Source organism: Roseateles sp. (assembly GCF_047654805.1).
Lineage (GTDB): Bacteria > Pseudomonadota > Gammaproteobacteria > Burkholderiales > Burkholderiaceae_C > Pelomonas.
In genome coordinates this window covers 3,013,673-3,242,159 of record NZ_JASGIV010000001.1, presented here as the reverse complement: position 1 = coordinate 3,242,159, position 228,487 = coordinate 3,013,673, and the positions used below count along the sequence as shown (strand labels likewise).

The following is a 228,487-nucleotide window of genomic DNA, read 5'->3' as shown; positions in this document are numbered from 1 at the left end:
GGAGAACTTGACGATCTTGACGACGCGCGGGCCGGGCATCGCGTTCTCGCGCTCGGTCTTTGCCTTCTCGGGCATGGGCCGCCACAGCACCAGAAGCTTGCCGATGTGCTGGATGGGGGCCGCGTTCAGCTCATCGCAGAGCTGCGCGAACATTTCCTCGCGGGCCGCGCGGTCGTCGCCGAGCACGCGCACCTTGATGAGCCCATGAGACTTCAGTGCAGCGTCGGTTTCCTTCACGACGGCAGGCGTCAGGCCCTCGCCGCCGATCATCACGACCGGGTCGAGATGGTGGGCATCGGCACGCTTGTCCTTGCGCTGGGCGGGGGTGAGGTTGATTTGAGGCATCCCCGTATTATCCCGTAGGCATGAAAACTCAAACCAAAAGCAAGAAGCTGAACAAGGCGTGGCTGAACAACCACGTGTCGGATCCCTATGTGCAGCAGGCGCAGAAGGACGGCTACCGCTCGCGGGCGGCCTACAAGCTCAAGGAGATCGATGAGGAGCTCAAACTGATCCGTCCCGGCCAGGTGGTGGTGGACCTCGGCGCCACCCCGGGCGCCTGGAGCCAATACCTGCGCCGCAAGTTTGCGCCCAAGGAAGCGGGGCAGGGCGGGGCGGCGGTGGGCCAGCTCAACGGCACCATCATCGCGCTGGACCTGTTGGACTTCGAGCCCATAGAGGGCGTGCAATTCATCCAGGGCGATTTCCAGGAGGACTCGGTGCTGGCGCAGCTGGAAGCGGCGCTGGCCGGCAGGCCCGTGGATGTCGTCGTCTCGGACATGGCGCCCAACCTGTCGGGCATTTCATCGACGGATGCCGCTCGCATCTCCAACCTTATCGAGCTGGCGGTCGATTTCGCCGGCAAGCACCTCAAGCCAGAGGGGGCGCTGGTGGCCAAGGTCTTCCACGGCAGCGGCTACAACGAGCTTGTGCAGCTGTTTCGAGCCCAGTTCAAGACCGTCAAGGTGGTCAAGCCCAAGGCCTCTCGGGAGCGGTCTTCCGAGACATTCTTGGTCGGCCTGGGATTGAAAAACCGCTGATTACAGGGGTTGCCCCCTTGCCTCAACTAAAATCGCCCCCACTGTCCTGAAACCCGCGCTGGGCCATCGGGGCCAAGGAGTCGCAGTGAACAATCAATGGTTTTCTAAGTTCGCCGTCTGGATCGTGATCGCCCTGGTGCTGTTCACGGTCGTCAAGCAGTTCGGCGGCACCACCGCACCGGGCAAGCAGGTCACGTATTCCGAGTTCCTGGACCTGGTCCAGGCGCACCGGATCAAGTCGGCGACGCTGCCCGATGGCATCACCGGCGACATCTACGCCGAAGACACCGAAGGCAACAAGATCCGTACGTTGGCCACCTATCAGGACCGCGGCCTTGTCGGCGACTTGCGCAACAACGGCGTCAAGTTCGATATCAAGCCTCGTGAGGAGCAGAGCTTCCTGGTCAGCATGCTGATCAACTGGACGCCCATGCTGTTGCTGATCGGCGTCTGGGTCTATTTCATGCGCCAGATGCAAGGCGGCGGCAAAGGCGGGGCGTTCAGCTTCGGCAAATCCAAAGCCCGCATGCTGGACGAGAACAACAACACCATCACCTTCGCCGACGTGGCCGGCTGCGATGAAGCCAAGGAAGAGGTGAAGGAGCTGGTCGACTTCCTGAAGGACCCGCAGAAGTTCCAGAAGCTGGGCGGGCGGATCCCGCGTGGCGTGCTGATGGTCGGCCCCCCGGGTACCGGCAAGACGCTGCTGGCCAAGTCCATCGCTGGCGAGGCAAAGGTTCCCTTCTTCACGATCTCGGGCTCCGACTTCGTAGAAATGTTCGTCGGTGTCGGTGCCGCCCGCGTGCGCGACATGTTCGAGCAGGCCAAGAAGAGCGCCCCCTGCATCATCTTCATCGACGAAATCGACGCTGTGGGTCGCCATCGTGGCGCCGGCCTGGGTGGCGGCAACGACGAGCGCGAGCAGACGCTCAACCAGATGCTCGTCGAGATGGACGGCTTCGACACCAACCTGGGCGTCATCGTCATCGCCGCCACCAACCGCCCCGACATCCTGGACCCGGCCCTGCTGCGTCCCGGCCGCTTCGACCGCCAGGTCTACGTCACGCTGCCGGACATCCGTGGCCGCGAGCAGATCCTGAACGTCCACATGCGCAAGGTGCCCATCGGGCAAGACGTCAACGCGTCCATCTTGGCCCGCGGCACGCCCGGCATGAGCGGTGCCGATCTGGCCAACCTCGTCAACGAGGCCGCGCTGTTTGCTGCCCGCCGCGGTGGTCGCCTCGTCGAGATGATCGACTTCGAGCGCGCCAAGGACAAGCTCTACATGGGCCCCGAGCGCAAGAGCATGGTCATGACCGAGGAAGAGAAGCGTGCGACTGCGTATCACGAGTCCGGCCATGCCATCGTCGCGGAATGCCTGCCCGGCACCGATCCGGTCCACAAGGTGACGATCATGCCGCGTGGCCGCGCGCTCGGTGTGACGTGGCAACTGCCAGAACGCGACCAGTACAGCAAGTACTACAAGCAGATGCTCAACGAGATCAGCATCCTGTTCGGCGGCCGCATCGCCGAGGATCTGTTCGTCCACGACATCTCGACCGGTGCATCCAATGACTACGAGCGTGCGACCCGCATCGCCCGCGACATGGTCACCCGCTATGGCATGAGCGACCTGCTCGGCCCGATGGTCTACGCTGAGAACGAGGGTGAAGTCTTCCTTGGTCGCAGCATGACCAAGACGGCAAACATCAGCGAAAGCACGCAACAGAAGGTCGATGCCGAGATGCGCCGCATCCTCGACGAGCAGTACGCCGTCGCGCAGAAGATCCTCGAGGACAACCGTGACAAGGTGGAGACCATGACGGAGGCGCTGATGAAGTGGGAAACCATCGATCGCGACCAAGTCCTGGACATCATGGCGGGCCGTCCCCCGCGTGCACCGGATGACAAGCCGACGACCCCAAGCGGTCCGGCCGGCGGCACTCCCCCGGTCAGCACCGACGGTGCTCCTGCCGCGGCCTGACAGGCCGCCCCACGAGCAGGCCCGACTAGCAAGTCGGGCCTTTTTCATTCAGCACCATGCATTGGCAGACCCGCCGTTTCCGCATCGACCTCAGCCGCCCGCGCGTGATGGGCATCGTCAACGTGACGCCCGACTCCTTCTCGGACGGAGGTCGGCATGACGACACTCGCGCGGCCATCGCACATTGCGAACGACTTGTCGCGGACGGCGCGGACATCCTGGACATCGGCGGCGAGTCCACGCGCCCCGGCGCGCCACGTGTGGATGCCGACAGCGAATGGGCGCGCATCGCCGACGTACTGGCCGCTGCCGTGACGTTGGGCGTGCCGGTCTCGGTCGACACCTTCAAGCCCGAGGTCATGCGCCGTGCGCTTGAAAACGGTGCGGACATCATCAATGACGTGCAGGCCCTGCAGATGCCCGGTGCGCTTGCGGCCGTGGCGGGCAGCGGCGCGGGCGTATGCCTGATGCACATGCGCGGCGAGCCGGCGTCCATGATGGAGTTGGCCGTCTATGGCGATGTCGTCGCCGAAGTGTCCGCCTTCCTGTCCCAGCGCGCCCAGGCCGCGCTCGACTCGGGCATCCCGGCCGAGTGCATCGCCCTGGATCCCGGCTACGGCTTCGCCAAGGCCGCCGAGCACAACCTCAGGCTGCTCGCCGGTCAGCAATGCCTGGCCAAGCTGGGTTACCCGCTGCTGGTGGGCTGGTCACGCAAGCGCACGCTGGGCGACATCACCGGTCGGCCGGTGGGTGAGCGCCTGGCCGCCAGCGTGGCAGCCGCGCTGCGGGCCGCCAGTGCCGGCGCTCGCGTGATTCGCGTGCACGATGTCCCTGCCACGGTGGACGCACTCAAGGTCTGGGCCGCGGTCGATGCAGCGACAATTCCGCCTACTGCACAAAAGGAAGACGCTTGATGAGCCGCAAGTATTTCGGAACCGACGGCATTCGAGGCACGGTGGGGCAGGAGCCCATCACGCCGGACTTCATGCTGCGTCTGGGCCATGCGGTAGGCCGTGTGCTGCGCAAGACTTCCAAGCGCCCGACGGTGCTGATCGGCAAGGACACCCGCATCTCCGGCTACATGATCGAATCCGCGCTGGAAGCCGGCTTCGCTTCTGCCGGCGTCAACGTGCTGCTGACCGGCCCGCTGCCGACTCCTGGCGTCGCGTACCTGACGCGCGCGCTGCGTCAGGATCTCGGCGTCGTCATCAGCGCTTCTCACAACCCTTTTGCCGACAACGGCATCAAGTTCTTCTCCGCCAAAGGTGAGAAGCTGCCGGATGCGTGGGAGCTGGCCGTCGAGGCCGCGCTGGAAGAAGCGCCACAGTGGGTGGACTCCGCCAGTCTGGGCCGCGCCAAGCGCCTGGAAGACGCGCGCGGGCGCTATATCGAGTTCTGCAAGAACAGCTTCGGCTCGGACCTGACGCTCAAGGGGTTGAAGATCGTCGTCGATGCGGCCCACGGCGCGGCGTACCACGTCGCGCCCGATGTGTTCCACGAATTGGGCGCTGAAGTTGTTGCCATCGGCTGCAAGCCCGATGGCTTCAACATCAATGCCGGTTTCGGTGCGACTTCGCCGGGCGCGCTGGTCGAGGCGGTAAAGGCCCAGGGCGCGGACTATGGCGTGGCGCTGGACGGAGATGCAGACCGGCTGCAGCTGGTTGATGCCCAGGGGCGCCTCTACAACGGCGACGAGCTCCTCTACGTGATGGTGGCCGACCGGCTTGGACAAGGCCTGCGGGTGCCGGGTGCCGTCGGCACGTTGATGACCAACATGGCCGTGGAGCTGGCGCTGCGCTCCCGCGACGTCGAGTTCGTGCGCGCCAAGGTCGGCGACCGCTATGTGCTGGAAGAGCTGGCCGCGCGCGGCTGGCAGCTCGGTGGCGAGGGCTCCGGCCATCTGTTGGCGCTGGACAAGCACACCACGGGCGACGGCATCGTCAGCGCGCTGCTGGTGCTGCAGTCGGTCTGCCGCAGCGGCCGCAGCCTCGCCGAGCAACTGCAGGGTGTGGACCTGTTCCCGCAGACCCTGATCAACGTGCGCCTGCGGGCAGGCCAGGACTGGAAAGCCAGTGCTCGCCTGGCCGAGGAGCAGGCTGCCGTGTCGGCCGAACTCGGCGACCGCGGCCGCGTGCTGATCCGCGCCTCCGGCACGGAGCCGCTGCTTCGCGTGATGGTTGAGGCGTCAGACGCCGCCATGGCTCAGCGCTGCGCCCAGCGTCTGGCCGAGGCCGTGACGGCCTGACGCCAGCCAGCGCCCGGCAAAAAGCCTGCCGCGAAGCCCGTGTCGATACTCTGACGCGCCGCTGGGCGGCTGGGCACGATGCCCCGCAACGTCAGTTGCGGGGCATTTCTGCGTATGTGCTACGCGAAAGCCCAGCATGGCCTTGAGCTGGGGGGCGGGATCGAAGGCTGTCTTGGACATGGGTCGGGCCATTTGGCCTCCAGAAGCGCAATATGGCATTTGCGTGAACGCCGGATGACGACTGTCACAAAGCGGTGCCGACTCCTTCCCAGCGGCGCATTGACGCGCTCCAATGTCCGGATTGATGAATCGAAGGTCACCGAATCGTCACATTGGATCCCTAGGATGCCGGTCATCGTCAAAACCGCCATGCGGAAGGTGTCTCAGATGAAGTTTGTCCAGGTCAGCAAGTCCCTCGCCCTCGTCGTCGGTCTGTTCGGTGCCCAGATGGCATTCGCCCAGGACGTGACTGGTGCCGGCGCCACGTTCCCGGCCCCCATCTACGCCAAGTGGGCCGACGCCTACAACAAGGCCAGCGGTGCTCGCATCAACTATCAGTCGGTGGGCTCCGGTGCCGGCATCAAGCAGATCAAGGCCAAGACGGTCGACTTCGGCGCATCCGACATGCCGTTGAAGGACGAGGACCTGGCCAAGGACGGCCTGCTGCAGTTCCCGACCGTCATCGGCGGCGTGGTACCTGTCATCAACGTCAAGGGCATCGCCCCGGGGCAACTGAAGCTGACTGGCCCTGTGCTGGCCGATATCTACCTCGGCAAGATCACGAAGTGGAGCGATGCGGCCATCGCGTCGTTGAACCCCGGCGTCGCGCTGCCTGACGCGGCCATTGCTCCGGTGGCCCGTGCTGATGGTTCCGGCACGACCTTCATCTTCACGAACTACCTGTCCAAGGTTAGCGAACCCTGGAAGAGCCAGGTTGGCGAGGGCACGACGGTCAAGTGGCTGACCGGCACGGCCGGCAAGGGTAACGAGGGCGTCGCCGCCTTCGTGCAACGTCTGCCCAACTCCATCGGCTACGTCGAGTACGCCTATGTGAAGCAGAACAAGATGACCTACGTCCAGCTGAAGAACCGCGACGGCCAGTGGGTCAACCCCAGCGACGAGGCCTTCAAGGCCGCCGCTGCTGGCGCCGACTGGAACAAGACCTTCTACCAGATCACGACCGACCAGCCCGGCAAGGCCGCATGGCCGCTGACCAACCCGACTTACATCCTGATGTACAAGTCGCAGGACAAGGCCGCTCAAGCTGCCGCCGCCCTGAAGTTCTTTGACTGGGCCTATGCCAACGGGGACAAGGCCGCCGACGAACTGGACTACGTGCCGCTGCCCGCGAACGTGAAGGACCTGGTGCGCAAGCAGTGGGCCGACCACATCAAGGACACTGCCGGCAAGCCCGTCGCCTTCAAGTGAAAGCCGCGCGCCATTCGCAGCAGTGATGTGAGCCCGGCCAAGGCCGGGCTTTGCTGCATCGAAGGCGCCCACAACCCCTGACCAGACCTTCCGGAGGTTCCTTGGCAGCCATACTCCCCGCCGACGGCGCCGGCGCAGATCGAAGCGAGCCGCAGCCGCATTCGATGAAGCCGCAGCCTCCCCGCCGCCGCGTCGCCCCCTGGGCCGATGCGCTCTTTGCCGCCCTGTCCCAGGGGGCCGCCTGGCTGACGCTGGCCCTGATGGTCGGCATCATCGGTGCCCTCGTCGTTGGTGCCGCGCCGGCGCTGAAGGCCTTCGGCCTGGGTTTCCTCACCAGTGCGGAATGGGATCCGGTCCAGGAGAAGTTCGGCGGACTGGTGATGATCTACGGCACGCTGGCCAGTTCCTTCATCGCGCTGGTCATCGCCGTGCCGGTCAGCTTTGGCATTGCCATTTTCCTGACTGAACTCTCGCCCAGCTGGCTCAAGCGCCCTCTGGGCATCGCCATCGAGCTGCTGGCCGCAGTGCCGTCCATCGTCTACGGCATGTGGGGCCTGCTTGTCTTCGGTCCCATCCTGGCCACCTTCGTGCAGCAGCCGCTGCAGGCGCTGCTGGGCGGCGTGCCGGTGCTGGGCTCGCTCGTTTCTGGTCCCCCGGTGGGCATCGGCATCTTGTCGGCCGGCATCATCCTGGCCATCATGATCATCCCCTTCATCGCCTCGGTGATGCGTGACGTCTTCGAGGTCACTCCACCCATGCTGAAGGAGTCCGCGTACGGACTGGGTGCGACGACCTGGGAGGTTGTCTCCCGCGTCGTGCTGCCCTACACCAAGACCGGCGTGGTCGGCGGCATCATGCTGGGGCTGGGCCGTGCGCTGGGCGAGACGATGGCAGTCACCTTCGTCATCGGCAACATGAACCAACTCAACTCGCTGTCCGTCTTCGAGGCGGCCAACAGCATCACCTCGACGCTGGCCAACGAGTTCGCGGAGGCCGGCGAAGGCCTGCACCAGGCCTCGCTCATGTATCTCGGCCTGGTGCTGTTCCTGATCACCTTCGTCGTGCTGTCCATCTCCAAGCTTCTGCTGGCGCGGCTGAAGAAGAACGAAGGAGCCCGTTCATGAGCACCACCCTCGACGCACGCCGCCTGGCGATGCACAACAAGCGCAAGCGCACCAACGCCATCGCGCTGACGCTGTCGCTCGGGGCCATGGCCTTCGGGGTCTTCTGGCTGATCTGGATCCTGTTCGAGACCATCTACCTCGGCATCGGCGGCCTCAGCCTGGCCACGTTCACGCAGATGACGCCGCCGCCACAAGGTGAGGGCGGTGGTTTGGCGAATGCGCTGTTCGGCAGCTTCGTGATGGTGGGCCTGGCCACGCTGGTGGGTACGCCAATCGGCATTCTGGCTGGCGTCTACCTGGCGGAGTACGGCCAGAAGAACTGGCTGGGCGCCGCGGTGCGCTTCATCAACGACATTCTGTTGTCCGCGCCTTCCATCGTCGTCGGCCTGTTCGTCTATGCCGTCGTCGTTGCCAAGCTGAAGAGCTTCTCGGGCCTGGCCGGTTCGCTGGCCCTGGCGCTGCTGGTCATCCCCGTCGTCATCCGCACGACGGAGAACATGCTGAGCCTGGTACCCAACGCACTGCGCGAGGCGGCCTATGCCCTGGGCACGCCCAAGTGGAAGGTCATCCTGTCCGTCACGCTCAAGGCTGCGAGCGCCGGCGTCATCACCGGCATCCTGCTGGCCCTGGCACGCGTGTCCGGCGAGACCGCGCCGCTGCTGTTCACGGCCCTGTCCAACCAGTTCTGGACCAGCGACCTCAGCTCGCCCATGGCGAGCCTGCCCGTCACCATCTTCAAGTTCGCGATGAGCCCCTATGAGAACTGGCAGAAGCTGGCCTGGGCCGGCGTCTTCCTGATCACGGTTGGCGTGCTGCTGCTGAACATCCTGGCACGCGTGCTCTTCAAGAACAAACACTAAGGACCCACCATGGACGCCAAGATCGAAACGCCCGTGGGTGAGCGCGCCAAGCTGTCGGTGCGCAACCTGAACTTCTACTACGGCGGTTTCCACGCGCTGAAGAACATCAACCTCGACATCCCCGAGAAGAAGGTCACCGCCTTCATCGGCCCGTCGGGCTGCGGCAAGTCAACGCTGCTGCGCACGCTGAACCGCATGTTCGAGCTTTATCCCGAGCAGCGCGCCGAAGGCGAGATCCTGCTGGACGGCGAGAACATCCTGTCCAGCAAGGACGATGTTTCCCTGATCCGTGCCAAGGTTGGCATGGTGTTCCAGAAGCCCACGCCGTTCCCGATGTCCATCTACGACAACATCGCCTTCGGCGTGCGCCTGTTCGAGACGCTGCCGCGCGTGGAGATGGACGAGCGTGTGGAGTGGGCGCTGAAGAAGGCCGCTCTCTGGACCGAAGTGAAGGACAAGCTCAGCCAGAGCGGCGCCGGCCTTTCTGGTGGCCAGCAGCAGCGCCTTTGCATCGCGCGTGGTATCGCCATCAAGCCCGAGGTATTGCTGCTCGACGAGCCCTGCTCGGCGCTGGATCCCATCTCCACCGGCAAGATCGAGGAGCTCATCCACGAGCTCAAGAGCGACTACACCGTGGCCATCGTGACCCACAACATGCAGCAGGCCGCACGCTGCTCGGACTACACGGCCTACATGTACCTGGGTGACCTGATCGAGTTCGGCCCAACGGCGGAGCTCTTCATGAAGCCCAAGCGCAAGGACACGGAAGACTACATCACGGGCCGTTTCGGCTGACCCGCTAGGAGAACGGTATGGTGGACAAGCATCTCTCGACCCAGTTCGATGCCGAGCTCAGCGGCATCTCGACCCGCGTGCTCGAAATGGGCGGCCTCGTCGAGGCCCAAGTGGCGCAGGCCGTGCAGGCCCTGGTGGACTTCAGCGCCGATTCGGCTGATGAAGTGCTGGACAAGGAAAGTCGTGTCAACGCGATGGAAGTGGAGATTGATCGTGATCTCTCCAGCATCATCGCGCGGCGCCAGCCCACGGCACGCGACCTGCGGCTGCTGATCGCCATCAGCAAGAGCATCGCCAACCTGGAGCGCGTCGGCGACGAAGCCGCGCGCATCGCGCGCACCGTGCAGCGCCTGGTCTCCAGCGGTATCTCCAGCCGCATGCGGCTGCCGATGTCCGATCTGGCCTACGAGGCCGAACTGGCCACCAGCCAACTGCGTAAGGCGCTGGACGCATTCGCCCGCCTGGACGTGGAGCGGGCCCTGGATGTGCTCAAGCACGACGACGAGATCGACAAGGAATTCGACGGCCTGCTGCGCAAGCTCATCACCTACATGATGGAAGACCCGCGCACCATTTCTTCGTCCATCGACCTCGTCTTCGTCGCCAAGGCCATCGAGCGCGTCGGCGACCACGCCAAGAACCTGGCCGAGGTCATCATCTACGTGGTCAAGGGCCAGGACGTCCGGCACAACTCGCCGGAGACCGTCGAGACCATGGTTCGATAGACCATCCCCTACAGGCTTCGCTGGCCCCTCAAGAGGGGGCTGCCATTGGCCCGGCAATGCCGGCTCGATGGCAGTTTCCCGGCAAGGCACTACTTTCGAAAGAGCACTCTTATGAGTCGAGTTTTGGTTGTGGAGGACGAGTCGGCGATTGCCGAGCTCATCTCCATCAATCTGCGTCACGCTGGCTTCGAGGTCACGCTGGCTGCCAGCGCCACGCAGGCCCAGTACGAAGTGGACCGCGTGCTGCCCGACCTCGTCGTGCTGGACTGGATGCTGCCCGGCCAGAGCGGCGTGGCTCTGGCACGCCAGTGGCGCGGCACGGCGCGCACCAAAGAATTGCCCATCATCATGCTGACGGCGCGCGCCGAGGAGGGCGACAAGATTGCCGGCCTGGATGCAGGTGCCGACGACTACGTCACCAAGCCCTTCTCGACCAACGAGCTGCTGGCACGCATTCGTGCGGTGCTGCGCCGCAAGGCGCCCGAGGCGCTGGACAGTGCGGTCGAGGTCGGCCCGCTGCTGCTGGACCCCGGCACGCGCCGGGTCAGCCGCGATGGCGCCGAGGTCAAGCTGGGCCCTACCGAATTCCGCCTGCTGCACTTCCTGATGACGCACCCCGAGCGCGTGCACAGCCGCTCGCAGCTGCTGGACCGAGTCTGGGGCGATCACGTCTTCATCGAGGAGCGCACCATCGACGTCCATGTCAAGCGTCTGCGGGAAGCGCTGGAGCGCGTGCAGTGCGCGCGCATGATCGAGACCGTCCGCGGCGCCGGCTACCGGCTGACGCAACAGAGCAGCGCTCTTTCCGCCTGAACCCACGTCCGGCCTCATGACCTGGTTGTTGTCTCGACTGCTGATGGCCCTCGGGGCCGCGCTGTTCGGGTTTGTCGTCGGCGCAGTCGTGCATTCGGCCACGGGTATCGAGAGCTTGAGCCTGGGGCTTGGCGTGGCCTCCGGTGTGCTGCTGGTGCTGGTTGTCGACGCCGTACGCGGCAACCGGCTGCTGAACTGGCTGCGCGGCAACCAGCTCGACAACGCGCCGCGTGACACCGGGCTGTGGGGCGAGTTGGGCTACCGCGTCGAGCGCGCAATGCGTGATCGCGATCGTGCGCTGGCACGCGGCCGGTTGGAACTCGAGCAGTTCCTGTCCGCCATCGAGGCCTCGCCCAATGGCGTGCTGATGCTGGACTCGCACGAGCAGATCGTGTGGTGCAACCGCGTCGCGGCCGACCATTTCGCACTGGATCCGCAGCGTGACTTGCGCCAGCGCATCACCAATCTCGTGCGCGCACCGGCCTTCGTCGCCTACCTGCAGGCCGGCAGCTATGCCGAGCCGCTGGTGCTGGGCAACGGGCGCGGCCCGGGTACGCTGTCGATCATCGTGCGCGAGTACGGCGAGAGCATGCGCCTGGTGTTGTCGCTTGACATCACCGAACGCGTGCGCAATGAGGCAATGCGCCGCGATTTCGTCGCCAATGTCTCGCACGAGATCCGGACGCCGCTTACCGTGTTGGCAGGCTTCATCGAGACCATGCACACGCTGCCGCTGACGGCGGTCGAGCGTGAGCGTGTCATCGTGCTGATGACGCAGCAGACGGATCGCATGCAGACCCTGGTGGCCGACCTGCTGGCGCTGTCACAGCTCGAGGGCAGCCCGCGCCCGGCGCCGGATCGCTGGGTGGGTCTGGACGGCCTGCTGCGTCGCGTCGCCGCCGACGCCGAGGCCTTGTCGGCCGGCCGTCATCGCCTGCATCTGGCGCCTGGTACCGGCGTCGAGTTGGCCGGCATCGAGAGCGAGCTTCTGAGCGCCATTGCCAATCTCGTCACCAACGCCGTGCGCTACACGCCGGATGGCGGCGAGGTCGAGGTGGCCTGGCGGCTGCTGGAGGACGGCAGCGGCGAGCTGACGGTCATCGATACGGGCCTGGGTATTGCGCGCGAGCACATCCCGCGCCTCACCGAGCGCTTCTATCGCGTCGACGGCAGTCGTTCGCGGGAGACCGGCGGTACTGGCCTGGGGCTGTCCATCGTCAAGCACGTCATGCAGCGCCACGGCGGCGAGTTGATGATCCAGAGCGAAGTGGGCAAGGGCTCTCGCTTCCGCCTGGTCTTCCCCGCCGCTCGAGTACGTCACGCGAGCGACTCGGCGCTGGGCGACGAAGCCGCGTTCAACGCGGCCGTGCTGTCAGATCACTGACGTTGGAGCAGGACGAGCCCGGCGCCGCCGCTGCGGTCCGTCGGTCGCTTGACCTGTGCGACCACGCGCCAGCCCGACGGCGTGGCCTGGCCCGCGCTGACAACGGCGTGGCTGCATTCAGAAGCGCCCAGCGAGCCGCGCCCTTGCACCTGCCAGCCACCATGCCACTCCAGCGCGGCCAGCGTCGCCAGGTTCTGTCCCGGTGCGGCCAGGCAACTGGCGCTCGCCGGCATGTGGGGCTTCAGTCTCGCCACCAGCGGCGACAGACTGCGCGCGTAGTCCAGCGGCGGCAGCAGCAGGCTCATGACCAGCAGCCAGCCCAGGGCAACGCCACCGGCCGGCAGGGCCAGGCTCTTCCATAGTGCGTGCCGGTGTCGCGCGGTACGCCAGCGCACCAGGGCCAGCCAGGCCAGCGTCGCTGCGATGGCGAACACCAGCGCGGCGACACTGAACTCCGGCTCGAAGCCCTCGGCGAGCCGGCGCAGATTGGCCAGCGGGCGCGGCGGCCAGCCGGTGTGCATGGACAGGTAGTAGAGCCAGAAGAACAGCGCCGCTGCGCTAAAGAAGAACACCGAGAACCAGTCCACTGCGGCCGAGAAGCCGCGGCTCAGCGTCGGCAGCGCGAATGCAGCCAGGATGGCCAGCGACGGCAGGGCCAGCAGTAGTGCACGCTCCGAGCCGTCCATGGTGATGCAGGCTGCCAGCGGCACCAACAGCGCGATCGCCGGTACCGTGATGTGGCGGCGCAGGCCGTGGCGCCGCCAGCGCCACAGTGTCCACAGCGCAAGCGGTCCGGAGGGCCAGCAGAACCAGGCCAGCAGGCTCGAGAGAGAGCCGAGCTGCAGGCCCGGTCGCACGCGCCATGCCCAGCCGTCGAAAGCCCAGGCCGCCAACACAGCCAGCGTCAGCGCGCCCAGCAGCCAGGCACGTTGCGCCTTGGCCTCGGCATAGCTGGAGCGGTGGTTGAGCAGCACTCCCAGCAGACCCAGTGCACAGGCCACCGTAGGCGCGCCACTGGCGGCAAGCACCGGCAGAGCGATCAGAACGGCGGCGCGCGAGCGACCGGGCTTGAAGGGCGCGGCCGCCAGACCGTAGAGGTAACCGGACACGGCCAGCAGTTGCAGCAGCTCCGGCGTGGTCTCGTGGCCCAGTTGCAGCAGGCCCAGCGAGGCCATCAGCGCCAGCAATGCACCGTCGGCGAGGGCGCGGGCGTAGTCCACAGCCTGGGCTTCACCGCCGAAGGCGAAGGCGACGGGCTGGGCGGCTTCGGTGCGGGCCAGGTGGAAACAGGTGTACCAGACCGCCACCAGCACGCCCACCAGCACCAGCGCATAGGGCAGGCGGGCGGCGACGGGCTCGTCGAGAAAGGGCAGAGCCTTGATGGCCAGCGCACCCAGCCAATAGGGCAGAGGACCGCCTTCGGCCGGAATGCCCGCGATGGCGGGCTGCCACCAGGGGGCTCGCCCTTCGGCGATGCTGGCCATGAAGCCGAAGGCCGTCAGGTCGGCATTGCGCCAAGGGCCGCGGCCGAAGATCCCAGGCAGCACATAGGCCGCGCACAACAGGACCAGCGCCAGGCGCGGTAGGCGCTCGACGCCGCGCTCGGCGACGATGGCGGGGGTGGGGAGATTCACTCGCAGGCGGATTCTTGAAGTGGCGGGATCATGCCGCAGAAATGAAGGGGGGCGTCCCAAGCTGCAGAAATGACAAAGGGCAGCCGAGGCTGCCCTTGCTTTCGGAAGCGGTGCGAGACCGCCTCGACGAATTACTTCTTGAGATGAGCGAACTTGTTGCGGAACTTCTCGACGCGGCCGCCCAGGTTGTCCACGCTCTTCTGCGTGCCCGTGTAGAAGGGGTGCGATTCGCTGGTGGTTTCCAGCTTCACCAGGGGCATGGTCTTGCCGTCGAGTTCAATCGTTTCCTTGGTCTGGACGGTGGAACGCGTCACGAACTGGAAACCGTTGGACAGGTCGACGAAGACGACGTCGCGGTAGTTGGGGTGAATGCCTTCTTTCATGGGAACCTCTTGGCTTAGGTCGGGAGCCACGCCACACGCTGCGACGCACTTTCCGGGTGTTCTGGGGCGGAAAACCCGCGATTGTAGCGGGCTTCCCTGCAGTTTGGCTAGCTTGGGCTGAAGTTACCCGCCGCGCCGCATCATGTCGAAGAAGTCCAGGTTGTTCTTCGATGCCTTCATCTTGTCGAGGATGAACTCCATCGCCTCGATCTCGTCCATGTTGTAGAGCAGCTTGCGCAGGATCCAGCTCTTTTGCAGGATCTCGGGCTTGAGCAGCAACTCTTCACGGCGGGTGCCGGACTTGTTGATCAGGATGGATGGGTAGACGCGCTTCTCGGCCATGCGGCGATCCAAGTGGATTTCGCAATTGCCGGTGCCCTTGAACTCCTCGTAGATGACCTCGTCCATCTTGGAGCCGGTGTCGATCAGCGCCGTGCCGATGATGGTCAGCGAGCCGCCTTCCTCGATGTTGCGCGCCGCGCCGAAGAAGCGCTTGGGGCGCTGCAGCGCGTTGGCGTCCACGCCGCCGGTCAGCACCTTGCCGGAGCTGGGCAGCACGTTGTTGTAGGCGCGAGCCAGGCGGGTGATCGAGTCCAGCAGGATGATCACGTCCTTCTTCAGCTCCACCAGACGCTTGGCGCGCTCGATCACCATCTCGGCCACCTGCACGTGGCGGGCGGCGGGCTCGTCGAAGGTGGAGGAGATGACCTCGCCGCGCACGGTGCGCAGCATCTCGGTCACTTCCTCTGGGCGCTCGTCGACAAGCAGCACGATGAGGTGGCAGTCCGGATGGTTGGCCACCAGCGCATGCGCCAGGCTCTTCATCATCTCGGTCTTGCCGGTCTTGGGCTGCGACACGATCAGTGCACGCTGGCCTTTGCCGATGGGTGCGATCAGGTCGATGATGCGGCCGGTGATGTTCTCCTCGCCCTTGAAACCCTCTCGCTCGAGCTTGAACTGCTCCTTGGGGAACAAGGGAGTCAGGTTCTCGAACATGATCTTGTTCTTGCTCTCCTCCGGCGTCTGGTTGTTGACGCGGTCGACCTTCACGAGAGCAAAGTAGCGTTCGCCGTCCTTGGGCACACGCACCTCGCCCTCGACGAGGTCGCCGGTGTGCAGGTTGAAGCGGCGGATCTGGCTGGGCGACAGGTAGATGTCGTCCGTGGAGGCCATGTAGCTGGCTTCAATGGAGCGCAGGAAGCCGAAGCCGTCCGGCAGCACCTCGAGCACGCCATCACCGAAGACCTGCTCGCCGGCTTTGGCGCGCTTCTTCATGATGGCAAACATCAGTTCCTGCTTGCGCAGGCGGGTGACGTTGTCGATCTCCAGCTCCTCGCCCATCTGGATGAGGGCGGAGACGTGAAGGGCTTTGAGTTCGGAAAGATGCATGGGTGAACACCCGTCAGGGGCCGCGGCGCCAGCCAAGGCGCTTGCGGCGGTATCACGGCCGCCCCGGAACAGGATCGAATGGCTACCGTTCAAACGGCGAACGGCGCGAATTCAACAACAAAGTGGTGGGAGGGGGAGCCGAGTCCACGCTGGCTGGGTGTCCGATTCGTGATCAGTGCGCCCGGGGCGTGTTGGCTTTGGCTGCTGCAGTGACCGCGCGGGGAGCGCCGTGAGCACTGCAGCAGTTGGACGCGATTATAGATTCGCGTCGAGGAATGCGGTCAACTGGGCCTTGGAGAGGGCACCGACCTTGGTGGCGGCGAGCTGGCCGTCCTTGAACAGCATCAGCGTCGGGATGCCGCGGATGCCGAACTTGGCGGGCACCTCGCGGTTCTCGTCCACGTTCATCTTGGCGATCTGCAGCTTGTCGCCGTAGCCGGTCGCGACCTCGTCCAGGATGGGCGCGATCATCTTGCAGGGGCCGCACCATTCGGCCCAGTAGTCCACCAGCACCGGCTTGCCGGACTGGATCACGTCGGCGTCGAAGGACGCGTCGGAAACATGCTTGATCAATTCGCTACTCATGGGAGGGTTCCTTGGCCTCAAAGGGTTGGCGGTCACCGCGGGTGGGGCCGTCCGAATAGGCAAAATCATTGTGACATAGCCCCTTTTGACCGGACGGTCACGAGGGTGACCGAAGCGGTGGCACACCTGAGGGCGGGAGGCCCGGATTGCAAGTAATCAGCCTGGGCCTTGCGCCCGGAGAAGACATCGCGGCCTTCTGGCGCCGCATCGCCGGCAACTGTGCGGACTGGCTGGCCGGGCAGGGTGCTCCGCTGCGTGACGCCGTGCTGCTGCTGCCCTTTGCCCAGCAGCTCGCACCGGCGCGACGCGCCTTCCTGGCCCAGGGCGGCTGGATGCCGCGCATCACGACCAGTCACAGCCTTGCTTCGGCCCTGGGCCCGACCGCCCTGGCATCTCCGGACCAGCTCTCAGGCGACGCCACCATCGACGCCTTCACGGCCGACCGCCTGCTGGCGGGCCAGAGCTGGGTGCAGCCGCTCAAGCGCGGCAACCCGCGTGACTACCGCGTGGCCCTGGCACGCCTCGTCGATACGGCGCAGGCGCTGGCCCGGGCGGCCGCCCAAGTGCCGCCCGAGCAGCGTGCCGCCTTCCTCGACGTCGCCCGTCTGCGCCTGGCCGGGCTGGACACCGGCCCCGGCTTGTTGGAGCGTGCACTCGCCCAGGTCGCGCTCGCGTGGGTGGCGTCCGACGAGCGCCGGCCCGCCACCGACACCTTGTTCGCGCTGCGCCCCAGCGCCTGGATCTGGCTGCGGGCCGGCGGGCCCGATCCGCTGGCCCAGGCGCTACTGGCGGGTGATGTGCCGGCCCTGTGCCTGGATGCCGATCTGGACCTCGACCAGGCCTGGGCTGGCTTCACGCCCGCGGCGCGGGTGGAGGAAGCTGTCGCGCCTGATTTCGAAGCCCTGGCCGGGCAGGCCGCCACTGCGGTCATCCAGCACCTCAACGCCGGCCGTCGACCGGTGGCGCTACTGGCGCAGGACCGCGTCGTCATCCGTCGCGTACGTGCGTTGCTGGCCCGCCAGGGCGTGCCGGTGCATGATGAGACCGGCTGGACGCTGGCGACAACGCCCGCCGCTGCGGCCCTCATGGCGCTGCTGCGCGCGGCCCTGGCCGGCGGTGCGTTGGATGACTGGCTGGCGTGGATGAAATCCGCCCTGGCCCAAGGTTGGGACGTGGCTGGACTGGAAGCCCGCTGCCGCCGTTTCGGCTGGCGCCAGGCGGCGCAGCTCGACGCGGCGACGCTGCCGCCGGCGCTGGGCGAGACGTGGCATAAGGCATGCCGCCAGCTCGAACCGCTGGCCGGCGGTGCGCGCTCGCTAGGGGGCTGGCTCGTGGCCCTGGGCCAGGTGCTTAACGGCCTGGCGCCGCTGACGGAGGTCGAGGGCGGCGAGGCATTGCTGGAGACGCTGTGGATTTCGCGCAACCCCTGGGCCGGCAGTGCCCACGAGGCGGCGCTGGCGCAGACGCGGCTGGGGCCAGCGGAGTTCCTGGCCTGGGTGGATGACACGCTGGAAGCTGCACAGTTCAAGTCCGTCGATGAACCGGGCGCGGTTGAGGTCGTCATTACGCCAGTGGCCCGTGCCATGCTTAGGCCCTTTGGCGCCATCGTGCTGCCCGGCGCGGATGCCGCCACGCTGGGGCCCGTCAACCCCCAGGCCGGCCTGCTGGCTGACGCCGATGCGGCAGCCCTGGGGCTGCCCAGCCTGCTTGAACGTCGTGAAGCCGAGAGCTTCGGTTTTGCGCAACTGCTGCGTGCGCCGGTCCTGACCCTGATGCGCTGCGCCTTCGCTGGCGCCGAGCCACTGCCACCCAGCCCGCTGCTGGAGCGCCTGGTCGGCGCAGCAGCCAAGGCGGGCCGGGTGATGCCTCCCTGGGACGACGCGCGCGAGCCGCTGATCCCCCAGCCCCGGCCGCAGGGGCGGGCTGCGGCCGAGGCAGGCGGCCGCCTGCCGGCCGCCTTGAGCGCCAGCGCCATCGATGCGCTGCGCAACTGTCCGTATCAGTTCTTCAGCCGCATGCTGCTGGGCCTGCGCGAGGCCGACGAACTGGAGCAGGAGGCCACCAAGCGCGACTACGGCACCTGGCTGCATGCAGTGCTGAAGCGCTTCCATGAGTCACGCGACGGTGAGGATGACGACGCGGCGCTGGGCGCCGCTGCGGCCGCCGAGTTGGCATCGCTCGACGCGGCCGACTTCCTGCCCTTCGCTGCGGCCTTCGAGAGGCTGAGGCCGCTGTACCTGGCCTGGCTGGCGGAGACCGAGGCTGGGGGGCAACACTTCGTTGCCGGCGAGGTCGATCGGGAATGCAGGCCCTTCGCGTCGCCGCTTGAATCCCTGGTCATCAAAGGTCGCATCGACCGTATCGACGAGGAGGCCGGCCGGACTTGGCTGCTGGACTACAAGACCGGCGATGCCAAGGGGTTGAAGGAAAGGGTCACGGCCAGGCTGGAGGACACCCAGCTTGCCACCTATGCGTTGCTCAGCGGCGCGGAGCCGGGGTTGCGCGCGGCCTATCTGGTACTGGACGACGGCAAAGGCATCGCACTGCTGCCTCACGAGGACGTCGGCGACACGGCGCTCCTGCTGCGCGAGGGCTTGCAGGCTGATCTGGGCGCCATGCACGACGGTGCCCCATTGCCCGCTCTGGGCGAAGGCAAGGTCTGCGACTACTGCGAGGCGCGCGGCCTGTGCCGCAAGGACGACTGGAGCGCGGCATGAGCGGCACCGAACTCGCCTACTGGGGCGATGGCCGGCGCATCCCGCGCGAGCAGTTCTACGCGCTCGCCTGTGACCCGGCGCGCAGCATCGTCGTCGAGGCCTGCGCGGGCGCGGGCAAAACCTGGATGCTGGTGTCGCGCATCCTGCGTGCGCTGCTGGCGGGCGCAGAGCCGCAGCAGATCGTCGCCATCACGTTCACGCGCAAGGCCGCGGGCGAGATGCGCCAACGTCTGGCCGAATGGCTGGCCGAGTTCGCGCAGGCGGACGCCGCCGTGCAGCTCGAGGCGCTGCGCCAGCGCGGCATCGCGGCTGAAGACGCAGTCACTTTGCGACCCCGGCTGGCCGGGTTGCAGTCCGAGCTGCTTCGAGCGGGACGTGCCGTGGAGGTGCGCACCTTCCATGGCTGGTTCTCGCAGTTGCTGCGCGCGGCGCCGCTGGCCTTCCTGCAGGAGCTCGGGCTCGCGCCCGAACTGCAGCTGATCGAGGACGAAGAGGAACTGATGCCCGCGCTGTGGCGGCGCTTCCATGTCGCCGTGCTGGCGGACGAGGCGCTGCGGGCCGACTTCCAGGCGCTGACGCAGTCGCGCGGCCGCCACAACCTGCGCGAGTGGCTGCTGGGCGCCTTCGCCAAGCGCGTGGAGTTGCGGTTGGCAGAAGGCGCCGAAGTGCTGGAAACCAGTCTGCCCGGTGCGCAGGAGCTGCTGGGCACCACGCCCGAGCGATTCTTCGAGCTCCTGTTGCAGCCCTTGAAGGACCTGGCCCGCCAACTGGGCCAGGCCAAGGGCAAGAAGGCGCAGGATGCCGCTTCGCTGCTCGCGCGGGCCGAGGACTTCGATGCATGCTTTGCCGCGCTCTTCACGCAGAAGGGCGAGCCGCGCAAGCTTGGCGTCGACAACCCGGACCTGGACGAGCTGTGCGAGGAACTGCAACGCCTGCGCGCAGCACAGGCCCAGCAACGCGCCGCCGACGAGCACGCCGCAATGCGCCGACTGGCCCTGTTGCTGGTCGGCGCCTTCGAGGCGCTGAAGCGTGAACGTGGCCTGGTGGACATGAACGACCTGGAGCGTGGGGCGCTGGCGCTGCTGGCCGACGCCCAGACCGCCGGCTGGGTGCAGCAGCGCCTGGACGCCCAGGTGCGCCACCTGCTCATAGACGAGTTCCAGGACACCAGTCCGTTGCAATGGCAGGCCCTACACGGCTGGCTGCAGGCCTACGCGGGTGCGGGTGCCGGCGCGGCGCTCTCGGTCTTCATCGTCGGCGACCCCAAGCAGAGCATCTACCGCTTCCGTCGCGCCGACCCGCGCGTCTTTGCCGCAGCGCAGGACTTCGTCTGCCAGGGACTGGCCGGCGTGCGCCTGGCCTGCGACCATACGCGGCGGAACGCGCCGGAGGTGCTGGAGGCCGTCAACGCGACCTTCGATGCCGCCCAGCGTGCCGGGACCTATGCGGGCTTCCGAACCCATACGACCGAGGTGGCTGAGGCCGGCGACCTGGCCGGCCTGTGGGCGCTGGACGCGGAAGTCCCGGCGCAGCCGGACATGGAGGATGCCGATCCGCTGCGCTGGCGTCCCAGCTTGACCGAGGCCCGCCACGAGGCCGAGGTTAGCCGGCGTGCGCCCGAGTGCGACCGAGTCTGCGCGGCCATCCTGGGCCTGCTGCGCGAGCGGCCTGAACTCAAGCCGGGCGACATTTTCGTGCTGGCCCGCAAGCGCGACCCGCTGCGCCAGCTCAGCGCGGCGCTGACCGCGGCCGGCGTGCCGCATGCTGCGCCCGAGGAGCAGCCGCTGGCCGAGCTGCCCGACGTGGCCGACCTGCTGGCCCTGCTGGATGCACTGGCCTCTCCCGGCCACGACCTGTCGCTGGCGCATGCGCTGCGCAGCCCGCTGTTCGGCGTGACCGAGGCCGACTTGCTGGTGCTGGCCGAGGCTGCCGGTACGGCCGAATGGTTGGGCAGGCCACCGGCTGAACGGCGCAGTTGGTGGGCGGCGTTGCAAGGCCTCGAGTCCCCAGGGCCGGCGCTGGCGCGCGCGCAAGGACTGCTGCGCGACTGGGCAGGCCAGGCGCGGAAGAGCACGCCGCACGAGTTGTTGGACCGCATCGTCAACGAAGGCGAACTGCTGCAGCGCATTGCCGCCGCCGTGCCCGCGGCCGATGCGGCGGTCCGCCTGCAGGGCGTGCAGGCCTTGCTGCATGCGGCATTGGAGCTGGACGGTGGCCGCTATGCACAGCTCTACGGCTTCGTACGAGCGCTCAAGAGCCGGCCCGTCAAGTTCGTGCCCGCTGCGGCGCCGGATGCCGTGCAATTGCTGACCATCCACGGCGCCAAGGGCCTGGAGGCCGACGTGGTGTTCCTGCTCGATGCCGATGCCGCACCGCCCAAGGCCGAGACGCTGGGACTGCTGCTGGACTGGCCGGTGGGTCAACCGGCGCCGCGGCGCGCGGCGTTCCTGGCCTCGGAGGCCAAGCCGCCGCCGTCACTGCAGGCGCTGGTCGACGAGGAGCGCCGAGAGCGCGAGCGCGAGGAGCTCAACGGCCTCTACGTTGCGCTGACACGAGCGCGCCGTGCGCTGGTGCTGAGCCACACACCAGGCCGCAGCCACGCCACCAGCTGGTGGGATCGGTTGCAACCGCTGGCGCGCCCCTGGCCGTTCGCGCTGGCCGCCGGCGCACGCAACGAAAGCGCCGCGCCGCTGCTCGCGGCGCTGCCGCTCTGGCTGCCGCCCCCCGTCGCTCCGGTGCGCGATGCGGCGGCCCGCGATGCCCGCCAAGCGAAGATTGGCGAGGCTCTGCACCGTGTGCTGGAATGGGTTTCGGCGCCCGGCCAAGCCCAGCAGCTGGATGTGCTGATGGCGGCGGCGGCGCAGGCCTTCGGCCTCGATGCCAGGTCACGTGAGCAACTGGCCCTGGCCACGAGGGCCATCCTTGCCAGCCCCGACTGCCGGGCCTTCTTCGACCCGGCCGAGCTGCTTTGGGCGGGCAACGAAGTGGCAGTGGGAAAGGGCGGCGATGACCAGCGAATCGACCGCCTCGTGCAGCGCCGCGATGGCATTTGGTGGGTGCTCGACTACAAGCTCGGTGCTACGCCAGAGCGTGAGACGGCCTACCTTGAGCAGATGCGCGGCTACGTTGCGGCGGTGCAAGCGCTGCAGCCCGGCGAGCCGGTGCGGGCCGCGCTGATCAGCGGAACTGGCCGCTTCATTCCTGTCGGTTAGAATACTTGGCTTGATCGGGGCGTAGCGCAGCCTGGTAGCGCATCTGCTTTGGGAGCAGAGGGTCGCGAGTTCGAATCCCGCCGCCCCGACCAATTCAACCAACGGCCTAGACGTTTCGGCGTCTGGGCCGTTTCTCTAACGGACGAAAAACCCTCTGACGGATCAACCGTCACGACCGCTACCGTCTTGCCGGGCAGGAGTGCTCAGTGTGGTGCCGATCCCTGAGCTTTGCGTAGCGCCCAGGCAAAAGGTTCTGCGGATGCGCCCTTCATGGCGCTGGCCAGCTGGTCATTGAGCTGCCCGAGGCGTTCGTGCAGCTCGTCGCCATCGTCGAGCAGGCTGAGGTTCTCATAGTCCTGGGCAATGCCCTTGTACCAGCTCTGCATTTGGTGGCATTCGGCCTGATAGCGTTCGCAGCCGAGCTTGGAGTGAATCGTGGTGAGGGCGCTGCTCAGCAGGGCGATCACGCCAATGTGCATGGCTGACAGCGTGCCGGCCAGCACTGTGGCGCCAGCGACCAGTGACAGCAGCGCAGCTCCTGCGACCAGCAGGAAGTTGGCCGGGGCCAAGGCGGACAGAGTCCGCGAGTACGCGTCGGACATGATCCGTGCTTCGCGAACCTTTGCAGAGGCGAAAAGCCTCTCGGCATCCATCGTGGCCATGGCCTTCTCCGGCGATCTGACGGGCGATCCGGCCAGCGCCCTGGTGCGCTGGCCTTGCCACCATCGTGCGATGCATTGTGGCCGCCCTGGATGGCAGCCTTGGAGCACGACTCAACTGCGAGCCAGTGCCTCCACCGGGTCCAGCCGCGCCGCGCTGCGGGCCGGCAGGAAGCCGAAGACCATGCCGATCAGCGTGGACACGCCGAAGGCGCCCAGTACGGCGGTGGCGGAGAAGCTCATGCTGAAGCTGCCGCCGGCGAGCTTGTCGAAGAGCAGCCCACCGCCCAGCGCCAGCGCGACGCCCATTGCGCCGCCGATCAGGCAGACCAGCACCGCCTCGATCAGGAACTGGCGCAGGATGTCGTTTTGCCGCGCGCCCACCGCCATGCGTACGCCAATCTCCTGCGTGCGCTCGGTCACCGATACCAGCATGATGTTCATCACGCCGATGCCGCCCACCAGTAGCGAGATCAGCGCGATCGACGAAATCAACAGCGTGATGGTCGCCGTCGTCTGCTCGATGGTCTGACGAATGCTGTCGGTGTTCATCAGGAAGAAGTCTTCCTTGCCATGGCGCTGGATCAGCAGCCGCTTGATACCTTGCTCGGCCACGCTGCTGTCGATGCTGTCGCTGATGCGCACCGTCACGCTTTGCAGGTAGTCCTGACCGTTGACGCGGTTCATTGCGGTTGTGTACGGGATCCAGATGTTGATCGCGTCGTCGTTGCCGAAGGCGCTGCTCTTCTTGGCCGTTACGCCGACGATGCGCACCGGCAGCGTTCCCAGCAGGATGACTTCGCCGAGCGCGTTCTCGCTGTTGGGGAACAGGGTCTTGCGCGCGTTGTCGTCGATGACGGCCTCCTGAGCGCGTAGCCGCACCGCATCGGTGTCGAAGCCCTGGCCGGTCGCGAAGGTGTAGCCGCGCACGCGGAAGAACTGCTCGCCCACGCCACTGACGCTGGCCGACACGTCGATGCTGCGGTAGCGCAGCCCGGCATTGACGGCAATGCTGGGCGTCACGCTATCGACGTAGTCGAGCTGGGCCAGTGCGTCGGCATCGCCGGCGCGCAGCGTGCGCACGGCTCCAGCGCGGCGGTCGCCAAATCCGCTGCCGGGCATCACGTTGATGGTGTTCGTGCCCATGGCGCTGATGTCGGCCAGGATGCGCTGGCGCGAGCCTTCGCCCAAGGCCACCACCGACACCACCGAGGCGATGCCGATGATGATGCCCAGCATGGTCAGCAGCGTGCGCAGGCGGTGGCTGACCATGGCTCGCCAGGCCATGCGCGTGGCCTCGCCCAGCCGAGCGGCCAGTGCTGCGAGCGCGCCGCCTGCCCGCGCAGGCGTGGGCCGCTGTAGCTGCGCGGGCGGTCGGGCATCGGCGCGGCGACGGTCCGCGACGATGCGGCCATCGCTGATCTCGATGACGCGCTGGGCGTGCGCGGCGACCTGCGCGTCGTGGGTCACGAGGATGACGGTGTGGCCATCGGAGTGCAGCTCTTCGAGGATCTTCATGACCTCGCGACCGCTGGCCTGGTCCAGCGCGCCGGTGGGTTCGTCGGCCAGGATCACATCGCCGCCGTTCATCAGTGCGCGGGCGATGGACACCCGCTGCTGCTGGCCGCCGGAGAGCTGGCCCGGCCGGTGGGCGAGCCGCTCGGACAGGCCAAGCCGGGCCAGCAGCCGGTGCGCGCGTTCGCGCCGCGCGCTGGCGGCGGCGCCCGCGTAGATGGCCGGGATCTCGACGTTGCCGACCGCGCCCAGGTCGCCCAGTAGCTGGTAGCGCTGGAAGATAAAGCCGAAGTGCTCGCGCCGCAGCCGCGCGAGCGCGTCGGGCGCCATCGTGCCGGTCTCCTGGCCGTCGACGCGATAGCTGCCGCGCGTGGGGCGGTCAAGGCAGCCGAGGATGTTCATCAGCGTGGACTTGCCTGAGCCCGAGGGGCCCATGATGGCCACCATCTCGCCGGCCTCGATGTCGAGGTCGACGTCGCTGAGCACTGCGACATGGCCCTCGCCGGCGGGGAATTCGCGGGTCAGACCGCGTACCTCAAGGAATGCCATGGCGTCAGAACGGCGGTGGGCCGCGGCGCTGGTTGCCGGCGCTGGCGCCGCCGGCCGGGCCGGCTTCGCTGGTGACGACCTGCTCGCCCTCTTTCAGCCCCTCGAGCACCTGAGCGCGTACGCGGTTGTTCAGGCCGATGCGCACGACGCGTTCGGCGACACGGCCCTGTTCAAGCACGCGCACCCGGTAGCGGTCGCCGCCGGCGCGCGCACCGAGCGCGGCGCTGGGCAGCGTCAGTGCCTTCTCGACGCGCGCCAGCACGATGCTGGACTGTGCCGTCATGTTGATGCGCAGCCGCTCCTCTGGGTTGGGCACATCAAAGATGCCGTTGTAGTAGATGGCACTGGTGGTGCTGGTGGAGGTGCTGCTGCCGGTGGTCGTGTCAGTGGCGATGGTGGTGGGGCCGGGTTCGATGGCGCGCAGCTTGACTTCATAGCGCCGGTCGGGCTCGCCGAGCAGGTTGAAGTAGACCGGCATGCCGGGCTTGACCCGCGGCACGTCGGCTTCGGAGATTTGTGCCTTGACCGTCATGAGGTCCAGCCGAGCCAGCTTGATGATGGTGGGCGCCGACTGGTTGGCGTTGACGGTCTGCCCCTGCTCGGTGACGACTGCGACGACCACCCCGTCCATGGGCGCCGTGACGCGGGTGTAGCCGAGGTTGACCTGGGCGGCGTCGACGGCGACCTGCGCCTGTGCGATCTGCGCCTGCTGCGCCGCCACCTCGGCGCGGGCGGTGGCGAGCGTGGCCTCGGCGGATTCAAGGTCTGCGCGCGCACCGGCGTCCGCGGCCACCAGTCCCCGCAGCCGCGAGGCAACCAGCTCTGCCTGCTTCAGCGCTGCCTGCTTGGCGTGCAGCTGGGCCTGGGCACTCTGCAGTGCGGCCTGGCTGTTACGTAGGCTGTTTTGCTGGGGCAGGGCGTCGATTTCGGCGATCAACTGCCCCTGACGCACCTTGTCCCCCAGCGCCACGTGCAGCTTCTTGACCTCGCCGGTCACCTGGGCTCCGACGCTGACCTGCTTGAAAGCACCGATGGTGCCGGTGGCCAGCACGCTGTCCTCCAGATCGGACACCGTGACCGGGGCGGTCGCGACGGCAGGTGGCGGCGGGGCTGTGAACCACAGCCGCTTGACGGTGAAGCCGCCGATCAGCAGCAGGAGGGCCAGCGCGATCAGCCGGCCGGGGCGTAGCCATTTCTTCATGGAGTCGTTCTTCGTCATGCTTGCCAGCCGCCGCCGAGCACCTTGTAGAGCGCGAGGCGGTTGCCTTGTTCGGTGAGCCGTAGCGCGATCAGCGCCAGCTGGGCGGCATAGAGGGTGCGACGCGCGTCCAGCAGTTCGAGCTGGCCGGTGCTGCCGGCGCGGTGCTGGGCTTCAGCCAGCGCCAACTGGCGCTCGGCGCTGGCCAGCACGGCTTGCTGGGCAGCCAGCCGCTCGGCCAGCGCGGCACGCACCGACAGCGCGTCGGCCACCTCGCGGAAGGCGGTCTGCACTGCCTTGTCGTACTGCGCCAGCGCGATGTCGCGGTCCAGCCGGGCACTCTCCACCGCAGCCGCGTTGGCCCCGCCGTCGAACAGCGGCAGGCTCAGCGACGGGCCGAACGACCAACTGCCGCTACCCGCCCTGAACAGACCCGACAGTTGCTCGCTGGCCGTGCCGGCTGCGGCGGTCAGGCTGATACGCGGGAACTGCGCCGCGCGCGCCACGCCGATGCTGGCGACGCTGGCGCGCAGTTGGTGCTCGGCCTGCAGCACGTCTGGGCGGCGCTGCAGCAGCTCGGAAGGCACTCCAGCCGGCAGCTCGACCAGCCGGCTGGCCTCGGCTGGGGGCTTCCCGGCCTCGGGTGCGAGCTCTGCTGGCAACGCGGTACCCAGCAGCATTTCTAGTGCATGACGGTCCTGCTCGACCAGGCTGGCGTAGGCGGCCACGTCGAGCCGGGCCGACTCGGCCTGCGTTCGCGACTGCGCCAGCGTCAGGCCGGAGATTGCGCCAAGCCCGTGGCGGCGCTCGTCCAAAGCCAAGCTGGCACGGCGGCTGTCCAGCGTCAGGCGAGCCAGTTGCTGACGCTCCAAGTCGGCGGCGAGGTTGAGCCAGGCCTGGGCGGTCTCCGCCACCAGGCTGATCTGGGTGCTGCGCCGGCCAGCCTCGCTGGCCAGCCAGCCTTGCAGCGCGGCCTCGCCAAGGTTGCGCACACGGCCGAACAGGTCCAGCTCGAAGGCAGACAGCTGCAGCGTGACCGATGCGCTGTCGCCCCGGTTGGTACGCGCGGTGGCAGCGCCGGCGCTGACGGAGGGTTCCTGCGCAGCGCTCTGGATGCCGAACTGCGCCCGGGCGCGCTGTACGTTCAATGCAGCCACTCGCAGGTCACGGTTGTTGACCAGCGCCAGCTCGACGGTGGCGCGCAACCGCGCGTCGGTGAAAAAGTCGGCACGACCGACCGTGGCAGCATCAATGGCTGGTGCGCTGGCGGATGCGTCGGGTACGGCGGGCGCGGGGCGCTGGTATGTAGGCGCCAGGTCGGCGCAGCCGGGCAATGCCAGGGCAAGCACCAACAGGGGCGGCAGCAGGGCACCTGGCGTCCTTGGGGAGCGGTATCGCATGGAGGAAGGGTTTGTTCTTGTTCGGGTCGGAGCGTTCGTCGAGGTGCCGGACCATTCTTTGCGTGTGGGGTGAAGCAAAAATTTCCGCTATGCGTCATGGCTGACACATACGGCCCCCTCCTGCGCCTCGGGGCATCCCCTTGGGGAGAGGGGGGCGGCTTCGTCGACAATGCGCGGTTTGCTTTAACCCTGGCGGCGCCATAAGCGCCACCCGAGACTCCATGGCACTCCAACACCTGACCGACGAGCAGATCGCCACCTGGACCCGCGCCCAAAAGGACGAGTGGTGGTTCAAGAACGTCTTCCGCGGCGACATGGCCCAGTTGACGCTGCGCTCAGGCTTCACAGGTTTCCTGCTCGGCGGCATCCTGTCGGCCACCGGCCTGTACATCGGCGCCAAGACCGGCATTGCCATCGGTGTGGGCCTGACCTCTGTGATTCTTGCCTTTGCGCTGTTTCGCGCCCTGCATGCTGGCGGCTTCGCGCAGGACTACACCATCCTCGAGAACAACTGCACGCAGTCCATCGCGACCGCGGCAGGCTACGTGGCCACGCCGCTGTTCTCCAGTCTGGCTGCCTACATGCTGGTCACCGGCATCATCCCGCCATGGTGGCAACTGGTCATCTGGATCTTCGTCGTCGCGCTGATCGGCGTGCTGTTGGCCTTCCCGCTGAAGCGCCGCTTCATCAACGAAGACCAGGCCCCCTTCCCGGAAGGGCGGGCTTGCGGCGTGGTGCTGGATTCGCTCTATCACGGTGCCGGTGACGAGGGCGTCTTCAAGGCCAAGCTGCTGGGCGTGGTCGGCGGCTTCACGGCGCTCTACCAGGCCATCGTCAGCGACGGCTGGATGAAGTTGGTGCAGTTCAAGGTCCTGATGCTGGACAAGTGGGCCGGCATGGCCGAGCCCTGGTATCTGCACGAACGCCTGGACAGCTATTACTACACCTGGGCCGCCAAGGCGCAGGGCTTTATCCCCAGCATCCTTGGCACCGATATCCGTCAACTGGGCCTGCGCGTCACGCTGGACGCAGCCATGCTGGGCGTCGGCGGTCTGATGGGAATCGCGGTGGCGACCAGTTGCTTCCTGGGCGCCTTCATCAACTTCGTCGTGCTCGCGCCACTGATGATCCAGGCCGGCGACATCGCGCCGCGCCTCGGCGCCAACGGCGTGCCGATCCCGCTGAACCGCGCCGAGATCGTCAACCAGTGGTCGCTATGGTGGGGCGTCACGATGATGGTGGTAGGCGCCCTGGTTGGGCTGCTGGCCAAGCCAGAGATATTCACCAGCGCCTTCAAGCGCAAGGCCACGTCGACGGTCGCCGCCGGCAAGGATCTGCTCAAGGACATCGAAGTGCCGCTGTGGATCAGCTACGTCGGCGTGCCGGTCTTCAGCGTGCTGGGCAGCTACCTGACCCATGTCTTCTTCGACGTGCCCTTCTGGCTGGCCCTGGTGTCGCTGCCGCTGATCTTCGTGCTGACCATCATCTGCACCAACTCCATGGCGCTGACGTCCTGGACGCCCACGGGCTCGCTGTCCAAGATCACCCAGTTCACGATGGGCGCCATCGACCGGACAAACCCCGGCTCCAACCTGTTGCCGGCGGCCATGACCAGCGAGATCGCGTCCAACGCGGCCAACTTGCTGTCTGACATCAAGCCTGGCTACATGCTGGGAGGCAAGCCGCGCCACCAGGCCGTGGGCCACATCATCGGCAACCTGGCCGGCGTGCTGACCTGCGTGCCGCTGTTCTTCCTCCTCTTCCTGCAGCCGGACGCCAGCGGCGTGCGCAGCGTCGCCACCATCGTGACCGACCAGTTCGCTATGCCTGCAGCCCTGCAGTGGAAGGGTGTGGCCGACATCATCGCCAAGGGCCTTAAGGGCCTGCCGACGTCGGCGCTGATTTCGATGGGAGTGGCGGCGCTGGCTGCCGTGGCGATGGAGATCGCCCGCATCAAGACCAAGGGCCGCTTCCAGCTCTCCGCCGTGGCTACCGGCCTGGGCGTCGTGCTGCCGCCTGAATCCGTGCTGGCGATGTTCGTCGGTGCGTTGATCTTCTTCATCATGGGCCGCAAGCACAAGACGCCTGGCACGCAGGGCCACCGCGTCTGGGTCGAGGGGATGGAGCCGATCTGCGCCGGCCTCATTTCCGGCGCCGCGCTGATGGGCATCGGCAACGCCATCATCAACGTGCTGATTTGATAATCGGGTTTCCGCCTGCCCATAGCTCAACTGGATAGAGCAGCGGCCTTCTAAGCCGCAGGTTCCGGGTTCGATTCCTGGTGGGCAGGCCATTACAGCGATGGCTTCACGATCTGGTGATACTGGGAGCCGTGTACGGGCAGACCCGGCGTCGCCGCCTACATCACGTCGGGGAGTTGGCCACGGCCGCTCCTGGTCCAGTCCTTATCGGCCCTGGGCTTGACGTGCCTGCTTGATCAGGCTTGGCTCAAAGCACAACCTGGCGCACAGACCATGAAGACGTTTCGCTGCATAGCACTCGCGGCCCTGATCGGTGTCTGCACTCTGGCTCAAGCCCAGCCCAGCATTGAGGTGGGCTTCTCGCCAGAAGGGTCGGCCCGGCAACTGGTGCTTGAGACCGTTGCCAGCGCAACGGTCAGCATCCAGGTGCTCGCCTACGCCTTTCAGGCCTCCGACATTGCACAGGCGCTGGTCGATGCCCGGGCGCGAGGCGTGCAAGTGCGCGTCGTCGTCGACAAGAAGCGCAACCTGAACAAGACCAGCAAGACTGCCATGGACCTGGTCTCGCGCGGCGGGGTCGAGTTGAGGACCAACGACCATTTCCATATCCACCACGACAAGACCATCATCGTGGATGGCAGCATCGTGCAGACCGGGTCGTTCAACTATGCGCCTTCCGCTGAGACGCTGAACTCGGAGAATGTGGTCGTCATTCGTGACATGCCGGAGGTCGCACGCAGGTATGTGGCGCACTGGCAGTCACGCTGGGACCTTGGGAAACCCTATCCAGCGCCAGCGCGTTGACCGGTCGGCTCCGAGGGGGCGCGGTAGCCGGGGAACTTTTGCGGCTCTGAGCTGCTTCGAGCTCCGTGAAACTGGTGGCGGACTGCCGGGAAACGCCTGGGAGCTTGCGGATCGGCCGCGAATTGCCCAGCGGTCAGGCGGACGCTGCTCAGGCCCCACGGGCTGTGAGTCGCTCAATCCACCCGTCGTCGCGGTCAGGCGTAGGTGTTTACGTGGCGTCCCAGGGTGCCCTCGGTCGCCAGTGCCGGCTGTTGCGGCAGTGCGCTGAGCAGGGCCAGGGCACCAGCGGCCTGGACGTCGATCGCCTTGCGCAGCACCAGAATGTTCACGGCGTCGGCCGTATCCGCCTGGGCATACCTCGAGGCAACGTTGACGCTTGTGGAGTTGGCAATGTCCATTTCGCGTCTATCGGCAATCCCGCGCAGAACTTGAGGCCTGATTCTGCGACCCGGCAGGCCAAGTTGGCGGATCCGTCAGGAATCCGGCTTTTGAGCTGGGCGTTCTCCTTGTTGTCATCCCCCTTTGGGGGGAGGCGGGGGGATGGCGGCCCTGGCCTCCCCCGCCGATGCCTCCAAAGGGCGATGTTCCCTGTGTCGAGCGACGCCGAGACTGGCTTCATCCCCAAGGAGAAGCCATGACCATCCAACTTGCCGCCCTGGCCCAGGCGTCCGTCCTGCAGTTGCGCGACGCCATTCGTCGCGTGACGGCCCTGCACGTTGCCGCCGCCGAGGCGCCGCCCGAAGACGAGTTCCTTGCTGGCATCGAGGCCGGGGAGATGAGCTGGTCGGACTGGGAGGAGACGAACTTCGATGTCCGTCAGTTCCATGTTTGAGGCTACGCGCCGTTCGTGGGATCAGGCGCCGCGGATTGACCACTGGGTGTTCGAATCCGTCCCGGGGCAGATCCGCGGCTGCGATGACGCGGGGCACGTCCTCGTGGCCATCGTGACGGACCCGCTGTTCGGGCCCCGCCTGGCGGCTGCATTCGACACGCGTTCTGCGGCAAGGCCGCCGGTGGCGACACCGAGCATTGGCGCCAGGTTCCGGCCGGCGTTTCCGCTCTGCGCGGCTGCCGGCCCGGGCCGGTGAGCGAGATGACTCGCGTCAGGGGAGCCTAGCCAGCATGGTCGCCTCGGTGGCCGCGTCCCAGAACAGCGGGTAGAGGCTGCGCGTCGCGGTCGAGAGTTCGGGCTGCCCGCCCCAGAGCGAAATCTGCTCGCGCACGGTGGCGAAGTCTATGCTCATCAACACGGCCGGTGCCTGCACACGCGGGTTGTGGCGTGCTGCGCTCATCGGGATCAAGCCCAGACAGCGGCGGTAGAAGCCGACGTGGCGCGGGTTGACCTCCACGACCAGGCGCTCGCAGCGCGCGCGGCGGTGGGCGTGCAGGTAGCCGAGGTGGAAGATCTGCGTCAGCACGCGCTTCGGATCATGGGAATGCTTGTCCACGGCCAGACCGCCGAACTCGCAGAGCCTGACGCCGTCGGTCCGCCATTCGTCCAGCTCCGCCTTGAACAACTGGTCCGCATGCAGCCCGCCCGCACCATCGAAACGCACGGACAGCGTACCCACTATCGCATCGCCATCGCGCGCCGTGCAGACGATGTCGCCGTCCTGGCTGCGACTGTTGTAGCGTTCGCGTGTCACGGTCAGGCCGCGGTCGCCGTAGCGGCGTTCGACGAGTTCGAGGGCATCGCCTTCGAGCCCACCGAAGCCACTGTCCAGATCCAGCGGCGGGGGGGCGAAATCATTTTGCGGCGCTGCTGCGCGCCGCACTTCAACGGTAGGGACCATGTACTGCATCCTCAGCGCCAATTGCGCGGCCGCGAGTCTAGGGATTGCGCCCTTCGCCGGGTTGGACTCTCACAGACCGATACATCGGTAGGATTTGGCTCATGAGATTTCTCACGCGGGCCGGCCGTGAAATCGGCCTGCTGTCCTACACGGGGGCGCCGTCCGGAGGCGTAAATTCACAGTGGGCGCAACGCCCCCTGCTATTCCTCCCTGAGCAGGCGCCTGCCGCGTGAGTGGCGGGCGGATTTTCAGCCCCGGCCTCGCGCCGGGGTTTCTTTTGGACATTGCGCCGGATGCCGTCGCGAGCTGCGCTGCAGAGCGCGCTAGCATGGATGGTCAAAGTCTCTTCTCGACCATTCATGAGAGTCCTGCTGCTGCTGCTGTGCATCGCCCTGAGTGCTTGCGCTGCGCCCCGTTGGGTCAATTCGCAGAATCCGGCTGCTGATTTGGAGTCGGACAAGGTTGCTTGCGACAAGGATGCCGAGCGCGTCGGCCGGCTCAGCCAGCTGGGCGGTCTCGCGGACAAGCAAGGCATTCAGACCGCCGCGGAGGCGGTTAGCGCACACAAGCGCTGCATGGCGGCACGGGGCTGGCGCGACCTGGGAGGCTGACGGCCGGGCTTCGGCGGTTTCTTCTGCCACTGCTGCGTCGATCCTGCTAGGCTGCCCGCGCCCGCCAACGGTGGCGGAGTGGGAGTGGCAGGCATGGCGGAGTTGACGATCAATGGCAAGCGGATGCAGTTCGAGGCGGAAGCCGACACGCCGCTGCTTTGGGTGCTGCGCGAGCAGCTCAGCCTCACAGGCACCAAGTACGGTTGCGGCGTCGCGCAGTGTGGTGCCTGTACCGTGCATATCGATGGCGCGCCGGTGCGCAGCTGCGTGATGCCGGCCTCAGCACTGACGTCGGCGCAGAAGATCACCACGATCGAAGGTCTGGCTCCCGATGCATCGCATCCACTGCAGAAGGCATGGGACGCGCTGGACGTGCCGCAGTGCGGCTTCTGCCAGAGCGGCATGCTGATGGCCGCCGCGGCGCTGCTGAAGAGCAACCCCAAGCCGACCGATGCCGACATCGATTCGGCCATGACCAACATCTGCCGCTGCGGCACCTACAACCGGGTCCGCGCGGCCATCCACCTTGCCGCCGGCCAAGTTCAGCGCCGGCAGATTCCAATCGTCATCGAAGGAGGCCAGGCATGAGCGCCGTGCTGTCGCGTCGAGCCTTCCTGCACACCACCGGCGCTGCGGCCGGTGGCCTGATGGTCGGCTTCCATGTGCCCGCCCTCGCCCAGGGCGATGCTCCGCCAGAGCTGAATGCCTGGGTGCAAGTGTTGCCGGATGAGACCACCGTCATCCGCATTGCTCGCTCCGAGATGGGGCAGGGCACGCTGACCGGCCTGGCCCAGCTCGTCGCCGAGGAGCTGGAATGCGACTGGAGCAAGGTAAAGACCGAATATCCGACACCGGGCCAGAATCTGGCTCGCAACCGCGCCTGGGGCAGCATGAGCACAGGCGGCAGCCGCGGTGTGCGCGAGTCACACGAGTATGTGCGCAAGGGGGGCGCGCTGGCGAGGGCGATGCTGATCCAGGCGGCGGCCAATCAGTGGAACGTGTCGGTCGTTGAATGCTCGACGGCCTCGGGATGGGTGATACATGCGGGCAAGCGCCTGAGCTATGGCCAGCTTGCCGCCGAGGCCGCCAAGCTGGCTGCGCCGGCCGACATCCAGCTCAAGCCGGTGAAGGATTGGCAGCTGGCCGGCCGGCCATTGAAGCGGCTGGACACCCGCGCCAAGTTAGACGGGTCACTGGTCTACGGCATGGACCTGCAATTGCCCGGCATGCTGAACGCGGCCATCAAGGACTGTCCGGTGTTTGGTGGCAAGCTCAAGAGCTTTGATGCGCTAGCCATCGAGAGCCGCCCCGGCGTGAAGAAGGTGGTCAGGGTTGGCGACACGGCCGTGGCTGTCGTGGCCGACACATGGTGGCGGGCCAAGACCGCGCTGGAGGCCCTGCCCATCGTCTGGGACGAGGGTCCCAACGCGAAGCTGAGCAGTGCCGATGTGGCTGCGACGCTGAAGGCCGGCCTTGACGCGCCCGATGCCGTCGTCGGCAGCACGCAGGGCGATGTGGCCGCGACATTGGCCGGTGCGGCGAAGAAGGTCGAGGCCGTGTACAGCACGCCGCACCAGAATCACGCAACGATGGAGGTGATGAACGCGACGGCCTTGATCACCCTCGCAAAAACCGGGACGCCGGAGCGCTGCGAGGTCTGGACGCCGACGCAGAACGGCGAGGCTGCCCTGGCGGCGGCGGCGGAAGCCTCGGGCCTGCCGCCGTCGCAATGCGAGGTCTACAAGCTGCATCTGGGCGGCGGCTTCGGTCGGCGCGGCGCGGTGCATGACTGGGTGCGTCAGGCCGTGGCCATCGCCAAGGAGCTGCCCGGCACGCCGGTCAAGCTGATCTGGAGCCGCGAAGAGGACATGACGCATGGCCGCTACCACCCGGTCACGCAGTGCAAGCTGACGGCGGGCCTGGACGCGGGGGGCAAGCTGACGGCCCTGCACATGCGCATCTCGGGGCAGAGCATCATCGCTGGCATCTTTCCGCAGAACATCCGTGACGGCAAGGACCCGGCCGTGTTCCAGGGCCTCAGCGCCGGCGGCGCAGAAGGCGCGCTGGGCTACGCTGTGCCCCATCTGCTCATCGACCATGCGATGCGCAACCCACCGGTGCCGCCTGGCTTCTGGCGTGGCGTGAACCTGAACCAAAACGCCATCTACCTGGAGTGCTTCATCGACGAGGTTGCGCACGCTGCCAAGCGCGACCCGCTGGAGCTGCGCCGCGAGCTGCTGGCCAACTCGCCCAAGCACCTGGCCGTACTGAACGCGGTTGCTGCCAAAGCTGGCTGGGGCAAGCCCCGGGCCAGAGGCCGTCATCTGGGCCTGGCCCAGATCATGGGCTTCGGCAGCTACGTGGCGGCCTGCGCCGAGGTGTCGGTCAGCAAGCAGGGCGATCTCAAGATCCACCGCATCGTCGCAGCCACCGACCCCGGTCACGCCGTCAACCCGCAGCAGATCGCTGCCCAGGTCGAGGGCAGCTTCGTCTATGGCCTGTCAGCGGCGCTGTTCGGCGAGATCACCCTCAAGGACGGCCGCGTCGAGCAGCAGAACTTCGATACCTACCCCGTCGTCAAGATGGAGCACATGCCGGCCGTCGAGACGATCTGCATGCCGTCGGGCGGATTCTGGGGCGGCGTTGGTGAGCCAACCATCGCCGTCGCCGCTCCGGCCGTGCTGAACGCGATCTTCGTGGCGACGGGCAAGCGCATCCGCGACCTGCCCTTGTCCAGGCACAAGCTGGTGTGATGCGCGCGCTGATGGCGCTTGTGCTGATGACCGGCGCGCAGGCCGGCGACATCGAGCGTGGCCGGGCGCTGGTGGAGGATCGCACGCAGAGCCTGTGCCTGCTCTGCCATGCGCTGCACAGTGCAGGCGATGCGAACCAGGGCAATCTCGCACCACCGCTGGAGACGGTGGCGGCGCTATCGCCCAAGGAGCTGCGCTCGCGCATCGCCGACATGCGCCGTTTCAACCCGGCAACCGTCATGCCGCCGTTCCGCGCGACAGACGGCCTGCGAGACGTGGCGCCGGCCTGGGCAGGCAGGGCGGTGCTGACGGAGCAGCAGCTCGACGACATCGTGGCCTACCTCGGCACGTTGGCAAAGCGATGAAGCGGCGAGAGTTCGTCATGGCAGCTCCCGCGCTTGCGATGTTGCCCGAGGCGAGGGCGACGGAGGAGGGTATGCGCGCCGCCATTCGCGCCTGGGCTGGCCGGGAACCCGAGGCCGGCGCGCTGAGGATCGAGATCGCCGAGCTGGTGGAGAACGGCAATGCGGTGCCGGTGCGGGTCGCCGCGAGCGAGGCGGTCACGGGCCTGGCGCTTTTCACGCCGCTCAACCCAGAGCCCGAGGTCGTGCACGTCACCTTGGCGGCGGACAGCCCCAGACCCGAGTTCAGTACGCGCATGCGCCTGGCGCGTAGCCAGCGCATCGTGGCCGTCGCCAAGGCGGGGGATGGGCGCTGCTGGCAGGCGGGGGTGGACGTCGTCGTGACGCTGGCCGCCTGCGTGGAGCCGTGATGGCCACCCGCGCCGTCATCACCATGCCCGTCGGCGTCAAGGCCGGCGAGGCCTTCGAGGTGCGCGCCACCGTGGCCCATGCGATGGAGACGGGCTATCGGAGCAGCGACGAGGGCATCCGCCTGCCGCGCGACCTTGTGCGCCGCTTCGAGTGCCGGTTGGACGGCGAACTCGTTTTCGCTGCCGACCTGTATGCCGCCGTCTCGGCCAACCCCTACCTGGCGTTTTGGCTGCGGGCCGGCAAGTCCGGCCAACTGAGCTTCGTCTGGCGCGGTGACAACGGCTTCGAGCATCATGAGACGCGCCCGCTGAGCGTTGCATGAAAGCCTGGCTGCTGCTCGTACTGGCACTGGCTGCGAATGCCGCCGAGCCCGACTCCCGCCGTTCCGGCCGAGACACCATGAGCCCGGCCCTGCGCACGCTGCAGGCCGACGACGACCAGCATCCGGCCCAGCTCGCGCTGGCCCTGGGCCGCGAGCAGTGGAGGGAAGGCTCCCGCTCCTGCGCCAGCTGCCATGGCGAGCCTGAGCGGCTGCGCGGCGCGGCGGCGCGCTACCCGGACTGGGACCAGGGCATCCTCGATCTGCCCGGTCGCATCCAGCGCTGCCGCGTGCGCCACCAGCATCAGCCGGCCTGGAAGCCCGAAGCAGAGCCACTGCTCGCGCTAGCCGCGCTGGTGGCGCAGCAGTCGCGCGGCCTGCCGCTGCTGCCTCAGCGCGGCATCGAACTGGATGAGGCCGCTGTCCGCGGCCAGCGCCTCTACACGACGCGCATCGGTGCGCTTAACCTGTCCTGCGCCCAATGCCACGACGAGCGCGCGGGCCTGCGGCTGGGCGGCAGCCTGATTCCCCAGGCCCATGTCGACGACTACCCGGTCTATCGCCTGGAATGGCAGTCGCTGGGCAGCCTGCAGCGCCGCTTGCGCGGCTGCCTGAGCGGTGTGCGCGCCACCGTCTGGGACTGGGACAGCGCCGAGTTGCTGGCGCTGCAGACCTATCTCGCGCGCCGCTCGGCCGGCATGGCCATGCAGCCGCCAGGCGTGCGCCCCTAACACGCAGGGTGACCGCTTCAGCCTCGGCTTCCTAGGATCGGCTCGCCGCCGATTGCGGGGCGGGGAGGACGGGCCATGCTTGTGATGACGCGGCACGAGTCGCTGCGAGAGCCGTTGCCGCTGCCGGCGGGCGATTCGCTGGCTTTCGTCGATGCGGCCAGTGGCAAGCCCGTCGTGACCGGCCTGCGATGCAGTCTCGTGCTGCGCCATGGCGGCCGGCTGTTGGGACGCTCGTCTGTCACGCCGGCCGGCCTGCACCTCTGGCCGAATCTGCCTGAGCGATGGCGCGAGCCGCAGGTGCAGGCGTTTGCCGACGTTGTGGTGCGTGACGAGCAGCAGCGCTTCCAGCCCCTGAGCCTACCCTGGCCGCTGTCGGCGCGGCCGGTAGGCCAGATCATCGGCGGCACCGTGCTGGGCAGCTCGCGGCTGGTCCGTGTAGGCCTTTTCGGGGCGCCAGCGCGCCGCGCGCCGCCGGGCGCGACGAGTGTCTATGGCCTGCTGGTCTGGGAGGCTGACGGCGCGCCTGCGGCCTGGGCCCGCGTCAGGCTGATCGATCGCGAGGGCCGTGCGCATGAGGGGGCGAGCGACGCGGAGGGGCGGCTGGGACTGCACCTTCCCCGGTCGTGCGGCCCGGTCGCAGAGCTGCGCGTTCATGCCGATCCGGCAATGGGTGCGGCCTCGCTGGGGCTTGGGGCGCCGGACGTCCTGGCGTTTGCCCGCCAGCCCGCGGCGCGTGCGCTGGCGCATGCCCGCGGCAATGCCATGTATGTGCCGGCCACCGCCATTACCGGCGAGCCGCTGATCCTTGCCACGCAAGGCCTGCCGCCTGCGTATTGCGAGCTCCGCCTGGTGCCGGCCTAGCGCTGTTCGAGTTGGCGCTGGCCGAACAGCACGTCGCGCGCCTTGTCGTCCGTGAGTGGTTTGCGTGCGCCGGCCAACACCGCGACGCCGCGCTGCACGGCCGGGCGCATGGCGATCTCGTCGAACCAGCCCTTCAGATGTGGGTAATCGACCATCTCCACTCCCTGGTTCTTCCAGGAGCGCAGCCAGGGGAAGACCGCGATGTCGGCGATGGAGTAGTCGCGCCCGCCGATGTAGGTGGAATGGGCCAGCCGCTTATTGATGACGCCGTAGAGCCGCCGGGCCTCGTTGGTGTAGCGCTGGATGGCATAGGGCAGCTTGTCGGGTGCATAGATTCGGAAGTGGTGGGCCTGGCCCAGCATGGGGCCAACGCTGCCCATCTGGAACATCAGCCACTGCAACACCTCATACTTCGCCGCTACGTCGGCCGGCAGGAGCTGACCCGTCTTGCCGGAAAGGTAGAGCAGGATGGCGCCGCTCTCGAACAGCGAGATCGGCCTGCCGCCCGGGCCATCGGGGTCGGTGATGGCGGGAATCTTGTTGTTGGGGCTGATGGCGAGAAAACCGGGTGCGAACTGCTCGCCGGCGCCGATGTCCACGGGATGCACCCGGTAGGCGAGGCCGCACTCCTCCAGCATGATGTGCACCTTGTGGCCGTTGGGCGTGGGCCATGAATACACTTCGATCATTCGTCGACTCCGTCAGCAATTAGGCCGATTCTCACGACTCATGGTGGTAAAGCAAGTCAAGCACTGGCTCGTGGCGCGCGCCAACGCAGCGCGCTGGCGCTCGATCCAGGACTGGGCCGAGGCGCGCGGCGCCGAGTTCACGCAAACGCGTGACGGCCTGGGCTTCCTCGTCGAGGCCCGGCAGGCCGTCCCGGGCCCGCTGCGCATTGAATGGGGGCTGTCCCAGCGCAGCTATCTGCCCGGTACCGAGCTGCGCATGCGCTGCGAAGTGGGGCTGCATCCAGACCTGCAGTTCATGGTGCTGTGCCGCACGTTGATGGAGAACCTCGAGCGAGCCGTTTTCGAGGCTTACACCGATACGCTCAAGACCCGCGTTGACACCGATACGCCAGAGGAAATGCGCTGGCTGGTGATGTTCCCCAAGTTCAACAACGCCTCGTCCCAGATCCTGCGCCAGCGCTATGGCATCGTCGGCGTGACCAAGGACCTGACCGGTGCCTGGATCGAGGGTGAACTGGGCGAGGCACTGGTGCAGGCCAGCCAGGACTTGTTGCCTGAAGGTCATCCCTTCGTGCTGATGTGCATGCGCGGCAACATCTATTTGCGCACGGAGATGGGAGAGGCCGATCTGCCCAAGTTGCAGGGCCTGGTGCGTTTGCTCGAATGCGCGGCGCGCGCGGCGATGCGCCTGAACGGTCGGGTGGCCGACGCTGGCGCCTGGCCGACCACGACATCCATCGCCTTCACGCCTTCGACGCGCCCCGGCGACGTTTACTGAGGCGAGGCGGCCGTCAGGCCTTCTGCGCGAAGCTCCAAGCCAGCTCGGCCAGCGGCCTGGCGCTTGCAGCGGTCTCCCGGGCCTGGGCGCTGGAGGCGGTACCGTCCACCACTCGCTTGGCGATGCCCTGCACGATCGCCGCGATGCGGAACATGTTGTAGGCCATGTAGAAGTTCCAGTCGGCCATGACAGCGTTCGCGTCGGCGCGGCCGGTGCGCTCGCAGTAGCGCTGCACGTACTCGCGCTCGCTGGGGATGCCGAGCTCGGCCAGGTTCTTGCCACCCAGGCCGCGCGCCGCGCCTGATGTCTTGATGTGCCAGCTCATGCAGTGGTAGCTGAAGTCCGCCAGCGGATGGCCCAGCGTGGACAGCTCCCAGTCCAGCACGGCGATGATCCGCGGCTCGGTGGGGTGAAAGACGACGTTGTCCATGCGGTAGTCGCCGTGGACGATGCTGATCTCGCTCTCGTCGCGCGCCGATGCCGGGATGTGAGCCGGCAGCCATCCCAGCAGAGCGTCCATGGCCGGATTCGGGTCGGTAACGGAGGCCAGATACTGCTTGCTCCAGCGGCCGATCTGACGCTCGAAGTAGTTGCCCGGCTTGCCATAGCTCTCCAGGCCGCGGGCCTTGAAGTCCACCTGGTGCAGCGCCGCGATGACGCGGTTCATCTCGTCATACAGGGCTGCGCGCTCGGCGTTGCCCAAGCCGGGCAGGCTCTGGTCCCACAGCACGCGGCCAGGCATGAACTCCATGACGTAGAAGGCGCGGCCGATGACGGCCTCGTCCTCGCACAGTGCCAGCATGGCTGGCACGGGCACGTCGGTGCCTGCCAGTGCGCCCATGACCTGGAATTCCCGCTCGATGGCATGGGCCGACGGCAGCAGCTTGGCCACAGGGGCGGGCTTGCTACGCATCACGTACTGGGCGCCCGGCGTCTTCAGCAGATAGGTCGGGTTGGACTGCCCGCCCTTGAACTGCTCGAGGCTCAGCGGCCCGGCGAAACCGCCGACATGGGCGGACAGCCAAGCTTCCAGCGCTGCGGTGTCCAGCGTTTGGGCCAGGGGACGGGTGCCGGTGAATGCTTCCATGGAGGTCGTCGCTCGATGCGTTGTCTTGTGGGGCGCGAACCTTCCATTGTGAGAGGCAGGGGTTGGCTGGGGTGTCTCCTGTGCGCCAATTTCAACGCGCAGCGGCGGCGAGCAGCTTGTCGCGGCTGACCACAACCAGCCGGGTGGGCTCCACGCGCACGGCGCCCTCGCGCTCGAAGGCCTTCAACTCCTGGTTGACGCGCTGGCGCGAGGCTCCGAGCAACTGGGCCAGGTCTTCCTGGGCGAGCTGCAGTCCGATGCGGGTCACGGCCTCGTCGCCCTGGCCTTCCTGCACGCCGTAGGAGCGAGCCAGCAACAGCACCTGCTTTGCCAGCCGAGCCGCGAGCGGCCGGGTGTTGAGGTCCTCGATCATGTCGAACATCAGGCGCAGGCGGCGGCAGTTCAGGCGCAGCAGTGCGTCGTAGAGCTCGGAATGGGCCTGCAGCAGCGCGCGGAAATCGGACTTGCGCACGCACAGCAGCGTGGTGTCGCCATGGGCATAGGCGTCGTGGGTGCGGGGCAGGCCATCGAAGAGGGCAATGTCACCGAACCAGGTGCCCGGCTCGACATAGGTCAGCGAGATCTGCTTGCCCGCGAGCGACACGGAGCTGACTCGCACCGCGCCCTTGGCGACACCGCACCATTCTTCCGCAGGCTCGCCGCGATGGGACAGCATGGTCTCGTCCGCCAGACGGCGCACGAAGGCTCGCTGCAGGATGTCGTTGCGCAGGGGCTCGGACAGCTTGGCGAACCAGGCGCCCTGGTCGATCTGCTGGCGTTCGGCGGGGGTGAGGCTGAGTGCGTTCATGGCTTGGCGCATTGTGCCGTCCGTGGCCCCCCGGAAGACGGGGGCGGCGGTGGATGCCCCCATGCTAGAGTGATCCGCGCTGTCTCCAACCCCTCGTTCAACCGCATCGCCAGCTGCCTGCAGTCAATGCCCATCACGGCCCTGCGCCCGACGTTGCTGGGTGCCCTCACACCCGCCTTGGCACTGCTGCTCGCCCTGCCTCCTGAGGAAGCCGAGGCGCTCGGCGTGGGCCGGCCGAACCTCCATTCGGCGCTCGGCAAGCCGCTGGATGTCAGCGTCCCTCTGGCATTGGCGGAGGGTGAGCAGCTCACCGACTCCTGCCTGCGCGCCGAGGTGTCTGCGGGCGAGGCGCGCGTGCCGGCCGGGCTGCTGCAGCTGCGCATCGAGGGAGAGCCTGGGCAGCAGTACATCCGCCTGCAGAGCCAGGCTCGCATCGACGAGCCCACGCTGCGCATCACGCTGGCCCTGGGCTGCCCGCTGCGTCTGACGCGCGAGTTCAACGTCTTCGTCGACCCGCCGACCCAGGTGGTGGCCGCGTCGCAGCCCCTGCCGCCGATATCCGTGTTCGTGCCGCAGCCCGCTATCGCGGAGGTGGTACCGCCTCGGCCGCAGACCGACGCGCCCCCTGCGCCGCCCAAGCCGCACCAGCGAGTCAAGCCGCGGCCGGCAGGACCTCGTCTCACGCTGGACCGCCCCGAGGTGCTGGCCGCGGCACCATCCCGGCCTGAGAAGCCGGCGGCCAGCACGCCGGAGAACTCGCCGCCGCCAGACCTCGAGGCCCAGATCAGCCAGCTTGAGGAGACTGTCGCTCAGTTGCGTACGGAGCTGCTGGCGCGCCAACAGGCCGAGGCGCAGGCCGCCTCCGCGGCCATCCCGGCGCAGGTGCGGCCCGCCGCGTCGGCCGCCGTGCCCGCGCCGGCCGCCGTGCGCAGTGCGCGGACCTCGCCCTACCGGGATCCCATGACGTGGGTGCTGACGCTGGCCATGAGCCTGTTTGCGGGCGCCGCGGCCTTCTACATCAGCCGCTGGCGCGACCAGCGTGCGCGCAGCGAGCTGGCCTACTGGCGTGCCCTGCATGCGGCCGAAGGCGCTGGCCTGCCGAGCGTCGCGCCGGTGCCTGGCATTGCGCCTGCCGTTGCAGGCGCGACCGTGCCTTTGCCGGAAGACAGCCCGCACCAGATCACACGCCCCCAGCCTCGGCCCATGCCCTGGCCGCCGGCGCCGCCGCTCGAGCACGCTGCGCCGCCTGTGCAGGCCGCCACGCAGCCGCTGCCGGCGCAAGCCGCAGCCGCGCCGCTGCTGTCCAGCGAACTGACCATCGCCGATGAACTGCTGGACCTTCAGCAGCAGGTCGATTTCCTGCAGTTGCTGGGCCAGCACGAGGCGGCAGCGGACCTGTTGGCCGCGCGGACGGCTCGTGGCCACGCTGGAGCCATGCCTCATCTGCTGCTGATGGAGCTCAGCCAGCAAGGGGGTGATGCCGAGGTTTTCGCCGAACAGGCGCGGCTGTACGAGCAGCGCTTTGGCGCGCCTGCGCCGCAGTGGGCGCAGACGCTGTCGCAAGGGCGCCGGCTGGATGGTTGCCCCAGCGTCATCGCGCACCTGCAGGTGCTCTGGCCCGATCCAGAGGCCACCATGAGGATGTTGCAGCGATTGCTGGCGCAGGGGGGCGGCCCGGGGGTGCCCCGCTTCGAGCTGCCGGCCTTTCGCGATTTGCTGATGCTCTTCGGCGTGGCTCGTGATCTCTTCGAGGCCGGGCTGCGCAGCGATGAGGTGGACCTGATGCTGCCAATGGATGCGGAGCCCGGCGGCTGACGGTTCGGCGGCCGCCCCAGCTGCCCCCGACGTGCTTGTCGACTACCCCTGTCGGGCCCGATCTGGCCCCGAACGGGCAGATTCGCAGGTACCCAGTGACACCCAGTCCTGAGGGCCCTGTGTGCTGGGGGAGAGGCCGCGGCACTGCCCCCGCCCGACTTAGAGACCGAAGTCGGTCGAGTCGCCGTTCATGGCCTTCTCGATGAGCTTGCGGCTCAGCCGCTCGGACAACAGCTCGGCGAAGCTGTATACGTAGTTGCGCAGGTAGGCGCCACGCTTGAAGGCGATGCGGGTCACGTTGCTGCCCAGCAGCGTACCCAGCGGCCGTGCAACGAGGTCGCTGCCTGCGGGCTCCTCGCGCATAGCCATCTCGGCCACGATGCCCACGCCCATGCCCAGCCGCACATAGGTCTTGATGACGTCGGAGTCGATGGCCTCCAGCACGATGTTGGGGGTCAGGTGGCGCGAGGCAAAGGCCTTGTCGATGCGGGTGCGGCCCGTGAAGCTGGGGTGGTAGGACACGAGCGGTTCGCCGGCCAGTTGCTCCAGGCTGATTCGCTCGGCGCTGGCCAGCGGGTGGTCGCGCGGCACCACCATCACGTGCTGCCACTCATAGCAGGGCAGGGTGACAAGCTCCGGGTATTGGGCCAGTGATTCAGTCGCAAGGCCGAGGTCGGCGGTCTCGTCGAGCAGCATCTTGGCGACCTGATCAGGGCTGCCCTGGTGCAGGCTGATGCGTAGCTGCGGCAGGTTCTTGCGCAGCTGGGCCACGGGCGTGGGTAGTACGTAGCGCGCCTGGGTGTGCGTGGTGGCGATGGAGAAGGTGCCGCTGTCCTGGCGTGAGTACTCCTCGCCAATGCGCTTGAGGTTGCCCACCTCGCGCAGGATGATCTCGATACAGGCCAACACCTGCTGGCCAGGTTCGGTGATGCGCCGCAGCCGCTTGCCGTGGCGCGAGAAGATGTCCACGCCCAGTTCCTCTTCCAGTTCGAGGATGGCCTTGGACACGCCTGGCTGTGACGTGAACAGCGCCTTGGCCGTCTCGGTCAGGTTGAGGTTGCGGCGGGCGGCTTCCTGGACGAAGCGGAATTGGTGGAGGTTCATGTCAGTGTGAGCAGGCAGGCGTCGCACATGGCCTGAAGCACGGCCTCGTGCTCGCCGAGGGGAGGGTGCAGCAGCCATTCGACGGCATTGCCATGGCGCTGGCGCAGGCCATCGAGCAGGGGCTGAACGTCACGGCGCACATGGCCGCCCGTGCCGAGGAAGAGCGGCAGCACGTGCACGCGCGTGCAGCCCTGAGCGGCCAGCGCTTCGGCGGCTTCTTCGATGCCGGGGGACATGAACTCGAGATAGGCCATGGCCAGCGGCGTCTGAGGGCGCGCGGCGCGCAGGCGCTCCGCGACGAGCTCGAATGGCCGTGCCCAAGCTGGGTCACGCGCGCCGTGGGCGAAGAGCAGCAGTCCGTCCATCAGCGGTATCTGACCAGCCAGGTGAAGGCTGCCATCGATAGCCCGAGATAGAGCAGGCTGGGCGTGGCTGCCACCACCCAGGGCGTCCAGTTCTTCAACAGCCCCAAGTGGCCGGCCACGTTGTTGAGCAGCACGAAGCTGATACCCAGCATGATGCCGCCGAAGACCTTGATGCTGATGCCGCCAGAACGCCCGTGCAGGTAGGCGAAGGGCAGGGCCAGCGCCACCATGACGAAGCAGGCGAAGGGGTAGAAGGCTTTGCGCCAGAACTGGATGTTGTGGGCCTGGGCCGACTGCTCCTGGGCCGACAAGTGTTCGGTGTAGCGGTAGAGCTCCAGCGTCGACATCGACATGGCGGGCAGCACGGCGGCCGCGATGACGCCGGCGTGCAGCGAGCTCTGCCAATCCAGCTTGTCGAGTTGCTGCTCGCTGACGACGACCTCGCCCACAGGGCTGGCCCCGGCGGGTGCGCCGGGATTCCAGACCGAACGTCTGACCGCCTGCAGATGCCAGAGCCCGCTGGCATCGACGTCGGCCTTCTCGGCCTCGGTTCGCGACATCAGCCGGCCTTCGGGGTCGAACTCGAAGATGCGCACATCCTCCAGTGCGCCGCTGCTGCCGACGCGACCGACCTTGACGGAGTAGCTGCGCTCCTGGCCGTCGACCTTCCGGTGGTCCTTCAGCCAGGCGCCGCGGTTGACCGGGCCGGCATCGTGGCTGAAGCGGGCGCGCAGGTCGTCGCCCTCGCGCTCGAACTGCGGTGCCACGTAGTCGCCAATGACGAACGTCAGCACTGCAAACACGGCGGCCAGCCCTGCCAGCAGCGCCAGCGCGCGTGCCGGGCCGAGGCCGCCGGTGCGCAGGATGGTGAACTCGCTGCTTTGCGCGAGTCGGGCCAGCGCGATGATGGCGCCGATCAGCACTGCGATGGGGAAGAGCTCATAGAAGTGGCCGGGCAGCTCCATCGCCGCGAGCAGCGCGGCCTTGCCGGCGCCGACGCCGATGCGGGCCATGCGGTCCAGTTCGTCGACGAAGTCGATGAAGAAGAACAGCGACAGGAAGGCCAGCGCGACGAGCACTACCGAGCCGACGATGTCCTTGTAGAGCAAACGTCGCACCGTCCTCATGCAGGGGCTCCCGTCAGGCGCCGACGCAGGCAGAAGCGGTTGGCGTTGTCGCGCAACCAGATGACGGCCAGTGCCAGGCACAAGGCGCTGCCGTGCACGGCGATCAGCGCTCTGGGCAGGCTCGCCCGGCCGTTGCCAACCCAGGACTGCGACAGGTTGATCAGGTTGAAGTAGACGATGAAGGCCAGCAGCGCGAACAGCAGATTCCAGTTGCTCGCGCGGCGTGGGTTGCTGGCCGACAGGCCGATGCCCAGCAGCGTCATGTTGACGCCGCCGAGGATCAGCCCCAGCCGCCAGGCCAGCTCGCCCTGGTTCTTGGGCGTCGGCGCGCGCAGCAGTTCCAGTGTTGGCATGGCCTTGGGCGGCAGCTGGTTAGCGTTGGCCAGCACCTGGGTGTCCGTCATCACCTTGTACTGCTGAAAGCGGGCCAGGCTCTTTTCGCCGGTCTTCAGCTGCGTCTCGTTGCGCTGACCGTGGTCGAGCACGAGGAGGCGGTCGTCGCCTTCCATCTCCAGGCGGCCGCGAGCCGAGGTTGTCACCGACTCGCGCTCATGCTGGTTGGCCAGGATGAAGACATTGCGGCCGGTCGCTGCGTCATCTCCGTCGCGCTCTATGAAAAAGACGCGGCTGCCGTCCCGCGAGGTCTGGAACTGGCCTGGCGCGACGCGCGACAAGTCGCCGCGCTTTTGGTAGCGGTCCCGCAACTCGGCGCTGTTCTGGTTGCCCCATGGCCAGACTAGGAGTTCCAGCACGACGACGGCCAACAGCACCGGCCAAGCCATGCGCAGCACCGGCCGCATGAAACGCGACAGCGGGACGCCGCTGGCGAACCAGATCGTCATCTCGGACTCGCGGTAGATGCGGCCAAGCGTGAGGACGACAGCGACGAACAGCGACAGGATGAGCATGGTCGCCAGGTGGGCGATGGTGGCGTAGCCCATCAGCAGCACGACGTCCTGCGGCGCGACGTTGCCACCTGCAGCCTGGCCCAGCGTGCGGATCAGCGTCGACGTGAGCATGATGGTCAAGATGACCACCAGCGTGACGCCGAAGCTCCTGGCCAGTTCGGATCGCGTCGATGAATCGAATAACATCAAAAACACTTCTATCTACTTCTAGTCATTATGGACTTCAAGATTCAAACCGCTGAGCTGGATTCGCTCGCGGGAGTCGGCGCTGATGCCCTGATCGTCATCCTTGGTGGCGAGGCTGTGCCCAAGGGTCTGGATGCCGCCGTCGCCAAGCAGGTGCAGGCGGCGATCAAGCTCGGTGACTTCGCGCTGAAGGCCGGCCAGGCTCTGACGCTGACCCAGGCCGAGGGCATCAAGGCGCCGCGTCTCGTGCTGGCCGCCAGCGGCAAGACGACGCTGGTGGCGGCACGCTCGGCGCTGGCTGCGGGCCTGGCCCAGATCAAGTCGCGCGGCGCCGCCAGCGCGGCGGTGGCGTTCGTCGGTTTCGAGGCTGGTGCCGAGTCGCTGGCCGAGCAGACCGCGCTGGCCGGTGCGGACGCTGTCTATCTCTACCGCCACACCAAGCCCAGCGCGCCGGCCGCCCCCAAGCTCGCCAAGCTGGCTCTGCTGGTGGGCAAGTCGGAGCAGAAGGCGGCGAAGGCCGGCCTGGCGCGTGGTGAGGCCATCGCCTCCGGCATCGAGCTGGCGCGCGAATGCGCCAACCGTCCCGCCAACTATGCGACGCCGACCTATCTGGGCCAGGTCGTCCAGGGCCTGGGCAAGACCCATGGCCTGAAGGTCGAGGTGCTGGACCGCAAGGCTGTCGAGAAGCTTGGTATGGGCAGCTTCCTGGCCGTGGCTCAAGGGTCTGACGAGCCGCTTCGCTTCATCGTAGCCCGCTACGAGGGCGCGGCAAAGACTGTGGCGCCGGTCGTGCTTGTGGGCAAGGGCATCACCTTCGACACCGGTGGCATTTCGCTGAAGCCAGGTGCCGAGATGGACGAGATGAAGTTCGATATGGGCGGCGCTGCCAGCGTCATTGGCACGCTGCGTGCGGTGGCCGAACTCCGCCCGAAGCTCAACCTCGTCATGATCGTGGCCGCCTGCGAGAACATGCCCAGCGGCCATGCGGTGAAGCCGGGCGACGTGGTCACCTCCATGTCGGGTCAGACCATCGAGATCCTGAACACCGATGCCGAAGGCCGGCTCATCCTCTGCGATGCGCTCACCTACGCCGAGCGCTTCAAGCCGGCCGTCGTCGTCGACGTGGCGACGCTGACCGGCGCCTGCGTCATCGCGCTGGGCGGCGTGCGCAGCGGCATGTATGCCAGCGACGACGAACTCGCGGCCTCGCTGACTGCGGCTGGCGACGCCGCGCTCGATCCCTGCTGGCGCATGCCGCTGGACGACGACTACGCCGAAGGCCTGAAGAGCAACTTCGCCGACGTGGCCAACATCGCCGGCCGTGCGGGCGGCTCCATCACGGCTGCCAAGTTCCTGCAGCGCTTCGCGAGCAAGTACCGCTGGGGCCACCTCGACATCGCCGGTACGGCCTGGAAGGGCGGTGCGGCCAAGGGTGCCACCGGCCGGCCTGTGGGTCTGTTGACGCACTTCGTGCTGAGCCACGCCAAGTAAGCTGTGGCCGTCCAGGTCAGCTTCTACAGCGACGCGGCGGACCCGCTGCACTACGCCTGCCGGCTGATCCGCCGCGCTCTCGCGACGGGCAGGCCGGTGGGGGTCTGCGTGGCTGAGGCAGAGGCGGCGCGCCTGGACGCGCTGCTGTGGAGCTTTGATGCCGCCGAGTTCATCCCGCACCGACGCTGGGACGGCGCAACGCCGCCCGCGCCGGGCGAGGTGCTGCTGGTCGACGATGCGGCGCGCCTGCCACACCGCGGGCTGTTGTTGAACCTGTGCGACGGGATGCCGGGCGATGCCTTGGATTTCGAGCGCGTGCTGGAGGTCATCGGACAGGAGCCCGCGCGCGTTCAAGCCGGGCGCGCACGCTATCGCGTCTACCAGCAAGCAGGAGCCAAGCTGGACCACTTCTCAGCAGCAGGTTGACAACTTAGCGTCCACGCTTTCCCGAATGAGAGCCCCCTGGATTTGGGGTATGTTCATTTGGTTGAAAACTCAACGTTCTCTGTGTGTTCCTCTCTCTTCCAAACTGGAGTTGATCCATGCAAATCAAGCTGAATATCGTGGTTGGTGCAGTGGCAGCACTGCTCAGCGGCGCCGCCATGTCGCAGGACCTGATCGTCAAAATCGGTCACGTCGGCCCGACCAGCGGCGCGATCGCCCACCTCGGCAAGGACAACGAGTTGGGGGCCCGTCTCGCCATCGAGGAACTGAACGCCAAGGGCGTCATGATCGGCGGCAAGAAGGCCAAGTTCGAACTGCTGGCCGAAGACGACGCCGGCGATCCGAAGCAAGGCACCGCCGCAGCCCAGAAGCTGGTGGACTCCAAGGTGAACGGCGTCGTGGGCCATCTGAACTCCGGCACCTCTATCCCTGCCTCCAAGGTCTACAGCGATGCCGGCATCCCGCAGATCTCGCCGTCGGCCACCAACCCCAAGTTCACCCGCAACGGCTACAAGACGACCTTCCGTGTCGTTGCCGATGACGTGCACCTGGGTGGCACGCTGGGCAAGTATTCGGTCAACCAACTGAAGGGCAAGTCCATCGCCGTCATCGATGACCGCACCGCCTATGGCCAGGGCGTCGCCGACGAGTTCGAGAAGGGCGTCAAGGGCGCTGGCGGCAAGGTCGTCGGCCGCGAGTTCACGAACGACAAGGCCACGGACTTCACCGCCATCCTGACCTCCCTGAAAGCCAAGAAGCCCGACGTCGTCTTCTTCGGCGGCATGGACGCCGTGGCCGGCCCGATGCTGCGCCAGATGAAGCAACTGGGCATCGAGGCCAAGTTCATGGGCGGCGACGGCATCTGCACGGGCGAGCTGCCCAAGCTGGCCGCCGGCACCATGGGTGACGGCCAGGTTGTCTGCGCCGAGGCCGGCGGCGTCGAGGGCGAGGCCAAGAAGTCGATGGACGACTTCCGCGCCAAGTTCAAGTCCAAGTTCAACGTGGACGTGCAGATCTATGCGCCGTATGTCTACGACGCCGTCAATGTGATGGTCGACGCCATGAAGCGTGCCAACTCTGCTGATCCGGCGAAGTACCTGCCTGCGCTGGCCAAGACGAATGGCTACAAGGGCGTGACCGGCACGATCTCCTTCGACGAGAAGGGTGACATCAAGAACGGCGCGCTGACCCTGTACACCTACAAGGGTGGTACGCGCGAGCAACTCGCCGTCGTGCGCTGATCTGCGGCCCTGCCGACCAAGAACGCCCGCTCCGCGGGCGTTTTTTTATTGCCAAAGACCTGCCTGGGCAGGTCTTTGTCTTTTCAGATCGCACGCGCAATCCGGATCGCAATTGGACTGCACGTTATATAGACGACAAAACGACGGGGTCTGCGACATCGGCGGCGGCTGTATCGTGAATACTACCCATTCGGCATGGGGCGACCCCAGTATCTGTGGAGCGGCAAAACTCCCTGCCTTCGCATCACGCGATCTTTTGCAAACCCCGTTTCATCGCGTGCCAGCGGAGTGCCTGTGCGTTTCGCACGTTTTGCGGAGTTCGGCGCCAGGCGCGCATGGTGCTGCCGCCGGCTTTCGGTTCTACTGCCGCCCGTTGTGAAAAAGACCGCTCCGGCGGACCGCGCAGCAGCTGCGTCACGACGCGGATTCAAGGGTCAAGCACCCTCTAAACGGGGGGCTTTCAAGCCTGGGGGCCGGAGGCATGATGCCGGCGCGATCAAGGGGTGGTCGGGCATGTCCGTCGCGACGTCAAGTCAGGGACTTCCATAGGCCGGCCAAGCGATCTCCCAGGTGGTCTGCGACCGTTGGCTGCAGGGTCGGTGATGCGACAGGCGGCCTGCGTGCGAAATCAATGGAATATCGATATTAGTTCGAGTTTCGTTAGTCGGAATGCAGATGCGGGAGCGCAGGCAGTAATGATCGGGGGACGTCAATGATTCGAATATTCAACCATTACCTGCACAAGCAGACCTTGCTTCAGGTCTTCTTCGATCTCGGCCTGATCGTGTTTGCCGTCATCGCCGTCGTCCTCAGCCAAGGCGAGTCTGCGCAGACGGTGCTGCCCTTTGCCGCTTCGCACGGCCTGTCCCTTGCCGGCTGCATGTTCGTGATCAATTCGGCCACGGGCTTCTACCAGCATGTGCACAACCGCTCCATCACCGAGTCCTGCGCGCGAGCGCTGTTCGGGTTGCTGTTCGGTCTGCCGCTGGCCTATGCCATCTTCAGCCTGGTGCCTTCGAACACCAGCCATCGCGACCTGCTGACCCTGGTTGCCATGGTCGCCGTCGCGGCCGTGATGGTGCATCGCGTCTACGCCGCCCACTCGGGCACCCAGGCTCGCATGCGCAGCCGCATCCTGATCTTCGGCACCGGCGTGGCCGCCCGCACGGTGGGCAACACGCTGCGCGCATCTGATCCGCATGCGCAGATCGTCGGTTTCTATGCAGGCCCGAACGAGGACCAGCCCGAAGTGCCGCCTGGCGAGATCATCAACGACGGGGCCAATCTGACGGAAGCGGCGCTGAAGCACAACGTTGATGAGATCGTCGTTGCGTTGAGCGAGCGTCGCGGCGGCAGCATGCCGCTGCGCCAACTGCTGGACTGCAAGCTGTCTGGAGTGCGCGTTGTCGACATCGCCACGCACTTCGAGAAGACGCTCGCCCAGATCAACATCAAGCACGTGAACGCCGGTTGGCTGGTGTTCGGCGACGGTTTCAGCCAGGGAATGCTGCGCGCGGCGATCAAGCGCGTCTGCGACATCGTCTTCGCGACGCTGATCCTCGCCCTGACCTGGCCCATCATGCTGATCACGGCGTTGGCCATCCGTATTGAATCGCGTGGCCCGGTGCTGTATCGCCAGGAGCGAGTGGGCTTGAACGGCGTTCCCTTCAACGTTGTCAAGTTCCGCAGCATGCGGACCGATGCCGAGAAGGATGGCAAGCCGCGCTGGGCGACCAAGAATGACGACCGGGTGACCCGCATCGGTCGTTTCATCCGCAAGGTGCGCATCGATGAACTGCCCCAACTGTTCAACGTGCTGGTGGGTGAGATGAGCATGGTGGGGCCGCGCCCCGAACGGCAGTTCTTCGTCGATGAACTGATCAGCAAGATCCCCTACTACGCCGTTCGCCACAGCGTGAAGCCTGGCGTCACCGGGTGGGCCCAGGTGCGCTATGAGTACGGCTCGACGATCGAGGATTCGGTCGAGAAGCTGCAGTACGACCTCTACTACGTCAAGAACCACTCGCTCTTCCTGGATCTGCTGATCATGCTGGAGACGGTGGCTGTCGTTGTGACGGGCAAGGGCGCCCGCTGACTTCGGGTTGCTTGGGCGCAAGCGCCGGTGCCCAAGGTCGCTGAGGCATGCTTGAATTGCGCATGCCTGTTGCTGCCGAACTGGACTCCGCCCCGGGCGCCATGATCGACGGGCTCACGCCCATGCTCTCCCTGAGCAACCTGGGCGATCTGATCTGTGCTTTGGCGTACGGCCTGTTCGCGCTCCACTTTGCGCAGAGGCTGCTGCGAGGCAGCATGCCGATCACGGGTCTGGCCCTCGTTTTCCTTGCGGCCCTGGCCGCCAGTTCGATCTGGGCGGGGGTCGCCCTCGCGGATGGCCTGCGGCATTGGTCTGACCACCTGCCGACCTGGATCACTCCTACCCTGGATCTGTTGCGGTTCGGGTTCTGGTTCGCCTTCATACTGCTTTTGCTGCCGCGGCGACGAGGCGGCGGCCTGGGCTGGATGCGTCCGCTGGCCGGCTTTGCGGTACTGGCCCAGCTCTGGTTGATCATGTCAGCAGAGAACCTGCCCGCAGAGGAGCTTGCGCGCCCGCAGGCACTTGCGGCGCTTGGCGCCGCCGTGCTGGGTCTGGTTCTCGTCGAGCAGATGCTGCGCAATTCGGCGGGAGACGCTCGTTGGAATGCCAAGCCGGTCTGCCTCGGCCTAGGCGCCATCTTCTTGTTCGATCTCTTCATCAGTTCCCAGGCAGCGCTGTTCCAGCACTTTGACGATGCGGCCATCAGCGTGCGCTCGCTCGTGCACGCTGCGGCGGTTCCGCTGCTCTACGTGGCATCGCGCCGGCACGCCGATTGGCTGGACAAGCTGCATGTGTCGCGTGCGGCGGTCTTTCATTCGGCAACGCTGTTGCTTGTTGGCGGCTATCTTCTGATGGTGGCCGGCGTCGGCTACTACGTGCGCTATACCGGTGGGGATTGGGGCAGGGCCTTGTCCGTGGCCCTGGTCTTCGTCGCGCTGCTGGCGCTGGCCCTGCTGGTGGCGTCCGGCTCGATGCGTTCGCGGCTGCGGGTGTACATCAGCAAGAACTTCTTCAGCTACCGCTACGACTACCGGGAGGAGTGGCTGCGCTTCACGCAGTTGCTGTCCGGTAGCGCGGAGCCCCAACACACCGCCGAGACCGTCGTGCGCGCCTTGGCCAACCTGGTCGAGAGCCCGAGTGGCATGCTGTGGATGCAGCGTGCTGCCGGAGGCGATTTCCTGCAGGCCGCGCGCTGGAACCTGCCCGCCCACGCCGGGAGCGAAGCCCGCGACGGGGCGCTGGCCAGATTCTGGAAGGAGCGAGCCTGGATCATCGATCTGGAGGAGTGGCGCGCAAGGCATGATGCCTACCCCGACCTGGAGCTGCCCGCCTGGCTGATCGATGAGCCGCGGTGCTGGTTGCTGGTGCCGCTGCTCGTGCGCGATGCGCTGATCGGCTTCGTCGTACTGGGCCGGCCGCGCGCTGTCGTCGAGCTGAACTGGGAGGTGCGAGACCTGCTGCGCACTGCGGCCAGTCAGGCTTCAGGCTATCTGGATCAGGTCCAGGCGACGGAGGCCTTGCTGGAGGCTCGCAAGTTCGATGCCTTCAACCGCATGTCGGCATTCGTCGTGCATGACCTGAAGAACATCGTCACGCAGCTGTCGCTGATGATGAAGAACGCCAAGCGGCTGCGCGACAACCCCGAGTTTCAGCAGGACATGCTGGACACGGTCGAGAACTCGCTCGAGAAGATGCGCCAGTTGATGTTGCAGCTACGGGAGGGGGACAAACCCCATGGCGTGACCAGCGGCGTCGACCTGGAGCAGATCGCCAGACGGCTCGCGACCGCCGCATCCAGCAAGGGCCGGACGCTGGAGCTGGAGCTTCAGGCCGGCGTCAGCACGCGAGGCCACGCGGAACGCGTGGAACGGGTGCTGGGGCATGTCGTGCAGAACGCGTTCGACGCCACGCCTGCCAGTGGCTGCGTGTGCCTGCGACTGGACGCACAGGGCAGCCAGGCCCGCGTTCGCGTGGAGGACAACGGCTGCGGGATGAGCGAGGATTTCATCCAGAATCGACTCTTCAAGCCGTTTCAGACCACCAAGGCCAGCGGCATGGGCATTGGCGCCCACGAGAGCTATCAATACGTGCATGAACTGGGAGGCAAGATCAGCGTGCAGAGCGAACTGAACCGGGGGACCACCGTCACCCTGCTGCTGCCCTTGTTTCATGCGCAGGCTGACGCACCGCTGGCTGCGCTTGACGCCCAATGAGTGCGCCTCGTCACGCCCCGCTGCTGATCGTCGAGGACGATCTCGCACTGCAGAAGCAGCTCAAGTGGTCGCTGGATCGCTTCGAGTCGGTCACGGCGGATGACGTCGCCAGCGCCGTGCTGCAGTTCCGCCGCAGCAGCCCGGCCGTCGTCACGATGGACCTCGGCCTGCCACCGGATCGGGACTCGGTCTCCGAGGGCTTCAAATGCCTTGAGAAGCTGCTGGAACTCGACCCTTCGGTCAAGGTCATCGTGCTGACCGGGCAGAACGACCAGGAGAACGCACTGCGGGCCATCCGGATGGGCGCGTACGACTTCCTCGCTAAGCCGGTGGATCCCGATGTGCTGGCCCTGACCGTGGAGCGCGCCTATCGCCTGTACGAGCTGCAGCAGGAGAACCGCCGGTTGCAGATGCAGCAGAGCAGCGACGTGTTCTCCGGCCTTGTCACACGTGATCCCGGCATGCAGCGCGTTTGCCGCATGATCGAGAAGGTGGCGCCCAGCGACGCCACGGTGCTGCTGCTGGGTGAAAGCGGCACAGGCAAGGAGGTGCTGGCCCAGGGGCTGCACGACGCCTCCAAGCGCAAGGGCCGCTTTGTCGCCATCAACTGCGCCGCCATCCCCGAGACGCTGCTGGAGAGTGAGCTCTTCGGCTACGAGAAAGGGGCCTTCACCGGTGCGACCAAGTCCACCGTCGGCAAGATTGAGACGGCCAACGGCGGCACGTTGATGCTGGACGAGATCGGCGACCTGCCCATGCCTTTGCAGGCCAAGCTGCTGCGCTTTCTGCAGGAGCGGGTCATCGAGCGAGTGGGCGGCCGCCAGGAAATCCCGATGGATGTGCGCGTCGTCGGCGCAACTCACCAGGACCTGAAGGCCCGCATCGCCGACGGACGTTTTCGTGAGGACCTCTACTACCGTCTTGCCGAGATCGTTGTCGAGATCCCGCCGTTGCGCGAGCGTGTCGGAGACCCCGTGCTGCTGTCGCATGCCTTTGCGCGCCGTTTCGCCACCGAGATGCGCCGCCCCGTGCCGACACTAGCCGACGACGCCGTGCGTGCCCTTGAGGCGCATCGATGGCCCGGCAATGTCCGCGAACTGCAGAACATGCTCAAGCGAGCCGTGATCATGTGCGAGGACGATCGCATCGCCGCGCTGGACCTTGGCCTGCGCGCGACGCCTTCGCCGGCTGACGACAGCACGACGCTGGATCTGCGTACCGTGCGGGAGAACGCCGAGCGTCAGGCGGTCATCACAGCACTGGCTCGCACCGATGGCAACATCGTTCGCGCCGCCGAGCTGCTTGGCATCAGCCGTCCGACGCTGTATGACCTCATGAACCGGTTGCAGATCAAATGAGGGCACGGCGTTCGAGACTTGATTGCCAGGCTATCGTGCCGTCGCAGGATTTCGTCATGTCGACCTTGCCTTAGGGTAGGGCATCGCAACAACGCCTGAGCCCCATGCAGATCAAGCAAGCGAGTCTTTGCCATCGGGTGAGCCACGGCATGCGCTGGGTGTCGCACGTTCTGCCTGGGTGCGCGCGTTCCGACCTCTACCGCATTTGCCGCGCCTGGACGGCCTCAGTGCTGCTGGCCATTGCGGCATTTGGCCTGATCAGCCCTCGATTGGCCTGGGGGGACGCCACGCTGCCTGGCTTGATCTCCCGATCCAAGCCGGCAGTCGTCTTGGTGGGCAGCTACGGGTTGTTGGACGCACCGCGCTTTGGATTTCGCGGTACCGGTTTTGCGGTCGGCGACGGCATGCAAGTCATCACCAATGCCCATGTGCTGCCGCCGCTGGAGACGGGGCGCATCGACCGCAGCGTGGCGATACAGGCATGGACGTCCGAGGGTGGCTGGGTGTTGCGCGGGGCGCGCATCGCGAAGGTCGATGCATCCCAGGATCTCGCTCTATTGCAGATCGACGACGGCAGGCCGCTCCCAACCCTGCGCCTAGCAGAACAGGAGGCTGCCGAGGGCGAGATGATTGCGCTGATCGGCTTCCCGATTGGTGGAGCCCTGGGCTTCTCGCACGTGACGCATCGCGGCATCGTGTCGGCGCGGACGGCGATCGTGCAGCCAGCGTCGGGACCTCAAGGCTTGAACGAGAGGGCCGTGCGCCAGTTGCGCCAGGGCAGCTTCGAAGTGCTCCAGCTCGATGCGACCGCCTACCCCGGCAACAGTGGCGGCCCGGTGATCAACGTCGCCACGGGTGAAGTGGTCGGCGTCGTCAGTATGGTGGCGATCAAGGCATCCCACGAATCGGCCTTGACTGCTCCCAGCGGCATCAGCTACGCGATCCCGGTTCGCAATGTACGCAGCTTCCTTTCGGAGGCTGGCAATGCGGGCCGATAGTCGTGAGTCTGTGCGGCATTCAAGCAGCACCTTGATACGATCAGCGTACTTCGAGGTAATTTTGTGAATCCATCGACTTCAAGCGGAAACCTTGGCCATCGATTCGAGGAACTGTTCGAGTTCTCGTTGGCCCTGGATGCGCCCAGTGTCGAGATGGTGTACCGGATCCGGCATGACGTGTACTGCCGCGAGCTGGGGTGGGAAGCAGTGCGCAGCGATGGCCTCGAAACGGATGACTACGATCGTCATTCGGTCCATTGCCTGCTTCGCAAGCGCGGCTCCGGCGACCTCGTGGGCTGTTCGCGTCTGGTGCTGGCCCGACCGGAGCAACCTTCATATCCTTTGCCGTTCGAGATCAGCTGCCGTGACGTGATCAACCGCGATCTGCTGGATCCTGCGCAACTGCCGCGGAATGACGTTGGCGAGGTCTCACGGTTGGCTGTGATGAGCGAGTTTCGTCAGCGCCAGGGTGAGTCCGACAAGCCCGTCTCCGTTGGCGAGCAGGATTTCGAATCCAGAGGCGGCCAGCCTCGCTTCCCATTCATTCCGATGAGCCTGTACCTCGGCGCCGCCGCAGCAGCGCGGCGGCTCAGCGTCGAGAACGTGTTCGTGCTGACGGAGCCTCGTCTGGCCAGTCACTTCGCCCGCCTCGGTTTTGACATTCATCCAGTCGGCGGTGAGATTGAGCATCGTGGCATTCGCGTGCCCTCCTTGCTCAGTTCGAGCAAGGTTGTGGGCAATCTGCGGCCGTTGATCAAGCCTTTGTATGCGGTGATCGACAGGCTGGTGAACCACTCCTTCGAGACTCACCCGGATGCGCTGGAAAGGCTCAGGCCGACCTCGCACTGACCGCTCTCGGTCAGTTCAACGCAGCGTCAATCCGTGCTGCACATTCTCTTGATTGCTGATCACATGAATAAAGCTTCGTCATCTGTAATCGGTGCGAAACGTCGGCGCGCAGCCGGGTTGGCGCTCTCGAGCGTCTTGCTGGTTGGGTGTTTCGGCAAGTCGGCAGATCAGTACCTGGCGGACGCCAAGGCCGATCTGGCCAAGAAGAATGATGCCGGTGCCGTGATCCAGTTGAAGAATGCCTTGCAGGCCAATCCGTCGATGGCCGAAGCGCGGGTTCTGCTCGGTGAGGCGCTGCTGCTGGGGGGCGATGCGCGTGGTTCCCTGACCGAGCTCAACAAGGCCAAGGAGCTAGGCCTCCAAGATGACAGGCTTGAATCGTTGATTGCACAGGCGATGCTCGGGCAGGGACAGTTCGCCAAGGTGATCTCGGAGTTCGCGAACGTGAAGCTCGCCTCGGGCGCCGCGCAAGCCGACCTGCAGGCCTCGCTGGCCATCGCCTACAGCGCCACCGGCAATGCCGCGAAGGCGTTGGAGTTCGCCAACGCGGCCGTGGCCGCCGATGCAAGCGCTCCGCGGGCGCAACTGATTCGCGTCCGCCTGCTCGCTGCTTCGTCCGGGCCAGCTGCTGGGCTGGAGGCGGTCGAGGCGATGCTCGCGAAGTCACCGCAGAGCCCCGATGGCTGGCAGGTCAAGGGCGACCTGTTGGGCCTTCAGGGCAGGGCGGACGAGGCGATGCAGGCCTACCAGAAGGCGCTCGCGCTGGACAAGAAGCATGTGCTGGCCCATGTGGGCACCTTCCACCTGTTGCTGGCGAAGAAGGACCTTGATGGCGCCAAGGCTGAAATCGAGGCGCTGCGCGGCGTGCGTGGCGCAGCGGGCCAGATGCAGCTGTTGACGGTGCTGCTGTCGCTCGAGCGCAATGATCTCGATGCCGCGCGCGACAACATCCAGGCCCTGCTGAAGACGGCACCGGAGGATGTTCGGGTCCTGCATCTGGCGGGTGTCGTCGCCTTTAGGCGCGGTGCGTTGCTGGAGGCCGAGGACTATCTCGGCAAGACCGTCCATGCCGCGCCAGACTTCGAGAAGGCGCGCGTGCTGCTGGCTCAGACGCTGCTGCGTGCCGGCGACTCCGCCAAGGCGCTGAACGTCCTGCAGCCCCTGCTTGTCGAGGGGCGCAGCGTGGGCGCGTTGAGCGTTGCTGCCGAGGCCTACCTGCAGGCCGGTGATGCCCCGCGTGCCGAGGCGGCATTCGCCCAGATTGCCAAGCTCAGCCCCGACAACGCGCCCAGCCGGGTGGCGCTGGCGCTGGTGGATATCGGCAAGGGCCGGGTGGAGCAGGGCGTTGCTGCCTTGACCACCTTGTCGGCGTCGGACAGCAGCCCCGTGGCTGACCTGGCTTTGGTGTCGACCTTCATGAGGCAAGGAGACTGGGCCCAGGCGCTGAAGGCGGTTGAGACGCTCGAACGCAAGACACCGGGCGGTGCAGGGCCAAGCAATCTTCGCGGGCGCATTGAATTGGCTCGAGGCAATCGGAGCAAGGCGATCGAAGCCTTCGAGGCGGCTCTGAAGCGCGATCCTGCCTACTTTCCGGCAGCTGCCAGCCTGGCTGCGCTGGACATGGAGGCCAAGCAGCCCCAGGTGGCGATAGACCGCTTCCAGAAGGTGCTGGCCGCCAATCCCAAGAGCCTTGTCGCCAACATGGCCTTGATCGGTCTGCGGGACCAGACAGGCGCCAACAAGGAAGAGCTCGTTGCTGCGCTGGAGAAGCTGATCAAGCAGATGCCCAGCGAGCCGCGGCCGCGCCTGGCATTGATCGAGTTGCAACTGCGCCGCCAGGAGGTCAAGGCTGCGCTGGCTGCTGCCACCGAGGCTGCTACCGCGCTACCGCACGACACCAACGTGCTTCGACATCTGGCTGGCGTCCAGGCCATGTCGGGCGATTACAACCAGGCCATCACCTCCTACAAGAAGCTGGTCGCCCTGCAGCCTGATGCTCCCGAGCCGCTGGTACTGCTGGCGCAGACCTATGCGGCGCGTGGGGACAGGGCGGCTTCCAAGCAGACGATGGAACGCGCGTTGAAGCTGAAGCCGGGGTACCAGCCCGCGCAGCGGGCGCTGATTTCCAATGAGCTTGCGGTCGGGAACTTTGCAGAAGCTCGTCGGCTTGCCAATGCAATGAAGGCCTTGTATCCCAATGATCCGTTGGTGTACTCCATCATGGGTGACATCTCGGCCGTGCAGCGAGACTGGGCCGGTGCGACGCAGAACTACCGTGCCGCGTTGAAACTGCTGTCGCAAGTGGATATCGCGATCAAGCTGCACCGCGTGCTGATCGGTGCGGGCAAGCAATCGGAAGCCAAGCAGTTCGAGTCGGACTGGCTGTCCGAGCATCCGAAGGACCTGAAGTTTCTGATCTATTCCGCTGACGCGACGCTGCTGCTGCTGAACTACGACCTTGCACTGGAGCGCTACATGGCGGTCCTGAAGCTGCAGCCAGACAACGCGAACGCGGCAAACAACGTCGCCTGGCTGCTGAATCGCAGCAAGGACCCGAACGCCATGGGGTACGCGGAAAAGGCAACCAAGCTGGCTCCTGACAACGCTGATTACATGGACACGCTGGCGCAGGTCCTGGCGACGGCAGGCCGCATAGACAAGGCCATCGAGATCCAGAAGAAGGCGGTCGACCGCGCGCCGGACCATGCCATGCATCGCTTCCACCTGGCGCAGTACTACGTCAGCGCCGGCCAGAAGGCTCCTGCTCGGGAGCAACTGCAGCGTCTGGCTTCATTGGGTGACAGCTTCCCTCAGCAGGCCGAGGTGAAGAAGCTGATGCAGGCGCTCTAGTCGGCTTGTCGGAAAACTTGACACTTTGCCGCGTGAGACGCGTCCGGCAGTGTTGAACTCCAGAAAAATCGTTGTGCGACAGGTGTTTATCAACGCTGGCACGGAGGCTGCTTAATGGTTGGCAAGACCGTGCGAAGGTCGCGCGCTCGTAACGTTTTAGGAGAGTTGACATGAACTTCAAGAAGATGGCTGCCGCGCTCTCGATGGCTGGCGCGACCCTTTTCAGCGGCGCGGCATTTGCCGATCCGAGCATCACGAACGTGGATGGCACGTACACCCCGTTCGGTGGTTTCGACTGGGCTTCGGGCTCCGGTGCATGGACCTCGGGCTTCACGGGTGTCCCGGGTTCGACCTTCACGCTGAACTACGTCGGTTGGGCGGTCTCCGTGACCGACACTGGCGGTCAGCCGATTGAGCAGTTCGGCAATCTGGACACCACTGCCAACGGCCTGAAGAAGAATGTGAATGCCTACGAGTACACCGTGGTGGCCACCTTCACCGAGAAGGTTGTCAGCTGCGCCAGCGCCACGGAGTGCACGTTCCAGGTGACCGGCGGTACGTTCGACGTCTACTACGATCTGGCTGCCAATGCCAAGGCCAATGGTTCGGCCTGGAGCGGTTTTGGCGACGGCACGAAGATCCTGTCGGGTACCTTCGACGCTGGCTCGACCACGCTGTTCAACACGCTGACGGGTGGCCAGGCTGCTCTGACCGGTGTCGTGACCTACACGAACTCGGCCTACATCACGCCTGACATGGTCAGCACGAACGTGACCTCCACGCTGCAACTGGGCTCTTCGGTGACCAACTTCACTGCCCCGAGCTCGGTTGACGGTGTCAACGTCGGTGCCGGCCAAGTTGTGTTCCAGGCTGACGCGAACCAGACCTTCTCGGCTGCTGTTCCTGAGCCGGCTTCGCTGGCCCTGGTTGGCCTGGCACTGGCTGGTGTTGGCTTCGTGGCTCGCCGCCGCAAGTAAGCAAAGCGGATCCGGCGTAAGCCGGATGCAGGAAAACGCCCCGACCTTCGGGGCGTTTTTTTTGCCGATCTGGCTTGATGAGCCCTGGCGGAAGGCTAGCTTCGTGACGCCAGCAGCCGGGTGGCGACACCATCGAAAGCTGCGCCGACGCCGTTGGCGGCTGACTGAAGCTGCAGAGCGAGTTCCCGGGCGGCGAGGGTGGCGGCGCTGGAATACAGCAGCGTCTGAGCGGCGTGTCGTATGGCACCTTGGCTCAGCCGGTCGGCGCGCAGCGTGATGCCTGCACCAGCGGCCTCGACCGGTGCCATGTTCAGGAACTGGTCCATGTTGCTGGCAATGCCCAGCGTAGGGATGCCGGCTGCCAATGCCTGCTGGGTGCTGAGGCTGCCGCCATTGCTGATCATCAGCCGCGAGCGCTGCGCGGCTGCGTCGCCTGGCAGATAGCTTGCCAGCCTAGCATTTGCCGGAGCATTCGATGGTGCCGGCGCGCCAGCCGTCGACACCAGCACGAGTACCGGCAAGTCTTTCAGCGCCTCGAGGATCAACGGCAGCAGCGATGTATTGCCTGAGCTTCCCAGGGTGACGTACACGCCCCCCATCTCCTTGCCGGCCGGTGCATCCCACCAGTCTGGCGTTCGCAGCGCAGGCGACCACGACAGCGGGCCGATGTAGGTGTGGGTGCTGCTCGGCCCGCCAACGGGGTAAAGCGACGCCAGGTCCGGAATCAGTCGGTGGTCGGCATCGGTGTATGCGCGTCGCAGGTTGTTGCCCAGGGTGGGCAGCTTGTAGCGCTTGCGCAACTGGTTCATCGGCCGGCAATGGGCAATGAAAGCGAGTGGCCGAAACGTGTGAAACAGCGCGGCTGCTAGCGGAAGTGGAAGCATGCGGCTCAGCGGAATCACCGGCAGTGCATACCCGCCTTCGTACTGTGGCATCCAGTAGGCATTGGTGATTGCCATGTATGGCACGCCCGCCAGTCGCGCACTGACCGACAGCGACAGCCTGAAGTCGCCGACGACCAGGTCTGGCTTGAATGCCTCAAGCAGCCGGAGGTCTTCTCTGACATAGGCATCCAGTGTGTCGAGATCGTAGACCGGCGTGCCCTTGGCCAGTGCTTCGTTGAACTGTGCGCCGGGAATGCTGCGTATGTCTTCGCGCTGCCAGGGGCCATCGGCCGTGAAGGCTGCGTATCGTGGGTCGCAGGCCAGCATGAGCTTGTGCCCCCGGGGTGCGATGGCGCGGGCAAGCGCGATCGGGCGCGCCACATGTGCCAGTGTCACTGCCTCGGCGAAGAGTGCGATCCGGAGCGGGCGTTCGAGGGTGGTCATTACGCAGGCCCTGAAATCAGCAGGCTCTCAAGCGGTCGCCGCAGCGAGCGCGACTCAGGCTGCCGACCGTGGCCGACGCGGCCCATGAAGACGGCATGGGTTGCCGCGTGCTCACCGACCACACCGACGAAGCGCTGGTCGAGTTGCTGTGCCATCTTCTGCGCGCCGGGCTTGCTCGAGAAGTTCATGCCCGCACGCGCGTAGCGAGTGAAGACCAGTGGCGTGACCTCGGGTTGTAGTAGCAGGCCTTGCTGGGTGGCTGTCAGCCAGAAGCGCTGCATCGCGCGGCCCGCTGCGACGTAGTCATCGATCGTGTTCGCGGTGTTCTTGGCGAGTAGCAGGAAATGAGCTGCGCAGGCTACGCCTGGCAGGAAGTCCAGCTGGATGCGCGGGGCCCAGGTGCCTGCGAAGAAGCGATTGAACAGCTCCACCCGGCTCCAGCTCTGCATCACGAAACGCATCAGCCGGGTCGTCATCGGGTCGGTGCCGAGGGCCTGGTCCGGCACTCGGTCCTCGCTGAACTGTGTCTGCCACTCGATGATGTCCTTGTGGACCTGATAGGCCTCGGGTGTGACCAGCCGGATCTTGGCCGAATGAAACAGCATCTTGGCAACCTTCAGCCGCTCGCCGCCGCTCTCCAGCCACTGGATTGCGTAGTCGGGGCCGATGGCGGCCGCCAGTGCCTGCTTCTGCTGGGGTGTCAGGGGTTGTGTCTTCAGCGGCCTGCGCTGCACGCTGCGGGTCTTGATGCAGGATGCAAGGGGGTCGGCGACCATGTCGGGGGCGGCCGAAAACTCGAGATCAAACACCGGCCGCGTTTCTGGCGAGTCCGTGCGTCGCTTCGCTTGCATGCGAAGCTGGTGGTGGCTGGCGGCGATGGCGGCTGTTTCGATCAGGGCGCCTATGGCGATCTGGCTGGGGTGTCCGTCCAGGTCATAGACGCAGTGATCCCGGGTGTCGAATCCATGGACGGCGACATGGTTGGAGTCGATGATTTCGAATCGCCAAGGCTGCGTGTTGTCCCCGCTGGGGGCCCATCGTGCAAAATCCAGGATCTGCAGGATGGCAGCTCGTGAATCCATAGTTTGCGGCCTTTCTTGTATTGATGATGGCAGGTGCGGGGCGTCTCTGCTTCGGCGTGCCTTGATGATGACTCTGCCCGGCGCAAAGGGGGGAACTTGAGCCAAGCTTCGACTTTCGACTATGGGCGGGCATTTTCCAGGAACATCGGCTGGGTGACCGAGGCCGAGCAGGAAAAACTTCGCTCCGCGCGCGTCGCGATTGCCGGCTTGGGTGGCGTCGGGGGCGCCCATCTGCTGACGCTGTGCCGGTTGGGCATGAGTCGTTTCAGCATCGCGGACTTCGACGAATTTGGCGTCCACAACATGAATCGCCAGGTCGGCGCCTTCATGTCGACACTCGATCGTCCTAAGGCGCAGGTTCTGGCTGAAATGGCGCGGGACATCAATCCGGAAGTTGACGTCCGTATATTCTCCGAAGGTGTAACTGACGCGAATATCGACGAATTCCTGAGCGATGTCGACGTCTATGTTGATGGCATTGATTTCTTTGCGCTGCCGGTGCGGCGCAAGCTATTTCAGGCCTGTTATGAAAAAGGTATCCCAGCGCTGACGGCGGCGCCGCTGGGTATGGGCGTTTCCTTCCTGTATTTCAAGCCCGGGGCCATGAGTTTCGAGAATTATTTCAGGGTCGAGGGACGTAGTGAGAATGAGCAATACGCAAGGTTCATTGCGGGCCTTTCGCCCGCAATGCTGCAGCGTGACTATCTCGTCGCGCCGCATGCGGTGAATTTCCAGGAGCGGCGCGGCCCGTCGACCATGATGTCCTGCGATCTGTGTGCAGGGGTCATGGGTGTTTCGGTATTGAAGGTGCTGCTCGGGCGTGGGGACCTGCGACCGGCGCCATGGGCCATGCAGTTCGATGCCTACCACCAGAAAATCAAGTTCACCTGGCGTCCGTTTGGCAACGCCAATCCGATCCAGCAGATCATGTTGCTGCTGATCCGGCCTTTGCTGGAAGGGCGCGCGAAGCCGCGCTGAGTTCTAGTGTCGGTAAACGCGCTGCGGGTGTGAAATTGCACGCCGCAGGCGGGGCATACCCCCCGATTCAGCTACCTGGGCGCGGGTGAGCCTATGGCATCATGCGGCGCTCCCAATCTGGCGTGCTTCCTGTTCGCGCCTCGGTCTTTCCGACGACCAGACCCACAGAGGATTTGCCTTGGACACCATTCATGCTTCGAATCGCAGCGATGCGCAACTGATGTCGGCCGGCGGTGTTCAGGCACGGCTGCGGGCCTGGGCTTCGGGGGCAATGGCCCTGCTGGCCGTGTCGGCAACCGTCGGGCTGGCCGGTTGCGCGTCAACCCAGCATCCGGCGGCGCCCGCCCAGGTGGCGAGTGATGATTACAGCTACGTCATTGGTGCTGGCGACAACCTGAGCATTCAGGTCTGGCGCAACCCTGAGCTGTCGATGGCTGTGCCTGTGCGACCTGACGGCAAGATTGCCGCCCCGCTGGTGGACGAGATGGTCGTCCAGGGCAAGACGTCGGTGCAGGTGGCGCGTGATGTCGAGCAGCAGTTGAGCAAATATGTCCGGGATCCGGTTGTCACCGTGATCGTGACAAGTTTCGTCGGTCCTTACAGCGAGCAGATTCGTGTCGTTGGCGAAGCTGCCAGGCCGCAGTTCCTGCCTTACAAGCAGAAGATGACGCTGCTGGACGTGATGATCGCGGTGGGCGGGTTGACGGATTTCGCGTCGGGCAATAGCGCCACCATCCTGCGCACGGCCGAAGGCAACAAGCAGTATTCCGTGCGCTTGAAGGATCTGATCAAGCGTGGGGACGTGTCGGCCAATGTGGAGATGCGCCCGGGCGACATCTTGATCATTCCCCAGAGCCTGTTCTGAGTTGCGGATGGCGGGCCAGGTGCCCGCTGACATCTTTGCGATCGCTTTAACCGAGACTGTTTCCGATGGAATTGTTGATGGGTCAGCTGCTGATCATCGCTCGGCGGATGTGGAAATACCGTTGGGTGGGCTTGATCGTGGCCTGGGTGGCTGGCGTGGTCGGAGCCGTGGTGGTGTTCGCGCTGCCGGATCGCTACGAGGCCAGTGCCCGCATCTATGTGGACACCCAGTCCATGCTGAAGCCGCTGATGTCGGGCCTGGCCGTCCAGCCCAATGTCGAGCAGCAGGTGACGATGCTGAGCCGCACGCTGATCAGTCGGCCCAATGTCGAAAAGCTCGTGCGCATGGCCGACCTGGACTTGAAGAGCCAGTCGAAGGCCCAGCAGGAAGCCACCATCGAGGCGGTGACTGGCAACCTGTCCATCCAGAGCAGTGGTCGCGACAACCTCTACATCCTCGGCTATCGCGACAGCGATCCCGAGACGGCCAAGCGCGTGGTACAGGCGCTGGTGTCGATTTTCGTCGAGTCCAGCCTTGGCCAGACGCGCCAGGGCACGTCGACGGCGACGACTTTCATCAATGAGCAGATCAAGGCCTACGAGGCCAAGCTTGAAGAAGCCGAGACGCGGCTGAAGGAATTCCGTCTGAAGAACCTGTCCAACGCGGCAGGCGACGGCAAGGATTCCGCGGCACGCCTGGCGGAGCTCGGCGCGCAGCTCGAGAGTGCACGGCTGCAGTATCGCGAGGCCGTCAACGCACGTGATGCAGCCAAGGCCCAGCTCGACGCCGAGAAAGGGCGCTCCAGCTCGCCGACCACGGCCCAGAGTCTGATGCAGGAATCCAATGCCAACGTCAGCACGCCGGAACTGGACGCCCGGTTGGCCGACCAACGTCGCAACCTCGATGCGCTGCTGCAGCGCTATACCGACCAACATCCGGACATCGTCACGACGCGCAAGCTCATCAAGGATCTCGAGGAGCAGAGGAAGAAGGAGATCGCCGAGTTGCGCAAGTCGGCGATCAACATGCCCGCGGCGACCGGCCCGTCGGGCGGCAGCATTGCGATGCAGGAGATGGTTCGGGTCCTCGCAATGTCCGAGGTTCAGGTGGCGTCGCTGCGTGCGCGGGTTGACGAGTACTCCAGTCGCTACGCACAGGCCCTTGCTGCCATGAAGACGGCGCCTCAGGTCGAAGCCGAGGCGGCCCAGTTGAACCGCGACTACGCGATCCACAAGCGCAACTACGAAGAGCTCGTTCAGCGCCGCGAGCAGGCCTCGATCTCGGGCGAGCTCGATGTCGCTTCGGGCATCGCGGACTTCCGGGTCATTGACCCGCCGCGCGCCAATCCCAAGCCCGTGGCGCCCAATCGGCTGCTGCTGCTGGCAGGTGCGATGGCCGCTGCCCTGGGTGTCGGCCTGTTCACGACGTTCGCCGCCAGTCAGTTGCGCCCGGTCTTCCACGACGCGAATGACCTGCGCACCCGGGTGGAGTTGCCAATCCTCGGCGTGGTGACCCGTCTCGTGACCGATGCGGACCGTGCCCGCCAGCGTGTCGACCTGATCCGGTTCTCTGCGGGTGCCGGTGGACTGCTGGTGATGTTTGCCGTCGCATTGACGGTCTTGGCTGTGCAACTGAGCCGGCAGGTGGTTTGACATGACAAGCCTGATTGAACAGGCCGCACAGCGGCTCGAGCAACTTCGCCAGGCCGGTGTTGTGCTCCCGGGTGACGAGCAGGCACAACCTGCGGTCGAGCCCACGATGGCCTCTCCCATCGTGGCAGCTCCGGTGGAGGCCTCGCCCGTCGTCGCCGCGAAACCCGGTGCCGTCGGCATTTCGATCCAGGACGACGGCCCCCACGCCTCGTCCAAACGTGTCGAGCTCGATGTGGTCGCGCTGGCGGCGCAGGGCTTTTTGATGCCTCATGCGCCGCGCTCGCAGACCGGCGACCAGTACCGGGTCATCAAGCGCCCGTTGATCAAGAACGCGATGGGCAAGGGCGCGGCGACGATCAACCATGCCAATCTGCTGATGGTGACCAGCGCCCTGGCTGGCGAAGGCAAGAGCTTCACCTCCATCAATCTGGCATTGAGCATCGCCGCCGAGCTCGACAACACCGTCATGCTGGTCGACGCCGACGTGGCGCGCCCGTCTGTGCTGCGGATGCTGGGCCTGCCCCAGGGGCCCGGCCTGCTCGACGTGCTGGAGGATCGCGTCGAGATGTCCGAGGTGCTGCTGCGCACCAACGTCGAAAAGCTGACCATCCTGCCCAGCGGTACCCCGCACCCGCGCGCGACGGAGCTGCTGGCCAGCGACGCCATGAGCCATCTGCTCGACACCATGGCCAAGCGCTATCCGGACCGGATCATCATCTTCGACTCGCCGCCGCTGCTGCTGACGACTGAGTCGCGCGTGCTGGCTTCGCACATGGGGCAGATCATCATCGTCGTCCACGCCGAGAAGACGGCGCAGAGCGCTGTCCAGCAAGCTCTTGCCGCGATCGAGACCTGCCCGGTCAAGATGATGTTGCTCAACCAGGCCAGCCCCAACGCTGCCGGCGGCTATGGCTACGGGTATGGCTACGGATACGGCTACGGATACGGGTACGGCTATGGCAGCAATGACTCGGCTCCGACCTGAGTCGCGCCATCTACCCCTGGCCCTCGCTGTCGTCGCGATAGCGGCCCATGCCCAGCAAGGCGATGGTGGTGGTGGTGGTGGTGGTGGTAGTGCCATCAAACCGCGCATCAGCGTCTCGCAGAGCTGGACGGACAACCTCCGCCTCAGCGAGAACGACAAGGACGCCGCACTGATCACGACGGTATCGCCGGGCATCAGCATCGTGCGCAATACCGGCATGCTGCGCGGCACCCTGGACTATTCGCTCAACGGCATCACCTACCTGAAGACGAGCTATGGCTCGCAGCTGCAGAACGCGCTGACGGCGAACGGCCAGGCCGAGATCATTCCTGGCACCTTCTCCGTCAGTGCGCAGGCGAGCATTGGCCAGCAGAACGCATCGGCATTCGGCGTGCAGGCGGCGCCCACGTTGACCTCGCAGGGCGGCGTGGCCGCGCTGGGCGACACGAACCGACGCGAGACCGGTTCCTTGAGCGTAGTGCCGGCATTGCGCGGACAGCTGGGCGGTCTGGCCAGCCTGGATCTGCGTGGCAACTTCTCGATCACCGAAGTGCGCGGCAGCAGCCTTGGGGACAGCCGGGGCAGTGGTGGGTCGCTGCGCATCGCCCAACTGGCGCCGGGTGCGCTGGGCTGGTACCTGATGTTCAACACACAGCGCTTCCACTCCAAGGATGCGCTGTCCAACAACAACAGTTCTGCCGTGGCGGGGCTGAGCTATCGCCTCGGCACGGACTGGGCCTTCAGCGTCAATGCCGGTCAGGAGCGCAGCGACTACCTCAGCCGAAGCGGTAGCGGGAATGACGGGTTCACGGGTGGTGTGACGGCCGACTGGACGCCTACGCCGCGCACGCGGGTGAACGGCAACTGGCAGCGCCACAGCTATGGCGACAGCTACGGCCTGAGTTTCGAGCATCGCATGCGGAACTCGGTCTGGCGCCTCTCCGACTCGCGCAATGTCACGCTGGGCAATACCGGCTCGATGGGTGGGGTGCGGACCAATTACGACCTGTTCTTCCTGCTGTTCGCATCCGTAGAGCCGGATCCGGTCAAGCGCGACACGCTGGTGCGCGCCTATCTGCTGTCGCAGGGCATGTCGCCGGACGCACCGCTCGCACTGGGTTTCCTGTCCACGGGCCCGAGCCAACTGCATGCCCAGATGTTCAGCTTCACGCTGCAGGGTGTGCGCAGCAACATCACGGCGAGCGCCAGCCGCTCCGTCACGAGCCGCGTTGGCGACAACCTCAACCAGGGCGACCTGGCCGACAACGCAAGGATCGAGCAGCGCTCCTATTCGCTGTCGGGCAGCTATCAGCTCACCCCGGTGACCAGCCTTTCGCTGACGGCGTCGCGCCAGCAGAGTCTGGGCGACGCTGGCCGGCATACGCAGCTGACCAGCCTGATTGCCAACTGGAGCAGCCGTCTCGGCTCTCGGCTGAGCGTGCAACTCGGTGCTCGCCACAGCCGCTTCGAAGGCGTCATGTCGTACTCCGAGAATGCGGCATACGCCACGCTGACCCAACAGTTCTGATATGTACGAAGCCTTCTACGGCCTGAGCAGCAAGCCTTTCCAGCTCAGCCCGGACCCGAACTTCTACTACGGCAGCAAGCAGCATCGCCGGGCCAAGGCCTACCTGGACTATGGCGTGTTGCGCAACGACGGCTTCATTGTCATCACCGGTGAGATCGGCGCCGGCAAGACCACGCTGCTGCGTGGCTTGCTGGATAGCCTGAACCGAAGCAACGTCGTCATCGGCAACGTCGTGACGACCCAGCTCGACGCCGAGGACACGCTGCGCATGGTCGGTGCCGCCTTCGGCGTGCGCGTGAAAGATGCGCCCAAGTCCGAGCTGCTGATGACGCTGGAGGCCTTCTTCGTCAACCAGGTCACACAGGGCAAGCGCTGCCTGCTCATCGTCGACGAGGCGCAGAACCTGACGCCGCGCGCGGTTGAGGAATTGCGCATGCTGTCCAACTTCCAGTTCAGCAACCAGTCGCTGCTGCAGACCTTCCTCGTGGGCCAGCCCGAGTTCCGCGGCATCCTGCAAAAGCCTGAGATGGAGCAGTTCCGTCAGCGCGTCGCGGCCACCTGCCACATCGGTCCGCTCGATGAGGACGAGACGCAGCGCTACATGGAGCATCGCCTGAAGTGTGCAGGCTCCACAGGCAAGCCCACCTTCGACCACGACGCCTTTCCCGCCATCCACAAGGCCAGCAACGGTATCCCGCGCCGCATCAACCGGTTGTGTGACCGCCTGCTGCTGCTGGGCTTCATGCAGGGCCGTTCGCACCTGACTCTGGCCGACGTGAAGGAGGTGTTGCGCGACATCGCCCAGGAGAGCGAAACACCGCGCCACGGTGATGCCAGCCCCCTGGACAGCATGCCCGCCAAGCTGCCCGACAGCCGTCCGGGCATGCTGGACAGCACACCGGGTGCGCTGGATGTGGCCAAGCTGAAGATGAGCGTCACTGAGGTGGAGGGGTTGTCCTCCGAGATCGCGGCCTTGAGTGCGGATCACCACACCGATCGCTTGCAGCGCCTGGAGCGCAGCATGATGCGCCTGGAGCGCATCAACCTGCAGACGCTGGCGCTGTTGCAGAAGCTGGTGGATGCCGTCAAACAGCATTGAGGTACGAATGATGCCCCCACGCTCACTTCGTTCACGGCCCCCCGAAGGGGGCGCAGCGCCTTTGCGCGGCTGGGCGGTGCAGCCATGCTGATGCCCACCAAGACGCCGGCCCTGCGCAACGCGATGAGCATCGACGTGGAGGACTACTTCCAGGTCTCGGCCTTCGCGCCCTACATCCGCCGCGACGATTGGAACGGCCTCGAATGCCGCGTGGAGCGCAACATCGAGCGCATCCTCGCGCTGCTGGCCGAGAAGCAGGTCAAGGCCACCTTCTTCACGCTGGGCTGGATCGCCGAGCGCTATCCGCAGGTCGTGAAGGCCATCGTGGCCGGCGGCCACGAGCTGGCCAGTCACGGCTACGGCCACGAGCGTGCCAGCGACCTCAGCCCGGCGGCGTTCCTGGACGACATCAGCCGTGCCAAGGCGCTGCTGGAGGACCTGGGCGGCGTGCCCGTCGTCGGCTACCGCGCGCCGAGCTTTTCCATTGGCAAGGGCAACCTCTGGGCGTTCGACACGCTGCGCGAGGCGGGCTATCGCTACTCCAGCAGCGTCTACCCCATCGCCCATGACCACTACGGCATGCCCGACTCGCCGCGCTTCGCCTACCCGGTGCGCGAGGGCCTGCTGGAGATTCCCGTGACAACCGTGCGCATGGGCTCGCGCAACTTGCCCAGCAGTGGTGGCGGCTACTTCCGGCTGCTGCCCTACGCGCTGTCGCGCTGGATGATCCGCCGTGTCAACGAGGTCGACGGCGAGGCCGCAGTCTTCTACTTCCACCCCTGGGAGATCGACGCCGACCAGCCGCGCATCCCCGGCATCAACGCCAAGACGCGCTTTCGCCACTACGTCAACATCTCCCGCACCCACGGCCGCATCGCGCGATTGCTGGAAGACTTCCGCTGGGGACGCATGGACGAGATCTTCCTCGGCCGAGAGGCCAGCCCGTGCGCTCCGGCGCCTACGCTGAGCCCGGCCTGAATGACGCCCCCCCTTCGCATTGCGCGCTTGGCCGCGCAAGACAAGCCCGTGTCCGCGCGCTGGGACGAATTCGTCTTCGCGCACCCGCAGGCCACCTTCTTTCACCGCAGTGGCTGGTTGCGCATCATCGAGTCGGTGTTCGGCCACCAGGGTTTCTTCCTCTATGCCGAGCGCGAAGGTGTCATCGAGGGTGTGCTGCCACTGGCCGAGGTCAAGAGCCGGTTGTTTGGCCATTCCGTCTCCAGCCTGCCCTTCGGCGTCTATGGCGGTGTGGCGGCGCTGAACGACGAGGCTGCCGCGGCACTCGAAGCCGAGGCCGAGAGGATTGCACGAGGGCAGGGCGCCGAGCACCTGGAGTACCGTAACCTCGGACCCACGCGACACGCCGACTGGCCGCGACAGGATCTCTACGTGACCTTCCGCAAGGAGATCCTGCCTGACGAGGAGGCCAACATGCTGGCCATCCCGCGCAAGCAGCGGGCCATGGTGCGCAAGGGCATCAAGAACGAGCTCCGTGCAGACATCGATGCCGGCGTCGACCGCTTCTTCGACCTCTATGCCGACAACGTACATCGCCACGGCACGCCGGCCATGCCCAGGAAGTACTTCCAGGCGCTGCTGGACGAGTTCGGCCCGGACGCCGAGGTGCTGACCGTCACCGCGCCGGACGGCAAGCCGCTGTCCTCGGTGCTGACGTTCTACTTCCGCGATGAATGCCTGCCCTACTACGCGGGCGACGACGAGGCCGCGCGCGACCTCGCCGCCAACGACTTCAAGTACTGGGAGCTAATGCGCCGTGCCTGCGCGCGAGGTCTCAAGGTCTTCGACTACGGCCGCAGCAAACAAGGCACTGGCCCCTATGCTTTCAAGAAGAACTGGGGCTTCGAGCCGCAGCCGCTGAGCTACGAGTACCGGCTGTTCAAGCGCGACGCGATTCCACAGAACAACCCGAACAACCCCAAGTACCAGCTGATGATCAAGGCGTGGCGCAAGCTGCCCATTGGCGTGGCGAACTGGCTGGGGCCGTTCATCGTCAAGAACCTGGGCTGAGGCACCGCTTGAAGCTTCTTTTCCTCGTCCACCGCCTGCCTTACCCTCCCAACAAGGGCGACAAGGTGCGCTCCTACCACCTGCTCAAACATCTGGCGGCGCGGCACGAGGTCCATCTTGGCAGCTTCATCGACGACCCGGACGACGAGCAGCACGTGCCACGCGTGCGTGAGCTGTGCAAGAGCCTGCACATCGCACCCCTGAACCCGCGCTCGGCCAAATTGCTGAGCCTGCGCGGGCTGCTCAGTGGCGAGGCGCTGAGCCTGCCCTACTACCGCGACGCCGGACTGCAGGCCTGGGTAGATGAGACCGCTGCCCGCGTGGGCTTCGATGCGGTCGTCGTCTTCAGTGGCGTGATGGCCCAGTACACCCGAGGCCTGCGTGGCGTGAAGACGCTGGTGGACTTCGTCGACGTGGACTCCGCGAAATGGCGGGACTATGCACCGGAGCATGCCTGGCCCATGTCCTGGCTGTACCGTCGCGAGTTCGACAAGCTGCTCGGTTTCGAGCAGCGCGTGGCGGCCGCAGCCGCCTGCAGCTTCTTCGTCACCGACAACGAGGTGGCTCTGTTCCGCGAGCTGAGTCCCGGCCGGGATCTGCGCCTGGCGGCGCTGGGCAACGGTGTCGACGCCGACTTCTTCACGCCGGATGCGTCCCGCGCCAGTCCTTTCGAGGCCGGTGAGCTTCCGCTGGTGTTCACTGGAGCCATGGACTACTGGCCCAACGTCGACGCCGTGACCTGGTTCGTGAATGCCATCCTGCCTGCGCTGCGCGAGCGCTTCCCGGCGCTACGTTTTCACATTGTCGGCCGCAGCCCGACGCCGGCGGTGCAGGCGCTGGCCGGCGACGCGGTCAACGTGACCGGCACGGTGCCGGACGTCCGTCCCTTCCTGCAGCACGCTTCGGCCGTCGTTGCGCCGCTGCGGCTGGCCCGCGGCATCCAGAACAAGGTGCTGGAGGCCATGGCCATGGCGCGGCCCGTCGTCGCGGCCGCTACCTGTGTGCGTGCGATCACCAGCACGGCCCAGGCCGGCCTGCAGCCCGCTGACGTCGAGAGCGAGTACGTCGAGCGTTTGAGTAGCCTGCTGGGCGACCGCGAGGCCGCCCATGCTGCAGGCCGAGGCGCGCGCGACTTCGTGCTCGGCGCCTACAGCTGGGATGCTCACTTGGCTGGCCTGGACCGGCATCTGGAGGCTGCGTGATCCATCTGCCCAAGCCCTGGCGGTTGCCGCTGCTCGGTCTGGCCCTGGCCTGGGGGCTGCTGGTGATCCTCTATTTTTCGACCGGCGCCGCCATGGTCGAGATCTGGAACCGCTCCGAGACCTATGCCCACGCCTGGGTGGTGCCGCCCATCTCGGCATGGCTGGTCTGGCGCATGCGGGTGGACCTCGCGTCGATGACGCCACGCCCGGCGTCGTGGTGGCTGCTGGCCCTGCTGCCGCTGGGCTTGCTGTGGCTGGCAGGCGATCTGGCCGCCGCCAATGCGGCCACCCAGTTCGCGCTGCTGGGCATGGGCGTCGTCCTGGTACCGGCACTGCTGGGTACGGCCGTGGCCGGCCGCATGGCCTTCCCGCTGGGCTTCCTGTTCTTTGCCGTGCCCTTCGGCGACTTCCTGACGCCCTGGCTGATGGAGCGTACGGCCGATTTCACGGTCGTCGCACTGCGTGCCACCGGCATCCCGGTTTTTCGCGAGGCGCTGCAGTTCATCATCCCGTCGGGCTCCTGGTCCGTCGTGCAGGCTTGCAGCGGCATCCGCTATCTGATGGCCTCGGTGATGGTGGGTACCTTGTTTGCCTACCTGAACTACCGCAGCAATCGCAAGCGCTGGGCTTTCGTTGGCGTGGCCATCGTGACACCGCTGGTCGCGAACTGGCTGCGGGCCTACATGATCGTCATGGTGGGCCATCTGTCCGGCAACAAGCTGGCCGTGGGTGTGGACCACATCATCTACGGCTGGGTCTTCTTCGGCATCATCATGCTGGCGATGTTCATGATCGGCGCACGATGGGCCGATGCCGATCGTGAGCCGGCGCCGTCGGCGTCCCTCGGTGCGGGTGGCGAGTTGGCGACCGGTCGCCTGGCAACGACGCTGGTCGCAGCACTGCTGCTCGTGGCGCTGCCGACGGCTATGCGGATCCAGGCTGAACGTGCCGGCGCCCATGGCAAGCCGCAGTTGGCGGCGCCTGAGCTGCCGGGCTGGACTTGGGTGGCCGAGCCGCTGAGCAGTTGGCAGCCCCATTTCCAGCATCCGGCAGCATCGCTGCATGGCCGCCTGGAGCCTTCCACGGGTGGTGCGGCGGTGGGTGTCTACATCGGCTACTACCGCGACCAACGCTACGGCAGCCAGTTGGTCACGTCCGCGAACGCACTCGTCGACGATGAAGACGACAGGGATTGGTCGCGCACGGCCGCTGGCCGTGGCGAGGCTGGTGGACAGGCCTGGCGCACCGCGGAATTGCGCGGCCAGGCCCTGAGCCAGATCGTCGGTACCGACGGGCTGGTTCCGCGGCTGAGGGTCTGGCAAATCTACTGGGTCAACGGCCGACCCTTCACCAGCGACTGGCAGGCCAAGCTCTACGGAGCCTGGCAGACCTTGCAGGGCCACGGCGACGACGGGGCCGTGATCATCGTCTACGCGCACAAAGCCGCCGCGGGGGCCGACGACGAGCTACTGCGCGACTTCCTGCACACGCATTGGGCCCGGCTGGACACTGCTTTGCGGGACGTCCGCGACCGCGATCTGGCGCGGCAGCGGTGACAATCCGCGCTCTCCAAGAATTCACAGCAACGAGAAACGATCCATGAATACGCTCGCAGTCATCGGCCTCGGTTATGTGGGCCTTCCCCTGGTCGTGGAGTTTGGCAAGCAGATCCGAACCATCGGCTTCGACATTGCCAAGAACAAGGTGGAAGCCTGCCAGCGCGGCACCGATCCGAGTCGCGAGCTGACCGACGAGGAGGTCCAGGCGGCCAAGCACGCGGTCTACACCGACGACCCCAAGATGCTCGCCGAGGCTGACGTCATCATCGTGGCGGTCCCCACACCGGTAGACGAAGCCCACATCCCCGACTTCCGCCCGTTGATCGGCTCCAGCACCAGCGTCGGCCGTCACATGAAGAAGGGCGCCATCGTCGTCTACGAGAGCACCGTCTATCCCGGCGCGACCGAGGAGGTCTGCATCCCCGTGCTGGAGCGTGAGTCGGGCATGAAGTGGAAGCAGGACTTCTTCGTCGGCTACAGCCCCGAGCGCATCAACCCGGGCGACAAGGAACACACGCTGACCAAGATCCTGAAGATCGTCTCTGGTGACACGCCCGAGACGCTGGAGAAGGTTGCCCAGGTCTACGAGAAGATCATCATCCCTGGCGTGCACCGCGCGTCCAGCATCAAGACCGCTGAAGCCGCCAAGGTGATCGAGAACACGCAGCGCGACCTCAACATCGCGCTGATGAACGAGCTGTCCATCATCTTCGACAAGCTGGGCATCGACACCTCCGAGGTCCTGGAGGCGGCCGGCACGAAGTGGAACTTCCTGAAGTTCAAGCCGGGCCTGGTGGGTGGTCACTGCATCGGCGTGGACCCGTACTACCTGACCCACAAGGCCGACATGCTGGGCTACCACCCGCAGGTCATCCTGGCCGGCCGGCGCATCAACGACGGCATGGGCAAGTTCATCGCCGAGCAGACCATCAAGCAGATGATCGCCGGCGGCAGCCCCGTCAAGGGCGCGCGCGTGAACGTGCTGGGCCTGACCTTCAAGGAGAACTGCGGCGACCTGCGCAACTCCAAGGTCATCGACATCATCAACGAACTCAAGACCTATGGCGTCGAGATCTTCGTCACCGACGCGCAGGCCGAGGCCGAGGAGGCCATGCACGAGTACGGTGTGCGCCTGATGCCTTTTGAGGATCTGCCACAGGCCGACGCCATCGTCGCTGCCGTATCGCACCGGGAGTACGCCGCGCTGTCGATCGCCGACATCGGGAAGAAGCTGGTCAAGGGCGGGGCGTTCATTGACGTCAAGGCCTGCTTCGATGCGGGTGCGCTGGCAGGCGCGGGCTATCGGGTTTGGCGTCTCTGAGGCCCATCGCCCGCAGGAGAGGCTCTGACCGCTTCCCTGCTAGAACAGCTTCCGGAGGAACCTGACCCATGTGCGGCATCACAGGCATCGTGGATACCCTCGGCGCTCGCGAGATCGATGCCGGGCAACTGGAGCGCATGAACAATGCCCAGTGGCACCGTGGCCCCGACGAGGGCTCGATTCATCTCGAGCCGGGCGTGGGGTTCGGGCACCGGCGGCTCTCGATCATCGATATCGCCACCGGCCAGCAGCCCCTCTTCAATGAGGACGGTTCGGTAGTCGTGGTCTTCAACGGCGAGATCTACAACTATCAGTCGCTGATCCCCGAGTTGCAGGCGCTTGGCCACGTCTTCCACACGAAGAGCGACACCGAAGTCATCGTGCATGCCTGGGAGTCCTGGGGCGAGGACTGCCTGCAGCGCTTTCGCGGCATGTTCGCGTTCGCGCTGTGGGACAGGAACCGGCAGACGCTGTTCCTGGCTCGCGACCGCATGGGCGTGAAGCCGCTGCACTATGCCCTGCTGGACGACGGTCGTCTTGTGTTCGGATCGGAGCTGAAGACTTTGCTCGCGCAAGGTGACCTGCGCCGCGATCTCGACCCGCAAGCGATCGAGGAATACTTTGCGTTGGGCTATGTTGCCGAGCCTCGCACGATTTTCAAGCAGGCACGCAAGCTGCCAGCGGGGCACTGCCTGCTGATTCGCCGCGGCCAGCCTGTGCCGACGCCCAAACCGTACTGGGATGTCCGCTTCACGCTTGAACAGTCGATCACGCTGCCGGAAGCAGAAGAGGAACTGGTGCGACGGCTCCGAGAGTCTGTACGCCTGCGGATGATCGCCGAGGTGCCGCTCGGCGCGTTCCTCTCCGGTGGAGTTGACAGCAGCAGCGTTGTGGCGCTGATGGCGGGCGAGTCGGATACACCGGTCAACACCTGCTCGATCGGCTTTGACGAACCGGCTTACAACGAATCCGCCTTTGCCCAGTTGGTGGCTGACCGCTACCGTACCAACCACAGGCTGGAGGTCGTCGGCAGCGACGACTTCGATCTCATCGACACGCTGGCGCGCCTTTACGACGAGCCCTACAACGACAGCTCGGCGATTCCGACCTACCGCGTCTGTCAGTTGGCGCGCAAGCACGTCACGGTGGCGCTGTCGGGCGACGGCGGCGATGAGACCTTCGGCGGCTACCGCCGCTACCGGCTCCATCTGATGGAAGAGAAAGCACGCGCTGCGCTGCCGCTTGGACTGCGACGTGCCGTCTTCGGCCCGCTGGGGCGCTGGTATCCCAAGGCCGACTGGGCGCCGCGCTTCCTGCGCGCCAAAACCACCTTCGAGGCGCAGGCGCGCGACTCGGTCGAGGCCTATTTCCACACGATGTCCCAGGTTCGCGAGCCCTTGCGCAGCCAACTGTTCACGCCGGCCTTCAAGGCTGAACTGGGGGGCTATAGCGCGATCGAGGTCTTCCGCCGGCATGCCGGGAAGGCGGACACCGACGACGCATTGGCGCTGATCCAGTACATCGACATGAAGACCTATCTGGTGGACGACATCAACACCAAGGTCGACCGCGCTGCGATGGCGCATTCGCTGGAGGTTCGGGAGCCGCTGATGGACCACGAACTGGTCGAGTGGATGGCTCGCCTGCCGTCCTCGCTCAAATTGCAGGGCGCCGAAGGCAAGTACCTTCTGAAGAAGGCGATGGAGCCGCACCTGCCGAACGACGTGCTGTATCGTCCCAAGCAGGGCTTCGCCGTGCCACTGGCCCGCTGGTTCCGTGGCCCGCTGCGGCAGCGCGTCCGCGATGCGCTGCTGGGAGAACGCATGGCGGCCACCGGCTGGTTCGAACGCAAGACCATCCAGTCCATCATCGAGCAGCACGAGTCCGGCGCGCGCGACCACAGCGTGCCGATCTGGTCGCTGCTGATGTTCGATGCGTTCATGCGCCATGCGGCGCCCCAGCAGTGACAGGCGGCCGATAGCCAGATGAAGATCCTCTATCACCACCGCACCGCATCGCGCGACGGCCAGTCCACCCACATCGAGGAGATGATCGGCGGGCTGCGGGCCAACGGCCATGAGGTCTGGGAATGCGCGCCCTCTGTGGGTGGGCAGGATGGCGGCGGCGGCGGCAGCGCCGGCTGGGTGGGACGGCTCAAGGCCCTGCTGCCCAAGCCGCTCTACGAACTGGCCGAGGTCGCCTACTCGCTGGTGGCCTACCGCCGGCTCGTGCACAGCATCCGCGAACGCCGGCCCGACGGCATCTACGAGCGATACAACCTCTTCCTGCTCGCTGGCATCTGGGCCAAGAAGCGTTTCGGCCTGCCGCTGATCCTCGAGGTCAATGCGCCGATGGCGATCGAGCGCGCCGAGTACGGCGGGCTGGCGCTGCCGGGCCTGGCCAAGCGGCTTGAGGCCTATGTCTGGCGGCGGGCCGACTGGGTGCTGCCCGTCACTGAAGTGCTGGCCCAGCATCTCGTGTCTGTCGGCGTCGATCGGCGGCGTATCCAGGTGATTCCGAACGGGATCAACGAGGCCCATTACCGCAACCTCCCGACCGCCGAGGAGGCCAAGCGGTCGTTGGGCCTCGAGGGGCGATTGGTCATCGGTTTCACCGGCTTCGTGCGCGAGTGGGACCGCCTTGACCGTATCGTCGCCTGGATCGCCCGCCAGCCTGTCGAACGCAACGTGCATCTGCTGGTCATCGGCGATGGGCCGGCTCGCGCCGAGATCGAACGCTGCGCGGCCGATCTGAAGGTGGCCGATCGTCTCAGCTTCACCGGCGCGGTTCCGCGGGCGCGGGTGCCCGAGCTGTCGATGGCCTTCGACATCGCCTTGCAGACGGCCCTGGTGCCCTATGCATCGCCGCTGTGCCTGTTCGAGTACCTGGCGCTGTCCAAGACCATCGTTGCTCCGGACCAGCCAAACCATCACGAGATCCTGAGCCATGGCGTCAACGCCTGGCTCTATGACCCGGCCGATCCGCAGGGCATAGAGAAGGCCCTGGAAACGCTGGCCACCGATCAGGCGTTGAGCGCGCGCATCGCGAGCGCCGCGCGCGACGTCATTGCCGACAAGCAGCTGACCTGGGAGCAGCACGCCCGTCGTGTCGCGGGGCTGATGAATGCCGGACTGACGAAAGGCGCTGGGGCGGCGTCATGAGTGCCCTGATCATCGGCCTGCCCATCCTGGTGCTGGTGCTGTATGGCATCCGGCATCCCTGGGTCGGCATCCTTGGCTGGACCTGGGTCAGCCTGATGAACCCCCACACCTTCAGCTGGCGCCTGTCCAGCATGCCAGTGGCGGCCGCGATGGCGGGTTCGGTGCTGCTGGGACTGGTGATTACGTCGGACAAGCGCGACTTCTCCACCACCCGCGAGAGCCGCGTGCTGATGCTGTTCATGGCCTGGATGTGCATCACGCTGCCGTTCTCCTACGCCTTCCAGGAGAGCTACGCACTCTGGAACCGTGTGATGAAGATCGACCTGATGATCCTCGTCGCGCTGGTGGTGCTGTACTCGCGCAAGCACATCATGGCCCTGGCCTGGGTGCTGGTTGGCTCGATCGGCTTCTACGGTGTCAAGGGTGGTCTGTTCACCATTGCCACGGGCGGCGCCTACCGTGTATGGGGCCCGGAGGGAACCTACATCGGTGGCAACAACGAGGTGGCGCTGGCGCTGGTCATCACCATTCCCCTGATGCGCTTCCTGCAGATGACCACGGACAAGGTCTGGCTCAAGCGGGCCTTGCTTGTCTCCATGCTGCTGTGCGCCGCCGCAGCGCTGGGCAGTCAGTCGCGCGGCGCGCTGCTGGCGATCGCCGCGATGGCGACTGTCATGTGGTGGCGCGGGAACAACCGTCTGCAGGTCGGTCTGGTCATGGTGGTGCTGGGCCTGATGGCGGTCATGCTGATGCCGGACCACTGGACCGAGCGCATGCACACCATCCGCACCTATGACCAGGATGATTCGGCCAACCAGCGCCTGAACGCCTGGATGATGGCCTGGAACATCGCCAAGGACAACCTGTTCGGTGCCGGGTTCATGGTGTCCATTCCCGACGTCTGCGTCCGCTATTCGCCCATCCCCACGGATTGCAGGGCCGCGCACAGCATTTACTTCATGGTGCTGGGCGAGCACGGCTTCATTGGCCTGTTCCTCTTCCTGCTGATGTGGATCCTCACCTGGCGCACGGCTGGCCGGCTGCGCATCGACGCGGCCAAGCAGCCCGAGTCGGCCTGGCTGGCGCCGCTGGGTGCGATGGCGCAGGTGAGCCTGGCTGGCTACGCCGTTGGCGGCGCTTTCCTGAGCCTCTCGTATTACGACCTGCCATACAACGTGATGGTGCTGGTCATCCTCGGGCGACGCTGGCTGGATCGCAAGGCCTGGGTCGAGGAGGCCCGCGAGGCGGCGCGGGTCGAGGCTGAGAAGCAGAAGAAGTCCATGCAGGCGAGGGCGGGCTGATGCTGCTCAAGAGCCTGCTCTCGCTCGCCTCACCGGCCGGACCCAGGGCCCGCCTGTCGGTGCTGATGTTCCATCGCGTCACACCCCAGCCCGACTCGATCTTTCCGGATGAGATGCACGCCGAGCGCTTCGACGCGCTGTGCGCCAGCCTCAAGCGATGGTTCAACGTGCTGCCGCTGGACGAGGCCGCGCACCGGCTTCGCGATGGCATCCTGCCCAGCCGGCCGCTGTGCATCACCTTCGACGATGGCTATGCGGACAACCGGGAGGTCGCGCTGCCCATCCTGCAGCGCCACGGCCTCAGTGCCGCATTCTTCATCTCCACCGGCTTCCTCGACGGCGGCCGCATGTGGAACGACAGCCTGATCGAGACTGTGCGTGCTTGCCTCTTGTCGGAACTGGATCTAGAGGCCCTGGAATTGGGCCGTTATCCGCTGGGCAGCGCCCAGCAGAAGCGGCAGGCCGCGCAAGCGCTGATCCGCCAGGTCAAGTACCAGCCTGTGGCGCGACGCCTAGAACTGTGTGAGTTGATTGCCGAGAGGGCCGGTGTCGAGCTGCCCACCGATCTGATGATGAGTTCGGCCCAGGTGGTCGAGTTGCATCGTGCCGGCATGCAGATCGGCGCGCACACGCTGTCGCACCCCATCCTGGCGTCGCTCGACGAGGCTGACGCGCGTGCCGAAGTGCTCGGCAGCAAGGAGTGGCTGGAGCAGTTGCTGGGCGAACGCGTCGGCCTGTTCGCCTATCCGAACGGCAAGCCCGGCGAAGACTATTCGCCTGCCAATGCCGAGCTGGTTCGCGGGTTGGGCTTCGATGCGGCCGTCAGTACCGAATGGGGAACGACGCGAAGTGGCGACGACCTGATGCAGATCCGCCGCTTCACGCCCTGGGATCGCTCGCCGGCACGATTCGGCTGGCGGCTGCTTGCCAACCTGCGCCGCGGCTGAGGCCGGGCGCAGGCCGCCATGGTTCAGGCCAGGCGGTAGTTTGGCGCCTTGGCGGCGAGCCACTGCTCCAGCATCATCAGGATCCAGATCATTTCGCCGAAATAGCCGGCGTGCTGGCTGAGCCGTTCGTTCAGCAGGCTCTCGACGAACTCGCGGCGCACGATGCCGCGGTCCGCCAGGCCGTGCAACGACCGGCCGGCCAGCGCCTTCAACCCATCATGTCGTGCCGTCCAAACGCCGAAAGGGAGACCGAACCCTTGCTTCTTCTTGGTGATGATCTCGTCCGGCAGGAAGTCGCGCAGCGCCTCCTTGAAGAACCAGCGCAGGCGCAGGCCCTTCAGCTTGAAATCGGGGCGGAGCTTCTCCGAGAAGGCTAGCAGGGCGTCGTCCAGCATGGGGAAACCGACGCTCAACCCGGCGAGGCCGGTGGTGCCGACGACCTTGGGCAGGTCGCAGTCCGCCAGCGTGTAGCGCCAGTCGAAGGCCAGCATCCGGTTGACCAGGTCGCCGGTCCTGGCCTGCGGCCAGAGCGCGCGCTGCTGCTGTGCCGGCCCGTCGATGTCCACCGCCGCCAGCATCTGCGGTGTCAGCACGTCCTGCAGGCCCAGATGGAACAGCAGATTGTAGGTCATCAGCCGGTCCGGCATCGGCACCTTGGCTTGGTTCACATAGCTGGCGCCCTTTTTGATCAGCGGGATCTGCTTGATCGCTCCGAGGTCGCTGAGCGGCTCCAGCAGGCCGCGGCGCAAGGACCCGGGGATGCGGCCGTACCAGTCGAACACGGTCTGTTTGGCGTACCGGGTGTTGCCGCCGAACAGCTCGTCGCCACCGTCGCCCGCCAATATGTGGGTGACGCCATCGTCCTTCGCCATCTTGGCGCAGTAGTAGGCGGGCAGGGCGGAGGAGTTGCCGAACGGCTGGTCGTAGTGCGCGGCCACTGTCGGGATGCTGGCGACCAGGTCGGCGGGCGACACGTAGTACTCATGATGGTCCGTCTTGAAGTGACGCGCCGCCAGGCGCGCGTACTCCATCTCGTCATAGCCCTCGGCGTCGAAGCCGATCGAGTAGCTCGCTGCGGGGCGCTCGCCTACCAGGCCGATCATCCCGGCCACGGTCGAGCTGTCGGTGCCGCCACTCAGGAAGCAGGCAGCCTTGCTGCCATCCAGTTGCCCGGCCACGGCATTTCGCAGCACGCCGCGGAATTCCTCGGCCAGCACGGCGAAGGACTCGCGGCTGTCCTCGGAAAAGGTCGGCACCCAGTACGGTTCGATCCGCAGCTGCCCGCTCTCGAACACCGCCACGTGGCCGGCAGGCAGCCGTTGCACCCCCTGAAAGATTGTCCGGGGCGACGGAATCACATGGAAGTACAGGTAGTCGAAGATCGCCTGCGGGTCCAGCGTCCGGCTGCTGTCTGCCAGGGCATCGGCGCGCGGCGCGAAACGGAGCTGGCCTCCATCGAGTCGGTAGCACAGGCTGTCAATGGAGAAACGGTCTACCGCAAGCACGCAGCGCCCGTCTGCCAGTTGCACGGCCACCGCGAAACGCCCCGTCACGCCGCTCAGCACATCGGCCGGTGAACGCCCCTGCGAGAAGGCCTGCTTCCAGGCGGCGAGCACGCCCTGGTCGGCAGCGAGAGACGCCAGGCGGGTGTCGGAGAAGCGGGGCGAGCCCAGTGCGAACGACGAGTCTTGTTCAGGCATGGCTTGGAGACGTTTGGCAGGACGTCGGAAATCAGAACAGGGGGTGCAGGCGGATCGGGCTCCGCGGCAGCATCCATGGGGAGTGGCTTCGGCCTTCCGGCGTCGGCAGCTCCGTCGGTAGGCGGCACCTGGACTGCCGTGCCGCGCAGGCGGGAGTGTCGCCTAAGGCGGCTGTCGGCCGGCGCTGCCGGCACCGGTTTTGCGGTGGTCGCCATGGTGTTGTTGCGGAAGTCGCAGTTGGCGCCGTTGCCCGTGCGGAACTTGCTGGCGTGACCGTGACGAACGCCTTGTTTCGGGGACAGCTGGGCCGAGGGCCGGTGATAGCATCCCGGCTCCTTTGACGACCCGAGAAAGAGCGTTTCAGCGCGCGGTGACATGACGCCACGGAGGATTCGTGTGTTGCACCTGCTGCGCGCGCTGGGAATCGGCGGCGCCGAGCGGCGGGTCCTGCGGCTCGGTTCCGGTCTGGATCCCGAGCAATACGAGGTCCACGCGCTCAGCTTCTATCCGGTCGAGGGTCAGGCCTTGCCATGGCCGGCGGATCGCCATCGCTACTTCCCAATGCAGCCTGGCTTCCAGTGGCGCCGGCTGCGGGAACTGGCGGGCTACATTCGTGAGCAGCGGTTTGACGTCGTGCACAGCCACAACTGGGCCACGATGTTCTACGGTGTTCTGGCCGGTCGCCTGGGCGGCGCGCCGGTGGTCCTGCATGGAGAACATGGCCGCAACGACATCGACCGCGAAGGCATCAGCTGGAAGCGTGACCTGCTGGCCGCGGGGTTGGCCCGGCTCGCCACCCGGGTGGTGGCGGTCAACGAATCGATTGCCGCCGACGTCGGCCGGCGCTGGCGGCTCGGCGGGGAGCACATCGTCTGCCTGCCCAATGGTGTCGACCTGACCCGCTTCGCGCCGCCGGACCAGGTGCGAGATCCTGACGCTGATTTCGTCATCGGCACGGTGGCTCGCTTCGACGGCATCAAGAACCTGCCTTGTTTGTTGAGAGCCTTCGAGCGCCTGCACGCGGCCGAACCGGCATTGAAGAAGCGCCTGGTGCTGGTCGGCCACGGCCCGCTTTGGGACGAAATCCGCCGCCAGGCCGAGAGCGGCCCCGCCGCCTCCTGCGTGCAGTTCGTCGGCGAGACCGATCGTCCGCAGGACTGGTATCGCCGCTTCGACGTGTTCGCCAACACCTCGTTCTCCGAAGGCATGAGCAACTCGATCCTCGAAGCCATGGCCTGCGGCGTGCCCATCGTGGCCTCGGACATCGACGGCAACCGCTGCTGGTTGCATGAGGGGCGCAACGCGCTGTTCTTCCGTAGCGACGACGACCAGGGTCTGGCCGAGCACCTGCGGCGTCTGGCGCTTGATCGGGAGCTTGTTGGGCGCATCGGGCGCGAGAATGCCGAGCGCGTGCGCGCCGAGTACGACAACCGCAGCTTTCTTGATCGCTACGGTGCGCTCTATCAACGCCTCTTGTCCGCCGCCGGGCGCTGACCGATGCAGCCTACAAAAGTCTTGTTCCTCAGCCTCTGGTATCCGAACGCGGAGAACCCCGTCTCCGGCACGTTCGTGTTCGAACAGGCTGAAGCGCTGCGTGCGCTCGGCGTTGACGTCCGGGTGATGCAGCCGCTACCCAAGACGCCGTTCCCGATCCGCTACCTGAAGTCCTCGTACCGGGCACTGGCCGCGGTGCCCGAGGAGGACGTGCATGCAGGCCATCCGGTCTACCACCCACGCTACCTGACCCTGCCGGCGCACAAGTTGTTCGAGCATGTCGGAGACTGGATGTTCCGCGCGATCCGGGCGCGGCTGCAGGCATTGCGGCGGGAATGGCGCTTCGACGTCATCCATGCCCATGCCACCTACCCCTGCGGCCACGCGGCCAACCGCTGCCGCGACGAGCTGTTCCCCGACGTCAAGGTGGTGCACACCATCCATCGCACCTGCATCATCGACGCGCCGCGCTACAACCAGGCCTGCTTCGAGCGCGTGCGCGCCAGCCTCGACGGCGCTGACTTCAACATCTTTGTCAGCAGCGAAGGCCATGGATTGGGGCTGGAATACACCCAGGGGCGGATTGCAGAGCGCAGTCGCTACATCAGCAATGGCGTCAACCCGGCGCGGTTTTCGCTGCAGCCCGACGATCTCGCGCAGGTTGCCGCGCTGAAGCAGCAGCATCCGGACACCTGGAACCTGGTCTTCGTCGCCTACCTGAAGGAGGTCAAGGGCGTGAAGGAGCTGTTGGAGGCCGTGCGCAACCTCGTCCGCCAGGGCCGCAAGCGGCTGCGCCTGTTCCTCGTCGGCGACAACCAACTGGGTAGTTACGTCGCCGACTATCTGGCCGAGCACGGGCTGCAGGACCACGTTGTCCTGGTCGGCGCGGTGGCGCATGACCGGGTCAAGGTCTGGATGCGTTTTGCCGATGCCTTCATCCTGCCTTCGCACTCGGAGGGGACGCCGACGGTGCTGTTCGAATCGCTGTTCGTCGGCGCGCCCAGCATCTTCACGCGCGTTGGGGGTGTCGGGGACGTGGTCAGCGACGGGGACACGGCGCTCATCATCCCGCCGCGCTCGGTGTCCGAGATCGAGCTGGCCATCATCCGGCTGATGGACGATCCGGCGCTGTGCCGACGGCTCTCGGAAGCGGGCCATGCCCTGATCCGTGACCGCTTCACCTGGGCACTCAACGCAGAGGCCGTCGCTGCGCTGTATCGCGAGCAACTGGACAAGAGCGAAACCCGCAGCCAAGAGACGGAAGCCGCATGACGCGCGTGTTGATGATTGCCTACCATTTCCCGCCGCTGGCCGGCAGCAGCGGGATCCAGCGCACCCTGCGTTTCGTGCAGCAACTGCCCGAGTTCGGATGGCAGACGGCGGTGCTGAGCACTCATCCGCGGGCCTATGAGCGGACCAGCGACGACCTGCTGGCGGAGGTTCCTGCCGGAACGCCCGTGCGGCGCGCCTTCGCGCTCGACACGGCCCGCCACTTACAGATGGGGGGGCGTTATTTCGGCTGGATGGCGCGTCCGGATCGCTGGATCAGTTGGAAGTTCGACGGTGTGCGTCAGGGCATGCAGCTGATCCGCGAATTCCGCCCCGACGTGATCTGGTCCACCTATCCCATCGCCAGCGCCCATGTGATCGGCGCAGCGCTCCATCGCAAGACCGGTATCCCCTGGGTTGCCGATTTCCGCGACCCGATGGCGCACGATGGCTACCCGGCCGATCCGCTCACCTGGAAGTCCTTCCACGAGATCGAGCAGGCGGCGATGCGGCATGCGAGCCGCTGCGTGTTCACGACACCCGGTGCGGCTCGGATGTACCAGGAGCGCTACCCCGAAGCTGCCGGGCGCATCGTCGTGCTCGAGAACGGCTACGACGAGGAGAGCTTTGCCAGCGTCAAGCCGGCCGGCGGCGCGAGCCATGGTGCGTTTGGAGACAGGCCGCTGGTGCTGCTGCACAGTGGCATCGTCTACGCATCCGAGCGCGACCCTACCCAGTTCTTCACCGCCCTGGGCAATCTGCAGCGCAGCGGCCGCCTGATGCCTGCCGAGCTGCGCGTGCGCTTCCGCGCAGCGGTCCATGAGCAGTTGCTTCGCGATTTGGCCACCAAGCATGGGGCTAGCGATTTCATCGAGATCAGTCCTGCGGTGCCGTATCGCGAAGCGCTGGCTGAGATGACTTCGGTCGATGCGCTGCTGGTCATGCAGGCCTCGAACTGCAACGCGCAGATCCCGGCCAAGGTCTACGAGTACCTGCGCGCCGGCCGCCCCATCCTCGGCCTGACTGACCCGGTTGGCGATACCGCTGGCGTGCTCCGGGGCGCGGGGCTGCCTGACATTGTCTCCATCAACTCGGTCGAGGCGATCGAGGCGGCGCTGCCGGCTCTTGTGCGGCGCTGGCGCGCCGGCGACGCGGTCCTGCCATTGCCCGAGGCAGTGCGAGCAGCCTCCCGTCGCGGCCGCTCCGAGGCGATGGCGGAGCTGCTTGAGCAGGTCCGCGGCGCGGGCAGGGCCTGACATGGGCGCAAGGCTGGAAGGCGTGTGGGCCAGGGCGGCGCTGCTCTGGCTCCTCGCTTCCATCAGTCTGGCGCTGCAGGGGTGGGTGGGCGACGCCACCATCTACGGCAAGCAGATCGAGGAGCAGCGTGCGGTGCTGCATCAGGCGATCCTGGACAACCATCCGCCGGGGGGCAGGACCTGGGCAGAGTGGGGCGCGCTGTCAGTGCAAAAACGCGTCGGCGTGGTCTATCTGGCCGAGGCGGTGCGTGAGGCCACGGGCCTTCGGATCGGAGCCGTCTACAAGCTGATCGACACTGTCTTCCTCATGCTCTCCCTGGTGGCATTGTTCGCCTACCTGCGGCGATGGGCCTCCAGCACGATGGCCCTGGTGGGGGTGCTGTACTTCAGCGCGGTCCTGCCGTTGACCTATTTCTTCCAGCTCTTTCACCCGTGGGATCGCCTCCAGCTTTTCCTGTGGATCGTGCTTTTGGGGCTGATCGCGGACCGGCGCTTCGGCCTGCTGGCCGTCGGGCTAGTGCTGAGCGTGATCGTCAAGTTCGACACCGTACTGCTGCCCGCGCTCTACTTCGCGACCCATCTCCGGCGCGAAGGGCGCCAGCGGCTGGTGGTCGAGTCACTAATACTGGCAGGACTGGTCGTAGGCACCAGCATGGTCCTGGGACGCTTGTTCGGCGACCCGGCGGAGGCCTCACGCTTCGCGTTGTCCGGCGTGCTGGAGCAGCTTGGCAGCAACTGGGCCAAGCTGAAGAGCATGGCGCTGGGTTATCCGCCGCTGCTGGTCCATGCGCTGCCGCTGGTGCTGGCGCTGTTCGGCTGGCGCGGCCAGCCCCGCTTCGTCGCGATGTCGCTGCTGTTCGCGCTGGCGATGAGCCTGATCCACCTGCTGCTGACCAATTACGAGGAAGTACGCGCTCATATGATGGTGCTGGTGCTCGCCTTGCCCGCCGCGCTCGTGACAGTCCAGCGGCTGCTGTCTCGGTCCTGAGGAGTTGACGTGTCCCAGTCCCAGTCGACCACCCTGGTCAAGTTCATCATCGTTGGACTCACCAATACGGGCGTCACCCTGGCGGTCATCTTTGCGACCAAGTATTTCTGGGGGCTGGCCGATGCGCCGGCCAACGCGTTGGGCTACGTGCTAGGGCTGATCAACGGCTACAACCTCAACCGCCGCTGGACCTTCCGTCACACGGGGTCGGTGGTGCGTTCGCTACCGGCGTTCCTGTTGATCCAGGGCGTCGCCTACGTGGTCAATCTGGCCTGTGTACTGGGACTGATCGCGCTGGGCGTCAACGACTACGGCGCCCATGTGCTGGGCATGGTGCCCTATGCCATCATTTCCTACCTGGGATCCCGCCACTTCGCCTTTTCCGCGCGGACTGCGGCGCAACGACCGGGCGCCCGATAGCAACTCCCGAAAACCAGAAACCCATGGCATCCGTGGAATCCACCCTGCATCGAATCTCTCTCGTCGTCCCCGTCTACCGGGGGGAAAGCACGCTCGAGACCCTGGTGAAGGAGATCCTTCCGCTGACGCAGGAGACCCGCACCCCGGACGGGCACCGTCTCATCGTCAATGAGCTGCTGCTTGTGCATGACTGCGGCCCCGATCGGTCCGACCTGGTGATCGAGCGACTGGCGGCCGAGCATCCGTTCGTGCGGCCGGTCTGGCTGTCGCGCAACTACGGGCAGCACGCGGCCACGCTGGCCGGCATGGCCAGCGCCACGGGCGAATGGGTGGTTACGCTGGACGAGGACGGCCAGCAAGATCCGCGGGACATCGGACAGATGCTTGATACGGCGCTGGCTGGCGCTTTTCAGCTCGTTTACTGCCAGCCAACCAATCCGCCACCCCACGGCTGGCTGCGCAACGCGGCCAGCCGCACGGCCAAGGCGATCACGGGCAAGGTGCTGGGAAACCGTGCCATCGGCCGCTTCAACAGTTTCCGGCTGCTCGACGGCGAGATCGCACGCACACTGGCAGCCTACTGCGGCAACGGCGTCTATCTTGACGTCGGCCTGTTCTGGATCACCGGGCGTATCGGTCATTGCCCGCTGGCGCTGCGCCAGGAGATGGACCGCCCCTCAGGCTACACCTATTGGAAGCTGCTCGGGCATTTCTGGAACCTCATCTTCACCACCGGTACGCGGCCACTGAGGTTGATCACGCTGATGGGCTTCAGCTCCGTCGCCTTCGCCGTGCTGATCGCGTTGTACGCGCTGTTCCTCAAGCTGATGGGCGACGTGCCCGTGCAGGGCTGGACCTCGCTGCTGATCGTCGTGGCCTTCTTCTCGGGGTGCATCCTCACCGCGCTGGGTGTCATCGCCGAGTACATGGCGGTCACCATGGGCATCGTGATGGGCAAGCCGCTGTATGTGGTCGCCACCAAGCCGACGCGCGCGGCACCGCCAGGATGACGCTCGACTGGGTGATCGGCGGCGGTGGTTTGCTGGGCGCGGCGCTGGTCCGCAGCCTGCAGGCGCGGGGGGGCGAGCGCTTCCTGCCCAGCGAACGCTTCAGCTGGACCGAACCGGAGCGCCTGGCCGGGCAGATTCGCGCGGCCGTCGCCGAGTTCGAGCAGCGAGCGCTGCATGCTGATGCCTGGAACCTCTATTGGGCTGCTGGCGTGGGTGCCATGGGGAGCACGGCAGCTGAGCTGGCCAACGAGACGCTGGCATGGGGCGAACTGCTCAAGGTTGTGTCCGACAGCGGCTTGTCGGCTGCAAGGCCTGGGCGCATCGCGCTCGCCAGCTCTGCAGGTGCCATCTACGCCGGGCTACGCGCGGACGTCATCGACGAGAACTGCGATATTGCTCCTACGACACCCTATGCCGAGGCCAAGCTGGCGCAGGAGGGGCTGCTGACCGACTTCTGCGGCCGCGGGCTGCCAGTGGCTGCGTTGACTGCCCGCATCTCCACGCTGTATGGCACCGGCCAGGCCCGTGGCAAACGGCAGGGGCTGATCTCCCACATGGCGCGCAGCATCGTGCGCAACCGGCCTATCCAGATCTTTGTGCCTTTCGACACCGTGCGTGACTACATCACGGCGGAAGATGCTGCCGAGCTGATCATTGACTCGCTGCAAAGCCTGGCGCCCGGCGCCGACCGCATGCGCATCATCGCTGCCGAACGACCCACGTCCATCGCCGAGATCGTGGCGACCTTTCGCCGGGTCGCCCGGCGGCCCGTCCTGATCGCCACCAGCGCCAGCCAGCTCAGTAGCCTCTACCTGCGACGGGTGCAATTCCGCTCGACCTGGGGAACGGCGCGGCCCGCCTCGTCCACCAGTCTGGCCGTGGGGGTGGCCCAGGTGCTGGCCGCCGAGCGGCTGGCCCATGCCGCCGGGTTGCTGCGCTGAGACTGCGCGATAGCGATTTATCCCCCGCAGATGAGTAGTCTTGCGGTGAAAACGACCGAGCCCGCACGGGTGCCGCTTCGGCGGCGCCGGGCCTGTCGTTACAGTGTCCGGATGTCCAGAATGAAGAGTCTGAAGAGTGCCGTCAAGACCCGTGCCCGGTCTCTGAGGCGAGCCATTTTCGGCCGGTTTTTCGCCTTCGACGCGCAGGCGCTGCAGGCACGCCTCGCGCAGTTGGGCCTGGCGCGTGGAGACGTCGTGCTGGTGCACAGTTCATTCGACGCCTTCGAGGGTTTTCAGGGCAAGCCCAACGACGTGATCCAGGCGCTGCAGGCCGCCGTCGGCGCCGAGGGCCTGCTGCTGATGCCCACGATGGGGTTCACCGGCTCGGCGATCGATTTTGCGCGCAGCGGCCAGGTGTTCGACGCGCGGCGCTCGCCTTCGCGCATGGGCTTGGTCAGCGAGCTGTTCCGCCGCACGGCCGGTGTCGTGCGCAGCGTCCACCCGACCCATGCCGTCGCCTGCTGGGGGCAGGGCGCGGCGGAGGCCGCTCAGGGGCACCACCTCAGCACGACGCCTTGCGGCCGCGGCAGCCCCTTCGAGGCGCTGCTCCGGCGTGACGGCAAGATCCTGCTTCTCGGCACGGATATCTCGGTGCTGACCTTCTATCACTACCTCGAAGAGCTCTTCGAGGCCAGGTTTCCCGAGAGTCCGTTCACTGAAGAGGTGTTCACCCTCGTCTCCAAGAACATGCAGGCGGAACTTCTGGAGACGCGCACGCGGCTTTACGCGCCAGCGCTCTCGAAGCGTCGCAACCTGCACAAGCTCGTCCCTCACCTGAAGCGCCTCGGCGCCTGGCGTGAGGGGCGCATCGGCCGGCTGCGAATCGCCGTGCTGCAGGCCTCAGGCGTCGAGAAGGCGGTCGGCGAGATGATTCAACAAGGTGTTTACTGCTATGACTGAGCCCGCACGTGGCGCGGCGACGGCCCCCGACCGCCGTGGTGAGCTGAAGGCCCATCTGGCTGAGGGGCGGCTGTCGGCCGCCGTCGAGTCGGCGCGCTTGCTGCTGAACGAGCAGGCCAGCGTGTTGAACCAGCGCCTGGTGCGCCAGCTTGCCGATGGCCTGGGCGCCGATGGCGGCCTCAAGCCGCTGAAAGTCGCATTGCTCTCGTCGTTCTCCATCGAGTTCATCCATGATGCGCTGGTCGCTCAGGGCTTCGCCAACGGCCTGCGCATCGAGATCTACCAGCCCGGCTTCGGCCAAGTGCGCCAGGAGGTGCTCAACCCGGCCAGCGGGCTCTACGCCTTTGCGCCCGACTTGACCATCCTGGCGGTCGAGGGCGAGGACTGGTTGCCCGAGCTGTACGGTGACTTCATGTCCATCGACCCGGCCAGCCCTGTGTTGGCTGACGCGGCGCAGCGCTGCCGCCAGGAAGTCGTCGAGCTGGCGCGCCAGTTCCGCGAGCGACATGGCAAGCCGCTGCTGGTGCACAACCTGGCCCAGCCGCTGCACCGTGCTGCCGGCATCGCCGACCTGCGGCTTGTGCAGTCGCAGCAGGCAGCATTGGCCACGTTCAATCGTGAGCTGTCCGATGGCCTGGCCGGCGTCGTCGACGCCTATGTGTTGGACTATGCAGCGCTGGTGGCCCAGCACGGCGTGCGCCAGTGGTACGACGCACGCATGCGGCTCTACGCCAAGGCGCCCATCTCCGCGGCGATGCTGGGTGCACTGACCCGCGAGTACATGAAGTACGCGCGCGCGCTCAACGGGATGAGCAAGAAGTGCCTGGTACTGGACCTCGACAACACGATGTGGGGCGGCGTGATCGGTGAGGACGGTCTCGACGGCATCCAGCTCGGCGCCAATTACCCTGGCAGCGCCTTCGTCGAATTCCAGCGCGCGGTGCGCACGCTGTCGCAGCGCGGCGTGATCCTGGCGCTGGCCAGCAAGAACAACGCAGCCGACGTGGACGCGGTGTTCGCCCAGCATCCCTTCATGCAGCTCAAGCCCGAGCACTTCGCCGCTTCGCAGGTGCACTGGGAGCCCAAGGCTGAATCGCTGAAGCGCATCGCCAAGCAGCTCAGCATCGGCCTGGAGCACATGGTCTTCGTCGACGACAACCCGGTCGAGTGCGAGCAGGTGCGGCGCGAGCTGCCCATGGTCACCGTGATCCAGTTGCCCAAGCGGCCCGAGGCCTACGTCGACGCTTTGCTCGAGGAAGGCCTGTTCGATACCCTGGGCCTTTCGGACGAGGACCGCCGCCGCGGCGCGCTGTATCAGCAGCGCGCGCAAGCCGAGAGCATGCGTGCGGAGAGCGGCAGCATCGAGGACTACTACCGCAGCCTGGCCATGGAGCTCAGCGTGCTGCCAGTGGATGCCGCCTCGCTGGCTCGCACCGCGCAGCTGACGCAGAAGACCAACCAGTTCAACACGACGACCTTCCGCTACTCCGAGGCCGATGTGGCTGGGCGCATGGGCGCCGCCGACTGGGAACTGCTGACCGTGGGCGTGCGAGACCGCTTCGGCGACAACGGTATCGTCGGCATCATGATGGCCCAGGCACAGGGTGAGCAGTTGGAGATCGACACCTTCTTGCTCAGCTGCCGCGTCATAGGCCGTACCGTCGAGACAGCGATGCTGGCTCAGCTGTGCGAGGCGGCGGCGGCACGGGGTCTGAGCCGGCTGAGCGGCCAGCTGCGGCCGACCGCCAAGAACATGCCGGCGCGCGACCTGTTCGAACGCCATGGCTTCGCCAAGCAGTCCGAGGACGAGGCGGGCAACAGCCGCTGGGTGCTGGAGCTGCGCGAGGCCGCCATCCCCTTCCCGGACTGGTTTGATCGCGGTGGCTGACGTCGCGCCGCAGAACCCGTCCGCAACGTTTTCTCAATCGGAGCCCATGAATGTCCAAGAATGTCGAGCAGACCATCAAGGAGGTGATGGCCGTCGTGCTGAACCTCGACGCCGACAAAATCAACGACGACACCTCGATGGACAACACGCCGGGCTGGGACTCGGCCAACCACATCAGCCTGGTGCTGGCGCTGGAGGACGAGTTCTCGGTTTCGCTCGATCCGGCTGAATTCGAGATGATGCGTTCCTACTTCGATATCGTCGGCGTGCTTGGGGCCAAACTGTGAGCAGCCTGCCCAGGGCTGACGAGCTTGGCTTCGCCGACATCGCCATCGGCCAGGTCTTCGAGGTCGAGCGCAGTTTCAGCGCCCAGGACGTACGGGCCTTTGCTGCAGTCAGTGGCGACCACAGCCCGTTGCACGTGGACCCCGACTACGCGGCGGGCACCGAGTTCGGCCGCAATGTGGTCCACGGCATCCTGCTCGCCTCGCTGTTCTCACAGTTGGTCGGCATGCGGGTGCCAGGAAAGCATGCGCTCTACATGGGCCAGGACCTGACCTTCCGCCGTCCCGTGCTGGTCGATGAACCCATCCGAGCGATCGCCAAGGTGACGGCCAAGAGCGAGGCGACCAGCACGCTGGTTCTGAACACCGAGATTCGCAGCGCCGACGACAAGGTCGTCGTCATGGGCACGGCCAAGGTCAAGGTGCGCGACCAGGTCCGCGAGGCCGCGCCGGCCGCCGCTACCGGTGCGACTGTGGTGCCGGCGGAGGGGGGCGCGCGCCGCGTCGCGCTGGTGACTGGTGCATCGCGCGGCATGGGGGCCGAGATCGCCCGCACGCTCGCCCGCCGCGGCTATGCGGTGGCGGTCAACTACTTCCGCAGCGCCGACCGCGCTGAAGCCGTCGTGCGCGAGATCGTCGATGCAGGTGGCGTTGCGGTGGCCTTCCAGGCTGACGTGCGCGACGCAGCCCAGGTGACTGCGATGACGTCGCGCATCGTCCAGACACTGGGCGCGCCGACGGTGCTGGTCAATTCGGCAGTCGGCGAGTTCGCCAACCGACCCATCGCTGAGCTGCGCTGGGCCGATTTCGAGGCGCACCTGGACTACCAGCTCAAGGCGGTGCTGAACACCTGCCAGAGCGTGCACCCGTTGATGAAGGCAGCCGGCGGTGGTGCCATCGTCAACCTGCTGTCGCAGGTGGTCGGCGGCGTGCCGGCGACGGGTCTGGCTGACTACGTCAGTGCCAAGACAGCGCTGCTGGGCCTGTCCAAGGCGATGGCGGCCGAGTGGGCTGAGGATGCAGTCCGGGTCAACATGGTCTCGCCGGGGCTGACCCGTACCGAGATGACTGAGCATTACCACGAGCGCATCTTCAAGATGGAGGCGGCCCGCACGCCGCTCAAGCGCATCGCCACGCCGGCCGACGTGGCCAACAGCGTGGCCTACCTGGCCGGTGAGGACAGCGCCTTCATGACGGGCGTCAATGTCTACGTCACCGGTGGACAAACCATGATCTAAGGGGCTCAGATTGAGACTCGGCACCATTGCCCGCATCATCAAGGACACCTACTACAAGGGCAGTCTCAAGACCACCTACTGGGCGGCCTCCCACTTCATGGCGGAGGTGAGGGCGCTGTGGGCGCCGGGGCGCGACGCGTTCCGCGGCGAGGTCGGCCGCGGCCTGTGGCGCTTCGCCACTGACGCCGTCATGCCGATCAGGGGCGAGAACGAGCAGCGCGCCCGCGCTGCAGTCGACTGGATCCTGCGCGGACAGTCCTCCAGCCCGGACGGCGGCGTGGCTCTTGGTTACTTCCCCTGCGACGACGGCGGTGCCGGATCGGGCTGGCGTGTTTCCTATCCCGAGACCACTGGCTACATCATCACGTCGCTATTGGCCTACGCGAAGTCCGGTGGCGACACAGCCGTGGCGGACGCCGCGATGCGCATGGCCCACTGGGAGGTCGACGTGCAGATGCCGACCGGCGCGGTGCAGGGCGGGCCCGTCTGCCCGCCTGAGCGACAAACGGCAGCCGCCTTCAACACCGGCATGGTGCTGGATGGCTGGTGCTCTGCCTATGTTCATTCCGGCGAACCGCGCATCCTCGAGGCCGCCCGCCGTGCTGCCGACTGGCTGGTCGATGACCTCGATGAGCAGGGCTACTACAAGACCAACGGCGCCTTCGTCAGCCGAGGTGAGATCAAGACCTACACCTGCCTGTGCGCCTGGGCGATCTACCGTTTCGGCGAGATCAGTGGCGAGGAGCGCTACAAGCAGGCCGCGATCCGCTCCATCGAGGCCGCACTGCGTCAGCAGCAGGCCAATGGCTGGTTCGCGCACAACTGCCTGACCCGCTCGGATGCGCCGTTGACCCACACCATCGGCTACACGCTGCAGGGTGTGCTGGAAGTGGGTCTGGCGGCTGGCCGCTCCGATTTTGTGGACGCGGTGCGCCGTACGCTCGACGCGCTGCTGCCCAACATGCAGGCATCGGGCTATCTGCCCGGGCGCTTCTATGCCGATTGGGAGCCGGCGGGCCTGTCGTCCTGCTTGACCGGTTCGGCCCAGCTTGCCATCGTCTGCTATAGGCTCGCAGGGCACTTGGGTGAGGCCCGCTACGCCGATGCTGCCGACAAGCTGGTGGACTACCTGAAGGCGCTGCAGTCGCTGCGCTCGGAGGATCCGGGCTGCGTCGGTGCGATCGCAGGGTCGTTCCCGATCCTGGGGGCTTACATGCGGTCAGGCTATCCGAACTGGGCGACGAAGTACTTCCTGGATGCGCTGATGCTGCAGCAAGCGCGCCTGCGCACATGAGCCTTCGCAATCAGGCCCTGTCCGGCTTTCGCTGGACGGCCGGTGCCCGATTGACCAGCCAGCTGATCACCTGGTCGATCACGCTCATCGTCATCCGCATCCTGTCGCCTGCCGACTACGGGCTGCTGGCGATGGCGACGGTCTTCGTCTCGCTGCTGAACATGTTTTCGGAGTTGGGGTTGGGTGCGGCAATTGTCCAGAAGCCGGAGTTGGACGATACGTTGGTTCGCAGGGTCTTCGCCGTCGTGCTCTCGGTGCATTTCCTGTTGGCCGCGCTGCTGATCCTGGCGGCGCCGCTGATCGGCCGCTTCTATGAAGATGCGCGCGTGGTGCCTGTCGTGCAGGCCTTGTCCCTGCAATTTGTTCTCGCGGCGTTTGCGGTTGTGCCCAATTCGCTGTTGCAGCGGCAGATGGAGTTCAAATTCCGTTCACTGCTCGATCTCGGTGCGGCTGTGTTTACCGGGGTTGTGACGCTTTTTCTGGCATTCCGCGGCCTTGGCGTTTGGGCGCTGGTCGTCGGCTCGCTGCTCGGGCAGTTGTGTCGGACGGTTGGACTGAATTTGGTGTCACCCTATTTCAAACGACCCAATTTCGCTCTGGACGGCATGTGGCCGCTGCTCAAGTTCGGGGGGAGTTTGACGCTGGCCCAGGTGCTGGGCATGCTGTTCCTTCAAGCGGACATCTTGATATGCGCGAAAATAATCGGCACTGAATTCTTGGGGTTCTACACCATTGCAATGCACTTGGCATCGCTGCCCAATCAGAGAATATCTGCGCTGGTGAATCAAGTCGCATTCCCGGCTTTTTCGTCTATGCAGAGCGACCCTGGGCGAGTTGCGGAAAACATGTTGTTGGGTGCTCGCATTCTGGGTTTTGTCACGATGCCCATCCTTTGGGGGCTGTCAGGACTCTCCTCGGAGATCATCTCGGTGATCCTGGGTGAAAAATGGATGCCTGCGCTGCTGACGTTGCAAGTGATTGCTCTCGTCATGCCTCTACGGATGGTCGCCAACTTCATTCAGGTTGCGAACCAAGGCATTGGGCGTGCGGAATTCATATTGACAAATGCTATTTGGGCCGTGGTGGTCGGCCCCATCCTGTTTTTTGCTGGTTCCTGGTTGTGGGGCGGGGCGGGGCTTAGCTTGTCCTGGCTGCTTGTTTCTCCCATATTATTCCTGCAGATCGCGTTTCGCGGTGGCGCAGGTTTACCTATGGAACGCTTTGCCATACTCCGCTCGATGGGGCATTCCTTGCTCCCAGCCCTTGGCATGCTGCTGGCCATCCATGGCGCTCGATTGCTGATTGGAGATGCCCTGGGTGCGTTGTTTAGGCTGCCTTGCCTCATTCTCTTGGGGGCGGTTGTCTACATCTTGTTGAGTCGCCTGGCCAATCACGAGGGCCTGAAAGAGGTGCTTGGTTTCTTGCGAGGATTGCGCGGATCAAAGGCTTGATCGAGGCATTCGTTCGTGATAATTTGGCAGATGCAATGTATATCCGAGACTTCAAGCTAATCGAGTCCGATGGTCGAGTAATCGCATCGGCGACTGTTGACAGCACTCACTATGGAGAGCAGGAACTCTGGTTCTCCGTGCGCAAGGAGTTTGTGTCCTACGTGTGCGTTGATCGCTTGGATGCTTTTCTTGTGGCGATGCTCTATCCCGCGATGCTGTATGGAGAGGATATCGTCGTCGAGGGATGTGTCTCGCAGCGTCTGCTGTTCAATCTGAACAATTATGCGATCCCGCTGTTGCAGGGGTTTTCTGATTCGCTCAAGAAGATCAAGATATCCGCAGTTTCGGAATCCAAGGAAATCTACGGTGGCGCGGGTGTGGGAACTGGATTCTCGGCGGGCGTTGATTCCTTTTGCACTATTTATGATAGATACGTGCTAGAGGGGCGGCCGGCGCACAAGGTGAGCTCGCTGACGTTTTTCAATGTGGGTTCGAACGGTGATTGGCTTCAACATGGTTCGACGGAGTTCACCAGAGCAAAATTTCAAACCCGTTATGCAGCGTTGAGCAAGTTCGCTGAAGAGGTGGGGCTGGATTTTCTGGATGTGGATACGAATCTGCATTTCTTTCACCATTGGTGGCACTCGTATTCGCATTCACTCAAGGCTGCGGCGGTAGTGCTCTTGCTCCAGAAGCATTACTCGAAATATTACTATTCGTCGGCGGGGATGAATTACTCCGGCATGCTGGAGCGCTCTGCGTTCTATAAGAATAAGGACATTGGGGCGTATTGCGACCCGCTGCTGCTCCCATTGCTTTCCACGGAGTCGGTTGAACTGGTTTCCGATGGCACCGCTTACACCCGGTCAGAGAAGGTGTTGCACGTCTTGAATTATGAACCTGTCACGCGATATCTGAACGTCTGTGTCGATCACGTCGAGGCATGGGAGAATTGCTCCGTTTGCGACAAGTGTTTGCGAACCCTGTTGACCTTGGATGTGTCAGGAAACCTGGAATCGTTCGACAAGATTTTTCGGCTGGATTTGTACCGGGAAAAGCGTACCGAATATATAGAGCGTCAAATCGAACGGATGGAGTCTGATCCATTTGCGGCTGACAATATAAAGCTGGCGCAGATGCATGGCATCAAACTGCCATCCATTCGATGGATTCGGTTGATTCGGCGTGCCAAGAATTGGGCCGGAGGCCCGCGCCGGTTAGTATCGAAGGCCGTGCGACTGGTTCGGCAGCGCGCCTGAACATCAACGAAAACGTGGCCGCACCAGCTTCGAATCCAACGCATCTCAAGGATATGGAATGACAATTCTTGCCGGAGTCTTCAGTCGTCGTGTTGGGGGCGCGATTCCCGCTTCGACTTGCGAGGCCTTGCGAAAAACCATTTCCCGATCGCCCGAGGACCAGCGGATCGAGTACGCATTGGGCAGTGCTTATCTGGTGAAGGTAGATATCGGTGCCTTCGGTCAACCGGCCCATCACCGCAGCGACGAGGGTGCGGTATCAGTCATGGCCGGTGAGCCGTTGATGGCTGATGGCCTCGCCAGTGGAGAGACGCGGGATCAGCATTTGCTGGCGTTGCATGGCCAATGGGAGCGCGATGATTTCAGTGCGCTACGGCATAGTGCAGGGACCTTCTGCGCAGCCTTCTACGATCCTGCCCGTGCGACGGGACATCTGATCGCTGACCGTCTGGGCCTGCGTACGCTGTACTACGCCGTTCATGGCGATTTCGTCTATTTTTCAAGTGCGCTGCGCATCCTGGAAGCACTGGAGGTGCTGCCCAAGGCCGCCGACGTCCAGGCGCTGGCCGAGATTACCGGCTTCGGCTATCCCTTCGGTCCGGGGACGCCTTACGCTGGTATCAAGATGCTCCTGCCTTGCGAGGTGCTGAGCATCCGCCCGGACGGCGTGACGTCCAGCCGCTACTTCGAATGGAGTTCCGTCCAGCCGATTGACGTACCAGAGGAACAGGCTCGGGTCGAGGCCTACCGCCTTTTTCAGCGCGCCATGCGCCGGCGCCTGCATGGCGATAGGACGACTTTCGCCTATCTCAGCGGTGGTCTGGACTCGCGCGTCGTCGTTGCCGCGTTGCGCGCTGAGCAGGTGCACACCTACACCTTCAACTACTCCCTTGCGGGTACACAGGACCAGGTCTTCGCGAAACAGTACGCCGAAAAATGCGGGGCGGTGCACTACGAGCTGCCGACCGAGCCCGGCCCGAACTGGTCGGCGGTGATGGCGCAGACGTGGGCAGCCTCGACCGCCCGCAAGGCGCGGGATGCTGATCGTCCGCATGTGGTCTGGACCGGGGAGGGCGGCAGCGTGGGCCTCGGCCATGTCTACATCAGTCCAGAGATCGTCCGGCAACTGCGCGCCGGTGACTGGGATGGTGGTATCCAGACCTTCCTGAACCAGCAGAGCAAGAGCCTGCTCACCCGCATCCTAAAGCCCGACGTCGCTAGCCGCTTCGACGGCCATCTCGCGGCTGTGCTGAAGCAGGAGATGCAGGCCCAGCGCCAGACCGACCCGGTGCGCGCGCTCTACATCTTCCTGAACCTCAACGGTCCGAGACGCCATCTGGTCAATCATTTCGAGACCATCGACCAGCACCGTCTCGAGTTCCAGCTGCCGTTCTACGACAGTGAGCTCATGGAGTACCTCACTGCACTGCCGGCCGACCCCTGCCTGTACCACGGGTTTTACGTGCGCTGGTTGGGGCTGTTCGACGGAACCGTGCTGGAGGTGCCCTGGCAGGCCTATCCGGGCCATGTGCCAAGCCCTGTGCCCGTACCGGCCGATGTGCCGGACCAGTGGAATACCCCGGCGAGCGCGGCGCAGCAGAAGCGGTTGCGTCAGGACCTGGACGAGCGTACCCGCGCAATGCTGGCGGATAGCAGCTTCCCGGCCGAGGTGCTGAACAAGCCTGTGCTCAGACTGATGCATCTGGCCTGGCGGTTGGGCCTGGCCAATTACGACTATGCGCTGAAGGCTGCGCTTGTCTATGCGCGCTACGCCCGGGCGTCCGCCGGGCGCTACGAACTACCGGCGGCCGGTTGAACCCCGCACGACTTCAGCCGAGCCGGTGCGCTGAGGCTCAGGCTACCTTGATAGCCATCAGCGGCTTTGTTGGCGATGTGGCGACGATCATGCAGCCGTAGTTGGGGTCATAGAACATTCCCCGCACGCTGTTGCACTTAGTCGGCGCCTGCCCCTTCGTCTGCCTCACGGTCGCGGTAGCCGAGGCTGGCCCGGAGAGTCGGAGCGTTGCGATTACGACCGTGGCAATATTGGGGTCGGTCTTGATCGAATCGTTGTTGAAGGCGCCTGCAGTAATCCACATCGTGACGTAGGCCCCCAAGGGCTCCACCCATTCCACGCCATAGCATTGCAAGTCGGCAGGAATCGCATCGCCGCCGACGGTGACATTGCTGCGCTGCCCGGTCGCGAGGTCGCAGCTCTGAACGACCCAGCCGGCGCTGCTGTCTTGCCCGACGTGCAAGGTAAGCTTGCCATCACCGCTGATCGCCAGCCGTGAGCTGGGCATGCTCATGGTGCCGCCGACGTGGGTGTGCGTGTTGGTAGCAAAGCTGTATTTCTTCATGCCCTGGCCTTGAGGCCAGTAGTAGACGACCATGCCGTCCTGCGACATCGCGCGCGGGCCGTAGTATTCGAATGAACCGTCCGGGTAGGTCGGGATGTCGGCGTAGTACTTGGCCGGACGCCACTGGCCCGACCGCGGGTGGCCGGCGATGTCGTGGAAGGAGGCGGTTCCTGCCGTTAGGTTCGCCCCGTCGGTCGAGGTCGCGATCGCTGCGATGCCAAAGCTGATGAACTCGTCCCGGGCGTCCGAGTACATGTTGTTCCAGTACGAGTGTGGCGAATAGGGCTTGCCGTCGGCCGGGAAGTAAGCGGTGGTCAGCAATTTGCCACCGAATACCCATGCCCTGCGCACGGATTCTGGCGTGGGTGCGCTGACCATCTCGACGTCAGGTTTCTCCTTGTGCAGGTTCCAGCGCGTGAGGATGTTGATGGTGCTGCCGGCGTGTCCCCCGCCGAACATCCAGATCTCGTGGTTCTTGCGGCTGTAGGTCGGCCCGGAGTACTCCCAGGTGGCCAGGTAGGTCTTGCTCGGGCCAGGGTCGACGCTGGTGACCTTGGGGGCGACACCGTTGCCGTCATCCCGGATGTAGTCCGCCCAGACAGTACCGGGGATTTCCTTCCATTGCCAGGCCGTCGTTGGCAGCCAGCCAGGCAGATAGCGCGTGCGCGCGCCGCGTTGGCTGTCCGTGCGCGGCGCGGGTGGCGTGAAATCACCCGCCCATTCAAACGGCGCGTCGTTGACGGCCGGCGAGCCGGCAATCTGGGCGCCCGTGTACTCGCCGTTGTTCGCCAAAACCGATACCGAGACCTCGGTATTGGCAGGGTACTGACTCACGAAGCTGGCCGCCCGCGGGGTGTCGGAGGCGACGATGTTGTTTCGCACCACCGTCGTCACCGGGATCTGGCTCCCGGCGCCGCTGAGCAGCGTCGTTGCGACGCCAGTCGGGTAGATGCTAATCAGCGCTTTGTCGCTACCGTCGGCCGGGCGACCGTTGTACTTGCGCAGCGTATTCTGTGCCAGCAGCAATGAATGCACGGTCAACGAAGGGTCGGGGTTCGTGTCCACCGTCTTCGTGTGCTGGTCGTCACCGTAGCGCAGGCAGTTGCCGTCGTTGCTGTTGCTCAGCGAACCGTAGTGGTTGATGACGTTTCCGGCGATCACGACCACGCCGCCGTTGGGTGTGTTGATGTTCTGGGCGCAGCCACCCGTGCCGTCTGCAAACATCTGAACGTCGAGCATGCAGGCCAGCACCGTCGTCGCGCGGCAGCGTGACTTGATGGCATGCCCCATGCCTGCTTGTGGGTAGCCCTGGCCGGGCGTCTTGCGGAAACTGCATCCCAGCACGTAGGTCAATGCGTTGCGGCCGGTGTAGATGTCGTGGCGCAGCCCTTGTGGGTCGCTGTTGTCCTCGAAAACGCAGTAGCGGATGTAGTTGCTCAGGCCGTAGTGGGTCTCCTGCGTGTGGATGCCGTCAATGCACTGCCAGAACTTGCAGTACTCGACGGTCAGCGTTGCTGCCGGATACGTGCTGTTCGCCGTACTGACCGTGGTCCAGATCGCGGCCCCGAGGCGGCTTTCGCCCATGGGCGAACGGGCACCGCGGAAGTGCAGGCCCCGGACGGTTAGATTGCGGCATGACTGCCCCATCGTCAGCAACTGGGGCTGACCACCGCTGAGCATGCCGATCTGCCAGTAGCGGCTGTAGTCCAGCACCATGGGCTGGCCGGGCGTTTCCCACTCGATCGTCGTATCGACCAGGACGCCGGTCTGCACGCCGCCAGTGTTGGTGACCAGTGTCGTGTTGCCCGGGTCGGTGGTGTTGAACACCACGTAGGTACCGCCGGTGACCTTGACCACGTCGCCGGATTGCCAGCCGCCCTGGTCCTTGACCTGCTGGAGCGTTGCATAGCGGCCAACCGTGACGCCGCCACGGACGAGTCTGAACGGTGTGGCCGAACCAGGCGTGGCTGCGGTCGCTTCGTAGGCATATGCCGTCGGATTCGCCAGCCCGCCATTGTTTGTCAGCGTGATCGACTTGGCTCCCGCAGACGACGGGGCATAGAGGAAGGTTGCGGTGGGCGTTGCGGCGGTGAGGTAGACCGAGCCGTAGTCGCCCGGCTGGCTGGTGGACGACCAGAACTGCCCGCCGGCACCGTCGCTCGGCGTGATGCGCACCTTGCTACCTACCGGCACCGAGCAGGTGACCGTGAAGAGACCGGAGAGCGAGCGTTCGAGGCCGCCTGCCGGCCCTGCCAGGTTCAGCTGTCCGGTCGTGTTGCTGGGCTGCGGCACCTCCGGCGTGGCGGGGGTGGTGGGCGCCGCGGGCGTATCGACGACGCCAGAAGCCGAAGGGGAGGGCGAGGCAGGCGTGGAGATGGTCCCTGGCACCTCGGAACTGCCGCCGCCGCAGGCGGTCAGGGCCGATCCTGGAACGGAGGCAACGGTCAGCAGGAAGTGGCGGCGATCGAGAGTAGTCATTCAGCGGCGTCAAGAATCAAGAGAGCGGTCCGAGCCCTCGATACCGCAAAACCCGTCAAGGTTAAGAGGTCTCCCTTGGCGCCGATGTAAGCGACGGCAATGACAGGCAAGCCCGGTAAGCCGAGGCTACGGTCGTCAGGCTCTGATCGCGGGACCGCGCTCCATGGCCAGCGCTACCAGGCGGTCCAGAAGCTCAGCATACCCAAGCCCGCCGGCCTGGCACATGCGCGGATACATGCTGATACTTGTAAAGCCCGGCAAGGTGTTGATTTCATTCAGGAACAGTTGGCCGGTCTTCTTGTCGAGGAAGAAATCGACCCGTCCCAGGCCTTCGCAGCGCACTGCGGCATAGGCCGCGCGCGCGATGTCCATGATCGACTGCCGCAAAGTGGCATCGACCTGGGCCACGGCATGCAGACTGGCGCCATCGGGGTCGGCGTACTTCGCCTCGTAGTCGTAGAACGAGTGGGACGCATTGGGCACGATCTCACCAGGCGGGAACACCGTGATCTCACCGTTGCCCAGCACCGAGCATTCGAGTTCGCGTACGTCGAGGCACGGCTCGATCAGGGCTCGCCTGTCGTGCCGCAGTGCTTCCGCCAGCGCAGTCTGGAGTTCCTGGGGCGTGCCGGCCCGTGACGCACCCAGCGACGAACCAGCACTGCAGGGCTTGACGAACAACGGCCAGCCAAACGCCTTCAGGGCTTCGGCCAGGACATCCGGGCTGGTGTGGGCATCGACCACGCGGAAGTCGACGACGGGCAGGCCGGCATCCCGCCACAGGGATTTCGTGATGGCCTTGTCCATGGCCGCGCTGCTGCCCAACACGCCGGCGCCGACATAGGGCAGTCCTGCGGTGTCGAGCGCACCCTGCAACTGACCGTCCTCGCAATGGGTGCCATGGAGCACCGGGAAGACGCAATCGACGGCCAGGCGGACACCGCCGTGCCAGAGGCCTGCAGCTGGAACCAGCGCTACAGGATGCTCCGACGGCGCGATGACCAGCGCCAGATCACCGTTGGCCAGTGTCTCGAAGACCGGCTCGTGCTGGAGATGCCAGCCGCCGCTGCGGTCGATGCCGATGGCGGTCACGGCATAACGATCCCGGTCAAGGTGGCGCAGCACGGAGGCGGCAGAGCGGCGGGAGACCTCGTGCTCGCCGGAGTTGCCGCCATATAGGACGGTCAAGTTGAGTTTGTTCATCCTGGCCTCAGTCGCGGCGCTGCGGTTCCGCGCTCGGCTCAGCACCAGGGGTGCTCGCCGGCTTGTCGGCGGCCGTTGGCGGTGCATCCTTCCACTGCCCGGCCTGCTGCAGCTTGGACTTGATGATGTCGACGTTCAGTCCGGTCGCGGCAGCCTTGTGCACGAACTGCAGCGACTTGTCGTAGTTCTTCGCGTCGAAGTACAGCAGCGCGATGTTCCTCAGCGTCAGGGGACCGTCGGGATTCGTCGCGGCCACCGCATCGATCTGCTGCTCGGCGTCAGCCTTTTCGCCAAGCTGGATCAGGTAGTTGGCGTAGACCATCCGGACCATGGGGTCGTCCGGCCGGAATGCCATCGCGCGACGGAAATAACAATCGACGGAGAAGCGTGTCTCTGGCGGTTGAGGCGACTTCAGCTTGAGTGCAAGGGTCGAGACGGCGATCAGGGCGCGATGGTGATTCGGAAACACGCCCAGTGTGTAGGAGAGGTCACCACCGGGAAGCGCGCCTGTCTTGCCACGGATCAGGTTTTCGACTTCGGGCGTGAAGTGCGCATGTTCAACGATCGCCAAAAGGGCTGCGTGAGAGCGGTATGTTGTCTCTGGGATATATCGTTCCGGTCGATAGTCGAACGGTCCCCACGACTGCCTGAGCGTGCCGCATGCAGCGGGGAGCGTCTGAGCTGAAGCAAGGCTTGCCACAGCGGCGAGCACCAGCCCGGCGCCAAGCCGCGCCATCAGGGAAAACGGTTGCTGCTGGAGTGCTGAATCTCGTGTCATGGCCCTGTGCCTTCCAAGACTATTTCTTGACGGGGGTGGCGGGAGCGGTGGCTGGCATCAGCAGGTGGATCGTCCGCCCGAGGAGTTCCCGAGCGAGGCCGATGGCCCCGCCCAGGCTGAAGGGGTTGTAAGCCACCAGACCCCAGCGCTCCCGGCGTGAGGACATCCAGGTCTTCTTGTAGGGATCATCGCCGATCAGGTAGTCGATTTCGCCTGCGCGATCGACGTCCATTGCCTGCTGCATCAGCATTGCCGTGAGCAGCGTGCCGGGCGAGTAGGCCTTGTAGGCTTCGTCATAGGCGAGCTTGTAGATGTCGGCCTTGCCATTGGCGATGATCCAGAGTTGCGCGGCGACCGGTTTGTCGCCGTGCCAGGCCACCCCCAGGCGCAGCCATCCACGCTCTGCGCAGAGCTGAATCAGGCCGGGGATGAAGGCCTGGTAGGGCTCTGGCTGCTTCCAGCTGGCGGCGTACACCTGCTGATAGGCCTGGATGCCGCGTTCGACGTCGTCCTTGCCGGAGATGATTTCCAGCCGCCCGCCCTCGGCCGCGAACTTCTTGCCCATGCGCGTGATCGTGCTGCGCTGCCGGCCGTCAAGCCCTTGGAGGTAGCTGGCCCAGTCCTGGCGTACCCGCATGTGCCAGTTGCCAAAGCCGAAGTAGGCGAAACAGGCGAGATTCGCCCGATTCAGCGCGCATTGCAGCGTACGGAAAGAGGTCGCGTCGGTCGACAGCGGATACAGTTTCATCGACACCAGGCCCGGATGGTCCCGGTGCACGGCCTTGATCAGCCGGGCCACGTGACGGCACTTGGGGTTGGCGCTGAGCGGCGGCGCATAGAGCGCCGTGTAGTAGTTGCTCAGCGATCGCAGCTCCCAGCCTAGCCGGCCGCGGTCGGCGATCAGTGGCAGCGCGGCCAGGGGACGTCCCTCACGCAGCAGCACATAGAAGCGTACGCCAGGGTGTTCGGGGAAGACGGTGTCGATGAGGTTGCGATACCAGTCGGCGCCGAACTGGGTGTCGATCACTTCCGACTCGGCGAAGAACTCCTGCACCTGGGGGGGGAACTCCCGCGGATGCCGATAGACCTGGACCTTGAAGTCCTGGCTGCCGGCGCTGTCGTCATCACCCTTCAGCCTGCGGCGGCCGAGGCGCGCACCCGTGGCCGCCATGCGTGCCACCGGCGTGCGATAGAAGGCCACGTGGCGGATCCAGCGATGGCCGCTGGCCCAGCGCAACTGGTCCTCGGTGGCGTCGGTGTAGAACTCGATTCGGCCGCCAGGCGCCAGCTCGAAGCAATGCTCGACAGCCCGGCGCAGCAACTCCCGTCCCGGCGAGTAGGCCGCGGCACTCTCCAGGTAGGTCGTCTTCAGCATCGTGATCGTGCTGCCTTCTCGGATCGCCAGGCGAGAGGCCACCAGCTGATCGTTGAACCACAGCTCCCAGGCGATGGCCAGCCCTTGCTCGGCGAGCCGGCCCATCAGCTGCTGGTAGAAGCGCAACTGGTCCGGCGAGCTGCCGACGGCCGTTCCGCGCCGTCCCTTCCAGCCCTCGACTTCGAGCAGGGCATAGCGCGCGACGACGGCCTCCATGTCCGCTGCGTCGGTGACGATGCGCAGGTGCTGCTGCACGCCTTCGGCCTCGGCGCGACGGCGGTAGCGGTCGAGGTTCTGCGCCAGTTTCTTCGGGCGGGCACGCCAGTAGTCCTGGAAGCTCCCGACCAGCTCGACGTGCATCGTCAGGCAGTGGTCGATCGTGTGGGTGTCGGCGAAGGTGGACGTGGCCAGGTCGCCGAAATCCGGGTCGTTGCAGAGCAGGTCCAGCTCCATCGCCCAGCCAGGCAGCGCGCGGATCAACGCCGGCAGCGATGCCGCATCCTTCAGCAAGGTCAGGCCAATCTGGGCCTGCGAGGGCTGGAAGCTGCACCACACGAGCGGCGACTTGCGCTGCAGCAGGCACATGCCCTCGGTCTGGCCGTCCTGGTGCAGCATGGCCAACACTTCGTTGCCCTCGCCGAAGTTCGCGAGCAGTCCGTCGACGAACTGGCTGTCCAGCATCGCGTTGGCCGCGAACAGCCGGCGCCGCAGGGTGTCCCATGCCGCGGCATGCTCGCCCAGGCCACGCTGCAGCGGGTGCAGCGTCCATTGGCAATGGGTGGTGCCGCTCATCGTGCTTCGCTCGGGTTCGGCTGCGCGAATGCGCGGTCCAGCCAGGCGAGGCACAGCGTTTCGGCCTTGGCGCGCCAATCGGCTGACGAGAAGGTGTGGTCGACGCCGGGCAGGTCGTGTCGGGTCAGGCCCGGCCGGTCGAGCAGGCCGGCCCAGGCAGCATGGGCCGCTACGTGATCCTGAAATTCCTTGGCCACGTAGTCATCGCCGCTGAGCAGCAACAGGATGGGGCCGGGAAAGGCGCGCCAGGCAGCGGCCATGCGATCCTGGTAGGCAGCCGAGCCGGCGGTGGCCTTGGTCGGGCGGGTCGCCGCGGTGCGCAGCTTGGCGAGGAATTCACGCAGCGCTGCCAGCCCGGTGCCACCGCGCAGCAGCTTCAGCCAGAACTCCTTCTGCCTCAGACGCTGCGTGTAGTAATGCTTGACCTGGGTCTTGGCCAGGCTGTCGTCCGAGCGGACCCAGGGGTTGAGCAGGCACAGGCCGTCGACGCCGGTCTGGCCTTGCAACAGATGCAGCAGGCTGGCGGAGGCGCCATCGCACAGGCCCCAGAGTACGACCCGGCGCAGCTCCGGCACCTGGCGGCGCAGCGCCGCGATGGCGGCGCCGATGTCCTCGCGGGTTGATTCGAAATCGCGAACCGGGCCCTGGCCGTCACCCATGCCGCGGTAGTCGAAGCGCAGGCAGTGGTGGCCGCTTGCCGCCAGCGCCCGCGCAAGCAGCACGAACTGCCGATGGCTGCCTGCGCGGTACTGGGGGCCGCCGACGACGACGATCACGCCGATGCCGCTGGCGGCCTGGCCGACGCCGGGGCCGCTGAGGATGCCGGGCAGGGCCTGGCCCTCGCAGTCGAACAGCAGGGCGTCTTCACGGATGGGCGTCATGTCAGGATGCTTCCCGATGGGCATCTGCGGTGCCGAACAGCCGCTGCAGCGCCTCGATCAGCGCCGGCGCCTCCTCGACCTCGGTGGTCTGCCAGAAAGCCGGGCCGTGCAGCAACTCGGCCGTGGGAGGCAGGCCGGCGTCGCTCCAGCGCTTTTGCGCCTGCTGGGCCACAGGCGTCCATTCGGCGTCCGGGCGTGAGCTCAGCTCCAGCCAGATGACCCGGCTGTCTGGTTGAGGGCTGGACGGCGGGGTCAACGTCGCGCCTTCCAGGCCGAGCGCCAACGCGGAGCTCAGCATGTAGCCGGCGGCCTCGACGGCTTCGCCGCGGCTCAAGGCGGCGCGCATCTCGGCCATCAGCCCCTTGCCGCCACCGCCCTCGGCCAGATCAGCGGCCAGCTTGAGCCGCAGGAACTGCTGCAGCAACGGCTTGCCGGAGGCTGGCGGCTGCACCAGCAGCAGGTGGGCCGGCCTGTTCAGAGTTTTAAGCGTTTCGGTGGCCAGCAGGCAGCCCGCTCGCAGGCCCCACAGCCACAGCGGGGCGTCGGGTACCTGGGTGTCCAGCCAGTCCAGCCCCAGGCGCACGTCGGCCAGCCAGTCATCCCAGCTGGCCTCGCCGAAGTCGGCGGAGGAGTCGCCGCAGCCGCGCAGGTCGATCTGCAGCACCGCGTAGCCGGCTTCGACGAGGGCACGGCAGGCCAGGGCGGCCATGCGGCGCGACTTGTTCATCTCCTCCGCGAACGGGTGCAGGTAGAGCAGCTTGCCGCGCGGGGTGCCCTCAAACGCCGAAGACGGCGCATGGAACACGCAAAGGCGCTGCTCGCCGCCGGCGGCGGGCAGGAAGAAGACGTCGGGGCGAGGGATCAACCCAGGTGGGCGGCCACGAAGTCCGCCAGCGAACCGACGGTGGCGAAGGTGTCGCCGTCGATGTCGTCGTCATCGACGACCAGGCCGAGCTGTTCTTCCAGCGCGGTGATGAGGCTGACGACGGCCATCGAGTCCAGCTCGGGCAGGGCGCCCAGCAGGGCGGTGTCGCGCGTGAACGTCTGGGCGCGGCCATTCAGGCTCAGCACGTCGTCGAGAAGCCTCAGCACATGGCTGAGGACCTGGGCGTTGTCCATGGGGTCTAGCGTCCGAAAATGCAGCGGCGCAGTTTAGCGGGCCGCCCCCTCGCCTCCGGGGAGCGCACCCCTTGGCCTCGGGGGCGCATGAGATACTTTTTTCACTCTTCGTGCCCGTCCTCAACCCCAGAGCTTCATGCCCGAATCAATCCTGCTGAACGAGCTGGTGGCTGTTGCCGCCGAGCGCACGCCGGACGCCCCGGCCCTGACCTACGGCGCGGCAACGCTCAGTTATGGAGAGCTGGACGCCGCCGTACGGGGCTTGGCCAGTGGCCTGATGGATCTCGGCCTGGCCCGTGGCGAGCGGGTCGCGATCTATCTGGAGAAACGCTTCGAGACCGTCGTTGCCAGCTTCGGCGCGCCTGCCGCGGGCGGCGTGTTCGTGCCGCTGAACCCGCTGCTCAAGCCCGATCAGGTCGGCTTCATCCTGCGCGACTGCGACGTGCGGGTGCTGGTCACCTCGCCCGAGCGCCTGGCCCAGCTAGGTGAAGTGCTCACGCGGTGCCCATCGCTGCGGCACGTGGTGTTGACCCACGGCACAGGCTCGGCGCCGGTGCCGGTGCACGACTGGGCCGCGCTGCTGGCCAGTCCTGCCCGTGCCGGCCACCGCGTCATCGACACGGACATGACGGCCATCCTGTACACCTCGGGCTCCACCGGCCGGCCCAAGGGAGTGGTGCTGTCCCACCGCAACATGGTGGCCGGCGGCAAGAGCGTGGCCACCTACCTGGACAACCGTGCCAGCGACACGCTGCTGGCCGCACTGCCGCTGTCCTTCGACGCCGGCTTCAGCCAGCTCACCACCGCCTTCCATAGCGGCGCGCGCGTCGTGCTGCTGAACTACCTGCTGCCAAAGGACGTGCTCAAGGCCATGGAGCGCGAGAAGGTCACGGGCCTGACGGCCGTGCCGCCGCTCTACATCCAGTTGACCCAGCTCGAATGGCCTGCGGCCATCGACCAGCATCTGCGCTACTTCGCCAATACCGGTGGCCGCATGCCGCGCGCGACGCTGGACCTGCTGCGAGCCAAGGTGCCGTCGGCCAAACCATTCCTGATGTACGGCCTGACGGAGGCCTTCCGCTCCACCTATCTGCCGCCCGCCGAGGTGGACCGTCGACCGGATTCCATCGGCAAGGCCATCCCCAATGCCGAGATCCTGGTGCTGCGCGAGGACGGCAGCGAATGCGCGCCGGACGAGCCTGGCGAGCTGGTGCACCGCGGTGCCCTGGTCGGCCTTGGCTACTGGAACGATGCCGAGAAGACGGCCGAGCGCTACAAGCCATTGCCGATGGGCGTGGGGGGGCGCGAAGGCGGCCTGCAGCTACCTGAGTTCGCCGTGTTCTCTGGCGACACGGTGAGGCGTGATGCGGAGGGCTTCCTCTACTTCGTCGGCCGCCGCGACGAGATGATGAAGACCTCGGGCTACCGGGTCAGCCCTACCGAGGTGGAGGAAGTGTTGTACGCCACCGGCCTGGTGGGTGAATGCGTGGCCTTCGGCGTCGACCATGACACGCTGGGCCAGGCCATCCAGGTCATCGCCACGCCGCCAGAAGGTGTCGCCGAGCTGGACCTGGCGGCGCTGACCGCCGCTTGCAAGGCACGCATGCCGGCCTACATGGTGCCGCACGGCATCGCCCCGCGCAGCGGCGCGCTGCCGCGCAACCCCAACGGCAAGATAGACCGCAAGACCCTCTCGACCGAATGGGTCGAGCACAACGCCGCATGAGCGCCGCATGAGCGATACCCCCACCGTCAAGCGTGCGCTGGAGCACGCGCCCGTCCTGTTTCCCCGCGATGCGCACGGCGAGCTGCTGGTCGGCGGCCAGCGGCTGTCGGTGCTGGCCGAGCGAGTGGGCCAGACGCCGTTCTATGCCTACGACCGCGTGCTGCTGAAGACGCGTGTCGCGGAGCTGCGCACGGCGTTGCCGCAGGGTGTCGAGCTGCACTACGCGATGAAGGCCAACCCCATGCCTGCGCTGGTGCAATTGATGGCCGGACTGGTGGACGGCATCGATGTGGCGTCGGCCGGCGAGCTGCAGGTAGCGCTGAATGCAGGCGCGGACCCACACGAGATCAGCTTCGCCGGACCGGGCAAGCGCGACATCGAGCTGGGCCAGGCCGTCGCGGCAGGTGTGCTTGTCAACGTCGAATCGGTGCGCGAGCTGGCGCCGTTGGCGCGGGCATCGCAGCGCCTGGGCTTGCCGGCCCGCGTCGCGCTGCGCGTGAACCCTGACTTCGAGCTCAAGGGCTCGGGCATGCGCATGAGCGGCGGCCCCAAGCAGTTCGGTATCGACGCCGAAGTGCTGCCCGAGGTGCTGGCCGAAGTGGGGCGGCTGGCCGGAGATGGCCTCGCCTTCGAGGGCTTTCACCTGTTTGCAGGCTCGCAGAACCTCAAGGCCGAGGCCATCTGCGAGGCCCAGCTCAAGAGCTACGAGCTGGCGCTGCGCCTGGCCGAATCGGCGCCAGCGCCGGTCAAGTTCCTGAACCTGGGCGGTGGTTTCGGCATTCCCTATTTCCCTGGCGAGACGAGGCTGGAGCTGGCGCCCATCGCCGACAACCTTGCGGCGCTGCAGGCCCGCGCCAAGACCGATCTCCCGGCTGCCAAGCTGGTCATCGAGCTGGGCCGCTACTTCGTCGGTGAGGCCGGCATCTACGTCAGTCGCATCGTCGACCGCAAGCTTTCGCGCGGCCAGGTCTTCCTGGTGGCGGACGGGGGCCTGCACCACCATCTGTCAGCCTCCGGCAACTTCGGCCAGGTGCTGCGCAAGAACTATCCCGCCTCGGTCGAGCCGCAAGGCCGCCGCGAGGCGGCGACCGAACCTGCCAGCGTCGTCGGCCCGCTATGCACGCCGCTGGACCTGCTGGCCGACCGCATGGACATGGCCCGAGGCGAGGTGGGAGACCTGGCAGTGGTCTACCAGAGCGGTGCATACGGCCGCAGCGCCAGCCCCGAGGGCTTCCTGGGGCACCCGGCCTGCGTCGAGGTGCTGGTTTAAGGCGCCATGCATGCGGCGGTAGCGACCCGCGAAAGAAGACGGGACGCTCCCACTCGCCGTCTTTGTGGACCGTCCCGACGGAGTGTCAAGGGCAGGCCTGAAATCCTCGGGATGCACGATCGACCGCCGTGCCCGGCTCGCTCACCTCGATACCTTCTTCACCGGGCCGACCTCCACCGAGCCGCGCACCGAACGGTAGGCTGCCTGCTCAACGAGTGCATTGAGTTGCGTGACGATCTCGGCAGGCGAGACCTGCTCGACCACATCGATGGAGTTGGACTTTGGGTCGCTGAACTTGGTGTGCGTGAACTGCGGCTTGCGGGCGACGATGGCCAAGGTCTTGGCGTCCAGCGTCACGCGCTCGAATGAGATGAATGGCGCCACGTAGGCCTTGTCCTTTTGCTGCTCGCCAGTGCGTGGATTGATGGTGGTCTGGTCCGGGTCCGCATACTCCTGCTTGCGATCGATGCCGTCCTCGTCGAGCAGTTCCCACTGATTGCCGGTGGGCTTGACGTAGATACCGATGCCACCGAGCCGGTTGGGCATGCCCTCGCGTGTCTCCCAGGCATAGCGCGGCAGGATGGCCTCGATGCGATCCCACTCGGCGCGCTGTGGTATCTGGGCCAGACGCTCGCGCAGGGCATCGAGTATCAGCACATCCCGGGCTTCGAAAGAGGCATCTTTCAACTGCTCCTGGAGCCCGGGGTTGGCGCTCCAGCGCAGCATGATGCGCCGCGAGGAAGGCTCCTCCGCCGCCAGCGCGGTGTCCAGGCCGCGCAGCACGGCCATGTTCAGCAGCTGCGGGTCCACCTGCAGCGTGCGGCGCGAGAAGTCGTCCACGTTGCTGGCGCGCTTGCCTCGCTGCTTGACGATGCTGAGCTGGTCGCCGAGCGTCGAGATGAGGGCAATGGTCTGCCCTGGTTGCGTGGCGTCCTGGGCCGACGCGGCCAAGGGCAGCACGATCGCGGCCGCAGCCAGCAGACTTCTGAGCATCAGGACACCTCCCTGGTGTTGTCTTGCAATGGGATGCTGGACGCCCGGATTCAGATGTCCTGGGTCGCCCGAGCGGATTGCCGCAAGCTCGAAAGGCCATCGATGCCTTTCCGGCTGGATACTAACTGACCGTTTAATTGGGTGTCCACGGCAGCTCGCCGAGCTCCTGGGCAAGGCTTGTCCGGATGGCTGCATGCCAATGCGATTGATCGGCTGGCGCTCGTGGGAATGCAGCCTTCGGCGAACGTGCCGCGCTCAGGCTGCGTCGGTCCAGACGCCGTTTTGCAGGATCTGGTGCGGCCTGAACCCGGCCTTGTAGGCCATCTTGGGGCTCTCCTCGATCCAGTAGCCCAGGTATAGATGGCTGAGCTTCAGCTCCTTGGCCTGCTGGATCTGCCACAGCACGCCGTAGGTGCCCAGGCTGCCCAACACGTCAGGGTCATAGAAGGTGTAGACCGCCGACAGGCCGTCGCTGAGGATGTCCAGGATGGACACCATGCGTAGCGGCATGCTGCCGTCGGGCATGGGCTCGCGGAACTCGACCAGGCGGGAGTTGATGCGCGACTGAAGCAGGAACTGGGTGTACTGGTCCACGCTGTCGTGGTCCATGCCACCGCCCGAGTGTCGGCCGGCCTGGTAGCGCAGGTACAGGGCGTAGTGCTCGGGCGAATAGCCCAGCCGCATGACCTTGGCCTGCAGGTGGCGATGGGCCTTCCAGGCACGGCGCTGGGCGCGGCTGGTCTCGAAGCGCTCCACCGGCACGCGCAGCGCGATGCAGGCGCGGCACTGGTCGCAGTACGGGCGGTAGGTGAACAGGCCACTGCGCCGGAAGCCCGCTGCGACGAGGTTGGAGTAGGCGTCGGCATGGATCAGGTGGCTGGGCGTGGCGACCTGAGAACGTGCCTGGCGACCCGTGACATAGCTGCACGGGTAGGCGGCCGTGGCATAGAACTGGATCTGCGCGAGGGGCAGTTCTTTGGGATGGGTCACGTTGGGGTCAGCAGCCGGTGCCAATGGCCCGGATGATAGGTCCACGGCCCCGGCGTGGGCGCTGCCACATGGGCGGCTAGATGGGCTTCGAATGCGCTTCTGGGCACTTCGGCGGCGCCCAGCGAGGCCAGGTGCCGGGTGTTCTGCTGGCAGTCGATCCAGGGGATGCCGAAGCCGCGGCACAGGCAGACCAGCGCGCAAAGCGCGATCTTGGATGCGTCTGTGCGGCGCATGAACATCGATTCGCCATAGAACATACGCCCGAGGTTGACGCCATACAGGCCGCCGACCAGTTCTCCGTCCACCCAGGTCTCGACGCTGTGCATTGCTGGCCAAGCCAGGTAGGCAGCCTGCAGTTCGGGGACTATCCAGGTGCCGGCCTGGCCGTCGCGTGGTGCGTCGGCGCAGGCGCGCAGCACGGCAGCGCGGTCGGAGTCGACGCGGATTTCGCAGCCGGGCGTCGCCGCAAAGCGCTGTACGGTCTTGCGCAGCGAGCGCGACAACTTGAAGTCGGCCGTCTGCAGCACCATGCGCGGGTCGGGCGCCCACCACAGAGGCGGCTGGCCGGGGCCGTACCAGGGGAAGATGCCGCGGCGGTAGGCTGCGGCCAGCCGCTGCGGCGTCAGCGCGCCGCCGGCGGCCAGCAGGCCCGGCGCGTCCGTCTCGGGGCCGAGCGCGCGTGCGCTCGGCGGGAATTCCAGGGAACCCTCGTCCAGCCAGTCGATCATGGGCTCATGGTACGGTGGCGGCCATGATCACCGTCTACGGCATCCCCAACTGCGACACCGTCAAGAAGGCCCGCGCCTGGCTGGCCGGCCAGGACCTGGAGGTCGCATTCCACGATTTCAAGAAGCAGGGTGTCCCGGTTGCTGAGCTGCCAGCCTGGCTCAAGGCCCTGGGTCGCGACAAGCTCATCAACCGCACCGGCACTACCTGGCGCAAGCTGGACGACGCGGTCAAGGCGGCCGTGGTGGACGACGCCTCGGCCACCGCGCTGATGCTTGCCGAGCCCAGCGTCATCAAGCGCCCCGTGGTGCGCTGGGCCGATGGCAGCCTGACGGTGGGCTTCTCGGCTGATGCCTTCGCTTCGAAGGGAGGCCGCTGATGTTCACCGGCATCGTCCAGGGCGTGGCCCGCATCGAGTCCATCGAGGCCCGCGAGGGCCTGCATACGTTGCACCTGAAGTTCCCGCAGGGCTTCGACGACGAGCTGGCCATTGGCGCCAGCGTGTCCTGCGACGGTGTTTGCCTGACCGTCACCGAGCGGCCGGCACCCGGCTTTGCCAGCTTCGACGTGATGGCCCAGACCTTGAACCTCACCACGCTGGGGGGGCTGAAGCCGGGTTCTGGCCTGAACGTGGAGCGGGCTGCGCGGGAGGGCGTCGAGATCGGTGGGCATCCGCTATCGGGGCATGTGGACGTGTCGGCGCGCATCGCCGAGGTGCGCCAGCCCGACAACAACCACGTCATCCGTTTCGCGCTGCCCGCGCCTTGGATGCGCTACGTCTTTGCCAAGGGCTACGTTGGCGTCAATGGCTGCAGCCTGACCGTTGCCGAGGCCCAGCGCGAGCGCGACGGTTCGGGCTGGTTCGAGGTCTGGCTCATCCCCGAGACGCTGCGCATGACCACCTTCGGCGACAAGCAGGTGGGCGACGCGGTGCACATCGAGATCGAGCGCAGCACGCAGGTCGTCGTCGACACGGTGCGGGATGCGCTGGATGAGAAGCTGGGCCCGCTGCTGCCGGTGCTGGAGGCCATCGCCCGTGAACGCGGCATCGACCTCGCCCAGCTCGCGCTGCCCAAGTCCTGAGACCGCGGCTGCCATGCTGATCAACAGCGCCGTGTACGAGGATGGCCGCATCGTGGCCGAGCCGGGCCTGGAGGGTGTCTCCGAGGCGCTGGAGCGGCAGAGCGGCTTCGTCTGGATCGCGTTGCGCGATCCCAGCGATGAGGAGCTGGACCAGTTGCAGCGCGAGCTGGACCTGCCGCCACTGGCCGTCGAGGATGCCCGCAAGGGGCACCAGCGTCCCAAGCTCGAGGAGTACGGCGACATGCTGTTCGCCGCCATGCACCTGCTGGAGGCCGGCCCGGACGGACTGGACGTGGGTGAAGTGCATGTCTTCGTCGGCCCGCGCTTCATCGTGTCGGTCCGCCATCGCAGCGTGCAGGGCTTCCTGGGCGTGCGCGGCCGCGCCGAGCGCGAACCCGACCTGCTGCGCCAGGGCCCGGGCTTTGTCTTCTATGCGCTGATGGACGCGGTTGTGGACCGCTACTTCCCGCACATGGATGCCGTCGAGGCCGAACTGGAGGCGCTCGAGGCGACGATGTTCCAGCCCAGGCAGGACCGCCAAGCCGTGGTGCAGCAGCTGTTCAGCCTGAAGCAGCGCCTGGCCGTCCTGCGCCATGCGGTCACGCCGCTGCTGGAGGTGTCGGCCAAGCTGCACGGCGGGCGCGTGCCGGTGGTCTGCAAGGCCATGCAGGACTACTTCCGCGATGTCTACGACCACCTGCTGCGCATCCAGGCCAGCATCGACGCTGCGCGCGAAACCATCATCGCTGCCACTCAGGTGAACCTGACGCTGGTGACCATCGATGAATCCCTGGTCACCAAGCGACTGGCGGCCTGGGCTGCCATCTTCGCGGCCTCTACGGCACTGGCCGGCATCTGGGGCATGAACTTCGAGAAGATGCCGGAGTTGAAGTGGGCCTTCGGCTACCCCATGGCGCTGGGCGCGATCGCACTGGTCAGCGGGGCGCTGTACTGGCGCTTCAAGCGCCTGGGATGGCTCTGAGGGCGCATGAATCCCGAAGACCTGCTCAAACTCGTGTCGACCGAGATGCCCTTCGGCAAGCATCAGGGCGCGCTGATCGCCGACCTGCCAGGCAACTACCTGGCGTGGTTTGCGCGAGAGGGCTTTCCCAAGGGAGAGATCGGCCGGCTGCTGGCGCTGATGTACGAGATCGACCACAACGCGCTGGGTGAGTTGCTGAAGCCGCTGCGCAACCGGCCGCGGCGAGCCTGAGGTTGCCGTGGACCTGATCAGGACTTTCGGCCTCTTCGTGCTGACGGCGCTGGCGGAGATCGTCGGCTGCTATCTGCCCTGGCTATGGTTGCGCCAGGGGGGCTCGGCGTGGCTGCTGCTGCCCGGCGCGGCCAGCTTGGCGTTGTTCGCCTGGTTGCTGTCCTTGCATCCCACGGCTGCCGGCCGGGTCTACGCAGCTTACGGCGGCGTCTACATCGGCGTCGCCATGGTCTGGCTGATGGTGGTGGACAAGGTCAGGCCCACGGTGACGGACTGGCTTGGCGTGGCGATCTGCTTCGTCGGCATGGCCGTCATCATCTGGGGGGCGCGCGGCAGCGCCTGAGCCTGGCTCAGCCGTCCGCGTCGAGGTTGGCGCGCACCCGCGCCAGCAGCTCCAGCAGCTGTTCGCACTCGGTGGCGCTAAGCCCGCGCATTGCCGCCTTTGCGAGCCGGTCGCCTTGGACCCGTACCGCCTCCTGCGCCTTCGCGCTCTCAGGTGACAGGTGCAGGCGCTGCACGCGGCGGTCCGAGGGGTCGACTTCGGCCAGCAACAGGCCACGTTCCTTCAGCCCGGCGATGAGCCGCGCGATCTGCGCCTTGTCGCGGCCACTGCGCGCCACCAGCTCGCTGGGCGTTGCGCCCGGGTGGCGGGCGAAGAAGGCCAGCGCCTTGGCCTCCATGTGCGTGATGGCCGTGGGCCCATCGCGCAGCGCGCGGAACTGCTGGCCACGGAACAGGTGCATCAGCGTGTGGATGGTCTCGAAGACCTCGGCGGCCGTACTGGCATTGCCGGCCTTATTGTTGACAATGTCAACTTTATTACTCATGATGGATGACATTATCAACCATCAACGCCGAGAGCGCCCCCATGAGCATTGACACTGACGTCGAACCCCGGCGCCGCATCCAGCGCGTGCGCTATGAACTTCAACGCCGCGAGCTGCGCGTCGTTCGCGTCGAGCGCCGCGGCGAGCGTTTCGTGGCGGTCACCGTGCAGGGGGACTCGCTGCGTACGTTCGCGTCCGCCTCCTTCGACGACCACGTCAAGCTGATGCTGCCCGATGGCGCCGGCGGCCTGCTGATGCGGGACTACACGCCCCGGGCTTTCGACACCGCGCGGGGCGAGCTGGTGCTGGAGTTCGCGCTGCACGGCGAAGGCCCGTTCACTGAATGGGCCGCCCAGGCGCAGCCGGGCCAGACGCTGACGGTGGCCGGGCCGCGTGGTTCGATGGTCATTCCGATGGACTATGACTGGCACTTGCTGGTGGGCGACGACAGCGCCTGGCCGGCGATCGCGCGCCGCCTGGAGGAGCTGCCTGCCGGCGCCCGGGTGCAGGTACTGCTGTTGATGCCGGATGCGCCGGCATGGCCTGCAGGCACGTCGGCTGCGCCGCGCGTCGCCGCCACGCCCGGGGCGCTGGCACAGGCGCTGCGGGAGCTGGCGCTGCCGTCGGGCGACGGCTTCGTCTGGTGTGCCGGTGAGGCACAGCTGATGGCCTCGCTGCGCGACATCCTGCTGCGCGAGAAGGGGCATCCCAAGGAGGCCATGAAGGTCGCAGCGTACTGGAAGCAGGGTGCCACGGGCTACCACGCCCGGCTTGACGAAGAGGCGCCCGGCCGCTGAGCCCTGACTCAGTCCACGAACGTCAGGCCGCCGTACTCCCAGCGCCACGGCACACCCGTCTCGCCCAGGATGAAGCGCACGAGCGCCGGGAATGCGCGTTCGGCGCGCACGTCGTTGGCGAGGATGACGACGCAGCGCTTCTTCGGTTTGATGCAGACCCAGGTGTTGCCGGTGCTGTCGTTGTGGCCGCCCTTGTAGTACCCCGGTCCCTGCGGGCCGAGGAAGGTGACGACGCCCAGGCCGGCGGCAAGGTCAGTGCGCCGTTCAACCAGTGGCAGTTCGGGCTGGAAGGTCGGAAACTGAGAGGCTGTCGTGATCGGCAGGCCAGGCGTGCTCAGTGCGGTTGCACCCTTGGCGGACAGGCCCTCGCCGTTGATGATGGCCGAGGCCAGCTTTGCCATGTCGGCAATGGTGGTGTCCATGGAGCCTGCTGCGCGCACCCTTCCGCGCGGGTCGTGGGGCTCCACGCTGCCATCGTCCTTCCAGCCATCGGCCAGGTTGGTGGCGAAGTCGGCACGCCACGTCATGCTGGTGCGCAGCATGCCGAATCGATCGAACACACGGCGCTGCATCTCCGCGCCCAGCTCCAGCCCCAGGCCGCGCTCCAGCACGAATTGAAGCAGGATGAGCCCTTCGCCGGAGTAGGCGTAGCGCGTGCCGGGGTCGAAATGCATGTGCAGTTTGCCGTCCGGCTCCAGGAAGGCGAAGTTGGCGAAGCCGCTGCTGTGCGTCAGCAGCATGCGTGCCGTCAGGCGCCGCCAGCGCTCGTCGCCAGCCAGGCCCGACCAGGGGCCGTAGCGTCGGTCGTCGGGGTAGTCGGGCAGCGGCTGGGCAAGGTAGGCCGCGAGCGGCCGGTCCAGGTCCAGCAGGCCCTCCTCCACCAGCTGCAGGACGGTGTAGGCGAAGGCGGCCTTGGTCAGTGACGCGCCGTACATGACCGTGTCCGTGAGCAGGGGCAGGCCGGCTGCGTTGCGCTCGCCGTAGGCCCGCACGTGCACGACCCGGCCAGCGTCGATGACCGCCACGGCCAGCCCGCGAGCCTGCGTGGCGGCCATCAGGCGCGAGGCTTCGGCGTCAAGGGCGGCCGCGGCAGGGATGGCGTGCTGAGCGGCGGCCAGCAATGGCAGGGCGGCAACGGCGAGAACGGCCCTACGTACGGATCGGAGTGCATGCATGGCGCGCAGCCTAGCGGCGTGCCGCCCGCTCGGGCAAGCGGCGGTTTTCGCGGATGCCGACCGTCCGGCGGCTCAGGCCGTCGGGAAGGTGCCCGGCACCAGGATGTCGCGCGTCACGTTGGCGAGTTGCGTGTGGCCGCAGAAGGCCATGGTCACGTCCAGTTCCTTGTGCAGGATGGCCAAGGCCTTGGCCACGCCTTCTTCGCCCATCGCGCCCAGGCCGTAGGCCATCGCGCGACCGATCATGGTGCCCTTGGCACCCAGGGCCCAGGCCTTGAGCACATCCTGGCCTGAACGGATGCCGCCGTCCATCCAGACCTCGATCTGCGAGCCCACCTCGGCCACGATGGCAGGCAGCGCGTGGATGCTGCTGGGGGCTCCGTCCAGCTGCCGCCCGCCGTGATTGCTGACGACGATGGCGTCGGCGCCTGCCTGCACGGCCAGCTTGGCATCCTCCGCATCCATGATGCCCTTCAGGATCAGCTTGCCTCCCCACTGCTCCTTGACCCAGGCGATGTCAGCCCAGGACAGGCGTGGGTCAAACTGCTCGTTGGTCCAGGCCGACAGCGAGCGCATGTCGCTGACCCCCTTCACATGCCCCACCAGGTTGCGAAACGTATGGCGGCGGGTCGCCGCCATGCCCAGGCACCAGCGCGGCTTGGTCGCCAGATTGATGATGTTGCCCAGCGTGGGCCGCGGCGGCGCGGTGAGGCCGTTCTTCAGGTCCTTGTGGCGCTGGCCGATGACCTGCAGGTCCAGCGTCAGCACCAGCGCCGAGCACTTGGCGGCCTTGCAGCGGTCGATCATGCGCGCCATCGCGTCACGGTCGCGCATCATGTAGAGCTGGAACCAGAACGGCGCCGAGGTGTGCTCGGCGATGTCCTCGATGGAACAGATGCTCATCGTCGATAGCGTGAACGGGATGCCGAACTTCTCGGCCGCGCGCGCGGCGTGGATCTCGCCGTCGGCGTGCTGCATGCCGGTCAGGCCCACGGGCGCGATGGCCACGGGCATCTTGGCGTCCTGGCCGATCATCTTCACGGCCGTGCTGCGGCCTTCCATGTTGACCGCCACACGCTGGCGCAGCTTGATGGTCTGGAAGTCGCTCTCGTTGGCGCGGTAGGTCGTCTCCGTCCAGGAGCCGGAGTCGGCATAGTCGTAGAACATGCGCGGCACCCTCTTCTCGGCGAGTTGGCGCAGGTCTTCGATGCAGGTGATGACGGGCATGGCGGTGCGGCAGCGGTTTTGGTCAGGCCGCGATGCTAGGCCCGTGCAGCACCTGCCGCGCCGGAAAAAACCTCGGCCCGGGCGGGAACAGTTTTCCGCCTAGGCCGTTTCCACCGCCCGGCAGTGCTCGTGCAGCCATTCGGCGAACGCCTCGGCCGCCGGGCTGGCGCGGTGGCGCACCAGACCGTAGTGACGCTCGGCGGGCACGGCCAGCGCGAAGGGCTGCACGAGGCGGCCTTCGGCCAGCTCGTGGCGGGCCAGGCTGAGCCGGGCCAGCGCCACGCCCTGTCCGGCCAGCGCGGCGGCCAGCGTCAGCCCCAGGTCCACGAAACGCGGGCCAGCCTCGGGCTCGGGCACATCCGGCAGGCCGGCTGCGCGCAGCCAAGGTGCCCAGGGCTGCAGCGGCGTGCGCAGCAGTGGTAGGGCGAGCAGGTCGGCCGGCGCGCGCAGGGCTGGGTGGCGGGCCAGCAGCGCCGGCGCGGCCAGCGGCGTCAGGCGGTCCCGCAGCAGCACCGCATCTGCGGCGATATCGTCCGGAACCGCGCCGTGCCTGATCTCCAGGTCGGCTCCGGCGTCGCCCTCGTCGAGTAGCGGTACCGACAGCGTCAGCTCCAGCTCGACCTGAGGATGAGACGCCGTGAAGCCGGGCAGGGCGGGCACCAGCAACTGGCGAGCAAAGGTGGGCGTGGACGTGACCCGCAGCAGCTCGCGACGCGGGCCGGCGCGCTGATGCAGCGGCATGGCTTGCAGCAGCGCCAGGGCCTGACGCACCTGCGGCAAGTACTCGTGGCCAGCGGGCGTCAGGCTCAGGCCCTTGGTCGCCTGGCGCAGGAATAGGGCCCGGTCAAGTCGCTCCTCCAGCCCGGCCACCCGCTTGGCCACGGCGCTGGCACTCAGGGCAAGTTCAGCTGCCGCGGCTTCGAAGCTTCCTGCGCGCGCGACGGCGTCGAAGGCCAGCAGCGCATCGAGCGAGGGCAGTCGGATGGGGCGGTCGGACATCAGAAGTTGATCGTCGTCGGGCCGGCATCGCCGGACGCGGGACGCAAGTATTGCCCCAGCGTTCCAGCCATGGCCGCGACGACGCCCGCGGCCAGCCGCCAGGGCTTGAGCCTGGTTTCGGTGACGCCGCGGCGGTCGCGAGGCCGGGGCTGCGCAATTGCCTGCACCAGGGCCAGCTCCTGCTGACGCTCGCGCACCAGGTAGAGCAGCCGGTCCGGGTCGGCGAAGCGCTGGGCCAGCGTGCGCACCGCCTTCAGCTCGCGCCGCTGCACCAGCACGCCCTGCGGGCGCAGTGGGCAGCCCAGTGCGCGGCTGCGCAGGTAGAGGGCCTTGGCGGCGAGGCGGTCCGGCAGGCAGCCGACACCGGCATGCAGGCAGTTGGCGAGATTGAAGGACGCTTCGGCATGCCCCTTGGCTGCTGCCGCCACGTAGGCCCACAGACCGCGTTCCTCGTCGCCGGGGCCGCCACGGGCGGTCAGCAGGGTCCGTCCGAGCTGGAAATGCCCGATGGCGCTGCCACGTGCCGCCGCCAGCTCCAGCAGCGAGCGCGCCTGCACCGGATCGGCCGGCAGGCCCAGCCCTTCGAGCTGGCACAGCCCAAGCATGGCCAGGCCATCGGCGTCGCCGGCATCGGCCGCGGCACGGAACCAGCTGGCGGCACGCGCGTGGTCTGGCGGCGAGGCCTGGAACAGTGCCAGTCCATGCTGTAGCGGGTTGATCGCTGGCATTGCGGCGGGCGGGCTTGGTTCGACGCCCAGGTCTGGGGAGTTCATCCGGCAAGCAGGTCGTGACGGGCGCGAGGCGCCGGGCTCTACGAGTCGTACCGGGAGATTCTCTGGCAGTGCCGCCGTGCAGTCCGCCATGGCCCGCCGAATGGTCGGGATGCCTGCCTCCGGCGTGAAAAAGTTGGCGAATGGCATTCCATGCGGGCCAGCCGTGGCCTGGGCAGAATGGGTTACCCATCTGGCCGCCCGGCCCCCTCCTGCATGAGCTTTGCCGCCCTCGCCGAATCCGCCATGGCATTGCCGGGCGCCACCCAGGACATCAAATGGGGTGCCGACTGGGTCGCCAGCGTTGGTGGCAAGATGTTCTTTGTCGGCGGACCGCATCCAGGGCCCTGGACGCATTGCAGCTTCAAGGTGGATGCGCACCGGTTCCTGGAGCTGACAGGCGTGCCTGGCTTCAAGCCTGCACCCTATGCGGCGAGGTATCAGTGGGTGGCGGTGGAGGACGCCAAGGCTTTGCCGCTGGCGGAGCTGAAGGCGCTGGTGAAGCGTTCGCACGAACTGGTGGCAGCGAAGCTGCCGAAGAGGCGGCGGCAGGATCTGGGTATCGATTCGATGCCGAGCTAGGGCCTGCCTCAGGCTCGGTTCCATCGGCTTGGTACCGACCAGAAGATCAGCAGCCCCAGCAACGTCACTGCTGCCAGCCCATGCGGCAGGTCCAGCGGGCCGCCAGCACCGGCAAGCAGTGTCGCGGCACCGTAGGCCGCCAGGCTGATGGCTGCCCATTGCGACCGCCTGACCCAGCGGGCCCCGCGGTACTGCCGCGGTGCCACCTGTGCTGGCAGCTTGGCCATCACGCGCAGGCTGAATCCGGCATCGTTGGGCTCGCCGCCGCCTTGGAGCTGCTGTCGCAGCGTATCGTCAAAGGACATGTCGTCGTCGCATTCATTCATGGCGTGGGTTCCCATGCACTCAGTTGCGTGCGCAATCTGGCCTTGGCGCGCAGCAGCTGGGTCTTGACCGTGCCCAACGGCCAGCCCAGCACCTGGGCCGCCTCGGCATGGCTGAGGTCGGCGCCATAGCACAGCAGCAGCGCATGGCGCTGGGCTTCGCTCAGCTCGGCCAGCGCCCGGTCGAGGTCGATGCGCCAGTCGGTGCCAGGGGCGAAGTCGTCATGCGCGTCGTGGGCGGGCGCAATGTCGTCCACCGTCGGCAGGGCCGGTCGTTCGGCGGACAGCGCGGAGTAGGCCAGCCGCGTCAGCCAGGTGCGAAAGCGCGCCTCCCCGCGGAACTGGGGCAAGGCGCGCCAGGCACGCACGAAGGCTTCCTGGGCAAGATCGTCGGCGCGGGCCTGGTCGCCGCGGCAGACGCGTCCAAGCAGCTTGCGCAGATAACCCTGGTGGGCCTGTACCAGCGTGGCAAAGGCCGCCCGGTCTCCGGTCGCCGCACGGCCCACCAGTCGGGCCTCCTGCTCGGCTGTCGTGGCGGGGACGCCAGAGGTCACGGCTGCGGCGGCTGCTTGCGCTCGACGGCCCAGTACAGCGCCAGCCCGACGCCGATGAACAGCGGCAGCAGGCCGATGCTCCAGAGCCAGGCGCCCGGCATCATCGTGGAGAACATGCCCATCAGACCCAGGCCCAGGCCGATATTGATGAGGGCGGGTACCAGGATGCGGTTGGGGTTGGCCTGGTCGCGGCGGGCGCGCTGCCAGTCGCTGTCCTGCAGGTCGGCCAGCAGTTCGGGCGGGATGGGCTGGCCGGCCCGGGCCAGCTCGCGGATGGTCTCGTGGCGCTGGCGTTCGCCATGGGCCTTGCCCATGTAGTGGGCGACGATGGCGACGATGGGAATCAGCAGGGCAAGGATGGGGATCAGTAGCGGGCTGATGACCTCGATGTGGTCGAAGAACATGGGCGACTCCGGGAAAACGGTGAATGGTGATTCCTTGGAGCGTGCGGCGGGGGCGTTTGGATTCAGTCTGGCAGAAAATGTCTCACCGGATCTGCCACCAGGCGGGCAGCAGCGCCCGCACTTCTGGGCGGCGGTAGCGCTGATCCAGCAGCCAGACCCAGCCCCGGTCATCCACCGAGCGCAGTACGCGACCTGCCGCTTGTACGACCTTTTGCAGGCCGGGAACGAGGTCGGCGTAGCCGTGGTCGGCACCGAACATCGTGTCCAGCCGTTCGCGCACGCGCTCCTGCAGTGGTGACACCGGCGGCAGGCCCAGCGTGGCGATGAAGGCGCCGATGAGGCGGGTGCCGGGCAGGTCCACACCCTCGGCGAAGGCACCGCCCAGCACGGCGAAACCAATGCCGCGGCCGCCTTCCACGAAGCGGTCGAGGAAGGCGCGCCGCGCGGCATCGCCCATGGCCCGGGCCTGGCTCCATTGCGGCACCTCGGGGTGGCGCAGGGCCAACCGCTGTGAGGCCTGCTGCAGGTAGTCGAAGCTGCTGAAGAAGGCGAGGTAGTTGCCGGGGTGTTCGGCGAACTGTGTGGCGAGCAAGTCCACCAGCGTGTTCAGCGAGGCCTGGCGGTGGTCGAAGCGGGTGGAAAGGCCAGCCACGCGCACATTGAGGTGCTCGGGGGGGAAGGGCGCGGGCACGTCGATCCATGCGGTGTCGTCGGGCAGGCCCAGCAGGTCGCGAGGGTAGTCGGGCGGGCCAAGCGTTGCCGAGAACAGCGTGACGCTGTGACAGCCCTCGAAGCGCTCCTTCAAGAAGGCGCCAGGGACGATGTTGCGGATGGACAGCAGCACGTCGCGGCTGTCATCCTCCAGCAGGGAGAGATTGACCGGTGCATCCGGTGGCGAGAGCTGGCGTTCGATGGCGCCGCGCTGCAGGTCGCACAGCGAATGCGTGTCGAAGCGGTCCAGCAGCCGCTGCAGCCCAAGCACCTCGAAATAGAACTGCAGCATGGGGCCGACGTCGAGCGGATGGTTCTGCACATGCTCGCCAAGGGTGGCGTTGACGCGCTGCAGAGCCTCGGCGAGGTCGTCGGGCACCTCGGCCAGGGCCTCGTAGTCGCCTGCCTGGGCATGGCCCAGGTCGCCGAGTTCGGCGGCGAGACGGCGCAGCGGCGCGCGCAGGCCCGTCGGCGCGGCGGCAAGAGCCTCGCGCACGCGTGAAAGGCTGAGTTGGGCGCTGTACATGTCGCGCGTGCGGTCGACGAGGTTGTGTGCCTCATCGACCAGCAGGGCCAGTTTCCATCCCTGGGACTGGGCCAGGCCGTAGAGCTGGCCATGGGGGTCGAAGGCGTGGTGCACGTCGCCGACGACGATGTCGGCCCAGCGCAGCAGCTCCTGGCCGAGGTAGTAGGGACAGATGTCGTGCCTCAACGCGATGCGGCGCTGGGTGGCAGGGTCCAGCCAGGTGGCGCTGACCGCTTCCTGTCTTGCCGCGGCAAGGCGGTCGTAGAAGCCGCTGGCCAGTGGACAGGCGGCGCCATGGCAGGCTTTGTCGGGGTGTTCGCAGGACTGTTCCTTGGCCACGAGCGTCAGTACGCGCAGGGGCAGGCCGGGGCTGGCGTCGCGTACGGTCTGCAGCGCGTCCAGCGCGGTCAGGCGCGCGGTCCCCTTGCAGGTCATGTAGCCGATCTTGTCCAGCCCCTGGGCCGGCATGGCACGCAGCAGCGGGTAGAGGGTGCCTAGCGTCTTGCCGATGCCGGTTGGCGCCTGGGCCAGCAGGCAGCGCCCGTTGGCGGCGGCGCGATAGACGGCCCGTGCCAGCAGGCGCTGACCCGGCCGCAGCTCGCCCATCGGGAAGGGCAACTGGCTCAGCGCCGCATCGCGCGCGGCGCGGTGGGCCGCCTCCTGCTCGGCCCAGGCCTCGAACTGCGCGCAGCGGGCCTCGAAGCCGGCCCGCAGCGTGGCTGCCGTCAGCGTCCGGCGCAGCACCGTCTCGTGCTGGGTGTCGGCGTCCACATAGACCAGGGCCAGTTCCAGCGCGGCCAGGCCACGGTCGGCAGCGATCAGGGCGCCATAGGTTTCCAGCTGGGCCCAGTGCAGCGCATGGCGGTTCTCGGGGATGAGCTCGACCGGGCCGCGGATGGTCTTGATCTCTTCCAGCCGGTTCACGTCTGCTTCATAGCCATCGGCGCGACCACGCACTCGCAGCTGACCGTGCCGGCCTTCCAGCGGCAGCTCGGTTTCGTAGCCGGGCGAGCGACGTGCCAGCACGGCCAACTGGCCAGCCTGGCCCTCCAGCGCCGTGGCCGAAGGGGTGAAGCGCCGGTCCAGGTCACCATGCTTGGCGGTGAACTCGCAGAGGCTGCGGACCGAGACGGTGTAGGTCCAGGTCGGGGGGGAGGCGGGCGAACACATCAGAAGAGCGAGAGATTCTCTCGCTCGGGGGTCTTGGCCTTCTCGACGGCCGGCACCGGCGGGGGCACCTCGCTGGCGTGCACGAGGTTGCCGATGCGCACGCCCATCAGCCGCAGCCGCTTGTCGAACTTGACGCGCTTGAGGCACAGGCCCACGGCGTGACGGATGTCAGAGGCCCCGGTGATGGGGGTTTTCAGCGTCTGGTCGCGCGTCACGGTGACGAAGCCCTCGAAGCGCAGCTTGATGCCCACCGTCTTGCCTGCGTAGCGTTTGCGGGCGAGGTCGCGGGCCAGGCTTTCGCACAGCTCGTCCATGATGCCGCCCAGTAGCGCCTTGTCATGCACGGCGTGCAGATCGCGCTCGAAGGTGGTCTCGCGGCTGATGGAGACTGGCTCGCTGTGCGTCACGACGGCGCGGTTGTCGCGTCCGTGCGAGGCCGCGTGCAGCCAGCTGCCATAGGTCTCGCCGAACTGTTCCACCAGCCATTCGGGCGCGGCAGCAGCGATGTCGCCCACGGTCTCCAGCCCCAGCTTGATGAGCTTCTCGCCGGCCTTGGGGCCGATGCCATTGATCTTGCGCACTGCCAGTGGCCAGATCTGCCGCGGGATGTCGTCCAGTGTCAGCACGGTGATGCCGTCGGGCTTGTCTAGTTCGCTGGCGATCTTGCTGAGCAGCTTGTTGGGCGTAATGCCGATGGAGCAGGTCAGGCCGGTCGCGCGGCCTACCGAGTTCTTGATCTCGCGCGCCACCGCCTTTACGCCGCCCAACGGATCGTGGCCCACGGCGTCACGCACTCCGGGCACGTCGGTGAGGTCGATGTAGATCTCGTCGATGCCGCGGTCCTCGATGACGGGGGCCACCTCGGCCACCGCCGCCTTGAACAGGCGCGAGTACCTCCGGTAGGACTCGAAGTCAGCCGGGAGCAGGATGGCGTCGGGCGCGCGCAGCGCGGCCTTCATGAGTCCCATGGCCGAAAACACGCCCAGATCCCGGGCGGCATAGGTGCTCGTGGTGACGACGCCGCGGCCGGTGTAGTCGCGCAGCCTCGAGTATCGCCAGGAGCCGTCCTCCAGCTGCTGCGGCGCATCCGCCCGCCGCCCGCCGATGACGACCGCCTCGCCCCGCAGTTGCGGATAGCGCAGCAACTCGACGGACGCATAAAAGGCGTCCATGTCGAGGTGGGCGATCCAGCGGGGCGGCTGCTGCATGGCCGGATTGTCCGGCGGCTGCCTGCCAGGGGCTGGCAGCATCGGCAGAATGCGCGGGTCCGCCCCGTCCGTCACGTCCGAGAAACGCCCGATGCGTGCCCTGCTGCTGTTTTGCACCTGCCTGCTGCTGACCGCCTGTGCCGGTGCGCCCATGAATCCGCCGCGCAACAAGCCGGCAGCCCAGCAGGTGCCGCAGCACGACCCCAAGGCGATGGGCAAGGACACCCTCGTCGCACTGAGCTTTTCGGGTGGCGGCCTGCGGGCCTCGGCCTTCGCCTACGGGGTTCTGGAGGGGCTGCGCGAGCAGGCATCCACGCCGGGACACAACCTGCTCGACGACGTCAGCTTCATCACCAGCGTGTCGGGCGGGTCGTTGACCTCGGCCTATTTCGGCCTGCACGGCGCCGAGGGTCTGCGCGAGTTTCGCGAGAAAGTGCTGCTGCGTGACGGCGAGGCGGGTCTGCGATTCAACCTGCTCAACCCCAACAACCTGCGCCGCCTGTTCGCCGGCGGGCTGAACGACCGCAGCGACTTCAACGACTGGCTGGAGAAGGACGTCTTCAAGGGGGCCACCTTCGCTGACATGTTCAGGCGTTCGCGGCCCGTGGTGTGGATCAGCGCCAGCAATGTGCAGTACCGGCTGGCCTTTCCTTTCCACGAGCGCACGTTCGACGCGCTGTGCAGCGACCTCGCGAGCTATCCCGTCTCCGAGGCTGTCGCCGCTTCCATGGCCGTGCCGCTGTTCTTCGCGCCGGTGGTGGTGGAGCGCTTTCCAGAGGCCTGCCAGGTTCAGTTGCCACCCGGACTGGCCGTGCGACGGGACGAGCGCGACGATCAGTACCGCCTGCGCCTGGCGCTTGCCCGGCTGTTCCGCGACAACGCCGATCCCAGGGCGGGCCGCTATTTGAAACTGGTCGATGGCGGACTGACGGACAACCTGGGCCTGGTGGCCATCCTGCAAAGCCGCGTGCTGCTGAACACGCCCTACGGTCCGATCCCCGAGCAGGACGCCACCACGATGCGCCGCCTGCTCTTCATCGTCGTCGACGCTGGCCAGGGGCCTAGCGCGGACTGGGCCCGCGAGGTGGCGGGGCCCTCGGGAGTGGAGATCGCGTCCGGCGCCGTCGACACGGCCATCGAGAGCACCATGCGCATGAGCTACTCGAGCTTCGTGCCTATGGTGCGCAACTGGGAGCGCGACCTGGTGACCTACCGTTGCAGCCTCAGCGACGAACGCAAGGCCGCGCTGCGAGCTGCCAATCCCGACTGGCAGTGCGAGGACATCAAGTTCAGCGTCACCCAGATCAGCTTCGCCGACCTGCCAGAGGCTGAGGAGCAGGCGCTCAACCTGATCCCGACGCGGCTCAAGCTGCCGGCCGAACAGATCGACCGGCTCATCGCAGCGGGCCGCCGGGCCGTGGCCGCCGACGGAGCGGTAAGGCGCTTCTCCACGGCCGTGCAGCGCGGCGAGTGATCACCAGAGCTCGTGCACCTGCGGCGCGATGCGGCACCGGTAGAGGTCAGCCAGGGCCAGCATCAGTGACGGGGGCAGGGCGGCGAGGTCCGCGGCGCTGACGTTCTCGTCCACCTGGGTCGGTGTGCGGCCGCCGGGTATGGCGGCCGTGACGGCTTCGGACATCAGGATCCAGCGCAGCGCCAGCCGGGCCATGCTCACGCCCGGTGGCAGCAGGCTGCGCAGTTCCTCGACGGCGGCCAGGCCTTGCTCGTAGTCCACGCCTGAAAAGGTCTCGCCCTTGTCGAAGGCCTGACCCTGGCGGTTGAAGCCGCGGTGGTCGTCGGCGTCGAAGCGGCTGTCGCGCGCGAACTTGCCGCTGAGCATGCCACTGGACAGTGGCAGCCGTGCCAGCACCCCGACCTGGGCGGCCTGCGCGGCGGGCAGGAAGGCTTCGGCGGGTCGCTGGCGGAACAGGTTGAAGATGATCTGCACCGACTGCACACCGGGGAACTTCAGAGCCGCCATGGCCTCGTCGATGCGCTCGACGCTGACGCCATAGTGGCGTAGCTTGCCCTCGCGCACCAGCTCGTCCAGCGCGCTGAAGACCTCGGGCATGGCATAGACGGCGCTGGGTGGGCAGTGCAACTGCAGCAGATCCAGCGCCTCGACTTCCAGGTTCTTCAGGCTGCGCTCGATGAAGGGCCGCAGGTCGCGGTAGCCATCCGCCACATGCGGGTCCAGGCGCCGGCCGGCCTTGGTGGCGATGTGGAAGGCGTCGCCCGGCCGCTCGCGCCTCAGCCGGGCCAGCAGGCGCTCGCTGTGCCCGTCACCGTAGACGTCGGCCGTGTCGAAGAAATTCACGCCGCGGTCGAGCGCGCGATGCAGGGCTGCCATCGCAGTGACATCGTCGGTGCGGCCCCAGGTGCCGCCAATGGCCCAGGCGCCGAAGGCGATGGCAGAGATGTTCCAGCCGGTGCGGCCGAGGGAGCGATAGATCATGGCGATACGAGGGGAAGTGGCATGGATATTGTGGTTGATAGCGCTCCCATGCTGGCGTGCGCTGCCTTTTTCCCTAGACTGCCATCAGGTCATTTCACTGGAGATCGCAATGGGACTTCTGGATCAAGTGCTCGGTGCCGCCACACAAGCCCTGGGCGGCGCAGGCCAGCAGGGCGGCCAGCCCAACTGGCCGGCGTTGATTGCCGGCCTGCTTGCCAACGGTTCGGCCCAGGGCGGCCTGGCCGGGCTGCTGCAGCAGTTGCAGGCCGGCGGACTGGGCGAGCAGGTGCAGAGCTGGATTTCGACCGGCGCCAACCTGCCGGTCTCTGGCGGTCAGCTTGGCAACGCATTGGGTGGCGCGGGCGGTTTGCTGGGCCAGTTGGCGCAGCAGGCAGGCGTATCGCACGCCGAGGCGGGGGAACAGCTCAGCCAGTTGCTGCCGCAGATCGTCGATCGGCTGACGCCGCAGGGCCAGTTGCCGCAAGGCGGTGCCGGCGGCCTGGGCGACATCGCCGGCATGCTGGGCGGCCTGCTGAACCGCTGAGCCATGAAAGCGGCCCCGGTGAAGGGGCCGCTCGGGTTCACGCCCAGCCGCCAGGCAGGCAGCTGGCTCAGAGCACTTCGGACGCGAAGTCGGCCAGGCGCGACCGTTCGCCGCGTGCCAGAGTCACATGGCCGCTGTGGGCCCAGCCCTTGAAACGGTCCACCGCAAACGTCAGGCCCGAGCTGCCCTCGGTGAGGTAGGGCGTGTCGATCTGCGCCAGGTTACCCAGGCAGACGATCTTCGTGCCGGGGCCGGCACGCGTGATCAGCGTCTTCATCTGCTTGGGCGTCAGGTTCTGAGCCTCGTCAATGATGACGAACTTGTTCAGGAAGGTGCGCCCGCGCATGAAGTTCAGGCTCTTGATCTTGATCTTGCTGCGCACCAGGTCGTTGGTGGCCGCGCGGCCCCATTCGCCAGCGGTGGAGTCACCCTTGGCCAGCACCTCGAGGTTGTCGTCCAGCGCGCCCATCCAGGGCCCCATCTTTTCCTCCTCGGTGCCAGGCAGGAAGCCGATGTCCTCGCCGACGGGCACGGTCACGCGGGTCACGATGATCTCGCTGTAGCGACGCTCATCCAGCACCTGGGACAGGCCGGCAGCCAGCGTCATCAGCGTCTTGCCGGTGCCGGCCGTGCCGGTCAGCGTGACGAAGTCGCACTCCGGGTCCATCAGAAGGTTGAGCGCGAAGTTCTGCTCGCGATTGCGCGCAGCCACGCCCCAGACGGAATGCTTCTGATGGCCGTAGTCCTTCAGCGTCTTGAGCACGGCCGTCTTGCCGGTGATCTCGGTGACCTTGGCGTACAGCGGCGTCGCCCCGGGCGCTTCCAGGTAGACCAGCTCGTTGACCAGTAGCGTGGGCACCAGCGGCCCGCTGATGCGGTAGAAGGTGGTGCCGCCCTGTTGCCAGCTTTCCATGGTCTTCCCATGGCGCTCCCAGAAGTCCGAGGGCAGGGCCTGGACGCCGGTGTAGAGCAGGTCGGAGTCTTCCAGCGTCTTGTCGTTGCGGTAGTCCTCCGCCGGCAGGCCCAGCGCACGGGCCTTGATGCGCATGTTGATGTCCTTGGACACCAGCACGACCTCGCGGCCCGGGTGCAGGCCCTTCAGTGCCTGGACGACGCCGAGGATCTGGTTGTCCGCCTTGCCCTGGGGCAGGCCTTGCGGCAGCGGCGTGTCGATGAGCCCGGTCTGGAAGAAGAGCTTGCCCTCGGCTTCCCGGTGGCCGGTGGCGGCCAGTGGCAGGCCCTTGGACATCTCTTCGACGCTGCTGCTTTGCAGGCTGGCCGCGAGCTGGTCCAGCTCGCGGCTGACCTGGCGCACGTTGCGTGCAACCTCGGTCATGCCCTTCTTGTGCCCGTCCAGCTCTTCCAGCGTGATCATGGGCAGGAAGACGTCGTGCTCCTCGAAACGGAACAGCGACATCGGGTCGTGCATCAGCACGTTGGTGTCCAGCACGAAGAGCTTGGCAGCCTCGGTCGGCTTGCGCGTGCGCCTGGCTTTGGGCGCAGCCGACTTGGCCGGCGCCTTGCTTGCGGCCTTAGTGGGGAGGGCCGGCCTGGCGACTGGTTTCGAACTTGGGCTGGAGGCAGGGGTGGGGAGGCGCAGCACTTCGGCTGTCGGGGCCGCGACCGGGGCGGTAGGTGCGACGACCGGCGGTGTCGCGCGAGGTTTGCTGGGGGTCAGAGTGGCCGAGTAAGCAGTGGCATCGAGGCGGCTGGCGCGTTGTGCAGGAGGCTTAGGCAGTGGCATGTACGGCGTATCGACGGGAAGTGAACCCCATGCGAACCAGGCGCCAGAAAGCAAAAAGCCGCACAGGATGAGTGCGGCTTTGCAGTCTGAGACAAGATTTCGACCCGGGGCATGGGCTGATTATGCACATGCCGCGGGGCTCCACGATGTCAACACACAACGCGTTTCAGGCGGCTTCCTTCTTCAGGCCCTTGACGGCCTTGAGGACCTCGTCGACATGGCCGGCGACCTTGATGCCGCGCCATTCGCCCACCAGGATGCCAGTCGGGCTGATCAGGAAGGTGGAGCGTTCGATGCCCTTGACCTTCTTGCCATACATGATCTTGTTCTTGACGACGCCGAACATGTGGCAGAGCTTCTCTTCCGTGTCGGCGATCAGCTCGAAGGGCAGCTCCAGGGCTTGCTTGAACTTCTCGTGCGAGGCCATGTTGTCGCGCGAGACACCGAGCACCACCGCGCCGGCTTTCACGAAGTCCTTGTGGCGATCGCGGAATTGCATCGCCTCGGTGGTACAACCGGGCGTGTTGTCTTTCGGGTAGAAATACAGCACGACCGACTTGCCCAGGAAGGCGTTGGCAGTGAACTTCACGCCGCCGGTGGCTTGAGCCTCAATTTCCGGCAGGGGTTTGTTGAGCGCAGGCGTCATTGGGGGGTGCGGCAAGTTGGGCCCGCGGGGTCCCCGGTTCGTGATCGCTCTGTGAAGCCTTTCACGGAAGCAATCTACGCGGGCGCCCGCAAGCAATAGCCCGTGATTATAAAGCCTCGCCCCAGCCTCCCGCCGGTCGAGGTCATCCCTCGATGAGCAATGCTGCCAGAACGTTGCGGCCCTCGCTGGCCAGCACGTTGTAGGTGCGACAGGCCGCAGCCAGGTCCATGACCTCGAAGCCGATGCGCGCTTCGACCAGCCCCCGCCACAGCGCTGGATTCGGGAATCGCAGCCGTGCGCCACTGCCGAAGACGACCAGCTCCGGGTTCAGTGCCTTGATTGCTTCGAAATGCGCAGCTTGAAGTTCCTCGAAGCGCGAAGGCGGCCAGGCGACGACTTCCCCCTTCCAGGGCACCAGGACGCTGGCTGTGTGGGGTTGGCCATTGACCCAGACGCCCTGGGTGTCATGGCGGGAGATGCTGTTGCCGCCTTGCGGCTCGTCGAGCTGGAACTTCATCGGAAATGGGGCGAAAAGCGCGCCGCAGTGTCGCCCAGAACGGCGGGCCGCGTGCCTGGGCTTGCTTAAACTCCGAGATCGACCTTTCCGCCCCTTCTTGCACCGCAGCAATCGCTGCACCGGAGCCCCCGTGAAGCCCATCGCCAAGTCCAGCAAGCTCGCCAGCGTCAGCTACGACATCCGCGGCCCCGTGCTGGACAAGGCACGCCAGATGGAGGAAGAGGGCCAGAAGATCATCAAGCTGAACATCGGCAACACGGCCGTGTTCGGGCTGACACCGCCGGACGAGATCGTGCAAGACATGATCCGCAATCTCGGCGACGCTGGCGGCTACACCGACAGCAAAGGACTGTTCGCGCCGCGCAAGGCGGTCGTGCACTACACGCAGGAGAAGGGCATCAGGGGCGTCACGGTCGACGATGTCTACCTGGGCAACGGCGCCTCCGAGCTGATCCAGATGGCCATCAACGCGCTGGTCAACGACGGCGACGAGATCCTCATTCCCAGCCCCGACTTCCCGCTCTACACGGCCGTCGTGGGCCTGTCGGGTGGTCGTCCGGTGCACTACCGCTGCGACGAGGGCGCCGGCTGGCTGCCCGACCTGGAAGATATCGAAGCCAAGATCACGCCGCGGACCCGCGGCATCATGGTCTGCAACCCCAACAATCCGACCGGCGCGCTGTACCCGACCGACCTGCTGCTGGGCATCATCGAGATCGCCCGCAAGCACCAGCTGGTGGTCTTTGCAGACGAGATCTACGACAAGACGCTGTACGACGGCAACGTGCACACCAGCATGGCGTCCCTGGCCGATGACGTGCTGTTCGTGACCTTCAACGGTCTGTCCAAGAACTACCGCAGCTGCGGCTACCGGGCCGGCTGGATGATTCTCAGTGGCGAGAAGCGCCATGCCCGCGACTACATCGAGGGCCTGAACATGCTGGCCTCACTGCGCCTGTGCTCCAACACGCCGGGCCAGTTGGCGATCCAGACGGCGCTGGGCGGCTACCAGAGCATCCGCGACCTCGTCGCTCCGACCGGGCGGCTGTGCCACCAGCGCGACCTTGCGTACGAGCTGCTGACGCAGATTCCCGGGGTCAGTGTCGTCAAGCCCAAGGCCGCGCTCTACATGTTCCCGCGCCTGGACCCCAAGCTGTATCCCATCGCCGATGACCAGCAGTTCGCCTATGAGCTGCTGGCCGAGGAGAAGGTGCTCATCGTGCAGGGTACCGGCTTCAACTGGCCCGACCATGACCATTTCCGCCTGGTCTTCCTGCCCAGCGTCGACGACCTCCGCGAGGCCGTCGGCCGCATCGAACGTTTCCTGGGCGGCTACCGCCGCCGCCATTCCTCCTGAGTTGTTTGTCCTGAGAGCCCTGCAATGAAAGCGATCCAAGTCGGCCTGATCGGCCTCGGCACCGTCGGTGCCGGCACCTTCCACGTCTTGCAGCGCAACCAGGTCGAGATTCGCGGCCGTGCCGGCCGGGGCATCGAGATCGCGATGGTGGCGGCCCGCAACGCCGAGCGTGCCAAGGCCTACCAGGCCGTTGTGGGCGACTCCGTTCCTGTCGTCGCCGATGCCAGGGAGCTGGTCAACAATCCGGCGATCGACATCGTCGTCGAGCTGATCGGCGGTATCGAGCCCGCGCGGACGCTGGTGTTGCAGGCCATCGCCAACGGCAAGCACGTCGTCACGGCTAACAAGGCGCTGCTGGCGCTGCACGGCACGGAGATCTTCGAGGCTGCCCGCGAGAAGGGCGTCGTCGTCGCCTTCGAGGCGGCCGTAGCCGGCGGCATCCCCATCATCAAGGCGCTGCGCGAAGGCCTGACGGCCAATCGCATTGAGTGGATCGCAGGCATCATCAACGGCACCACCAACTTCATCCTGTCCGAGATGCGCGGCAAGGGCCTGGACTTCGCTACCGTGTTGAAGGAGGCCCAGCGCCTGGGCTATGCCGAGAGCGATCCGACCTTTGACATCGAGGGCGTGGACGCGGCCCACAAGCTGACGCTGATGAGCGCCATCGCTTTTGGAGTGCCGGTGCAATTCGACAAGGCCCATGTGGAGGGCATCTCCAGCCTGCAGGCAACGGACATCAAGTACGCGGAGCAACTCGGCTACCGCATCAAGCTGCTGGGCATCACGCGGCGCCGCACGGACGCGGGCGGGGGCGGCGGCATCGAGCTGCGCGTGCATCCCACGCTGATCCCGTCCACGCGCCTGATCGCCAACGTCGAGGGTGCGATGAATGCCGTCGTCGTGCAGGCCGATGCCGTCGGCACGACGCTGTACTACGGCAAGGGCGCCGGTGCCGAGCCCACGGCTTCGGCCGTCGTTGCCGACTTGGTGGACGTGACCCGCCTGGCCACGGCCGACCCGGACCACCGCGTGCCCCACCTGGCCTTCCAGCCCGACGCCATCAGCGACACGCCGATCCTCGAGATGGCCGAGGTGCACACGGCCTTCTACCTGCGCTTGGTCGTGGCCGACCAGCCGGGCGTGCTGTCGCGCATCACCACCATCCTTGCCGAGCACGACATCTCCATCGACGCCGTGCTGCAGCGGGAGTCCGCAGAGGGCGAGCGCCAGACCGACCTCATCATCCTGACTCACGACACCATCGAGGGGCGCATGAACGAGGCGCTGGCCAAGATGCAGGGCCTGCCCACCGTCCTCGCCCCCATCGTCAAGCTCCGCAAGGAAGAACTGGCGTGAAGTACATCAGCACTCGCGGCGACCAGGCCGAACGCGGCTTCTCCGACATCCTGCTGGAAGGCCTTGCGCCGGACGGAGGCCTCTACCTGCCCAAGGCCTACCCCCGGGTCGATGCCGCCATGCTGGCGCGCTGGCGTGGCCTGGCCTACGCCGACCTGGCCTTCGAGATCCTGTCCCTCTATATCGACGACATCCCTGCCGCAGACCTGCGTGCCATCACCCGCAAGGTCTACACGGCCGAAGTCTTTGGCACCGAGGCGATCGTGCCCATCACCTGGCTGGGCGAGCACATCGCCCTTGAAGGACTGTCCAACGGCCCCACGCTGGCCTTCAAGGACATGGCCATGCAGTTGTTGGGCGCGCTGTTCGAGTACGAGCTGGGCCGCCGCGGTGAGACGCTCAACATCCTGGGCGCCACGTCGGGCGACACCGGCAGCGCCGCCGAGTACGCCATGCGTGGCAAGAAGGGCGTGTCCGTCTTCATGCTCAGCCCGAACGGCCGCATGAGCCCCTTCCAGCAGGCGCAGATGTTCAGCCTTCAGGACGCCAACATCCACAACATCGCCATCGAGGGTGTGTTCGACGATTGCCAGGACATCGTCAAGGCCGTTTCCAACGACCTGGCTTTCAAGCGCGAGCACCGCATCGGCACCGTCAATTCCATCAACTGGGCCCGGCTGCTGGCCCAGGTCGTCTACTACTTTGCCGGCTATTTCCAGGCCACGAAGTCAAACGACGAGAAGGTCAGCTTCACGGTGCCGTCGGGCAACTTCGGCAACGTCTGCGCCGGCCACGTGGCCCGCCAGATGGGCCTGCCCATCGCCAGGCTGGTCGTCGCGACGAATGAGAACGACGTGCTGGACGAGTTCTTCCGCACTGGCGCCTACCGCCCGCGGGGCACGGCCGACACGCACGAGACCTCCAGCCCGTCGATGGATATCTCCAAGGCCAGCAACTTCGAGCGCTTCGTGTTCGACCTGCTGGGCCGAGACGGTGCCCGCGTGAAACAGCACTTCACGGCGCCAGCCTTCGAGCTGACGGCTGGCGAGCATGCGGACATCGCCGGCTTCGGCTTCCTCTCCGGCCGCAGCACGCATGCCGACCGCGTCGCGACCATTCGCCGCTGCCATGCGGAGCATGGTGTCGTCATCGACCCGCACACCGCCGACGGCCTCAAGGTCGCGCTGGAGAAATGCGACCCTGCCGTGACCATGCTTGTGCTGGAGACGGCGCTGCCGGCCAAGTTCGCGGCCACCATCCACGAGGCCCTGGGCCAGGAACCGCCCCGGCCCGCGGGGCTGGAAGGTATAGAGCAACTCCCCAAGCGCGTGAAGGTCATGCCGGCCGATGTGGGCCAGGTGAAGGCCTACATTCACGCCCATGTCTGAAGCACCGAAGAAGCCCTCCCTGACCCCGCTTGACGACGCGCTGGTCGCGCTGTTGGCGCAGGCCCTTCCGTTGGCCGATTGCGAGACCATGCCCGCCATGGCCGCCCGCGGCAGGGTGCTGGCGACTGACCTGATCTCCCCCGTGGATGTGCCGCCGGCGGACAACTCGGCCATGGACGGCTACGCCGTGCGCGCCGCGGACGCGGCTGCCGCCCTGCCCGTGACCCAGCGTGTCCCGGCCGGCAGCCTGCCCCAGCCGCTCGCTGTCGGCGAGGCCGCGCGTATCTTCACCGGTGCCCAGTTGCCTCCAGGCGCTGACGCTGTCGTCATGCAGGAGCACACCGAGCTGCTGGACGGCCGCGTGCGCGCGACCCAGCCCGTGACGCCGGGCCAGCACGTCCGTCTGCGCGGCGAGGACCTGAAGGCCGGGAACGTCGTGCTTCCCGCCGGAACTCGGCTGGACGCCGTGGCCCTGGGCCTTGCGGCCACGGCGGGTGCCGCTGAGCTGACCGTGACCCGCCGCCCGCGTGTGGCCCTGTTCTCCACTGGCGACGAGCTCGTCATGCCGGGCGAGCCGCTGCCGCCCGGAGCGATCTACAACTCCAACCGTTTCACGCTGCGTGCGCTGCTGGAGGGGCTGGGCTGTGAGGTGATCGACCTCGGCATCGTGCCGGACAGGTTGGAGGCCACCCGCGCCGCGCTGCGCGAGGCAGCTGCACGGGCCGATGTCATCCTGACCTCCGGCGGCGTCTCCGTCGGTGAGGAGGACCACCTGCGGCCCGCTGTGCAGGCCGAGGGGCATCTGGACCTGTGGGCCATCGCCATCAAGCCTGGCAAACCGTTCGCCCATGGTCGTGTCGGCGCTGCCCACTTCATCGGCCTCCCGGGCAATCCGGTATCCAGCCTCGTGACGTTCCTGGTGCTGGTGCGGCCCTTCCTGCTGAAGCTGCAGGGGGCAACCTACCTGGCGCCACGGGGCTACCGCATTGCGGCCGGCTTCGATTGGCCGAGGCCTGACAAGCGCCGCGAATTCCTGCGCGTGAGCCTGGACGATGCGAACGGTCTGGCCCTGTTCGGCAACCAGAGCAGCGGCGTGCTGACCTCTGCCTTCTGGGCCGATGGCCTGCTGGACAACCCGCCGGGGCATGCCTTCAAGGCCGGCGACACGGTGCGCTTCATCCCGTTCTCGGAGCTGTTGTCGTGACGATCACCGTTGAACTGCGCTTCTTCGCGTCTTTGCGCGAGAAGCTTGGTGCCGGCGAGGCTCTTGCCCTGCCGGAGGGCAGCACGGTGGGTGTGGCGCGCGAGGTGTTGCAGACGCGTGGAGGCGTCCATGCCGAGGTGCTGGCCCGTGGCCGGGCGGTGCGTGCGGCGCTGAACCAGAAGATGTGCGCCGAGTCGGCTGTCCTGAAGGACGGCGACGAACTGGCCTTCTTTCCGCCAGTCACAGGCGGTTGACTTGCGCGGCCTCCACCTGACCGCCGATCTGCGCGGGGTTGATCCCGCGCAGGCCCTCATGACGGAAGCGGACGCCCTGGGCAGCGCGTGCCGCGAGGCCGTTGCCGCGGCGGGGCTGCAGGGCGTGGCGGAGCTGATGCACCGCTTCGGCCCAGCGGATGGACAGGGCGGCATTACCGGCGTCGTGCTGCTTGCCGAGTCCCACCTGGCCGTACATACCTGGCCCGAGCTGGGTGCGGTGACGCTGGACGTCTATGTCTGCAACTACGGTGGCGACAACAGCGCCAAGGCCGAGCGGTTGATGGCCACCCTGGTCGATCTCTTTGCGCCGGCCGAGTCGAACCTGCAGCAGCTGCTCAGAGGCTGAGCAGCGTCGCGGCCGCGACGCCGGCCGTGTAGGCTTCCTCGAACACCGAGTAGCTGGCCAGATCGGCATGCGCGAAGACGACACGGCCCCGGGCCCTGCCCAGTGCGGCCAGCGCCTCGGAGCTGCGCAGCCCCGGCGTCGGGATGCTCATCGCGTGGCCGAATCGGCACAGGTCGGCACGCACCAGCTTGGCCGGAAGATCGGGGTGGATCTGCGCCAGCTCGTCGCCGACGACGCGGACCCAGTGCTGCCAGGGCTGGCTGAGCAGGCTGGATCGCTGGGTGGTGGGCAGCGCCAGATAGGCCGTCAGCAGCGGCGGGCGTGGCGTCGGGTCCAGCGACTGGTGGCGGGCGTCGACATAGCCCAGCGCCGTAGTGCCGTAGCGGACGTTGTCCCAGGCCGGTGGGGCGCCGGGACGTGTCAGCAGCGGCTCGCGCAGCAGCAGGTTGGCCGTCAGCCAGGGCGCGTAGCTCAGCCGGCCGGCCGCGATGCGAAGCGCATCGGGAGCTGGCGCCAGCAGGCGGGCGGCGATGAAGATCGGCACGGCCAGCACGACCGCACGGGCCTGCCAGCGCTCCGGCGCACCGGTGGCCTCGTTCCAGGCCTGCAGATCGACGCCGTGCCGGCCTTCCGTCACGCGCAGCACGCTGCGGCCCAGGTGGATGCGTTCGCGCAGTGGCTCGGCCATGCGTGCGCTGAGCCAGCCATTGCCTTCGGCCCATGTCAGCACCGGCTCGCGCTCGGCCGTCTCGTCGCCCGGCGCGTGGAAACCGTGGCGGCTGGCAAAGTAGTGCAGTCCGGCCCAGGCCGAGACGCCGCTCGCGTCGGCGCCGAAATCGTCGCGGCAGCAGTAGTCCAGGTACCAGCGCAGTCGCGCGCTGTCCAGGCCTGCACGGTCCAGCCAGGCGGCGAAGGTCTGGGCGTCCAGCGCGGCGTGGGCTGCAGTCCAGGGCGCGCGCCGCGTGGGCATCGCAAAGCCAGCCTCGCGCTGGGCCTGCGCGACGAGGTCGGCGAAGCGGCGGTACTGCTCACGCGTCGCGGCGTCATCGGCGGGCGGCAGCAGGCTCTCATGCCATTCACCGTCAATGAAGAGGCGTTCCTGCGGGCTGTGGCAGAGCTGGCGATCGTTCCATTCGGTGCGGCCGAGGCGGGAGCGGGCCAGGCCCAGCTCGTGCAGCAGCTCGCTGACCTCCCGCGCCTCGTCGCCGGGCAGCGGCAGGTAGTGGGCGCCCAGCGGGCAGGGCGAGCCGTCCAACCGGTGGCTGCGGCTGTTGCCGCCGGCCTGGTCCTCGAGGTCCAGCAGGGCGATGTCGTCGACGCCGCGGCGCACCAGCTCCCTGGCGCAGGCCAGACCGGCGATGCCGGCACCGACGATGATGACGCTGGCCTTCCTCGCTGGCCCACCGGCCGCCGGGAGCGCGCCGCGAAGTCGATGGCCGCGTTCCGGATGCGTGCCGACCCAGCCGCCCTGGAGCGAAGGAGCATCGGGGGTGCAGCCGGCGCTGGCCAGCCCGGCCAGCAGCAGCTCGCGCCGCTTCAGCATCAGTGCACCCGGCCCCACTCGGCCTCGAACTCCTGCACCAGCACCTGATTGGACAGCCGGTTTACCTCGGTCGGCACGCGGGCCATGTCGGGCGGGAAATCGAGCAGGGCCGGCAGGCTGCCGGGGCTGATGAAGCGCAGGCCAGGGGGGAATTCCGTGGGCAGCCTGAAGGGTCGTCGCGACGCGAGCACAAAGCCCCATTCGCCGAAGGACGGTACATGGGCGTGGTAGGGCGTCGCGGTCAGCCCGGCGGCCTCGATGGTCGTGACGACTGTCCAGAAGCTGCGCCGCGCGATCAACGGGGACGTGGTCTGCACGACCGCGTAGCCGGACGCGGCGAGGTGCTGGTCCACCAGCTCGTAGAAGCTGGCCGTGTAGAGCTTGCCCAGTGCGAAGTTGGACGGATCGGGGAAGTCGATGACGATGACGTCGAAGGTCTCGCGCTGCCGCTCCAGCCAGCCGAAGGCGTCGGCATTGACGATGCTCAGCTTTGGCGATGACAGCGAATGCCCATTCAGCGCCGACAGCCTGGCGTTGTCGCGGAACAGCGTCGTCATCAGCGGGTCCAGCTCGACGAGGGTGACCTGCTCGACGCTGGGGTACTTCAGGACCTCGCGCACGGCCATGCCGTCGCCGCCACCCAGCACCAGTACGCGTTTGGGCGCGCCGTGCGCCGCCATCGCCGGCTGTACCAGCGCCTCGTGGTAACGGTATTCGTCCCTGGAGTGGAACTGCAGGTTGCCATTCAGGAACAGCCTCGTACCGGCATGGCCGTCGGTGACGACGATGCGCTGGTAGGCGCTGCTCTGCTTGAAGACGATCTGCTCCCCATAGAAACGGTCCTCGGCCCAGGTCGTCAGCCGGTCGGCTCCGGCCAGGGCTGCGAGCAACAGCGCCGCCGACAGTACGCAGGCGGCGATGTGGGCGGGCTTGGCGCGCAGCTCGGCGCGGAAGATCCACAGCGCCCAGATCGCCACAGCGACGTTCAGCAGGCCGAAGGCGACGCCGGTGCGCACCAGGCCCAGCTGCGGCACCAGCACGAGAGGAAATGCCAGCGCAACGAGCAGGGCACCGAGGTAGTCGAAGGTCAGCACCTGGGAGACCAGGTCCTTGAGGCCGTAGCGGGCGCTGAAGTGGCGCTTGAGGATGCGCATCACCAGCGGGATCTCCAGTCCCACCAGCGTGCCGACCAGCAGCACCAGCGCGTAGAGCAGCACTCGGAACGGCGCGGCCTCGCCCGGCGGTAGCAGGCTGTGCACGGCGAACAGCGCCGCGGGCATCAGGCCGCCCACGACGCCCACCAGCAGCTCCACTTGCAGGAACACACCCACGATCTGCCGCTCGACGAAGCGCGACAGCCAGGACCCTAGTCCCATCGCGAACAGGTACACGCCGATGACGGTGGAGAACTGCAGCACCGAGTCGCCGAGCAGGTAGCTCGCGAGCGCGCCTGCGGCCAGCTCGTAGACCAGACCACAGGCGGCGATGACGAAGACGCTTGCGAGCAGCAGCAGCTCGGCCAGCGAGGCGCGCGTACGGGCCTTCTCGCTCACGGTTGGGCCGCGGCGAGCAGCACCGAGAAGGCCAGGCGTTTGCCGTCAGGGCTGGCGGTGATGTTGCGGATGGATCCTCCAAGGCCCGCCAGCTCGGCAAGGGGCTGAAAGCCGCCGCCCGCCTGGCCGTCCCAGCGCAGCAGCAACTGGCCACGTGCCATCAGCAGCGAACCATCGGGCAGCCAGGCGAAGTACTGACTGCGGTTGGGATCCTTCTCGCCTTCGGGACCAACGGGCGTTTCCACCAGCACCTGCGGTGCGGCATCGTCTTCGCCCATCGCGCAGATGCGCCAATGTGCGGGATCCGTCTGGTCGACGAAGCTGGCGCGCCTGCCGTCAGGCGTGCGCCCCAGCGAGCGGCCGGGCCTGGCTGACAGCGGTGTGGCCGTGCCGGTGGCACGGTTGAACAGCACGGCCTTGTGGGCGTTGCGCTGCGCCACGTCGTCGACGATGAAGAGTGCCAGGCGCTGCTCGTCGAGCCAAGCGTGGTAGCCGACCCGCATCACGGGCACCACAGGGGCGATGGCCTGGCCGTCCCAGCCGAAGCGCCACAGCGAAGGCTGCTTGCTCTCGATGCCGTAGTTCGGGTCGGCGTCGACAACGCGAATGGCGGAGAAGCCACTGCCGTCGGGCAGTGGCGTGGGAGAGTAGAGGTTGTGCGGCGTGTTCGTCAGCGCCGTGGTCTCGCCGTTGGCGATGTTGTAGCGATAAATGTTGCTGGATCCGCTGCGGTCAGAGGCGTAGAGCACCGCACCGCCGTCGCGTGTGAAGGACGGCTGGAAGCTGGCACCCTTGGCGTGCGTGATGCGGGTGACCGCGCTCACCTGGCCCGTGGTGACCTCCAGCCTGGCCAGCACGATGGCGACTTCGGGCTTGGCATCGGCGGCCAGGGCCGGCGCAGCGCTGGCGCAGAGCAGGGTTTGCAGGACGAGACGGCGGGTGGGTGCCGGCAGAGGCATGGCGTGCGGACGAAGTGGGATGGCGGGCAGTCTAGAAGGACATCGGCTGGGGCAGGGCCTTGCTCCAGTAGAAGATGTCCCAGCGCTCGCGCAAGCCGCCGGTCGTGAAGGGGTCTGTGGCGATCAGCGCCTCGACCGCGGCCCTGTCGGGCGCGCGTACGACCCACAGCCCGCCGACCGGTGTCGCCTCGGGCGACTCGCGCAGCGAGCCTGCTGCGCGCAGCAGGCCCTCGTGGGCGGCCACCCATTCGAGATGGGCCTGCAGCAGCAGGCGGCGCAGCTCGCCGGTGTCGGGCTTGTCGTGAAAGCACACGGCGAACAGCGTCCAGTCTTCGTGGGCATTACCCGTCAGTGCAGCGAAATTGTGGGCGCTCACGGGGCGCCTGGCGTCGTGGCCGCCTCAGCCATGGATGGCTGCCGCGACGATGTGGCCGATGGACAGGCACATCGCACCGACGACGATGGCCAGCGCCACGTTCTTGTGCTCGACGATCTCCTCCCACAGCTTGTAGGGGGTGATCTTGTCCACGATGATGAACGACACCCAGAAGATGACGACGCCGATGACGGCGTACATCATCGAGCCGAGGACGATTTCGGGCCTGAGCCAGTCGAGGGTCATGTTGATCGCTCCTTCTTACTTGTGGCCGCCGCCGCCGCTGCTGTAGCCGCCGTAGCTGCCGCCGCTGTTGCCGATGTAGGCGCCGCTGCCGCGGGCGTTGGCGCGGCACTGGCGGTATTCGTTGCTGTTCTCGCCGAAGCTGTTCTTGTACCCCTCACAGTCGTCGCTGGAGCAGGCGCGCAGCAGCGCGAACAGCAGCACGATGAGGAAGAGGCCGATGACGATGTTGCGCAGCAGCGTGCCGCCACTGTTCTTGAAGGCCGAGGCGTCGCGGCCGAACAGCGCCGCCGGAGCCACCAGGCCGAAGGCCTTTTGCACCGTATCGGCCGGTATGGGACGGCCGCCGCTCCAGGTGATCTCTGGGCCTTGCTGCTCGCGGCTCAGCAGGTACTGGCCGTCGCGGGTGACGTAGTCGGCGATGCGCACGCGGTCTTCCAGCCGCACGGGCCAGTAGAACTCGCCCAGCACGCGCGTCGTCTTGGCCTGGTAGACCCAGCGCTGCGTGTAGGCGCGGTCCTGCCAGGTGACCCCGGTGTCGCGGCCGGAGGTGGGGGCTCCGGTCAACGTGCGCACCAGGCTCCAGCCCTCGCTCGTGTCGACCAAGAATGCGAAGCCCGCCAGCCGGTTGTAGAGCAGGTACTCGCGCCAGAAGCTCTGCTCGTCGTCGCCGTCCTCGGGGAGGTCGCACCGCTCCTGGTAGCCGACCACCTGCCAGGACTCGGGCTTGTCGCCGGCCACTGTCAGTGTGCCGGTGCGGCCCAGCGGGATCAGCGGCGGCAGGCCCGGACTCTGGGCCGTGAAGCCCAGCGCCTTGGCGTCGCCCTCCGGCAGGTCGACGACGGCCTGGCACTGGGCGCAGACCATGCTCTTGGTCTCGCTGAGCTTGGGCTGCAATGGCGCGCCGCAGCTGGGGCAGGCGATGGATCGGCCCTTGAACTTCGCTTCGGAGATGGACTCGCCCTCGACCGTCGTGCGCAGGCCCTGCAGGGCCAGGTCCGCGAGCTGAACGCCGCGGCCGACCGACCAGGCCGGTGGCCCGTCCGCGCCGTATTCCAGCGTGCCGACCTCGTCCTGGGCGTTGCGAAGCTCGACGACCCGGCCAGGCTGTGGCAGGCGGGGCAGCTCGCCCTCGGCCGCTCTCACCGCGGCCTGCACGACGGCTGCCACCTGCCAGCGCTGGCCCGCCAGCGTCAGCGGCAGCCCGGGCTGCGGGTCCTGCGGCGGTGTCTCGGCGAGCGGCGCCTCCAGGCTGAGCACGAACTGGCCGTTGTCCTCGCTGAGCCAACCCACGCGTTGCTGTTCGCCAGCCTCGAAAAGCAGGTGCCACTCGTTCCAGTTGCCCAGCTCGGAGCCGCGCTGGACGCGGCCGACGACGGCAAAGCCGCTGCCCATCCAGCGGCCTGTGGTCCCCAGCTGCAGCGGCGAGTAGTCTTCGAAGATTTCGGCGCTTTGGCCGATGCGACTCAGGGTCTCGCCGTCACGCAGCAGCGTGCTACGGCAAAAGCCGCACACGGCGCTGCTTGATGCCGCGCTGGCGAACTCGACCGGCGCGCCGCAGTTAGGGCACGAAGCGCGCCAGCGGCGCTGGGCCTGTTCAGCCAAGCTTCTTCAGGAGGTCCGCTTTTTTGGCGGCGAATTCCTCGTCGGTCAGGATGCCCTTGGCCTTGAGGTCACCGAGCTTTTCCAGCAGGGCAACGATGTCGTCGGGCTTGCTGGCCGTCGGCGCGGGTGCTGCGGTGCCGACGCCGGCCAGGCCCTGGCCCAGCGTCTGGGCCAGCGTCTGGCCCAGGGCCACGCCAGCGCCCAGGCCGATGGCCTCGCCCGCTATGCCGCTGCCGCCACCGGCGGCGCCCTTGGCCATCTCGGGCAGGGCCTGGGCGGCCTGGTACTGCATGAACTGGCCCATGTTCTGTCCGATGATGCCCATGCCGATGCGCTGGTCGAGGATCTTCTGCAGCTCCTCGGGCAGGGAGACGTTCTGCATCGTCACCGACAGCAGCTCCAGGCCCAGTGCGGCGAAAGAGGTCGCAGTGGCGTTCTTCAGCGCGGCGGCGAACTCGATCTGGTTGGCCGCCAGGTCCAGGAACGGCGTGCCACTGCCGGCCACGGCGTCACTGATGTGCTGCAGCATCAGGCCGCGCAACTGACCTTCGAGATCCTGCACGGTGTAGCGCTCGCGGGTGCCGGAGATCTGGCTGTGGAAGGTCTTGGGGTCCTGGATGCGATAGGCGTAGTTGCCGAAAGCACGCAGGCGTACGGCGCCGAAGTCCTTGTCGCGGATGGAGATCGGCTGGCTGGTGCCCCAGCGCTGGTCGATCTGCTGGCGGGTGCTGAAAAAGTAGACGTCGCTCTTGAAAGGCGACTCGAAGAGCTTGTCCCAGTTCTTCAGGTAGGTCAGGACCGGCAGCGTCTGCGTCGTCAGCTTATGGGTGCCGGGGCCAAAAACATCGGCGACCTGGCCTTCATTGACGAACACGGCGACCTGGGATTCGCGCACCACCAACTGGCCGCCGTTCTGGATTTCCATGCCGGCCATCGGAAAGCGGTAGGACAGCGTGCCGTCGCTGTCTTCCGTCCACTGGATGACGTCTATGAACTGTTTCTTGATGAAATCCATCAGGGCCATGTCAATTCCTGGCTGGGTGAGAGAAATGACTGCAAGTATCGGGCGGCGCGGGCTCACTTCGATGCTCAAACAGGTGAATCTCACCGCGACCCAAGGTGAGAATCCGTGACATGAGCAGAGTTTGCATCCAGCCCGGGGACTTCGACGTCGGCGCAGAAATGACCGCACTGCGTGCTGCGGATGGCGGCGTGGGTGCCGCCGTGGCCTTTGTCGGCACGGTGCGCGAGCACGGTAGCGGCGCTGCCGTGTCGGCGATGGAGCTGGAGCACTACCCGGGCATGACCGAGGCGGCCATCGAGGCGATGGTGGATGAGGCCTTCAACCGTTTCGACATTCGTGCTGCCCGCGTCATCCACCGCGTTGGCCTGCTGCAGGCGCGCGACCAGATCGTGGCGGTGCTGGTCACCAGCGCGCACCGGGGGCAGGCCTTCCAGGCCTGCGAATTTCTGATGGACTACCTGAAGACCCAGGCGCCGTTCTGGAAGAAGGAGCACACGCCGGACGGTGCGCACTGGGTGGATGCCCGGGTGGCGGACGACGAGGCGCTGGCGCGCTGGGGTATCGCCGCGGGGAACGCCTCTTGAACGCCCTGGCCGTTGGGGTGGGGGCCGCGCTGGGGGCGCTGGCGCGCTGGCAAGCCGGCGTCATGTTCAACGCGCGCTGGGTGGGTTTCCCGCTCGGAACGCTGCTGGTCAATCTCGTTGGCGGCCTGCTGATCGGCGTGGCGATGGAATGGTTCGGCCGCCAGCCCAACGAGTTGCTGAAGCTGCTGCTGGTGACCGGTTTCCTGGGCGGCCTGACGACGTTCTCGGCGTTTTCCGGGGAGTCGCTTGCGCTGCTCAAGCATGGCCAGCTGGGCATGGCGCTGGCCCACACGCTGGCCCATGTGGCGGGATCGCTGCTGGCCGCCTGGGTGGGCATGAAACTCGTGCAGGCGTTGATCTAGGACAACTTGAAAAGCGCCACCGGGCGCCCACTTGGCTTCGCAACCGGAGGAATCACCCCATGCGTGCCGACAAGTTCACCACCCGCTTCCAGGAGGCCCTGGGCGAGGCCCAGAGCCTGGCCCTGGCCCGCGACAACCCCTACATCGAGCCCGTCCACGTGCTGGCTGCCATGCTGGCCCAGGACGAGGGTCCGCGAGCGCTGCTGGAGCGCGCCGGCGTCAAGGCCAAGTCCCTGCTGACCGCGCTGGACGGCCTGATGGCCGGCCTTCCCCAGGTCAGCGGTGCAGGCCAGACGGTGCAGGCCGGCCGCGATCTCGTCGCGCTGCTGCAGGCTGCCGAGAAGGAGGCCAACAAGCGTGGCGACCAGTTCATCGCCAGCGAGATGTTCCTGCTGGCGTTGGCCGATGCCAAGACCGACCTGGCCGGCGTCGTGCGAGGCCACGGCCTGACGCGCAAGGCGCTGGAGGCTGCCATCGAGGCGGTGCGCGGCGGCCAGACCGTGGACAACGCCGAGGCCGAGGGCCAGCGCGAGGCGCTGAAGAAGTACACGCTGGACCTGACCGAGCGCGCCCGCCAGGGCAAGCTGGACCCGGTCATCGGCCGCGACGAGGAAATCCGTCGTGCCATCCAGGTGTTGCAGCGCCGCAGCAAGAACAACCCAGTGCTGATCGGCGAGCCGGGCGTGGGCAAGACGGCCATCGTCGAGGGCCTGGCCCAGCGCATCGTCAACGGCGAGGTGCCGGACTCCCTGCGCAACAAGCGCGTGCTGGTGCTGGACATGGCCTTGCTGCTGGCCGGCGCCAAGTACCGCGGCGACTTCGAGGAGCGCCTCAAGGGAGTGCTCAAGGAGGTGGCCCAGGACGAGGGCCAGACCATCCTGTTCATCGACGAGATCCACACCATGGTCGGGGCAGGCAAGGCCGAGGGTGCCATCGACGCCGGCAATATGCTCAAGCCCGCGCTAGCGCGTGGCGAGCTGCACTGCATCGGCGCGACGACGCTGGACGAGTACCGCAAGTACGTCGAAAAGGATGCCGCGCTGGAGCGCCGATTCCAGAAGGTGCTGGTCGACGAGCCCAGCGTGGAGGCGACTATCGCAATCCTGCGCGGACTGCAGGAAAAGTACGAGGTTCACCATGGCGTGGAGATCACCGACCCGGCCATCGTCGCCGCGGCCGAACTGAGCCATCGCTACATCACCGACCGCTTCCTGCCCGACAAGGCCATCGACCTTATCGACGAGGCTGCCGCAAAGATCAAGATCGAGATCGACTCCAAGCCCGAGGCGATGGATCGTCTCGACCGCCGCATGATCCAGCTGAAGATCGAGCGCGAGGCCGTGCGCAAGGAGAAGGACGAGGGCTCGCAAAAGCGCTTCACGCTGATCGAGGACGAACTGCAGAAGCTGCAGCGCGAGTACGAAGACCTCGAGGAGATCTGGACCGCCGAGAAGGCGCAGGCCCAGGGCTCGGCCCATGTGAAGGAAGAGATCGACCGCAGCCGTCAGCAGATCGAGGAGCTCAAGCGCAAGGGGGACTTCAACAAGGTCGCCGAGTTGCAGTACGGCCGTCTGCCCGAGCTGGAGAAGCAGCTCAAGGAGGCCCAGGCCAAGGAGGCCGGTAAGGCTGGCTCCAACAAGCCTCAGCTGCTTCGTACGCTGGTGGGCGCGGAGGAGATCGCCGAGGTCGTCGCGCGCGCCACGGGCATCCCGGTGTCCAAGTTAATGCAGGGTGAGCGCGAGAAGCTGCTGCAGATGGAAGCCAAGCTGCATGAACGCGTCATCGGCCAGGACGAGGCCATCCAGGCCGTGTCCGACGCCATCCGCCGTTCGCGCGCTGGCCTGTCCGATCCCAACCGGCCGCTGGGCAGCTTCCTGTTCCTCGGCCCCACGGGTGTCGGCAAGACCGAGCTGTGCAAGGCGCTTGCAGGCTTCCTGTTCGACAGCGAAGACCACATGGTTCGCATCGACATGAGCGAGTTCATGGAGAAGCACTCCGTCTCGCGTCTGATCGGCGCGCCGCCGGGCTACGTGGGCTACGAGGAGGGCGGCACGCTGACGGAAGCCGTGCGGCGCAAGCCCTATTCGGTGCTGTTGCTGGACGAGGTCGAGAAGGCGCACCCGGACGTGTTCAACGTGCTGCTGCAGGTGCTGGACGATGGACGTCTCACGGACGGCCAGGGCCGTACCGTGGACTTCAAGAACACCGTCATCGTGATGACGTCCAACCTCGGGTCCCAGCACATCATGGCGCTGTCCGGCGAGAAGGACGAGGTCATCCGTGACGCGGTGTGGGGCGAGGTCAAGAGCCACTTCCGGCCCGAGTTCCTGAACCGCATCGACGAGACCGTCATCTTCCACGCCCTCGGCGCCGGACACATCAAGTCCATCGCCAGGATCCAGCTGCGCCAGCTCGAGGCACGCCTGGACAAGCTGGAGATGAAGTTGGACGTGTCCGACGCGGCGCTGGACGAGTTGGCCAAGGTCGGCTTCGACCCGGTCTTCGGCGCCCGGCCGCTGAAGCGTGCCATCCAGCAGCGCGTGGAGAACCCGTTGTCCAAGCTCATCCTGGAAGGCCGGTTCGGTCCCAAGGACGTGATTCCGGTGAACGTCGAGGGCGGCGAGTTCTCGTTCGGGCGGGTGGTGCACTGACGGGCCGGGCGGGCGTGGCGGCCCGCGCTGCGGTCAGTGAGTCGGCAGGTGCTTGGCCAGGAAGGCCTCGACGCGTCGTGCGTAGTCCACTTCGTTCAGTTGTCCACGAAGCCGTGCTCGCCGCCGGACGCACTCAAACGGTGGTCGGTGAGTCGCTTTGCAACGTGCGGTCCGTCTCGACGCGGTTGCGGCCTGCTTCCTTGGCGCGGTAGAGGGCTGCGTCGGCGCGCTTGAGGGCATCCGCCGCCGAGCCGCCAGGCGGCGCCAGCGCCACGCCGAAACTGGCCGTCACGGCGATGCGGACGCCGCCGGCAAGGCCGATTTCGCTCTGTCGCACGCGCTCGCGCATCTTCTCGGCCAGACGAGCGGCGTCGCGCACGCGCGTGCCCTGGCACGCGATCAGGAACTCCTCGCCGCCCCAACGGCCAAACACGTCGCTGCCGCGCAGGTTGGCCGCAACGACTGCCGCGACGCGCTTGAGCACTTCGTCGCCGCAGTCGTGACCATGGCGGTCGTTGACGCGTTTGAAGTGGTCAACGTCCAACAGCACCAGGGTCATGCCGCAGGCGGCCTCCTCGAGGTCGTCCAGCGCCTGTTCCAGGCCGCGACGGTTCAGCACGCCGGTCAGCTCGTCGATGGTGGCAAGGCGGCGCAGCTGTTCCTGCTCAATGCGCAACTGGCGCGTGCGCACCGTCAGTGCGTCGATCTCGCGCTGCTGGCGGTTGTTGCTCTGGCGCAGTTGGCCCCAGCCGCGCAGTACGACAAAGCTGGCGCCCAGCAGCCAGCCGCACAGGATGCCAAGGTAGACGCGGTCGCGGCCGATCCACTGCCCTTTCAGCACCAGGCGGCGCAGTTGCATCTCGTGCGTTTGTCCGGGCTGGAGGAAGGGCAGGTCGATGGATAGCGAGTTCGCGTTCTCCAGGCTCGGCCGGTTGTACTCCCGTGCCAGGTCGTACTGGTGAATCCACCATTCGGGCACGGTGAGCTCGCTCAGGTCCACCATCACCGGCCTGTCGATATCACGCGGCCTCAGGTTGACCGAGTGGAAGCGTGCGCTGTTGGCGTCCTCAAGCTTGGCAAAGCGGGGGTCGAAGTTGCGGATGGCCAGGCGCACGAAGGGCGCGGGACCTTGATAGTCCAGATCGAGCTCGATGGTGTCGAAGAGGCTCAGGTCGCGCCCCCGAGTGGGATCCTTGTCCGTCAGCACGAAGGTCAGGCCGCATCCCATGTAGGGCTGTGGCGAGGGGTAGTTGCAGAGCAGGCGCAGCCGCCCGGCATCCAGCCATCGCACTGTGCTGCTGTCCTGTCGACCGTTCGCGGTGACCAGGTACGGGCCGTTGGCCGCGCCGGGTGCGGCCAGATCCATGGTGCGCGCGGGCAGGAGTTCAATGCCCACGAGGGCCGCCAGCGTTAGCGCGATGCCGCCGGCGAGAAGGCTGGGATTGCTCAGGTCGTGTCGCACTTGGGTGAGGACGGAGGGCCGGCCACTTTAGGCGCGGATCACCACAGCGAGCGATGGTCTTCCGTCACGCCGAGCAGATCTTTCACGCTTCGCGGCTCGGCGTGCGGGGTGCAACGCAGCGTCCCCGCGAAAGTGCCGATGGGCTGAACGTAGCGGCTGGCCGCGAAGCCGTAGTTCTTGTCAGCCGCTCGCGCGCCCTCGGGCGTGAAGACGAGGTCCAGCAGCCCGTCGTCAGTGCTCACGCGCCAGGGGGCCAGCGGCCGCGCGGCGTCGAACTCGAAGCGGGCGGCACCCAGCGCGACAGGATGGCCGTCCATCCACAGCAGGTTCTCCTGGCCGCCAAGATAGCCCTGCTGCAGGTTGAAGCCGATGTCGGGTCGATGGGCGCTGGCCCAGCGCCAGGCGGTGTCGCGTGCGAGCAGGCCGTTGGAGGCGTCCACCGCGGCCCAGGCGTCGTCGAGGTCGAAGCGTCCGGTGCCTGCATCGGCCCAACCACGCACGGGCAGGGCGGTGGTCTTCTGTGTCGCATGGGCCAGCCCACCGGCGATGGGGCCGATGGCAAGCAGCGGAGGGGCCATGGCGGCCAGTTCCAGCTCGGCCTCCAGGCGCAGGGCCTGCGTGGCGACCTCCAACCGCAGCCGGTCGCCGACCACATGGCGCAGCGAGAGCCTTGCGCGCGGACCGCGGAACCAGGCCCGCGCACCAGCCAGCGGTGCGTCCGACACGCCAGCCTGCAGGCCGGGCAGGCCGTCCTGGCTCCAGTCGGCCAGCAGGGTGCGCCGGTGGCGGTCGAAGAGGTAGGCGAAGGCTGTGCAGAGCCAGCCGACGTCAACGATGGCAACGCCGATGAAGACCTTTTCGTTGCCCAGACCCACGTAGTGCCAGCGCTTGTGGTGCAGCCGGCGCCATAGCCAGGAGCGGCGTCCGCTCAGGACACTCCAGTCGATACGGTCTATGCGGCCGGCGTGACGGCCATGGGCGGGGACGCCGTCAATGACGACGGCGCCTGGGGCGGCAGTGATCACGGGCGCAGCGTCATGCATGGGAGGTGCATCATGCGGCAGGCCCGCCGAACAGATCCTGCGGGATCACCCCAGCGCCGGTGCAATCTGTAGAAAACCCTGGGGTTGGCCGGAGGGCCGGCGCGGCGCCGAAGTCGCATCATCCGGGCATGGACTGGCTGCTCGACCTCTATCACCGCCACGGCGACTGGCGCGACCTGACGCTGGTCATGCTGTCACCCCTGTTCGCCGTCTTCATTGCCATGGAGGCATGGCGATTCCGGCGCACCGGCGTGTTCGACTTCCGCGACACCTTCGACAGCCTGAACAGCGGCGGCAGCTACTTGGTGGCCGACCTGGTGCTGCTCGTGGTGCTGGTGCTGCCGGCCATGGGCTGGGTCTACGACCACCGGCTGTTCACCATCGACGTGACGCCCTGGCGCTTCGTGGGCCTGTTCCTGCTGGTCGAGTTCCTCTATTACGGCTTTCACCGCGCCAGCCACCGCATCCGCTGGTTCTGGTGCGCGCACGTCGTACACCACGGCTCGGAGAAGATGAACTTCGGCACGGCACTGCGCCAGAGTTGGTTCTACCCCATCGCCGGCAACTGGCTGTTCTACCTGCCGGCTGTTTGGCTGGGCTTTGAGCCGCGCTGGGTACTGTTCGCGCTGTCGCTCAACCTTGGCTACCAGTTCTTCGTGCACACCACCTGGGTCGACAAGATGCCGGCATGGTTCGAGTACATCTTCAACACACCCTCGCACCATCGCGCCCACCACGGCCGCAATCCGCAGTACATCGACAAGAACTTCGGCGGCATGCTCATCGTCTTCGACCGGCTGTTCGGCAGCTTCGTGCCGGAGGAGGAACCGGTGGACTACGGGCTGGAGCATCCCTTTCCCACTCATAACCTGTTCTGGCTGAACGCGCATGAGTGGCGGGCCATGTTCCGCGACATGGCTCGGGAGAGCACCTGGGCCATGCGGCTTGCCCATTTGTGGAAACCGCCGGAATGGCGGCGCCATGGCAACGGCGTTCAGGGCTGAAGATGCTTGGCCAGGAAGGCCTCCATTCGCTCGGCAAAGTCCACACGGTTCTTCACGACGGCGAAGCCATGGCCCTCACCCGGGTAGCTGACCCAGACGGGCTCGTTGCCCGCCTCGCGCAAGGCCTTGCGCATGCGCTCGCCGTGGGCCAACGGTACGCGCAGGTCGGCCTCGCCGAAGGCCAGCAGCACGGGCGCCTTGATGCGGGCGGCCTGCTTGACGGGCGAGTTGGCGGCGATCATGGCTGCGTCCTTCTCCGGATCACCCACCATGTCGCGGAGCTGGAACTGCCGGCCCCAGTCAGGGATGTCGTCGCGCACCCACCATGAGCCGGCCACGTACAGATCCAGATCGGTGACGGCCACCCAGGCGACGCCGCAGCGGTAGAGCTCGGGATCCTTGATCAGGCCCATCAGCGTGCTGTAGCCGCCGTAGCTGGCGCCTGCTATGCAGGCCTTGTCGCTGGCGATGCGCTGGCTCTGCGCCCAGCGCAATGCATCGGCGACGTCGTCCTGCATGGCTTGGCCGAACTGCCTGAAGCCGGCGCGAAAGTGTGCGCGGCCGTAGCCGGCACTGCCGCGGAACTCCGGCTCGACGACGGCGTAGCCGCGCGAGGCCAGGAACTGCGCGGTGGCATGCCAGCCCCAGACATTGCCGCGCACCCAGGGACCACCGTGCACGAGGACGACGGCGGGCAGCGGCCCTGTGGCGGCGGGGTTGCGAGTGATCCAGACGGGCAGGTCGCGACCGTCACGGGCCTTGATGCGGTGCAACTCCATCTTCGCCATCTCGGCCGGCTTGATCTCGTTGCGTGCACGGCCGACGGCCCGCCAGGCCGCTTCGCCATCGGGCGGCTTGGCTTGGTAGAGCCAGAACTGGCCAGGGTCGCTGTCACCGTACGAGCGGACCAGCGCCACCATGTCGGGCTGGGCACAGCGCCGGCAACTGATGCTGTTGATGCGACCCGGCAGCCGTTCGTCTGCCTGTTGCTGAAGCGCTTTCATGGCGGCGTTCTGCCAGACTGTGGTCTCGCCGTCGGCGACGACACGAACGCCCAGGGCGGAGCCCTCGGCGTCGTTGAGCACGCGGCCGTTGAAATCGAAGCCCGGTGCGACGACCAGCGCCTTCTTGGACGGCGCGCGGGCCTCGAAGTCGTACAGGCTCAGCACGGTCTCGCCCTCCGGCCCCTGCGCGCGCGTCACATAGAGCTGGCCGGCATCGTCCACGGCGTTGATGCCGAAGGGCGCATTGAGCAGGTCGCTTTCGTACAGCAGTTGCCAGTCCTGCCGACCCGGGGCTCGCCAAAGTGCACTTCTGCGGCCGTCACGCCGGGTCATGGCGACGCGGAGCTCGCCGCGACCGTCGGCAAACCAGCCCACTGTGTCGGCCGGAACGTCCACGCCGGTCGATCGCGTGCGGCCGGTACGCGTGTTCAGCCACAGCGGCCTTTCCAGGCGGCGCTCGTCAGGCGTGAACTCGACCATCAGCACTTCCTCGTTGACTGCGCCCGGCTGCGGCCTCGGCACGCTAAGCAGGCGGTGGTTCCAGTCCAGCAATCGCTCGTCGCGGGCGTTGCCGTTGGTGACGAAGGGTCGTCCCTGGCGCCGTACCAGCTGGCGCAGCTTGCTGCCGTCGGGGTTGATTGCGAACAGGCCCGGTGCGCCATTGGGGCGGCCACTGCCTTCGGACAGGTCCGTGACGCTGAAAACAAGGCGGTCGTCGTTGACCCAATAGGCGTGCGAAACATCGACGTCCGAGAACTGGGCGGCGCGCGTCGCCTTGCCGCCAGGCTCGAGGTCGAACACGCCGAGGCCGATGCGGCTGCCGCCGAACGAGCTGCGCACGGCCAGCTTGCGACCGGAGGGCGAAAGTACCGCCTCGACGATGGCCGGATCCTTGAAGAAGGCCTCTGCTGGTGGTGGGGCGGCCCGTGCAATGCAGGTGCCCAGCAGAAGGCTGAGGATGGCGCCCGAGCAACGTTTCCAAGTTTCCAAGAGTCCTCCCATGCCGTTGGGTTCTTGTATACGGCGCGCGCAGCATAGGCCAAGCATCCACGTAGACAGGCTGCACACTTTGGCAATCCTCACGACGTCGGGCGGATGGCGCCCCTGCGGGACAATGCACCGCCATGACAGCTGCTCCCCAAGACGCCCCCGTCGTCATCATCGGCGCCGGCCTGGCCGGTCTCACCGTGGCCCTGCACCTGGCGGACAGCGTGCCCGTCGTCATCCTCGCCAAGCGCGAACTGACCGAGGCCGCGACGGCATGGGCCCAGGGTGGCATCGTGGGTGTGCTGGGCAGCGATGACTCCATCGAAAGCCATGTGCGAGACACCCAGGACGCCGGTGCCGGCCTCGTCGACGAGGCGGCAGCCCGCTTCATCGCGGAGCGCAGCGCCGCCGCAGTGGGCTGGCTGGTGGAGCAGGGTGTGCCGTTCACGCCCGATGACAGCGGCCCCATGGGCCTGCATCTGACGCGCGAGGGTGGCCACGCGGTGCGGCGCATCGCCCACGCGGCCGATGCCACTGGCAAGGCCATCCATGACCAGTTGCTGGCGGTCGCCCGTAGGCATCCGAACATCACGCTGCGCGAGCGCTGGATGGCGCTTGACCTGATCACCTCGCGCCATGTGCAGCGCGAGGACGTCGACAAGGGAGTGCCGCGCGTCTATGGCGTCTATGCGCTGGACATCGATGCCCAGCGCGTCGAGACGCTGGCCGCGCGGGCCGTGGTGCTGGCCACTGGTGGCGCGGGCAAGGTCTACCGCTATACGACCAACCCTGATACGTCCACGGGCGACGGCATTGCGATGGCCTGGCGGGCTGGCTGCAGGGTCGCGAATATGGAGTTCATCCAGTTTCATCCGACCTGCCTTTATCACCCGCAGGAGCGCAGCTTCCTCATCACCGAGGCGCTGCGTGGCGAGGGCGGGCATCTCAAATTGCCTGACGGTACGCGCTTCATGGCTGCCCACGACGAGCGCATGGAGCTCGCTCCGCGCGACATCGTCGCCCGGGCCATCGACTTCGAGATGAAGAAGCACGGCTTGGACCATGTATGGCTGGATGCCACGCATCTGGGCGAGGCCTTCCTCATCGAGCATTTCCCGACCATCCATGCCCGCTGCCTGAAACTGGGCATCGACATCGCGAGGCAGCCCATCCCCGTCGTGCCGGCTGTGCACTTCACGTGCGGCGGCGCGGTGACGGACCTATCGGGCCGTTGCGACCTGCCGGGTCTGTATGCCGTTGGCGAGACCGGCTACACCGGCCTGCACGGCGCCAACCGCCTGGCCAGCAACTCGCTGCTGGAATGTGTGGTGCTGGGCCAGACCTGCGCGGCCGACATCTTGGATCAGGCGGTGCAGGAGGCGGCGCCGCTGCCCGCCTGGGACGAGAGCCAGGTTGAAAACGCCGACGAGCAGGTCGTCATCGCACACAACTGGGACGAGCTGCGCCTGCTGATGTGGAACTATGTCGGCATCGTTCGCACCACCAAGCGGCTGGAGCGGGCCCTGCATCGCATCGCGCTGCTGAGGAGCGAGATCGATGACTACTACGCCAACTTCCGTGTCACGCGCGACCTGCTGGAGCTGCGCAACCTGGTGGATTGCGCCGAGCTCATCGTGCGCTCGGCACTAATGCGCCACGAAAGCCGCGGCCTGCACTACAGCCGCGACTATCCGCAGACGCTGCCGGTGAGCTTTCCGACGGTACTGATCAGCGAGCGGCGGCGGCGCTGAGTCGGGACCAAGAGCAGGCCCCGGGGCCTGTCCGACGCATGACGAAGCGTCGCCGCCATGCAAGGCGACGGGCATGAGCCGATTTACTTACGCGCCCTCAGTGTCGTCCTGGCCTGCACGAAGTTGAAAGCGTACCCAACGGCCTCCAGGATGGCAGTGTCGATCTCCGCGCGCTCGTGCTGGGTCAGGTAGAAGCTGAAGTCCACGGCGTGGCGGATGTAGCGCGGTGGCAGCCGGTTCAGCGCGACGCAGGCCACGTCGCACAACAGGTCGTTGCTGGCCGCAATGTCGGGAAAGTCCTTGGACGCATCCAGGACCGCCGCGAAGACCTCGCGCTCGTGGTGGTTGTAGAGGGAGCTGAAGTCGGCGTGCATGGCGGCTTTCCTGAAGGGATGCCGGATTTATAGCCTCATCAGGCAGCCCCGATACCGGGAACCAGCCCCGTCGCAGGCTCAGTTGCGGGCTTCTTTCTCGCAGCGACGAAATCCAGCATGCGCGTGATGCAGCCCTGGGCCTTCACGCGGATGGGTTCGGCGACATGGATCTCCGGCTGGCCACCTTCCAGGCAGTCCACCAGGTTGGCCAGGCCGTTCATGGCCATCCAGGGACAGTGAGCGCAGCTCTTGCACGTCGCGCTGTTGCCTGCCGTCGGCGCCTCGATGAGCGTCTTGCCCGGCGCCAACTGGCGCATGCGGTGCAGGATGCCGTTGTCGGTCGCGACGATATAGGCGGGCGCACTGCCTTCGACGACGGCCTTGATCAGCGCCGATGTGGAGCCAACGACGTCGGCCTGCTCGACGACGCTCTTGGGTGATTCTGGGTGCACCAGGATCCGCGCGCCCGGGTGCTCCTTGCGCAGCAGCTCCAGCTCCAGCCCCTTGAACTCGTCGTGCACGATGCAGGCGCCGTTCCACATCAGCATGTCGGCGCCGGTCTGCTCCTGGATGTAGCGGCCCAGGTGGCGGTCGGGCGCCCAGAGGATCTTCTGGCCCCTGGCGTGCAGGTCGGCCACGATCTCCAGCGCGCAGGAACTGGTCACCATCCAGTCGGCGCGCGCCTTCACGGCGGCGCTGGTGTTGGCGTAGACGACGACCTGACGATCGGGGTGGGCGTTGCAGAAGGCCTCGAAATCGTCGGCGGGGCAACCGAGGTCCAATGAGCAGGTCGCGTCGAGGTCGGGCATCAGCACGCGCTTCTCGGGGCTGAGGATCTTGGCCGTCTCGCCCATGAAGCGCACGCCGGCGACGACCAGCGTCTGCGCGGCGTGGTCGCGGCCGAAGCGGGCCATCTCCAGCGAATCGGACACGATGCCGCCAGTCTCCAGCGCCAGGTCCTGCAGCGCGCCGTCCACGTAGTAGTGGGCGACAAGGACGGCGTTGTGCTTGCGCAGCAGCGTCTTGGCGCGCTCGGCCAGCGCGCTGCGCTCGGGCGCTGTCAACGGCGCCGGAACCTTGGCCCACGCGTGAGCGGTGGAGCAGGTGCCGGAGGCGTCCTGCTGCGTGTAGTCGAACAACTGTGATTCCATGCTGATCAGGATCTCGGTGCTGCTTCGGGAAATGCTAGGCGGTCTCGGGAAGTTTTGCCGGGCTGGGGGCAGCCGGTCTCCCTACACTGGGTCGATGGTGAAGTATCCGGATTGTCGGGCCGGCTGGAGGTGGAGCGCGCAGCTGGCGATCTTTGGCGCGCTCGGCTTCGCGCCGGCTGTTTCGGCGGCCGATGCAGTGGGTGGGCGGCCGGTGCTGCACTTCATCGTCGGCGAGGACTGGGCGCCGCCCTATCTGGAGACGCGGGACGGCCGGCCCGTTGGTGGCCTGGCTTTCGATCTCATGGAGGCAGTGGCGCAGGCGGCCGGCGCGCGGTCCGAGTACCTGATGCTCCCACCTAAGCGCACCCAGCCTGCGCTGCAGGCTGGCGATGCCGACCTGATGTGCATGATGAGCCCCAAGTGGATGGCTCAGTCCTTGTCCGCCAAACGCATCGGGCCGCCGATGCTGGTGTTGGAGGACGTGCTGGCGTCTGGCCCCCAGGGGTCGGCCGGGCCGCTGGACCTTGCAGCCCAGCGTGGCCTGCGTGTGGGCACGGTGCTGGGCTACCGCTACCCGGAGCTGGGGCCGCTGTTTGATTCAGGGCATCTGGTGCGCGAGGACGCCGGAACCCAGCAGGCTTTGCTGGACAAGCTGGCACGTGGCCGCACAGACGCGGCCATCGTGGACCGGCTTGTGCTGGCTCGATACAACCGGGACCGCCCGCCTTCCGAGGTCTTGCGGGTCCGGCAGGTGGTGAGCTCGACGGTGACGCATTGCCTGCTGGGCGGCAAGACTGTGCTGCCGGCAGAGCGCCTGCGGCTCGCGTTGCGCGCCGTGGTCGAGCGCGGTGAATTGGCCCGGCTGATGCAGCGCTACCGCTGAGCGGCCGTCACGGTCAAGGGCGGAGGCTGGGCTTCGCGCCCGTTGATGCGCATGACCCCCTGTGCCGGGATCAGTCGTTGTCAAAGAAAAGAGCCCCGACAAGCGGGGCTTCCAGGCGTGCTGCGGGGCGGAGATCAGCTTCCGTGCTTCTTCTGCGCGCGCCGGACACCGCCCAAGGCAAGCAGGGACAGACCGACCAGCGCCGCGGAGGCGGGTTCGGGCAGCTCTGCAGCGACGGTGGGGGTGCCGAAAATCTCGATCTTCGCCGAGGCCAGGTTGAACCGCATCGCCGAACCTTGGTCGGTGCTGAAGGACAGCACGAAGTTCTCCTTGCTGAGGATGTCGCCGAAATTCGACCGGGTGTTGTTGAACGTGATGGTCTGCAGCCCGTTCGCATCGAGGGTGCCGAAGACGATGCCGGAGGTGACGTAGTCGAAGCCGCCGCGGACGCTCCAGCTTTCGGTGAACAGGTTCAGAAAGCCGCCTTTCTGGTCCTTGGCGCCCGAAAAATCGAGGGTCACCTTGAAGTGGTCGATGGTGTCGAAGTTGATGCCGGAGAAATCGAAGACGTCCGCAAACCGGTTGCAGGTGTTCGAAGCCGTTGCCTTGACCGTGATCGAGCCGGCATTGAGCGTGTCGCAGTTGCCCCCGGGGTGGAACACGCTCATGACGCTCGCCGCCTGGTGGTTCGCGCTGCTGCCATAGAGGTGTTCGATGGTGCCCAGCGACACAGGGGCTGCCATGGCGGCGGTCGTCAGGAGAGGCGCGCCTGCGGCGATGGCGGCTCGGATCAGTTTCTGCATTGGGTCAGACCTTTTTGGGAGTGGTACTGCCAAGCTGCAATAACTGGACCATCCGGGGTGGTCGCCGGAAAAACCTTTTGATGACAGTGGCTTAAGGAAATTCGAATCTTGCTGTTAGCTGTCGATTGTCAAGAAATCCGACAATCTAGGGATGGCGTAATGTTGATGATTGATGTCCGTAAGTGTTGCGGCGCAGGTTTCATGCGTGGTCGAAGAACCGGCGGGGCGGCATGCCGACAGTGCGCGTGACCATGGCCGTGAAGGCACTGGCGCTGGCATAGCCCAGCTCGGATGCGATATGACTCATTGGCCGGCCTCGCGCGGCCAGGGTTAGCGCATGGGCAAGCAGCAACTGCGAGCGCCATTGGGCGAAGCTCGTGCCGAGTTGCTCCCGGAACAGGCGGCTCAGCGTGCGCGGGCTGGCGCCGGCTTCAGCCGCCCATTCCTCCAGGCCTGCGTGGCGGCCGGGTTCGCGCAGCATGGCCTCGCAGAGCTTGCGCAGCCGGGCGTCCTGCGGTAGCGAGACGCCAAGGGCCAGGGGCCGGGCGCGCCGCAGTTCCATCAGGATGAGCGCTTCAATGCCGCGGCGGCGCTCGGTGTCTTCGTCGCTCTCGGGTGGCGCGGGGTCGGGTATGGCGGGCAGCGCCAGCACCAGCTCTCGCAGCAGCGGCGACACCTCCAGCACCCGACCCACCTGCCAGGCGTCCCCAGCCAGTAGCGAGGGGCCGAGATACAGGGTGCGCAGGTCGCATTGCTCGATGGCTGTCACCGCATGGACGATGCCGGGCGGAATCCAGACTGCGCGCGACGGCGGCACGATGTAGGTCGACGCCTCGGTGCTCACGCGCACGGCGCCCGTCATCGAGAAGACCAACTGGGCCCAGTCGTGGCGGTGGGGCTGGATGTCGGCCAGGTGTTCCAGCAGGCGCGACTTGGCTCTCAGCGGACGCTCGGGCGTGGGCGCGAAACGCTCGGGCGAGAAGGCAGGGAAGCTGCGGCGTCCGGTCATGGCGTGATTTCAATAAAACTTGACGAATCATCGCAACTTCGCCGGTCCGTGTCTCACCAAAATGAGGTTGATGAACACTGCACTCGCTTCAGCGCTCGACTCGGGGCACCAGCGCCGACGGGACATCGCGACGATCTCCACCATCGGCGCCGCCCACGGCAGCTCGCACTTCTTCCACATGCTGCTGCCACCCCTGTTCCCGGCCTTCATCCAGGCCTTCGGGCTCAGCTACTCGGAGTTGGGGCTGCTGGTGACGACCTTCTTCGTCATCTCGGGTGCGGGCCAGGCGCTGTCGGGTTTCATCGTCGACCGCATCGGTGCGCGGCCGGTCCTGTTCGCCGCGATGGCCAGCTTCTTCCTCGCATCCGTGGCCGCTGGCCTGGCTCAGGGCTTTGGCGGGCTGATGCTGGCCGCGGCGCTGGCGGGTGTGGGCAATGCGCCCTTCCACCCAGCAGACTTCACCATCCTGAACAAGCGTGTCTCGCAGCCTCGCCTGGGGCATGCGTTCTCGGTGCATGGCATCAGCGGCAACCTCGGCTGGGCAGTTGCGCCGGTGTTCTCCATCGGCATCGCCGAGGCCACCGGCAACTGGCGTTTCGCCTACGTCGGTACCGCCCTGGTCGCGCTGGCCGTCATTGGCTTGCTGTTCTGGCAGCGCGCCGCCATTGACGACCGTCAGGGCTCGTGGGGCCACGCAAAGCCGGCCGCCGGTGCCGGGGCCGAGCACCCCTTGGCCTTCCTGAGGCTGCCGTCGGTGTGGCTGTGCTTCTCATTCTTCTTCTGGACCACGGCGGCCCTGTCGGCCATCCAGAGCTTCGCCAGCCCGGCCCTGCACCAGATCTACGGACTGCCCCTGGCGCTGACGGCCTATGTCGTGACCGGCTACATGCTGGCGGGCGCGGCGGGCATGGTCTGCGGCGGCTTCCTTGTCGCCAGGGCCGAGCGTTTGGAGCGCACCATCGCCTGGGCCATGGCTTTTGCGGCGGCGCTGCTGCTGCTGACGGCCACCGGCTGGCTGCCGGGCAGCCTGGCGGCCACAGTGGCTGCGCTGGCTGGCTTCGGCACGGGGTTGGCCGGCCCGTCGCGCGACATGTTGATCAAGCGCGCCGCGCCTCCCGGCGCTACGGGACGGGTCTATGGCACGGTGTATTCGGGCCTGGACATCGGCTTCGCGGTGGCCGCACCGGTGTTCGGTGCCATCCTGGATCACGGCATGCCGCGCGGCGTGTTCGCCGGCTCCGCGGCGGCGCTGATGTTGGGCATCGCGTCGGCCGGCCTCGTCGGCATCGGCTTGATGCGCCGCAAAGTTGCCGCCGCGGTCGCGGCCTGAGCGCCGCAGTGGCCTAGCATGCGCGACACCGCCCACTCTTGGGCCGACCGGTCGCGCCCCGATGAGATTCAAGAACTTCGTCACCTCGCCAGCCCTGGAAAACAACGCCTTCCTGGCGCTGCTGGTCGCGGCCAGCCTGGCTTTCGTGTGGATCCTGCTGCCCTTCGGTGGCGCGGTGTTCTGGGGCGCGGTGATCTCCATCGTCTTCATGCCGGTCTACAACTGGCTGCTGCGCAAATGGAGGCAGCGGCGCACGCTGGCCGCGCTTGCGACGCTGCTGCTGGTGGTGCTGATGGTCGTGCTGCCGCTGATCCTTTTGGCGGGAACGCTGGTGAAGGAGGGGGCCGCGCTGTACCAGCGCATGCAGTCTGGCGAGACGAACTTTGCCCGCTACTTCGAGCAGGTCATCGCCGCGCTGCCCAGTTGGGCGCATGACCTGCTGGAGCATTTCGGGCTGACGGACTTCAACGAGCTGCAGACGCGCATCGCCGATGCCATCGCGCGAGGCAGCCAGATGATCGCGACCTATGTCTACAGCATGGGGCAGAACGCGCTGGACTTCGTCATCGGCTTCTTCGTGATGCTGTATCTCGCGTTCTTCCTGCTGCGCGACGGCGCGCAGTTGAGCCGTCGCATCCGCACTGCAGTGCCACTGGCGCCGGATCATCGCAAGCACCTGGCTGCGAAGTTCATCACCGTGATCCGAGCCACCGTCAAGGGCAACATCCTGGTGGCTGCCACGCAAGGTGCTTTGGGCGGGCTGGCGTTCTGGTTCTTTGGCATCAAGGGCGCGTTGCTCTGGGCGGTCCTGATGGCCTTCCTGTCACTGCTGCCCGCCATAGGCGCGGGGTTGATCTGGTTGCCGGTGGCCATCTACTTCCTCGTCACGGGCGCCATCTGGCAGGGCGTGGCCCTTATCGCCTATGGCGTGCTGGTGATCGGCCTGGTCGACAACGTGCTGCGCCCCATCCTCGTGGGCAAGGACACGCAGATGCCCGACTATCTGGTGCTGATCTCCACCATCGGCGGCATGGCCGTTTTCGGCATCAACGGCTTCGTCATCGGCCCGGCGATCGCGGCGATGTTCATGGCGGTATGGGACCTTTTCGCCAGCGCGCGTGAAGAGGTCGTGGCGTCCTAGGGGCCAGCAACTTTTCTCATGGGCGCCCCGTCGAATGGCATCGCCGCCGCCGCGCCGCCGTGCACGTCGGCAGCTAAAGTCCTCGCATGACTAGACAACCTGAAGCTGCCCGCCTCGCCGGCCACGCCTTGGTCGAGGCACTGATCGCCCAGGGCATCGAGACCGCCTTCGGCGTGCCGGGCGAGAGCTACCTCGCCGTGCTCGACGGTTTCCACGAGCATGCCGGCAAGATCCGCTTCGTCGCCTGCCGTCAGGAGGGCGGTGCGGCCTTCATGGCCGAGGCCCAAGGCAAGCTGACCGGCCGCCCTGGCATTTGCTTCGTGACCCGCGGGCCGGGTGCGACCAACGCCAGCATCGGTCTGCACACGGCCTTCCAGGATTCGACGCCGATGATTCTGTTCATTGGCCAGGTCGCCAGCGACCAGCGCGACCGCGAGGCCTTCCAGGAGGTGGACTACCGCCAGATGTTCGGCCCCGGCACCCTGGGCATGGCCAAGTGGGTGGGCGAGGTGCAGGATGCCGAGCGCCTGCCCGAATACGTGGCGCGCGCCTTCCACACGGCAACGCAGGGGCGTCCCGGCCCGGTCGTCCTGGTGTTGCCCGAGGACATGCTGACCAAGCCCATCACCGCCCCGGTGCTGCCGCCGGTGCGTCCCGCCGAAGCAGCACCGACGCCCGCCGCACTGGCCGAACTGCGCGAGCGCCTGGCCACTGCAAAGAAGCCGCTGGTCATCGCGGGCGGCGGTGGCTGGACGCCCCAGTCCACTGCTGCGCTGCAGGCCTTTGCCGAGGCCTGGCACCTGCCGGTGGGCTGTGCCTTCCGCTTCCAGGACCTGTTCGACAACCGTCACCCGCTGTATGCCGGCGACGTGGGCATAGGCATCAATCCCAAGCTCGCCGCGCGAGTGAAGGAGGCCGACCTCATCCTCGCCGTCGGCCCGCGCCTGGGTGAGATGACGACCGGAGGCTACACACTGCTGCAGGCGCCGCGCCCGACGCAGCAGCTGATCCACATCCATGCTGGCGCGGAGGAACTGGGCCGCGTCTACACGGCCGAGCTGCTGGTCAACGCCAGCATGAGCACGGCCGCGCCTGCCCTGGCCACGCTCGCTCCGCCGGAGGACATCTCCTGGCGCGCCTGGACCGATGCCGCTCATGCGGACTACGAGGCCAACCTCGTGCCCACGCCGGTCAGCCCGCTGGACATGGCCGAGGTCGTCAGGCTCATCGACGCGAAGCTGCCCGCCGGTACCATCTTCACAAACGGGGCTGGCAACTACAGCGGCTGGCTGCATCGGTTTCACCGCTACACGACGCTGCACCGCGAAGGCCGCAGCCAGCTTGCGCCGACCTCGGGTGCGATGGGCTACGGCGTACCCGCCGCAGTGGCGGCCGCTCTGCTGCAGGAGGAGCGCTGGGTCGTCAACATTGCCGGTGACGGTGATTTCTTGATGACCGGGCAGGAGCTGGCGACGGCCACTGGCTACGGTGCGAAGAAACTGCTGGTGGTCGTCGTCGATAACGGCACCTACGGCACCATCCGGATGCACCAGGAGCGCGAGTACCCTGGCCGCGTGTCGGGCAGCGATCTATTCAATCCCGACTTCGCCAGGCTTGCCGAGGCCTTCGGCTTCGCAGCCTTCAGGGCGGAAAGCACAGATGAGGTCGGTCCGGCACTGGACGCGGCCATCGCGGCCGGGCGGCCGGCGCTGTTGCACCTGCGTCTGTCCAGCGACGTCAGTACCTCCCGCAGCACGCTGACCGCCATCCGAGAGGCGGCGAGGGCGCGTCATGCTTGAGCTGACGCTGCGCGGCGAGTTCATCGAGCTCGACAAGCTGCTCAAGGCCATGGGGCTGGCCGAGAGCGGTGGCCGGGCACGGCTGGCGATCGCGGCGGGCGAGGCGAGAGTCGATGGGCAGGTCGAACTGCGCAAGACCGCCAAGATCCGCGCCGGCCAGGTGGTGGACTTTGGCGGCCAGCAGGTGAGGGTTCTGCAGGGACCGCCCGGCGGCTGAGACTGCCCAAAGAAAACGGCGGCCCGCAGGCCGCCGTTTTGGCACTCAAGAGTGCGGCTCAGGTGCGGCGGCGACGCACCAGGCCCAGGCCCAGCAGCGTGGAAGCGACGAGCGCCAGGCTGGTCGGCTCGGGCAGCGTGCGCACCACTTGTTCCTTGGTGCCAATCGTGAAGCTGTCGAAGGCGAAGAAGTCGCCCGTGCCAACGGTCGACAGGAAGCGGATGCTGTTGAATTCCTCGGCAGCGTTCTCGGCGATCAGGCCGAAGTACAGGATGCTGCCGTCAGCGACGCTCAGCGCCGCGGTGGGAACGTCCAGCGTGGAGACCACGCTACCGTTGTTCGACAGCTCAAGCTTCAGCGTGCCGCCGAAGTCGCCCAGGTCGATACCGTAGAAGCCGAATGCGGCCAGGGAGTTGCTGAAGTCCACTTGGAAGGGGTTGCCGCCGCCAGCAGACACTTCCCAGTAGCGAGTGCCACCGGGCACCGAGTAGCGGCCGGCGCCGTTCGTCGCGCCAACGGCATTGGTTGCCACAGAGCCAGCGCCATTCAGCGTGGCGGTGCCGGCAGCGCCGAAGTCCAGGGCCAGCGGGGCAGAGCCGGAGCGCGACTCGAAGTTCTCGGTGCCGACGCCGGTGAGGTTGCTCTTGAAGCTGTTCTCCGCAGCGGTCGAGTTCGTGGACGCCACCTGAGCGCCGGCATTGCCGTTGTTGTCGATGCCGGTATAGACGAGATAGGCGTTCGCACTGCCGGCGGCCATCAGGGCGGCGGCGCAGGCGATGGAGGTGAGGAGCTTGCTCATCGGTGACTTTCTTGAAAAGGTTGCAATGAAATTTCCGAGGGTCACTAAGCAGCATCCATGCCATTACTTGTAAGTCACTGTCGCAAAAAGAGAAATTGAATTTCAAGGGAATTTCTTTCGATGGGCTGTCAATCTTTTCGACATCCCTGAAATAAGGGTCGGCGGGTTCGGCGGACGGACAACGTTGCCGCCGGGTTCGCCCCGCCCCGCGGATCGGTGCCCCCCGGGATTGCCCGGCGTTGACCAGCGGTCCAAAAAACGAAACACTGTTCCAACTGTTCGCCAAACCACAGCCGTCGACCGGCCGCCACCGGGTGGCCGGGGTTGTGATGGCCGACGCAGTGCGGCGCGCCTGTTGCGCCCGCTCACCCTGCTGACGCTCGAGCGAGCCGGTGCCGCGAGGGCGATCAGTGCCACCTCGGCCTGCCGCCGATTCCCCGTCCCCGACTGCTGAAGCGTTGTGCGCCCGATCCCTGACGGATCGGGGGCCGGGCGGGCTCGCGCCTGCCCGTGATCCAGGGCCTTGCGAGGGGACGGCATGCATACACACAAATCGCGCGTCACCAAGGCGCGCCCGGAGACATGCCATGACTTCAAGAATGCCCAGGCGCGGCCTGCTGGCGTCGTCCATCTCGCTCGGCCTGCTGGCCTGCGGTGGCGGCCAGGAGAATGCCGCGAACTTCGCCACCCTCCAGTCCAGTGAGCAAGCCACGGCCGGTCGGCTCGATGCCAGCGGTGCGAGCGCTGCCGATACCGCCACGGCCCGGATCCAGGCCGCGCGCGACCCGCGCCCGATCACGCCGGCACCGGCGCCCGTCATCGATGCCGTCAGCCTCACCGACACGACGGCACCGCTGCTGTTCGACGTCGGCACGCGCACCTATGCCGCGCCGAGCACCATCAGCGGACTGCACAACCCGAGCAACTACCGCGCCGCACCCAGGTTGCCAGCCTGGCAGTTCGCTACCGTCGACCCGACCAACGGCGTGCTGGGCTTCGAGCGCGAGACCGCACCTGACATCGGCTGGCACGGCCAGTCGCGTGCCGGCAAGGTGCTGGTCACCGGCGGCTCGTCGGCGGCGGCCGACCGTGTCTACACGGTCTTCAACAAGGAGCAACTGCTGGCTGCGCTGCGAGAAGCGAAGAACCAGCCCAAGATCATCCGCATCGTCGGCCACATCGACTTTCGCTGGCGCGACAACAACACGGTGTTCGAGGAGTACACGGGCTTCCTGGACCAGAAGAATGGCGGTTCGTTCTCCATCCCGTCCAACACGACGCTGGTGGGCATCAACGATAGCAACGGCCGGCCGGCCCGCATCACCGGTACGCAGATCCTGATCGGCATCGAAGCCGCGCTGACGCCAGGCGGGAGCCCGGAGGCCGATTTCAAGGCCTGGGTCGCTGCCGGCAAGGACCCGGAGCTCTACCCGACCTGGACGCGCAACATCATCGTGCGCAACCTCGCCATCGACACGCCCTGGGACGTGAACCCGGAGGACAGCGACAACGCCTACATGGACGGCGTGACCATCACGCGCGGTCAGCAGATCTGGTTCGACCACGTGACCATCAGCGACGGCGACACGCCCGAGTCGCTCGCCAGCGACACCCGCCACGACGGTGCGCTCGACATCGTGCGCGGCAGCGACTACGTCACCGTCTCCAACAGCATCTTCACCAAGCACCACAAGAACAGTCTTGTCGGCAACGGCGACTCCGGTCGCGCCTGGAGTGATGCCGGCCGCCTGCACGTCACGCTGACCGGCAACTGGTGGGACCATGCCTACAGCCGCCTGCCGCTGGTGCGCTTCGGCCAGCTGCACATGTACAACAACCTCGTCGCCGGCAGCACGACGACCAGCGACAGCGATCGCAAGTTCGGTTCCGGCCTGGATGTGCGCTACCAGTCAGACGTGATCTCGGAGAACAACTTCTACGAGTTCACCGGCCTCAAGCCCAAGGAGGTCTGCGGCAAGCTGGCCGGCGGCAAGGATGCGATCAGCTTCCGCAGCAGCGGCCACCGCTTCATCAGCGACAAGGGCGACGACGGCAAGGCGATGACCTCGGTCATCGACGTCGAGCTGCAAGGCTGCGACAGCCTGCCCGTGAAGCAGAACTGGGTGCCGCCCTACGCGTACACGCTGCGGGGCGCCGACACCATTCGCGATGCCATCCGCACCAGCTCCGGTGCCGGCCGCCTGGGCCTGTTCGCGACGCAGGGCCCGGCACCGGCTCCGCTGCCCGGCTCACCGGCGCCCAGTCCGTCGCCTTCGCCGTCTCCCTCGCCATCGCCTTCCCCGAGTCCGGCCCCCGCGCCCGTGCCCGTGCCCAATCCGCCGCCGCTGATCCCCGGCACGGCCTGCACGGTGACGCTGCCCTGCAGTGACGGTGGCGGCGAGTCGGTGCTGAGCCCGCTGGTCACCGTGGCCGTGCCTGCGGCTGCGTACGTGCAGGAGACCGGCACCTACACACTGTCCGGCGCTGGCGTCATCAACTCCGGCAGCCCCTACACCTTCAATTTCAAGTACGCGGCGTTGACGGGCGACTTCACGTTCACGGCCCGCCTTGTCAATCAGGGGGGCAGTGCCGATTCGGCGCGAGCCGGCATCGTTGCAGCCGATGGCGTCAGCGGCACGCCGGTCTACGCCTGGACTGCGCGCTATTCCTCCACCGGCGAGATCCGCGCGGCCACCAACGGCAACAACCGCTCCAACCTAAGCGGCTTCGCGAGCTCGACGCCACCCGTCTGGGTGCGTATGCAGCGCCGTGGCAACGCCGTGTACTCGGCCGCGTCCGCCGACGGCGTGACCTGGGCCGAGAAGACCAACCTCAGCGTGACCGGCACGACGCTCTACGTCGGCCTGGCGCTGTCCTCGGGCAGCAACAGCGCCGTCGTCACGGCCGATTTCGACAACGTGACCATCGTCGGCGGTGGCCGCTGATGCACAAGGAGACAACCATGAAGTTCAAACGCCAACTCCTCGCTGCCCTGCTGGGCGGCGGCCTCTCTCTCGGGCAGGCCTGGGCCGGGGCGACCCAGGAGGTTGCCTATGGTTCGTTGACGGCCACGACCACGGTCACGTTCAGCGAACTCGTCGCGAGCCCCTTCGACGCAGTGCTGATCGACGGCCTGCTCAGCAGCGGTGGCGTGCTGTTCGGCGAGCGCTTCGCCGGCCAGGAGCTGGCCGTGGCGAAGGCGCCTCGCCCAGGCGCCATCGCACAGGACTGGTTCGACGATCTCAGCTTCGGCAGTCCCAGTGCGGGGCTGACGCTGTTGGCCGGGGCGCAGGGAGCCAACCTGGGTGCCTTCCACTATGGCGATGCCGATGGCGCGGCGCTAGCTGGCGTTGGCCCGCAGAACACGGATGGCAGCGACCCCTTCGGCTTTGGCGCGATCTCGGCCCGCTTCGCGTCGCCCGTCTCTGCCCTGGGCCTGCAGCTGCGCGACGCCGATGGCGGCGTGATCACGCTGAGCCTGTACCGCGACGACGGCAGCCTCATCGAGGCCGTCAGTCTCAGTGGCCGCAGCGACGGCTTCTACGCCTTCTCCCGCATCGGTGGCGCGGCCGACATTGCCGGCTTCACGTTGACGAACCGCGACAGCTACTACGGCATCGCCATCGACAACCTCGTGCTGGCCGCGGCGGTGCCCGAGCCGGCCAGCGCCGTGCTGGCCCTGGGCGGCCTGCTGGTCGTTGCCATTGCCCGCCGGCGCGCGCGCTGATTCCTCCCCACGACCATCGCAAGGAGACAAACCATGAACAAGTTCCTGACCCTGGCCGTCCTGGCCGCCACGTCCATCGGCAGCGCGCAGGGCGCCGGCACGGCGCTGAGCAACGGTGACTTCGCCTTCACCGGCCTCAACGTCAACACCACGGTGGGCGGCTGGTCCTTCGTGACCTTTGTCGACATCAGCGCCGGCACGACGATCTACTTCACCGACACCAATGTGCTGCAGACCCCCACGTCCAGCGGCGTGTTCTCGACGGCGCCAGAAACCTTCTGGTCCTGGACGGCCAGCGCCGACGTGGTGGCCGGCACATCGGTCGCACTGCTCGGCACGGGTGTCAGCGGCCAGTACACCTCGAAGTCCGGCGCGGCGGGCGGCACGCCCAACGGCACGGTGACTAACCTGAACGGCAACACGTCGAACATCTCCAGCGGTGGCGATGTCCTCTATGCCTACCAAGCCGCTTCGTACGCGACCAACTACCAGCCGGGCGCCATTACCTTCCTTGGCGCGATCAGCAACCGCGCGGCGCCCTACCCGACGTCCGACAATCCCTTCGCTGCGACAGGGCTGAGCGGCATCCAGGTGCGCGAGTTCCGTGGCAGCGTGGACACCCGCTACACGCAATTCACTGCGCAGACGAGCACGGGCGACGCGCCCTACACGTCGATGGCCGAGCTGCAGGCTGCGCTCGCAGTGGCATCGAACTGGACGACGGTCGCCTCGTCGACCTCGGCGCCTATCGTGTCCGATGTGCTGGCAGTAACCGCGGTTCCGGAGCCCGGGAGCTACGCGCTGATGCTGGCTGGCCTGGCTACCGTCGGCGGCCTGGCGCGGCGACGCTTGGCGAAGCGCTGAGCAGGCCGCGCGGCGGTCAGCGGTAGCGCGCGAGGATGCGCTCGACGCTGCCGTCGCGCACCATGTCCCTGACGGCCTGGTCCAGCCGTTCCAGGGGCAGCTCGCGCACCAGCGTGAAGGCGCAGTGCGTGCGATAGCGGGTAGTCTGCAGCGCGGCCGTCAGGCCGTCTCCGGGGTGCAGCTTGTTGTGGTACTCCAGCGTGATCTTCTCGGTCAGCGCGTAATCCACGCGATGGGCCGCCAGCTTGCGCAGGTTGATCAGCATGCTGGGGGCGTCGTCCCGCACGAACCGTGCGCCCAGCGTCTGCTCGAACTGCGGGTAGCGGTAGGCGTACACGGTGCCGAGCGGCACGCCGGCCAGCTTCTGCAGGCTGCCGACCGCCGGCGCCTGCGGGTGGGCCGCCACCACGCCCGCATGTTCCAGCACCGGCGGGCTCCAGTGAAAGTCGCCATCTATCCAGTCGCGTGCGACGTAGCAGACGCCATCGGCCCCGCCGGCCGCCAGCACCTGAGAGACGCGACGCGGCGGCACCGGCAGGTATTCGATCGTGCGGCCCAGGCGGGTGGCTAGGTTGTCGCTGATGTCCTTGACGATGCCCGCCACAAGACGGCCATGCTCGAAGCCCCCGAAGGGCATCGCATGGTTCAGCGGTGCGATGAAGCGAAGCGGCGGTTCCGCGGCCTGCGCCTGCCAGGGCAGGGCGCAGGCCAGCAGCACCGCCGCCGGCCTCATGGCCTGACGACCTCCAGTAACCGGTCCAACCCGCCCTCGTTGATGGCCACCATGGCCTGCTCGCGCACCCTGGGCTTGGCGTGATAGGCCACCGACAGGCCTGCTGCGCCCATCATGGGCAGGTCGTTGGCGCCATCGCCTACGGCCATGGCCTGTTCGGTGGAGCAGCCAATGCGCGCGCAGCAGTCCCGCAGCATCAATCGCTTCTGCTCGCCATCGCAGATGTCGCCCCAGTCCTGCATGACGAGGCGGCCGGTCAACACACTATCGACGATCTCCAGTTCGTTGCTGCGCACGAAGTCCATGCCCAGTTCGGCCGCGACGTAGCGTGTGAAGAACGTGAAGCCACCGGACACCAGTACCAGCTTCAGTCCAGCTGCCTTCATTGCCGCACACAGCTCGCGCGCTCCGGGGTTGAAGGTCAGCCGCTCGGCCAGCACCCGGTCCAGCACGCTCGCCGGCGTGCCTGCTAGCAGCGCGAGGCGGCGGCGCAGGCTGTCCTTGAAGTCGCTGATCTCACCGCGCATCGCAGCTTCGGTGATGGCCGCCACTTCCTGGCCCTTGCCTGCCAGCGTGGCGATCTCGTCGATGCACTCGATGCCGATCAGCGTCGAGTCCATGTCGAAGGCGGCGAGCTTGAAGAAGGCCAGCGGTGGCAGGGTGGGGCCGGCGTTGACGACGAGGCCGGCGGAAGCGGTGGAAGTCACGGGGTGCGGGAGTGAAGCGGGACTGCGGTCCATTATCCCGATGACGACCGCCCACGACCCACCGCAGCGCGGCTAGGCTGCCTTCACCGGCTGGCCCAGCAGTCTGAGCACCTCGCGCACGGCCTGCGCGCGATCCTGCGGGCTGGACAGCGCCTTCTCCACGCGCAGCTTCTCGTTGCCGACCAGCTTGATGTTGCGGTTCTTCTGCACCAGCTCAATGACGCGCATGGGATCGATGGGCGGATTCGGGCGGAAGTTGATGTTGATGATGCCGGGCGTCGCATCGACCTTGACGACGCCGTAGGGCTTGGCCAGCACTCGAAGCCGGTGCAGGTCGAACAGCGTCTGGCCCTGCGTCGGCAACTTGCCGAAGCGGTCGGTGATCTCCTCAAGCATTGCATCGATCTGCTCCGGCTTCTCGGCCGTGGCCAGGCGCTTGTACAGGCTCAGCCGTACCTGCACGTCGCCGCAGTAGGCGTCGGGCAGCAGCGCGGGTGCGTGCAGGTTGATCTCGGTGTTGGTGGAGAACGCGCCAGTGGGCGAAAGCAGGTCGGGTTCGCGGCCGGACTTCAGCGCGCGCACCGCCTCGTTCAGCATGTCGTTGTAGAGCTGGAAGCCGATCTCCATCATGTTGCCGCTCTGGTTGTCGCCCAGCACTTCGCCTGCACCGCGGATTTCCAGGTCGTGCATCGCCAGATAGAAGCCCGAGCCCAACTCCTCCATTGCCTGGATTGCATCCAGCCGCTGTGTGGCCTGCTTCGTCAGGCCCTGGATGTCCGGCACCATGAGGTAGGCGTAGGCTTGGTGATGGCTGCGGCCCACGCGGCCACGCAGCTGGTGCAGCTGCGCGAGGCCGAACTTGTCGGCGCGGCTGATGACGATGGTGTTGGCGCTGGGAACGTCGATGCCCGTCTCGATGATGGTGGAGCACAGCAGCAGGTTGTGCTTGCCCTGCACGAACTCGCGCATGACGCGCTCCAGCTCGCGTTCGGGCATCTGGCCGTGGGCGACGACGATACGTGCCTCGGGCAGAAGCTCCTCCAGCTTCTGGCGCCGGTTCTCGATGGTCTCCACCTCGTTGTGAAGGAAGTAGACCTGACCACCGCGTTTCAGCTCACGCAGCACGGCCTCTCGTATCGTGCCGCTGCTCTCGGCACGTACGAAGGTCTTGATCGCCAGCCGGCGCTGCGGCGCGGTGGCGATGACGCTGAGGTCCCGCAGCCCCTCAAGTGCCATGCCCAGCGTGCGCGGGATGGGCGTGGCCGTCAAGGTCAGCACGTCGACCTCGGCGCGCATGGCCTTCATCGCCTCCTTGTGGCGCACGCCGAAGCGGTGTTCCTCGTCGATGACCAGCAGGCCCAGCCGGTTGAACTTGACCTCGGCGGACAGCAGCTTGTGCGTGCCGACGACGATGTCGATGCTGCCGTCGGCGATGCCTTCCATCGCAGCCTTGATCTCCTTTGCCGAGCGGAAGCGGCTCATCTCCGCGACCTTGACCGGCCAGGCGCCGAAGCGGTCGGCGATGTTTTGGTAGTGCTGCTCGGCCAGCAGCGTCGTCGGCGCCAGGATTGCGACCTGCTTGCCACCCATCACGGCGACGAAGGCCGCGCGCAGTGCCACCTCTGTCTTGCCGAAGCCGACGTCGCCGCAGACCAGGCGGTCCATCGGCTTGGGGCTGATCATGTCCTGGATGACTGCGTGGATTGCGGCGCGCTGGTCGGGCGTCTCCTCGAAGCCGAAGCTTGCTGCAAAGGCCTCGTAGTCGTGGCCCGAGTACCTGAACGCATGCCCCTCGCGCGCCGCGCGGCGCGCGTAAAGGTTCAGCAGCTCGGCGGCCGTATCGCGCACCTGCTCCGCGGCCTTGCGCTTGGCCTTCTCCCACTGTCCGCTGCCCAGTTTGTGCAGCGGAGCCTCCTCAGCCGAAACCCCGGTGTAGCGGCCGATAAGGTGCAGTTGCGCGACCGGGACATACAGCGTCGCCTTGTCCGCGTACTCCAGGTGCAGGAACTCGCTCTTCTGACCGTCGCCCAGGTCGATGTTGACGAGGCCCTGGTAGCGGCCGATACCGTGGTTGATGTGCACGACCGGGTCACCAACCTTCAGCTCGGACAAGTCCTTGATCAGCGCATTGACGTCGCTGACCTGTTCCTGCTTGCGGCGGCGCCGCGTCGTGGGCGTCGTCGCGAACAGCTCGGTCTCGGTGATGAGCTGCAGAGGCCGCGCCGGGTCGTTCCAGAAGAAGCCGGCGGCCAGCGGCGCTGCCGTGATGGCGTACTTTTCGTCGCCTTCCCAGAAATCGGCCAGGTTGGCTACGGACGGTGGATCGATCTTGTGGTCGCGCAGTTGCTCCAGCAGGCTCTCGCGCCGACCTTCGCTTTCGGCCAGCAGCAGCACGCGGTGCGGTGTGTTCTTGAGATGTGCCTCCAGCCGCGCCAGCGGCTCCTGCACACCTCGCTCGACACTGACGTCAGGCAGCGGCCGCGCGAAGTCCACTGGCTCGCTTCCACGCACGGACAGCACCGCATGCGGGTGCGTCAGGCCAAAGAAGTCTTCCGTCGTCAGGAAGATGTCTGCGGGCGGCAGCAACGGCCGCTCGGGATCGTGCTGCAGGAAGCGATGGCGCTCCTTGGTGTCGGTCCAGAAGCGCTGGATAGCCTCATCGACCTCTCCATGCAGCGCCAGCCCAGCCTCGGCACCCAGGTAATCGAACACCGTGGCGGTCTGCTCAAAGAAGATGGGTAGGTAGTACTCGATGCCGCCGGATGCGATGCCATCGCCGATGTCGCGGTAGAGGCGTGACTTGCTTGGGTCGCCGTCCATCTTCTCCCGCCAGCGGTTGCGGAAGGCCTTGCGCGCGGCCTCGTCCATCGGGAACTCGCGGCCGGGAAGCAGGCGCACGTCGGGCACCGGATAGAGGCTGCGCTGACTGTCCGGGTCGAAGACGCGGATGGAGTCCACCTCGTCGCCGAACAGGTCGACGCGGTAGGGCACGTTTGAGCCCATGGGAAACAGGTCGATCAGGCCGCCGCGCACAGCGTACTCACCAGGCTGAACCACCTGGCTGACATTTGTGTAGCCGGCCAAGGTGAGCTGCGCGCGCAGCGAGGCTTCGTCGAGCCGCTGCTTCTGCCTGAAGTTGAACGTCGTAGCGGCCAGGAAACTTGGCGGCGCCAGTCGCGTCAGCGCCGTCGCGGCCGGCATCAACACGACGTCGATGCTCTTACTCTTCTTCGCCTGCAGGAGCTCCCATAGCGTGGCCAGCCGCTCGGAGATCAGGTCCTGATGCGGGCTGAAGCTGTCGTAGGGCAGGGTCTCCCAGTCCGGGAAAACGGCCACCTTCAGCTCCGGCGCGAAGAACTTCAGCTCGTCCTCCAATCGCTGTGTGTCGCCAGGCTCGGCCGTGAAGATGGCGGCCAGCCGGCCGGCGTCACGCTGCTGCTGCACGAAGCGCGCGAGCAGCAGGGCATCGGCCGAGCCGATGGGACGGGAATGGGTGAATTTCTTGCCCGGCTGGATGACCGGCAGCGAGGGGAGCGTCATGCGGACCTACAAACGACAACAGCCCCGAAGCGGGGCTTGGGGGAATTCTATGGAAGCCATGCCCTTTGGCTGTTCGTCAGGGTCATGGCTAGCATGCGCACTTCCTAACTGGAGAACTCATGCGCCGTCGTCTTGCCCTGAGCCTGCTTGCCGCGAGCCTGCCCGTTTGGGCCACGCCGACAGAGAGCGAACGCTTCCACCGGTGGCTTGACGCCCAGTGGGAGTTGACCCTGCAGCGCCAGCCGGTACTGGCCACCTCGTTGGGCGATCCGCGCTACAACGATCGCCTTGTCGACACCACGACTGCGGCCTATCGTGCCCAGGCCAGACGCGAGCTGAAGCAGACGCTGAAGGGCCTGTCAGCCTTCAGGAAGGACAAGCTTGATCCCAAGGACCGTGTCTCCTACAGCATCCTCAAGCTCGACCTGGAGCAGGACCTGGCCGGTGAGCGCTTTCCGGACTGGATGCAACCCATCAGCCAGATTGGCGGCCTGCCCAGCTTCCTGGCCCAGATGGGCACCGGCCAGTCCATCCAGCCCTTCAAGACGACCAAGGACTACGACGACTGGCTCAAGCGTCTTACCCTGGCCGTGCCCTTGCTCGATGGCACCATCGCCAACATGCGCGACGGCCTCAAGGCCGGCGTGACCCAGCCCAGGGCTGTTATGGAGAAGGTGCTGCCGCAGCTGGCAGCGCTGGCGGTGACCGATCCAGAGAAGAGTCTGTTCTGGGGCCCGATCAAGACCTTCCCTGAGGCCGTGCCGGCCGCGGACCGCGAGCGCATCACAGCAGCAATGCGCGAGTTGCTGTCCACCGGGGTGCTGCCAGCCTATGCCCGGCTGCTGGCCTTCGTGCGCGACGAGTACACACCCAAGGCGCGCACCAGCACGGCCTGGTCGGCACTGCCCGATGGCAAGGCCTGGTACGCGCAGCGCGTGCGGCAGTCGACCACCGTGGCGCTGACACCCGACGAGATCCACGAGATCGGCCTGAAGGAGGTCGCGCGCATCCTCGGGGAGATGGAGTCCGTGCGTCGTCAGGTGGGCTATCAGGGCGACTTGAAGGCCTTCTTCAAGTACCTGCAGGACGATCCGAAGTTTTACTTCAGCAAACCGGAGGACCTGCTGGCAGGCTACCGCGAGCTGCAAAAGAGAATCAACGGTCTGACGCCCAAGCTGTTCGACATCGCTCCAAAGGCCGACTACGAGGTGCGCGAGGTCGAGGCTTTCCGCGCCGAGAGCGCCGCGGGAGGCTCCTACCAGAGCCCGTCCAGTGACGGCTCTCGCCCAGGTGTCTTTTACGTCAACACCTTCAACCTGAAGGCCCAGCCGATCTTCGGCATGGAGACGCTGTCGCTGCACGAGGCCTCGCCGGGGCATCACTTCCAGATCTCCATCGCTCAGGAGGACAAGGCACTGCCCAAGTTCCGCCGCTACGGCAGCCACTACACGGCCTATGTGGAGGGCTGGGCGCTGTACGCCGAGAGCCTGGGCAAGGAATTGGGCCTGTTCACAGACCCCTACCAGTGGTACGGCCGCCTGTCGGACGAGCAGTTGCGTGCGATGCGTCTGGTCGTGGACACCGGCTTGCATGCCAAGGGCTGGACGCGCGAGCGTGCCATCCAGTACATGCTGGACAACTCGTCCATGGCCGAGAGCGACGTCATCTCCGAAGTCGAGCGCTACATCGTCTGGCCCGGCCAGGCACTGGGCTACAAGATCGGCCAGTTGGAGATCACCCAGCTGCGGGCCGAAGCCCAGGCGGCACTTGGGCCGAAGTTCGACGTCAAGGGCTTCCACCGCGTCGTGCTGACGGCCGGCCAGGTGCCGCTGCCGGTGCTGCGCGAGCTGGTGCAGGACTGGGTGGCCAGGCGCAAGGCTGGTTGAAGCGGCCGTCGGCGGGAGGTGCAGCCTGTCCCCGCCGCATCGCAGCCTGTCGCGTCCGCGTGGCGGCCGGGCGTGGCGCTGCGTACCGTCATGCCCTGACACCAACGCTCAGGAGATCGACATGACCAAGCGCTGCAGCGTCGCTGCACTGACCCTCGTGCTGGCTGCATCCACCGCCTCTGCTGGCGACAGCGACTTCAGCCTGGGCGTCGAGGGCCACAGCCGCACGGAGGCCGCCGACGTGGGCTTGCCGGTCTACGCCGGTGCCGTGCCATTCGAGGAAGGCGGCGGCGACAGAGCCTCCGTCACGCTGGGCGCATGGGCCGGCAAGTTCGGGCTCAAGGTGGATGCCATGAAATTCCGCTCCGCTGCGGCGCCCGAGCGCGTGGCCGGCTTCTACGCCAAGGCGCTGGGCCGCTATGGCGACGTGCTGGATTGTCGCGACCCGGCTGCCCGCGTGAAACAACCAAAGGACTCCGACAAGCTCAGTTGCGAAGGCAACGAGCCCAAGCCCGGCGACTACGAGTACCGCGTTGGCACGGCCAAGAATTTCCGCGTCGTCAGTGTGAGGCGCGACGGCGACGGTACGCGCTTCGACATGGCCCGGGTCGACCTGCGCTTTTAACGGCGGAATGTCGCCAGCGGCGGCAACCGACCGGTCGGTAGTGGCGGAAAGTCGCCGAATCCGGCCGAAATCCGCCGCGCCAGCCTGGGGCTGCACGATGCACGAAGTTGGCACGCAAGCTGCTCATCCTGGGGCACACAAACCCAGGAGACAGCATGTCTGCGATCCATCCCACGACTTCGGCGGCGAAGCCGGGCGCTGCGACCGACCACATCGAGCTTAAGCGCGTCAAGGCCATCTTCGTCGGCTCCATCGGCAACCTCGTCGAGTGGTACGACTTCTACTGCTACGCAGCCTTTTCGCTGTACTTCTCGTCGGCGTTCTTCCCGTCCAGCGACCCGGTGGCGCAGTCCATGTCCACCGCAGCCATCTTTGCGCTGGGCTTCTTCGTGCGCCCCATTGGCGGGCTGCTGTTCGGCTACATCGGCGACCGCCATGGCCGCCGCCTGGCGTTGATGACCTCGGTGATGCTGATGTGCGGTGGCTCGCTGCTGATTGCCTGTTCGCCCACCTACGCTGCGGTGGGCGTCTGGGCACCGGCCATCCTGCTGATCGCACGATTGCTGCAAGGCCTGAGCCTTGGCGGTGAATACGGTTCCAGCGCGACCTACCTTTCCGAGATGGCCACGTCCAAGCATCGCGGCTTCTATTCCAGCTTCCAGTACGTGACGCTGATCGGTGGCCAGCTGACGGCGCTGGTCGTGTTGCTGGTGCTGCAGAACTTCGTGCTCGACACGGCGGAGCTCAAGGCCTGGGGCTGGCGCATCCCGTTCTTCATCGGTGCGGGCCTGGCCATCGTCGCGTTGATCATGCGTTCTGATCTGCCCGAGACTCAGGCCTTCGAGAAGCAGCGCAAGCAGGGGAAGGACCGCATGGGCGGCTTCAAGCTGCTGATGCAGCACCCGCGGGAATGCCTGATCGTCATTGGCTTGACCATGGGGGGCACGCTGGCCTTTTACGTCTACACCACCTACATGCAAAAGTTCCTGAAGCTGTCGGTAGGGCTGACGGATGCGCAGACCACGGCCGTCTCCGCCGCCAGCCTGGTGTTCGCGGCGTTGCTGCAGCCACTGTACGGGGCGCTGTCGGACAAGATCGGCCGCAAGCCCCTGCTGCTGGGCTTCGCCATCCTGGGCACGCTGTTCACGGTGCCGTTGCTGACGGCTATCCGCCACGCCCAAGGCCCGTGGGAGGCCTTCGGTTTGATCGCCTGCGCCTGGCTCATCGTCAGCGGCTACACCTCCATCAACGCGGTCGTGAAGGCCGAGCTCTTCCCGGCCTCCATCCGTGCCACCGGCGTGGGCGTGCCCTATGCCATCGCCGTGTCGGTGTTCGGCGGCAGTGCCGAGTACATCGCGCTGTGGTTCAAGCAGCAAGGCATGGAGAGTGGCTTCTATTGGTACGCTACCGCAGTGATCGCCTGCTCGCTGCTCGTCTACCTGTTGATGCGTGACACGCGCCGGCATTCGAGGATCGATGCCGAAGCCGCCCAACACTGAGGACTCCGCCGCCGCTCGCCGTTGGCGGCGCAGCCTTGCGCTGCTGCTGGGCGTGATGCTGGGTGGTGCCGCGGTGGCCTACGGCGCGTGGCGGCTGTCGCTCGACCTGGCCCTCGCCCAGACCCAGGACGACGCCCAGCGCCACCTGCGTTTCGTCGCGCACGAGCTCACCGGTGCGCTCGACAAGTACGAGGCCGTGCCCCAGGTGCTGGCCCGCCACCCGGCGCTGGCCGGGCTGCTGGCGCAGCCGACCTCCCAGGTCCGTGTGGCGGAGGTCAACGCGCTGCTCGTCGACGTGGCGCGGGACGCCGCTGCGGCGGCCATCTTCCTCATCGACGCGAAAGGCCTGACGCTGGCCTCCAGCAACTGGCGCGACAACCAGACGTTCGTGGGGCAGAACTACGCCTACCGGCCCTACTTCCGCGATGCGATGGCCAGCGGTGGCGGGCATTTCTATGCCCGGGGGTCCACGACCGGTACGCCCGGCTACTTCATCGCGCACCGCCTCGGTCAGGCCGCGGGTGTTGTCGTGTTGAAAGTGTCCCTCGACGAGATGGAATCCAACTGGGCCCGTAGCGCTGGCGACCTGATGCTGGCCGATGCGCGCGGTGTTGTTTTCCTCGCCAGCCGTCCCGAGTGGAAGTACCGCACGCTGCGCCCCCTGACCGCCGCTGCACGCGCCGAGCTGCACGAGACACAGCAGTATGGCGACCTGCCGCTGGCCTCGCTGGCGCGAGAGCCCTCGCGTGTGTCGGACGATTTGCGCGTGGAACGCGTGGCCACGGCCTCCGCCCGACTGCGCGCGCTGGTCACCGAGCTGCCCGTCGAAGGCCGGGGCTGGACATTGCTGTCCTTCACCGAGATCCGTGGCGCCGAGCAGATCGCCGCCGGCCGCGCCTGGGCCGCGGCGCTGGGTTGGGTGTCGCTGCTGCTGCTGCTGGCCTACCTGCAGCTGCGCCGCCGCCGCGCCCGTGAGCGTCTGGCTGCTCAGGGCGAGCTGCGTGCCGCCTACGACAGCCTTGAGGCGCGCATCGCCGAGCGCACGCAGGAATTGCAGGCACGCGTGGACGAACTGCATCGCATCGAACGCACGCTGCGCGCGACCCAGGACGAGCTGGTGCAAGCCGGCAAGCTGGCCGTGCTGGGTCAGATGGCCGCCAGCATCACGCACGAGATCAACCAACCACTGGCGGCGCTGCGGGCGCTGAACGACAACGCCCGTGTCTTCCTGGAGCGCGGCATGCAGGCCGATGCCGTGGGCAACCTGGAGGCGATCGACAGCCTCACACAGCGCATCGCCGCCATCGTGGCCCAGCTCAAGGGGTTTGCGCGGCGCGACGAGTTGCGCGTGCAGCCTGTGCAGGTGGCGACCGCCTTCCAGGCCGCGGTTGCCCTCGTCGGCGCTGAGGCACGCCGCCAGCGCGTGACTCTGGCGTGCCCACAGGTGCCAGAAGGCCTTGCCGTGCTGGGCCAGCAGGTACGCGTGGAGCAGGTGCTCGTCAACCTGCTGCGCAACGGCATCGATGCGAGCGCGGAGCAGGGCGGCGGCACGGTCACGCTGCAGGCCGAGGTTGATGCTGCTGCCGGCCAGGCGCTGCTGCGCGTGACCGACGATGGCCCGGGCCTGAGCGACGACGTGCAGGCCCGCCTCTTCGAACCCTTCTTCACCACCAAGCGCCGCGGCGAGGGGCTGGGCCTGGGCCTGTCTATCTCCGCCTCCATCGCCAACGCACTGGGTGGCTCGCTGCAAGGCGGCAATCGCGAGGGCGGCGGCGCACAGTTCACGCTCAGGCTTCCTCTCGCTTGATTGCAGGATCCCCCGACAATTCCACGATGGCTTGGACCGAACCTGTTGATGTGCTGCTCGTCGAGGACGACGAGCATGTCCGCCTGGCCACCACGCAGAGCCTGCGTCTTGCCGGCCTGCAGGTTCAGTCCGTCGATTCGGCCGAGGCCGCGCGGGCCTGGTTGCAACCGGGATTCGCCGGCGTGGTCGTCTGCGACGTGCAACTGCCCGGCGACAGCGGCCTCGTGCTGCTGCACTCGCTGCGTGAGCAGGACCACGAGCTGCCCGTCATCCTCGTCACCGGTCACGGCGACATCGGCATGGCCGTGGAGGCGATGCGGGATGGCGCCTGGGACTTCATCGAGAAGCCGTTCTCTGCCGAGCATCTGGTGGAGGTGGTGCGTCGTGCGCTGGCCCAGCGCCGGCTGGTGCTGGAGAACCGCAGGCTGAAGGCGCAGCTGGGCGGCGGGCCGGCTGACGGGCTGCTCGGCGCCAGCGCCGCAATGGAGCAGGTTCGCACGCTGATCACTACGCTGGGGCCTGCGCGCGTGGACGTGCTGATCCACGGCGAGACCGGTACCGGCAAGGAGGTCGTGGCCCGCGCGCTGCATGCGGCCAGCGGCTCGCGTGGGCCTTTCGTTGCGATCAACTGTGGCGCATTGCCAGAAAGCGTGTTCGAGTCCGAGATCTTTGGCGCTGAGGCTGGCGCCTACACGGGAGCCAACAAGCGTCGCATCGGCAAGCTGGAGTTCGCGGGCGACGGCACGGTCTTCCTTGATGAGATCGAGTCCATGCCGATGGCGCTGCAGGTGAAGATGCTGCGCGTGCTGCAGGAGCGCAGCGTGGAGCGGCTGGGAGCCAATACGGCCCAGCCGCTGGCCTGCCGCATCGTCGCGGCGACCAAGGTCGACCTGCTGGACATGGCAAAGGACGGCCGCTTTCGCGAGGACTTGTTCTACCGCCTGGATGTGGCCAGCGTCGTGTTGCCACCTCTGCGCCAGCGTCGCGAGGACATCCCTGTGCTATTGAGCCATTTCTGCGCTCAGGCCGGCGAGCGTCTGCAGCGCACGGTGCCGGCCTGGAGCAGCGCCCAGCTCGCCGCCTGGCAGGCGCGTGACTGGCCGGGCAATGTGCGTGAGCTGCGCAACTTCGCCGAGCGCTGGGTGTTGGGCCTGCTGACCGAGGCGGCACCGCCTGCGCTGCCTTCCGCGAGCGCCGAGCCCGCGGCCCTGCCGCAGGCGCCGTTGGACGAGGCCCTGGCATCGGTGGAGCGCCAATGGATCGTGCAGGCGTTGCGGGAGAGTGGCGGCAATATCGCCAAGGCCGGTGAACGCCTGGGCCTTGCGCGCAAGACGCTGCATGACCGCATCCGCCGTCTCGGGCTGGACGCCGATGCCTACCGCGGCACCTGAGCCGCCGATGTGACACGGCGATGAAATCGGAGCCCGCCACAGGGCCCCGGTTGCGTGGTGCACGGCGGCGGGGCGCGTCGATAACGTGACGGGCTTTTACCTGTCCCCGCGCCCACCATGATGCTTCGTTCCGCCCCGATCGCTTGCGCCCGCCGCTGGCACCCCATTGCGCTGGCCTGCCTGGCCGCGGTGCAACTGTCCGCCCAGGCTGCCAGCTTCTCGATCACAGGTTCGTCCAGTACGGCACAGAGCCTGGGCGCGTCGCAGACCGGCAACGTGGCTGCCGGCGGATCTCTGACCGTGTCGGGGTCCACGGTCGCGGTGACGGTCACCGGCAACAGCGCCAGTCTGACGAACCTCGGCAGCATCACGCAGACCGGCAGCGGCCGAGTCATCCGCGACAACACCGGCGTGAGCGGCCTCGTCATCACCAACGGCAGCACCGGCAGCGCGACAGCGTTGCTGCAGGCAGCTGACGGCGACGTCATCCAGATGAACAAGAGCCCTGCCAGCGTGGTGCTGCACAACTACGGGCAGATGATCTCGCTGAATGCGTCGGCGGCGGGCAACCAGGTCGTGGACTTCAATGCCATCGCTAGCGGCAGCAACATCGTCAACAACTACGTCGGTGCGCTGATGAAGTCGTACGAGGCCGATGCGGTGAGACCGGGTGTCAACGGGGTCGTCAACAACGGGGGCACCATCCAGTCGATCACGACGACAGGCTCCAGCAGCGACGGCATCGACGGTCAGGCCAACTCTGGCATCCAGGTCGTCAACGCCGGCCTGGTGCAGGGCGGCCGCCATGGCATCACCGGCGGCCAGGACACGGCCCTGTTGACGCACACCATGTCGATCGCCAACCAGGCCGGCGGAATCATCCAGGGCAACAACGGTTCGGGCCTTAACCTGGATGGCTTCAACGGCCTGCAGGTCGTGACCGTCCACAACGCCGGCACCATCGTAGGCCGGGGCGTCACGGGCGATGGCGATGGCGTGGACGTCGACGGCGTCGTGATGCTTACCAACACGGCCACCGGCATCATTCGCTCGGCCAACTCCTTCAGTGCAGTGGCCTCGGGCCTTGCCTACAGCGAGGCCATTTCGGTGGGGGGCGGCAGCATCACCAATGCCGGCCTTATCGAAGGCCTGGTGGCCGCGGGCAATACCAACGCGGTGGGCCGCGGCGTCTCGCTGGTGGGCAACGACATCACCAGTGGCGTGAACGCTGGCCAACGCGAAGCCATCTATGCGAACGCCGTCGTCGTCAACCAGGCCGGTGGCGTCATCCGAGGCCAGAGCGATGCCGCCATCTATGCCGGCGGCCTGAACGGCAGTGGCCGCACGGTCAGCATCCAGAACGATGCCGGCGCGACGCTGGCGGGGGGCGCGGGCAGCGCGGCCCTTGTCGTCACGAACGACTACGCGACGACGATCGTCAATCACGGCCTCATCGACGGCAGTGCAAGCGGCAAGGCCATCCAGTTGGGCAGCGGCCAGAACAGCGTCACGCTTGCCGGCGGCCAGGCCCAGGTACTGGGCAGCATTGATGGCGGTTCGGGCGGAGCCAACGCCCTGCGCATCGATCCGGGCGCGGGCGAGAGCTTCGCCTACGCTTCGTCGCTGTCGAACTTCGCCGTCGTGCGGATCGCCAGTGGCCGCGTCGTGCTGAGCGGCGAGAACCACGTCAACGGCAAGACCGTCATTGCCAGCGGCGCGGTGCTGGAGCTGGCCGGGGCCCAGCGCCTGGACGCGGCCGGTGCCCTGGAGCTGGCTGGTGGCCAACTGGTGCTGGGTGGCGAGCAGAGCTTCGCCGAGCTGGTACTTAGCGCCAGCTCGGCAATCGACCTCGGCAGCTCGACGCTTAGCTTCGGTGCGCTGGGCGACGTCGCCGCCGGTGCGACGCTGAGTGTCGTCGGCAACGGCAACTACGCCCTGCGCTTCAGCGGCAACCAGCTCGGCGAGGCCAGCTTCCAGAGCCTGCTGGCGGGCCTGACCGTCAACGGGCAGCACGCCACCGCGTCCTTTGACGGTGTCTATACGGGCATCAGTGCCGTGCCGGAGCCGGCCACGGTGCTGATGCTGGCGCTGGGCCTGGCGGTCCTGGCCTTCAGGCAACGGGCGGCGCAGCGAGGCTGAGGGGGCGGCTGGAGCTGGGACGCGCCTCATCCCTCCGGCTTGCTGTCCTGATGACCCTCCTTGCGCGTCGGATGGGCCTCAAAGCCCATCCTTGGCCGCACTTCAGTCCTTTCCGCCGTCCAGCAGCGCGTCGCGCAGCTGCGTGTCGGCGGGCGAATCACCGAACCAGATGCGCAGCACCAGCGTGAAGAACTCGTCGTCGCCGACAGGTTCGCCCTGGGGTTGCCCCTGGATGTAGAACTGAGTGCCTTTGCCCGGCACGAAGTCCATTGCGAAGGTGTCGCCGGGGGCCAGCTTGGGCTTGCCAGAGAAGATCTCGATGAGGCGGGTCGTTGCCAGCGTGTGGCGGGTCATCTGCTGGCTGGGCGTGTTGTCGCTCATGCCACGCAGGAAAAGCCGGCCCAGGTCGGTGCCTTGCAGCTCGCGCAGTGCCGTGAACTGTAGACGCTTGGGGCCGGTCAGAGCCAGCAGCTCTGCTGGCGTGGTGGCGCGCTTGGTGGTGTACAGGGCCATGTCGTAGGCCTTGAAAACCAGCCGTACCCGCGTGCCCTTGCCGTTGAGCAGCAGCGCGCTGCCGCCCAGTTGGGCCGTGGGCTCGAACTTGTGCACCGTCGTGGCGGCACCGGCCTGCAGGCACAGGGCCGAGCCGGCGATCAGGGTGGCCATGCGCAGGCGCGAGGCCCGCAGTCGAAGCTGAATCATGTCTCCTCCGGGATGTCTTCTCGCATCGTCGATGCGGCGGTTGCATTCTGCGGGGCGCGCAGGGAGATGCCTGTCGCCAATTGCGGTGGCTTTGCCCTGATCAGGCGTGAATCCTCACCACGCGGACGGGCCGGCCCACGGCCTCGCGGGCGCGCAACTGGCCGCAGCCACCCTCGACGTCCTGGCCGGCCGAGTCGCGCAGCTTGGTCAGCACGCCGCGGCTGCAGAGCTCGGCGGCGATGGCCCGGGAACGCTCCCAGCCGGGCCGCGAGAAGGGCAGGCCGGGTGCGCTGTTGAAGGGGATCATGTTCAGCAGGCCGTAGCGACCGTGGAGAAGGCGCACGATGCCGTCCAGCTCCTCTGGCCCGTCGTTGACACCGTCCATCAGCGTCCACTGGTACTGCACCGGGTAGCCACTGGCGCGGCCGTAGGCATCGGCGGCCTCGACGAGGCTCTCCGGCGTCAGCCGCGGTGCACGTGGCAGCAGGCGTTCGCGCTTTGCGGCGTCCGTCGTATGCAGCGACAAAGCCAGGGCGGGTTTTACCTCGGCCTGGCCCAGTGCCGTGAAGGCGCGCTCGTCCCCCACCGTCGAGAACACCAGCTGCTTGTGCGCGAAGCCGCCCTCGCGGCCCAGCAGGGTGATTGCATCGAGCACGTTGGCGAGATTGTGCGAGGGCTCACCCATGCCCATGAAAACGACCTTGCGCAGCCTCGGGTTCTTGCGCCGGGCCATGACGACCTGGGCGACGATTTCCGCGCCGCCCACCTGGCGGATCAGCCCTTCGGTGCCCGTCATGCAGAACTGGCAGCCCACGGCGCAGCCGACCTGGCTGGATACGCAGACGCCTTCGCGTGGCAGCAGCACGGTCTCCACCGTCTGGCCGTCGGCGAGGCCCAGCAGCAGCCGGGCCGACTCGCCATCGTCGCCCGCATGCTCGCTGCGCAGCGTGACGAGACCGTCCAGCTCGGCCATCAGGCCGGGCAGGGCATCCATCAGTGCCTTCGGCAGGAAACCCTGCAGCGGGCGCCTGCCTGCATCCAGTGGCAAGCACTGCACCCATTGGCGCAGCACGCGGGATTCATGGGCGGGGTTGGCGCCCAGCGCACGCAGGCGCCGGCGGAGGTCGGGGATCAGCATGACATCGCGATTGTCCCCGCAGCCGCGGAGGCGACACCGCGCGTCAGGGACGGGGACTATTCTCGTTCCACAACTCCAGGAGACACCATGGCCCAACCCGCCCCCATCGGTCCCGAGGAATGGGCCGTTCGCTGCGACCTTGCGGCGCTGTATCGGCTCGCCGCGCTGCAAGGCTGGGACGACCTGATCTTCACTCACATCTCGGCGCGCGTACCCGGCCCTGAGCACCATTTCCTCATCAACCCCTACGGAATGATGTTCGAGGAGATCACGGCCAGCAGCCTCGTGAAGGTAGATGGCGCGGGCGAGAAGGTCGCGCCCAGCGACTACAACGTCAACCCGGCCGGCTTCATCATCCACAGCGCGGTGCATGAGGCGCGTGAGGACGCCCACTTTGTCATGCACCTTCACACAGTGGCAGGCGTGGCTGTCAGCGCGCAGCGCGAAGGACTCCTGCCCATCTCGCAGCACAGCCTGTTCCCGCTGGCCTCGCTGAGCTATCACGACTACGAGGGCGTGGCGCTCAACCCCGACGAGAAGGCGCGGTTGGTGGCCGACCTGGGTCGGACGTCGCTGATGATGCTGCGCAACCACGGACTGCTGACGTTGGGCCACAGCGCGGCCGACACCTTCCTGAAGATGTTCATGCTGCAGCGTGCCTGCGAGATCCAGGTTGCCGCGCAGGCCGGTGGCGGAGAGCTGATCCGCATTCCCGCACCCATCCTGACCGGCATACGCGCCGCGGGCGAGAAAGTCATGCGTGGCAGTGGTGCCGAGCTGGCCTGGCCCGGCTTGCTGAGGCGTCTCGCGCGCCAGAATCCCGGGCACGACACCTGAACGGCGCAGGGCGAAGCGGCCAGCCGCCGACAATGCGGCCATGATCGTCCGCGAGCGTCCCTCCGCCCTGCAGCTCTTCTTCGTGCTGCGCGGCTCTATCCTGAGCCGCATCCGCGGCGTGCTGCTGGCCAACATTCTGCTGGCGGTACTGGTCACTGTGGCGCACCGTGCGCTGGCCAGCCACAACGCCGTGCTGGTCTCCACCATCCCGTTCACGCTGATGGGGCTGCCGCTGGCCATCTTCCTGGGATTCCGCAACAGTGCCTGCTACGACCGCTTCTGGGAGGCTCGAAAGCTTTGGGGCGAGTTGCTGCTGCGTTCGCGCAACCTGGCTCGCCAGGCCCTGAACCTGATCGACCTGCCGGCGCCCATTGCCGACCCGCGCGACTTGGCCGACGTGCGCGTGCGCCTGGTGCTGCGTGCGCTCGCCTTCTGCGTCAGCCTCAAGCAGTTGCTGCGCGACCAGCCCGCAGACCCGGCCGCGCTGGAAGGACTGATCCTGCCGGCCGAACACGAGGTGCTGGGACGCGTGCGAAACCGGCCGGCCGCGCTGATGATGGCGATGGGTGCTGACCTTGCTCAGTGCCGCCGTGCCGGCCAGCTCGACAGCCTGCGTGAGGTGCAGATGGATGCCACGCTGTCGGCGCTGACCGCGGCGGCCGCCAGCTGTGAGCGCATCAAGAACACGCCGCTGCCGTTCTCCTATGCGCTGCTGCTTCACCGCACGGCCTACCTCTACTGCTTTTTGCTGCCCTTCGGCATCGTCGACGCTATCGGGCTGATGACGCCGCTGGTCGTCGCCATCGTCGCGTACACCTTCTTCGGGCTTGACGCGCTGGGCGACGAGATCGAGGAGCCGTTCGGCATCCAGGCCAACGATCTGGCGCTGGATGCGATCTGCCGAGGCATAGAGATCGATCTGCGCGAGGCACTGGGTGACCCGTCGCCGCCACCGGCGCTGCAGCCGGTGGACTACCTGTTGCTCTAATGCGCGGATGAAATCCATCCCACGCTGCTTCGCCCTGGTGCCGGCCGCCGGCATCGGCGAGCGCTCTGGCGCCGGCATCCCCAAGCAATACGTCGAGATCGCCGGGCGCCCCATGCTGGCTCACACGCTGGCTGCGCTGGCTGGCGTGCCGCGTCTGGCGCAGACGCTGGTGGTGCTGTCGCCTGCCGATGTCCGGTTCGAGGAAGCGCTGCCGGGCTACACCGGCTGGGCGGCGCGTGTGGGCGGCGCCAGCCGTGCCGAGAGCGTCCTGGGTGGCCTCGTGGAGCTGCGCCGCCGCGGCGCGGCTGACGACGACTGGGTGCTCGTGCACGATGCGGCGCGCTGCTTGTTGCGGCCCGAATGGGTGGAGGCGCTCATCGAGGCCTGCGAACAGGATGCAGTCGGAGGACTGCTGGCACAGCCCATCGCCGACACGCTCAAGGCGGGCGATGCCGACGGCCGAGTCGCAGCCACCGTGGACCGCCGCGACAAGTGGGCCGCGCAGACGCCGCAGATGTTCCGCCTCGGTCTGGTGGAGAGGGCCTTGGTGGCAATGGGCGCGGATGCGACCGACGAGGCCAGCGCCGTCGAGGCCCTGGGCCAGGCGCCGCGGCTGGTGCGTGCGTCCATGGCCAACTTCAAGGTGACCTGGCCCGAGGATTTCGAGCTTGCTGCGCTCTGGCTGCGTAGCCGAACCTAGTCGACGAAGCCCGACTCCATGACCAGCTTGTCGACGACCGCCTTCGATTCCCTGAGGCCGGCCCCCGTCTGCTGCCGATAGGTCTTGATGGCTTCGATCCTGCTCCCGGGCTGGCGAGCCAGCGCCTTGACCTGATCTGACGGTTCGGCCAGTTGATCAGGTTCGACGCCGAGATGGCGCAGCAGGGGCTGCTGCCACTGAGCGTTCTTCCGTGCTTGCGCTCCGTACGCTACCAGGTCGGTCCCAGAAGCAGATAGGCCGAGGTGTCGCCGCCGCGCGTCGTGCCAAGCGCCAGGAAAAAGGGTCCGAAGCGTGTGTCCACGCTGAGGAAGCCGCTGGCAGCCTGGCGCCAGCCACTGCGTGGCAGGTTGGAGAGTTTGAGTCCTGCGCCTCCCCCGACCGCACCGGTCTCCAGCGAGAAGCCGATACGCACTGCGCCACCCAGGCCCACAGGCATCTCGCCGATGCGCCGCGCCATGACGATGCGGGTCAGTGCCATGTTCTCGCCCACCAGCGAGCCGTCCGGAGTACCTGACAGGCGCAGGTAGCCGCCCAGCGAACGCGTCTGGCCTCGCTCGGCGTGGGCAAACTCGCCGTAGAGCTGGCCGGCCCATTCGCCCAAGCGGAAGGCCGACAGGCCCAGCAACGATGCGTTGATGACCCTGGGCTCGCCGCGTGGATGCAGCCATTCGATACGGGCCGTCGTCCACTGGCCGCGGCTGGGAAAAGCCAGCGAGTCCAGCGTGTCGGTGTGCAGCTCCAGGTATTGCTGGCCGTAGGACTGCGAGCGCCGGCCGTTCTCGGGAACGACGGGCAGCACGACCTCGTCGTTGGCGCGCAGGCGGCCCACACCGAAGCGCAGGTCGCCCAGGCCGGCGACGCGGTAGCCCAGTTCCAACTGCGCACTGGTCAGGCTGCTGGACAGGCGTAGCGCACGCTGGCCCTGGTCGAAGACGTCGTTGTTGCCGGCCGTGTAGGCCAGCTTGGCGCTCGCGAACCAGCGGGATCCCGGCCCTAGCGGCTGGTAGAACTCGGTGTTGAGGCCGCGCGTTGAGCCGATGCGCACGATGCTGCGCACCTCGGCGCCCCAGGCGTTGAGCCAGTTCGCGACGTGCATGGCAACCAGGGAGTAGCTGCTGGCATCAGCAAAATTGCTGTAGAGCTCCAGGCCCAGGCGCACACGGCTGGCGGCCCAGTCGGCCTCCGTCAGCCGGAACTCGACACTGCGCCGGCCGTCGTGGTCGTCGACGTCGGTCTCGATGCGTTCAAAGTCGCCCAAGCCGTCCAGGCGCTCGACCGCGCGGTTCAGCTCCGCGCGGCCCACGGTGTCGCCCGGCTGCAGTGCCAGCTCGGCACGCAGCGCCTCGGGGTTGACGCGCTGGGCGCCGCTGAACTTCAGTGCTGCCAGCGGTAGCGCACCCAATGCGGCTTCGGGCTGCCCCAGGCGGCGGGCCTGCAGAGCGGCCTGGGCCACGGGGGCGGCCAGGGCGGCCAGACGCTCGCCGGCCGCCAGTGCGGCGCGTCGCCCGGTGGCCATGGCCTCGTCGGCGCGCTGGAAGTCCATGAAGCCCATGCCCGGCAGATCCGGGTCGATGATGATGTCCTGGGGCTTGAGCTCGCGCAGCGAGCGTTGCACGTTCTGCTCGGTCAGGATCTGCAGCATCTGGTTGGCCACCATGACGGCGCTGGTGATCTCACGGTCCTCCAGCAACGGTGTGCCGACGTTGACGGCGATGACGATGTCGGCGCCGAGCTGTCGCGCGATGTCGACCGGCAGGTTACGTACCAGCCCTCCGTCCACACGCGGCCGGCCGTTGACGCGCAGCGGCGCAAACACGCCGGGAACGGCCATGGATGCGCGCAGGGCCTCGAAGAGTGGGGTGTCGGCCTGGTCCAGCATCGCGCCGGAGAGCAGGTCGGTGGCGACGGCACGGAACGGGATGGGCAGCCGGCGCAGCGGGTCGTCGGTGCGCGTGGCGGGCAGCAGCGAGGACAGCGTCGCCTCCAGCTGCCCGTTGGCCGCGGCGCCGCCGGGCAGCATGGCGCCGCGCTCCAGGTTGAACCCGAACTCGATGCGCGAGGGCAGGCGCTCGTCGTCCTCGCGGCGGCGCACGGACAGGCGATCGCGCGCCGGGCGGTCGGCCAGGATGGCGTTCCAGTTGGCGCTCTTGACCAGCGTCTCCAGCTCATCGACGCTGCGGCCCGCGGCATAGGCCCCGCCGACGACGGCACCCATGCTGGTGCCGACAATGAGGTCCACCGGCACCTGCATCTCTTCCAGCACACGCAGCACGCCGATGTGGGCCAGGCCGCGGGCGCCGCCGCCGGACAGCACCAGGCCGATCTTGGGGCGCTGGGCCTGCGCGAAGGCGGTCTGGGCGATGACCAGCAGGCACAGCAGGCAGGCAGGGACGAGGCGTTTCATGGCGGGCAGCACCATAGCAGCAGTGCGTGGCGCTTGCGGGCCGAGCTCCGGGCAGGCCAGCGGCCATTCATAGGTTCAGGCCGTGTGCACAGACAGACTGCCTGCCCGGCCCAGTTCCCGGGCAGGTCCGCTCTGGCGAGGCGTTCCGGCTCGGGGCCGGCCATGGCGAGCCTCGGACGGCAGGGGTGTCCTGCGCGGCGACAATCGCCGCATGAGTCTTGCGCCATTTCGAATCGGCGAGGGTTGGGACACCCACCAGCTCGTCACCGGCCGGCCGCTGATCCTCGGCGGCATCACTATTCCCCACACGCACGGCCTCCTGGGTCACTCGGACGCCGATGCGCTGGCGCACGCCATCACCGATGCGCTGCTGGGTGCCGCCGCCTTGGGCGATATCGGCAAGCTCTTTCCCGATACCTCCGAGCAGTTCAAGGGGGCGGATTCGATGGTGCTGCTGGCCGAGGCCTACCGCCGCGTGCGCGAGGCGGGCTGGGAGCTCGTCAACCTGGACAGCACCATCGTCGCCCAGGCGCCCAAGATGGCTCCGCACATCTTGGCGATGCGCACTCGCCTGGCCGCGGCGCTGGGCGTGGATGTGGCTCAGCTCAATGTGAAGGCCAAGACAGCCGAGAAGATGGGGCCTGTGGGCGAGGGGCGGGCCATCGAGGCGCGGGCAGTCTGCTTGCTTGCCTCAGCGGGCTGAGCGCGCCTGGCGCTGCTTAACGCAGGCCGAACTCGGCCAGCTCGCCATTTCGGCGCATCTGCTCCAGGCCGAGGCGCAGGCGGTCGGCCGTGGCTGCGGGCACGTCGCGATGGCAGGCGAGGTGGAGGTCGATCTGACCGAAGCTATGCAGGGGCTTGGGCGGGGGGCGTCGCTGTGCTGGATGGCGCGGCGGGCGGCCAGGTCGTTGACGAGCCAGAAGTCCACGCGACCAGCCTGCAGCATGCGCAGGCCGGTGGCGGTGTCGTTCACCTCGTAGGCCTTTAGGCCATGCTCGCGCAGCCAATCCAGTGGCCGGGACTCGCGCTGCGCCGCGACGACGCGGCCGCGCAGGTCCTTGGCGCTTGCCACCGCGTGTGCTTCGTCGGTGCGGCCGTAGAGCATCAGCGCGCCGCTGGCCATCAGGCCGGCCCAGCGGAAGGCAGCCTCGCGTTCAGGCGTGCGTGGTACACCCGCGGCGCAATGGCCTGGTTGGGTGCTGATCATCTGTTGCGCCCGTGCGACCGGCATGGCCTGCACGCGCAGCGTCACTCCGCTGATCCCGGAGAGGCGTTCCAGCAGCGCCACGCCCGGGCCGTGGGGCTGGACACCGGCTGGTGCTTCGACGACGCCAGGGTTGGGATAGACCAGTACGTCCAGCGTCTGTGCGCGGACGCCCAGTGTGAAGGTGAGCAGCAGTGGGCCGGCCCGGCGCAGGCAGGCAGCGGGCCGCATGTCAGATGGCTCGCAGCTTGAGGAGGGTGACGAGTCCGCCTCCGGGCGCGTTGCTGATGGACAGCGTCCCGCCGAGGCGCTGCACGGATTTATCGACGATGGCTAGTCCGAGGCCGGCGCCACTGGCTGCGGTGCGCGCGGCGTCACCACGGTAGAAGGGCGTTGTCAGGCGCTGCAGCCGGTCTGGCGGAACACCGGGGCCGTGGTCACGCACACGCAGCTCGACCCACGAGCCGACGCGCGTTGCGCTCACATCCACGCGCGCGGGTTCGCCGGGTTCATGGCCATACCGGCGCGCGTTCTCGAAGAGGTTGAGCAGCACGCGGCCTAGCTCGGTGTCGTCGACGAAGACCTTGATCGCCTTGCCGACCAGTACCTGGAAGCGGATCTGGTCCGGGTCGCGGAACCCCTGCACCTCCCGTTCGACGATGTCGACGAGCCGGGTTTCGCGCAGTTGCGTCTCGTTGGGCCGCGCGTAGTCCATGAACTTGCTGATGATGGCGTCGAGCTGGTCGATGTCTTGGGCCATGAAATGGCGCGCCTGCTCGTCGCTGACGCTCATCTCCGTCTCCAGCCGCAGCCGCGCCAGCGGCGTGCGCAGGTCGTGCGAGATACCGGCCAGCATGACGGCGCGGTCCTCCTCCAGCTTGGCCAGCTCGCGGGCCATGCGGTTGAAGCCCATGTTGACCTCGCGGATCTCGCTGGTCATCGTCGTCTCGTCCAGCCGCGAGTCGTACTCGCCGTCGCGGATGCGGCCGGCGGCCTCAGCCAGCTCGCGCAGCGGCTGGTTGATGAGGCGGGCAATCAGCGCCGAGCCGACGACGGTGGCCAGCAGCGCGATCAGCACCCACCACCAGTTGCTGGACATCGTGATGGATAGCGGCGCGAGCGAGGTCTTTAGCCAGAAGGCGTCTTCGCCGACGATGTAGCGCACCCACAGGCCGGGCGTGTCGTTGACGCTGCGGGCGATGACGGTGTCGGGGCCCAACGTGCTGCGCAGCTCGGCGGCGAGCTGTTTGGCGAAAGGGCTGGTGTCGTAGGGCAGCCAGCGGTCGCTGGTCTCGGCCACGCGCACCTGCACCGTGTCGCCGCGCGACATGGTGCTGATGACGGCGACGCGGTTGATGGGGTCGGTGTGCTCCAGCGCGATGCGGCTGAGCTTGACGAGGCCAGCCAGTTGCTCGGCTGACTCCAGCGCACGCGGCTGGGCTTCCAGCAACTTGAACGTGTACTGCCAGGCCAGCACCGCGCCGGCCAGCAGCAGGGCCAGCCAGGCAAACGTGCGCCAGAAGAGATTCAGCGCGAGGTGAGGGCGAGGCATGCCCTAGAGCTTATGCGTCAAGTGTTCTCGTCCGGCACGAAGACGTAGCCCACGCCCCACACAGTCTGGATGTAGCGCGGCTGGGCCGGGTCGGCCTCAAGCATCTTGCGCAGCCGAGAGATTTGCACGTCCAGGCTGCGGTCGAAGGGCTCGAATTCGCGGCCGCGGGCGAGCTGGGCGAGCTTGTCGCGGGACAGGGGCTGGCGTGGGTGGCGCACCAGCGTCTTGAGCATGGAGAACTCGCCGGTCGTCAGTGGCAGTTGCTCGCCGTTCTTGGTCAGGCGGCGCAGCGCGAGGTCGAACTCGAAGGGGCCGAAGCTGACCGTCATCGGTTCCTTGCTCGGCGCACCCGGCGCCTCCGGCGGCGGGCGGCGGCGCAGCACGGCGTTGATGCGGGCCAGCAGTTCGCGCGGGTTGAAGGGCTTGGCGAGGTAGTCATCCGCCCCCACTTCCAGGCCGACGATGCGGTCAACGTCCTCGACCTTGGCGGTCAGCATGATGATCGGCGTGCTGTCGTTGGCGGCGCGCAGGCGTCGGCAGATGGTCAGGCCGTCCTCGCCGGGCAGCATCAGGTCCAACACGATGAGGTCGACGGTCTCGCGGGTCAATTGCTTGTTGAGCGCGCGGCTGTCCTCGGCGAGCAGCACCTCGAAACCTTCCTGGGTCAGGTAGCGCCGGAGCAGATCACGGATGCGGGCGTCGTCGTCGACGACGAGGATGCGGTTGGGGCGGGGTGTCGCGGCGCTGTTCATCGCGTGTCCTGAATTTGTAACAACGACATTGTGAGCAGGTTTTCAGATCCGCCTTGTAGGACATCGCGCAGCCGTTACAGCTCGTTGCCAGCCGCCCCGGGTAAGCTGGGCTTTTCCTTCTTGCTGCAGAGTTCCTTATGCGCTCATTCCTCGTTCTTCCCATCCTTGCCCTGGTGTGCTCTGCCCATGCTGCAGCCGAGGCGCCGCGTGAGCGGCTGAGCCTGTCAGCCAGCGCCAGTGCCGAGGTTCAGCGCGACGTGCTCGGCGTCAGTTTCTCGACCACGCGCGAAGGCCCAGACGCGGCCGGTGTGCAGACGGCACTGAAGCAGGCGCTGGACGCGGCGTTGGCTGAAGCGCGCAAGGTGGCCAAGCCGGGACAGGTGGACGTGCAGACGGGCGGCTTCTCGCTCTACCCCCGCCACGATCCCAAGACCGGCAAGATGAATGGCTGGCAGGGCAGCGCGGAGCTGCTGGTGGAGGGCAGGGATGCGTCCGCCATCGCGCAGCTGAGCGGTCGCATCAACACGCTGAGCATTGCCCGGGTCGGCTACAGCCTCTCGCGCGAGACGCGCGAGAAGGCCGAGGCCGACATCACGGCCCAGGCCATCGCCCGCTATCGTGCCAAGGCGGCGGACTATGCCAAGCAGTTCGGCTACGGCAGCTACGTCGTCGGCGAGATCAACATCTCCGGCGACGAGGCGTCGGCGCCGCGGCCGATGATGGCAATGGCCCGCATGAAGACCGAGATGGCCGATGCCGCGCTGCCGACGGAGGCCGGCAAGGCCACCGTCACGGTCAGCGTCAGCGGCTCGGTTCAGCTCACGAAGTAGCCGGGCGTCAGACGGCGGTCCAGCCGCCGTCCATTGCCCAGGCCTGGCCGCGCACGTTGATCGCGGCATCCGAGCACAGGAAGACGGTCAGCGCGCCAAGCTCCTCGGGTGTGGTGAACTGCAGCGAGGGTTGCTTCTCCGCCAGCAGGCGGCGCTTGGCCTCGTCGTTGTCCACGCCCTCGCGCGCGGCAAGCGCGTCGACCTGCTTCTGCACCAGCGGCGTCAGCACCCAGCCGGGGCAGATGGCGTTGACGGTGACCGGCGCGGTCGCCGTCTCCAGCGCGACGCTCTTGGTGAAGCCCACCAGTCCGTGCTTGGCCGCCACATAGGCCGATTTCTGCGCCGACGCGACCAGACCGTGGGCCGACGCGACGTTGACGATGCGGCCCCAGCCCCGGCTGAGCATGCCGGGGAGGGCCAGGCGGGTCGTGTGGAAGGCCGAGGTCAGGTTGATCGCGATGATCGCGTCCCACTTCTCGACGGGGAAGTCCTGGACCGGCGCGACGTGCTGGATGCCGGCGTTGTTGACGAGCACATCGATGCCGCCGAACTCGGCATTGGCATAGGCCACCATGGCCGCGATGTCGTCCGGCTTGCTCATGTCGGCGCCGTGGTACCCGACCTTGACGCCAAGTGCCGCCACCTCGGCCTTGGGGCCTTCGGCGTCGCCGAAACCATTCAGGATGACATTGGCGCCTTCGCGCGCCAGTGCCAAAGCGATGCCCAGCCCGATACCGCTGGTGGAGCCCGTAACAAGGGCGGTCTTGCCTTTCAACATGGAGGGATCCTTCTTGGTTGCTAGGATGACTTCAAAGGATTGAACCATGACCCAGCCCACCTTGCGTTTCGTCAACTGTCTGGACGCCACCGGTCTGCACCGCATGGCCTACTGGGAGTGGGCCGGCCCGAGCGCCGACGCGCCGGTGCTGGTCTGCGCGCATGGCCTGTCGCGCCAGGGGCGGGATTTCGACGCGCTGGCCAGCGCAATGAGCGAGCGCTATCGCGTTATCTGCCCGGACGTTGTCGGCCGTGGCCGTTCGGACTGGCTGCGCCAGCCCGCCGGCTACCAGTTGCCAAGCTACATCTCGGACATGGTGGCCTTGCTGGCCCGCCTGGACGTGGAGCAAGTGGACTGGGTGGGCACGTCCATGGGAGGGCTGATCGGCCTGAGCCTGGCTGCCCTGCCGCGGCCCGAGGGCGGGGTGAGCCCCATCCGCCGCCTGGTGCTCAATGATGTCGGCCCGGCGGTCCGCTTCGATGCGCTACAGCGTATCGGCAGCTACCTGGGCAAGGTGCAGCGCTTCGCGTCATTGGACGAGGGGGCTGCCTATCTGCGAACCATTTCTGCGGGATTTGGCCCGCACACCGACGAGGAGTGGATGGCTTTGTCGGCGCCGTTGTTCCTGGAGGAGGACGGGGGCGGCTGCAAGCTGCGCTATGACCCCGCCATCGCCTTGCCTTTCTCTGCCGTGACACCCGAGCTGGCTGCCGCCGGCGAGGCGCTGCTTTGGGCCGCCTATGACGGGCTGCGCTGCCCGACGCTGCTGATCCGTGGCGCCGACAGTGACCTGCTCAGCGCCGAGACGGCCCGCGCGATGACACAGCGTGGACCGAATGCCCGCCTCGTCGAGCTGCCGGGTGTAGGCCATGCGCCGACACTGGTTCACGGCGACCAGATCTCCATCGTGAGGGACTTTCTCAGTTCATGAAGACCGGCTTGATGCCCGAGGGTTCGGCTACCGCGCCCATCGTCGCCCTGCTGGATGCCGGCGCCGCGCATTCCAATGCCGAAGTGGTGCGTGCCCGTGCCTTTGCCGAGCCGCTGATCGGCGGCGAAGCGCTTGATACCGGCGAGAACGCGCTGGCCCATGCAGACGGCGTTGCGGCCATCCTGCATGGCGTTGGTGCGGCCCAGGAACTGCAGGCGGCGGCTTACCTGGTCTATGCGGCCGATTTCCTCAACAAGCCCGAGGAAGTCGTCGCCAAGGCCTTTGGCGAGAGCTACGCCAGCCTCGTCATGCACACGCGCCGCCTCGTGCAGTTGCAGCGCGCCACCCGCGACGCCAAGGTGCAGGCCGACAAGAAGTCGGACCAGCGCGCCGAGCAGACCGAGCGTGTGCGCAAGATGCTGCTTGCTTTCTCGCGCGACCTGCGCGTGGTGTTGCTGCGGCTGGCCTCGAGGCTGCAGTCGCTGCGCTGGTACGCAGCCGCCAAGCAGCCATGCCCGCCGGAGCTCGCGGACGAATCGCAGGCAGTGTTCGCGCCGCTGGCCAACCGCCTTGGCATCTGGCAGATCAAGTGGGAACTGGAGGATCTGGCCTTCCGCTTCCGCGAGCCCGAGGCCTATCGGGCGCTGGCCAAGGCCTTGCTCGAGACCCGTGTCGAGCGTGAGCAACGCGTGGAGGCCGCTCGTGCGGCCCTGCAGGCCGACCTTTATTCCCAGGGCATCGCCGCCGAGGTGCAGGGCCGGCCCAAGCATCTCTACAGCATCCACAAGAAGATGCAGGGCAAGGATCTATCGCTGGACCGCGTCTTCGATCTGCGGGCGCTGCGTGTCATCGTTGCCAGCGTGGCGGATTGCTATGCGGCCCTGGCGCGGCTGCATGAGATCTACACCCCGGTGCCGGGCGAGTTCGACGACTACATCGCCAAGCCCAAGCCCAACGGCTACCAGTCCCTGCACACCGTCGTGCTGGGTGCCGATGGCCGGGCGATGGAGGTGCAGATTCGCACCCGCGAGATGCACGAGCATGCCGAGCATGGCGTGGCGGCGCACTGGGCCTACAAGGAGGCCGGCGCGAAGGGCTACGCTGGCGTCAGCGCCGCAGGCGAGTTTGAGGAGCAGGTGGCGCGTGCGCGCAAGGCCGTGCTGAACCAGTTGCTGGCCTGGGAGCGCGACACTGCAGAAGGCGGGCCATCCTTCGATGACCGCATCTACGTCTTCACGCCGCAGGCCACCGTCGTCGAGCTGGCAGCCGGCGCGACGCCGGTGGACTTCGCATACGCGGTGCATACCGACCTCGGCCATCGCTGCCGCGGTGCTCGCATCGACGGCCAGATGCTGCCGTTGAACACGCCGCTGCACAGCGGCCAGACGGTGGAGATCATCTCCATCAAGGAGGGCGGGCCGTCACTGGATTGGCTCAACCCCGAGCTGGGCTACCTGCAGAGTCAGCGTTCGCGCGCCAAGGTGCGGGCCTGGTTCAACGCATTGCAGCAGACGCAGACCATCGCCAAGGGGCGCGAGTTGGTCGAGAAGCTGCTGCAGCGCGAAGGCAAGACGGCGCTCAAGCTCGACGAGTTGGCTGCCAGGCTGGGCTTCAAGGGGGCCGATGCGCTGTTCGAAGTGGTTGGCAAGGACGAGTACTCGCTGCGCAACATCGAGCTGCTGCTGCGCCCACCCGAGCCGGTCGCCGACGAGAACGAACTGCTGGCGCAGAGGCACACGCGGGGGCCGAGCGCGGCCGGCAAGGGCGGCGTGCTCGTTGTCGGCATCGACTCGCTGCTGACGACCCTGTCGCGCTGCTGCCGGCCCGCGCCGCCGGACGCCATCCAGGGCTTCGTCACGCGTGGCAAGGGCGTGGCCATCCATCGCAGCGACTGCAGCAACCTGGCCGAGATGAAGCGGCGCTCGCCTGAGCGCGTCATCGCCGTCGAATGGGGCGGGGGTGAACCTGCGGGCAAGGGCGCACCGGTCTATCCAGTCGACGTCCTGGTCGAGGCCGGCGACCGCCAGGGCCTGTTGCGCGATGTGCTCGAAGTCTTCGCGAAGGAGAAGATGAACGTCGTCGCCGTCAACACGCAGTCGATGAAGCCCGGCGCCGCAAGGCCCAAGGCCGGCGGCGGCGACACGGCGTGGATGAGCTTCACGCTGGAGCTGTCGGATGCATCCAAACTGACCAAGGTCCTGCGCGAGCTGTGCGCCATCTCTGGGGTGCGTTCAGCGCGTCGGAAGTGAATCTGGACGAGTCGCAAAAATCCATGCTATAGTGCGCAGCTCTTCAGGCGCGTAGCTCAGTTGGTTAGAGCACCACCTTGACATGGTGGGGGTCGTTGGTTCGAATCCAATCGCGCCTACCAAATTTTCTGAAGATGTTGAAGGCCCCTGGTTCACGCGAACCAGGGGCTTTTCACTTTGGCATGCGCATTGCGCGCGTGCCGGTGAAGGAGGCAGACGGCATCTTGTTGGTCGCCGGGCGTTGCCGGGTCTAGGATGGGTCGGACTCCCGCAGTTTCAGAAGACCATGACCGCCGCTAACGAGACGACCAAAGTGCAAATCCCGGGCCTGCTGCACAAGCTGGGCAAGATGACCTCCATCCGCGACACGGCCTTGCTGGAGCAAAGTCTGCTGAAGACGCTGTGCCCCATGCTTGGCGTCCTGGATTCCTCCCTCTACCGTATCGACGACCTCGCCATGTCCACGCGAGTGCTGCATCATCACTTGTCGCGCATCGTCGAGCCCGACGGTGTCGCGCGGCTCGTGGAGCGCACCGAGGAAATCTTCAACTCCAGCAGCATCGCCAGCGACGTGCGGCAGTTGCTGGATAACGTACGCCTGCTGTCCAAGCCCTGCACCCGCCGGCGCGCGCAGAGCGAAGACCTGTTGATCGCCTATCCGCTGTACGGCGGGCGGGAGATCTGCGGTTACTTTGTTTTCAGCCGTGACCGTGAGGTGACGCTGACCGAGGACGCCATCATCAAGGGCGTGCTGGAGGTGTTCGCGAACTACTACGACCTGCTGGACGTCAGCCAGCGCGACCGGCTGACCGGTCTGCTGAACCGCCAGGCGCTGGAGAGCAGTTTCGAGCGCATCTGGACCATCCTGTCGCGCTCGACCGACCCCGTCGGCACCGCAGATCCGCGCCGCACGCCGACCGCGACGCATGCGCATTGGATGGCCGTCATCGACGTGGATCATTTCAAGAACATCAATGACGGCTTCGGCCATGTCGTTGGAGACGAGGTGCTGCTGCTGGTCTCGCGCGTGATGGCGGCGGAGCTGCGCAGCTCCGACCTGCTTTTCCGCTACGGCGGCGAGGAGTTCGTTGCGCTGTTCTCGGCGGCCACGCGCGAGGATGCGGCGGCCATCCTGGAGCGGCTGCGCGAGTCTGTCGAGCAGCACGGCTTCCCACAGGTGGGACAAGTGACGGTCAGCATCGGATTCAGCATTGCCGATCCTGGCGACCTGCCGCAACAGGTGCTGAGCTGGGCCGACCGCGCCCTCTACCAAGCCAAGCGCACGGGCCGCAACCGGGTGTGCGACTATCAGGCTCTCGTGGAGGCTGGCGAGATGGAAGCTGCGAGCTACGGTGGCTCCGAACTGTTCTGACTGCGGCCCCAGGTAAACCCGTCCGCAACACCATCGAACGCCTGCCTAGAATTTGCTGCACCGCACAGGAGATTTCCCGCATGGCGACCGCCCGCAAGAAGCCGGCATCCACTACCGAACAGCCCGCTGCCGATGCGCCCGCCAAGCCCGGGCTGCGCATCCTCAAGAAGTATCCCAACCGCCGTTTGTATGACACGCAGACCAGCAGCTACATCACGCTGGCCGATGTGAAGCGCATGGTGCTGGAGGGGGTCGACTTCGAGGTGCACGACGCCAAGACCCAGGAAGACCTGACACGCTCCATCCTGCTGCAGATCATCCTGGAGGAGGAGACCGGCGGGGTGCCGATGTTCTCGACCGCCTCGCTGGCGCAGATCATCCGCTTTTATGGCCATGCGATGCAGGGCGTCATGGGCGGGCTGCTTGAGCGCCAGATGCAGGCCTTCGCGGACATGCAGCAGCGCTTCACCGAGCAGACGCCGGGCAGCCCCTTCACGCCGGACGCGTGGACCGGTCTGATGGGGGGCTACGCCGAGCAGTCCAAGACGCTGATGAATCAGTGGCAGGAGCAGCTCAAGCAGGCGGGCGCGATGTTCCCGTTCGGCACCAAGAAGTAGATCGGCGCCGCGTCGCCGAGAACGCCCCCACCGTTCCAAAGATCGACTGCGTCAGCCTTGGCTGACTCGCGTGTGCCCGTGTCTGCTTCACGGCCGTGAATCCGTAGACTTCGGCGTCCCCTTCGGGCAATAGCGCCCTTCTTCGGTCGTGGCGCGAACGGCAGCTGCCAACCAAACGGCGGACGAGTGGGTGTGCACGATCTGCCGCAGTCCACCCTGTAAGTTCGCTAGACGAGTGCGCAGCGTTGCGTGGCCGAAAGGCGGTCAGCGCCTTGGGTGAAATCGGCTCCATCGTAGAATGCTGCCCCGCTCAATTAGCCAGGTCTCTCGGCGAAATCCCAATGGAAACAACAACATACGACGTTGCCGAAGCCGCTAAGGCGCCCAAGATTGGTTTCGTCAGCCTGGGCTGCCCAAAAGCGCTGACCGATTCCGAGCTGATCCTGACCCAGCTCCGGGCCGAAGGCTACGAGACCTCCAAGACCTTCGCCGGCGCCGACCTGGTGATCGTCAATACCTGCGGCTTCATCGACGATGCCGTCAAGGAAAGCCTGGACACCATCGGCGAGGCGCTGGCCGAGAACGGCAAGGTCATCGTGACCGGATGCCTGGGTGCCAAGTCCGGCCATGCCAGCAGTGATGCGGGCAGCCTGGTGCGCGAGATCCACCCGAGCGTGCTTGCCGTGACTGGCCCGCATGCCACGCAGGAGGTGATGGACGCGGTGCACACCCACGTGCCCAAGCCCCATGACCCCTTCGTCGATCTGGTGCCCAGCTATGGCATCAAGCTGACGCCCAAGCACTATGCCTACCTGAAGATCAGCGAGGGGTGCAACCACCGCTGTTCGTTCTGCATCATTCCCAGCATGCGCGGCGATCTGGTGTCGCGCCCCATCGGCGACGTGCTGAACGAGGCGAGGGCGCTGTTCGAGAGCGGCGTCAAGGAGCTGCTGGTCATCAGCCAGGACACCTCGGCCTATGGCGTGGACGTGAAATACCGCACCGGCTTCTGGGATGGCAAGCCGGTCAAGACAAAGATGCTGGACCTTGTCGCCCGGCTCGGCGAGATCGCCAAGCCCTATGGCGCCTGGGTGCGTCTGCACTACGTCTACCCCTACCCGCATGTGGACGAGGTGCTGCCGCTGATGGCCGAGGGCCTCGTGCTGCCGTACCTGGACGTGCCGTTCCAGCATTCTCATCCCGACGTGCTCAAGCGCATGAAGCGCCCGGCCAACGGCGAGAAGAACATGGAACGCATCCTGCGCTGGCGCGAGAGTTGTCCGGAGCTCGTGATCCGCTCCACCTTCATCGCCGGGTTCCCTGGCGAAACCGAGGCAGAGTTCCAGCACCTGCTGGACTTCATGACCGAGGCCAGGATCGACCGCGCCGGCTGCTTCGCCTACTCGCCGGTCGAGGGTGCCAGCGCCAACGACATCGCGGGAGCCTTGCCCGACGAGCTGCGCGAGGAGCGCCGCGCGCGCTTCATGGCCGTGGCTGAAGCCGTGTCGGCCGCCAAGCTGCAAAGCCGGGTGGGCCAGACGCTACAGGTGCTCGTCGACTCCGCGCCTGCCCTGGGTCGCAAGGGTGGGGTGGGGCGCTCCTACGCCGATGCGCCCGAGATCGATGGCACCGTGAAGATTCTCCCGCCCGAGAAGGCCAGCAAGACGATGAAGGTGGGCGACTTCGTGCGCGCCCGCGTCGTGGCGGCCGATGGGCACGACCTCGTCGCGAGCCTCGTCTGATGAACAAGCGCGCCCCGAGCACCGAGCTGATCCACCACCCCTATCGCGCCCCCGAGGGCTGGGACGCGGTGCCGGTGCCGGTGGCCAAGGCCTCGACCGTGCTGTTCAAGGATACGGCCGATCTGCACAAGCCGCGGCCCCGGGACGGACTGAGCTACCGCTATGGCCTGCACGGCACGCCTACCAGCTACACGCTGGCCGCGCGCCTGGCGACGCTGGAGCACGCCGAGCACTGCTTGCTCGTGCCCAGCGGCCTGGCGGCGGTGACGCTGCCGTCGCTGGCCATTCTTCGACCGGGCGACGAGGTGCTGGTGCCTGACAACGTCTACGGCCAGAACCGCTACCTGACCGAGTCCTGGCTGCCACAGTGGGGCGTCACGCATCGCTTCTACGACCCGCTGAGGGTGCCGGAGCTGCGCGAGAACACCAAACTCGTCTGGCTGGAGGCTGCAGGCTCGATCACGCTGGAGTTTCCCGATCTGCTGGGCACGCTGGCCGCCTGCCGTGCGCGCGGCATCACGACGGCTCTGGACAACACCTGGGGCGCAGGCCTCGCGTTCAACGGCTTCGAGCCGGCTCCCGGGACGCATCCGGGGCTGGGTGCGGACATCGTCATGCAGGCATTGACCAAGTACCCCAGCGGCGGCGCCGACGTGCTGATGGGTTCGGTCTGCACCCGCGACCGAAGACTGCACGACCGCCTCAACCATGCCCACGAGCACCTGGGCTACGGCCTGGGCCAGAACGACGTGGAGCTCGTGCTGCGCGGCCTGCCGACGATGCCTCTGCGCTATGCGGCGCAGGACCGTGCCACGCGCCAGCTCGCGAGTTGGATGGCCGGCAGGCCCGAGGTCGCACGTGTCTTCCACCCAGCACTGCCGGACTCGCCTGGACACGAGAGCTGGCTGGCCGTCGGTGGCGCGGGGGCGGCCTGCCTGTTCTCGGCCGTCTTCAAGCCCCGGTACAGCCCGGCGCAGGTGGACGCTTTCGTCGATGCATTGCAGCTCTTCGGCATCGGTTATTCCTGGGCAGGTCCGATGAGCCTGGCCGTGCCCTACGACATGAGCCGCAGCCGCGACCTGCCTCTGCCCTTCGATGGTGGCACGCTGGTGCGCTTCGCGATTGGCCTTGAGGACGTCGCCGACCTCGGGGCCGACATCGAGCAGGCGCTGGGCGTGCTGGCCGACGTCACTTGAACGAGATTTCCTGGAAGACCTTGTCTCCGACGATCTCGCGCACCTCGGTGCGCTTGACCATCATCTGAACCTGCTTCTCCTCGGTGCCGACGGTCTTCAGCGCGATGGCGTCGAACTTGTCGCTCAGGCCGTCGAAGGCGGCCCAGTTCTTGTACTCAACCATCAGCATCAGGTCCCAGTCGCCCTGACCCATTGAGGAACCGGACAACATCTTCTCGGACACGATGAGCCCCTGCTTCTTGGCTTCGGCCATCAGCTGCTTGCGAGCCGAGGCGAGGTCGCGCATGTAGACGTCGAACATGCCCGGCTTGACCTTGATGAAGGACACCGACCAGACCGTACCCTCCTTGTAGGGCTTGTCCTGGGCGGTGGCGGGCAGGGCTGCGGCGAGCAGCAGGGTGGTGGCAAGCAGGATTTGGCGGATGCGCATGGCGGCCCCTGTGCTGCCCGGTGTCGGGGCTTGCGTCGCTACCGGCAGCGAGCCGCGACGCAGCATTGCGCGTCGCGCGCAATGCCTGGGATTCTTGGCCGACGGCGGCCCAGGCCCATCCTCAATCGCTACGACGCGAGGGCCGCTCGTCTGCCCGATCCGGTTGCTGGCGCATGTGCTGCTTCATGGTTGCCGGCGGGTGTCGCGTGCAGCTGCCGGCCGCCGGGAGGTCTTGCCTGGGGCTTCTGCGCGCCCTCTGCCCATCTCAGCCCTTGCTGGAGACCTTGTGGCGCATGATCTGACCCTTCTCGCGCTCCCAGTCGCGCTTCTTCTCGGTTTCGCGCTTGTCGTGCTGGGCCTTGCCCTTGGCGAGTGCGATGTCGGCCTTCACGCGGCCGCCCTTGTAGTGCAGGTTCAGCGGCACCAGCGTGAAGCCGCGCTGCTCGACCTTGCCGACCAGTCGCCTGATCTCAGCCTTGTGCATCAGGAGCTTCTTGGTGCGGTCGGCCTCGGGGTTGACGTGGGTGGAGGCACTGCGCAGTGCATTGATGCGGCAGCCGATCAGGAACAGCTCCCCATCTTTGATCATCACGTAGCCGTCGGTCAGTTGCACCTGGCCCGCGCGTATGGCCTTGATCTCCCAGCCGGACAGCACCACGCCGGCCTCGAACTGTTCCTCGATGTGGTAGTCGTAGCGGGCGCGGCGGTTCTCTGCGATGGACATGGACAGCGATGTGGGGCCCGAGGCCCTTCTTACAATCCCGGCATTCTATGAAGCAGGTCAAAAAGTCCGTTCTGCTCTGGTACACGCCGCGGGAGATGTACGAGCTGGTCACCGCGGTTGAGCACTATCCCGAGTTCCTGCCCTGGTGCAACAAGGTCGAGGTGCTGGCGCGCGATGGCGACACGGTCACGGCCCGGCTGCACCTCGCCTACGCCGGAGTCCGCCATGCCTTCACGACGCGTAACCGCAACGAGGAAGGCCGCAGCGTGCGCATGGAGCTGGTGGATGGCCCCTTCTCTCACCTCGAGGGGCTGTGGCAACTGCTGCCCTTGAACAAGCCCGGCGCCGACGGCGAAGCGGCTGCCTGCAAGGTCGCCTTCGAGCTGAGCTATGCCTTCAGCAGCGGTGCGCTGGAAGCCGTGGTCAGCCCTGTTTTCGACCGCATCGCCAACACCTTCGTCGACAGCTTCGTGCTGCGTGCCGAGAGCCTGTATGGCCCGCGTTGAACTGGTCTGGAGTCCGCAGGCCGGCGATGTTCGGCAGCGGTGGCTGGACGTGGACGAAGGCTGTTCAGTCGAGTCGGCGCTGCGGAGCTGCGCCGACTTCATGGCGGCACAGGAGCAGCCGCTCGATCAGCTGCGCGTCGGTATCTGGGGGCGCGTGCGGCCGCTCAGCACGCCGTTGCGCGAGCGGGACCGCATCGAGGTCTACCGTCCCCTGACCGTCGATCCCAAGGAGGCTCGGCGCTTGCGCTATGCCAAGCGCGGCGAGCGCATCGTGTCAAGGCACAGGCCGAAGTCGCGAAGCGAGTAGGGCGGGCCTACCTGCACTCGCTGGTGATGACGTCGCGGGCGCGGCCGATCTCGCCGGCCATCTGTGCTTCGTCCATGAAGATGCGCTCGCCCTTCTCATTGGTCCGAGTCAGTCTGGTGCCGCTTTGCAGGTCGCGCAGGTTGGACTGGGCGCGGGCGCAGTTGTCGCGCCGCTGGGCGGCGATGCGCCGCTCCTCTTCCTTCTGCTTGGCGGCCTCGCCGTCCTGTTCCTTTTTCTGGCGCGCAGCGGCTTCGAGCTCTGCCTTGGTGGGGGCGCTGGCGGCCGGCTTGGGTGCGGATGCGGCGCTGGCCGGGGCCCCGGGCGGCGAGACGATCACAACCGCCCTGGCGTTGCTGGGGCGCTGTAGAACGTCCTTCTCGGGCGTGCCCGCTGGCGGCGGCATGTCGCTGTACTGCACGTTGCCCTTGGCGTCGCGCCATTTCCACTGCGCCTGAGCGGCGCCGGCGATGGCGAGGCAGAGCACGGCGAGGAGGGCTTGGCGAAGGGCTTTGCGGAGCATGCGGTCAGTGTAGCCGTGCGACCCTCCGTATAATGCCGCTTTGCGTCTGGAGCTTTCCTCATGCGCCTTCTCGGCAAAGCGCTCACCTTCGACGATGTATTGTTGGTGCCAGCGTTCTCCCAGGTGTTGCCTCGCGACACCAGCCTTGCGACCCGTCTGTCGCGCAACATCCCCCTGAACCTGCCGCTGGTGTCCGCCGCGATGGATACCGTGACCGAGGCACGCCTTGCGATCGCCATCGCTCAGGAAGGTGGCATCGGTATCGTGCACAAGAACCTGTCGGCGGAAGCCCAGGCGCGCGAGGTGGCCCGGGTCAAGCGCTACGAGAGCGGCGTCGTGCGTGAACCACTGACCATCACGCCGGACGCTACCGTGCGCGATGCCGTCGAGCTGACGAAGCTGCACGGCTTCTCCGGTTTCCCGGTCGTCGAGGGCAAGCGCGTCGTTGGTATCGTCACCGGCCGCGACCTGCGCTTCGAGACGCGCATGGATGCCAAGGTGCGAGAGATCATGACGCCGGCTGACCGTCTCGTCACGGTCCGGGAAGGCGCTTCGCTGAACGAAGCCAAGGCGCTGATGCACAAGCACAAGCTGGAGCGCGTCGTGGTCGTCAACGACGCCTTCGAACTGCGTGGCCTGATGACGGTCAAGGACATCACGAAGCAGACCAGCTTCCCCAACGCGGCCCGCGATAGCCACGGCAAGCTGCGTGTCGGTGCTGCCGTCGGCTTCGGCGAAGACACCGAGCAGCGCGTCGAACTGCTGGTGCGCGCTGGCGTCGACGCCATCATCGTGGACACCGCCCACGGTCACAGCGCCGGCGTGCTGGAGCGCGTGCGCTGGGTCAAGCAGGCCCATCCCCAAGTGGACGTAATTGGCGGCAACATCGCCACTGGCGCGGCGGCGCTGGCCCTCGTCGAGGCCGGTGCGGACGGCGTCAAGGTGGGGATTGGCCCCGGCTCCATCTGCACGACGCGCATCGTCGCGGGCGTCGGGGTGCCGCAGATCACGGCCATCGACAACGTCGTCACGGCCCTCAAGGGCACCGGCGTGCCCGTCATCGCCGATGGCGGCATCCGCTACTCTGGAGACGTCGCCAAGGCCATCGCGGCCGGCGCGGACTGCGTCATGATGGGCGGTGCCTTTGCCGGCACCGAAGAAGCTCCCGGCGAGACCATCCTCTACCAGGGCCGCACCTTCAAGAGCTACCGTGGTATGGGCTCCATGGGCGCCATGGCCAAGGGCAGCGCGGACCGCTACTTCCAGGACACCTCGGCCAACAACCCCAATACGTCCAAGCTGGTGCCGGAAGGCATTGAGGGCCAGGTGCCCTACAAGGGCTCGGTCGTGCAGGTCATCTTCCAGATGGCCGGTGGCCTGAAGGCATCGATGCACTACTGCGGATGCGGCACCATCGCCGACATGCAGAACAAGGCCGAGTTTGTCGAGATCACGACGGCGGGCATGCGCGAGAGCCATGTCCACGACGTGCAGATCACCAAGGAAGCACCCAACTACCGCAGCGAATGAGCTGATGATGGTGACAACGGGGCGACGTCAGTTCGCCCCGTTTCTCTTTTCTGCAAACGCGACGAGCCCCATTTGAGCCCCACACCGCAACGCGCCCCCGCCATGGGCTTCATCATGGTCGCCGTGCTGATCGACATGATCTCCATCGGGCTGATGGTGCCGGTGCTGCCGCACATAGTGGGCACTTTCACCCAGGGCAACGACGCGCAGACGTCGGCCTTCCTGCTGGTGACCATGGCGTTCGGCGTCGCCAACTTCCTGGGCGCGCCCGTCCTCGGTGCGCTGTCGGACCGATTCGGCCGCCGGCCCGTGCTGCTGATCGGCTTCATGGGGTTGGCGCTCAGCTTCTTCGTGACGGCCATGGCCACGGCGCTGTGGATGCTGGTCGTCGTGCGCCTGTTCTCGGGTGCAATGCAGGCCAATGTGGCCATCGCCAACGCCTATGTGGCCGATATCACGCCGGCCTCGGACCGCGCCCGTCGCTTCGGCCAGCTCGGCGCGATGTTCGGCGTCGGCTTCATCCTCGGGCCGGTGATCGGCGGCTGGCTGGGTCACTACGACGTGCACTGGCCCTTCATCGCCGCCGGCTGCATGGCTGTGCTGAACTGGTGCTACGGCTTCTTCGTGCTGCCCGAGTCCCTGCCCAGGGACAGGCGCACGGCGTTCGACTGGAAAAAGGCAAACCCGGTGTCGGCACTGCGCGGCCTGGCGGCGCTCAAGGGTGTCGGCCCCCTGGTGCTGGTGATCGCGCTGGCATCGCTGGCCCAGTTCATGTTGCACATGACGTGGGTGCTCTACACCAAGTTCAAGTTCGGCTGGGGTCCGCTGGAGGTGAGCTGGTCGCTTTTCGCCGTGGGCGTCGTGTCCGTGATCAGCCAGGGCGTGCTGCTCAAGCCGCTGCTGGCACGCTTCAGCCCGCCCCGCCTTGCCCTCATCGGCATGGGCTCGGCGTCGCTGGCCTATCTCGGCTGGGGCCTGGCCACCGAGGGCTGGATGATGTACGCCGTCATCCTCTTCAACCTGCTGGGCGGCGTCGCGGCGGCGGCCGTTCAGAGCATCATCTCCAACGCCGCCGGGCCCACCCACCAGGGGCGGGCCATGGGTGCCGTCTCCTCGCTGAACAGCCTGATGGCCGTCATCGCGCCCGTCATCGGCCTGACGTTGCTGGGCTGGGTATCGCACCGGCCGGCGAGTGATCCGCTGATGGGCCTGCCGTTCTATACCTGCGCCGCCCTGCAGCTGATCGGGCTGGTCGTCGCCTACCGCTTCTTCCGCCGCCAGCGCCCCGCCTTGCAACCTGTCTGAGAACACCATGCAACACGACAAAGTCCTCATCCTCGACTTCGGCTCCCAGGTCACCCAGCTCATCGCGCGCCGTGTGCGCGAGGCAGCCGTTTACTGCGAGATCCACCCGAACGACGTGTCCGACGACTTCGTGCGCAGCTTCGCGCCCAAGGCCATCATCCTGAGCGGCAGCCACGCGTCCACCTACGAAGACCACGAGCTGCGCGCACCCCTGGCGGTGTGGGAGCTGGGTGTGCCGGTGCTGGGCATCTGCTACGGCATGCAGACCATGGCAGTCCAGCTGGGTGGCAAGGTCGAGTGGAGCGACCACCGCGAGTTCGGTTACGCCGAAGTGAGGGCACATGGCCATACCGCGCTGTTGGAGGGCATCCAGGACTTCGAGACGCCCGAGAAGCACGGCATGCTGAAGGTCTGGATGAGCCATGGCGACAAGGTCACCGTGCTGCCGCCGGGCTTCAAGTTGATGGCTTCCACGCCCAGTTGCCCCATCGCCGGCATGGCCGACGAGGCGCGCAAGCTCTACGCTTTCCAGTTCCACCCCGAGGTCACGCACACGTTGCAGGGCGCTGCCATCCTGACTCGATTCGTGCGTGACATCGCCGGCTGCCAGGGCGACTGGCAGATGGGCAGCTACATCGACGAGGCCGTAGCCAGGATCCGAGAGCAGGTCGGTGACGAGGAAGTCATCCTGGGCCTGTCCGGCGGCGTGGATTCCAGCGTCGCTGCGGCGCTGATCCACCGCGCCATCGGTGACCAGCTCACCTGCGTCTTTGTCGATCACGGCCTGCTGCGCCTGAACGAGGGCAAGATGGTCATGGACATGTTCGCCGGCCGTCTGCATGCCAAGGTCGTGCATGTGGACGCCAGCGAGCAGTTCCTCGGCAAGCTGGCCGGCGTGACCGACCCCGAACGCAAGCGCAAGATCATCGGCGCCGAGTTCGTGGAAGTCTTCCAGGCTGAGGCGAAGAAGCTGAAGAACGCCAAGTGGTTGGCCCAGGGCACCATCTACCCCGATGTGGTGGAGAGCGGCGGTACCAAGACCAAGAAGGCCACAACCATCAAGAGCCACCACAACGTCGGCGGCCTGCCGGAGACGCTGGGTCTGAAGCTGCTGGAGCCTTTGCGCGAGCTGTTCAAGGACGAGGTACGCGCGCTCGGCGTGGCCTTGGGCCTGCCGGCCGACATGGTCTACCGCCACCCCTTCCCGGGCCCGGGCCTGGGCGTGCGCATCCTTGGCGAGATCAAGAAGGACTTTGCCGATCTGCTGCGCCGCGCGGATGCGATCTTCATCGAGGAACTGCGCAACACCATCGATCCAGCCACCGGCAAGAGCTGGTACGCGCTGACCTCGCAGGCCTTCGCCGTGTTCTTGCCGGTGAAAAGTGTGGGCGTCATGGGCGACGGTCGCACGTACGACTACGTCGTGGCCCTGCGCGCCGTGCAGACCAGCGACTTCATGACGGCTGACTGGGCCGAGCTGCCGTACTCGCTGCTCAAGCGCACTTCGGGCCGCATCATCAACGAGGTGCGCGGCATCAACCGAGTGACTTACGACGTTTCGAGCAAGCCGCCCGCGACGATCGAGTGGGAGTGAGGGGTCTGAAAATCCCCTTTTAAATCAACAGCTTACAAAACGGATTGATGATCTGAAACTAGTCATCAATTGGCGCTAAGTTGTTGATTTCTATGGAGTTCGTACCGCTCGCCTGAGGCGCAAACCAGCAGAGATTGACGGTACGGTTGACGGTATCTCCATCATCGATATTGCGTCGGATCATTTACCGTTTTCACGGAACGGTTCGGATCATCTACCGGAGTACCGCGCCGCGTGTGAATCGGCACGGTATTGCTTGCTTATCAACGTCTAAGGACGATCTGCAATACCTCTCGTGAATCCGACTGGAGCGAGGGGTGAGCGTCGGCGACGATGCTTGACATGGATCAGATCACGCTCGGACTTGACCCGCTGCCCAAGAAGACCCGCAAGGAAATCTTCCTGGACGAGATGAACCAGGTGGTGCCGTGGGCGCAACTGGTGGCGCTGATTCAGCCGCACGCACGAGGCGCGCATCAGGCGTTGGGTGGTCGACCGCCGTTCCCCATCGAAACGATGCTGCGCATCCACTGCCTGCAGCTTTGGTGGAACCTGAGTGATCCGGCCATGGAAGAGGAACTGCACGAGCGGCCGCTATACCGCCGGTTTGCCGGTCTGGATTGCGCCGCGCGGATGCCGGACGAGACCACGATCCCGCGCTTTCGTCACCTGCTGGAGAAGCACCAGCTGACGCCGCAGTTGCTGGCCGCCATCAATACGGGCCTGGCCCAGCAGGGCTTGATGCTCAAGACCGGCACGGTGGTGGACGCCACCATCATTGCCGCGCCGAGTTCGACGAAGAACAAGGACGGCGAGCGGGACCCCGAGATGCACCAGACCAAGAAGGGCAACCAATGGCATTTCGGCATGAGGCGGAGCGCAAGCGCCGCCAATAGCTATAATGAGAATAATTCCCATTTGCATTAATCGAGGATCTAGTCCTTCGGATGAAAAGCGTCATGGCAGCGGTCCAGCCAGTCCCGCAGTCGTCTTCCGCGCACGATGCATTTCGCGGCCAGGTGGGCGCGCTCTACAGCGACCATCACGGTTGGCTGTTGGGCTGGTTGCGCAAGAAGATTGGCTGCTCGCACCGTGCGGCGGACTTGTCGCACGACACGTTCCTGCGCCTGCTGGCGCGGGAAGAGCCGGTCGTTCTTCAGGAGCCGCGTGCCTTCCTGACCACCGTGGCGCAGCGCGTGCTGGCCAACCACTGGCGCCGCGAGCAGATCGAGAAGGCCTACCTCGAGGCCCTGGCGCAGGCGCCACAGGCCTTGGCGCCGTCACCCGAAGAGCGTGCCGTTCTGCTGGAAACGCTGATCCAGATCGATCGCCTGTTGGAGGGGCTGCCAGCGCAGGCCAAGCGCGCCTTCCTGATGGCGCAGCTGGACGGCATGGGCCAGGCCGAGATTGCGGCCGAGCTCGGCATTTCCGTCAGCACGGTCAAGCGCCATTTGGTGCGAGCGGGCGCGCAGTGCTATTTCGCTTTGACGCTGGACTGATCGGGGCCTAGTGGATGAGCGCGAATCCCGAGACCTTGTTCGATGCCGGTGGCGCCGCCGGCGTTCCACCGTCGGTGGCTCGCCGTGCGGTCGAGTGGCTGGTCGAGCTGCAGTCGGACGATGCCGGTGACGCCGATGGCATGCGGCGGCGCCGGGAATTGCAGCAATGGCGGGCCGAGCACCCAGACAACGAGCGAGCCTGGCAGCGCATCGAGGCGGTGAACGGCCAGGTGTTCGGGACGCTGCGGGGCATGGAATCCCCGGTCGCGTCGGCCGTCGCGCAAGCGGCGCTGGCGCCACCGCGTTCGCGCAAGCGCCGGGATGCCGTCAGGACGCTGGCTGTCCTGATGTTCACGGGCGGGGCAGCCTGGGTCGCGCAAGAGCGCACGCCGTGGCGTGAATGGGTGGCCGACGAGCGCACCGGCGTGGGCGAGCGGCGCACCGTCACCCTGGCCGACGGTACGGCCGTGGTGTTGAACACTGACAGCGCCATCAATGTGCGATTCACCGACAGCGAGCGGCGGGTGCGTCTGGTGGGCGGCGAGATGCTGGTCACCACGGGTAAGGACAGGACAGGCCGCCCTTTCATCGTGGAGACCGCCGAGGGCGAACTGAGGCCCGTGGGCACGCGTTTCGCCGTGCGCCAGCACGCCGGTGCGAGCCGTGTCGATGTCTTCGAGGGCGCGGTTTCCATCCGCCCGACGGCGGCACAGGCCGGGCAGGGACGGTTGCTCCGAGCGGGTGAGCGTGCCCGCTTCACGCGTACGGCCGTCGGCGAGTCAGTCCCGGCGAACGATGACGATACGGCCTGGGCCGACGGCATGCTGGTCGCCAGTGGCATGTCCTTGCAGGCCTTTCTTGCCGAACTCGGCCGCCACAGGCCCGGCCACATGAGTTGCGACGCGGCCGTGGCCGGGCTGCGCGTCTCCGGCAGCTATCCCTTGGCCGATACCGGCCGCATCCTCGACACCCTGCGCCTCACGCTGCCTGTGGAGATCCACTACCTCACGCGCTACTGGGTCATGGTGCGGCCGGCGCGCGGCTAGCGAGCCCGGGCCAGAAAATTTTTTACGCAAAGCTGGTCTGTTTTCGATTCTCGCGGGACATGGAGGGTGAACAGCACTTTCCAACTCTCGCAAAAAGGATCGACCATGGGGACACGCGCCCAGCAGACGCAGCATTCATCAGGCCAGGAGCAGGCGCCGCGGGTTGGCCGCACATCGCTGGCGATGGCCATCGGCCACGTCCTTGCCGCTGGGGTGGTCGCCGCTTCGGCCTGGCCGGTGGCTGCGCTGGCCGCCGAGACGATCCAGCCGGCAGCGTCGGCCCGCAGGGCCTACGACATTCCCGCCGGGCCTCTGGAAGCCGCGCTCAACCGCTTTGGCCGCGAGGCGGGCATCCTGTTGTCATTCCCCACCGATACCACGGCAGGCCTGTACAGCCGCGGCTTGCGTGGCAGCTTCAGCGTGGCCGAGGCCCTGCCTGTGCTGCTGCAAGGCACGGGCCTGGCGGCCGAGGCCAAGCCCACCGGCGGCTACGCGCTGGTGAAGCGTGTCGAGCCGGTGTCGCAACGGGAAGCGCCGATGGAATCGGTGCTCCCCATGGTCAGGGTGCAGGCGGCGCCGGACGCACAAACCGCGGCCGGGCCGATCACGGGCTACGTGGCCAGGCGCAGCGCCACGGCGACCAAGACGGACACGCCGCTCATCGAGACGCCGCAATCGATCTCGGTCGTCACGAGCGACCAGATAGAGGCTCAGGGCTCCCGCAGCCTGCGTGACGTCGTCGGCTACACGCCCGGCGTCGGCACACAAAGCAACGGCTACCGCGACACCGACAACCTGACGCTGCGCGGCTTCACCATCGACAACTCGAGCATCCGCCGCGACGGCCTGCGCTCGTCGGGCAACACGTTCACCGGCACGCAGGAACCTTATGGGCTGGAGCGGGTCGACATCCTGCGCGGCGCGGCCTCGTTGCTGTACGGCTCGGCAGAGCCCGGTGGCTTGATCAACCTGGTGACCAAGCGTCCGTCCAGTGACAGCCTGCATGAGGTCGGGCTGGAAATCGGCAACTACAACCGCCGGCAGGCCACGGCCGACCTGGGCGGCAAACTGGCCGACGATGACCGCCTGTCGTATCGCTTGACCTTGCTGGGCCGCGGCAGCGACACCTTCATCGACGACGTTGCCGACGATCGCGTCTACGTGGCGCCGGCCTTCGCCTGGAAGCCGTCCGGCACCACCCGGATCACCTTGCTGACCCAGTACCAGCACAGCAGGCACAACCGCCAATGGGGCCTACCTCCCGAGACCACGCTGCTGCCCAATCCGAATGGCCGCGCGCCGCGCGAACGCAACATCGGCGAACCCGGCGACCTGCATGAAGACACGCAGACGTCGGCCACGCTGCTGCTGGAGCAGGCCTTGTCCGAGCAGAGCTCTTTCAACTTCACGTTGCGGCGCTCGGATGTGGACATGGCCTGGCACTACGCCGGCCGCGACACCCTGCAACCCGACCTGCGCACGCTGACGCGCTATTACGCCAGGCGCATGGAGAAGGTCTCGTCCTGGACGCTGGACAGCAATCTGCAAACCAGGTTCAGCACCGGCCCGCTGGCCCACGAGTTGGTGGTGGGCGTGGACGGCAACAGCAGCGACAACAAGCGCACGCGCTACTACCAACTCATCGACCCCATCGACATCTACAAGCCGGCCTACGGCGCGCAGCCCCATGGTGACGATGGCAAGGACGGCTACAAGCAGAAGACCCGCGCGCTGGGCGTCTATCTGCAGGACCAGATCAAGATGGACAAGCGCTGGGTGCTGCTGCTGGGCGTGCGGCACGACAGCGTCAAGATCGACCAGAGCGACTATTTCGACGAGGCCTGGAGCGGCGAGCGCAGCAGCGCCACCACCGGCCGCGCCGGACTGGTCTATCTGGCCGACAACGGGCTGGCGCCCTTCGTCAGCTTCAGTCAGTCGTTCGAGCCCGTTGGCGACAAGGACCGGCAGGGCAATCGCTTCAAGCCGACGCATGGCGAGCAGTACGAGGTCGGTCTGCGCTGGCAGCCGTCGGGCAGCAATACCTTGCTGTCGGCCTCGCTGTACCAGTTGACGCAGAGTCACCTGCAGGTGCCGGACCCGGTGGATCCCGACAACTTCTCGATCCAGACAGGCAAGGTCCGGTCCCGCGGTGTGGAGCTGGAAGCAAGAACCGATGTCACGCGCGACCTGCGGGTCATCGCCTCTTACACCTACACCGACGCACGCACCGTTCAGGCCAGTGCAGTTCAGCCTGAAGCTGTCGGGCAGCGACAGCCCAACACGCCGTACAACCAGATGTCGGTCTGGGCCGACTACCAGTTCGCAGGCTGGAGCCTGCCGGGGTTGCGCCTCGGCTTGGGCATGCGCTACGTCGGCGACACGGCGGCCGCCAATGCGTCCTACATCGTGCCCGCCTTCACGGTGTTCGATGCGGGCCTGAGCTACGAGCGCGGCAGCTGGCGATATGCGTTGAACCTCAAGAATCTTGCCGACAGGACGTACTTCGCCGAATGCGGCGATGGCTATTGCAATTACGGCGATCCGCGCAAGGTGCTGCTGACGGCGCAATACCGTTGGTAAGTCGCGCACTGCGCAGCCCATGTCATGACGGCCATGAAGCGCGTGCCTTCGCTCGCCCGGCTTCGCCCGGTGCTGGCACGCCTGCACCGTTGGGTGGGCTTGGTCATGGCGGGGTTTCTGCTCGTCGCCGGCTTGACCGGCAGCCTGATGGCGTGGACCGACGCACTGGAGGCCGCCATCAATCCGCAGCTTTTCGTGGTTGCCCCACCAGCCACGAATGCATCGATGCTCGATCCCGTCGTGCTGCGCGAGCGCTTGCTCGCAAGTCGCCCGGATGTGGTCGTGCCGTATCTGCCGCTGAATGTCGAAGCGGGACGTTCAATGCAGTTTTCCGTGGAGCCGCGGACGGACGCCGGCGCACAAGCCGAGTTGCCCAACGATCAGGTGTTCGTCGACCCCTACACGGGCGAGGTACTGGGCGAGCGCCGATGGGGTGACATCTCCCAGGGGCTGAAGAACTTCATGCCCTTCGTGTACCGCCTGCACCACCAGCTCGCGTTGGGTGTCTTCGGAAACTACGTCTTCGGGATCGTGGCGCTGCTCTGGACATTGGACTGCTTCGTGGGCGCCTACCTCACGTTCCCTGCGCCGGCGCGCGGCGTGCCGGGCCAGGCATCCAGGGCCGCCCGCTGGTGGGCGAACTGGAAGGTGCGCTGGGGTGGTGGCAGCTACAAGATGAACTTCGATCTGCACCGTGCTGGGGGGCTTTGGATGTGGGCCGCGCTGCTGGTCATGGCCTGGAGTAGCGTGGCCTTCAACCTTTCCGAGGTCTACGACCCGGTGATGGATACGGTGCTCGCTCGCCAGCGCGATGAGACGTCGCTGCCCACATTGGATGCGCCGCTGCTCAACCCGGCCATCGATTTTGGACAGGCTCGTGAGATCGGGCGGCGCCTGTTGGCCGAGCAGGCCCGATCAGGAAGCTTTGCAGTGCATGCAGAGGACGGGTTGGCCTTCGATCCCGTCCGTGGGACCTACCGCTACGACGTGAGGAGCAGTCGCGACATCCGTGACCGAAGCGGCGCCACCAGTGTGCTGTTCGATGCCGACACGGGCACGCTCAAGGGCGTGTGGCTGCCGACCGGCGCTGCCGGCGCAGACACCGTCCGCACATGGCTGACCAGCCTGCATCGAGCCGCGCTGTGGGGTGCTCCCATGAAGCTCTTCGTCTGCATGCTGGGGCTGGCCGTGGCGGCGCTTTCAGTCACTGGCGTCGTCATCTGGCGAAGAAAACAGGGTGCCCGCAGCAAGTCGATGGCGCGCCGGTGAGTAGGCAAGGTCGTGCTTGAATCTCCAGCCAATTCGGCAATGCCAACGCAGCCGAGCAAGCCCGCTGCAAGGTCGTCAGAACCTGTATCGGGCCGAGATCGTCACGGCCCGGTCCTGGCCTCGATAGCACTCCCCGTGGTAGCAGATGCCGAAGTACTTCTTGTCGAGCAGGTTGCTCACGTTGAGCGCCAGCCGCCAGGCGCCGGCTTCGTAGCGGATGGCGGCGTCGAGCAGCGTGAAGCCGGGCTCGCTGGTGCTGTTCGCTTCGTCGTTCGGTCGTCGGCCCACGTAGTTAACGCCACCCGAAATGCCGAAGCCGACGCCCAGGTTGTAGTCGAGCCAGGCCGAGGCGGCCTGCCTGGGCTGTCCCGGCGGTGCCTTGCCCACTTCGGTGCTGTCCGCGCTTTCAAGCACCTTCATCTGCGTTCGGGTGTAAGAGGCGGTGGCGCTCAAGTCCCGTGATAGCTCGGTCTTGACCTCCAGTTCCAGGCCGCGTGAGCGCTGCCTGCCGATCTGCCGGGCGTCGAAGGTGACGTTGTCGTAGGTCACGACATTGGTCTTGCGCAGGTCGAACACGGCGGCGGCGAAGTAGGTGCGGGAGCCTTCGGGCTGGTACTTGATGCCGACCTCCACTTGCTTGCCCCGGCTGGGCTTGAAGGGTTGGTTGTTCCCGTCCACGCCGCTGTTGGGCAGGAAAGATTCCGCATAGCTCAGGTACGGCGCCCAGCCGTTGCCAAGCAGGTAGGTGACGCCGCCGCGGCCGCTGAAGGCATGCGCGCGTTCCACCGTGGAGGCCGCGTTGGCGCGGTCTTCCGTGACGGTCCTGACCTCATCCTGCCGCCCGCCGAGCGTGACGACCCAGCGGTCGCCGAACTTGCTTTGGTCCTGCGCATAGATACCCAGCTGTCGGGTGTGCTGGCTGTAGTCGGCCAGCAACTCCTGCGGCATGGAGATCTGCTGGCCGTACACCGGCGCGAGCAAGTCCAGGTCCGGCGCCGTGCCGATGCGGCGCAGCGCGTTGCCGCGCAGGTTGTTCCAGTCGATGCCGAACAGCAGCGTGTGCTCGGCCGAGCCGCTGCGCAGCTTGCCCTGCACGTTCGTGTCCAGGCCGGTCTGGGTCGCCGAGTCGTTCCAGGTGCGCGTCACTCGGGAAACGGTGTGGCCGTCGTCCAGCAGCGAGTCGACCCAGACCACGCGGCGGTCGAGCTCGATGCGGCTGTGCCGCGCCACCTGGCGCACGGTCCAGTTGGCGTCGAAGCGGTGCTCGAAGCGGTAGCCGACGGAGGTTTGATCCTGCGTCAGCCGGCTGAAGCTGTAGTCGCCCATCTTGACGGACGTGAGGACGTAGTCGGCGCCGATGTAGTACGGGTCCTCGGGCGAGCGGTTGTGGATGAATTCGCCGAACAGGGTCAACGAGGTCGCCGTGTCGGGCTGCCACCGCAGCGAGGGTGCGAGGTAGGCGCGGGTGCGATTCAGCGGATGGCCGTCCGGATAGCGGTCCTGGTCATCGCTGTCCAGGCCGACGGCGACCACGCGGAAGGCCCAGGGCTCGTCGGCGGTGGTCGTGTTCGCCAGGTCGACCGCCAACTGCTTGCGCTGGTGACTGCCGAACTGGACCTCGACCTCGCGGAGCGAATCGCCCGTGGCTTGCTTGCTGACGCGGTTGATGATGCCGCCGGCATCTCCTTGGCCGAACGTCATGGACGCCGGACCGCGCAGCACTTCGACCCGCTCCAGCCCGTAAGGCTCCGTCAACGCATACACGATGCCGAACGGCGTTTGCGCCAGCCCGTCGCGGTAGCTGGCGTAATAGGACGAAAAGCCGCGCAGCATGATGTCTTCCCACCCGCGGTTGTCCGGGCCGTAGGCGTTGACGCTCACGCCGGGCGTGTAGCGGATGGCGGCCATGATGTCTTGCGCACCATGCGCGTCCATCTCCTCCCTGCCGATGACCGAGATCGACTGCGGCACTTCGAGCAGCGCGGTGTCGGTCTTGGTGGCCGTGGCAGTGCGGCTGGCGACGTAGCCGGCGACCGGCCCGAGGGGCCGCTCACGTTCGGGCCCGGCCTTCACCCGCACCAGCGGCAGCATGTTCTCTGGCGCCGAGGCGCCGGTGTCGGGGCGGGCAGGCGCGGGCGGCCGCTGCTTCAGCACGAAGCTGCCGTTGGATTGGCGCACCGCTTCCAACCCCGTCCCGGTGAGCAGCCGCTCGAGGGCATCGGCAGGTGCATGGCGACCTTGCAGCCCGGCGCTGTTGTGGCCTTCGGTGAGCGCGCCGTTGGCGGCGACGAACACGCCGGATTGGGCAATGAAGCGATGCAGGGCCGCGTTGAGGGCACCTGCAGGGATGTCGAAGGCGGCGGTCGTCTCGGCGGCGTAGGCCGGTGGCGCGAACACCAGCGTGGCAGACGCGCCGGCCACGGCGAGCAGCGCGGCCAGGGCCAAGGGCGCGTGGCGGTGTTGTGGGCGGCGGACGGTGGCGGTGGGGAGCGAGCAGCGGTCGGTCATGGGGAGTCTCGTCAGTCGGATGAAGGGCTTGTTGTTCCCAGTCCGAACGAGACGAGAAAAAGGGAACCGCGCTGCAGCGGCTCTCGCCGTCAGCGTGCCTCGATGACCACCCAGCCGGGCAGACGCCGCCGCACCTTGATCGGCAACGCGGCCTCGAGCATGGACAACGCGCGGTCCGGGTCGCGCAGCGGGTAGCCGCCGGCCACGCGCAGGTGTGCGACTGCCGGATCGCAGCGCAGCAGGCCGTGGCGGTAGCGCGCCAGTTCTTCGAGGAAGGCCGGCAGCGGCAGGTTGTCCGCCAGCAGTACGCCACGCACCCAGGCCTCGCCGCCGGTCATCGCTGGTTGCGGCGTGCCGATGCTGGCGGACGTGAAGCGCAGCCATTCACCCGCCTGGACGACGCGGCTCCCGGCGCCTGTGTCGCCGGGCCGTGCTTCGACCCGCCCGGCATACACGGCGACCTCCGTGGCGGCAGCGAACTGCTGGACGCAGAAACGGGTGCCGAGGGCGTGCAGGCGGCCTTGCGCGGTATTGACCACCAGCGGTGCCTGCGACATTCCCGAGGCGGTCTCCACCAATATCCGCCCAGCCTGCAGCACGATGCGGCGCAGCGCCGGGCCCAGGTCGACATCGGCGGCGCTGGCCGTGTCCAGCCACAGGCGGCTGCCGTCGGCCAACGTGAACTCCGCCGTTTCTCCCGTGGCCGTGCGGTAGTCGGCACCGAGGCCGGCCAGCATCGACTGGCCGGACGGGCTCTTCCAGGCGGCCCAGCCCGCGCTGACGGACACGCCCAGCAGCGCCAGCGCCTTGAGGGCCTGCCGCCGGCGCGCCACGTGGTGTGCGGCGGCCAGTGCGGAGTCGGCGGCGGCCCGCTCTTCGACGGGCAGGTCGAGCTGCGCGCTGATCGCCTCCACGCGCTGCCATGCGCGCCCGTGCTCGGGCCGCTCGGCGAGCCAGGCCTGCCACCGCGCCCGTTCGCCATCGCCCGCATCGCCAGCGCCCAGCACGGCGAACCACTCGGCGGCCTGGCGCAGCGTGTCGTGGTCGAGGTCTTGGCGGGCGTGGGACATGGCGGTGTTCGATCAGACCGGGCCTGGGTCGGCCATCAGGCAGAGCAGCATGGCCTGAGCCATGTACTTCTTGACCATGCGCTCCGACACGCCGAGCGTGGCACCGATCTCGGCATACGTGGCGCCATGCAGTTGCGCCAGGATGAAGGCCCGGCGGGGCTTCTCGGGCAGTTGATCCAGCAGCGCCGCGACCTGCGTCAGCGTCTGGACGATGCTCGCGCAGTGTTCTGCCGACGGTGCGCAGGGCTCGGGCTGGGTGGCCAGCGTCTCCAGCCACGCGCGCTCGATGGCCTGGCGGCGCCAATGGTCGACAACCAGGCCGTGCGCGATGGTGCTGAGGTAGGCGCGCGGGTCACGGCCGGCATCGATCTCACGCGGGCGTGCCAGCAGACGCACGAAGGTGTCATGGGCCAGGTCAGCGGCCTGGTGCGTGCAACCCAGCCGGCGTTGCAGCCAGGCTCTCAGCCAGCCCTGGTGGCCGTTGTAGAGGTCGGCAATGGCCTGCCCAGGCAATGCAGCGGCGCCCATGTCGTGCGAGTCCAGTATTGCAATAAATGAGAATCATTCTCATTTTAGCGAGAGAATGCGGCATTCCGTTTTCGGCGCAGGACCGCTGCTCGCCACCTTGCCCAGTGAGGTCTCTCTTGGCCCCCGTTTCAACCGTGCTCGCCACCGCATCCGATGCCCAAGCGCCCAAGCAACTGCAAGCTATCTACCGGGACCATCACGCCTGGCTGTGCGGCTGGCTGCGCCGCAAGCTGCTGAACCCGGCGGACGCGGCCGATCTGGCGCACGACACCTTCCTGCGGTTGCTGGGCAAGCCGCTGCAGACGCAGACCTTGCGCGAGCCGCGTGCCTGGCTGACGACGGCGGCGCATGGCCTGATGGTGGACCACGTGCGCCGTCAGGCGCTGGAGCGCGCCTACCTGGACACGCTGGCGCTGATGCCACCGGCGCTGCACCCGTCTCCCGAAGAACGGCTGATGCTGCTGCAGACGCTGGAGCGCATCGACACGTTGCTGGATGGCCTGGCGCCCAGGGCGCGCGCGGCCTTCCTGCTGTCGCGACTCGAAGGCCTGGCCTATGCCGACATCGCCCGGCAGATGGGCATGAGCCTCAGCTCGGTCGAGAAGTACATGGCCAGCGCGTTGCGTCACTGCTTGGCTATGCAGGCTGCGCTCGCCAGCGCTGACGTGTGATGGAAGCCACCGCAGCCGGCGACCGCACGCTGGAAGAAGCCATCGCCTGGGCCGTACGGCTGGCATCCGGCACGGCCACTGCGCAGGACCGGAGCGCCTGCGAGCAGTGGCGTTCCGAGCACGCCGCGCACGAGCAGGCCTGGCAGCGGGTGCAGGCCGTCGAGCAGACGTTTCACGGCGCTGCCATCGACAGCGAAAGGCGCCTGGCGCAGGACACGCTCGTGGCCGCTGAGCGCCTTCGCCGCCAGGGCAAGAGCCGCCGCCGTGCAATCGGCGTGCTTGGCTGGGGCGTGCTGACGCTCGGCCTGGGCAGCTTTGCGGCGCGGTGGCTGGGCGGCGCGCCGTGGCTGCAGGGCGCGCAGTACGCCACACGCGCCGGCGAGCGCCGCCGCGTCGCCATGCGCGATGGCGGCAGCCTGGCACTCAACAGCGGCACCGAGGTGGAACTGCGCTTCTCGCTGTTGCGCCGCCGCGTGGTGCTGCAGCGCGGCGAGGTGTTCATCAGCACGGGCGCCGACGCGGATTCGTTCGCCGGCCGCCGCGCGTTCTGGGTCGAAACGCCTGCGGCTCACCTCGAGGCCTTGGGCACGCGCTTCGACGTGCGGGTGTTCGATGCGGGCTCCGAAGGCATCGCCACCCGGCTGCAGGTCACCGAGGGCCGCGTGGCCGTGCATCCGACGTCCGGTGCGTCCGTGACCGTTGCCGAACCGGGCGACACGCTGCTCATCCCCGCGGACGGCTCCGCGCCCAGGCGTCTGGCCCTGACCGACCAGGACGCCACGGCGTGGACCGAAGGCGTGCTGGTGGCGAAGCAGATGCGCCTGGACGCCTTCACCGCGGAACTGGGCCGGCACCGGGCCATGCCGCTGCGCTGCGACCCCTCCGTGGCGGCGCTGCGCGTGTCGGGCGTGTTCCAGCTCGACGGGCCGGAGCCGGTGGACCGGGCTCTTGCGATGCTGGCGCGCACACTGCCCGTGGCTATCGAAAACCAAGGTGCGGTCGGCCAGGTCGTCGTGGGTCGCTGATCGTTTGCCGCGCCCTCAAGTTTTTTTCGGGGTGCATTACGGGTTTGGACGGGCTTGTTCGGCAAGAGGGGCAAATCACCCTCCATCGACACAGGAACCCCCACCCATGCGAGCCCATCGGCACCAGCCCTTCACCCGAACTGCAATTGCGCGCGCATGGGCGCTGGGCCTCGCGCTCGGGCTGGCGCTGCCCGCACACCAGGCCCTGGCGCAGCAGCCCGCGTCCGATGCCGTGCGCAAGACGTTCAACGTGCCGGCCGGCGCACTGGAAGATGCGCTGAACAACTTTGCGCGGCAGGCCGGCATCACCTTGTCCTTCGACCCGGCGCTGGTGCA

General features: G+C 66.7%; 201 protein-coding genes, 3 tRNA genes and 1 pseudogene (2 of these 205 cut by a window edge). 129 read left to right on the top strand and 76 right to left on the bottom strand.

The window, feature by feature from the left end:
* Positions 1 to 345: the 5' portion of a YhbY family RNA-binding protein gene (locus QM732_RS14615; RefSeq protein ID WP_415656854.1), read on the bottom strand. 135 nt of this gene lie to the left of the window's left edge; the window shows 345 of its 480 coding nt (coding positions 1-345); the start codon lies at positions 343 to 345; its stop codon lies beyond the left edge, outside the window.
* 20 nt (positions 346 to 365) lie between these two features.
* Here QM732_RS14615 and QM732_RS14610 point away from each other — a divergent pair, with 20 nt between their 5' ends.
* The 11 genes from QM732_RS14610 to phoR all read left to right on the top strand — a co-directional run bounded on the left by QM732_RS14610 (position 366) and on the right by phoR (position 12,398).
* Positions 366 to 1,040 carry an RlmE family RNA methyltransferase gene (locus QM732_RS14610; protein ID WP_415656853.1) on the top strand — a complete coding sequence of 225 codons (675 nt, stop codon included), beginning with the start codon at positions 366 to 368 and terminating at the stop codon, positions 1,038 to 1,040.
* A gap of 85 nt (positions 1,041 to 1,125) precedes the next feature.
* Positions 1,126 to 3,024, top strand: a complete 1,899-nt coding sequence (gene ftsH, locus QM732_RS14605; protein WP_415656852.1) for an ATP-dependent zinc metalloprotease FtsH — start codon at positions 1,126 to 1,128, stop codon at positions 3,022 to 3,024.
* Between the two features lie 56 nt (positions 3,025 to 3,080).
* Positions 3,081 to 3,938 (top strand): dihydropteroate synthase, encoded by an 858-nt coding sequence (folP, locus tag QM732_RS14600; RefSeq protein WP_415656851.1) that lies wholly within the window; start codon positions 3,081 to 3,083, stop codon positions 3,936 to 3,938.
* Positions 3,938 to 5,269 carry a phosphoglucosamine mutase gene (gene glmM / locus QM732_RS14595; protein WP_415656850.1) on the top strand — a complete coding sequence of 444 codons (1,332 nt, stop codon included), beginning with the start codon at positions 3,938 to 3,940 and terminating at the stop codon, positions 5,267 to 5,269. The genes folP and glmM overlap by 1 nt, the downstream gene beginning before the upstream one ends.
* 387 nt (positions 5,270 to 5,656) lie before the next feature.
* Positions 5,657 to 6,697, top strand: a complete 1,041-nt coding sequence (gene pstS / locus QM732_RS14590; protein ID WP_415656849.1) for a phosphate ABC transporter substrate-binding protein PstS — start codon at positions 5,657 to 5,659, stop codon at positions 6,695 to 6,697.
* Positions 6,698 to 6,861: 164 nt separating this feature from the next.
* Positions 6,862 to 7,821 carry a phosphate ABC transporter permease subunit PstC gene (gene pstC / locus QM732_RS14585; RefSeq protein ID WP_415656848.1) on the top strand — a complete coding sequence of 320 codons (960 nt, stop codon included), beginning with the start codon at positions 6,862 to 6,864 and terminating at the stop codon, positions 7,819 to 7,821.
* A complete protein-coding gene (pstA, locus tag QM732_RS14580; protein WP_415656847.1) occupies positions 7,818 to 8,681 on the top strand; it encodes a phosphate ABC transporter permease PstA in 864 nt (287 codons plus the stop codon). The genes pstC and pstA overlap by 4 nt, the downstream gene beginning before the upstream one ends.
* Before the next feature lie 9 nt (positions 8,682 to 8,690).
* A complete protein-coding gene (gene pstB, locus QM732_RS14575; protein WP_415656846.1) occupies positions 8,691 to 9,476 on the top strand; it encodes a phosphate ABC transporter ATP-binding protein PstB in 786 nt (261 codons plus the stop codon).
* Positions 9,477 to 9,493: 17 nt separating this feature from the next.
* Complete coding sequence (gene phoU, locus QM732_RS14570; RefSeq protein ID WP_415656845.1) at positions 9,494 to 10,201, top strand: phosphate signaling complex protein PhoU; 708 nt, start codon at positions 9,494 to 9,496, stop codon at positions 10,199 to 10,201.
* 111 nt (positions 10,202 to 10,312) lie between these two features.
* Positions 10,313 to 11,014, top strand: a complete 702-nt coding sequence (gene phoB / locus QM732_RS14565) for a phosphate regulon transcriptional regulator PhoB (protein WP_331176258.1) — start codon at positions 10,313 to 10,315, stop codon at positions 11,012 to 11,014.
* Positions 11,015 to 11,030: 16 nt separating this feature from the next.
* The gene (gene phoR / locus QM732_RS14560; RefSeq protein ID WP_415656844.1) at positions 11,031 to 12,398 is read left to right on the top strand and encodes a phosphate regulon sensor histidine kinase PhoR; all 1,368 of its coding nucleotides are present in this window, start codon (positions 11,031 to 11,033) and stop codon (positions 12,396 to 12,398) included.
* Here phoR and QM732_RS14555 read toward each other — a convergent pair.
* The 4 genes from QM732_RS14555 to trxA all read right to left on the bottom strand — a co-directional run bounded on the left by QM732_RS14555 (position 12,392) and on the right by trxA (position 16,389).
* On the bottom strand, positions 12,392 to 14,032 hold the full coding sequence (locus QM732_RS14555) for a hypothetical protein (RefSeq protein WP_415656843.1): 1,641 nt from the start codon (positions 14,030 to 14,032) through the stop codon (positions 12,392 to 12,394). The genes phoR and QM732_RS14555 overlap by 7 nt on opposite strands.
* A 131-nt stretch (positions 14,033 to 14,163) precedes the next feature.
* Positions 14,164 to 14,415, bottom strand: coding sequence for a type B 50S ribosomal protein L31 (locus QM732_RS14550; RefSeq protein ID WP_132574493.1), 252 nt, complete (start codon positions 14,413 to 14,415; stop codon positions 14,164 to 14,166).
* Positions 14,416 to 14,538: 123 nt separating this feature from the next.
* Positions 14,539 to 15,804 carry a transcription termination factor Rho gene (gene rho / locus QM732_RS14545; protein WP_415656842.1) on the bottom strand — a complete coding sequence of 422 codons (1,266 nt, stop codon included), beginning with the start codon at positions 15,802 to 15,804 and terminating at the stop codon, positions 14,539 to 14,541.
* A 255-nt stretch (positions 15,805 to 16,059) separates the two neighbouring features.
* The gene (trxA, locus tag QM732_RS14540) at positions 16,060 to 16,389 is read right to left on the bottom strand and encodes a thioredoxin TrxA (RefSeq protein ID WP_056195487.1); all 330 of its coding nucleotides are present in this window, start codon (positions 16,387 to 16,389) and stop codon (positions 16,060 to 16,062) included.
* A 146-nt stretch (positions 16,390 to 16,535) separates the two neighbouring features.
* Here trxA and QM732_RS14535 point away from each other — a divergent pair, with 146 nt between their 5' ends.
* The 3 genes from QM732_RS14535 to QM732_RS14525 all read left to right on the top strand — a co-directional run bounded on the left by QM732_RS14535 (position 16,536) and on the right by QM732_RS14525 (position 22,410).
* Complete coding sequence (locus QM732_RS14535) at positions 16,536 to 19,106, top strand: PD-(D/E)XK nuclease family protein (protein WP_415656841.1); 2,571 nt, start codon at positions 16,536 to 16,538, stop codon at positions 19,104 to 19,106.
* Positions 19,103 to 22,318: a UvrD-helicase domain-containing protein gene (locus QM732_RS14530; protein ID WP_415656840.1), complete on the top strand. Its 3,216-nt coding sequence runs from the start codon at positions 19,103 to 19,105 to the stop codon at positions 22,316 to 22,318. Before QM732_RS14535 ends, QM732_RS14530 begins: the two co-directional genes overlap by 4 nt.
* Before the next feature lie 15 nt (positions 22,319 to 22,333).
* Positions 22,334 to 22,410: transfer RNA gene (locus QM732_RS14525), tRNA-Pro, on the top strand.
* A gap of 111 nt (positions 22,411 to 22,521) precedes the next feature.
* On the opposite strand, the gene QM732_RS14520 is transcribed toward QM732_RS14525, so the two are convergent.
* The 4 genes from QM732_RS14520 to QM732_RS14505 all read right to left on the bottom strand — a co-directional run bounded on the left by QM732_RS14520 (position 22,522) and on the right by QM732_RS14505 (position 27,639).
* Positions 22,522 to 22,980, bottom strand: coding sequence for a hypothetical protein (locus tag QM732_RS14520; RefSeq protein WP_415656839.1), 459 nt, complete (start codon positions 22,978 to 22,980; stop codon positions 22,522 to 22,524).
* Between the two features lie 111 nt (positions 22,981 to 23,091).
* Entirely contained in the window at positions 23,092 to 25,041 is a 1,950-nt protein-coding gene (locus tag QM732_RS14515) for a MacB family efflux pump subunit (protein ID WP_415656838.1), read from the bottom strand.
* Positions 25,042 to 25,045: 4 nt separating this feature from the next.
* Positions 25,046 to 26,260: an efflux RND transporter periplasmic adaptor subunit gene (locus QM732_RS14510; protein ID WP_415656837.1), complete on the bottom strand. Its 1,215-nt coding sequence runs from the start codon at positions 26,258 to 26,260 to the stop codon at positions 25,046 to 25,048.
* A complete protein-coding gene (locus tag QM732_RS14505; RefSeq protein ID WP_415656836.1) occupies positions 26,257 to 27,639 on the bottom strand; it encodes an efflux transporter outer membrane subunit in 1,383 nt (460 codons plus the stop codon). The genes QM732_RS14510 and QM732_RS14505 overlap by 4 nt, the downstream gene beginning before the upstream one ends.
* 221 nt (positions 27,640 to 27,860) lie before the next feature.
* Here QM732_RS14505 and QM732_RS14500 point away from each other — a divergent pair, with 221 nt between their 5' ends.
* From QM732_RS14500 to QM732_RS14490, 3 genes are all read left to right on the top strand, one after another.
* The gene (locus QM732_RS14500) at positions 27,861 to 29,840 is read left to right on the top strand and encodes an OPT family oligopeptide transporter (protein ID WP_415656835.1); all 1,980 of its coding nucleotides are present in this window, start codon (positions 27,861 to 27,863) and stop codon (positions 29,838 to 29,840) included.
* A 15-nt stretch (positions 29,841 to 29,855) separates the two neighbouring features.
* Positions 29,856 to 29,932 (top strand) — tRNA-Arg (locus QM732_RS14495).
* 181 nt (positions 29,933 to 30,113) lie between these two features.
* A complete protein-coding gene (locus QM732_RS14490; protein ID WP_415656834.1) occupies positions 30,114 to 30,644 on the top strand; it encodes a phospholipase D family protein in 531 nt (176 codons plus the stop codon).
* 194 nt (positions 30,645 to 30,838) lie between these two features.
* Here QM732_RS14490 and QM732_RS14485 read toward each other — a convergent pair whose 3' ends face one another.
* Entirely contained in the window at positions 30,839 to 31,042 is a 204-nt protein-coding gene (locus QM732_RS14485; protein WP_415656833.1) for a putative motility protein, read from the bottom strand.
* 236 nt (positions 31,043 to 31,278) lie between these two features.
* Between QM732_RS14485 and QM732_RS14480 the strand changes: the two genes are divergently transcribed.
* Positions 31,279 to 31,476, top strand: a complete 198-nt coding sequence (locus QM732_RS14480) for a hypothetical protein (protein ID WP_415656832.1) — start codon at positions 31,279 to 31,281, stop codon at positions 31,474 to 31,476.
* Between the two features lie 271 nt (positions 31,477 to 31,747).
* On the opposite strand, the gene QM732_RS14475 is transcribed toward QM732_RS14480, so the two are convergent.
* On the bottom strand, positions 31,748 to 32,437 hold the full coding sequence (locus QM732_RS14475) for an N-acyl amino acid synthase FeeM domain-containing protein (protein ID WP_415656831.1): 690 nt from the start codon (positions 32,435 to 32,437) through the stop codon (positions 31,748 to 31,750).
* Positions 32,438 to 32,796: 359 nt separating this feature from the next.
* Between QM732_RS14475 and QM732_RS14470 the strand changes: the two genes are divergently transcribed.
* From QM732_RS14470 to QM732_RS14435, 8 genes are all read left to right on the top strand, one after another.
* Positions 32,797 to 33,048, top strand: coding sequence for a hypothetical protein (locus QM732_RS14470; protein ID WP_415656830.1), 252 nt, complete (start codon positions 32,797 to 32,799; stop codon positions 33,046 to 33,048).
* Positions 33,049 to 33,141: 93 nt separating this feature from the next.
* Complete coding sequence (locus tag QM732_RS14465) at positions 33,142 to 33,636, top strand: (2Fe-2S)-binding protein (RefSeq protein ID WP_415656829.1); 495 nt, start codon at positions 33,142 to 33,144, stop codon at positions 33,634 to 33,636.
* On the top strand, positions 33,633 to 35,801 hold the full coding sequence (locus QM732_RS14460) for a molybdopterin cofactor-binding domain-containing protein (RefSeq protein ID WP_415656828.1): 2,169 nt from the start codon (positions 33,633 to 33,635) through the stop codon (positions 35,799 to 35,801). Before QM732_RS14465 ends, QM732_RS14460 begins: the two co-directional genes overlap by 4 nt.
* Positions 35,801 to 36,166, top strand: coding sequence for a sulfur oxidation c-type cytochrome SoxX (gene soxX, locus QM732_RS14455; protein WP_415656827.1), 366 nt, complete (start codon positions 35,801 to 35,803; stop codon positions 36,164 to 36,166). Before QM732_RS14460 ends, soxX begins: the two co-directional genes overlap by 1 nt.
* Positions 36,167 to 36,237: 71 nt before the next feature.
* Positions 36,238 to 36,573: a thiosulfate oxidation carrier protein SoxY gene (locus QM732_RS14450; protein WP_415656826.1), complete on the top strand. Its 336-nt coding sequence runs from the start codon at positions 36,238 to 36,240 to the stop codon at positions 36,571 to 36,573.
* A complete protein-coding gene (locus tag QM732_RS14445) occupies positions 36,573 to 36,896 on the top strand; it encodes a thiosulfate oxidation carrier complex protein SoxZ (protein WP_415656825.1) in 324 nt (107 codons plus the stop codon). The genes QM732_RS14450 and QM732_RS14445 overlap by 1 nt, the downstream gene beginning before the upstream one ends.
* Entirely contained in the window at positions 36,893 to 37,624 is a 732-nt protein-coding gene (gene soxA, locus QM732_RS14440) for a sulfur oxidation c-type cytochrome SoxA (protein WP_415656824.1), read from the top strand. The genes QM732_RS14445 and soxA overlap by 4 nt, the downstream gene beginning before the upstream one ends.
* Before the next feature lie 75 nt (positions 37,625 to 37,699).
* Complete coding sequence (locus tag QM732_RS14435) at positions 37,700 to 38,485, top strand: hypothetical protein (protein WP_415656823.1); 786 nt, start codon at positions 37,700 to 37,702, stop codon at positions 38,483 to 38,485.
* Here QM732_RS14435 and QM732_RS14430 read toward each other — a convergent pair.
* Positions 38,482 to 39,174 (bottom strand): glutathione S-transferase C-terminal domain-containing protein, encoded by a 693-nt coding sequence (locus tag QM732_RS14430; protein ID WP_415656822.1) that lies wholly within the window; start codon positions 39,172 to 39,174, stop codon positions 38,482 to 38,484. The genes QM732_RS14435 and QM732_RS14430 overlap by 4 nt on opposite strands.
* A gap of 40 nt (positions 39,175 to 39,214) precedes the next feature.
* On the opposite strand from QM732_RS14430, the gene QM732_RS14425 reads away from it, so the two are divergent.
* The gene (locus tag QM732_RS14425) at positions 39,215 to 39,952 is read left to right on the top strand and encodes a hypothetical protein (protein WP_415656821.1); all 738 of its coding nucleotides are present in this window, start codon (positions 39,215 to 39,217) and stop codon (positions 39,950 to 39,952) included.
* A 13-nt stretch (positions 39,953 to 39,965) separates the two neighbouring features.
* Here the strand turns inward: QM732_RS14425 and QM732_RS14420 are convergent, their stop codons facing one another.
* Together QM732_RS14420 and QM732_RS14415 are read right to left on the bottom strand one after the other, a co-directional pair.
* A complete protein-coding gene (locus QM732_RS14420) occupies positions 39,966 to 41,039 on the bottom strand; it encodes a phosphotransferase (RefSeq protein WP_415656820.1) in 1,074 nt (357 codons plus the stop codon).
* Positions 41,040 to 41,130: 91 nt separating this feature from the next.
* A complete protein-coding gene (locus QM732_RS14415; RefSeq protein WP_415656819.1) occupies positions 41,131 to 41,847 on the bottom strand; it encodes a Crp/Fnr family transcriptional regulator in 717 nt (238 codons plus the stop codon).
* Positions 41,848 to 41,916: 69 nt separating this feature from the next.
* On the opposite strand from QM732_RS14415, the gene QM732_RS14410 reads away from it, so the two are divergent.
* Positions 41,917 to 43,662: a FimV family protein gene (locus tag QM732_RS14410; protein WP_415656818.1), complete on the top strand. Its 1,746-nt coding sequence runs from the start codon at positions 41,917 to 41,919 to the stop codon at positions 43,660 to 43,662.
* 159 nt (positions 43,663 to 43,821) lie between these two features.
* Here QM732_RS14410 and QM732_RS14405 read toward each other — a convergent pair whose 3' ends face one another.
* The 4 genes from QM732_RS14405 to lptF are packed head-to-tail and all read right to left on the bottom strand — an operon-like array spanning position 43,822 to position 47,352.
* Positions 43,822 to 44,766 (bottom strand): CysB family HTH-type transcriptional regulator, encoded by a 945-nt coding sequence (locus QM732_RS14405; RefSeq protein WP_415656817.1) that lies wholly within the window; start codon positions 44,764 to 44,766, stop codon positions 43,822 to 43,824.
* Complete coding sequence (locus tag QM732_RS14400) at positions 44,763 to 45,131, bottom strand: sirohydrochlorin chelatase (protein WP_415656816.1); 369 nt, start codon at positions 45,129 to 45,131, stop codon at positions 44,763 to 44,765. Before QM732_RS14400 ends, QM732_RS14405 begins: the two co-directional genes overlap by 4 nt.
* Positions 45,131 to 46,258, bottom strand: a complete 1,128-nt coding sequence (lptG, locus tag QM732_RS14395) for an LPS export ABC transporter permease LptG (protein ID WP_415656815.1) — start codon at positions 46,256 to 46,258, stop codon at positions 45,131 to 45,133. The genes QM732_RS14400 and lptG overlap by 1 nt, the downstream gene beginning before the upstream one ends.
* The gene (lptF, locus tag QM732_RS14390) at positions 46,255 to 47,352 is read right to left on the bottom strand and encodes an LPS export ABC transporter permease LptF (protein WP_415656814.1); all 1,098 of its coding nucleotides are present in this window, start codon (positions 47,350 to 47,352) and stop codon (positions 46,255 to 46,257) included. The genes lptG and lptF overlap by 4 nt, the downstream gene beginning before the upstream one ends.
* 30 nt (positions 47,353 to 47,382) lie before the next feature.
* Here lptF and QM732_RS14385 point away from each other — a divergent pair, with 30 nt between their 5' ends.
* The 10 genes from QM732_RS14385 (at position 47,383) to pepA (ending at position 61,868) form a co-directional block, all read left to right on the top strand.
* Complete coding sequence (locus QM732_RS14385) at positions 47,383 to 48,843, top strand: leucyl aminopeptidase (protein WP_415656813.1); 1,461 nt, start codon at positions 47,383 to 47,385, stop codon at positions 48,841 to 48,843.
* A gap of 3 nt (positions 48,844 to 48,846) precedes the next feature.
* The gene (locus QM732_RS14380; protein WP_415656812.1) at positions 48,847 to 49,269 is read left to right on the top strand and encodes a DNA polymerase III subunit chi; all 423 of its coding nucleotides are present in this window, start codon (positions 48,847 to 48,849) and stop codon (positions 49,267 to 49,269) included.
* A 116-nt stretch (positions 49,270 to 49,385) separates the two neighbouring features.
* On the top strand, positions 49,386 to 50,528 hold the full coding sequence (locus QM732_RS14375; RefSeq protein ID WP_415656811.1) for a branched-chain amino acid ABC transporter substrate-binding protein: 1,143 nt from the start codon (positions 49,386 to 49,388) through the stop codon (positions 50,526 to 50,528).
* Positions 50,529 to 51,240: 712 nt separating this feature from the next.
* Positions 51,241 to 52,623, top strand: a complete 1,383-nt coding sequence (locus QM732_RS14370; RefSeq protein WP_415656810.1) for a TIGR03013 family XrtA/PEP-CTERM system glycosyltransferase — start codon at positions 51,241 to 51,243, stop codon at positions 52,621 to 52,623.
* Positions 52,624 to 52,685: 62 nt separating this feature from the next.
* Positions 52,686 to 54,836, top strand: coding sequence for an XrtA/PEP-CTERM system histidine kinase PrsK (gene prsK, locus QM732_RS14365; protein WP_415656809.1), 2,151 nt, complete (start codon positions 52,686 to 52,688; stop codon positions 54,834 to 54,836).
* Positions 54,833 to 56,194: a PEP-CTERM-box response regulator transcription factor gene (gene prsR / locus QM732_RS14360; RefSeq protein WP_415656808.1), complete on the top strand. Its 1,362-nt coding sequence runs from the start codon at positions 54,833 to 54,835 to the stop codon at positions 56,192 to 56,194. The genes prsK and prsR overlap by 4 nt, the downstream gene beginning before the upstream one ends.
* A 104-nt stretch (positions 56,195 to 56,298) precedes the next feature.
* A complete protein-coding gene (locus QM732_RS14355) occupies positions 56,299 to 57,192 on the top strand; it encodes a S1C family serine protease (RefSeq protein ID WP_415656807.1) in 894 nt (297 codons plus the stop codon).
* Positions 57,193 to 57,255: 63 nt separating this feature from the next.
* Complete coding sequence (locus tag QM732_RS14350) at positions 57,256 to 58,041, top strand: PEP-CTERM/exosortase system-associated acyltransferase (RefSeq protein ID WP_415656806.1); 786 nt, start codon at positions 57,256 to 57,258, stop codon at positions 58,039 to 58,041.
* A gap of 117 nt (positions 58,042 to 58,158) precedes the next feature.
* A complete protein-coding gene (prsT, locus tag QM732_RS14345; protein WP_415656805.1) occupies positions 58,159 to 60,891 on the top strand; it encodes an XrtA/PEP-CTERM system TPR-repeat protein PrsT in 2,733 nt (910 codons plus the stop codon).
* Between the two features lie 170 nt (positions 60,892 to 61,061).
* Positions 61,062 to 61,868 carry a flocculation-associated PEP-CTERM protein PepA gene (gene pepA, locus QM732_RS14340; RefSeq protein ID WP_415656804.1) on the top strand — a complete coding sequence of 269 codons (807 nt, stop codon included), beginning with the start codon at positions 61,062 to 61,064 and terminating at the stop codon, positions 61,866 to 61,868.
* A 95-nt stretch (positions 61,869 to 61,963) separates the two neighbouring features.
* On the opposite strand, the gene QM732_RS14335 is transcribed toward pepA, so the two are convergent.
* A complete protein-coding gene (locus QM732_RS14335) occupies positions 61,964 to 63,196 on the bottom strand; it encodes a glycosyltransferase (protein WP_415656803.1) in 1,233 nt (410 codons plus the stop codon).
* The gene (locus tag QM732_RS14330) at positions 63,196 to 64,278 is read right to left on the bottom strand and encodes a nitroreductase family protein (RefSeq protein WP_415656802.1); all 1,083 of its coding nucleotides are present in this window, start codon (positions 64,276 to 64,278) and stop codon (positions 63,196 to 63,198) included. The genes QM732_RS14335 and QM732_RS14330 overlap by 1 nt, the downstream gene beginning before the upstream one ends.
* Positions 64,279 to 64,374: 96 nt before the next feature.
* Here QM732_RS14330 and QM732_RS14325 point away from each other — a divergent pair, with 96 nt between their 5' ends.
* The 15 genes from QM732_RS14325 to QM732_RS14255 all read left to right on the top strand — a co-directional run bounded on the left by QM732_RS14325 (position 64,375) and on the right by QM732_RS14255 (position 82,904).
* Positions 64,375 to 65,256: a ThiF family adenylyltransferase gene (locus QM732_RS14325; protein ID WP_415656801.1), complete on the top strand. Its 882-nt coding sequence runs from the start codon at positions 64,375 to 64,377 to the stop codon at positions 65,254 to 65,256.
* A gap of 271 nt (positions 65,257 to 65,527) precedes the next feature.
* The gene (locus QM732_RS14320; RefSeq protein WP_415659385.1) at positions 65,528 to 66,121 is read left to right on the top strand and encodes an XrtA/PEP-CTERM system exopolysaccharide export protein; all 594 of its coding nucleotides are present in this window, start codon (positions 65,528 to 65,530) and stop codon (positions 66,119 to 66,121) included.
* A 65-nt stretch (positions 66,122 to 66,186) separates the two neighbouring features.
* Positions 66,187 to 67,773 (top strand): XrtA system polysaccharide chain length determinant, encoded by a 1,587-nt coding sequence (locus QM732_RS14315; RefSeq protein WP_415656800.1) that lies wholly within the window; start codon positions 66,187 to 66,189, stop codon positions 67,771 to 67,773.
* 1 nt (position 67,774) lies between these two features.
* A complete protein-coding gene (locus tag QM732_RS14310; RefSeq protein WP_415656799.1) occupies positions 67,775 to 68,758 on the top strand; it encodes an XrtA-associated tyrosine autokinase in 984 nt (327 codons plus the stop codon).
* A complete protein-coding gene (locus QM732_RS14305) occupies positions 68,739 to 70,286 on the top strand; it encodes a TIGR03016 family PEP-CTERM system-associated outer membrane protein (protein WP_415656798.1) in 1,548 nt (515 codons plus the stop codon). Before QM732_RS14310 ends, QM732_RS14305 begins: the two co-directional genes overlap by 20 nt.
* Position 70,287: 1 nt before the next feature.
* Positions 70,288 to 71,385 (top strand): XrtA/PEP-CTERM system-associated ATPase, encoded by a 1,098-nt coding sequence (locus QM732_RS14300; RefSeq protein ID WP_415656797.1) that lies wholly within the window; start codon positions 70,288 to 70,290, stop codon positions 71,383 to 71,385.
* Between the two features lie 84 nt (positions 71,386 to 71,469).
* Positions 71,470 to 72,363 (top strand): XrtA system polysaccharide deacetylase, encoded by an 894-nt coding sequence (locus tag QM732_RS14295; RefSeq protein WP_415656796.1) that lies wholly within the window; start codon positions 71,470 to 71,472, stop codon positions 72,361 to 72,363.
* Complete coding sequence (locus QM732_RS14290) at positions 72,364 to 73,413, top strand: FemAB family XrtA/PEP-CTERM system-associated protein (RefSeq protein WP_415656795.1); 1,050 nt, start codon at positions 72,364 to 72,366, stop codon at positions 73,411 to 73,413.
* Positions 73,414 to 73,421: 8 nt separating this feature from the next.
* Entirely contained in the window at positions 73,422 to 74,615 is a 1,194-nt protein-coding gene (locus QM732_RS14285; RefSeq protein WP_415656794.1) for a TIGR03087 family PEP-CTERM/XrtA system glycosyltransferase, read from the top strand.
* Entirely contained in the window at positions 74,612 to 76,171 is a 1,560-nt protein-coding gene (gene xrtA / locus QM732_RS14280; RefSeq protein WP_415656793.1) for an exosortase A, read from the top strand. The genes QM732_RS14285 and xrtA overlap by 4 nt, the downstream gene beginning before the upstream one ends.
* A 43-nt stretch (positions 76,172 to 76,214) precedes the next feature.
* Positions 76,215 to 77,495 (top strand): nucleotide sugar dehydrogenase, encoded by a 1,281-nt coding sequence (locus tag QM732_RS14275; protein ID WP_415656792.1) that lies wholly within the window; start codon positions 76,215 to 76,217, stop codon positions 77,493 to 77,495.
* 68 nt (positions 77,496 to 77,563) lie between these two features.
* Positions 77,564 to 79,462: an XrtA/PEP-CTERM system amidotransferase gene (locus QM732_RS14270; RefSeq protein ID WP_415656791.1), complete on the top strand. Its 1,899-nt coding sequence runs from the start codon at positions 77,564 to 77,566 to the stop codon at positions 79,460 to 79,462.
* An 18-nt stretch (positions 79,463 to 79,480) separates the two neighbouring features.
* On the top strand, positions 79,481 to 80,656 hold the full coding sequence (locus tag QM732_RS14265; protein ID WP_415656790.1) for a glycosyltransferase family 4 protein: 1,176 nt from the start codon (positions 79,481 to 79,483) through the stop codon (positions 80,654 to 80,656).
* Entirely contained in the window at positions 80,653 to 81,957 is a 1,305-nt protein-coding gene (locus QM732_RS14260) for a putative O-glycosylation ligase, exosortase A system-associated (protein ID WP_415656789.1), read from the top strand. The genes QM732_RS14265 and QM732_RS14260 overlap by 4 nt, the downstream gene beginning before the upstream one ends.
* Positions 81,957 to 82,904, top strand: a complete 948-nt coding sequence (locus tag QM732_RS14255; protein ID WP_415656788.1) for a polysaccharide deacetylase family protein — start codon at positions 81,957 to 81,959, stop codon at positions 82,902 to 82,904. Before QM732_RS14260 ends, QM732_RS14255 begins: the two co-directional genes overlap by 1 nt.
* A 23-nt stretch (positions 82,905 to 82,927) precedes the next feature.
* Here the strand turns inward: QM732_RS14255 and QM732_RS14250 are convergent, their stop codons facing one another.
* Complete coding sequence (locus QM732_RS14250) at positions 82,928 to 84,604, bottom strand: asparagine synthetase B family protein (protein WP_415656787.1); 1,677 nt, start codon at positions 84,602 to 84,604, stop codon at positions 82,928 to 82,930.
* Between the two features lie 399 nt (positions 84,605 to 85,003).
* On the opposite strand from QM732_RS14250, the gene QM732_RS14245 reads away from it, so the two are divergent.
* Genes QM732_RS14245 through QM732_RS14175 form a run of 15 tightly spaced genes read left to right on the top strand, consistent with a single transcriptional unit; the run spans position 85,004 to position 102,172 of the window.
* On the top strand, positions 85,004 to 86,098 hold the full coding sequence (locus tag QM732_RS14245; RefSeq protein ID WP_415656786.1) for a glycosyltransferase family 4 protein: 1,095 nt from the start codon (positions 85,004 to 85,006) through the stop codon (positions 86,096 to 86,098).
* A gap of 21 nt (positions 86,099 to 86,119) precedes the next feature.
* Positions 86,120 to 87,370, top strand: a complete 1,251-nt coding sequence (locus QM732_RS14240; protein WP_415656785.1) for a glycosyltransferase — start codon at positions 86,120 to 86,122, stop codon at positions 87,368 to 87,370.
* Positions 87,367 to 88,623, top strand: coding sequence for a glycosyltransferase (locus QM732_RS14235; protein ID WP_415656784.1), 1,257 nt, complete (start codon positions 87,367 to 87,369; stop codon positions 88,621 to 88,623). The genes QM732_RS14240 and QM732_RS14235 overlap by 4 nt, the downstream gene beginning before the upstream one ends.
* A 1-nt stretch (position 88,624) precedes the next feature.
* A complete protein-coding gene (locus tag QM732_RS14230) occupies positions 88,625 to 89,611 on the top strand; it encodes a hypothetical protein (RefSeq protein WP_415656783.1) in 987 nt (328 codons plus the stop codon).
* 9 nt (positions 89,612 to 89,620) lie between these two features.
* A complete protein-coding gene (locus QM732_RS14225) occupies positions 89,621 to 90,031 on the top strand; it encodes a GtrA family protein (RefSeq protein WP_415656782.1) in 411 nt (136 codons plus the stop codon).
* Between the two features lie 23 nt (positions 90,032 to 90,054).
* On the top strand, positions 90,055 to 91,041 hold the full coding sequence (locus QM732_RS14220; protein WP_415656781.1) for a glycosyltransferase: 987 nt from the start codon (positions 90,055 to 90,057) through the stop codon (positions 91,039 to 91,041).
* Positions 91,038 to 91,982: an NAD-dependent epimerase/dehydratase family protein gene (locus tag QM732_RS14215; RefSeq protein WP_415656780.1), complete on the top strand. Its 945-nt coding sequence runs from the start codon at positions 91,038 to 91,040 to the stop codon at positions 91,980 to 91,982. Before QM732_RS14220 ends, QM732_RS14215 begins: the two co-directional genes overlap by 4 nt.
* A gap of 45 nt (positions 91,983 to 92,027) precedes the next feature.
* Complete coding sequence (locus tag QM732_RS14210; protein ID WP_415656779.1) at positions 92,028 to 92,942, top strand: AAC(3) family N-acetyltransferase; 915 nt, start codon at positions 92,028 to 92,030, stop codon at positions 92,940 to 92,942.
* Positions 92,935 to 94,830 carry an HAD-IIIC family phosphatase gene (locus tag QM732_RS14205; RefSeq protein WP_415656778.1) on the top strand — a complete coding sequence of 632 codons (1,896 nt, stop codon included), beginning with the start codon at positions 92,935 to 92,937 and terminating at the stop codon, positions 94,828 to 94,830. Before QM732_RS14210 ends, QM732_RS14205 begins: the two co-directional genes overlap by 8 nt.
* 50 nt (positions 94,831 to 94,880) lie before the next feature.
* Entirely contained in the window at positions 94,881 to 95,117 is a 237-nt protein-coding gene (locus QM732_RS14200) for an acyl carrier protein (RefSeq protein ID WP_331176067.1), read from the top strand.
* Positions 95,114 to 96,352 carry an SDR family oxidoreductase gene (locus tag QM732_RS14195; protein WP_415656777.1) on the top strand — a complete coding sequence of 413 codons (1,239 nt, stop codon included), beginning with the start codon at positions 95,114 to 95,116 and terminating at the stop codon, positions 96,350 to 96,352. The genes QM732_RS14200 and QM732_RS14195 overlap by 4 nt, the downstream gene beginning before the upstream one ends.
* Positions 96,353 to 96,362: 10 nt before the next feature.
* Positions 96,363 to 97,646, top strand: a complete 1,284-nt coding sequence (locus QM732_RS14190) for a hypothetical protein (protein ID WP_415656776.1) — start codon at positions 96,363 to 96,365, stop codon at positions 97,644 to 97,646.
* The gene (locus QM732_RS14185) at positions 97,643 to 99,097 is read left to right on the top strand and encodes a lipopolysaccharide biosynthesis protein (protein WP_415656775.1); all 1,455 of its coding nucleotides are present in this window, start codon (positions 97,643 to 97,645) and stop codon (positions 99,095 to 99,097) included. Before QM732_RS14190 ends, QM732_RS14185 begins: the two co-directional genes overlap by 4 nt.
* On the top strand, positions 99,094 to 100,356 hold the full coding sequence (locus tag QM732_RS14180) for a hypothetical protein (protein ID WP_415656774.1): 1,263 nt from the start codon (positions 99,094 to 99,096) through the stop codon (positions 100,354 to 100,356). Before QM732_RS14185 ends, QM732_RS14180 begins: the two co-directional genes overlap by 4 nt.
* Positions 100,357 to 100,414: 58 nt before the next feature.
* Entirely contained in the window at positions 100,415 to 102,172 is a 1,758-nt protein-coding gene (locus tag QM732_RS14175; RefSeq protein WP_415656773.1) for an asparagine synthase-related protein, read from the top strand.
* Between the two features lie 37 nt (positions 102,173 to 102,209).
* Here the strand turns inward: QM732_RS14175 and QM732_RS14170 are convergent, their stop codons facing one another.
* From QM732_RS14170 to QM732_RS14140, 7 genes are all read right to left on the bottom strand, one after another.
* Entirely contained in the window at positions 102,210 to 105,008 is a 2,799-nt protein-coding gene (locus QM732_RS14170) for a hypothetical protein (protein WP_415656772.1), read from the bottom strand.
* Between the two features lie 321 nt (positions 105,009 to 105,329).
* Positions 105,330 to 106,397 carry a D-alanine--D-alanine ligase family protein gene (locus QM732_RS14165; protein WP_415656771.1) on the bottom strand — a complete coding sequence of 356 codons (1,068 nt, stop codon included), beginning with the start codon at positions 106,395 to 106,397 and terminating at the stop codon, positions 105,330 to 105,332.
* A gap of 7 nt (positions 106,398 to 106,404) precedes the next feature.
* Positions 106,405 to 107,175 (bottom strand): tetratricopeptide repeat protein, encoded by a 771-nt coding sequence (locus QM732_RS14160; protein ID WP_415656770.1) that lies wholly within the window; start codon positions 107,173 to 107,175, stop codon positions 106,405 to 106,407.
* Between the two features lie 19 nt (positions 107,176 to 107,194).
* Entirely contained in the window at positions 107,195 to 109,342 is a 2,148-nt protein-coding gene (locus QM732_RS14155; RefSeq protein WP_415656769.1) for a GNAT family N-acetyltransferase, read from the bottom strand.
* Entirely contained in the window at positions 109,339 to 110,223 is an 885-nt protein-coding gene (locus QM732_RS14150; protein ID WP_415656768.1) for a hydrolase 1, exosortase A system-associated, read from the bottom strand. The genes QM732_RS14155 and QM732_RS14150 overlap by 4 nt, the downstream gene beginning before the upstream one ends.
* 1 nt (position 110,224) lies before the next feature.
* The gene (locus QM732_RS14145) at positions 110,225 to 111,088 is read right to left on the bottom strand and encodes a hydrolase 2, exosortase A system-associated (RefSeq protein ID WP_415656767.1); all 864 of its coding nucleotides are present in this window, start codon (positions 111,086 to 111,088) and stop codon (positions 110,225 to 110,227) included.
* Complete coding sequence (locus tag QM732_RS14140; RefSeq protein WP_415656766.1) at positions 111,085 to 111,342, bottom strand: acyl carrier protein; 258 nt, start codon at positions 111,340 to 111,342, stop codon at positions 111,085 to 111,087. The genes QM732_RS14145 and QM732_RS14140 overlap by 4 nt, the downstream gene beginning before the upstream one ends.
* A 136-nt stretch (positions 111,343 to 111,478) precedes the next feature.
* On the opposite strand from QM732_RS14140, the gene QM732_RS14135 reads away from it, so the two are divergent.
* Together QM732_RS14135 and QM732_RS14130 are read left to right on the top strand one after the other, a co-directional pair.
* A complete protein-coding gene (locus tag QM732_RS14135; RefSeq protein WP_415656765.1) occupies positions 111,479 to 113,068 on the top strand; it encodes an acyl-CoA ligase (AMP-forming), exosortase A system-associated in 1,590 nt (529 codons plus the stop codon).
* A gap of 7 nt (positions 113,069 to 113,075) precedes the next feature.
* Positions 113,076 to 114,338 carry a pyridoxal-dependent decarboxylase, exosortase A system-associated gene (locus QM732_RS14130; protein ID WP_415656764.1) on the top strand — a complete coding sequence of 421 codons (1,263 nt, stop codon included), beginning with the start codon at positions 113,076 to 113,078 and terminating at the stop codon, positions 114,336 to 114,338.
* Positions 114,339 to 114,479: 141 nt separating this feature from the next.
* Here the strand turns inward: QM732_RS14130 and QM732_RS14125 are convergent, their stop codons facing one another.
* From QM732_RS14125 to QM732_RS14115, 3 genes are all read right to left on the bottom strand, one after another.
* Positions 114,480 to 115,331, bottom strand: a complete 852-nt coding sequence (locus tag QM732_RS14125; RefSeq protein ID WP_415656763.1) for a hypothetical protein — start codon at positions 115,329 to 115,331, stop codon at positions 114,480 to 114,482.
* Positions 115,332 to 115,586: 255 nt separating this feature from the next.
* Positions 115,587 to 116,321 carry an arginyltransferase gene (locus QM732_RS14120; RefSeq protein WP_415656762.1) on the bottom strand — a complete coding sequence of 245 codons (735 nt, stop codon included), beginning with the start codon at positions 116,319 to 116,321 and terminating at the stop codon, positions 115,587 to 115,589.
* Positions 116,318 to 117,049, bottom strand: a complete 732-nt coding sequence (locus QM732_RS14115) for a leucyl/phenylalanyl-tRNA--protein transferase (protein ID WP_415656761.1) — start codon at positions 117,047 to 117,049, stop codon at positions 116,318 to 116,320. Before QM732_RS14115 ends, QM732_RS14120 begins: the two co-directional genes overlap by 4 nt.
* A 23-nt stretch (positions 117,050 to 117,072) precedes the next feature.
* Between QM732_RS14115 and QM732_RS14110 the strand changes: the two genes are divergently transcribed.
* From QM732_RS14110 to QM732_RS14090, 5 genes are read left to right on the top strand one after another with little or no spacing between them, the layout of a single operon-like run.
* Complete coding sequence (locus tag QM732_RS14110) at positions 117,073 to 117,426, top strand: arsenate reductase (protein WP_415656760.1); 354 nt, start codon at positions 117,073 to 117,075, stop codon at positions 117,424 to 117,426.
* Positions 117,426 to 118,130, top strand: a complete 705-nt coding sequence (locus tag QM732_RS14105) for a riboflavin synthase subunit alpha (RefSeq protein WP_415656759.1) — start codon at positions 117,426 to 117,428, stop codon at positions 118,128 to 118,130. The genes QM732_RS14110 and QM732_RS14105 overlap by 1 nt, the downstream gene beginning before the upstream one ends.
* 13 nt (positions 118,131 to 118,143) lie before the next feature.
* Positions 118,144 to 119,112, top strand: coding sequence for a magnesium and cobalt transport protein CorA (locus QM732_RS14100; protein WP_415656758.1), 969 nt, complete (start codon positions 118,144 to 118,146; stop codon positions 119,110 to 119,112).
* A 6-nt stretch (positions 119,113 to 119,118) separates the two neighbouring features.
* A complete protein-coding gene (locus QM732_RS14095) occupies positions 119,119 to 119,343 on the top strand; it encodes a DUF3820 family protein (RefSeq protein WP_415656757.1) in 225 nt (74 codons plus the stop codon).
* 7 nt (positions 119,344 to 119,350) lie between these two features.
* A complete protein-coding gene (locus QM732_RS14090; protein WP_415656756.1) occupies positions 119,351 to 119,686 on the top strand; it encodes a YnfA family protein in 336 nt (111 codons plus the stop codon).
* Between the two features lie 7 nt (positions 119,687 to 119,693).
* Here QM732_RS14090 and QM732_RS14085 read toward each other — a convergent pair whose 3' ends face one another.
* Entirely contained in the window at positions 119,694 to 120,170 is a 477-nt protein-coding gene (locus QM732_RS14085; protein WP_415656755.1) for a MarR family winged helix-turn-helix transcriptional regulator, read from the bottom strand.
* A 41-nt stretch (positions 120,171 to 120,211) separates the two neighbouring features.
* On the opposite strand from QM732_RS14085, the gene QM732_RS14080 reads away from it, so the two are divergent.
* Positions 120,212 to 120,967, top strand: coding sequence for a siderophore-interacting protein (locus QM732_RS14080; protein ID WP_415656754.1), 756 nt, complete (start codon positions 120,212 to 120,214; stop codon positions 120,965 to 120,967).
* Between the two features lie 8 nt (positions 120,968 to 120,975).
* Here the strand turns inward: QM732_RS14080 and QM732_RS14075 are convergent, their stop codons facing one another.
* The 4 genes from QM732_RS14075 to QM732_RS14060 form a co-directional block, all read right to left on the bottom strand.
* The gene (locus QM732_RS14075) at positions 120,976 to 122,142 is read right to left on the bottom strand and encodes a serine hydrolase domain-containing protein (protein ID WP_415656753.1); all 1,167 of its coding nucleotides are present in this window, start codon (positions 122,140 to 122,142) and stop codon (positions 120,976 to 120,978) included.
* A 72-nt stretch (positions 122,143 to 122,214) separates the two neighbouring features.
* Positions 122,215 to 123,369 (bottom strand): L-lactate dehydrogenase, encoded by a 1,155-nt coding sequence (locus QM732_RS14070; protein ID WP_415656752.1) that lies wholly within the window; start codon positions 123,367 to 123,369, stop codon positions 122,215 to 122,217.
* Positions 123,370 to 123,468: 99 nt separating this feature from the next.
* Complete coding sequence (locus tag QM732_RS14065) at positions 123,469 to 124,368, bottom strand: LysR substrate-binding domain-containing protein (protein ID WP_415656751.1); 900 nt, start codon at positions 124,366 to 124,368, stop codon at positions 123,469 to 123,471.
* Entirely contained in the window at positions 124,368 to 125,141 is a 774-nt protein-coding gene (locus tag QM732_RS14060; RefSeq protein ID WP_415656750.1) for a tetratricopeptide repeat protein, read from the bottom strand. The genes QM732_RS14065 and QM732_RS14060 overlap by 1 nt, the downstream gene beginning before the upstream one ends.
* A 213-nt stretch (positions 125,142 to 125,354) precedes the next feature.
* On the opposite strand from QM732_RS14060, the gene QM732_RS14055 reads away from it, so the two are divergent.
* Positions 125,355 to 125,720, top strand: a complete 366-nt coding sequence (locus tag QM732_RS14055; RefSeq protein ID WP_415656749.1) for an MmcQ/YjbR family DNA-binding protein — start codon at positions 125,355 to 125,357, stop codon at positions 125,718 to 125,720.
* A gap of 8 nt (positions 125,721 to 125,728) precedes the next feature.
* Here QM732_RS14055 and QM732_RS14050 read toward each other — a convergent pair whose 3' ends face one another.
* The 5 genes from QM732_RS14050 to QM732_RS14030 all read right to left on the bottom strand — a co-directional run bounded on the left by QM732_RS14050 (position 125,729) and on the right by QM732_RS14030 (position 130,616).
* Positions 125,729 to 126,025, bottom strand: coding sequence for a hypothetical protein (locus QM732_RS14050; RefSeq protein WP_415656748.1), 297 nt, complete (start codon positions 126,023 to 126,025; stop codon positions 125,729 to 125,731).
* 17 nt (positions 126,026 to 126,042) lie between these two features.
* Complete coding sequence (locus tag QM732_RS14045; protein ID WP_415656747.1) at positions 126,043 to 126,597, bottom strand: RNA polymerase sigma factor; 555 nt, start codon at positions 126,595 to 126,597, stop codon at positions 126,043 to 126,045.
* Positions 126,594 to 127,001 carry a DUF6249 domain-containing protein gene (locus QM732_RS14040; protein ID WP_415656746.1) on the bottom strand — a complete coding sequence of 136 codons (408 nt, stop codon included), beginning with the start codon at positions 126,999 to 127,001 and terminating at the stop codon, positions 126,594 to 126,596. The genes QM732_RS14045 and QM732_RS14040 overlap by 4 nt, the downstream gene beginning before the upstream one ends.
* An 82-nt stretch (positions 127,002 to 127,083) precedes the next feature.
* On the bottom strand, positions 127,084 to 129,408 hold the full coding sequence (locus QM732_RS14035; RefSeq protein ID WP_415656745.1) for a helicase C-terminal domain-containing protein: 2,325 nt from the start codon (positions 129,406 to 129,408) through the stop codon (positions 127,084 to 127,086).
* Positions 129,408 to 130,616 (bottom strand): DNA polymerase Y family protein, encoded by a 1,209-nt coding sequence (locus QM732_RS14030; RefSeq protein ID WP_415656744.1) that lies wholly within the window; start codon positions 130,614 to 130,616, stop codon positions 129,408 to 129,410. The genes QM732_RS14035 and QM732_RS14030 overlap by 1 nt, the downstream gene beginning before the upstream one ends.
* 91 nt (positions 130,617 to 130,707) lie before the next feature.
* Between QM732_RS14030 and QM732_RS14025 the strand changes: the two genes are divergently transcribed.
* The gene (locus QM732_RS14025; protein WP_415656743.1) at positions 130,708 to 132,090 is read left to right on the top strand and encodes a patatin-like phospholipase family protein; all 1,383 of its coding nucleotides are present in this window, start codon (positions 130,708 to 130,710) and stop codon (positions 132,088 to 132,090) included.
* On the opposite strand, the gene QM732_RS14020 is transcribed toward QM732_RS14025, so the two are convergent.
* Complete coding sequence (locus tag QM732_RS14020; protein ID WP_415656742.1) at positions 132,091 to 133,071, bottom strand: aldo/keto reductase; 981 nt, start codon at positions 133,069 to 133,071, stop codon at positions 132,091 to 132,093. It lies immediately after the preceding gene.
* A gap of 109 nt (positions 133,072 to 133,180) precedes the next feature.
* Here QM732_RS14020 and QM732_RS14015 point away from each other — a divergent pair, with 109 nt between their 5' ends.
* Entirely contained in the window at positions 133,181 to 133,615 is a 435-nt protein-coding gene (locus QM732_RS14015; protein WP_415656741.1) for a YidB family protein, read from the top strand.
* Positions 133,616 to 133,682: 67 nt separating this feature from the next.
* Here QM732_RS14015 and QM732_RS14010 read toward each other — a convergent pair whose 3' ends face one another.
* The 3 genes from QM732_RS14010 to QM732_RS14000 all read right to left on the bottom strand — a co-directional run bounded on the left by QM732_RS14010 (position 133,683) and on the right by QM732_RS14000 (position 136,522).
* The gene (locus tag QM732_RS14010; RefSeq protein WP_415656740.1) at positions 133,683 to 135,359 is read right to left on the bottom strand and encodes a PhoH family protein; all 1,677 of its coding nucleotides are present in this window, start codon (positions 135,357 to 135,359) and stop codon (positions 133,683 to 133,685) included.
* A 166-nt stretch (positions 135,360 to 135,525) separates the two neighbouring features.
* Positions 135,526 to 136,005 carry a peroxiredoxin gene (locus QM732_RS14005; protein ID WP_088483312.1) on the bottom strand — a complete coding sequence of 160 codons (480 nt, stop codon included), beginning with the start codon at positions 136,003 to 136,005 and terminating at the stop codon, positions 135,526 to 135,528.
* 142 nt (positions 136,006 to 136,147) lie between these two features.
* Positions 136,148 to 136,522 (bottom strand): Mth938-like domain-containing protein, encoded by a 375-nt coding sequence (locus tag QM732_RS14000; protein ID WP_415656739.1) that lies wholly within the window; start codon positions 136,520 to 136,522, stop codon positions 136,148 to 136,150.
* Positions 136,523 to 136,652: 130 nt separating this feature from the next.
* On the opposite strand from QM732_RS14000, the gene QM732_RS13995 reads away from it, so the two are divergent.
* From QM732_RS13995 to speD, 6 genes are read left to right on the top strand one after another with little or no spacing between them, the layout of a single operon-like run.
* Complete coding sequence (locus QM732_RS13995) at positions 136,653 to 137,879, top strand: pyridoxal phosphate-dependent aminotransferase (RefSeq protein ID WP_415656738.1); 1,227 nt, start codon at positions 136,653 to 136,655, stop codon at positions 137,877 to 137,879.
* A 24-nt stretch (positions 137,880 to 137,903) separates the two neighbouring features.
* On the top strand, positions 137,904 to 139,238 hold the full coding sequence (locus QM732_RS13990) for a homoserine dehydrogenase (RefSeq protein ID WP_415656737.1): 1,335 nt from the start codon (positions 137,904 to 137,906) through the stop codon (positions 139,236 to 139,238).
* Positions 139,235 to 140,626 (top strand): threonine synthase, encoded by a 1,392-nt coding sequence (gene thrC, locus QM732_RS13985; protein WP_415656736.1) that lies wholly within the window; start codon positions 139,235 to 139,237, stop codon positions 140,624 to 140,626. Before QM732_RS13990 ends, thrC begins: the two co-directional genes overlap by 4 nt.
* Positions 140,619 to 141,830: a gephyrin-like molybdotransferase Glp gene (gene glp / locus QM732_RS13980; RefSeq protein ID WP_415656735.1), complete on the top strand. Its 1,212-nt coding sequence runs from the start codon at positions 140,619 to 140,621 to the stop codon at positions 141,828 to 141,830. Before thrC ends, glp begins: the two co-directional genes overlap by 8 nt.
* On the top strand, positions 141,827 to 142,084 hold the full coding sequence (moaD, locus tag QM732_RS13975; protein WP_415656734.1) for a molybdopterin converting factor subunit 1: 258 nt from the start codon (positions 141,827 to 141,829) through the stop codon (positions 142,082 to 142,084). Before glp ends, moaD begins: the two co-directional genes overlap by 4 nt.
* Position 142,085: 1 nt before the next feature.
* Positions 142,086 to 142,451, top strand: a complete 366-nt coding sequence (speD, locus tag QM732_RS13970; protein WP_415656733.1) for an adenosylmethionine decarboxylase — start codon at positions 142,086 to 142,088, stop codon at positions 142,449 to 142,451.
* Here the strand turns inward: speD and QM732_RS13965 are convergent.
* Genes QM732_RS13965 through QM732_RS13935 form a run of 7 tightly spaced genes read right to left on the bottom strand, consistent with a single transcriptional unit; the run spans position 142,441 to position 149,754 of the window.
* A complete protein-coding gene (locus QM732_RS13965; protein WP_415656732.1) occupies positions 142,441 to 143,994 on the bottom strand; it encodes a flavin monoamine oxidase family protein in 1,554 nt (517 codons plus the stop codon). The genes speD and QM732_RS13965 overlap by 11 nt on opposite strands.
* Positions 143,994 to 145,547 (bottom strand): polyamine aminopropyltransferase, encoded by a 1,554-nt coding sequence (locus QM732_RS13960; protein ID WP_415656731.1) that lies wholly within the window; start codon positions 145,545 to 145,547, stop codon positions 143,994 to 143,996. Before QM732_RS13960 ends, QM732_RS13965 begins: the two co-directional genes overlap by 1 nt.
* Entirely contained in the window at positions 145,544 to 146,506 is a 963-nt protein-coding gene (locus QM732_RS13955; protein WP_415656730.1) for a TolB family protein, read from the bottom strand. Before QM732_RS13955 ends, QM732_RS13960 begins: the two co-directional genes overlap by 4 nt.
* A 31-nt stretch (positions 146,507 to 146,537) precedes the next feature.
* Positions 146,538 to 146,882 (bottom strand): YciI family protein, encoded by a 345-nt coding sequence (locus QM732_RS13950; RefSeq protein ID WP_415656729.1) that lies wholly within the window; start codon positions 146,880 to 146,882, stop codon positions 146,538 to 146,540.
* A gap of 24 nt (positions 146,883 to 146,906) precedes the next feature.
* Positions 146,907 to 147,128 carry a DUF350 domain-containing protein gene (locus QM732_RS13945; RefSeq protein ID WP_415656728.1) on the bottom strand — a complete coding sequence of 74 codons (222 nt, stop codon included), beginning with the start codon at positions 147,126 to 147,128 and terminating at the stop codon, positions 146,907 to 146,909.
* Between the two features lie 15 nt (positions 147,129 to 147,143).
* Complete coding sequence (locus tag QM732_RS13940; RefSeq protein WP_415656727.1) at positions 147,144 to 148,730, bottom strand: DUF4178 domain-containing protein; 1,587 nt, start codon at positions 148,728 to 148,730, stop codon at positions 147,144 to 147,146.
* Complete coding sequence (locus tag QM732_RS13935; protein ID WP_415656726.1) at positions 148,723 to 149,754, bottom strand: SPFH domain-containing protein; 1,032 nt, start codon at positions 149,752 to 149,754, stop codon at positions 148,723 to 148,725. The genes QM732_RS13940 and QM732_RS13935 overlap by 8 nt, the downstream gene beginning before the upstream one ends.
* A gap of 110 nt (positions 149,755 to 149,864) precedes the next feature.
* On the opposite strand from QM732_RS13935, the gene QM732_RS13930 reads away from it, so the two are divergent.
* Genes QM732_RS13930 through clpB form a run of 3 tightly spaced genes read left to right on the top strand, consistent with a single transcriptional unit; the run spans position 149,865 to position 153,351 of the window.
* Positions 149,865 to 150,338 carry a molybdenum cofactor biosynthesis protein MoaE gene (locus QM732_RS13930; protein ID WP_415656725.1) on the top strand — a complete coding sequence of 158 codons (474 nt, stop codon included), beginning with the start codon at positions 149,865 to 149,867 and terminating at the stop codon, positions 150,336 to 150,338.
* Positions 150,335 to 150,700 (top strand): fluoride efflux transporter CrcB, encoded by a 366-nt coding sequence (crcB, locus tag QM732_RS13925; protein WP_415656724.1) that lies wholly within the window; start codon positions 150,335 to 150,337, stop codon positions 150,698 to 150,700. The genes QM732_RS13930 and crcB overlap by 4 nt, the downstream gene beginning before the upstream one ends.
* A gap of 59 nt (positions 150,701 to 150,759) precedes the next feature.
* Positions 150,760 to 153,351 (top strand): ATP-dependent chaperone ClpB, encoded by a 2,592-nt coding sequence (clpB, locus tag QM732_RS13920; protein WP_415656723.1) that lies wholly within the window; start codon positions 150,760 to 150,762, stop codon positions 153,349 to 153,351.
* 133 nt (positions 153,352 to 153,484) lie between these two features.
* Here clpB and QM732_RS13915 read toward each other — a convergent pair whose 3' ends face one another.
* On the bottom strand, positions 153,485 to 154,813 hold the full coding sequence (locus QM732_RS13915; RefSeq protein ID WP_415656722.1) for a GGDEF domain-containing protein: 1,329 nt from the start codon (positions 154,811 to 154,813) through the stop codon (positions 153,485 to 153,487).
* Positions 154,814 to 154,851: 38 nt separating this feature from the next.
* A complete protein-coding gene (locus QM732_RS13910) occupies positions 154,852 to 155,838 on the bottom strand; it encodes a DUF2804 domain-containing protein (RefSeq protein WP_415656721.1) in 987 nt (328 codons plus the stop codon).
* A gap of 146 nt (positions 155,839 to 155,984) precedes the next feature.
* On the opposite strand from QM732_RS13910, the gene QM732_RS13905 reads away from it, so the two are divergent.
* Positions 155,985 to 156,860, top strand: a complete 876-nt coding sequence (locus QM732_RS13905; protein WP_415656720.1) for a sterol desaturase family protein — start codon at positions 155,985 to 155,987, stop codon at positions 156,858 to 156,860.
* On the opposite strand, the gene QM732_RS13900 is transcribed toward QM732_RS13905, so the two are convergent.
* Positions 156,851 to 158,854, bottom strand: coding sequence for an alpha/beta fold hydrolase (locus QM732_RS13900; RefSeq protein ID WP_415656719.1), 2,004 nt, complete (start codon positions 158,852 to 158,854; stop codon positions 156,851 to 156,853). The two genes, QM732_RS13905 and QM732_RS13900, sit on opposite strands and share 10 nt — an antisense overlap.
* 134 nt (positions 158,855 to 158,988) lie before the next feature.
* On the opposite strand from QM732_RS13900, the gene nadB reads away from it, so the two are divergent.
* Positions 158,989 to 160,602, top strand: coding sequence for an L-aspartate oxidase (nadB, locus tag QM732_RS13895; protein WP_415656718.1), 1,614 nt, complete (start codon positions 158,989 to 158,991; stop codon positions 160,600 to 160,602).
* An 83-nt stretch (positions 160,603 to 160,685) separates the two neighbouring features.
* On the opposite strand, the gene QM732_RS13890 is transcribed toward nadB, so the two are convergent.
* Positions 160,686 to 160,976 carry a late competence development ComFB family protein gene (locus QM732_RS13890; RefSeq protein ID WP_415656717.1) on the bottom strand — a complete coding sequence of 97 codons (291 nt, stop codon included), beginning with the start codon at positions 160,974 to 160,976 and terminating at the stop codon, positions 160,686 to 160,688.
* A gap of 38 nt (positions 160,977 to 161,014) precedes the next feature.
* A complete protein-coding gene (gene nadA, locus QM732_RS13885; RefSeq protein WP_415656716.1) occupies positions 161,015 to 162,127 on the bottom strand; it encodes a quinolinate synthase NadA in 1,113 nt (370 codons plus the stop codon).
* A gap of 94 nt (positions 162,128 to 162,221) precedes the next feature.
* Between nadA and QM732_RS13880 the strand changes: the two genes are divergently transcribed.
* Positions 162,222 to 163,010 carry a substrate-binding periplasmic protein gene (locus QM732_RS13880; RefSeq protein WP_415656715.1) on the top strand — a complete coding sequence of 263 codons (789 nt, stop codon included), beginning with the start codon at positions 162,222 to 162,224 and terminating at the stop codon, positions 163,008 to 163,010.
* Positions 163,011 to 163,144: 134 nt separating this feature from the next.
* Here QM732_RS13880 and QM732_RS13875 read toward each other — a convergent pair whose 3' ends face one another.
* Together QM732_RS13875 and QM732_RS13870 are read right to left on the bottom strand one after the other, a co-directional pair.
* On the bottom strand, positions 163,145 to 163,813 hold the full coding sequence (locus QM732_RS13875) for a hypothetical protein (protein ID WP_415656714.1): 669 nt from the start codon (positions 163,811 to 163,813) through the stop codon (positions 163,145 to 163,147).
* Positions 163,814 to 164,012: 199 nt separating this feature from the next.
* Positions 164,013 to 164,822 (bottom strand): AraC family transcriptional regulator, encoded by an 810-nt coding sequence (locus QM732_RS13870; protein ID WP_415656713.1) that lies wholly within the window; start codon positions 164,820 to 164,822, stop codon positions 164,013 to 164,015.
* 70 nt (positions 164,823 to 164,892) lie between these two features.
* Here QM732_RS13870 and QM732_RS13865 point away from each other — a divergent pair, with 70 nt between their 5' ends.
* The 4 genes from QM732_RS13865 to QM732_RS13850 all read left to right on the top strand — a co-directional run bounded on the left by QM732_RS13865 (position 164,893) and on the right by QM732_RS13850 (position 169,309).
* Complete coding sequence (locus QM732_RS13865; RefSeq protein WP_415656712.1) at positions 164,893 to 166,152, top strand: MFS transporter; 1,260 nt, start codon at positions 164,893 to 164,895, stop codon at positions 166,150 to 166,152.
* Positions 166,153 to 166,213: 61 nt separating this feature from the next.
* On the top strand, positions 166,214 to 167,293 hold the full coding sequence (locus QM732_RS13860) for an AI-2E family transporter (RefSeq protein ID WP_415656711.1): 1,080 nt from the start codon (positions 166,214 to 166,216) through the stop codon (positions 167,291 to 167,293).
* A gap of 86 nt (positions 167,294 to 167,379) precedes the next feature.
* On the top strand, positions 167,380 to 169,092 hold the full coding sequence (locus QM732_RS13855) for a thiamine pyrophosphate-binding protein (RefSeq protein ID WP_415656710.1): 1,713 nt from the start codon (positions 167,380 to 167,382) through the stop codon (positions 169,090 to 169,092).
* Entirely contained in the window at positions 169,085 to 169,309 is a 225-nt protein-coding gene (locus QM732_RS13850) for an RNA-binding S4 domain-containing protein (RefSeq protein ID WP_415656709.1), read from the top strand. The genes QM732_RS13855 and QM732_RS13850 overlap by 8 nt, the downstream gene beginning before the upstream one ends.
* Positions 169,310 to 169,367: 58 nt before the next feature.
* Here the strand turns inward: QM732_RS13850 and QM732_RS13845 are convergent, their stop codons facing one another.
* Positions 169,368 to 170,108 carry a PEP-CTERM sorting domain-containing protein gene (locus QM732_RS13845; protein ID WP_415656708.1) on the bottom strand — a complete coding sequence of 247 codons (741 nt, stop codon included), beginning with the start codon at positions 170,106 to 170,108 and terminating at the stop codon, positions 169,368 to 169,370.
* Between the two features lie 587 nt (positions 170,109 to 170,695).
* Between QM732_RS13845 and QM732_RS13840 the strand changes: the two genes are divergently transcribed.
* Genes QM732_RS13840 through QM732_RS13830 form a run of 3 tightly spaced genes read left to right on the top strand, consistent with a single transcriptional unit; the run spans position 170,696 to position 174,699 of the window.
* On the top strand, positions 170,696 to 173,053 hold the full coding sequence (locus tag QM732_RS13840; RefSeq protein ID WP_415656707.1) for a hypothetical protein: 2,358 nt from the start codon (positions 170,696 to 170,698) through the stop codon (positions 173,051 to 173,053).
* 17 nt (positions 173,054 to 173,070) lie between these two features.
* Positions 173,071 to 173,835 (top strand): hypothetical protein, encoded by a 765-nt coding sequence (locus QM732_RS13835; RefSeq protein WP_415656706.1) that lies wholly within the window; start codon positions 173,071 to 173,073, stop codon positions 173,833 to 173,835.
* Between the two features lie 33 nt (positions 173,836 to 173,868).
* Positions 173,869 to 174,699 carry a PEP-CTERM sorting domain-containing protein gene (locus QM732_RS13830; RefSeq protein ID WP_415656705.1) on the top strand — a complete coding sequence of 277 codons (831 nt, stop codon included), beginning with the start codon at positions 173,869 to 173,871 and terminating at the stop codon, positions 174,697 to 174,699.
* A 16-nt stretch (positions 174,700 to 174,715) separates the two neighbouring features.
* Here the strand turns inward: QM732_RS13830 and QM732_RS13825 are convergent, their stop codons facing one another.
* From QM732_RS13825 to mfd, 3 genes are read right to left on the bottom strand one after another with little or no spacing between them, the layout of a single operon-like run.
* Complete coding sequence (locus QM732_RS13825) at positions 174,716 to 175,432, bottom strand: substrate-binding periplasmic protein (RefSeq protein ID WP_415656704.1); 717 nt, start codon at positions 175,430 to 175,432, stop codon at positions 174,716 to 174,718.
* A complete protein-coding gene (gene serB, locus QM732_RS13820) occupies positions 175,429 to 176,172 on the bottom strand; it encodes a phosphoserine phosphatase SerB (RefSeq protein WP_415656703.1) in 744 nt (247 codons plus the stop codon). The genes QM732_RS13825 and serB overlap by 4 nt, the downstream gene beginning before the upstream one ends.
* Before the next feature lie 39 nt (positions 176,173 to 176,211).
* Complete coding sequence (gene mfd, locus QM732_RS13815) at positions 176,212 to 179,679, bottom strand: transcription-repair coupling factor (protein WP_415656702.1); 3,468 nt, start codon at positions 179,677 to 179,679, stop codon at positions 176,212 to 176,214.
* A gap of 119 nt (positions 179,680 to 179,798) precedes the next feature.
* Between mfd and QM732_RS13810 the strand changes: the two genes are divergently transcribed.
* The 6 genes from QM732_RS13810 to QM732_RS13785 all read left to right on the top strand — a co-directional run bounded on the left by QM732_RS13810 (position 179,799) and on the right by QM732_RS13785 (position 189,026).
* Positions 179,799 to 181,565 (top strand): DUF885 domain-containing protein, encoded by a 1,767-nt coding sequence (locus QM732_RS13810; RefSeq protein ID WP_415656701.1) that lies wholly within the window; start codon positions 179,799 to 179,801, stop codon positions 181,563 to 181,565.
* Positions 181,566 to 181,686: 121 nt separating this feature from the next.
* Positions 181,687 to 182,190 (top strand): hypothetical protein, encoded by a 504-nt coding sequence (locus QM732_RS13805; RefSeq protein WP_415656700.1) that lies wholly within the window; start codon positions 181,687 to 181,689, stop codon positions 182,188 to 182,190.
* A gap of 155 nt (positions 182,191 to 182,345) precedes the next feature.
* Entirely contained in the window at positions 182,346 to 183,689 is a 1,344-nt protein-coding gene (locus QM732_RS13800) for an MFS transporter (RefSeq protein ID WP_415656699.1), read from the top strand.
* Positions 183,667 to 185,496: a sensor histidine kinase gene (locus tag QM732_RS13795; protein ID WP_415656698.1), complete on the top strand. Its 1,830-nt coding sequence runs from the start codon at positions 183,667 to 183,669 to the stop codon at positions 185,494 to 185,496. Before QM732_RS13800 ends, QM732_RS13795 begins: the two co-directional genes overlap by 23 nt.
* A 26-nt stretch (positions 185,497 to 185,522) precedes the next feature.
* A complete protein-coding gene (locus tag QM732_RS13790) occupies positions 185,523 to 186,887 on the top strand; it encodes a sigma-54-dependent transcriptional regulator (RefSeq protein WP_415656697.1) in 1,365 nt (454 codons plus the stop codon).
* A 117-nt stretch (positions 186,888 to 187,004) separates the two neighbouring features.
* On the top strand, positions 187,005 to 189,026 hold the full coding sequence (locus QM732_RS13785) for a PEP-CTERM sorting domain-containing protein (RefSeq protein WP_415656696.1): 2,022 nt from the start codon (positions 187,005 to 187,007) through the stop codon (positions 189,024 to 189,026).
* Positions 189,027 to 189,128: 102 nt separating this feature from the next.
* Here QM732_RS13785 and QM732_RS13780 read toward each other — a convergent pair whose 3' ends face one another.
* Entirely contained in the window at positions 189,129 to 189,728 is a 600-nt protein-coding gene (locus QM732_RS13780; RefSeq protein WP_415656695.1) for a chalcone isomerase family protein, read from the bottom strand.
* 100 nt (positions 189,729 to 189,828) lie between these two features.
* Positions 189,829 to 190,866 carry an RNA methyltransferase gene (locus QM732_RS13775; RefSeq protein WP_415656694.1) on the bottom strand — a complete coding sequence of 346 codons (1,038 nt, stop codon included), beginning with the start codon at positions 190,864 to 190,866 and terminating at the stop codon, positions 189,829 to 189,831.
* 87 nt (positions 190,867 to 190,953) lie between these two features.
* On the opposite strand from QM732_RS13775, the gene QM732_RS13770 reads away from it, so the two are divergent.
* From QM732_RS13770 to ispD, 3 genes are read left to right on the top strand one after another with little or no spacing between them, the layout of a single operon-like run.
* The gene (locus QM732_RS13770; RefSeq protein ID WP_415656693.1) at positions 190,954 to 191,703 is read left to right on the top strand and encodes a class II aldolase/adducin family protein; all 750 of its coding nucleotides are present in this window, start codon (positions 190,954 to 190,956) and stop codon (positions 191,701 to 191,703) included.
* 40 nt (positions 191,704 to 191,743) lie between these two features.
* Positions 191,744 to 192,691 carry a bestrophin family protein gene (locus QM732_RS13765; protein WP_415656692.1) on the top strand — a complete coding sequence of 316 codons (948 nt, stop codon included), beginning with the start codon at positions 191,744 to 191,746 and terminating at the stop codon, positions 192,689 to 192,691.
* A gap of 7 nt (positions 192,692 to 192,698) precedes the next feature.
* On the top strand, positions 192,699 to 193,391 hold the full coding sequence (gene ispD / locus QM732_RS13760; protein WP_415656691.1) for a 2-C-methyl-D-erythritol 4-phosphate cytidylyltransferase: 693 nt from the start codon (positions 192,699 to 192,701) through the stop codon (positions 193,389 to 193,391).
* Between the two features lie 229 nt (positions 193,392 to 193,620).
* On the opposite strand, the gene QM732_RS13755 is transcribed toward ispD, so the two are convergent.
* Positions 193,621 to 195,816 carry a patatin-like phospholipase family protein gene (locus QM732_RS13755; RefSeq protein WP_415656690.1) on the bottom strand — a complete coding sequence of 732 codons (2,196 nt, stop codon included), beginning with the start codon at positions 195,814 to 195,816 and terminating at the stop codon, positions 193,621 to 193,623.
* A gap of 211 nt (positions 195,817 to 196,027) precedes the next feature.
* Here QM732_RS13755 and ispF point away from each other — a divergent pair, with 211 nt between their 5' ends.
* On the top strand, positions 196,028 to 196,519 hold the full coding sequence (gene ispF, locus QM732_RS13750) for a 2-C-methyl-D-erythritol 2,4-cyclodiphosphate synthase (protein WP_415656689.1): 492 nt from the start codon (positions 196,028 to 196,030) through the stop codon (positions 196,517 to 196,519).
* Here the strand turns inward: ispF and QM732_RS13745 are convergent.
* The 3 genes from QM732_RS13745 to ompR are packed head-to-tail and all read right to left on the bottom strand — an operon-like array spanning position 196,508 to position 199,324.
* Positions 196,508 to 197,251, bottom strand: coding sequence for a substrate-binding periplasmic protein (locus QM732_RS13745; RefSeq protein WP_415656688.1), 744 nt, complete (start codon positions 197,249 to 197,251; stop codon positions 196,508 to 196,510). The genes ispF and QM732_RS13745 overlap by 12 nt on opposite strands.
* A 1-nt stretch (position 197,252) precedes the next feature.
* Positions 197,253 to 198,572 carry an ATP-binding protein gene (locus QM732_RS13740; RefSeq protein WP_415656687.1) on the bottom strand — a complete coding sequence of 440 codons (1,320 nt, stop codon included), beginning with the start codon at positions 198,570 to 198,572 and terminating at the stop codon, positions 197,253 to 197,255.
* Between the two features lie 17 nt (positions 198,573 to 198,589).
* A complete protein-coding gene (gene ompR, locus QM732_RS13735) occupies positions 198,590 to 199,324 on the bottom strand; it encodes a two-component system response regulator OmpR (RefSeq protein ID WP_415656686.1) in 735 nt (244 codons plus the stop codon).
* A 137-nt stretch (positions 199,325 to 199,461) separates the two neighbouring features.
* On the opposite strand from ompR, the gene QM732_RS13730 reads away from it, so the two are divergent.
* Positions 199,462 to 200,154 (top strand): SIMPL domain-containing protein, encoded by a 693-nt coding sequence (locus QM732_RS13730; protein WP_415656685.1) that lies wholly within the window; start codon positions 199,462 to 199,464, stop codon positions 200,152 to 200,154.
* 7 nt (positions 200,155 to 200,161) lie between these two features.
* Here the strand turns inward: QM732_RS13730 and QM732_RS13725 are convergent, their stop codons facing one another.
* On the bottom strand, positions 200,162 to 200,932 hold the full coding sequence (locus tag QM732_RS13725; protein WP_415656684.1) for a 3-hydroxybutyrate dehydrogenase: 771 nt from the start codon (positions 200,930 to 200,932) through the stop codon (positions 200,162 to 200,164).
* Between the two features lie 46 nt (positions 200,933 to 200,978).
* On the opposite strand from QM732_RS13725, the gene QM732_RS13720 reads away from it, so the two are divergent.
* The 7 genes from QM732_RS13720 (at position 200,979) to QM732_RS13690 (ending at position 209,039) form a co-directional block, all read left to right on the top strand.
* Positions 200,979 to 201,863 (top strand): alpha/beta fold hydrolase, encoded by an 885-nt coding sequence (locus tag QM732_RS13720; RefSeq protein ID WP_415656683.1) that lies wholly within the window; start codon positions 200,979 to 200,981, stop codon positions 201,861 to 201,863.
* Positions 201,860 to 204,112 (top strand): RelA/SpoT family protein, encoded by a 2,253-nt coding sequence (locus QM732_RS13715; protein ID WP_415656682.1) that lies wholly within the window; start codon positions 201,860 to 201,862, stop codon positions 204,110 to 204,112. The genes QM732_RS13720 and QM732_RS13715 overlap by 4 nt, the downstream gene beginning before the upstream one ends.
* 45 nt (positions 204,113 to 204,157) lie before the next feature.
* A tRNA-Val gene (locus tag QM732_RS13710) sits at positions 204,158 to 204,234 on the top strand.
* Between the two features lie 164 nt (positions 204,235 to 204,398).
* Positions 204,399 to 205,484: a GGDEF domain-containing protein gene (locus QM732_RS13705; RefSeq protein ID WP_415656681.1), complete on the top strand. Its 1,086-nt coding sequence runs from the start codon at positions 204,399 to 204,401 to the stop codon at positions 205,482 to 205,484.
* An 80-nt stretch (positions 205,485 to 205,564) separates the two neighbouring features.
* Complete coding sequence (gene phaR / locus QM732_RS13700) at positions 205,565 to 206,101, top strand: polyhydroxyalkanoate synthesis repressor PhaR (RefSeq protein ID WP_415656680.1); 537 nt, start codon at positions 205,565 to 205,567, stop codon at positions 206,099 to 206,101.
* A gap of 341 nt (positions 206,102 to 206,442) precedes the next feature.
* Positions 206,443 to 207,843, top strand: coding sequence for a 30S ribosomal protein S12 methylthiotransferase RimO (gene rimO / locus QM732_RS13695; protein ID WP_415656679.1), 1,401 nt, complete (start codon positions 206,443 to 206,445; stop codon positions 207,841 to 207,843).
* Positions 207,843 to 209,039, top strand: coding sequence for a PLP-dependent transferase (locus tag QM732_RS13690; protein ID WP_415656678.1), 1,197 nt, complete (start codon positions 207,843 to 207,845; stop codon positions 209,037 to 209,039). The genes rimO and QM732_RS13690 overlap by 1 nt, the downstream gene beginning before the upstream one ends.
* On the opposite strand, the gene QM732_RS13685 is transcribed toward QM732_RS13690, so the two are convergent.
* Positions 209,032 to 209,469, bottom strand: coding sequence for a hypothetical protein (locus QM732_RS13685; RefSeq protein ID WP_415656677.1), 438 nt, complete (start codon positions 209,467 to 209,469; stop codon positions 209,032 to 209,034). The two genes, QM732_RS13690 and QM732_RS13685, sit on opposite strands and share 8 nt — an antisense overlap.
* Positions 209,470 to 209,734: 265 nt before the next feature.
* Positions 209,735 to 210,193, bottom strand: coding sequence for an SsrA-binding protein SmpB (gene smpB / locus QM732_RS13680; protein ID WP_415656676.1), 459 nt, complete (start codon positions 210,191 to 210,193; stop codon positions 209,735 to 209,737).
* Positions 210,194 to 210,240: 47 nt separating this feature from the next.
* Between smpB and QM732_RS13675 the strand changes: the two genes are divergently transcribed.
* The gene (locus QM732_RS13675; protein ID WP_415656675.1) at positions 210,241 to 210,699 is read left to right on the top strand and encodes a type II toxin-antitoxin system RatA family toxin; all 459 of its coding nucleotides are present in this window, start codon (positions 210,241 to 210,243) and stop codon (positions 210,697 to 210,699) included.
* Complete coding sequence (locus tag QM732_RS13670; RefSeq protein WP_415656674.1) at positions 210,686 to 211,006, top strand: RnfH family protein; 321 nt, start codon at positions 210,686 to 210,688, stop codon at positions 211,004 to 211,006. The genes QM732_RS13675 and QM732_RS13670 overlap by 14 nt, the downstream gene beginning before the upstream one ends.
* A 7-nt stretch (positions 211,007 to 211,013) precedes the next feature.
* Here QM732_RS13670 and QM732_RS13665 read toward each other — a convergent pair whose 3' ends face one another.
* On the bottom strand, positions 211,014 to 211,526 hold the full coding sequence (locus tag QM732_RS13665; protein ID WP_415656673.1) for a DUF4124 domain-containing protein: 513 nt from the start codon (positions 211,524 to 211,526) through the stop codon (positions 211,014 to 211,016).
* A gap of 60 nt (positions 211,527 to 211,586) precedes the next feature.
* On the opposite strand from QM732_RS13665, the gene guaB reads away from it, so the two are divergent.
* The 8 genes and pseudogenes from guaB (at position 211,587) to QM732_RS13625 (ending at position 222,349) form a co-directional block, all read left to right on the top strand.
* Complete coding sequence (gene guaB / locus QM732_RS13660) at positions 211,587 to 213,056, top strand: IMP dehydrogenase (protein WP_415656672.1); 1,470 nt, start codon at positions 211,587 to 211,589, stop codon at positions 213,054 to 213,056.
* Positions 213,057 to 213,128: 72 nt separating this feature from the next.
* On the top strand, positions 213,129 to 214,361 hold the full coding sequence (locus QM732_RS13655) for a TCR/Tet family MFS transporter (RefSeq protein ID WP_415656671.1): 1,233 nt from the start codon (positions 213,129 to 213,131) through the stop codon (positions 214,359 to 214,361).
* 7 nt (positions 214,362 to 214,368) lie between these two features.
* Positions 214,369 to 215,955 carry a glutamine-hydrolyzing GMP synthase gene (gene guaA / locus QM732_RS13650; protein WP_415656670.1) on the top strand — a complete coding sequence of 529 codons (1,587 nt, stop codon included), beginning with the start codon at positions 214,369 to 214,371 and terminating at the stop codon, positions 215,953 to 215,955.
* 342 nt (positions 215,956 to 216,297) lie between these two features.
* Positions 216,298 to 216,828: pseudogene (locus tag QM732_RS13645) on the top strand (IS5 family transposase); the annotation flags it as partial.
* 86 nt (positions 216,829 to 216,914) lie between these two features.
* Positions 216,915 to 217,454, top strand: coding sequence for a sigma-70 family RNA polymerase sigma factor (locus QM732_RS13640; RefSeq protein WP_415656669.1), 540 nt, complete (start codon positions 216,915 to 216,917; stop codon positions 217,452 to 217,454).
* Positions 217,455 to 217,468: 14 nt separating this feature from the next.
* Positions 217,469 to 218,500: a FecR domain-containing protein gene (locus QM732_RS13635; RefSeq protein WP_415656668.1), complete on the top strand. Its 1,032-nt coding sequence runs from the start codon at positions 217,469 to 217,471 to the stop codon at positions 218,498 to 218,500.
* Positions 218,501 to 218,605: 105 nt separating this feature from the next.
* Positions 218,606 to 221,080: a TonB-dependent siderophore receptor gene (locus QM732_RS13630; RefSeq protein WP_415656667.1), complete on the top strand. Its 2,475-nt coding sequence runs from the start codon at positions 218,606 to 218,608 to the stop codon at positions 221,078 to 221,080.
* A gap of 33 nt (positions 221,081 to 221,113) precedes the next feature.
* Positions 221,114 to 222,349 (top strand): PepSY-associated TM helix domain-containing protein, encoded by a 1,236-nt coding sequence (locus tag QM732_RS13625; protein ID WP_415656666.1) that lies wholly within the window; start codon positions 221,114 to 221,116, stop codon positions 222,347 to 222,349.
* Between the two features lie 75 nt (positions 222,350 to 222,424).
* Here the strand turns inward: QM732_RS13625 and QM732_RS13620 are convergent, their stop codons facing one another.
* The 3 genes from QM732_RS13620 to QM732_RS13610 form a co-directional block, all read right to left on the bottom strand.
* The gene (locus QM732_RS13620; RefSeq protein WP_415656665.1) at positions 222,425 to 224,857 is read right to left on the bottom strand and encodes a TonB-dependent siderophore receptor; all 2,433 of its coding nucleotides are present in this window, start codon (positions 224,855 to 224,857) and stop codon (positions 222,425 to 222,427) included.
* An 89-nt stretch (positions 224,858 to 224,946) separates the two neighbouring features.
* Positions 224,947 to 225,927: a FecR domain-containing protein gene (locus tag QM732_RS13615; protein ID WP_415656664.1), complete on the bottom strand. Its 981-nt coding sequence runs from the start codon at positions 225,925 to 225,927 to the stop codon at positions 224,947 to 224,949.
* A gap of 12 nt (positions 225,928 to 225,939) precedes the next feature.
* Positions 225,940 to 226,455 carry a sigma-70 family RNA polymerase sigma factor gene (locus QM732_RS13610; protein ID WP_415656663.1) on the bottom strand — a complete coding sequence of 172 codons (516 nt, stop codon included), beginning with the start codon at positions 226,453 to 226,455 and terminating at the stop codon, positions 225,940 to 225,942.
* 116 nt (positions 226,456 to 226,571) lie between these two features.
* Between QM732_RS13610 and QM732_RS13605 the strand changes: the two genes are divergently transcribed.
* The 3 genes from QM732_RS13605 to QM732_RS13595 form a co-directional block, all read left to right on the top strand.
* Positions 226,572 to 227,126, top strand: coding sequence for a sigma-70 family RNA polymerase sigma factor (locus QM732_RS13605; RefSeq protein ID WP_415656662.1), 555 nt, complete (start codon positions 226,572 to 226,574; stop codon positions 227,124 to 227,126).
* Positions 227,126 to 228,151, top strand: a complete 1,026-nt coding sequence (locus QM732_RS13600; protein WP_415656661.1) for a FecR family protein — start codon at positions 227,126 to 227,128, stop codon at positions 228,149 to 228,151. The genes QM732_RS13605 and QM732_RS13600 overlap by 1 nt, the downstream gene beginning before the upstream one ends.
* A gap of 106 nt (positions 228,152 to 228,257) precedes the next feature.
* Positions 228,258 to 228,487, top strand: partial view of a TonB-dependent siderophore receptor gene (locus QM732_RS13595; RefSeq protein ID WP_415656660.1) — the beginning only. It continues 2,290 nt past the right edge of the window; only the first 230 of its 2,520 coding nucleotides appear in the window; the start codon lies at positions 228,258 to 228,260; its stop codon lies off the right edge, out of view.

Coding starts and splice junctions, on each gene's coding strand:
- QM732_RS13800 (WP_415656699.1), top strand. CDS start 182,346: ATGTCTGCGATCCATCCCACGACTTCGGCGGCGAAGCCGGGCGCTGCG.
- QM732_RS14050 (WP_415656748.1), bottom strand. CDS start 126,025: ATGTCCTTTGACGATACGCTGCGACAGCAGCTCCAAGGCGGCGGCGAG.
- lptG (WP_415656815.1), bottom strand. CDS start 46,258: ATGAGGACGGTGCGACGTTTGCTCTACAAGGACATCGTCGGCTCGGTA.
- QM732_RS14020 (WP_415656742.1), bottom strand. CDS start 133,071: ATGATCTATCGCTCCCTCGGCCGCACCGGCTGGAACATCTCTGCCATC.
- QM732_RS14610 (WP_415656853.1), top strand. CDS start 366: ATGAAAACTCAAACCAAAAGCAAGAAGCTGAACAAGGCGTGGCTGAAC.
- QM732_RS13870 (WP_415656713.1), bottom strand. CDS start 164,822: ATGACCGGACGCCGCAGCTTCCCTGCCTTCTCGCCCGAGCGTTTCGCG.
- QM732_RS14205 (WP_415656778.1), top strand. CDS start 92,935: ATGACTGAGCCCGCACGTGGCGCGGCGACGGCCCCCGACCGCCGTGGT.
- QM732_RS14375 (WP_415656811.1), top strand. CDS start 49,386: ATGCAAATCAAGCTGAATATCGTGGTTGGTGCAGTGGCAGCACTGCTC.
- QM732_RS13875 (WP_415656714.1), bottom strand. CDS start 163,813: ATGCAGAAACTGATCCGAGCCGCCATCGCCGCAGGCGCGCCTCTCCTG.
- QM732_RS14470 (WP_415656830.1), top strand. CDS start 32,797: ATGAGAGTCCTGCTGCTGCTGCTGTGCATCGCCCTGAGTGCTTGCGCT.
- QM732_RS13880 (WP_415656715.1), top strand. CDS start 162,222: ATGGTGAAGTATCCGGATTGTCGGGCCGGCTGGAGGTGGAGCGCGCAG.
- QM732_RS14085 (WP_415656755.1), bottom strand. CDS start 120,170: ATGAGTAATAAAGTTGACATTGTCAACAATAAGGCCGGCAATGCCAGT.
- QM732_RS14250 (WP_415656787.1), bottom strand. CDS start 84,604: ATGCCTGAACAAGACTCGTCGTTCGCACTGGGCTCGCCCCGCTTCTCC.
- soxX (WP_415656827.1), top strand. CDS start 35,801: ATGCGCGCGCTGATGGCGCTTGTGCTGATGACCGGCGCGCAGGCCGGC.
- QM732_RS13635 (WP_415656668.1), top strand. CDS start 217,469: ATGAGCGCGAATCCCGAGACCTTGTTCGATGCCGGTGGCGCCGCCGGC.
- QM732_RS13630 (WP_415656667.1), top strand. CDS start 218,606: ATGGGGACACGCGCCCAGCAGACGCAGCATTCATCAGGCCAGGAGCAG.
- QM732_RS14010 (WP_415656740.1), bottom strand. CDS start 135,359: ATGCCACTGCCTAAGCCTCCTGCACAACGCGCCAGCCGCCTCGATGCC.
- glmM (WP_415656850.1), top strand. CDS start 3,938: ATGAGCCGCAAGTATTTCGGAACCGACGGCATTCGAGGCACGGTGGGG.
- QM732_RS13825 (WP_415656704.1), bottom strand. CDS start 175,432: ATGAGGCCGGCGGCGGTGCTGCTGGCCTGCGCCCTGCCCTGGCAGGCG.
- QM732_RS14355 (WP_415656807.1), top strand. CDS start 56,299: ATGCAGATCAAGCAAGCGAGTCTTTGCCATCGGGTGAGCCACGGCATG.
- QM732_RS14130 (WP_415656764.1), top strand. CDS start 113,076: ATGAGCGATACCCCCACCGTCAAGCGTGCGCTGGAGCACGCGCCCGTC.
- QM732_RS14370 (WP_415656810.1), top strand. CDS start 51,241: ATGATTCGAATATTCAACCATTACCTGCACAAGCAGACCTTGCTTCAG.
- QM732_RS13905 (WP_415656720.1), top strand. CDS start 155,985: ATGGACTGGCTGCTCGACCTCTATCACCGCCACGGCGACTGGCGCGAC.
- prsR (WP_415656808.1), top strand. CDS start 54,833: ATGAGTGCGCCTCGTCACGCCCCGCTGCTGATCGTCGAGGACGATCTC.
- QM732_RS13715 (WP_415656682.1), top strand. CDS start 201,860: ATGAAGACCGGCTTGATGCCCGAGGGTTCGGCTACCGCGCCCATCGTC.
- QM732_RS14075 (WP_415656753.1), bottom strand. CDS start 122,142: ATGCATGCACTCCGATCCGTACGTAGGGCCGTTCTCGCCGTTGCCGCC.
- QM732_RS14005 (WP_088483312.1), bottom strand. CDS start 136,005: ATGACGCCTGCGCTCAACAAACCCCTGCCGGAAATTGAGGCTCAAGCC.
- QM732_RS14055 (WP_415656749.1), top strand. CDS start 125,355: ATGAGCTTTGCCGCCCTCGCCGAATCCGCCATGGCATTGCCGGGCGCC.
- QM732_RS13865 (WP_415656712.1), top strand. CDS start 164,893: ATGAACACTGCACTCGCTTCAGCGCTCGACTCGGGGCACCAGCGCCGA.
- QM732_RS13675 (WP_415656675.1), top strand. CDS start 210,241: ATGAAGCAGGTCAAAAAGTCCGTTCTGCTCTGGTACACGCCGCGGGAG.
- QM732_RS13855 (WP_415656710.1), top strand. CDS start 167,380: ATGACTAGACAACCTGAAGCTGCCCGCCTCGCCGGCCACGCCTTGGTC.
- QM732_RS13810 (WP_415656701.1), top strand. CDS start 179,799: ATGCGCCGTCGTCTTGCCCTGAGCCTGCTTGCCGCGAGCCTGCCCGTT.
- smpB (WP_415656676.1), bottom strand. CDS start 210,193: ATGTCCATCGCAGAGAACCGCCGCGCCCGCTACGACTACCACATCGAG.
- QM732_RS14290 (WP_415656795.1), top strand. CDS start 72,364: ATGACGCCCCCCCTTCGCATTGCGCGCTTGGCCGCGCAAGACAAGCCC.
- QM732_RS14295 (WP_415656796.1), top strand. CDS start 71,470: ATGCTGATGCCCACCAAGACGCCGGCCCTGCGCAACGCGATGAGCATC.
- QM732_RS14185 (WP_415656775.1), top strand. CDS start 97,643: ATGAGCCTTCGCAATCAGGCCCTGTCCGGCTTTCGCTGGACGGCCGGT.
- QM732_RS13755 (WP_415656690.1), bottom strand. CDS start 195,816: ATGAAACGCCTCGTCCCTGCCTGCCTGCTGTGCCTGCTGGTCATCGCC.
- QM732_RS14110 (WP_415656760.1), top strand. CDS start 117,073: ATGATCACCGTCTACGGCATCCCCAACTGCGACACCGTCAAGAAGGCC.
- QM732_RS14115 (WP_415656761.1), bottom strand. CDS start 117,049: ATGATCGACTGGCTGGACGAGGGTTCCCTGGAATTCCCGCCGAGCGCA.
- QM732_RS14260 (WP_415656789.1), top strand. CDS start 80,653: ATGAGTGCCCTGATCATCGGCCTGCCCATCCTGGTGCTGGTGCTGTAT.
- QM732_RS14320 (WP_415659385.1), top strand. CDS start 65,528: ATGGCCCTGCTGGCCGTGTCGGCAACCGTCGGGCTGGCCGGTTGCGCG.
- QM732_RS14505 (WP_415656836.1), bottom strand. CDS start 27,639: ATGCGATACCGCTCCCCAAGGACGCCAGGTGCCCTGCTGCCGCCCCTG.
- QM732_RS14270 (WP_415656791.1), top strand. CDS start 77,564: ATGTGCGGCATCACAGGCATCGTGGATACCCTCGGCGCTCGCGAGATC.
- QM732_RS14315 (WP_415656800.1), top strand. CDS start 66,187: ATGGAATTGTTGATGGGTCAGCTGCTGATCATCGCTCGGCGGATGTGG.
- QM732_RS13780 (WP_415656695.1), bottom strand. CDS start 189,728: ATGATTCAGCTTCGACTGCGGGCCTCGCGCCTGCGCATGGCCACCCTG.
- QM732_RS14550 (WP_132574493.1), bottom strand. CDS start 14,415: ATGAAAGAAGGCATTCACCCCAACTACCGCGACGTCGTCTTCGTCGAC.
- QM732_RS13720 (WP_415656683.1), top strand. CDS start 200,979: ATGACCCAGCCCACCTTGCGTTTCGTCAACTGTCTGGACGCCACCGGT.
- ispD (WP_415656691.1), top strand. CDS start 192,699: ATGAAATCCATCCCACGCTGCTTCGCCCTGGTGCCGGCCGCCGGCATC.
- QM732_RS14040 (WP_415656746.1), bottom strand. CDS start 127,001: ATGTTCTTCGACCACATCGAGGTCATCAGCCCGCTACTGATCCCCATC.
- serB (WP_415656703.1), bottom strand. CDS start 176,172: ATGGACCGCAGTCCCGCTTCACTCCCGCACCCCGTGACTTCCACCGCT.
- QM732_RS13935 (WP_415656726.1), bottom strand. CDS start 149,754: ATGGCCCTGATGGATTTCATCAAGAAACAGTTCATAGACGTCATCCAG.
- QM732_RS14425 (WP_415656821.1), top strand. CDS start 39,215: ATGGTGGTAAAGCAAGTCAAGCACTGGCTCGTGGCGCGCGCCAACGCA.
- QM732_RS14500 (WP_415656835.1), top strand. CDS start 27,861: ATGGCACTCCAACACCTGACCGACGAGCAGATCGCCACCTGGACCCGC.
- QM732_RS14420 (WP_415656820.1), bottom strand. CDS start 41,039: ATGGAAGCATTCACCGGCACCCGTCCCCTGGCCCAAACGCTGGACACC.
- guaB (WP_415656672.1), top strand. CDS start 211,587: ATGCGCCTTCTCGGCAAAGCGCTCACCTTCGACGATGTATTGTTGGTG.
- phoR (WP_415656844.1), top strand. CDS start 11,031: ATGACCTGGTTGTTGTCTCGACTGCTGATGGCCCTCGGGGCCGCGCTG.
- QM732_RS13725 (WP_415656684.1), bottom strand. CDS start 200,932: ATGTTGAAAGGCAAGACCGCCCTTGTTACGGGCTCCACCAGCGGTATC.
- phoU (WP_415656845.1), top strand. CDS start 9,494: ATGGTGGACAAGCATCTCTCGACCCAGTTCGATGCCGAGCTCAGCGGC.
- QM732_RS14150 (WP_415656768.1), bottom strand. CDS start 110,223: ATGACGCCCATCCGTGAAGACGCCCTGCTGTTCGACTGCGAGGGCCAG.
- pstB (WP_415656846.1), top strand. CDS start 8,691: ATGGACGCCAAGATCGAAACGCCCGTGGGTGAGCGCGCCAAGCTGTCG.
- QM732_RS13685 (WP_415656677.1), bottom strand. CDS start 209,469: ATGCGCATCCGCCAAATCCTGCTTGCCACCACCCTGCTGCTCGCCGCA.
- QM732_RS13690 (WP_415656678.1), top strand. CDS start 207,843: ATGAACAAGCGCGCCCCGAGCACCGAGCTGATCCACCACCCCTATCGC.
- QM732_RS13955 (WP_415656730.1), bottom strand. CDS start 146,506: ATGCCTCTGCCGGCACCCACCCGCCGTCTCGTCCTGCAAACCCTGCTC.
- QM732_RS14485 (WP_415656833.1), bottom strand. CDS start 31,042: ATGGACATTGCCAACTCCACAAGCGTCAACGTTGCCTCGAGGTATGCC.
- QM732_RS14490 (WP_415656834.1), top strand. CDS start 30,114: ATGAAGACGTTTCGCTGCATAGCACTCGCGGCCCTGATCGGTGTCTGC.
- QM732_RS13790 (WP_415656697.1), top strand. CDS start 185,523: ATGGCTTGGACCGAACCTGTTGATGTGCTGCTCGTCGAGGACGACGAG.
- QM732_RS13670 (WP_415656674.1), top strand. CDS start 210,686: ATGGCCCGCGTTGAACTGGTCTGGAGTCCGCAGGCCGGCGATGTTCGG.
- QM732_RS14080 (WP_415656754.1), top strand. CDS start 120,212: ATGAGCATTGACACTGACGTCGAACCCCGGCGCCGCATCCAGCGCGTG.
- QM732_RS13945 (WP_415656728.1), bottom strand. CDS start 147,128: ATGACCCTCGACTGGCTCAGGCCCGAAATCGTCCTCGGCTCGATGATG.
- QM732_RS14155 (WP_415656769.1), bottom strand. CDS start 109,342: ATGAGCGGCACCACCCATTGCCAATGGACGCTGCACCCGCTGCAGCGT.
- QM732_RS14515 (WP_415656838.1), bottom strand. CDS start 25,041: ATGGCATTCCTTGAGGTACGCGGTCTGACCCGCGAATTCCCCGCCGGC.
- QM732_RS13615 (WP_415656664.1), bottom strand. CDS start 225,927: ATGTCCCACGCCCGCCAAGACCTCGACCACGACACGCTGCGCCAGGCC.
- QM732_RS14405 (WP_415656817.1), bottom strand. CDS start 44,766: ATGAACCTCCACCAATTCCGCTTCGTCCAGGAAGCCGCCCGCCGCAAC.
- folP (WP_415656851.1), top strand. CDS start 3,081: ATGCATTGGCAGACCCGCCGTTTCCGCATCGACCTCAGCCGCCCGCGC.
- guaA (WP_415656670.1), top strand. CDS start 214,369: ATGCAACACGACAAAGTCCTCATCCTCGACTTCGGCTCCCAGGTCACC.
- QM732_RS14135 (WP_415656765.1), top strand. CDS start 111,479: ATGCCCGAATCAATCCTGCTGAACGAGCTGGTGGCTGTTGCCGCCGAG.
- QM732_RS13965 (WP_415656732.1), bottom strand. CDS start 143,994: ATGCTGAAGCGGCGCGAGCTGCTGCTGGCCGGGCTGGCCAGCGCCGGC.
- QM732_RS14300 (WP_415656797.1), top strand. CDS start 70,288: ATGTACGAAGCCTTCTACGGCCTGAGCAGCAAGCCTTTCCAGCTCAGC.
- nadB (WP_415656718.1), top strand. CDS start 158,989: ATGACAGCTGCTCCCCAAGACGCCCCCGTCGTCATCATCGGCGCCGGC.
- mfd (WP_415656702.1), bottom strand. CDS start 179,679: ATGACGCTCCCCTCGCTGCCGGTCATCCAGCCGGGCAAGAAATTCACC.
- QM732_RS14165 (WP_415656771.1), bottom strand. CDS start 106,397: ATGAACAAACTCAACTTGACCGTCCTATATGGCGGCAACTCCGGCGAG.
- QM732_RS14015 (WP_415656741.1), top strand. CDS start 133,181: ATGGGACTTCTGGATCAAGTGCTCGGTGCCGCCACACAAGCCCTGGGC.
- QM732_RS13770 (WP_415656693.1), top strand. CDS start 190,954: ATGGCCCAACCCGCCCCCATCGGTCCCGAGGAATGGGCCGTTCGCTGC.
- QM732_RS14430 (WP_415656822.1), bottom strand. CDS start 39,174: ATGATCGAAGTGTATTCATGGCCCACGCCCAACGGCCACAAGGTGCAC.
- QM732_RS14125 (WP_415656763.1), bottom strand. CDS start 115,331: ATGCTCAGAAGTCTGCTGGCTGCGGCCGCGATCGTGCTGCCCTTGGCC.
- soxA (WP_415656824.1), top strand. CDS start 36,893: ATGAAAGCCTGGCTGCTGCTCGTACTGGCACTGGCTGCGAATGCCGCC.
- QM732_RS13740 (WP_415656687.1), bottom strand. CDS start 198,572: ATGCCTCGCCCTCACCTCGCGCTGAATCTCTTCTGGCGCACGTTTGCC.
- QM732_RS13840 (WP_415656707.1), top strand. CDS start 170,696: ATGACTTCAAGAATGCCCAGGCGCGGCCTGCTGGCGTCGTCCATCTCG.
- QM732_RS13620 (WP_415656665.1), bottom strand. CDS start 224,857: ATGACCGACCGCTGCTCGCTCCCCACCGCCACCGTCCGCCGCCCACAA.
- QM732_RS14215 (WP_415656780.1), top strand. CDS start 91,038: ATGACGCTCGACTGGGTGATCGGCGGCGGTGGTTTGCTGGGCGCGGCG.
- lptF (WP_415656814.1), bottom strand. CDS start 47,352: ATGTTATTCGATTCATCGACGCGATCCGAACTGGCCAGGAGCTTCGGC.
- QM732_RS13600 (WP_415656661.1), top strand. CDS start 227,126: ATGGAAGCCACCGCAGCCGGCGACCGCACGCTGGAAGAAGCCATCGCC.
- QM732_RS14520 (WP_415656839.1), bottom strand. CDS start 22,980: ATGGCCACGATGGATGCCGAGAGGCTTTTCGCCTCTGCAAAGGTTCGC.
- pstC (WP_415656848.1), top strand. CDS start 6,862: ATGAAGCCGCAGCCTCCCCGCCGCCGCGTCGCCCCCTGGGCCGATGCG.
- QM732_RS13625 (WP_415656666.1), top strand. CDS start 221,114: ATGAAGCGCGTGCCTTCGCTCGCCCGGCTTCGCCCGGTGCTGGCACGC.
- QM732_RS14070 (WP_415656752.1), bottom strand. CDS start 123,369: ATGCCCGTCATCACCTGCATCGAAGACCTGCGCCAACTCGCCGAGAAG.
- QM732_RS13795 (WP_415656698.1), top strand. CDS start 183,667: ATGCCGAAGCCGCCCAACACTGAGGACTCCGCCGCCGCTCGCCGTTGG.
- QM732_RS14310 (WP_415656799.1), top strand. CDS start 67,775: ATGACAAGCCTGATTGAACAGGCCGCACAGCGGCTCGAGCAACTTCGC.
- QM732_RS13730 (WP_415656685.1), top strand. CDS start 199,462: ATGCGCTCATTCCTCGTTCTTCCCATCCTTGCCCTGGTGTGCTCTGCC.
- QM732_RS13890 (WP_415656717.1), bottom strand. CDS start 160,976: ATGCACGCCGACTTCAGCTCCCTCTACAACCACCACGAGCGCGAGGTC.
- rho (WP_415656842.1), bottom strand. CDS start 15,804: ATGCATCTTTCCGAACTCAAAGCCCTTCACGTCTCCGCCCTCATCCAG.
- QM732_RS13805 (WP_415656700.1), top strand. CDS start 181,687: ATGACCAAGCGCTGCAGCGTCGCTGCACTGACCCTCGTGCTGGCTGCA.
- pstA (WP_415656847.1), top strand. CDS start 7,818: ATGAGCACCACCCTCGACGCACGCCGCCTGGCGATGCACAACAAGCGC.
- QM732_RS14305 (WP_415656798.1), top strand. CDS start 68,739: ATGACTCGGCTCCGACCTGAGTCGCGCCATCTACCCCTGGCCCTCGCT.
- QM732_RS13765 (WP_415656692.1), top strand. CDS start 191,744: ATGATCGTCCGCGAGCGTCCCTCCGCCCTGCAGCTCTTCTTCGTGCTG.
- QM732_RS14450 (WP_415656826.1), top strand. CDS start 36,238: ATGCGCGCCGCCATTCGCGCCTGGGCTGGCCGGGAACCCGAGGCCGGC.
- QM732_RS13745 (WP_415656688.1), bottom strand. CDS start 197,251: ATGCGGCCCGCTGCCTGCCTGCGCCGGGCCGGCCCACTGCTGCTCACC.
- QM732_RS14230 (WP_415656783.1), top strand. CDS start 88,625: ATGGGCGCAAGGCTGGAAGGCGTGTGGGCCAGGGCGGCGCTGCTCTGG.
- QM732_RS14025 (WP_415656743.1), top strand. CDS start 130,708: ATGCGTGCCCTGCTGCTGTTTTGCACCTGCCTGCTGCTGACCGCCTGT.
- QM732_RS13775 (WP_415656694.1), bottom strand. CDS start 190,866: ATGCTGATCCCCGACCTCCGCCGGCGCCTGCGTGCGCTGGGCGCCAAC.
- trxA (WP_056195487.1), bottom strand. CDS start 16,389: ATGAGTAGCGAATTGATCAAGCATGTTTCCGACGCGTCCTTCGACGCC.
- QM732_RS14160 (WP_415656770.1), bottom strand. CDS start 107,175: ATGACACGAGATTCAGCACTCCAGCAGCAACCGTTTTCCCTGATGGCG.
- QM732_RS14335 (WP_415656803.1), bottom strand. CDS start 63,196: ATGACCACCCTCGAACGCCCGCTCCGGATCGCACTCTTCGCCGAGGCA.
- pstS (WP_415656849.1), top strand. CDS start 5,657: ATGAAGTTTGTCCAGGTCAGCAAGTCCCTCGCCCTCGTCGTCGGTCTG.
- QM732_RS13705 (WP_415656681.1), top strand. CDS start 204,399: ATGACCGCCGCTAACGAGACGACCAAAGTGCAAATCCCGGGCCTGCTG.
- pepA (WP_415656804.1), top strand. CDS start 61,062: ATGAACTTCAAGAAGATGGCTGCCGCGCTCTCGATGGCTGGCGCGACC.
- QM732_RS13610 (WP_415656663.1), bottom strand. CDS start 226,455: ATGGGCGCCGCTGCATTGCCTGGGCAGGCCATTGCCGACCTCTACAAC.
- QM732_RS14510 (WP_415656837.1), bottom strand. CDS start 26,260: ATGACGAAGAACGACTCCATGAAGAAATGGCTACGCCCCGGCCGGCTG.
- QM732_RS14255 (WP_415656788.1), top strand. CDS start 81,957: ATGCTGCTCAAGAGCCTGCTCTCGCTCGCCTCACCGGCCGGACCCAGG.
- QM732_RS14330 (WP_415656802.1), bottom strand. CDS start 64,278: ATGGATTCACGAGCTGCCATCCTGCAGATCCTGGATTTTGCACGATGG.
- QM732_RS13930 (WP_415656725.1), top strand. CDS start 149,865: ATGAGCAGAGTTTGCATCCAGCCCGGGGACTTCGACGTCGGCGCAGAA.
- QM732_RS14465 (WP_415656829.1), top strand. CDS start 33,142: ATGGCGGAGTTGACGATCAATGGCAAGCGGATGCAGTTCGAGGCGGAA.
- QM732_RS14035 (WP_415656745.1), bottom strand. CDS start 129,408: ATGTGTTCGCCCGCCTCCCCCCCGACCTGGACCTACACCGTCTCGGTC.
- QM732_RS14000 (WP_415656739.1), bottom strand. CDS start 136,522: ATGAAGTTCCAGCTCGACGAGCCGCAAGGCGGCAACAGCATCTCCCGC.
- QM732_RS14415 (WP_415656819.1), bottom strand. CDS start 41,847: ATGAACGCACTCAGCCTCACCCCCGCCGAACGCCAGCAGATCGACCAG.
- phaR (WP_415656680.1), top strand. CDS start 205,565: ATGGCGACCGCCCGCAAGAAGCCGGCATCCACTACCGAACAGCCCGCT.
- QM732_RS14435 (WP_415656823.1), top strand. CDS start 37,700: ATGCTTGTGATGACGCGGCACGAGTCGCTGCGAGAGCCGTTGCCGCTG.
- QM732_RS13850 (WP_415656709.1), top strand. CDS start 169,085: ATGCTTGAGCTGACGCTGCGCGGCGAGTTCATCGAGCTCGACAAGCTG.
- QM732_RS14105 (WP_415656759.1), top strand. CDS start 117,426: ATGTTCACCGGCATCGTCCAGGGCGTGGCCCGCATCGAGTCCATCGAG.
- ispF (WP_415656689.1), top strand. CDS start 196,028: ATGAGTCTTGCGCCATTTCGAATCGGCGAGGGTTGGGACACCCACCAG.
- QM732_RS13665 (WP_415656673.1), bottom strand. CDS start 211,526: ATGCTCCGCAAAGCCCTTCGCCAAGCCCTCCTCGCCGTGCTCTGCCTC.
- nadA (WP_415656716.1), bottom strand. CDS start 162,127: ATGGAATCACAGTTGTTCGACTACACGCAGCAGGACGCCTCCGGCACC.
- QM732_RS14200 (WP_331176067.1), top strand. CDS start 94,881: ATGTCCAAGAATGTCGAGCAGACCATCAAGGAGGTGATGGCCGTCGTG.
- QM732_RS14530 (WP_415656840.1), top strand. CDS start 19,103: ATGAGCGGCACCGAACTCGCCTACTGGGGCGATGGCCGGCGCATCCCG.
- QM732_RS14480 (WP_415656832.1), top strand. CDS start 31,279: ATGACCATCCAACTTGCCGCCCTGGCCCAGGCGTCCGTCCTGCAGTTG.
- QM732_RS13990 (WP_415656737.1), top strand. CDS start 137,904: ATGAAAGCGATCCAAGTCGGCCTGATCGGCCTCGGCACCGTCGGTGCC.
- QM732_RS14385 (WP_415656813.1), top strand. CDS start 47,383: ATGGACTTCAAGATTCAAACCGCTGAGCTGGATTCGCTCGCGGGAGTC.
- QM732_RS14030 (WP_415656744.1), bottom strand. CDS start 130,616: ATGCAGCAGCCGCCCCGCTGGATCGCCCACCTCGACATGGACGCCTTT.
- rimO (WP_415656679.1), top strand. CDS start 206,443: ATGGAAACAACAACATACGACGTTGCCGAAGCCGCTAAGGCGCCCAAG.
- QM732_RS14400 (WP_415656816.1), bottom strand. CDS start 45,131: ATGGACGGACTGCTGCTCTTCGCCCACGGCGCGCGTGACCCAGCTTGG.
- glp (WP_415656735.1), top strand. CDS start 140,619: ATGTCTGAAGCACCGAAGAAGCCCTCCCTGACCCCGCTTGACGACGCG.
- phoB (WP_331176258.1), top strand. CDS start 10,313: ATGAGTCGAGTTTTGGTTGTGGAGGACGAGTCGGCGATTGCCGAGCTC.
- QM732_RS13835 (WP_415656706.1), top strand. CDS start 173,071: ATGAAGTTCAAACGCCAACTCCTCGCTGCCCTGCTGGGCGGCGGCCTC.
- QM732_RS13830 (WP_415656705.1), top strand. CDS start 173,869: ATGAACAAGTTCCTGACCCTGGCCGTCCTGGCCGCCACGTCCATCGGC.
- QM732_RS14175 (WP_415656773.1), top strand. CDS start 100,415: ATGACAATTCTTGCCGGAGTCTTCAGTCGTCGTGTTGGGGGCGCGATT.
- QM732_RS14235 (WP_415656784.1), top strand. CDS start 87,367: ATGACGCGCGTGTTGATGATTGCCTACCATTTCCCGCCGCTGGCCGGC.
- QM732_RS13785 (WP_415656696.1), top strand. CDS start 187,005: ATGATGCTTCGTTCCGCCCCGATCGCTTGCGCCCGCCGCTGGCACCCC.
- QM732_RS14140 (WP_415656766.1), bottom strand. CDS start 111,342: ATGGACAACGCCCAGGTCCTCAGCCATGTGCTGAGGCTTCTCGACGAC.
- QM732_RS14065 (WP_415656751.1), bottom strand. CDS start 124,368: ATGTCCGACCGCCCCATCCGACTGCCCTCGCTCGATGCGCTGCTGGCC.
- QM732_RS14475 (WP_415656831.1), bottom strand. CDS start 32,437: ATGGTCCCTACCGTTGAAGTGCGGCGCGCAGCAGCGCCGCAAAATGAT.
- QM732_RS14100 (WP_415656758.1), top strand. CDS start 118,144: ATGCTGATCAACAGCGCCGTGTACGAGGATGGCCGCATCGTGGCCGAG.
- QM732_RS14060 (WP_415656750.1), bottom strand. CDS start 125,141: ATGAACTCCCCAGACCTGGGCGTCGAACCAAGCCCGCCCGCCGCAATG.
- QM732_RS14220 (WP_415656781.1), top strand. CDS start 90,055: ATGGCATCCGTGGAATCCACCCTGCATCGAATCTCTCTCGTCGTCCCC.
- ompR (WP_415656686.1), bottom strand. CDS start 199,324: ATGAACAGCGCCGCGACACCCCGCCCCAACCGCATCCTCGTCGTCGAC.
- QM732_RS14275 (WP_415656792.1), top strand. CDS start 76,215: ATGAATACGCTCGCAGTCATCGGCCTCGGTTATGTGGGCCTTCCCCTG.
- prsK (WP_415656809.1), top strand. CDS start 52,686: ATGCCTGTTGCTGCCGAACTGGACTCCGCCCCGGGCGCCATGATCGAC.
- QM732_RS13640 (WP_415656669.1), top strand. CDS start 216,915: ATGGCAGCGGTCCAGCCAGTCCCGCAGTCGTCTTCCGCGCACGATGCA.
- QM732_RS14265 (WP_415656790.1), top strand. CDS start 79,481: ATGAAGATCCTCTATCACCACCGCACCGCATCGCGCGACGGCCAGTCC.
- QM732_RS13845 (WP_415656708.1), bottom strand. CDS start 170,108: ATGAGCAAGCTCCTCACCTCCATCGCCTGCGCCGCCGCCCTGATGGCC.
- QM732_RS14095 (WP_415656757.1), top strand. CDS start 119,119: ATGAATCCCGAAGACCTGCTCAAACTCGTGTCGACCGAGATGCCCTTC.
- clpB (WP_415656723.1), top strand. CDS start 150,760: ATGCGTGCCGACAAGTTCACCACCCGCTTCCAGGAGGCCCTGGGCGAG.
- QM732_RS14445 (WP_415656825.1), top strand. CDS start 36,573: ATGGCCACCCGCGCCGTCATCACCATGCCCGTCGGCGTCAAGGCCGGC.
- QM732_RS14460 (WP_415656828.1), top strand. CDS start 33,633: ATGAGCGCCGTGCTGTCGCGTCGAGCCTTCCTGCACACCACCGGCGCT.
- QM732_RS13860 (WP_415656711.1), top strand. CDS start 166,214: ATGAGATTCAAGAACTTCGTCACCTCGCCAGCCCTGGAAAACAACGCC.